This is a genomic window from Streptomyces sp. NPDC034103, assembly GCF_055575395.1.
The window spans coordinates 503,728-689,920 of the sequence record NZ_JBVISS010000002.1; the positions used below are offsets into that span (position 1 = coordinate 503,728).

Below are 186,193 nucleotides of genomic sequence, written 5' to 3' on the forward strand. Positions count from 1 at the left end.
CGAGCTGCTGGCGGCCGCCGGTGACGGCACCGCCCCGCCCCCGGCGTTCACGGTGGCCGGGCGGCCGGGGGCGCAGGCCGTCGTCTGCGAGGACACCGCCCTCACCTACGCCGAGCTCGACGCCCGCACCGCGGGAATCGCGGCCGCGCTCGCCGACGCGGGAACGGCCCCCTCCGACGCGGTCGGTGTCTGCATGGGACGGGGCGTCGGAGCGGTCGCGGCCATGCTCGCCGTCTGGCGGGCGGGCGGCGTCTACGTCCCGCTCGACCCCGACCTGCCGGCACAGCGTCTGGAGCACATGCTCCAGGAGGCGGGCGTGCGGTACGTCGTGTGCGACGCACGCACCCAGGACACCGTCGACGCCCTCGGTGTGCGGTCCGTCAGCGCCGACGACGCCACCCCGCGCGCCGACGGCCCGCGCCACACGCCCCGGCCCGACGACCTCGCCTACGTCATCTTCACCTCGGGCTCCACCGGCCGGCCCAAGGCCGTCGGCGTCGAACACCACGCCCTGGACGCCCATGTCGCCGCCGCCCGCGAGCTGTTCGCACTGACGGACCGGGACCGGGTGCTCACCTTCGCCTCGACCTCCTTCGACGCCTCCCTGGAACAGATCCTGCCCGCGCTCAGCGTCGGAGCAAGCGTGCTCGTGCGGCCCGACGAGATCTGGGCCCCCGAGGAACTGGCCGACCGGGTCGCCACGGCCGGGATCACCGTCATGGAACTGACCCCGTCCTACTGGGCGGAGGTCGTGGCGCGCCTGGACGCGCTGGCCCCTCGACTGGACACGCTGCGGCTGCTGGTGACCGGGGGAGAGGCACTGCCCGCCGATCCCCTCGAGCGCTGGTTCGCCCACCTGCCCGGTGTCCCGGTCGTCAACACCTACGGGCCCACCGAAGCGGTCGTCTCCGCCACCGCGCACACCCTGCGGGCCCGGCCGGAGGGCAGGGTACCCATCGGCCGGGCGCTGGGCAGCCGCCGCACCTACGTCGTGGACGCGCGCGGTGAGCTGGCCCCGCACGGCGTCCCCGGCGAACTCCTCGTCGGAGGACCGGAGGTGGCCCGCGGCTATCTCGGCCGGCCCGCCCTGACGGCCGAGCGGTTCGTGCCCGACCCGCACGGCGGACCCGGCGCCCGCCTCTACCGCACCGGCGACGTCGTGCGCCGACTGCCCTCCGGAGAGCTGGAGTTCCTCGGCCGCAACGACGACCAGGTCAAGATCCGCGGGTTCCGGGTCGAACCCGGCGAGGCGGAGGCGGTCCTGCGCGCTCACCCGGGAGCGCGCGGCGCCGCCGTCCTCGTCCGCACGCTGCACGGCGAGCCCGCGCTGGTCGGTTACGTCGCGGGCGACGGCCTCTCCGAGGAGTCCCTGGCCACCCACTGCCGCGCCCACCTGCCCCACTACCTCGTCCCGTCGGCGTTCGTCCTGCTCGACGCCCTCCCGCTGACCGTCCAGGGCAAGCTGGACACCACGGCGCTGCCCGAACCCGAGGTCCGCGAGGCGCACACCTTCGTGCCGCCGCGGACCCCGGCCGAGACGGTCGTCGCCCAGATCTGGTGCGAGGTCCTGGACCTGCCCCGGGTCGGCGTCCATGACGACTTCTTCGCGCTGGGCGGCCACTCCCTGCGCGCGGTGTCGATCGCCTCTCGGCTCCGGATCGCCTTCGACTGCGCCTTCCAGGTCCGGGACCTGTTCGAACACCCCACCGTGGAGCGGCTCGCCGCCGAGGTGGAACGCCGCCTGCTGGAGCTGATCTCGCAGATGAGCGACGACGAGATCGACCTGTCCCTGACCGCCGACCTCTGACCGTCCGCCGACCTCTGACCGTCCGTCGACCTCTGACCGTCCGCCGGCCCTACCGGTCCGCGGGTCCCTCCACCCGCGGACCGTGCCCGGCGGGCACCGACCGTCCCTGTCCGAGGGCCCCGCGCGAGAAACCTGCCCGGCGGACACCAGCCGGACGGGTGCGCTGCCCCCTCTCGGCGGCCGTCAACCCGCAGCGCTGCCACAGACCTTGAGATTCGGAGTGCCCCATGACCACGTCCGACGTGCGCCCCGGCCCCCTGCCCGCGGCCGGTGGCCTCTCCCCGGCCGCCCGGCGTCTGCTGGAGCAGCGGCTGCGCGGCCGGTCGGCCGCCCGCGACGACGGCCCCGTCCGCGTCCGGCCCCGCCCGGAGCGGACCCCTCTGTCCGCCGCCCAGCAGCGCCTGTACTTCCTCGACCGGCTCGACCCCGGAGCCCTGACCTATCTGCTGCCCGCCGCCTGGCGGCTCAGCGGCCCCCTGGACGTGCCGGCCCTCCGCGCCGCCGTCGCCGACCTCGTCGCACGCCACGAGCAGCTGCGGGTCGTCTTCCCCGAGCACGAAGGCGTCCCGTACCAGCGGGTCCTGCCGGCCGGTGACGCCACGCTCGACGTCGTCGACGTCCCCTCGGCGGACGAGGGAGAGGCCCGCCACCTGGACGCGGCCGTCCACGCCGCCGCGCTGCGCCCCTTCGACCTCGCCCGCGAACCCGCCTTCCGGGCCACCCTGGTGCGCGCGGCCGACGACGACCACGTCCTGGTCCTGGCCATGCACCACATCGTCTCCGACGGCTGGTCCCTCGACGTCCTGGTGCGCGATCTGGCCGAGCTGTACGGGGCCAGGTGCGAGGGCCGCCGCGCCGACCTGCCCGAACTGCCCCTGGACTACGCCGACTACGCGATCTGGCAGCGCGCCGCCGACCAGGGCCCCGCCCTCGACCACTGGACCTCCCGTCTCGCCGGGCTCACCCCGCTGGACCTGCCCACCGACCACCCTCGCCCCGACACCCCCGCCGACCACGGTGCCGTCCACGCCGTCACCCTCCCGGCCACCCTGACCGACGCCCTCGCCACCCTGGGCCGCACGTACGGGACGACGCCGTACATGACCGTGCTCGCCGCCTTCCAGGCGGCGCTCGCCTTCCACAGCGGGCAGCACGACATCGCCGTCGGCACCGTCGTCGCCAACCGTGAACGGGCCGAGACCGAACAGCTCGTCGGGTTCTTCGTCAACACACTCGTGCTGCGCGGTGACTTCTCCGACGACCCGACCCCGGCCGCACTGCTTCAGCGCACCCGCGACCGGGTCCTGGAGGCGTTCTCGCACCAGTCGCTGCCCTTCGAGAAGGTCGTCGAAGTCCTCAGCCCCGAGCGCGACCTGGCCCGCAACCCGCTCGTGCAGGTGCTGTACACGCACACCGAGACCGGCGCGGGCACCCTCGCCCTCGGTGCGGCCGACGGCACGCCTTACCGGATCGGGCTCACCACCGCCAAGTTCGACCTCACCCTCGACCTGCGCGACGGCGGCGGCCGCACCGAACTCGCCTTCGTCTACCGGCCCGACCTCTTCACCGAGGAATCCGTCGCCGCGCTCGCCCGGCACACCGTCGCGTTCCTGGAGGCCTTCCGCACCAGCCCCGACGCCCCGCTGAGCGCCGTCGACCCGCTCGGCCCCGCCGAACGCGCGCACCTGCTCGGCCCGGACGGCCCCGCCCGCGCCACGGGGACACCCGCCGGTCTGCCGCGTACCGCCGCCGACCGGTTCGCCGAACACGTCGTCCGCACCCCGCTGGCGGTCGCCGTCACCGGCTCAGGGCGGAGCCTGACCTACGCCCAACTCGACGCTTCGGCATCAAAGTTGGCGCGCCGTCTGCATGCCGCGGGCGTCACGCACGGTTCCCTCGTCGGCGTCTGCCTCGACCGCACCCCCGACCTGGCCGTCGCCCTGCTGGCCGTCTGGCGGGCCGGAGCCGCCTACCTGCCCCTGGATCCGACCCATCCCAAGGCCCGCCGTGCGTTCACCGTCACCGACTCCGGCATCGAACTGATCGTCACGGACTCCGCCACCCGCGACGCCGTCGAGGACCTGCCGGCCCGCCTGCTGGAACTGGACACGGCCGAGGACGATGTCGCCCTCCAGGCCACCTCGCCCGCACAGGACGTCCTCCCGGCCCACGACGACCTCGCCTACGTCATCTACACCTCGGGTTCCACCGGCCGCCCCAAGGGCGTCGAGATCACCCACGGCAACCTGGCCTGGCTGCTCGGCGCCGCCGACCGCCACTTCGACTTCGGCCCCGCCGACGTGTGGACCCTGATGCACTCGCCCGCCTTCGACTTCTCCGTCTGGGAACTGTGGGCACCGCTGGCGACCGGAGGGCGCGTGGCGGTCCTCACCGCCGACGAGGTGCGCGACCCGGCCGCCGTGCACCGGGTCCTGCGCGAGGAGGGCGTCACCGTCCTCAACCAGACCCCGGCCGCTTTCAAGGGCCTGCGCGCCCACCTCCGGGACATCGGGACCGACTTCTCCACCCTGGCCCTGCGCACCGTCGTCTTCGGCGGCGACGCCTTCGACGTACGCGACTACCGCGACTGGTTCACCGCCCCCGGGCCCCGCCCGGCACTGGTGAACATGTACGGCATCACCGAGACCACCGTGCACGTCACGATCCGCACCATCACCGAGGACGACGTCGACGGGGCCGTCCGCTCGCCCGTGGGGCGCCCGCTCACCGCGGCCCACGGCTACGTCCTGGACGCCTGGGGACGCCTCGTCCCGCACGGCACCGTCGGCGAACTGTACGTGGCCGGCGGCGGAGTGGCCCGCGGCTACCGCAACCGGCCCGAGCTGACCGCCGAGCGCTTCGTGGAGGACCCCTTCGCCGCCCCCGGCACCCGCATGTACCGCACCGGCGACCTCGTGCGCGTCCTGCCCGACGGACAGCTCGCCTACATCGGGCGCGCCGACCACCAGGTCAAGATCCGCGGCTACCGGATCGAGCCCGGCGAGATCGAGACGGCCCTGCGCGCCCTGCCCGGCGTCGCCGACACCGCGGTCGTGGCCCGCCGCGACGGGGGCACGGCCCGCCTGGTCGCCCATGTCGTCACCCCCGAGGGCCGCCCCCTGGACGCCGCCGCCCTGCGTGAACGGCTGCGGCTGACGCTGCCCGAGTACATGGTGCCCGCCCTGTTCGTGCGCCACGAACGGCTGCCGCTGACCGCCAACGGCAAGGTGGACCGCGCCGCGCTGACCGCCGTGCGCCCCAGCTCGGCAGGAGCGTCGGCCTATGCCGCGCCGCAGGGAGCGACCGAGTGCGCCCTGGCGGAGGTGTTCAGCCAGGTCCTGAGCGTCGAGCGGGTCAGCCGTACCGACAACTTCTTCGACCTCGGCGGCGACTCCATCCTCGCCCTGCGCCTGGTCGGCGTCGGCCGGCTCGCCGGACTCGGCTTCAGCGTCGCCGACGTCTTCCGCGCCCGCACCCTCACCGACCTCGCCGAACTGGTCACCGACGCCGCCGACGCCCCCGAGCCGGTCGCCCCCTTCTCCCTGGTCGACCCCGCCGACGTGGACCGGCTGCCCGAGGGCCTCGCCGACGCCTACCCGCTCACCATGCTCCAGGCCGGCATGCTGCACGAGATGCTCGCCGACCCCCGGCGCGGCGCCTACCACAACGTCACCGACCTGAAGATCACTGTCCCCGAGGGCTTCGACGCCGCCGCCTTCCAGGCCGCCGTCGACGCCGTCGTCGCCGCGCACCCGATCCTGCGCACCTCCGTCGACCTGGTCACCTACCGCGAACCCCTCCAACTCGTCCACCGGGCCGCCCGCCTGCCCGTCGGCTACACCGATCTGCGCCACCTGACGCGAGAGGAGCAGCGGGACCGGCTGCGCCGCTTCGTCGACGCCGAGTTCGACCGCCGCTTCGACCTCACCACCGCCCCCCTCGTCCGTATCCACCTGCACCACATCACCGACCACGACCTGCGCCTGGTCCTCACCGACTGCCACGTCGTCCTCGACGGCTGGAGCCTGACCTCCCTCGTCGCCGACCTGCTGGCCCTGCACCGCGAAGCGGTCACCCAGCGCACCGCACCGCGCCCGCCGAGCGTCCCGGCCTTCGCCGAGTACGTCGCCCTGGAGCGGGCCGCGCTCGGCCGCGAGGAGTCCCTGGCCTACTGGCGAGACCGGCTCGCCGCACTGCGCCCGGTCACCCTGCGCCGCCGCACCGACGGCGCCGCCGCGGACGGGCCGCCGGTGCACGAGGTGCGACGCTCCTACGCCCACCTCGCCGAACGCATCGGCCGCCTGGCCAAGGAGGCGGGCGTGCCCCGCCGCACCGTGCTCCTCGCCGCCTTCCACCACACCATGAGCCTGTTCGCCGACCGTGACGACAGCGTTCAGGGACACAGCATCGGCCTGGTCACCAACGGGCGCCCCGAGGTGCCCGGTGCCGACCGGATGCGCGGACTGTTCCTCAACACCGTGCCGTTCGGCGTGGAGCGCCCGCGCGGCGACTGGCTGGCCTACCTGCGGGACGTGTTCGGCGCCGAGCAGCAGATGCTCCCGCACCGCCGGGTGCCGCTGGTCCGCATCGCCCAGCTGCGCCCCACCGAACCCGACCTGACCGACACCGTCTTCAACTACGTCAACTTCCACCGCCTGGCGCACGACTCCTGGGACGACTCCCTGGAGATCGCCCGCACCATGTTCCCGCTGCTGGTGAACGCGAGCGTCAACGCCTTCACCCTGGACGCCGATCCGGACTACGTCGCCCCCGCCACCGCCGAACAGGTCGCCGACGTGTTCGTGGCGCAGCTGGAGGCGATGACGGCCGACCCGACCGCCCGGGTGAGCCGGCCCGCGGCCGTCGGCGCCGCCCGCTCGACCGTCCTGGGCTGGGCCGCGGGCCCGGACCTGCCCTCCTCCCCGCTGCTGTTCCACGAGCACGTCGCCGAGCAGGCCGCCCGCACCCCGCACGCGGTCGCCGTCGAACACCGCGGGCAGCCGCTGACCTACGCCGAACTGCACGAGCAGGCCGAACAGGTGGCCCGCCGGCTGAGGCTGCTCGGCGTCGGCCCGGAGACCGTGGTCGGCATCTGCGTCGACCGGGGCCCGGACTGGGTCCGCGCCGCTCTCGGCGTGCTGCGCTCCGGCGGTGCCTTCGTCCCGCTGGACCCCCAACACCCCACCGAGCGGCTGGCGTTCATGGCCCAGGACAGCGGCATGCGGGTGCTGCTGACCCAGCGGGCCCTGGACGGCGCCGTACCCTTCGACGGCCCGACCATCCACCTGGACGTGCCCGCCGAGCCGGTCGGACCGGTGCCCGGCCGCGCACCCGACGCCGACACCTTCGCCTACCTGATCTACACCTCCGGCTCCACCGGTGTCCCCAAGGGCGTCGCCATCGCCCACCGCGGGCTGTCCAACATGCTCGAAGGGCAGCGCGACCTGGTGGACCCCAGCCCCGAGGACCGGATCCTGCAGTTCGCGTCCTTCGGCTTCGACGCCTCCATCCTGGAACTGACCTGGTCCCTCGCCAACGGCGGCTGCCTCGTCACCGCGCCCAAGGAGGACCTGCGTCCCGGACCCGACCTGGCCCGCACCCTGAGCGAGGCGCGGATCACCGGCGGCATGCTGCCGCCCAGCGCCCTGGCCGTCCTGGGCGAGGACACCTTCCCCGACCTGCGCGTGCTCCAGGTGGCGGGCGAGGCCTGCCCGGCCGAACTCGCCGACCGCTGGTCGTCCGGCCGCCGCTTCCAGAACGTCTACGGCCTCACCGAGACCACCGTGTGGTCCGTCGCCGCCGACCTCGCCCCCGGCCAGGGCCGGCCGCCCATCGGCACCCCGATCCGCAACACCCGCATCCACGTCCTCGACGACGACCTCCAGCCCGTCCCGGTCGGTGTCCCCGGCGAGATCTACCTCGGCGGACAGGCCGTCGGCCGCGGCTACCTCGGCCGGCCCGCCCTGACCGCCGCCACCTACGTCCCCGACCCCTACGGCGAACCCGGCGAACGGCTGTGCCGCACCGGCGACCTCGGCGCCTACCGGCCCGACGGCACCGTGGAATGGCTCGGCCGCCGCGACGCCCAGGTGAAACTGCGCGGCTTCCGCATCGAACTCGGCGAGATCGAGCACGCGCTCAGGCAACTGCCGGGCATCCGCCAGGCCGTCGTCCTGCACCGCACCGACCTGCCCGGCGGCGAACCCGCCCTGGTCGCCTACCTCGTCACCGCCGACACCGACCGGTCCACCCCCGAGGACCTGCGGGGCGCACTGCGGACCAGCCTCCCCGCGTACATGCTGCCCTCGCGGTTCGTCGTCCTGGACGAGATGCCCGTCAACCGCAGCGGAAAGATCGACAAGCGGGCGCTGCCCCTGCCACCGGCCGAACTCGACCAGGACGACACCGAGTACGTCGCGCCCGCCACCCCGGCCGAGCGGATCCTCGCCGAGATCTGGCGCGAGGTGCTGGGTCTGTCCCGCATCGGCGTCCACGACGACTTCTTCCGCATCGGCGGCAGCTCCCTGTCCACCGTCCGGGTGGCGTTGATGGCCGCCGGACGCGGACTGCCGGTGACGGTGGGCGACTTGATCGAACACCCGACCCTCGCCCGGCTCGCCGCCCACGCCACCCGCGCGGTGGGCGCCGGCCTCCCCGAGACCGTCACCTCCGAGGTGCGACTGCGCGAGGGCGAGGGAGAACCCCTGTGGTGCGTGCACCCCACCGGGGGCAGCGCCGCCTGGTTCGTACCGCTGGCCCGCGCCCTGCCGCCCGGCCGCCCCGTCCACGCCTTCCAGGCCCGCGGCCTGCTCGGTGGCGTCGACCCCAGCACCGTGACCGGCATCGCCGCCAACTACGCCGCCGAGATCACCGACCGCGGTGTGCCGGGCCCGCACGCCCTGCTCGGCTGGTCCATGGGCGCCAACATCGCCCTGGAGATGGCCACCCAGCTCCACCAGGCCGGACACCCGGTGGCCCCGCTCGTGCTCATCGAGCCCTACCTGCCCAACCCCGCCGCCCGCGCCCGCCTCGAAGGCGTCACCCGGGACCTGCGCGAAGCCCTGCGCCTGCGGGACCGGCTGCGCGAACTGCCCGCCTCCCCGCAGCGGGACCAGGCCACCGCCGAACTCACCGCGACCCTCCTGGGCGCCGGAATGAGCCCCGCCGAGGCGGCTCTCGTCGAGGGCGCCCCCATCGAGGTCTGGCACTCCCTGCTCGCGGCGCTGGCCGGCTACGAGGTCCGGCCCTACCCCGGCCACATCCACCTGGTGGTCGGCAGCGAGGCCGCCGGCCTGCCCCGCGGCGTCACGATGCCCGGACTCGACGTCGACTACGACACCTACGTCGCCCGCTGGCGTGAGACCGCACAGGGCGGGCTGACGCTGCACATCAGCGACGGCGACCACATGTCGATGATGGCCGAGCCCCAGGTCACCGGCATCGCCGACCTGCTCACCGCCCTGGAGAGGGGAGAGTCCCGATGACCACGCACGCCCCCGCCCCCACCGAGCGCTACCTGCTCGCCCCCGACCTGGTCGCCGATCCCTACGGCCACCTCGACGCCGTGCGCGAGAGCGCGCCGGTGCACTGGAGCCCGCTGCACCGTGCCTGGCTCGTCACCGGCTACGACGAGGTCATGCGCTGCCTGCGCGACCGGGCCGTCTCCGCCGACCGGGTCCGGCCCCTGATGGACGCCGTCCCGCAAGGAGCCCGGGAGGACGCCGAGCGTGCCTTCGGCATCCTGTCGCGCTGGATGGTCTTCAACGACCCGCCCCAGCACCGGCGGCTGCGGCAGGTCTTCCAGGAGGCGTTCGCCGCCCGCGCCGTCGCCCGCTACAGCGCCTTCACCGAGAAGGTGACCCGTGCCGTGCTCGCCCGCAAGGCCGCCCCGGGCCGCACCGGCGACCTCATGGCCGACCTCGCCAAGCCCCTGCCGGCCCTGGTCTTCGCCCGCTGGCTCGGCATCCCGCCCACCGACGGACCCTCCTTCTGGTACTGGAACACCCGCGTGGCCGATCTCGTGCTCGGCACCGCCCAGGAGGAGAGCGAGTACCGCGCCTCGCTCCAGGCTCTGGTCAGCCTGGAGGACTACCTCGGCGCCCTCGTCGCCCGGCGGCGCGCGGAGCCCGGCGACGACCTGATCAGCCAGGTGCTGGGGGAGGGCCGGGTGGGCGACTCGGTGAGCGAGGAGGAGTTCGTCGGGATGCTCACCCAGATGGCGTTCGCCGGCGGGGAGACCACCAGCAACCTCATCGCCAACACGGTCCTGGCCCTGCACACGCGCCCCGACCAGCTGGCCGCGGTGCGCGCCGAACCGGGGCTGGCCCAGGGCGCGGTGGAGGAGACGCTGCGCCTGGACGGTCCGTCGAAGATGTCGATCCGCACCGCCGCCCAGGACCTCGAGCTCGGCGGACAGACGGTACGCGCCGGGGACCGGATCTTCCTGGTGACCGCCGCCGCCAACCGGGACCCCGCCCGCTTCCCCGACCCGGGCCGCTTCGACGTCACCCGCAGCGGCGCGACCCACCTGGGGTTCGGCTTCGGCGCCCACTTCTGCATCGGCGCCGCGCTCGCCCGCCTGGTGGCCGTCTGCGCGGTGCGCACGCTGGTGTGCGAGCGGCCCGGTCTGACGCTGGCCGACCCGGAGCGGCTCACCTGGCAGCCGTCCCTGCTCAACCGCAGCCTCACCGCCCTGCCTGTCCACTACTGACCGGACCACACACCTCCCCTCGAAGAGAGGCACCCCCATGGCCACCACCCTCGCCGCGGAACGCCCGCGGCTGTGGGCGCCCGCCCGGCACCGTTCCTTCCGCCTGCTGTGGACGGGGCAGGCGCTCTCCCTGCTCGGTGACGGGTTCAGCGTCGTCGCCTTCTCCTGGATCACGCTGAGCCTGACCGGCTCCACCCTCACCCTCGGCTACGTCCTGGCGTTCCAGGCGGTCCCCCGTGCCCTCCTCACCCTGGTGGGCGGAACCCTCGGCGACACCTGGTCCACCCGCACCCTGATGGTGGCCTCCAGCTGGACCCGCGCCGCGCTGATGGCCACGGTCGGCGCCGCCGGACTCACCGGGCACCTGACGGTGTGGATGCTGTGTGCGGCGGCCGCCGCCTTCGGTGCCGTCGACGCCTTCTTCCAGCCCGCCCGTGTCTCCATCCTGCCGTCGGTGGTCGAGGAGGACCTGCTCGCCCCGGCCAACGCCCTGCTGGGGGCCGGCGCGCGCACGGCGGCCGTCGTGGGTCCGGCGATCGGCGGTGTCGTGATCGCGCTGACGCAGGCGCCGGTCGCCTTCCTCGTCGACGCGGTCTGCTTCGCCCTGTGCGGTGTGTGCGTGGCCCGCATCCGCACCCGCCCGCGGCCCGGCGCCACCAAGAGCGGCTCCGCCGCGCCGGGGCCGTCCCTCGGCGCCCGCATCCGGGAGGGCGTCACGTTCACCCTGCGCGACCCGCGCCTGCGTACCATCGTCGCCCTCGACACGGCGGTGAACTTCTGTTACGCGGGCCCCTTCACGGTCGGTTTCGCCACGCTCGCCGACCAGGTGCTGCGCGGAGGCTCGGCCACACTCGGCGTCCTCAACGGAGCCCTGGCCGGGGGAGCGGTGCTCGGTACCCTCGTCGGCGGCGCCGTGGGCGGACGGCCCCGCGTCGGCCTCCTGGTGGCCGCCCTCGCCGGATGGCTGGGCGCCGGCATGGCCGTGCTCGGCCTGGCACAGAGCACCGCGGTCGTGGTCGCGACCGTACTGGCCATGGGGTTCGCCATCGGTTACCAGGGCGTGTTCGGACTGAGCTGGATCCAGCGCAACATCCCGCAGGACGTCCTGACCCGCGTGGTCTCCGTCGACATGGTCCTCGGCTACGCCGCCGCCCCGCTGTCGCTGATCCTGTGCGGTTTTCTGGCCGGGACGGGGCACCTCGCCCTGTTCGGTGTCGTGGCCGTGGTCCTCGCGGGCACGGGACTCGCGGTGCTCGCCTCGCGGGCGGTGCGGGAGATGCGCTGACCCGGTCGAGAGGCTCAGCCGGAGCGCAGAGCGGCCGATCGCGCGCACAGGTCCGCGCGGTTGGCCGCTCCCGTCTTGGTGATGAGACTGGCGATGTGCTTCTCCGCGGTCCGGGGCGAGATGAACAGCCGGTCGGCTATGTCCTTGTTGCTCAGGCGCTCCGCGAGCAGCCGGAACACGTCGAACTCCCGGACGGTCACCCCTTGGGTGCGCAGCTGCTCCGGAATGCCGCTGGTGCCGCTGCGGTGCTGGTGCACCGGGGCGCCCAGGCGGCGCAGTCCCGCCCGGCAGGCGCCGGTGACGGCGGCGATGTCCCGTTCGTGGAAGTAGTGCTCGGCGCGCCGCAGCCAGCCCACCGGGTCTCCCCAGCCGTCCTGCTGCGCGGCGTCCGCGATCAGCCGCAGCCCCAGATGCTGGGCCACCGGATAGGGTTCGGCCACCACCAGGGCCGCCTCCACGGCGGCCGCCGCGTCCGTCCGGGCCCCCTCCCGGCCCAGCAGGACGGCCTCGGCCAGGTGTACGAACTGCCGGTTCCACCGCATGCGGGCCATGGCGGTCGCCGCGACCTCCGCGTGCCGGGCCCGGTCGGCGTCCCCGCCCAGCACGTCCAGCAGGAGCAGCAGGCCATGGGTGCCGCTGAGGTGGTACGTGGAGGGGTTGTCCGCCTCCAGGGCCCGCACCGCCGCCAACTCCGTGCGGGCCAGGTCCCGGTTCTCCTCCAGCAGCGCGCAGAAGGCCCGCGCGAGTCCCAGGCAGAGCGGCTCCTCCTGCGAACCGGCGCCGTCCCACTCGGTGAAGGCCGCGAGGGCCGCCTCCATCGCGGGCCGGTCCCCTCGGTGGGCCTCCAAGGTGGCCTGTGCCATGAGCACGTAGCGCACGGCGGGGGCCAGGCGCAGCCGGCGGACGACGGCCAGGCACTCCGCGGCGGCCGAGCGTGCGGCGGCGTCCTCACTGCGCAGCACGGCATCGAGGACGAGGATGCCGTCGACGGTGTGCACGATGTTCACCGAGCCCAGGTGCAGCGCCTCCTGGCGGGCCGTCAGCAGTCCCGTGGTGTCGCCCTCGGCGAGCCAGGCGTTGCCGCCCATTCGGGTGGCCGCGTACATGCGCTGCAACGGCAGCCGGTGGCGTTCGGCGGCGGACATGGCCTGTCCGAGCATGGCCGCCGACTCCTGTGGGTCCCGCTCGCGTGCCACGGTGGCGAGCAGTTCCCAGGCCTGGCAGGCGACGACGGGCAGTTGGTGCCGCTCGGCGGTGTCGGCGGCGGAGCGTGCCAGTTTCTCGGCGTGCTGGGTGCGGTCCGGGCCGGGCGTGTCCAGGGCGAGATAGGCCGCGGTGACGTCCACGGCGGCCGCGGTGGCTTCGTCGGGAGCGGCGGCCAGTACTTCGCGGGCGCGGGCGATCTGCCGGTTGCCGTCGCTCCACCGGCCCGCCGTGTGGGCCACCTTGGCCAGCCGTGCGTGCAGCGTCGCCAGACGTGCGGCGCTCAGGTCGGCACCGCCGAGGGCGTGCAGGTCGTCCACCAAGTCGAAGGCGCGTGCGAAGTCGCCCGCTTCGGCGAGGGCGGGGAGGAGGTTCTCCAGGACCGCGGCCCGTGCCTGTGGATCGTCCGCGTCGTCGAACAGGGACTCGGCACGGCTGAGGAGGGTCACGGCGGAGTTCAGCGCGCCTGCGGCCAGGGCGCGGCCGCCCGCGTCGGCGTAGAGGAGTCCGGCCTCGACCCGGTCGCCGGCCTCGCGACGCAGGCCCGCGGCCAGGGCGCACCAGTCGCCCTCCAGGGCGGGGTGGAGTTCTTCCACCGCCTGGGCCCCCCGCCGTGCCAGGTCCGCTCGCTGGCCCGGCGTCATCTGGGTGAACAGGGCTTCGAGGGTGGGGGAGTGGCGGAAGGAGTACCAGTCGGGGGCGGGTTCGTCGGGTACGACGAGCCGGGCGGCGACGCCGGCGTGGAGGTGGCCGAGCAGGGTCCGGTCGTCGACGTCGGTCATGCGCTGCAGGACGGACAGCGGGAAGCGGCGGCCCAGCACCGCCGCGGCGGACAGCAGGGTCAGGCCCTGGGCGCCGAGCCGGTCGATGCGGCGCAGGATGCCGCGGGCCAGCGTTGAGGAAACGTCACGGCGCAGGTCGCCGACGGCGCGCCAGCCACCGGGGCCCTGCACCAGGGTGCCCGAGCCGATCATCGACTGCAGCAGCTCCTCGACGAGGTAGGGGCTGCCCGCACTGTCCTCCCACAGCTTGCCGAGCACCTCGGCGGGCACGTCGTCGGGGCTGTCCGCGCCCAGCTGGGCGGCGATCATCTGGTGCACCTGCGGCTGGGACAGCGGCGCCAGTTCCACCACGGTGGCGGCGCCGCGGCGGCGCGCGGACTGCGCGAGGTCGAGGGCGTCGCTGATGTCGGTGCGCACGGTGGCCACCAGCAGGACGGGCGTGTACGCCAGGTTGTCGACCAGGTACTCCAGGACGCCGAGTGTCTCGGGGTCGGCGTCGTGCAGATCCTCCAGGAGCAGTAACTGGCCCTGGCCGCGACCTGCGGCGATGAGCAGCCGCAGCACGGCCTCGCCGAGGATGACCATGGAACTGCTGTCGCGTTCGCCGGTGTCCCAGTCGGGGATCAGACGGCCCAGGACCGGACGGTAGGGACCGAGCGCGAGGTCGTCCATGGGGTCGCCGCCGCGGAACAGCGACATCAGTGCCTCGGTGAGGGGCCGGAACGGTACGGCGGGGCCCGTGGTGCTGCTGCGGCCGCGCAGCACGCGCATGCCGGAGCCCAGGGCTCCGCCCACGGCCTCCGCCGCGAGACGGGACTTGCCGACCCCGGCCTCGCCGACCAGGAAGACGACGCTGCCCATGCCCTGCCTCGCGTCTGCCATGGCGCGTTCGAGCTGGGTGAGTTGGGGGTCCCGCCCGACGAGGGAAGGCGTATGGGAACGCATGAACGCTGATGATAGGCGGCAGATCGCGCCTGGGGCAGATCGCGCCCTGGTCGAGATCAACTGCGGTCGTGCCGGCGGTAAGGGCACAACGCCTTGCTCCCGGCAGGGAGATGCTGCGCGAACGCGGCGGCGCGGGCCCGCCGCTGCGGGCCCGCGCCATCACGCGGAACGTCCGGGGACGCCGGCCGGTTCAGTTGGGGGCGGAGACCGAGGTGTCCAGGCTGCTCAGCGTGATGACGATGCCGCTGGTGAGGACCATGCCGGCCAGCACACGGGCGCGGGCGCAGGCACGGTTGCGGCCGGAGAGGGTGATGCCGCCCGCCGCGTCCTGCTCCGTGTGCGCGGTCTCGGCGGAGTCGGTGGCGGTGAACTCGGCGGAGTCGGCGGCGATGAGGTGCTTGTCCATGACGGTGGTCCCTTCTGGTGTCCGATGCGGGGCGCTCGGGGTGGGAGGTGGGAGGAGACGCGGGCGGGTCAGTGGTCGGTGTGGTCCAGGAGCAGGACCGACGGGACGGATCCCGGGTCGGCCAGGCGGAGCAGTCCGTAGCCGATGCCGGCCAGGCCGGTCATCAGCGCGGGCGTGGGAACGTGGTCGGGGGTGGCGCACCGGTGGGCCTGGGCCTCGACGAGGGCGAGGACGTGACCGCTGTGCCGTCGCAGGGCCGACCGGGCCGTGGTGTCGCCCTGTTCGGCGAGGGCGGCCAGGGCCTCCAGTCGGCCGAGGGCGCCCTGGGCGAGACTGAGGTCGGGGCCGCTGGGGGCGTCCGCGAGGCGGGCGGTGGCCTCCGCGAGTCCGGCGGCGGCCCTTCCGGCCAGCCCGTGCGACCAGGACAGGTCCGCTTCGTCGCCCAGGCGCGGCGTGGCGTCGAGCAGGGCGCGGGCGGTCTTTTCGACACCGGCGGCACGCTCGGGCCGGTGTCCGGCCCAGCGCCGCAGCGCCCACACGATTCCGGCGGTGCCGTCGGCGAGACCGGCGGTGCAGGGGAGGTGACCGTCTGCCGGTGCTGTCGGCAGCAGCTCCGCGGTCCGGTCCGCCAGGCGCAGGGCCGCCGGATCACCGGTGGCCTCGTACGCGGCGACCGCGGCGGCCAGCGCGCCGGCTCGGCCCTGGGCCAGCCCGGGGTCGGGACACGCCGCCGTGGCGTGGCCGAGTGCGGTCAGCGCGTCCGGCAGACAGGCCCCCAGGTCCTCGTCGAGGATCTGTGCCAGGCGGACCAGGGCGTACACGATCCCGCCGAGTCCGTCGTAGGCGCCGGGGCCGACCGCCGCGCTCAGTTCGGGGTCCTCGGCGAGCGCCTTGAGGAGCGCGGGGAGCGGGCGGATCGCCTCACGGGCTGCCGCGCCGTAGCGCCCGGACCCGGTGAGCGCCTCGGTGTGGGCGAGGAACAGTGCGACCCCGCAGTAGCCCTGGGCCAGGCCCGCACCCATGGGCAGAACGGCCCAGTGCGCTCCCGACACCCGTTCCAGACCGATCCAGTTGGTGCGCGAGCCGTCCCGCACCGCGCGGGCGGTGATCTCGTCGGCGATCCCGCACGCGGCGGCCAGCAGGCGCGACGGCTCGGGCGCCACCGGTGGCACGGGGGCCGGGGTCAGTTCCGAACGGGGGCGGTCGAGCGGTGAACTCGCGCCGCGTACCGCGAGGGTGGCCGAGATGATCCACTCCTGGTCGTGGCAGTCGACCTCGTCCATCCGGCCGAGCTTGTCGCGCACCGCTGTCGCGGCGGCCACCGGCAGCACGTCGGGCAGCGAGGTGCCGTCGTCGGCATGGACCGCGGTGTCGGTGGGGCAGTGGGTGAAGAAGGGGATGTCGCCGCGCCACAGGGCCGCGGTCTCGTGCTCGGTGAGGCGCTGGCGCGCCGTGTCGTGCGCGGACTCCGTCCACAGCACCGCGAACACCCCTTCCCGTGCCAGCGCGTTGCCCAGCAGCGCGGGGTGGGTGGACTCCTCCAGGAGCGTGGCGTACAGCCGGGTCGCGCGGGCGATCAGTCGGGCCGGGCGCTTCGCCCAGGGAGCCAACGGGCCGTCGGCGTCGAGCAGTTCGCGGCGGTGCGCGGTGATGGCCGTGTAGGCGGTGCGGAATCCTCCGAGCAGGGCCGCCGTGTGGTCGGCGCCGGAGAGGGAGGTGCCGTGGGGCAGCGGGTGGTTCTGGGCGGCGGGGCTGGGCAGCGGGCCGCGTACCGCCCGCATGGTGTCCTGTCCGCTGTCCTCCCAGCGCAGGCCCTCGCTGGGGAAGGTGCCGTCGGTGTCCCGGCCGAGTGCGGAGATGTCCAGGGCGCCGTGCTCACCGATGAGGAGGTGGGGGAGCAGGCAGGTGCGGTGCACGGAGGCGGCCAGGGCGTCCGCGGCCGGGTCGGCGCCGGCCGTGAGGGCCTGCCCGAGACCGGTGTGCAGCAGTGTCTCGGCGTCCACCAGGACCGGCTGGTCGCCGTGGGCGATGACGTTCTCGTAGTGCATGTCGGCGCCGTCCACCGCGTAGAGCAGGGCCAGCAGGGCGCCCTGGCGGCGGTAGAAGGCGTCGGTCTCGGTGACCGAGGTGCACCAGCGGTGTTCGATGAACTCCAGCCAGCCGTAGGTGTCGCGGCGCAGGGTGCGCGGAGTGCGCAGTCCCAGTCCGGGCACCTTGGCGTTGAGCCAGGCGACCAGGTGGTCGAGGAGGGCGTGCTGGTCGAGCGGGCGGGGCTTGTGGACGATCCGGCTGCCGTCGGCGAAGTGCAGGATCGCCACGGACCGGTTGCCCTGGTGCGCGTCGCCGCGGCCGAGGTCGACACGGACGAGCCTGCCCGGCGTACGGCCGTCGAGGAGGGTGGCGGTCAGGGCGGAGCGGTCGGACTGGAAGCGGGCGGCCAGTTCGGCGGTGGCCTGCGTCGCGTCCAGGGCGGTCCGGGTGAGCATCCGGGCCAGCACGGGATAGGTGGCGAACAGGTCCGCCAGTCCGCGGCGGGTGCCGGCGGCCGCGGCGAAGGAGACGAACCGCTCGCGCGGACCGGCCCCCGCAAGACGCCCGGCGCGGCGGGCGGCGTGCAGTTCCTGGACCAGGGTGCGGGCGGCCTGCCGGACCAGCTGGCGGGTCAGGCGCTGGACGAATCCGTCCCGCCACACGGTCGCTTCCGTGTCCGGGGTCCCGGCCATCAGGTCCGCGAGGCGGGCGGCGGCCGTGGCGACCAGCGGCCTGACGACCGGGGCGAACACGTCCGGACCGTCGCCGTCGACCTCGACCTCGGCGAGGCCCTCGGGCGCGGTGGCGAGCACCTCTTCCGCGAAGGAGGCCCAGTCGGGCTTGGCGGTCCGCTGTGCCAGGTGCTCGGCGGGCTCGGCGGCCAGGGCCGCCGCCGTGTCGCCGTCCACGCCCAGGCGGTCCAGCCGCAGGGCGAAGCCCTCCGCGTCCCCGACGGCCCAGGGCATCGGCTCGCGGGCGCCGGTCGCGGCGGCCGGTCCGGGGAGCCCGGGGGCGGCGAGCCGCTCCGTGAGGGTCAGCGCCGGGGCCCACCAGGTGGCGGGAAGTTCGGCGCTCCGGGGAGTCGGGAGGCTGGCGGTGTCGGTCACGAGAAGAAGGTCGCAGACCCGCTACGGCCCCCACATGGGTAACCGTCCCCCATATTCTCGCCGACCCCCTCCCCATGGGTGGGGGTATGGGGGGCGGGAGAAGAGAACCGCAGGTGGGGGGCGTGCACGTGCGGGTGTGCGGCGGGCGGCCAGACGGGTGCGGCCGGCCGGCGTCGGGGTGGGATGGGTACCGGGTGGGTGCGAGCCCCCCGTGGCTCCGCGTATGGGGTTGCGCCCGAGCCTTCTCCGGGTCGCCCTGGATGGGTTGCGCTCCGCCTGCGGGGAGGCACCGGGGGCCGGGGCGCAAATGTGGGGTCCCGCTACCGATGCGGCGGCGGTCGTACGGACGGCACGGTGTTCCCAAGTCCCCATGCCAGACCGCCCGCGGAGTCTCAGGCCGGGCGCACGACCTTCCAAGGAGCAGCAGATGGGAGCACCCGTACCTGTCAGTGTGGTCGCACTCGACCCGGTGCTGGAGGCAGGCATCCGCGCGACCCTGCTCGTCCGGCCCGAACTGACCGTGTGCGAGCCCGCCGACGCGCGGGTCGCCGTCCTCACCGTGGACCGGCTCGGTCCGGCCGAGCTCGACATGGTGCGTGCCACCCGCACCCAGCCCCACCGTCCCGCTGTCGTCCTGGTGGCGGGCATCCTCGCCTCCGGGGACGTCCTGCACGCTCTCGCCGCAGGCGCCCGCGGCCTGTTGCTGCGCCGCGAGGCGGACGCCTCCCGCCTGGCCCACGCGGTGCTGGCGGCCGCACGGGACGACTGCACTCTGCCGCCCGGCCTGCTGGAGGAGCTCCTGGACCAACCGGAGGCGTCCGTGCGCGGATCCGGAGGCTGGAGCGAGGGCATGCTGTCCGAGCGGGAGCGTTCCGTACTGCGCCTGGTCGCCGACGGGCACGAGACGGCCGAGATCGCCCAGCGGCTCGCCTACTCGCCTCGCACCGTGACCACCGTCGTGCACGACATCACCCAGCGCTTCAGGCTGCGCAACCGCGCCCACGCGGTCGCCTACGCACTGCGGGCGGGCCTGCTGTGAGCGCCACTTTGACGGCGCCGCCCGCCGCCGCCGTGACCGCCACTTTGACGGTGCCCCCCGCGGCCCCTGCTGTGACCGCCACACTGACGGCGCCCCCCGCCGCCCCCGCCGTCGCGGTGCGCCTCGTGCCGGGCCCTGGCGCGGAACGGGTCCGGGCGCTGGCCGAACGAGCCGGGCTCCGCTGTGGCGGGGACGAGATCGGGTCGCCCGGGACGGTCACGGTGATCGTCGCCGCCGATGCGGGTCAGGCGCTGCGGGCGCCGCGCACGCGGGGGCCCCTGCTGTTCGTCTGCGACACCGTCAGCCCGGAGGGCCGGCGGCGTGCTCTGCGCGCCGGAGCAGTCGTCATCGGCGCCGCCGAACTGACCGAGGCCCGTCTCCTGGAGGCCGTCCTTCGGGCAGCGCAGCCGCATCCGAGCATCCCCTACCCGGAGTTGTCCGGCGTGCTGAGCACCGGCACCCGCCCGGACGGGCCGCCCGCCGCCTGCGCCCCGGCGCTGACCGCACGGCAGACACAGGTCCTGCGCCTGATGGCCGAGGGGCACGCCAACGCCGACATCGCCCTGCTGCTGGGGTGTTCCGAACACACCGTCAAGAACGTCATCTACGAACTCATGACCCGGCTGCAGGCCCGCAACCGTGCGCACGCGGTCGCTCACGCCGTGCGCCACGGCCTGGTCTGAGTCCTGGACGCACCCGTCCACGACGCGGGGCACGGGAACGCACGGACCTGGTGCCGACCGGCATCGAGGTCCGGCCCGTCGCCCCGCGCGGTCGTGTGCGTGAAGCCGGGGCGAGGGAGGGGGAGGGTCAGGCCGACGGCAGCAGCCGTGGCTCGATCCGCTCCTCCACGGCCCGGCCGTCCTCCCGCCGCACCAGGTACGCCGCCTTCCGCGGCAACTCCGCGACCGCCTCGACGAGTTCGGTGCCGCGGTAGACCAGGCCCACTCCGTCGTCGGTGCAGTGGGCCTCGCCGAAGGTGCCGTCGGCGACCAGGCGGTGGATCAGTGGGCGGCGGCCCTCGTCGGAGTCGTAGTGCACGCCGTTGCCGTAGGGAAGCAGCGCGAGCCCGTCGGTGACCGCGCGCAGTTCGGGCCCGAAGGAGTCGGTGGTACCGCCCCGGAACCAGCAGATCGAGCCCGCGCTCACGCCGGCGAGGACCACTCCGGCCCGCCAGGCGCGCCGCATGATCTCGTCCACGCCGTGCACCCGCCACACGGCGAGCAGGTTGGCCACCGAACCGCCTCCCACCCACACCACGTCGTGGTCGAGCACCGTGGCCTCGATGTCCTCGACGTTGGGCATGGGGAACAACTGCAGCGGAGTGAGGTCGTACCCCGCCACCCGGGCGGCTTCGGAGACCCGCGCCGTGACGAGTTCGGCGTCTCCCGCGGCGGTGGCGACGTGGAGGATGCGCGGGCGTCTGCCGTGCGCGCCGGAGAGGTCGACCGCGTGGTGGACCAGGGCGTCGAAGAGCACCCGTGTGCGTCTGCCGGGACGAACACCGCCTGAGGTGGCGACGATGGTGGGTTCGGGTGCGGTCACGCGCGTGATCGTATACCGATCGTCGCGGGGGAGAGCGTGGGCGATCGGTGAAGGCGGCGCGTAGGTCGGACCTCTCGGGACGCAACGCCGGCAGCGCGGCGGGGACCGGTGTCGAACCGGTCCCCGCCGCGCTGTGGTGTGCGGGTCAGCAGGTACGCAGGCCCACGGCGGCCGCGTAGCCGGACGGGACCAGTACGTCGCGCACCGCCCAGCCCGGCGCCGGATCGGTGGGCGCCGGGCCGGTGCCCAGGTAGTCGAGCGCGGGGTCGCGGACCAGACCCGTGCCCAACCCTTTCAGGTAGGCCTCCTTGCGTACCCAGGCGCGGGTGAAGGCCGCGGGCCGGCTGTAGGCGGGCAGGTGCGCCAACTCGTCCGCCTCCGCACGGTGCAACGCCGACTGCGCGCTGAGCATGACCTTCACGGTGGCCAGTTCCTCCACGTCGACCCCGACCGGCGCCGGCGCGAGCGCCACCAGCACCAGCCCGCCGCTGTGCGACAGCGAGAAGTGCACCCCTGGCGTGGGCAACACGGGCCGCCCGTGCGGCCCGCCGCAGCCGGCGCAGGGTTCGCGGGTCAGCGGCAGGGCGTCGGCGCGTACCCCCGTCACGACGCTGAGCACACCCCGCAACGCCGCGTGGGCGACCACGTAGGCGTCCCGGTCCCGGTCGTGCCGGAAGGCGCGGGCGCGGGCCCGTTCCTCCCCGTCGAGGACCTCGCGGGCGTACCGGAGGGTCTGTGCGTCCTGCTCCGCCACCCGCGCCAGGTACAGCTCCAGCGGGGCCCGCAGAGCACGGGGGCCCTGTGCGGGCGGTCTGTCGCGCAGACCCGACAGGTCCAGCACGGCCGGGCACAGCCGTTGCGGCAGCGCCGGAGCCGGCGCGGGAGCGGTCGGCGGCGAGGTACCGGTGGCCGGCGGGTCGTGGGCCGAGGGACCCGGGAGCCTGCCCGGGAGCCCCTCAGGCATCTGCCTCGGCCAGCCGTCGACGCAGGCTCAGCGGACGCATGTCCGTCCAGATCACGCCGATGTGGTCCAGGCACGCCTGCCGGGGGCCGCGCAGCCCCTCCGGGTGCCAGCCCGCGGGCAGTTCGCGGTCCGCCCGCCAGATCGAGTACTGCTCCTCGTCGTTGCGCACCACGAGGTACTCCTCGTCGGTGCCCGGGCGGACCTCCTCGGCGTCCGCGCCGTTGGCGAAGTCGGGTTGCGTCACGGTGAACCTCCCGCGGGTGTTGGGGCCGGCCGCAGGTCACGGCCGACGCCGACAGCGTGCCCGGGCCACGAAGGCCCGGGTCAGGGACGAACACGCCGACCCCGTGGCACGTGTTGCTGCCGGATCTTCTCTGTCGGCGCGCCCCCGCCGCGCGGGACGGTGCTCTCCGGCCGGAGAACCCGGCGAACCCGGGGCGGACCACCGTCCGCCCCGGGGCCGGTCGCTTCCCCGCACCCCCCTTTCCGGAAGGAGCACGCGATGTCGGACGAGCACGCACCTGTCCTGCTGCCGGGCGGAGGCTGGCGGCTGTGGGAACAGTTCGCGCTGCGCGGCCCGGGCTTCCCCGCCGACGGCGTGCTGCACCTGGCCCCGCCCGGACTGGCCGAGGCCGCCGACAAGTTCGGCCCCGACACCCCCCGGTCCGGCCCCGAGTGGGACGGCTTCACCGAAGAGCTCGCCGCCGCGGCCGTGCACACCGCCCACCAGCTGCAGGAGGTCGCCGCCCGGCCCCGCTTCCAGGCGGCCCTGGCCTGGCAGAACCCCGCCGTGCTGCGCACCGGTATCGCCCCGTTCCTGCGCTGGAACCCGGACACCGACGCGCGCAGCAGCATGCCCCGCCAGCGGGAGGAGCTCGTCGCGCACTACTGGCAGCGGTTCTGCGTGAAGAACGACACCATCGGCTTCTTCGGACCCGTCGGCTGGGGCCACTGGGACCTGGCCGCGACCGACGCCGTCTCCAGCCACGCCGGGAACACCTTCCTGGCCGCGAGCGAGGTCTACTTCTCCGGCTGGGCGATCGACGCGCTGGCGAAGGTGCTGGCCGAGGACACCGCGCTGATGCGCTGGATCCCGCCGCGCCGGGTCTCCATCGTCCGTGTCGTCGGCACCACCGTCCGGGTGCCCGGCCGGCCCGCACAACCGGTGGGGGAGCGTGAGGCGGCGGTGCTCGCGCTGTGCGACGGGACCCTGCCCGTGGCAGGGATCGCCGCCGCACTCCAACTGCCCGAGGACGACGTCACCGCCGTCGTGCGGGAACTGGCGCGCAAGCGCTGGGTGCACTGGCGCCTGGAGGTACCGGCCGCCACCCACCCCGACCGCGCCCTGCGCGCCATCGTGGAGCGGGTCCCCGACGCCGCCGCACGCGGCCGTGCGCTGGCCAAGCTCGCCGTCCTGGAGGGCGGGCGCGACGCCGTGCGCGACGCCGGCGACGACGCCGACGCGCTGACCGCCGCGATCGGCGCGCTGGAGGCCGACTTCGCCGCCCTCACCGACACCGAGGCCCAGCGCGCCAAGGGCGCCCGCACCGCACCCTGCCGCGGCCTGGTCTACTCCGACACCCGCCGGGCGGCCACCGCCACCGCGGGTCCCGGCCTGCTCGCCCACCTCGAACCCCTCCAGCTGTGCCTGACCGCCGCGCGCTGGATGACCAACCGCTTCGCCGACGGCATCCGCGCCCGTCTGCGCACCGTGTACGACCGGCTCGCCGCCGACGGCCCCGTCGACCTCGCCACCCTGTGGCTGCACACCCTGCCCTCCCCGCACCCCGAGGCAGGCGACCTCATCGACACCGTCCAGGGCGAACTGCGCGCCAAATGGGCCCGCCTGCTCGACATCCCGCACGGCGCGCGCCACGTCCGGCGGACCACCGCCGACCTCGCCGCCCGGGTCCGCGAGGAGTTCGACGAGCCCGGGGACGGCTGGTCCCTGGCCCGCTACATCAGCCCCGACGTCCTCGTCGTCGCCGAGGACGAGGCGGCGCTGGCGCGCGGGGACGTGGAACTGGTCCTGGGCGAGATGCACTGCGCCCTCAACACCATGGGCGCCTCCCTCTTCGTGCACCAGCACCCCGACCGCGACGAACTGATCGCCGAGACCAGCCGCGACTTCCCCGCACCGCGTCTGCTGCCCATGCTCGCCAAGGAGCTGCCCCTGAAGTGGTCCACCCGCAGCCGCCCCTCGCTCGACCGGGACCAGGACCACTACGTGGCGCTGGTCGACCAGACCGGAGACCCGTATCGTCCGCGCACCGCGATGAGCGCCGATGTCCTGGTGGAGGACGCCGACGGCCGGCTGACCGCGGTGCTCCCCGACGGCACCCGCTACGACCTCCTGGACGCCTACGCCAACACCCTCACCCAGCGCGTGATGGACCGCTTCACCCTGCGCCCCGAGGGCGACCACACCCCGCGCATCAGCGTCGACCGCATGATCCTGGCCCGCGAGACCTGGCAACTGCCGGTCGCGGACGTCGATTTCGCCGACGAGAAGTCGGAGGCGGCGCGCTTCGTCCGGGCCCGCCACTGGCAGCGCCGCCACGAGCTGCCGCGTTTCGTGTTCGTCGTCTCCCCGACCGAACCCCGCCCGTTCTACGTCGACTTCGACAGCCCCGTCTACACCACCATCCTCGCCAAGGCCGCCCGCCGCCTCGCCCGCAAGGACCCCGGCGCCCGGCTGAAGGTCAGCGAGATGCTGCCCACCCCGGAGCAGGCCTGGCTCGCCGACGCCGACGGCCGGCGCTACACCTCCGAACTGCGCTTCGTGGCCGTGGACCAGACCGTCACCGGTGAGGGGGAGCACTGATGCGCACGCTCGCCGACGACATCGCCGAACACGCCGCCCGACACCCGCAGCGGATCGCCCTGGACACCCCGGACGGCCCGGTGACCTACCGGCGACTCCACGACCGGATCCAGGAGATGACCCGCCTGCTGCGGGCCCACGGTGTCCGGCCGGAGACCGTCTGCGCCGTCGCCGTCGAACACGGTCTGGACGCCGTCGCGGCCATGACGGCCGTCCTGCGCTGCGGCGCGGCCTTCCTCACCCTGGACGTGAGCCAACCCCGAGACCGGCTGGCGTCCTTCGTCCGCAGCGCCGACGCCCGCCTGCTGCTGACCACCACGGCGCACGCCGCCGCCCTCGACCTCGGCGTCCCCGTCGTCCACCTGGACGCACCGGACCCCGCAGACGCCCCCTCCGACGACCCCGCCGACGATCCGCCGCTCCCGCCCGTCGACCCCCGTGCCCTGGCCTACGTCAGCCACACCTCCGGCAGCACCGGCGCCCCGAGTCCCGTCCTCGTCGAGCACCACGCTCTCGACGGCTACCTGCGCGACACCGCCCGGGCCTTCGACCTCGGCCCGGACACGGTCGCCCTGCAGATGGCTCCGCTGGGCTACGACGCCTCGATCCGCGACACCTTCGCCCCCCTGCTGGCCGGCGCCCGCCTCGTCCTCGTGGAGCGCGCCCGGCTGCTGCGCCCGGCCGAGTTCGCCCGCGCCGTGCGCGAGCACCGGGTCACCGCCCTGCTCAGCGTCACCCCGTCCTTCCTCACCCACCTCGCCGGGCAGCGCGACCTCGCCGACCCGCTGGCCGGCGTCACGCTGGTCGCGTCCAGCGGCGAGTCCCTGCGTCCCTTCCTCACCGCGGGCGGCCGTTCCCTCGTCCCCGGCCGCCTCGTGAACCAGTACGGCCCGACCGAGTGCACCATGACGACCACCCGCCACGATGTCGCGCCCGACCCCGACCCGGCCGACGACGTCGTCGGTCTGCCCAGGCCCGGCACCACGATCCGCGTCCTCGGCCCCGACCTCGCACCCGTCCCCGACGGCGTGGTGGGCGAGGTGTACATCGGCGGCACGGGCCTCGCCCGCGGCTACGGCGGACTTCCGGCCCGCACGGCCGCCTCCTTCGTCCCCGACCCCTTCGGACCGCCCGGGTCCCGCATGTACCGCACCGGTGACCTCGGCCGGTGGAGTGCCCAGGGGCTGCGCTACGAGGGCCGCGGCGACCGGCAGATCAAGATCCGCGGCTACCGGGTGGACCCCGCCGAGATCGAGGGAGCCCTGCTCGCCCACCCCGCCGTCAGCGGGGCCGTCATCACCCCGCACACCGACGACCGCGGCCGCGTCTACCTGGCGGCGCACGTCACCGGAGACCACACCACGCCGGACGCCACCCTGCGCGCCCACCTGGCCCGCACCCTGCCACCCCATCTGATGCCGCGCCGTTTCCACCGCCACACCGCCTTGCCCACCACCCGCGGCGGCAAGGCCGATCGCGGCCGCCTGGTCGGCGGGAGCACCGCATGAGCACGACGACCGCCACCGGCCACCCGACCGCGCTCGGCACCCGGCCCGCGACGCGCTCCATGGGCCCTCTCGGTCCCACCGGCCTCGCCGTCGCCGCCGACCGCATCGCCCCCTACATCGTGCGCACTCCCTTGCTGCCCGGCCCGACGACCACCGCCTGCGGCCCGCACCTGCTGCTCAAGGCCGAACACCGTCAGATCGGCGGCTCGTTCAAGACCCGCGGTGCCGCCAACGCCGTTCTCGCCGCGGGCGCCGATCGCGTCGTCACCGGCTCCTCCGGCAACCACGGCATCGCCCTCGCCCGCATCGCCCGCACCCTCGGCCTCGAACTGACCGTCGTGCTCGCCGCCGGCGCGTCCCCCGCCAAAGCCGCCGCCATCCGCGCCCTGGGCGCGCACACCGTCCGGGTCGGCGGGGGAGTGGCCGAGCGCGAGGACCGGGCCCGGGCTCTCGCCGAGACGACCGGCGCCGTCCTCATCCCGTCGTCCGACCATCCCCTGGTGATCGCCGGTCAGGGCACGGTCGGCACCGAAATCCTCACCGACGCCCCTGACACCGAGACGGTCTACGTCCCGGTCGGCGGCGGCGGCCTCCTGGCGGGCGTCTGCCTCGCCGCCACCGCGCACCCCGTCCGGGTCGTCGGTGTCGAACCCGCCCTCACCCCGCGCTACGCCCGCTCCCTGGCCGCCGGACACCCCGTCCAGCTGCCGCCGAGCAACACCGTCGCCGACGGCCTGCGCGGCCAGCGGCCCGGGCACCTCACCTACCCGATCATCCGCGACCGGGTCGACGACCTCATCGCCGTCGGCGAGGCCGAGATCCTCGCCGCGGCAGCCCTGCTGCGCCGCCACGGCGTCGACGCCGAACCCAGCGGTGCCGTCGCCCTGGCCGGAGCCCTGCGCGCCGGCCGCCGCGAAGCCGCCGTGGCCGTCGTCTCCGGCGGCAACACCGCCGCCCGCCTGCACACCTGCACCGCACCCACCACCCTTCAGGAGGACACGCCATGACCGAGAACACCGCCACCGCCGTCAGCACCCTCGACCTGCTCGTCGACGTCTTCCGCGACGTCCTGGACTACGCCGACCTCACCGCGGACACCGACTTCTACGAGGCGGGGGGCGACTCACTGACCGCCTTCCAGATCACCGGCCGCCTCCAGGAGATCCTCGGCTCCGACGACATCCCGGTCTCCCTGGTCTTCGCCTACCCGACCCCGCGCGACCTCGCCGAGGTCGTCGACGCCGACTTCGGGCGCAGCTGACCCAGCGGCACCGTGGCCAGGACCGGCTTTCCCCGACGCCCGCGCACCGTGACCAGTGCGCGGGCCGGGGCCACCGGCCGGCCGCCATCGTGCCGCACACCCCTGCCTCACCTCGTCTCGTCCCGCGCGCGTCAAGGAGTGCCGTCATGACCGAAGACCTCGTCCCGTTCCTCGGCCGCTGGCGCCTGTGGAACCAGTTCGCGCTGCGTGGCCCGGGTTTCCCGGCCGACGGCGTGCTGCGCCTGGCGCCCCCCGGACTGGCCGAGGCCGCCGACAAGTTCGGCCCCGACACCCCGCTGTCCGGCCGCGACTGGGAGGCTTTCGCCGACGAACTGGGCGCGGCGGCCGTGGAGACCGCGCACGTGCTGCAGGACATCGCCCGCGCCCCGGCGTTCCGGCAGGCGCTGGCCTGGCAGAACCGGCCCGTGCTGACCACCGGCATCGCCCCGTTCCTGCGCTGGAACCCGGACACCGACGCGCGCAGCAGCATGCCCCGCCAGCGGGAGGAGCTGGTCGCGCACTACTGGCAGCGGTTCTGCGTGAAGAACGACACCATCGGCTTCTTCGGACCGGTCGGCTGGGGCCGCTGGGACTCCGCGGCGTCCGGGGCGCAGGTCGACCCCGGGACCGGGCTGGCCGCCGACTCCACCGTCTACTGGGCCAGTTGGGGCATCGACGCGCTCGCCAGGACCTTGGACACGGACCCGGCGATGCGCGGTTGGGTCGCGCCGAGGCGGGTGCCGTTCGTCGTGGTGAACGGTGACGAGGTGCGCGTGCCCGGCCGGCGCCCGGCGACGTTGTCCGCCGCGGCCGCGGCGGTTCTCGCCCGCTGCGACGGTGTCCGCAGGGCCCGCGACATCGCCGCCGACCTGCCCGGCACCGATGTCGAGGCGACGCTGCACGACCTGGTGGCCCGCCGCTATGTGACCTGGCGGGTGGAGGTGCCGGCCGACACCCACCCCGAACGAGCCCTGCGCGGCTGGCTGCTGACCATCGGCGACCCCGGCCTCAGACGACTAGGGCTGGCCGCCCTCGACCTGCTGGAGTCAGGGAAGGCGAAGGTGGCCGCCGCCACCGACGAGGACGAACTCCTGGCCGCGCTCGCGGAGTTGGAGCGCGACTTCACCGACCTCACCGACACGGCCGCGGTACGCGAGAAGTCGGCCTCCACAGCGCCCTGCCGCGCCCTGGTGTACAGCGACACCCGCCGCTCCGCCACCGCCCGCCTCGGCCCGGCCGTCGTGGAGGCGCTGTCGCCCCTGCGCATCCTGATGGACAGCGCCGGCTGGCTCACCGCACGACTGGCCGCCACCGTGCGGGCCGAGATCCGCGGCATCCATCGCCGGCTCGCCGCGGACGGGCCGGTCGACCTGGCCTCCTTCTGGTTCGCGTGCCTGCCGGTCCTGCACGGCACCGCCCGCACCACGGCCGGGGAGCTGCAACGGGAGTTCGCCGCACGCTGGCAGCGCATCCTGACCGTCCCCGACGGGGCCCGCAGGGTCAACCGGCGCGCCTGCGACATCGAGGCAGCCGCGCGGCGGGAGTTCGACGGCGGCGGAGGCTGGACCACCGCCCGCTACCTCAGCCCGGACATCATGATCGCCGCCGACGGTCCCGAGGCAGCCGCCCGCGGCGACCTCACCCTCGTCCTCGGCGAACTCCACCTCGCCGCCAACACCCTGGGCGCCTCGCTCTTCACCCACCAGCACCCCGACATCGACGAACTGTTCGCCCACACCGACCAGGACCACCCCGGCCCGCGACTGCTGCCCCTGATCCCCAAGGAGCACCGCGCCCGCCTCTCCGCCCGAGTCCGCCACACACTGGTCCGGCCCCAGGACTACCAGGTGGCCCTCACCGACTTCACCGCCGACCCCGCTCGCCCGCGCGCTGTCCGCAGCGCCGACGCCGTCGTCGAGGAGCGCGGCGACGCCCTGGTCGTCCGCCTGCCCGACGGCGCGGTCTTCCCCGCGATCGACGTCTTCTCGCACGTCCTGACCACGCTGTCCATGGACCTCTTCCAGCTGCTGCCACCGGCCGCCCACACCCCCCGCGTCACCCTCGACCGGATGGTGGTCGCGCGCGAGACTTGGCAACTGCCTGCCGCGGAGGCCGACTTCGCCGACGACAAGGACGAAGCCCGGCGTTTCGTACGGGCCCGCCAGTGGCGCGCCCGACTCGGTCTGCCCCGCTACGTCTTCGTCGTCTCCCCGACGGAGGCCCGGCCCTTCTACGTCGACTTCGACAGCCCGGTCTACGTCACGATCCTCGCCAAGGCCCTGCGCCGCCTGGCCCGCAAGGACCCGAACGGCACCGCCACGTTCACGGAGATGCTCCCGACACCGGAACAGACCTGGCTCACCGACGACGAAGGGCGGCGCTACACATCGGAGTTGAGGTTCGTCGCCTTCGACACGCAGGAGGAGTGAGGAAGGCGACCAACTCCTGGCGTGCCGACGGACGCGGCGGGCTCGACCTTTCGTCGAGCCCGCCGTGCCGGCTCGGGACGGAGCCGGACCACCCGTCACGTCGTCAGCGCTGCAGCGTCAGCAGACCCGGGCGGTAGGGCAGGAGGCCGTAGTCCCCGCCTGAATTGGGGCTGCGCCCCTGGTAGAGCAACTGCAGATTGCAGGGATCGACGGTCATGGTCTGGTCGGGGCTGGTGCGGAGCAGTTCACCGTGGCTGATGTCGTTCGTCCAGGTGGCTCCGCTGTTGGCCTTGCCGGCGAAGGGATTGCTCTCGGTCGCGGCCTGAGGCGTCCAGCTGCCGTTCAGACTGGTGGCCGTGAAGGAGCGGAAGTACCGGCCTTGCGAGCCGATCGCCTCGACGATCATGAGGTAGCGGTTCTGGCCCTGCAGCTTGTAGACCTGCGGGGCTTCGAACAGGTTGTTCGTCGAATCGCTCATGATCGTCGTGTACGACGAGCCGAAGTTGCCCGGGAAGTTCCCTATCGGCATGCTGGCCCGGTAGATCTTGCCGTTGTCACCGGCGAAGAACAGGTACATGTTCGTGCCGTCAGCGATGAGCGTCTGGTCGATGGGTCCGGTTCCGGGGCCGCTGATGCTTCCGGTGAAGAGCGTCTGCTGGGATGACCAGCCATTGGGGTTGGTGGGGTCGCTCGACGTCCGGTAGGAGAAGGCGGTCCCGCCCCACTGGTAGGCGAGCACCCAGATGTTCTTCGGTGCGAAGTAGAACAGCGTCGGCGCGACGGTGGACGTCGACATCGTGTTCTGGCTGGCGGAGGCCATCTCCGACCAGTTGCCGAACAGGCTGAAGTTCATCGACCCCCAACGCGTCCCCGTGTCGTGCGTGGTTGCGTAGACGAGTTGCTTGCCGTTGTAGGGGGCGACGGTGAAGTCCTTGAGCGAGACCCATCCGGCCTTGGGTTGTGCCAGCGCGCCCGTGGACGACCAGCGGTATGTCGACGGAAGATCGCACGCCCCGGGGGTGTCGGCGCCGACCTTGACGAGCTGCCACTGCTGGTTTGTGCCGCCCCAGTCGTCGTACTGGACGATGTTCGCGTTGTCGGCCGTGGATGCCCCTTGCACTTCGAGGGCCTTGTTGCTGTGCCGCGAGATGAGCCTTACGTAGCCGTCCGGGCTGTCGGCCAGCCGCCACTGCTGGTTGGTGGCGTTCTGGTCGGCCCACTGGACGATGGAGCCGCCGTTCGCGGTGGACCAGTTGTAGAGGTCCAGCACCTTGCCCGAGTGGCGGGACTTGATGCGGTAGTAGCCGCCCCCGGAGTCGACGAACTGCCATTGCTGCTGGGCCTGATCGTTTCTGCTCCATTGGGTGATGCGGGCGCCGTCGTTGGTCGCCAGGTTGTAGACGTCCAGGGCTTTGCCGCTGTTTCGGTTGACCAGCACATACGAGGCGTTGGGGTCCACGGTTGCCGCGCCGGCCGGCTGGGCGCCGAGGAACGTGGCCACGAGCAGCAGGGGTGCGAGAACGGCGAGTAAGCGTCTCAGACTGACCGGGAAGGGGTGGCGAAACCGCATCAGGGAGCCTCCTTGGGGGCGGGTGAGGTGACGCCGGTGACCGCAGAGCGGCGATATCCAGGCCGGGGCATTTTCGAAACATTCGAAGTAGTTCCCGAACCTATGACGCCACAAGCTAGGAATGCGGAGCCCTCGGGTCAAGGTCTGCTGCCGATCTGTCTACAAAGAGTTCCAGCCCAACGGGTCGGGCGGAGGGTGAAGTTGAGTGTCATATCCGCGCATACCCCCAGGTCCCGAATCGTGAGTTATGCCGACTGCGGCGGCGGAAGGTTTCGTGTGCGGAACAGCCCGACGTCGAAAGTTGCGAGCGAATAACAGAAAGTTTCCCTGTGATGAGTATTGACGATCCACCGTCAAACCCGCACCATCCGTCTCTGGGCGACCGGACGCAGTTCGAGATGCCGAACCTCGGCGGCCCTGGTGTACCCGTTCTCCACGAGAGTCCACGCACACCGCAGATCAGCGCAGCACAGCACCTGTGCCAACCCCGCTCTGTTCCGGTGAGGCTCACACCAGCGCATCTGTCTCTTCGTGCAGTTGGAGAGGCGCGCGGCGCCGCGTGATGGCCCCCGGTCGAACCGCGATGGAGTAACCCGTGTCCCCGTCACCACTGTTCGCCGCCCGCCGGGTGTCACCCAACCGCCGGCCGGGCGCCTCCCCATGACCGCGGTGTCTCGTGATGAGGGCTGCCTGGCCTCCGGCGCCGGATCGGGCGGCCTGCCTCGGGCCTCCCCGAACGTCCGGTCCGTCCGGCGGAGCGGAAGAGGCCGGAGCCGCCCCTGACCTTGCGTCGTTCCGTTATTTCTACCTTGGAGGAACAGCCATGGGCTCGTATGCCCTTCCCAGACCTGTAGCCCGCGGGAAGATCCGCGGTCTGCTCTTGGCGCTGCTCGCCTGTGTCCTTGGCGCGGCCGCCGCACTGGTCGCGCCGCCGACCGCACACGCCGCCGAGAGCACGCTCGGCGCCGCGGCGGCGCAGAGCGGCCGCTACTTCGGCACTGCCATCGCCTCCGGCAGGCTGGGCGACTCGGCGTACACGGGGATCGCCAGCCGTGAGTTCAACTCGGTGACGGCCGAGAACGAGATGAAGATCGACGCCACCGAGCCGCAGCGGGGCCAGTTCAACTTCACCGCCGGTGACCGCGTCTACAACTGGGCGGTGCAGAACGGCAAGCAGGTGCGCGGCCACACCCTCGCCTGGCACTCCCAGCAGCCCGGCTGGATGCAGAGCCTCAGCGGCAGCACGCTGCGCCAGGCGATGATCAGCCACATCAACGGCGTGATGGCCCACTACAAGGGCAAGATCGCCCAGTGGGACGTCGTGAACGAGGCCTTCGCCGACGGCGGTTCGGGAGCCCGGCGGGACTCCAACCTTCAGCGCACCGGCAACGACTGGATCGAGGTCGCCTTCCGGACCGCGCGCGCCGCCGACCCGGCCGCCAAGCTCTGCTACAACGACTACAACGTCGAGAACTGGACCTGGGCCAAGACCCAGGCCATGTACGCCATGGTCCGGGACTTCAAGCAGCGTGGCGTGCCGATCGACTGTGTCGGCTTCCAGTCACACTTCAACAGCGGCAGCCCCTACAACAGTAACTTCCGCACCACTCTCCAGAACTTCGCCGCCCTCGGCGTCGACGTGGCCATCACCGAGCTCGACATCCAGGGCGCCTCGGCCTCGACCTACGCCAGCGTGACCAACGACTGTCTGGCCGTTCCGCGCTGCCTCGGCATCACCGTCTGGGGTGTGCGCGACACCGACTCCTGGCGAGCGCAGGACACGCCGCTGCTGTTCAACGGCAACGGCAGCAAGAAGCCCGCCTACACCGCCGTCCTCAACGCACTCAACGGCGGAACCACCACGCCCCCCGGTGATGGCGGAACGATCAAGGGCGTCGGTTCGGGCCGCTGCCTGGACGTGCCCAACGCCAGTACCACCGACGGCACCCAGGTCCAGCTGTGGGACTGCCACACCGGCACCAACCAGCAGTGGACGTTCACCTCAGCCGGCGAGCTCCAGGTCTACGGCAACAAGTGCCTGGACGCCGCGGGCACCGGCAACGGCACCAAAGTCCAGATCTACAGCTGCTGGGGAGGCGACAACCAGAAGTGGCGCCTCAACTCCGACGGATCCATCGTCGGCGTCCAGTCCGGCCTCTGCCTGGACGCCGCCTCGAGCGGCACCGCCAACGGCACCCTGATCCAGCTCTACTCCTGCTCGGGCGGCAGCAACCAACGCTGGACCCGCGCCTAAGAGGTCTGTCACAGACGAAAGGGTGAATCGATGAAGACCTACGGTGCGGATTCCCACGCTCCGCCGCGAAGGCCACGCTGGTGGTCCCGCGTCGCCGCCGTGGTGGCGGCGACCCTCGCGATCGGCATGCTCACCGCGGTGGACCCGGTGCCCGCCGAAGCGGCGACGGTGGACACCAACGCCTGGTACGTCCTGGTCAATCGCGGCAGCGGCAAGGCTCTGGACGTCTCCGGCGCCTCCACCGCCGACGGCGCGCGAGTCAACCAGTGGACGCGCAGCGACGGAAACAACCAGCAGTGGCAGTTCGTGGACTCCGGCGGCGGCTTCTACCGCCTCAAGGCCCGGCATTCGAGCAAAGTGCTCGACGTGGCCGGCGCTTCGACCGCCGACGGTGCCGCGATCCAGCAGTGGGCCGACCACAACGGGGCCAACCAGCAGTTCCGCCTGGCCGACTCCGACGCGGGCCACGTCCGGCTGATCAACCGCAGCAGCAACAAGGCGGTGGAGGTGCAGGGCGCCTCGACCGCGGACGGCGCCAACGTCGTCCAGTACAACGACTGGGGCGGCACCAACCAGCAGTGGCAGATGATCAAGCTGTCGTCCGATGGCGGTGGCGGTGGCTCTGGCGCATGCGGCAGCGCACCGACTCTGACGAGCGGTACGCACACGATTCAGAGCGGCGGCAAGAGCCGCAGCTTCATCCTCAGAGTTCCGGCCAACTACGACAACAGCCACCGCTACCGGCTGATCTTCGCGTTCCACTGGAGGGGCGGAACCGCCGGTGACGTGGCCTCGGGTGGCACGAGCGGCAGCGCCTGGTCCTATTACGGCCAACAGGAACAGTCGAACAACAGCGCCATCCTCGTAGCCCCCCAGGGCCTCGGCAACGGCTGGGGCAACGCGGGCGGTGAGGACATCACCTTCGTCGACGACATGATCCGGCGCATCGAGGGCGGCCTCTGTGTCAACCCGGCTCAGCGTTTCGCCACGGGATTCAGTTGGGGCGGCGGTATGAGCCACGCCCTCGCTTGCAGCCGGGCGAACGTCTTCAGGGCCGTCGCCGTCATGTCCGGTGCCGAGATCAGCGGGTGCAGCGGGGGTACCCAACCCATCGCCTACTTCGGAATCCACGGCATCAGCGACAACGTCCTCAACATCGGACAAGGACGGTCCCTGCGCGACAGGTTCGTCCGCAACAACGGTTGCGCCTCCCAGAGCCCGCGCGAGCCCGCGCCGGGCAGCCGAACCCACGTCACCACCACCTACTCGGGCTGCCGTGCCGGCTACCCGGTCCAGTGGGCGGCGTTCGACGGAGGCCACATGCCCGGTCCGGTCGACGGCTCCTCCGGCGAAAGCGGCGTCACCACCTGGACCAAGGCAGAGATCTGGAGGTTCTTCGCACAGTTCTGATGTCACGCCCGCACCAAGGAATGGAGCCAGGATCGTCCTGGCTCCACTTCCGTCTCTGCGCCGCCCGCTGACATGGGGAGGCGTGTGGTGTGGCTGACGTGGATCGGTACGCCGATTGTCAGACGCTGCTGGCAGCATCCCTGCCATGAATGCCGTCTTCACCACCCCGCCGCGGCCGTTCGACGTCACCGCGCTCTTCCCCCAACTGGCCCCGCTGGCACGCACGGCGACCCGGCTGCACCCGCGGCCGGGGTCGCCGACCGTGGACGACAGTTCCGTCGGCGGCCCGCTCCTGTGGCCCGCCGACGAGCCGTGGCCGCACTGCGTAGAGCCGCACGACAGTGAAGCGGCAGACGACATGCGCTCTCCGGACGAGATCCGGATCCTGCGTCGCGTCCGTGCGGCAGCGGCCGAGCGGCGGCTCCGCGACCCTCAGGCACCCGTGATCACGCCCGAGGAACGGGAGATCGAGCAGCGGCTCCGCGAGGGCCACCCGTGGTTCGACGGCCCGATTCCCATGATCCCCGTAGCCCAGCTCTACGCCCGCGACGTCCCCCTCCCGGCCTGCCCTCCCGGAGGCGACCTTCTCCAGGTCCTGTGGTGCCCTTGCGACCACGAGGAGTTCGCACACCCCCGAACCGCCCTCTTCTGGCGCTCCTCGGACTCCGTCGCCGACGTTCTCGAGGCCCCGCCCGAGCCGTCCGTGATCCAGTTCGACTGGTACCTGCCGGAGCCGTGCCTGCTCGCACCGGAACAGATCATCGAATACCCCAGCCCCTTGGAGCTGAGCAAGGAACTGCAGCAGCAGTTGGGCGACGTGAACCTGTGGGAAACAGCCGGATGGGCGTGGGACAGCACCGGCGCGTTGGACCCGCAGGAGTTCTACTTCCGCGACCTGTGCCACGCCCCCGGGTGGAAGACCGGCGGCTGGACCCGCTGGGGCCTCACCGACCCCATGCCCCGCCCGTGCCCCGCATGCGGCACCGAGACGACCCCGCTTCTCACCATCGCGTCCTCGGAATGGAATTCCGGCAGCAAGAGCTGGATGCCCGAGGAGGAACGGACGAACCCGACTCCACTCCTTCTCGGCACTCCGCCGTCGAACTTCACTCTCCTCGACATCGCCGGCGCCTACAGCCTGCAACTCCACGTCTGCCCGGCGTCCCCGGAGCATCCCCACATCGAACTGGTCCAGTGAGCTTTCGCGGAAGGCCTCCGCGTCGACGCGTACCGACCAGGGGAGCCCTCTGGCGCTCTCATTGGTTGAGAATTCACTTACCGAGGTAGATCAAGTTAGGCTTACCTTATATGCTCGCTGAGTCCCACCGCTCCCTTCCGGCGTGCAGGGACTCAGGCCACTCCTCGCACGACAGGACCCCCATGCGCACGACGTCCCGCGGTCTCCTCTTCACGCTTGCCCTCACCCCGTTGCTGGCCGGATGTTTCGCGGCGAGCGAGCAGGGCTCTGGCTCGGGCGCGGAAGGCGGCGCGGCCGGGCGGCTGAGGGTCGCTCTCGCGGTGCCGCCGGTGCAGGCGCTGTCTCCGTACAGCAACGACGCCACCGTACTGAGCAAGCTCTCCGTGGCCGAGGGACTCACCGCCCTGGACAAGAACGGCGCCCCCGCGCCCGCGCTGGCCACGTCCTGGAAGCAGGTCGACCCCACCCACTGGACCTTCGAGCTGCGCAAGGCCACGTTCCAGGACGGCACCAAGGTCACCGCCGACTCCGTGGTCAACGCCCTGCACCACGCGGGCGCCGCGGAGCCCAAGCCCCGCGTTCTCAGCGACGTCACCCTCACCGCGAAGGCCGACGACTCCGACACCGTCACCATCGGCACCAAGAACGCGGACCCGGTGCTCCCGCTGCGCCTGGCCAGCCCGGCGCTGGCCATCCTCTCGGCCAAGGCGTACGGCAAGGACGGCACCGCCAGCCCGATCGGCACCGGAACCGGCCCCTTCAGGATCACGAAGCTCACCGGCAAGTCCGCGGCTGTCCTGGACCGCTATGACGGCTACTGGGGCGGCAAGGCCAAGACGCCCGGCATCGACGTGACCTGGATAGCCGACGGCACGGCCCGCGCGAACGCCCTGCGTGGCGGCGAGGTCGACATCGCGGAGTGGATCCCCACCTCCCAGGCGAAGCTGCTGGACGCGAAGACCCGTCACGAGGTGCCGTCCGTGCGGACGGACAGCCTCGTCCTCAACACGGGCAGCGGCCTGTTCACCGAACCGGCGCTGCGCGCGGCCGCCCGTGAGGCCGTCGACGGTTCGGCACTCGTCGGCTCGGTCTTCGGCGGGTACGCCGACCGCGCGCAGGGTCTGTTCGGCCCCGCCGTGCCCTGGGCGGCCGACCACCGCGTCCAGGTCACCGGCCGCGCCCGGGCCGCGACCGTGCCGCAGGTCAAGGCCGACACGAAGGGCAAGACCCTGCGCCTGGCCACCTACACCAACCGCGCCGAACTTCCCGAGGCCGCCACGGTCCTCCAGCAGCAGCTGGAGAAGGCCGGGTTCACCGTGAAGCAGGACGTACGCGAGTACACCCAGATGGAGGCCGACCTCCTCGCCGGCAAGTACGACGCCCTCGTCTTCTCCCGGGTCACCCTCCTCGACACCGGCGACGCGGTCGCGTACCTGGCCAGCGACTACACGAGCGACGGCGTGTACAACATCGCCCGTCTGAAGGACTCCAAGGTGGACCGGGCCATCAAGTCCGCCGCCGAGGAGAGCGACACGACGAAGCGCCGACAGAAGATCATGGCCGCCGAGGCGGAGATCCTGCGCACCGACGCCGTCGTGCCGCTGGTCCACGAGAAGGTCGTCCAGGGCATCGCCACCGATGTCGAGGGCGTGCTCCTCGACCCGCGCGAGCGCTCCCTGATCGACGTCGACACCCACCTGAAGTAACCGGCGATGAGCGTCACATCGGGCGTCACCGGAGCCGGCCCGTCGCGATGGCGGGCCGGCCTGGGCCGCCTCACCGCGGGAGCCGCGCTGATCACGGTCGTGGCCATGCTGCCCTGGCTGTCCGGCAACGACCCCGCGTTGACCGTCCTGCGGGCCCGTTCCGCCGACCAGGATCCGACGCCTGAGCAGTTGGCCGCCGTACGAGAGCAAGTGGGACTGGACGAGGGGCCGTTCGCGCATCTCGCACACTGGCTGAGCGGGCTGCCGCGGGGCGACGCGGGCACGTCCTGGGTATCCGGCGAGGCTGTGCTGCCCCAGGTGACAGACGCCTTCGCGGTCTCCCTCACGCTGATGCTCGGGGCGCTGGCGGTCACGGTCGCGGTCGCCGCCCTTGCCTGCGTCCACACCCTGTACCTCGGCTCCCGGCGACGGCTGCAGCGGGGGAGAGGCGCCGTCGGGGTCGCCGTTCTCGCCGCGTTGCCCAAGTTCCTGCTCGCCTCGCTCCTCGCCACCGTGTGCGGGGTGTGGCTGGGCTGGTTGCCGTCCAGCGGGTGGCAGGGGCCGGCGTCGATGGTGCTGCCCTCGCTCGCCCTGGGTGTTCCTTCCGGGGCGGTGATCGGTGGTCTTCTCCAGCAGTCGCTCCCCGCGGCCTTCAACGAGCCGTGGGCCAGGACCTGGCACGCGTACGGGATCGCGCGCGGCCGCGTCGCCCGCCATGCGCTGCGGCGCGCGCTGGCCGGGGTGCTGCCACAGCTCCTGCCGACCGTGGTGGGCCTGGTCGGCGGCGCCGTCGCGGTGGAGAAGATCTTCAACATTCCCGGCCTCGGCCGCCTCGCCCTGGACGCCGCCATCGCGCAGGACCTACCACCCCTGCAAACGGCCACGCTGTCCCTCATCCTGCTCGGCGTCGCGGCCGGCCTCCTCATCCAGGCCCTGCGTCACGCGTTGCTCGGTCCGGCCCTGCGGGACGGCGCCCTGCCCGCGCTGCACGCACCGGCCGCCGCCCGAGGGAGCTTCACTCGCTGGGCCGTGGCGGTGTGTGCGCTGGCCTTGCTCGCTGTGATCACCGCCGGGCTGCTCCGCGATCCGCTCCATGTGGACACCGCCGCCCGGCTGCTCCCACCCTCGGCAGCACATCCGCTGGGCACGGACGCGCTGGGCCGTGACCTGCTGGCCCGGCTGGGGCACGGCGCGTCCCGCACGGTGGCCCTGGCCCTCGCGGTGACCGCGGTGTGTGCGCTCACCGGGCTGCTGCTCGGCATGACGGCGCAGATCGGCGCGGGGCTCACGGAAGTGGTGTCGACGATGCCCGCGGTCCTGGCCGGGCTGCTGACCACCGCGGTGACCGGCCCGTCGGCCTGGGGCGCCGCGCTGGCGGTCTGCCTGGTCGGCTGGACTCCTTACGCCGCCCAGGCCGCGGCGTTGCTGGAACAGGAGCGCGCCAGCGGCCACATGCTCGCGTCCCTCTCCTTCGGCGCCGGTCCCGGATATCTGCTCCGCTACCACCTGCTGCCCGCCGTGCTGCCCGGCGTCCTGCGCAATGCCCTGCTGCGCCTGCCCACGACGGTTCTGGTACTGGCGTCCCTCGGCTTCCTCGGTCTGGGCGAGCAACCGCCCACCGCCGAATGGGGCCGCCTGCTCTCGGAGAACCAGCCGTACGTGGAACTGGCGCCCTGGACCGTCCTCGGTCCGGCCTGCGCCCTGGTCCTTCTCTCCGTACTCGCCCTCAACGGCGCGGACGCCGTGGCGGTGCGCCGCCGCCCCGCGCCGGGCCGGAGGTCCCCGTGGTCGCGGGGGAAGGGTTTGCGGGCGAAGAGCGGGGTCAGCGCTGTGTGATCGCGTTCCGCTACCGACGTCGAGGCACGGCCGCGCGAGGGTGCGGCCGTGCTCGCGGCGGCCGGAGCCGTCCGACGCGCTTGTCCGTCCCGCCCGGGGGGTCCGAGTTCGGCTCGGACCCCCCGGGGCGGGAGTTCATCCGGCGGTCAGAGCGGTCCACTTCTGGTTGGAGCCTGAGTGGCAGTCCCACAGCTGGAGCTGTGTGCCGTCAGCTGTGGAGGAGCCCGGTACATCGAGGCAGCGGCCGGAGGCGGGGTTGCGGTAGCCGCCGTTGTAGGGCTGCCAGACTTGGTTGGCGCCGCCGTGGCAGGCCCAGAGCTGCACCTTGGTGCCATTGGCGGTGGCCCCGCCGACGGCGTCGAGACACTTGCCCATGGAGCGCAGGGTGCCGTCGGTGTAGGCGGACCAGTACTGGTTGGCGCCGCCACCACAGCTCCACGTCTGGACGGCGGTCCCGTTGGCGGTGCCGGAGCCGTTGACGTCCATACACTTGCCGGCGATCCCGGACTGCACGCGCGCGGGGGCGGGGGCGGGGTTCCTCAGCCACCCCGCGTTGTCCGCGGTCTGGACGCCACGGTGGAAGGCGTCGGCCATCTTCTGGTAGCCCGAGTCGTTGGGATGCAGGCTGTCGGCCAGGTCGGCCGTGGTCAGACCGCTCATGTCGACGAACGCGACGCGTTTGCCCGCGGCCTGGGCGTCACTCACGATCTGGCGGGTGGCCTGGTTGTACCCGGCACGGTACTGCTCCTCCGAGCCGCTGGTGGACACGACCAGTGAGGCGACCAGGACGGTCGCGTCGGGGGCGGCGGTGGTGACCTGATTGACCAGCGACCTCAGCCGATCGGCGGCGGTGGAGGGCTGGTAGTTCCCGTTGAGGTCGTTGGTGCCGATGTGCAGCGTCACCACGTTGGGCCGGTAGCGGGTCAGCGAGGCGTCGGTGAGTGCGGCGATCTGGTCGATGCGGTACCCGGAGTGGCCCTCGTTGTCGGGGTCGGACATCGAACCGCCCCGTACCGTGCCGACGAAGTCCAGCGGGTGGCCGTCCGCCGCGAGCCGGTTCCACAGCGCATTTCGGTAGCCGTTGCCCGTACTGCTTCCCACACCCCACGTGATCGAGTCGCCCAACGGCATGACCCGTAGCGGGGTGGTGGGAGCGGCGGAGGCGGGGGTCTCACCTGCCGCGGTGACCCCGAACGTGGTGGCGACGAGGGTGAGCAGGGGCAGGATCCAGGACTTTCTCATGTGGATGTCCTCTTCGAGTCGTGGGGGAGTCAGCGGGCCTGATCGCCGCGGGGAACGCACGGTTACGGCAGCGTGGTCCACTTCTGGTTGTTCTGGCCGTTGCAGGTCCACAGCACCAGCGGGGTCCCGTTGGCGGTGCCGGCTCCGTTGGCGTCGAGGCACAGCCCGGCATTGACGTTGCGGATCGACCCGTCGGCCTGTGTGGTCCACTTCTGGTTGTTCTGGCCGTTGCAGGGCCAGATGACGACCCGGGTGCCGTTGGTGGTGCCCTGGTTGGAGGCGTCCAGGCACTTGTCGCCGTAGACGCGGATCTCACCGCCGGCCCAGGTGGTCCACAGCTGGTTGGCCGCGGTGTGGCAGTCCCAGAGCAGCGTCGTCGCCCCGGCCGCGGTGGAGGCGTTGTCCACGTCCAGGCAGCGGCCGGATCCGGTACCGCGCAGGCGTGCGGTGGTGGCGGCCAACGGGCTGCCGCCGGTCACCTTGAACACGGCGACACCGTGTGCGGGGACGCTGGCGGAGATCTGTCCGGACGTGCTGGACGTACCGCCGGTCCACAGGTCGGTGAGGGTGAACGACCCTCCGGACAGGCCCACTTGGGCGGCCGTGGTGGAGACGGTCGCGGTGCCGCCGCCCCGGTTGAACAGCCCGACCGCGACCGAGCCGTCCTTGAGGGGCTTGGCGAACACCTCGGTGTCGCCGTCGTCGCGCACTCGGCGGCCGCCCGCGCCCAGCGTGTCCTGGTTGACGGCCAGCAGGCGGGGGTTGCGCAGGATGGCGCTCACGTCGGCGGACATGGTGCGGATGTCGTTGCCGGCCATGAGCGGAGCGCCCATGAGCGCCCAGAGGGCGAAGTGGGAGCGGGACTCCGTCAGCGTCAGGCCGGGGCGGCCCACGACGAGCATGTCGGGGTCGTTCCAGTGGCCGGGTCCGGACTGCGCGGCCAGCGGCGCGGTGACGTCCAGGACGTTGCCGACGCCCATCGGGTAGCTGTTGGTGTTGCCGTTCTGCCAGATGTCGAGGAGGTCTTCGGTGGTCCGCCAGAGGTCGGCGACCTGCCCCCAGTTGTACTTGTCGCCGGTGGGGGAGTGGAAGCTGTTGGGGTTGATGCTGTAGACGATCGGACGGCCGGTGGCGCGCAGGGCGTCACGCATAAGGGTGAACTGTGCGATCTGCTCGTTGAGGGTGCCGTTGCCGGAGCACCAGTCGTACTTGAGGTAGTCCACGCCCCAGGAGGCGAACGTGGTGGCGTCCTGCCTCTCGTGGCCCTTGCTGCCGGTGGAGCCGGGGTAGGTGCCCACGCCCTGGGCGCACGTTTTCTCGTTGGGGGCCTGGTAGATGCCGAACTTCAGGCCCTTGCCGTGGATGTAGTCACCGAGTGCCTTCATCCCGCTGGGGAACTTGGTGGGGTTGGCCCGCAGGTTGCCCGCCGCGTCGCGCTGCGGGTCGAACCAGCAGTCGTCGACCACGACGTACTGGTAGCCGGCGTCCCGCATGCCCGAGGACACCATCGTGTCGGCGGCCTGGCGGACCTGTGCCTCGGTGATCCCGCACCCGAAGCTGTTCCAGCTGTTCCAGCCCAACGGAGGGGTGAGGGCGGGGCTGCCGGGAGCCGCTTGGGCCGTTGTGCCGGCGGAGGCGGTGACGCAGGCGGTGACTGTCAGAGCGGTGGCCGCGAGGAGACGCAGCAGTCGTCTGGGCAGGGGGAGCATCAGGTTCCTTCCTGGGGGACGAGGCGGAGGGCCGCTCGTGACCGTGCCTGACCGGCACGGTCACGAGCTTGTGGTGGCGTGCGGGTCAGCGCTGAAGGGTGAGCAGGCCCGGCCGGTACGGCAGTTTGATGTAGGGGGTGCCCGACGGTGTGCTGGGGGACAGACCCTGGTAGAGGAACTGCAGGTTGCAGGGGTCGATGGTCATGGTCTGGTCGGGGTTGTTGCGGACCAGGTCGCCGTGGCTGATGTCATTGGTCCAGGTGGCGCCGCTGTTGGCCTTGCCCGCGAAGGGGTTGGACTCGGTGGCGGCCTGCGGGGTCCACGGACCGTTCAGGCTGGTGGCCGTGAACGAGCGGAAGAAGCGCTGCTCAGTCGCTCCCCGAGCCTCGACGATCATCAGGTACTGGTTCTGGCCCTGGACCTTGTAGACCTCGGGCGCCTCGAACAGGTTCTTCACCGTGTCGCTCATGACCGTCGTGTAGGACGAGCCGAAGCTGGCCGGGAAATTCCCGATCGGCATGGTCGACTTGTAGATCTTGCCGTTGTCACCGGCGAAGAACATGTGCATGTTCTGGCCGTCGGCGATCATGGTCGGGTCGATGGCGCTGCCGTCGGGGAGGGTGCCGGTGAACAGTGGTTGCGCCGCCGACCAGCCGTTGGGGTTGGTGGGGTCGCTCGACGTGCGGTAGACGAAGGGCCATTGGGTGCCCCACCCGTTCGAGGTGAGCACCCAGATGTTCTTGGGCGCGAAGTAGAACAGTTTGGGAGCCACCGCGCCCTGGCTCATCTGGGTCTGGCCGGCCGACGCCATGTCGGACCAGTTCGTGAAGGGACTGAACCCCATCGATTTCCACGACGATCCGTCGGAGGCGGTCGCGTAGACGAGGTGCTTGCCGTTGTACGTCACGGTGGTGAAGTCCTTCAGCGCGGCCCACCCGTTCGCCGGCTGCGCCAGTGGGCCGGTCGAGCTCCACCGGTACGTCGAGGGAAGGGCACAGGTGCCGCCCGGCGGCGCGGACAGGCCGCTCCACTTCTGGTTGCTGCTGCCGGTGCAGTTCCAGAGCTGCACCGCCGTGCCGTTGGCCGTGGCGCCGCCCGACACGTCCAGGCACAGCCCGGACTCCACGGCGACGACCGTGCCGTCGGCGTTGACTCGCCACTGCTGGTTGGTGCCGCCGTTGCAGTCCCAGATCACCGGGCGGGTGCCGGCCGTGGTGGCGTGGCCCGGCACATCCAGGCATTTGTTGCCGTACACGGTCAGCTGGTTGTTGTCCGTCAGCGTCCACTGCTGGTTGGTTCCGCTCCAGCAGTCGTAGATCTGCAGGCTCGTGCCGTTGGTCTGGCCGGCGCCCGGCACGTCGAGACATCGTCCGGAAGCAGTGCCGCGCAGGGCGCCGCTGGTGGCCGCCTGTGCGGGGTTGGCGACCAGCGTCGCCGCCGAGGCGACCAGGGCCGCGAGCACGACGGGCAGATGTCTGCGGCTGAACGTATGTTTGAGCATGGGGACCTCGTTCCTTGGGGGAGCGGTTCTGGTCGGCTTCGTCGGGGCTGTGCGGGCAGATGGGCTGTGATCCGGCCTGCGCGTGCGATATGTCGAACGCTGGTCGGCGAGTCGGGCAAATAAAAAGGCGGAGAACGCCCTGGATCTGGTCCCGACACCGACTCAGCTCCGCACGATGCGCCAGCGGTTGTCGGCGGTACCGTCGTCCGAGTCCTGGACCGCGAACGCGCCGACCGCGGTGGAGTTGTTCGCGATGGCGAGCAGCTTGCCGCTGTTCGCGTTACGGATCTTGTAGGTGCCGTCTCCCTGGTCGAGCAGCGTCCATCGGTGATCGGCCGTGCCGTTGTCGGACCACTGCAGAACGGTCGCGTCGTCTGCCGTCGACATGTCCTGAACGCCGAGCACCTTGCCGCTGTGGGCGTTGCGGAAGCGGAAGCCGTCACCATCGGTGATCATCTGCCAGTTGTGGTCGGCCGTGCCCGAGTCGTTCCACTGCAGAGCGCGGCCACCGTCGGCCGTGGACATGTCCTGGATGCCCAGCACGAGACCGCTGCCCACGTTGGAGAGACGGACGGTGTCACCGGCGTTCCAGTAGACGGTGTAGTTGTGGCCGTGCGCGTCGTGGAAGGGGCCCAGGTTGACGGTGGAGCCGTTCGCGGTGGCGGTGAAGGCGAGCGAGGTGCTGCTGGTCCGCGTGATGGACGACGTGTTCAGCGCCGGCAGGGAACTGAGCGCGGAATTGCCGTAGTTGCCGGACAGGACCACGGGACCGTAGGTGATCGCCGCGACGCCGGCGCTGTCGTTGGCCGCGCGCATGATGACCCGCATGGGCAGGCGGACGGTGACCGTGTCGCCGGAGGTCCATGAGCGGCTCAGGGTGGCGTAACTGCCGGGGGTGGTGGTGATGTTCTGTGCGACGCCGTTGACGCTGATGGTGGCCCCGGTGGTCCAGCCCGGGATGCGGATGCGCATCGCCCAGGTGCCGCCGGCATTGCCGGTGACCTTCAACGTCGTGGTGTCGCTGACGGGATAGGCCGTGGTCTGGGTGACCGTGATGCCGCGCTCCGCCCAGGTGAGCACGGAGGGCACGAACAGGTTCACGATGAGGGTGTTGTCACTGCGGTAGTAGATGGAGTCCATCAGCCTGGTGTGCATCTCAAGGCCCGTGCCCTGGCAGCACCAGAAGGTGCCGTAGTCGGTGCTCCAGGTGCCGCCGCCCCACGCCGGGCCCACACCGCGTCTGCCTCCCGGGTTCAGCGGGGTGAAGTAGGTGACGTGGCCGTGGCTGTCGGCCGGGTTCTGCTGGCCGATCATCTGGTTCAGCCATGCCCGCTCGTAGTAGTCGAACAGCGCGGCCCGGTTCGGGTCGAGCGCGAACAACTCCCGGGTGAGGGTGAGCATGTTGAAGGTGTTGCAGCTTTCGCAGGTGTCCTTGTTCAGATAGCCGGCGATGGCGTTCGGGGCCCGGAAGTGCTCCGCCTGGCTGTTGCCGCCGATGGCGTAGGTGTGTGCGCTGACGGTCATGTTCCAGGCGTTGGTGGCGATGTCCCGGTAGCGGGCGGTGCCGGTGGCCTTGTACTCCCGGGCGGCCCCGATCCACTTGGGAACCTGCGTGTTGGCGTGCAGTCCGCTGAGCTTGTCCTGGTTGGCGGCGAGAGGGTCGAACACCGCGGCGTGGTCGAACCGTTGGGCGACGGCGAGCCACCGCGCGTTGCCGGACTGCTGGTAGAGATCGGTCAGCACGGTGTTCATGCCGCCGAACTCGGTTTGCAGCATGGTCTGCATCTGCTGGCCGCTGAGCCGGCCGGTGCGCCAGTCGACCCACCCCGCGAGAGCGAACAGCACGTCCCGGGCCTGCGTGCTGCCGATGAGACGCCACACGTCCAGCAGGCCGGCAAGGGTCTTGTGGATGGTGTAGTACGGCACGTTGCCGTTGCTCAGGGTCCGCTGCTCCAGAGCGGTGAAGTCGGACTCGGGGTAGCCGGAGAGGTAACCGGCGTTGAAACCGGCGGCGTTGTTGTTGGCCTGGCACTTGGCGAGCTCCGCGACCATGGTCGTCGCCTTGTCCCGGCAGACGGTGTCCCCGGTCACGGCGTACAGCTGTGCCCACGCTGTCAGGAAGTGCCCTTGGGCGTGGGTGCGGAAGGGGAACGTCGGGGCGTCCCAACCACCGTTGGCAGCCGCGCCGTTGGTGGGCAGCCGGTGGTTGGCCCGGAAGTTGTACAGCAACCGGTCGACATCGACGAACCGCAGGTAGTTCTGCGTACGGTTCTGGTTGTCCAGCCATCGGCTCGCAGTGAGCCGGACCTGGTCGAGCGGGAAGGGGTGCGCGGAGACTCCGATGTCATCCCTTGCGGCAGGGATGGCCGCCTGGGCGGAAGACACGCCCATGAAGGATCCGGCGGCAGAGGCGGCGGCGGTTGCTCCGGCTGCTTGTAACAGGCGCCGTCTGCTGATGGAGGAGGCCATCTTGCACCTTTCGGTGAGGTGGGAGTGAGCATGTGACCGTGTGGGTGTGCGGTGCGTGAGTCCGGCGGTCGGCGCACCCCACCCACGCCGACAGTGCGACGTCGCCGCCTGCTGGACGTCCGAGCGCCACCTCACACCTCCACCCTGGAGGTGAGCGGGACGCGGACGGGTTCCTCTGGCAATCCGCCTAGGCGAGAAGGCCGGGCATCCACAGGGGCCTCGGTCCCTTCGTTCCTTTCCGTCGATACATGGGATGGATTAAGAGGCATGAGTGTTGCCCCTGTCTAGCCTTGCGGCACGAGTTACCGTCTGGTTCAGGTCTCCTGACGGTTCATCACCCTGCTGTCAAGACGGACATTGGGTTTTCTGAGAGGCGGATTCCCGCCATGTGAGGGTGTGAGGGGCGGTCCCCCTGATTGCGGGGTGCCGTGCAGGATGTCGGCCGCGCCGAAAAAAGTTCCTGGCTCAAGGCAACCCTGTGGGGGGTCTGCGACAACAAGGGAGCGGATCCGGTCAGTTCCGGTGGCCGGCTTCCTCCAGTGACAGCATGCAAGGAGCACCTCACCCCCATGAACAACCCCACGAACGGCGGGCGCCGCGGGCGTCATCGCCGCCGCTGGACCGCCACCGCTGTACTGCTCGGTGTGCCCGCCGCCGTCGTGCCGTACCTCGTGTTCACGCAGAACGACTCGCAGGCCAGCAGTGCGCAGACCACGGCCGCCGCCGGGCCGTATGTGTGGAAGAACGCCCAGGTGGTGGGCGGCGGTTATGTCACCGGGCTGGTGTTCAATCCGCGGGAGAAGGGCCTGCTGTACGCGCGCACCGACATGGGTGGCGCCTACCGCTGGGACACCGCGGCCGAGAAGTGGATCCCGTTGACCGACTGGATCGGTGAGAAGGACTGGAACCTGCTGGGCATCGACTCGGTGGCCACCGACCCCGTCGACCCCAAGCGCCTCTACCTCGGGGCGGGCACCTACACCAACGAGTGGGCCGGCAACGGCGCGATCCTGCGCTCCACCGACAAGGGCCGCACCTTCAAGCGCACCAACCTGCCCTTCAAGGTGGGCGGCAACGAGGACGGCCGCGGGGCGGGCGAGCGGCTGGTGGTCGACCCCGCGGACAACAGCACCCTGCTGTTGGGCACCCGTAAGAACGGCCTGTGGCGCAGCACCGACCACGGCGTGACATGGCGTCAGGTCTCCTCGTTCCCCGTCAAGGACGGGGCGAGCAGCGGTGCGGGCATCTCCTTCGTGACGTACGGCCCGGCCGGCAGCAAGACGATCTACGTCGGCGTCAACGACAGGTCCTCCTCCCTGTACCGCTCCACCGACGGCGGCGGCACCTGGCAGGCCGTCTCCGGGCAGCCCACCGGTCAGCTGCCGCAGCACGGGGTGGTCTCCGGTGACGGCTCGCTGTACCTGACGTACACCGACAACCTCGGGCCCAACGGTGTGACGGGGGGCTCGGTGTGGAAGTACACACCGGCCGGCGGGGCGTGGAAGAACATCTCCCCGTCCCAGGGCAGTTACGGGTTCTCCGGTCTGGCCGTCGACCCGCGCAAGCCGTCCACGGTGATGGTCACCACCCTCGGCCGCTGGTGGCCCGAGGACGAGGTCTACCGGACCACCAACGGCGGCACGACCTGGAAGGCACTGGCCGACAAGTCGGTGCGCAGCGCCGCCGCCGCGCCTTACGTCGGCACGCACACCGGGCACTGGATGACCGCCCTGGCCATCGATCCCTTCAACTCCGGGCACGTGCTGTACGGCACCGGCAACGGCATCCTGCGCAGCAAGGACGCCGATGCCTCCGACCACGGCGGCACCAGCCACTGGAGCATGGGTGCCCGAGGGCTGGAGGAGACCGCGCTGATGGACGCGATCGCCCCGCCCGGCGGCGCCAAGGTCATCACCGCCATGGGTGATCAGGGCGGTTTCCGGCACGACTCCCTGACCAAGGTGCCCTCCGGGCGGCTGAAGAACCCGATGATGACCAACAGCACCGACATCGACTTCGCGCAGTCCAAGCCCGCGCTGATGGTCCGCGTCGGCCGTGGCGGTGAGCAGGACGGCGCCTACTCCACCAACGGTGGCCGCAGTTGGAAGGGCTTCAAGGCGGAGCCGGTGGCCAGTGCCCAGGACGGCCATGTCGCGCTCGCGGCGGACGGCTCCGCCATCGTCTGGACCCAGGCCGGTCAGGCCCCGTACCGCTCGACCGACAACGGGTCGAGCTGGTCGAGGGTCAACGGCCTGGGCAGCGACGCCGTGGTCGTCGCCGACCGCTCCTCAGCCAGGACGTTCTACTCACTGTCCGGCGGCACGCTCTACGCCAGCACCGACGGCGGCGCGACCTTCACCGCCCGCGCCGGCAACCTGCCCGCCGGCAAGCTCACGGCCGTTCCCGGCATCGCCGGCGACCTGTGGATCGCCGGCGGCGACAAGGGGCTGCTGCACTCCACCGACGGCGGCCGCACCTTCACCACGCTCAAGACGGTGCAGTCCGCCTCCGCCCTCGGCTTCGGCAAGGCCAAGCCGGGCGCCAACTACCAGGCCCTGTACCTGATCGGTACCGTCAAGGACGTCACCGGAGTCTTCCGCTCCACCGACAAGGGCGCCACCTGGCTCCGCGTCAACGACAAGGCCCACCAGTGGGGCGCCATCGGCAGCGTCGGCGTCATCACCGGCGACCCCGACACCTACGGCCGCGTCTACGTCGGCACCAACGGACGCGGCCTCCAGTACGGCGACCCGTCCTGACCCCAGAGCCCGTGCGGAGCCGCAGCCACAATGGCCTGCGGCTCCGCCAAGGCAGCGGGACATCGCTCGGGTGCGGCTCTTCATCAGCGAGCTGGTGACGGGGCACCTCCGAGGCGTTCCTGGTCGGAGAGCGGATCGCCTGTCCTGGGACGTGGTCCGAGGCCCCTCTGCACCCTTCGTCACTTCCTCCACAAGGGACCAGAAGCCCGGCTGGTCCGGAAGGAGGTATGGACACATCGGGCTGAGGCCTTCTAGCCTTGTCGGTGGACCGTCACGGTCCTCGATGTGACCCGACAGCGCGGTAGCCATCGACTTGTCATATTTCCGAGCGGTTGCCCCCGCTCGGCGTAGTGGCCCTGCTGAAGCACACCCAGCGGGCCGAAGGGGCGACATCCCGCTACGGCATCGGCGCGGCAGCGCGCGCCCCAAGCCTGGCAGCCACCTGTTCAGGAAGGGGAGTGCATTGTCATGCTCATGCGCATCGGGAGGGGTTTAGTCGCGCGTTGGTCGGCCATCGCTTCGGCTCTGCTCCTGGTCGCGGCCGCTCTCAGCGCGGCCTTGTCCAGTGCGACACCAGCGTCGGCGCACCCGATCAACCCCGCCGACTTCCAGCAGGTCCAACTGGCCCGCGGGGTGGCGGAGGTCGGTGAGCCGATGTCGCTGGCCGTACTCCCCGACCGGTCGGTGCTGCATACCGCTCGCAACGGGACCGTGCGCCGCACGGACGCGAGCGGCACCACCACGGTGATCGGCAACATCCCCGTGTACACACACGACGAGGACGGCCTGCAAGGCATCGGCATCGACCCGGGTTTCGCCACCAACCGGCACATCTACCTCTACTACGCCCCGCCGCTGTCCACACCAGGCGGCGACGCCCCGACCACCGGCAGCAACTGGTCGGCGTGGCAAGGCGTCAACCGGCTCTCCCGGTTCACGCTCAACGCCGACTTCACGCTCAACCAGTCCAGCAAAGTGGACATCCTCGACGTGGCGGCCGACCGAGGCCTCTGCTGCCACGCCGGCGGAGACATCGACTTCGACGCGGCAGGCAATCTGTACCTGTCCACCGGCGACGACACCAACCCGTTCGAGTCCGCCGGATATTCCCCGCTCGACGAGCGGACCAACCGCAACCCGGCGTTCGACGCGCAGCGCTCCGCAGCCAACACCAACGACCTCCGCGGCAAGATCTTGCGCATCAAGGTGAACGAGAACGGGTCGTACTCGATCCCGGCAGGCAACTTGTTCGCGCCCGGCACGGCAAGGACCCGGCCGGAGATCTACGCGATGGGCCTGCGCAACCCGTTCCGGATGAGCGTCGACAAGGCCACCGGCATCGTCTACGTCGGCGACTACGGTCCCGATGCCGGCGCCACCACGGCGCGCGGGCCGCAGGGCCAGGTCGAGTTCAACCGCGTCACGGGCCCGGGCTTCTACGGCTGGCCCTACTGCACCGGCACCAACACCAGCTCCGAGACGTACGCCGAGTGGGACTTCGCCACCAACACGGCAGGCGCGAAGTACAACTGCTCGGGCGGACCGACGAACAACTCGCCCCGCAATACCGGCTTGAGCACACTGCCCCCCGCCAAGGCCGCCTGGATCCGCTACGGCGGCGAGGCCGGCAGCCCGTCGGCGTTCGGCAGCGGCTCGGAGTCACCGATGGCGGGCCCGGTGTACCGGTACGACCCCAACCTCAGCTCTCCCACGAAGTTCCCCCAGTCGTTCGACGGGCAGTTCTTCGCCACGGAGTTCGGCCGCGGCTGGATCAAGCCGATCCACCTCAACGCCGACGGCTCCCCGGGGACCATCGACAGCTTCCCCTGGAGCGGCAAGCAGGTGATCGACTCGGCGTTCGGCCCGGACGGCTCCTACTACGTGCTGGACTACGGCTCCGGGTTCTACCAGGGCGACCAGTACTCCGCCCTGTACCGCTTCGACCACGTCGGCGCCGGCAACCGGGCGCCCACGGCGGTGGCCTCCGCCAACCGGACCTCCGGCGCGGCGCCGTTGACCGTGACCTTCTCCTCGGCCGGCTCGTCCGACCCCGAGGGCGGGGCATTGACCTACGCCTGGAGCTTCGGTGACGGCACTACCTCCACCGCCGCCAACCCGACGAAGACGTACAGCACGAACGGCGAGTACACGGCCAGGCTGACCGTGCGTGACCCGCAGGGTGCCACCGGCACCGCCGACGTGCGGATCACCGTCGGCAACACCGCCCCGACCGTGACCATCAACAGTCCCGCCGCGGGGGAGATCTTCGCCTTCGGCGACACCGTGCCCTACAGCCTCACCGTCACGGACCCGGAGGACGGCACGGTCGACTGCGCCAAGGTCAAGCTGACGTACATCGTCGGCCACGACAGCCACGGCCATCCGGTCACCTCGAAGACCGGCTGCTCCGGCACGATCACCATCCCGGTCGACGGCGAGCACGACGACGCCGCGAACATCTTCGGGGTCTTCGACGCCGAGTACACCGACAGCGCCGGGCTCACCACGCACACCCAGCACATCCTTCAGCCCAAGCACCGGCAGGCCGAGCACTACAAGACCTCGTCCGGCATCACCATCTACGACAAGTCGACCGCCGAGGGCGGCAAGTCCGTCGGCGACATCGAGAACGGCGACTGGATCGCCTTCGAGCCGTACAAGCTGAGCAACGCCACATCGTTCAACGCCCGGGTGTCGTCAGCCGGCGCGGGCGGCACGTTGCAGGTCCGGGCCGGCTCGCCGACCGGCACCGTCCTCGGCTCCGCCACCGTCCCGGTCACCGGCTCGTGGACGAGCTTCACCACCGTCAGCGGATCGATCTCCGGTGCACCGGCCGGCACCACCACGCTCTATCTGACCTTCAGCGGCGGCTCCGGATTCCTCTTCGACGTCGACGCGTTCACCTTCAATCCCGGCGGTGGCCCGACACCCGGCGCGGGTCCGGTCGTGGGGCTCGCGGGCAAGTGTCTGGATGTCCGTGACGGCAGCTCGGCGGACGGGACGGCGGTGCAGATCTCGTCGTGCACGGGCTCGGCGAGGCAGCAGTGGACGGTGACGCCGGGATCGACGGTCAAGGCGCTGGGCAAGTGCCTGGATGTCAGCGGTAACGGCACGGCCGACGGGGCGAAGGTCCAGTTGTGGTCCTGCAACGGTGGCGCCAACCAGAACTGGCAGGCGAACGCGGACGGGTCGCTGCGCAGCCCGCAGTCAGGCAAGTGCCTGGACGTGTCGGGCGCCAACTCCTCGGACGGCACCCTCGTGCACCTGTGGACCTGCAACGGCGGAGCCAACCAGAAATGGACCCTGCCCTGATATCTGTCACCAGGAAGAGAGCGACGGACATGCGCAGACAACCCCGAACCCTGCTCGGTGGGGCGATCGCGACACTCGCCGCACTGGCCCTCCTCGGGCAGCCCAGCCCCGTCAGTGCCGCGGACACGTCCTACGACGTCCTCGTGTTCTCCAAGACGGCCGGATTCCGGCACGACTCGATCCCGGCAGGGATCCAGGCCATCCGCGACCTCGGCGCCGCGAACAATTTCACGGTGACGGCCACGGAGGACGGCAACCACTTCACCACCGGCAACCTGAGCCGTTACGAGGCGGTGATCTTCCTCAACACCACCGGTGACGTTCTGAACGACGCCCAGCAGTCGGCCTTCCAGTCGTACATCGGCTCAGGCGGCGGCTTCGTCGGCGTCCACTCGGCCGCGGACACGGAGTACAACTGGCCGTTCTACGGCGATCTGGTCGGCGCCTACTTCGCCTCGCACCCCGCTGTCCAGCAGGCCAACGTCAAGGTGGAGGGGCGGGCGCACGCGGCGACCGCCCACCTGCCGCAGACATGGACCCGCACCGACGAGTGGTACAACTTCCGGACCAACCCCCGCGCCACCGCGCGCGTGCTCGCCACATTGGACGAGTCCTCGTACTCGGGCGGCTCGATGGGCGCCGACCACCCGCACACCTGGTGCAAGACTCACTCGGGCGGCCGGTCCTTCTACACCGGCGGTGGGCACAGCCAGGCGTCGTACGCGGAGCCGGCGTTCCGGGCGCACCTGCTCGGCGGCATCCGGTACGCGGCAGGCCGGACCAAGGCCGACTGCCGGCCCGAGACCGGCTACACGACCCTCTACAACGGCTCGACCACCGGCTGGTCGCAGGCCGGCCCGGGTGGCTTCACCAACTCGGACGCCACCCTCGCCTCCTACGGCGGCATGGGCATGCTCTGGTACAGCGCCCGGCAGTTCACCAACTACTCGCTGAAGCTGGACTGGAGGACGGCCGGCGACGACAACTCCGGCGTGATCGTCGGGTTTCCACCGACGAGCGACCCGCAGTCGGCACTGGACAACGGCTACGAGGTCCAGATCGACGCCACCGACGCGCCTGACCGCACGACCGGGTCGATCTACGCCGTGAAGGCCCCGGACACGGCTGCCCGGGACGCGGCGCTCAACCCACCCGGCGAGTGGAACACCTTCGAGGTGCTCGTGGAGGGCGAGCGGCTCCAGGTCTGGCTCAACGGCGTGAAGATCAATGACTTCACCAACACCGACCCCGCCCGCTCGCTCGCCGGCCACGTCGGCATCCAGAATCACGGCACGGGGGACGACGTATCGTTCCGCAACGTCCGGATCAAGGAACTGGGCGGCGGCCCGACACCGACACCCGGCGTGGGTCCGGTCGTGGGGCTCGCGGGCAAGTGTCTGGATGTCCGTAATGGCAGCTCGGCGGACGGGACGGCGGTGCAGATCTCGTCGTGCACGGGCTCGGCGAGGCAGCAGTGGACGGTGACGCCGGGATCGACGGTCAAGGCGCTGGGCAAGTGCCTGGATGTCAGCGGTAACGGCACGGCTGACGGGGCGAAGGTCCAGTTGTGGTCCTGCAACGGTGGCGCCAACCAGAACTGGCAGGCGAACGCGGACGGGTCGCTGCGCAGCCCGCAGTCAGGCAAGTGCCTGGACGTGTCGGGCGCCAACTCCTCTGACGGAACCCTCGTGCACCTGTGGTCCTGCAACGGCGGAGCCAACCAGAAATGGACCCTGCCCTGAGCTGACGCGGCACGACGGAAGGGCCACCTGCCAGTGTGCGGTGGCCCTTCCGGGTTCTCAGGCGAGGAGACGGTCGGCGTCACCGCTCAACGACGGCTCCACTGCCGGTTGTTCTGGCCGTTGCACTGCCGGACGACGACGGCGGTGCCGTTGGTGGTGCCGCGTCCGCTGGCGTCGGGGCACGGGGAAGGCGGTACGTGATGTCACGTACCGCCTTCAGTTGTGCGCTTATGCTCGCGTCCAGCGCTGGTTCGCGCCGTCGTGGCAGTTCCACACGATGACCGCGGAGCCGTTGGCGGTGCTCGCGCCGCTGACATCCAGGCACAGCCCGTTCTGACCGTTGCGGATCGTGCCGTTGCTGTTGAGGACCCACTGCTGGTTGGCGCCACCGTTGCAGTCCTGGATCTGCACCCGCGTGCCGGCGGCGGCGTCGGCCGGGACGTGCACGCACTTGCCCAGCACCTGCAGCGCCGCACCGTTCTGGGTGAACCGCTGGTTGGCGTTGCTGTGGCAGTCCCAGATGATCATCGGTGTGCCGTTGGCCGCGTTCTCGCCGTTGACGTCCAGGCACCGGCCCGAACCCTGGTTGGTCAGCCGGAACGTGGTCGGGTCGGGCGGGTTGGGCGTCGTGTCGTCGAACTGTGTGAAGAAGTTCCACACCACCGCCCGGGTCCAGGACCTCTCACCCGGTTCGTAGTCGCCGGCCGATCCATCGACTGGACCGGGCGTGTGCCCCGCGTCGAACGCGGCCCATGCCACGGGGTAGCCGGCGCGGCACCCCGAGTAGGTCGTGACGGTATGCGTGAGGCTGCCCCGTGCCGGCTCCGGCGGGTTCTGGGGAGTGCAGCCATTGTTCCGCACGAACCTGTCACGCAGCGACCGTCCTGTGGCGATCGGGAGCACCGGGTCCCGCAAGCCGTGCAGTCCGATGTACGCGACCGGCTGGGTGCCGCCGTTGCACCCGCTCAACTGCCCGCCCGAGTAGACGGCGACCGCGCGGAACACTGTCGGCCGGGCGCACGCGAGCGCGAAGCTCATGCCGCCTCCGTAGCTGAAACCCCCGGCGAAGCGCTGGTCGGTGTCGACACACAGGCCGGCGTCGATCTGCCTGATCATGTCGTCGACGAAGGTCAGGTCCTCGCCGTTGGAGTTGGCCCAGCCGTTCCCGAGGCCCTGGGGCGCGACGAAGATCGCGCTGTCGTTCGAGATCGCCCGCAGTCCGTAGTACGACCAGGAGTATCCGCTGGTTCCGCCCGAGTCGACGTCGCCCGCGGTGCCGCCGTTCCAGTGGAAGCCGAAGACCAGTCGGTACGGGCGGTTGTTGTCGTAGTTGGCGGGCAACCGCAGGATGTAGTTCCGCGTCTTGCCGCTGCTCTGGATCGAGCGCGGACCACTCGACAGCGCGGGGGGTTTGCCGCATCCGGCGCTCGCGGTGAGGGAGGGGGCCTCGGCGGCGGCGGACGTCCCGGTGAAGCCGCCGATACCGGCCGCGGCGAGGAGGAGCGCGATGACCACGGCTATCGGCGTGCGCCATCGGTGACGATTGTTGCCTTGTCGCATCCTGTTTTCTCCGTTCATGGGTGTAGCGACTCAGCGGTAGCCGGCGGCGACGATGTTTGCCTGCACCGCGCTCTCGGTCGCGTCGGAGGGATATCCGGACACCATCGCGCCCTCGTAGAAGGTGCCGGCGCTGAGGTTCGCGCCGCCGCCGGGCTTGCAGCAGTCACCACCGCTGCCGAGGATGATGGCGCCCTGCTTCTTCATGGGGCTGTAGCCGGGCGGAAGCGCGCCGTCCCACAGCGTGGTCAGGCTTCCGGTCTGGCCGTTGCCGCCCTTGAGCGCGAAACGGCTCGTCCCGTTGTTCTTCAACATCGCTGTCACGAACTTGCTGGTGAAGGCCCGCTGGTTCGGGTTCCAGGTCTGGCTGCCACCGGAGTAGAGCCCCCATTCGAGGTCGGCCTGGACCCATGGGCCGGAGCCGGCGCAGCCGCCGAACCAGCACTGGGTGCTGAAATTGATCGCGTCCATCGCCCCGGCCGCGTCGGCCGCCCGGGTCGTCTCACTGTTGCCGTAGTCGAAGCAGCAGCCGCCGTTGGCATGGGTGCCGCTGGTCACCATGTACATGCCTTCGGGGGCGCTGCCGGTCGGCACGCCGGTCAGGTGGCCGTCCCGCCAGTAGCTGTTTCCGGGGTTGATGTAGAGCGAGTAGGCCTTGCCACCGCCGACCGCCAGCGACTCCGACGTCGCGACCGCCGGGCGGCTCTGGCTGGAGCCCGGAACCACACTCGATCCCTGGTACCACAGGTCGTTCCCGCGGCCGGACTGGTCGTAGACGACGGTGATGACACAGGTGGTCCCCGCGCAGAACGAGTCCTGCGTCGCCGCGTCGGCGGTGCCACCCGCGCTCCGGACGCCGATGTTCCGGGTCGTGCTGTCGGACGAGCGCCGGACCTGGTAGAGGTTGCCGTCGTAGGTGCCGTAGAGCGCCCGTACGGTGCTGTGGGCGGCGATGCAGGGGGTGCCGCCCGAGGCGTAGATGTCGCACGTGCCCGCGCCGCCCGGCACCGGTGGGTCCGGCGGCGGGGTCGGTGAGTTCCATTGCTGGTTGGTGCCGCCGTGGCAGGACCAGAGGGTGATCCTGGTGCCGTTGGCGGTGCCGCCGGCGTTGGCGTCGAGGCACAGTCCGGAGTGGACGCCGGAGATGGTGCCGTTGGGGTTGACGTTCCACTGCTGGTTGTTCTGGCCGTTGCAGTCCCAGATGATGACCGGGGTGCCGTTGGTGGTGCCGCGTCCGCTGGCGTCGAGGCACTTGTTGCCGGAGACGGTCAGTTGTCTGCTTGCGGTGTAGGTCCAGGTCTGGCCGGCCGCGCCGGTGCAGTCCCAGAGTTGGGTCTGGGTGCCGTTGGTGGTGCCGGCGCCGGGGACGGTCAGGCAGCGGCCGGACTGCGCGCCCACGATGGGGGCGCTCTGCCCGGGCTCGATCGGTGCCGCCACCGCGGTGGCGCCGACGGCGACAAGCACCAGGACGGCGCCCAGCGCGGACAGACGCCCGTACCAGCGGGGCCGGGGTATCCGAAACACCATGGCGGTTCCTCACCTGGTCGTAGGGAGGGATGCCCGGCGCGCGACCGCGCCGGGCATCCCGTCCGGACGGGCTAGACGGCGGTGAACCGCCACTGTTGGTTGGTGCCGCCGTGGCAGCTCCATTGCAGGAGTCGTGCGCCGTCGGCCGTCGAGCCGCCGTTGACGTCGACGCACAGGCCGCTGGGCAGGCTCTTCATCGTGTACACGCCCGCCGTGGTGGTCGGTGTGACGACGAACTTCTGCGCGTTTCCGTTGTCGCAGGTGGACTGCTGCAGGAACGCGCCCTGGGCGGTGGACCCGCCCGCGACGGCGAGGCACTTGCCGCTGTGCACCGCCTTCAGGTGGACGGCGCCGCCACCGGCGTCGACGGCTTGCCACTTCTGGTTGTCCGCGCCGGTGGCCGGCCACTGGACGATCTGGGCGCCGTCAGCGGTCGAGGCGCTGTTGACGTCCACGAATTTGCCGCTGTGCTGCGCCGCCACCGTCCAGGTCCGACCGGCGACGCCACCGCCGCCGTTGCCCGGTTCGCCGACCCCGTTGCCGCCGAAGGTGAGCGAGTCGAGGTCGAACCAGTTGCTCGAGGTGCCCTTGAACACCAGGTAGAGCGGGTGGGAGCCGGCGAGATCGGCTGTGTTCACCGCCGGCGTGGACTGGTAGGTGTTCCAGCCGCCGGTGCTGGGCACCGGTGTCGTGGCCAGGAGCGTGCCGGTCGGGGAGTCGGCGCGCAGCTCGATCGATCCGCCGCCACTCGGCGACGACAGGCGGTAACGCACGCTCGTGATGCCCGACAGGCTCATCGGTTTGAACGCGATCCAGTCGCCGTCGGAGATGTTGCCGACCCGCTTGCCGCTCTCCGCGCCGGCCTGCTCGACGATCTGCACACCCGACTGGTCCGAGTAGAACTCGGCCTGCTTGTGCTTGGGTTGGAGGATCACCTGGCCGTAGCCGGTGAGCGGGTTCGCACCTCCGGGGCCGCCGTCGTCGGTGTAGCGGGCGTTGAGGACGTAGTACAGGTTGGCGCCGTCGGGATGCCCGCCCAGCAGCGACGTGTCGATGGTGCCCGAGCACCCCGGGTAGTCCGTGGTCTCGTGCTGGTGGTCGTCGTGACCGAGGGCGGGGTTGACGAACACCTTGGCGCAGTCGACGGGCGCGCCGCCGGGGTCCGAGACGGACACCTTGTACGGGACGCGGTCGCCGAAGTCCAGCATGCCGCCGTCGGACGGAATCGTGATGGTGACCTTCGGTGCGGTGTTGCCCACGGTGATCGGCACGTTGGCGAAGGCCGTCTTGCCGGTGTTGTCGGTGACCTTGAGCTGGGCGGTGTAGTTGCCGTTGGCGGTGTAGGTGTGTGACGGGTTGGCCGCCGTGGACGTGGTGCCGTCGCCGAACGTCCATAGGTAACTGAGCGAGCTGCCGGGATCCGGGTCTGTGGACCCGGCGCTGCTGAACTGGACGTTCAGTGGCGCGTCCCCGTTGGTGGGCGTTCCGGTGGCTTTGGCGATCGGCGACCGTCCGCCGTGGTTGTAGTCGATGCGGTAGAGACCCGAGTCGTTGTTGCCGCCGGAGAAGTTGTTGCCCCATTCCAGCAGGTACAGCGAGCCGTCGGGCCCGAACTCCATGTCCATCGGCTTGAGGAACTTGGCGGCGGGCATGAAGGAGTTGGTCCGGGTGACCGCGGTCGCGGAGTCGAAGTGGACCTCCTTGACGGTGTGACGCGACCACTCGTAGAAGAAGTGGACCCCGTCGTAGTAGGGCGGGAACTTCGTCTCGGACGGGTTGGCGGCGTTGTAGCGGTAGACCGGTCCGCCCATCGGGCCCGAGCCGCCGGAGCCGAGTTCGGGGAAGTTCGGTGAGACGCCGTAGCCGTACCACATGTTCGGCGCGACGATCGGCTTGAGGTTGGTCAGGCCGGTGTTGTTCGGTGAGTTGTTGACCGGCGCGTTGCAGTTGAACTTGGCGCCGACGGCGCCGGTGCTCGGGTTGTAGGGCGCGTAGGCCTGGTTGTCGCCGTGGCAGAACGGCCAGCCGTAGTTGCCCGGGGTCTTGATGACATTGAGTTCGACGAGCCCTTCGGGGCCGCGATTGGTCGTGGGCGGGTTCCGGTCCGGGCCGTAGTCGGCGAGGTAGACCCACCCGTTGTCCGGGTCGATCGAGAAGCGGAACGGGTTGCGGAAGCCCATCGCGTAGATCTCCGGCCGGGTCTGCGCCGTGCCCTGCGGGTAGAGGTTGCCGGCCGGGACGGTGTAGCCGCCGTCGGCCGACGGCCGGATGCGCAGGAGCTTGCCCCGCAGGTCGTTGGTGTTGCCGGCGGTGCGGGCGGCGTCGAGGTTGGCCTTGCCCGGCCGCCAGTCCAGCGGGGCGTAGCCCTGCCAGTTGGAGTCGAGGTTCGGTGGGACGTCGTCCCCGGTGCCGATGTAGAGGTTCTTGTCGGGCCCGAACTCGATGTACCCGCCGGTGTGCCCGGGTTCGGCGAACGTGCGGTCCCGGGTCGCGGGGATGTCGATGATCGTCACCTGGCTCGACATGTTCAGGGTGTCGCCGGTGAGTGTGAACCGGGAGACCCGGTTGATGTCGTTCGGGACTCCGGCTGGGGAGTGATACAGGTACACGTAGCCGTTGCTGGCGAAGTCGGGGTCGAGCGCCAGTCCGGTGAGGCCGTCCTCGCCCCCGGTGTAGACGCTGAGCGTGGCGGCTGTCACGGTTCTGTTGGTCGTCGGTTTGAAGATCTTCAGCTGCCCGCCCCGCTGGACGTAGAGCACCCGCCCGTCCGGGGCGACCGCGAGGGCCATCGGGTCCGCTGTGTTGTCGTCGAGGGTGCGCTTCTCGAAGTTGCCCCACACGGTGCCGCCGCAGTCGCCGGGCTCGTTGCCGGCCGCCCACTTGATGCCCCCGAGGACGTGGTTGCGGAAATGGGTCTCGCTGTAGGCCGCGCTGGTGTGCCCCATGGCGGTGGCCCACACGCGGCCGCCGCCGGTGTTGCGGCACCAGGAGATGGGGTGGTCCGGTCCCATGGCGCGGGAGCCCGGGTTGTACGTGCGCTCGTCCGCGGTGACCAGGACATGGACGTCACCGCGGGGGTTGCGGTCGAAGTTGTACCACTCCTCGCTGCGGTTCCAACGGTCCGGCAGGCCGGCCGTCGACGGGTGCTTCTTGTCCGCGACGATGGCGGTGCCGGCCAGCACGCCGGGGGAGTGCTCCGGCATGTGTGCGCCGCCGTTGATGGTCTGGTCCCACCACGGGTACTCGTTCTCGATGCCCATGTCCGTGGCGTTGTGGATCGCGACGATGCCCTTGCCGCTGGCGAGGTAGCCCTCCATCGCCTGACGTTGGGCCGCCGTTGTCCATACCATTCCCGAGGTCTGGAACATGATGACCACGTCGAAGGTGGCGAGGTTCGCCGGGGTGAAAACGCTTGAGTCCTCGCTGGTGACCAACTCGAAGTTGTTGGCCGCCGCCTGCTCCCGGAACATCGTGAGGCCGGCGGGGATCGAATCGTGCCGGTAGCCGGTTGTCTTCGTGAAGACCAGGGCTCGGAAGGTCGGCGCGGCTGACGCCGGTTGGGCGATGACGAGCGACAGGAGCACGCTCGCGATCGCCGCGAAGATTAATATGATGCGACGCATGCCGTCTCCTATGTCGGCGGAGCAACGATGGCATGACCACGGGCACGCGTCGGCCGCACCTGCGATGCGCCAGAGTTCCTGAGCGCGTCGTAGGAACGCGTGTGCCGTCAGCTCGTCGTCCCGTCCGCCGTGACGGGCAGTCAAGTCCCTACGGAAGAGAGGGGGGCGTCACACCAGATGCGACCGTCTCCCGTGGTCTGCCGGACAGCATGCAGCGGCCTATCGCAACAGTCAATATGCTTCGGGTACGGCCGATTCCATAACACATTTTGCGTATCAATCGATGTGGTTCGGTGCGCGACCGTCGTCGGGCCGATTCAATAACACATTTCGCGCATCAGTCGTCCTGGTCCGGCGCGCGACGGTGGACGGGCCGATTCGATAACAGATTTTGGTGTATCGATCGTTGTCGGCTGATCGCTGGTCCACATTGAGCAGTTCGAACGGTGAACGTCCTTCTGTGATGTCCGGTGGTATTGCCAGGCGCTCATCGAGGCATTTACCCTCGGGGCCGCGATGTCGCCATCCAGTCCGGCGAAAGTTCGCGGCTATTCGACGATAGCTCGCGGGCGAAAACTGTCATTTCACGCCGACCGCACCCAAACGATTCAGCTATCGGTGACTCAATCCTGCTGACGACGCGAATGTAGAGGGTCCCACGATGTCTGGCCTGCTGCCGTCACCGCTGCTCGCTCTGCGAGGCATCGGCAAGTCGTTCCTCGGTGTGCGGGTGCTCGATGGCGTCGACCTCCAGGTCCGGCCGGGCGAGGTGCACGCGGTCGTCGGCGAGAACGGCGCCGGCAAGTCCACGCTCATGAAGGTGGTGTCCGGCGTCCACCAGCCCGACGAGGGAACGGTCGAGTTCGCCGGCGCACCGCGGACGTTCCCCGGCCCGCGTGAGGCCCAACAGGCCGGTATCGGCATCGTCCACCAGGAGTTGACCCTGCTGCCCGAGCGTACGGTCGCGGAGAACGTCTGGCTGGGCCGCGAGCCCCTGCGCCGCGGGCTCGTCGACCGCAAGGCGATGCTCAGCCACACCGCGGAGCTCCTCACCTCGATCGGGGAGGGCTCGTTACCGCCCGACACGCGCGTGGGACGACTCGGCGTGGCGCAGCAACAGGTGGTCGAGATCGTCAAGGCGCTCGCCCTCGACGCGCGGCTGCTCATCATGGACGAGCCCACCGCGGCTCTAGCCGACCACGAAGTCGGCCAGCTCTACGCGCTCGTACGGCGGTTGCAGGAGCACGGGATAGGCGTGCTGTACGTCTCGCACCGCCTCAAGGAGGTCTTCGACCTGTCCAGCCGGATCACGGTGCTCAAGGACGGCCGGGCGGTGGCGACCTTGGACACCGCGGACACCAGCGCCGATCAGTTGGTGCGCCACATGGTCGGCCGCGAGCTGTCGAGCTACTATCCCGGTCTGGCGAAACCGCAGGAGCTGGGCCCGGTGCGGCTGACTGTCCGGGGCGGAGGCAACCGGCAGCTGCGCGGCATCGACCTGCGGCTGCGCGCCGGCGAGGTGCTCGGCGTCGGCGGCCTGCAGGGCTCCGGCCGGTCGGCGTTGGCCCGCGCACTGTTCGGTGCCGCGCCGTTCAGCACCGGCCAGGTGACCGTTGACGGAGCGCCGGTCCGGCTGCGCTCGCCCCGCGCCGCGATACGGGCCGGTATCGCCTACGTCTCCGAGGACCGCAAGGGCGAGGGGATCGTCGCCGAGCAGTCGGTGCTCGACAACGCGCTGCTGGCCGGCCGCGCCGTCCGCCTGGGCCGGCTCGGCCGCGGTGCGCGAACCACGCGGATCCGGGAGCTGCTCGCGGCCGTCGAGCTGCGCGCCGCGGGGGAGGACCAGGAGGTCCGTTTCCTGTCCGGGGGCAACCAGCAGAAGGTCGTGCTGGCCAGGTGGCTCGCGCTCGACCCGGGCATCCTGCTCTTCGACGAGCCGACCCGGGGCATCGACGTGGGCGCCAAGTCGGCGATCCACGACCTCGTCCGCCGGCTGGCCCGCGAGGGCGCCGCCGTGCTGATGGTCTCGTCCGAGCTGCCCGAACTGCTCGGCATGAGCGACCGCATCATCGTCATGCGCGACGGCCGGATCGCCGGCGAGCTACCCGCCGGCGCGACAGAGGAGGACGTCGTCGCCCTGGCGGTCGGCACCGCGCGGGAGGCGGCCGGATGAGCGGCACGCTGTCCCTGGCGGCCAGGCGGACCCCGCCCGGCGTGTTCGTCGCGCTGGTCCTCACCCTGGCGGTCGGCTGGCTCATCGTCACGGTCGACGGCGGCCGGTTGTTCACCGTGCCGACGACGGTGAGCCTGCTGCACGTCGCAGCCGGTCTGGGCCTCGTCGCGGTCGGCCAGACACTGGTCGTCGTCGGGGGCTCACTGGACCTGTCCGTGGCGTACGTGGTCAGCCTGAGCACCCTCGTCGCCGCCGAGACCATGGCCGGTGACGACGGCGCCATGCTGCCCGCGATCGGCCTGACGCTCGCCGTCAGCGCCGCGATCGGCCTCGTCAACGGCCTGCTCGTCACCACGGCGCGGATCAACCCCTTCATCGCGACCGTCGGCGTCGGACTGCTGCTGAAGGGATACCTCGACAACGGGTACGACGGCCCGGCCGGCAAGACCGCGCCCGCCCTCGTGCAGGGCCTGGGGTACCAGCGCGTCGGCCCGCTGCCGCTGTCGTTCCTGCTGCTGCTCGCCGTCGCCGCCGCGGCCTGGTTCGTGCTGGCGCGCACCCGCTTCGGCCACCACCTGATCGCCGTGGGCGGTGACCCGGAGGTCGCCCGGCTCTCCGGCGTGCGGGGCAGCCGGGTCCTCGTCACCGCCCATGTGCTGTGCGCTCTGTGCGCCGGCCTCGCCGGGGTCTACCTCGCCAGTCGGCTCGGCGCCGGCGCACCCAGGGTAGGCACCGAGGGACTGTACGACCTGGAGTCGATCGCCGCGGTGGTGCTCGGCGGCACAGCCCTGGCCGGCGGGCGCGGCGGCGTTGTCGGCACGGTCGGCGGCGTGCTGCTGCTCGCGAGCATCGACGCCATCTTCAACCAGCTCGAGGTCGACGTGTTCTTCAAGCAGGTGATCCGTGGCGTGATCATCATCGCGGCGGTCGCCGTCTACGCCCGCCGGGCGACGCGAAAGGCGTCCTAGCATGAGGATCGCGCGCCCACTGAGGCTCCGCACGTTCCGCTCCGGCGGTCTCGCACCGATCGCCGTGATCCTGGTGGTGTTGCTGGTTCTGCTGACCGCCCGCCAACCGGACTTCCTCTCGCCGCCGTCGCTGATGTCGTTCCTCGGCCGCTCAGCGCCGGTCGTCCTGCTCGCCGCCGGCCAGTACTTCGTGATCGTCTCCGGCGAGTTGGACCTGTCCGTCGGCTCTCTGGTCACCGCGCAGGTGGTCATCGCCGCCCGGCTGATCGACGGCGATCCGTCGGCCGGCTGGCCTGTCGTCGTGCTCCTGTTCGCGTTCGGCATCGCCGTCGGCCTCGTCAACGGCCTCGTCACCACGCGGCTGCGGGTGCCGTCGTTCATCACGACTCTTGGGATGTTCCTGATCCTCGTCGGCGCCGTGTACCTGTGGACCAACGGTGCCCCCAAGGGCGGCCTCTCCGAGGAGTTCCGCCGGCTCGGTCGGTCGGCGTTCGAGGATGTGCCCGCGCTGGGCCGGATACCGTACGCCCTGGTCATCCTGGTGGCGGCGGCCGCTCTGGCGCTGGTGCTGACGCGTTCGGACTTCGGCCGCACCCTGGTCGCCGTCGGCGGCAACCCGCGGACCGCCGAGCTGAGCGGCGTGCGCGTGTGGCGCGCCAAGACCATGGCGTTCGTCCTCAGCGGACTCGCCGCCACGCTCGCGGCGGTCCTGATCGGCGGGTACAGCGGAGTGTCGTTCCAGGCCGGTGCCGGCCTGGAGTTCGGCGCGATCACCGCGGCGGTCCTCGGCGGTGTCGCTCTGGGCGGGGGCCGCGGTTCGGTCGTCGGCGCGATGCTGGGCGCGCTGACCCTGGAGACGCTCTTCACGCTCATGAACTTCTACGGCGTCTCCGGCGCCCTCAAACCGACCGTCCAGGGCGCGATCATTCTGCTCGCCGTGGCGGCGGCGTCCTTCCGTCTCCCGTCCAGATGAAGGGTATCCAGTGAGGCACTCCATGACGGTGCTGGCCGTGAGCACCTTGCTGGTGCTGGCCGGCTGCTCCACCGACGAGCCCACCTCCGGCGCATCGGGTTCGCCCTCCGAGGGCACCGGGTCGGGCACCGGGAAGCAGTCGAAGTTCTTCGTGCGGGCCGACTACGACAAGCAGCTCGCGCTGCTGGACGCCGCGCCCACCGGGCCGGCCGGCAAGCCCTGGGAACAGGCGCTCAACCCGGCGATGGTGGAGACCGCGAAGTTCAAGAAGCCCGGACCGCACAAGATCTGCTTCTCCAACGCGGGGCTGAACAACCCCTGGCGCCAGGTCGGTTTCAAGACCATGCAGGCCGAGGTCGACACGCACCGTGGCCGGATCTCCGATTTCGTCCACGTCGATGCCGAAGGCAAGGACCAGAAGCAGATCGCCGACATCAACGACCTGCTCGGCAAGGGCTGCCACGCGCTTATCGTCTCGCCGAACACCACCGCGACGCTCACCCCGGCCGTGGAGGCCGCCTGCCGGAAGGGCCTGCCGGTCATCGTCTTCGACCGCGGCGTCGACACGACCTGCCCGGTGACGTTCATCAACCCGATCGGCGGCTACGGATTCGGCCACGTCGCGGCGGAGTTCGTCACCCAGAAGATGAAGCGGGGCGGCAAGGTGCTCGCGCTGCGCATCCTGCCCGGCGTCGACGTGCTGGAGACCCGTTGGTCCGCGGCGAAGGTCGCGTTCGACAAGGCGGGCGTCGACGTCGTCGGCGTCGAGTTCACCGACGGTGACCCGGCCAGAACGAAGAAGATCGTCAACGACTACATCCAGCGGCACGGCACGATCGACGGCGTCTGGATGGACGCCGGGGCGGTCGCGGGCGCGGCGGTCGAGGCGTTCGAAGACGCCGGCAAACCCGTGCCGCCGATCAACGGCGAGGACCAGCTCGACTTCCTGAAGTTGTGGAAGGACAAGAAGCTCACGGCGATCGCCCCGACGTACCCCACCTACCAGTGGCGCACCCCGATCATCGCCGCGCTGAAGATCCTCGACGGCGAGCCGGTGCCGAGCCCGTGGAAGCTGCCACAGCCGACCATCACCGAGGACAACCTGGACGAGTACGTCGACCCCGCCATGCCGCCGCTGCACTACGCGATGTGTGGCTGCACGGACCTGCCCGGTTACCCGCAGCGCTGGAAGTAGTGCGGTGTACACCATCGGTGTCAACCCGTGGGTCTGGGCCTCGCCGGTCGACGACGAGGCCCTGGCCGAACTGGTGCCGCGGATCGCCACGTTCGGGTTCGACGCGGTCGAGCTGCCGATCGAGCACCCCGGCGACTGGGACCCGGCCCGCACCCGGGACCTGCTGGCGGCGTACGGTCTGCGCGCGGTCGGCGTCTGTGCGGTCACCTCGCCCGGACGTGACCTCGTGAACGCCCCGCCGGAGGTCGTCGCCTCCACCGCGGCGTACCTGAAGACGTGTGTGGACAGTGCGGTGGCCGTCGGCGCGCCCTGTGTCGGCGGGCCGGTCTACGCCGCGGTGGGGCGGACCTGGCGCATGTCACCGGGGGAACGCGCGGCCTGCTACGCGGACGTCCGCCGCGCCCTGCGGCCAGTGGCCGACCACGCGGGGGAGCGGGGCGTGAGCATCGGCGTGGAGGCCCTCAACCGCTATGAGACGAGCGTCGTCAACACGGTCGAGCAGGCGGTGGAGCTGATCGACGGCCTGCCAGCGAACGTGGGTCTCATGATCGACACCTATCACATGAACATCGAGGAGGCCGACCCCTACGAGGCGCTCGTCACGGCTGGTCCGCACCTCAAGCACGTCCAGGTCAGCGGCACCGACCGCGGCGCCCCGGGCGCCGACCACTTCGACTGGCCACGGTTCCTCGCCAACCTGGCCGCGACCGGCTACAGCGGCGCGCTGTGCATCGAGTCGTTCACCGCGCAGAACGAGGCCATCGCTACCGCGGCCTCGATCTGGAGGCCGCTGGCCCCGTCGCAGAACGCCCTCGCCCGTGACGGGCTGTCCTACCTCCGAACAGTCCTGCGCGGACTGGAAAACGCTCCCCTGGCGGGGGTGAAGCCCGTGTCCCCGCACGCCGAGTAGCCCGGTCGCGCCGTCATCCCCTGCCGCCCGGGAACCGCCATAAGGAGAAGACGTGTTCACAGCTCGCACGATACGAAGGTGGCTTCGGTCCGGAGCCGCCGCGGTCGGATTGACCGCGACCGCGGTGATGGCGTTCCCCGCGCCCGCGTCCGCGGCTCCCCGCACTGTGTACGTCTCGCCGTCCGGCAACGGCACGGACTGTTCCAGCGCGCAGCCGTGCTCACTGACAGCCGCGCAGGCGGCGGTGCGATCGCTCAACGACGCCATGTCGGACGACATCGTGGTGCAGTTGGCCGACGGTGTGTACCGGCTGGACCGACCCTTCCGGCTGACGGCGGAGGACTCCGGCTCAGGCGGTCACAGGGTCGTGTGGCAGGCCGCCCCGTCGGCGCGTCCGGTGATCACCGGTGCCCGGGCGGTCACCGGCTGGTCGGTGGCCGACGCGTCCAAGAACATCTGGCGGGCCGACGTGCCGGCCGGTCTCGATGCCCGGCAGCTCTATGTCGACGGCGCCGTGGCCACCCGGGCACGCACGCAGGTGAACAGGGCCGATTTCACGGCTTCCAGCGCCGGAATGAGGTTCTCGAGCGGTGCGCTGAGCTATCTGAACAACCTGGCCAACCAGAGCCGGGTCGAGGTGGAGAGCGTCAACTCCTTCACCGACCGGTACTCGCCGGTGCAGAGCATCAGTGGGAACTTCATCACGATGCAGCAGCCGGCGTGGAACAACAACAACTTCGGCTACGACACCCTCATGCGGCCGCACCGGGCCGGACCGTTCTACCTGATCAACGCGTACGAATTCCTGGACTCGCCCGGCGAGTGGTACCTCAACCCCACGGCGGGAGCCTTGTACTACATCCCCCAGGCCGGGCAGAACATGAGCAACGTCAGCGTGGAACTGCCGACGCAGCAGTCGCTGGTGAACCTCGGGGGCACGTACAGCGAGCCGGCGCACCACATCACGTTCAGCGGGATCACCTTCACCGGTACGAGCTGGCTGGGCCCGAGCAGCAACCAGGGTTACGTGGACCAGCAGACCGGCGCGTACCTCGCCGGCAACTGGAACTGGCCGAGCTTCGACTCCTGCCACAACGGCTGTACGCAGTTCGAGGCTGCCCGGCCACACTGGCTGCAGATGCCGTCCGCGGTGCAGATCTCCGCCGCCAACACCATCACCTTCAGCGACTCACGGTTCGTCAACCTGGGCCAGACGGCCATCGGTATCGGCAACGACGCGGGCGCGCACGCCAGCGGCGTCGGTCTGGGCGCCAGCGACATCACGGTGACCCGGTCGGAGATCGCCCGGAGCTCAGCCGGTGGCATCCTCGTGGGCGGTGTGCGCGCCGACGCCCACCACCCCAGCGACCAGCGCATGGTCAACAGGGACATCACGATCAGCAACAACCGCATCCACGACCTCGGGGCGGACTACCGGGGCATCGTCTCTGTCCTGACCACGTACGTCACCAACAGCACCGTCGCCCAGAACGAGGTCTACAACATGCCGTACTCCGGCATGTCGATCGGGTACGGCTGGGGCGCCAACGACGCGGGCGGCAGCAACCACTATGCCAACCGCGGCCTGTACAACTACCAGCCGCGCTACACGACGCCGACCACCGCCTCCAACAACCGGCTCATCGGCAACTACATCCACGATGTCATGCAGCAGATGAACGACGGTGGCTGCATCTACACGCTCGGATGGAACCCGGGCGCGCAGATCAGCCGGAACCACTGCCTGCGGACCAACGGATACTTCGGGGTGTACTTCGACGAGGGCTCGAAGTACTACACGGCCACCAACAATGTCTTCTCGAACACCGGCACGTGGGCGACGGCCAACTACTGGGGCGGCGAGAACATGGGGAACTGGACCGTCACCAACAACTGGTCGACCAACGGCAGTACGAACATCACCAACGGGGACCGCGGCAACGTGGTCTCCGGCAACGTCACGGTCACCAATGGCAACTGGCCTTCCGGTGCCCAGGACGTGATGGCGTCCGCCGGACCGCAGGGCACGACCCCGCCGCCCACGGGTCAGCAGATCGTGGGCGCGCAGTCCGGCCGCTGCCTGACCGTGCCCGGCGCCGGCACCACCAACGGCACCCAGACCCAACTCTGGGACTGCACCGGCGCGGCCGGCCAGACCTGGACCTACACCGCGGGCAAACAACTGACCGTCTCCGGCAACAAGTGCCTCGACGCCAGCGGACGCGGCACCACCAACGGCACCGCCGTCGTCATCTGGGACTGCAACGGCCAGAACAACCAGCAGTGGAACGTCAACCCCAACGGCACCATCACCGGCGTCCACTCCGGGCTGTGCCTCGACGCCAACGCCGGCGGCACCGCCAACGGCACCAGGATCACCCTCTGGTCCTGCCACGGCGGCACCAACCAGCAGTGGGCACTGCGATAACGGAATCAACGCCTGTCCGCTCCTTTGGGGGAGGAGCGGATGCCGGCGGCGGGGCCCGAGCGGGTGCGGGCCCCGCCGCACCTCAGCACCGCCGTCGTCAGCAACGCGGTGGTGCTCACGACGTTCGACCTGACCGGGGACATCTGCCTTGATCCTGCCCTGCCGAACCCGCCGACGGTCTCACTGGCAGGCGGCCCGAACGTCGACCGCAGGACCCGCCAGGCGCCCCTAACGCCGCAGGCGGCTCGGCTCACCCGGCCCGCTGCGGCGCACCACCCACGCCTCGGTGATGTGGGTGAACATCGCCTCGGCCGCCCCCTGGGCATCGTGCGCGGCGATCCGTTCGTAGATGCGCCGATGGCCGTGGTTGGACGCGACGCAGAAGGCGCGGCCGGTTCGGCCCGTGTAACGGGCTGTGTTGATGACCTGGCGCTCCAGCGAACGGACCACGGCACGGCCGATGCGGTTCCCCGACGCCTGCATGACGGTGTCGTGGAAGGCCCGGTCCTCTTCGTGGTACGAAGCGGGGTCGTCGACGAGCCCATCCATCCGCTCCACCAGAGCGCGTAGCCGGTCGACCACCTCGGCGTTCGCCAGGCGGGCGGCGACGTTGGCCATGTCGGACTCCAGCGCGCGGCGGGTCGCGACGAGGTGATCGAGGATGGCCAGGCTCTCGTCCTCGGCGATGGTCGCGCCGAGGACCAGCTCGTCGAGCATGTTCCACATCGCCGACGGGGTGACCATCGTGCCGGCGCCCTGGCGGACCTGCACCAGCCCCTTCTCCTGGAGGATCTTCACCGCCTCGCGGACCACGGTGCGGCTGACCGAGAAGGTCGCGCAGAGCACGGGCTCGGAGGGGAGAGGCGAACCGGACGGATGGACTCCACGCACGATCCGCTCGACCAGCTCAGCCGTGACCGCGGCGGCGAGGTTCGCGGGGCGTCGGCTCCAGACGGGGGCATCGGAGGCCTCTGCGGATGACTGCGGTACTGCCGTCATGACACCCCCCCGGGACCCCTGCCGCACTTATTGTATCGCATCTGGTTGACGTCATACGTCATACGAGTTACACACGTCATACGAGTTGCGTTCCTCCTCAACCTCAACTGCCGGACAGCCGGCCACCTCAGGAGAGCGGGGCAACAATGAAGCAGCGAACACTGTGGTCGGCGACCCTTGTTGCCGGGCTCGTTGTCTTAGCCGGCTGCGGAAGCGCCTCCGACCCGGATTCAGCATCCGGTGGTTCGAAGGACAAGCTCGTCGTCTGGGACTGGAAGTCCGGCGACGCCGCAGCGTCTTCCTACGTGAAGAAGGCCAAGGCCGACTTCGCCGAGCAGCATCCCGGCGTGACGGTCGAGTTCGTCGCCCAGCCGTTCGAGCAGTACTACACCCTGCTCGGGGCCGCCATCCAAGCCGGCAAGGGGCCGGACGTCATGCTCTTCAACGGCGGCGGACAGATCCGTGACCGCGCGGACTCCCTTCTGGCGTTGGACAAGTACGTCCGTGATGACAAGAAGCGGCTGGCCGGGTGGGAGGCCTTCACCAAGGACAACAAGACCTATGCCGCTCCGGTGACACTGCAAGGTCACCCCATCTACTACAACAAGGCGCTCTACCGGAAGGCAGGGCTGAACCCGGATCAGCCGGCCACCAGCTGGGACGAGTTCGTCACCAACTGCCGGACCATCACCAAGGCGACCGGCGCCAGATGCTTCGCGCAGGGCAACAAGGAAGGCATCGGTATCCAGTTCTTCCTGTCCGGGCTCGGCTCGGGCGTCCTGTCGCCCACGGAGTACGACGACTGGATCGCCGGCAAGCGAGACTGGTCCTCGCCGGCGGTCAAGCGGATCTTCTCGCTCTGGAAAGAGGTCAACGACAAAGGCCTGAACAACAACGGAGCGAACTCGACGGCGATGTTCAACGACGCGTTCGCGGTCTTCCAGTCCAACAAGGCCGCCCACGTCATCGGATTGATGTCGGACGTCGGGCACTGGAAGGACTTCGCCGAATTCCTCGACGCCGACGATGTCGGCGTCATGAAGTCGCCTGTCGTCACACCCGGTGCCACGCCGAGCCTTCCCTACGACGGCGGCATCGGCTACGCCGTCGCGAAGCGGACCAAGGACCCCCAGGCCGCCGCAGACCTGGTGCGCTCCCTGACCTCGACCGACGCACTGAAGTCGTTCTACGCCGACGCGGGCGCCATCGCGGCCGACCGCACCGTGGACGTCTCGAGCGCCGGCCCGGCCGTCGCCACCATCGTGTCCGAGATCAACGACGGCAAGCCCGCCCTGCACGTCGCCCTGCCGTCCAAGACCGTGGACCTGATGGGGCGGCTGTCCCAGCAACTGCTCAGCGGATCGGTCACGGTCGACGCGGCCGTGAAACAGCTGGCGGCCTCGGACCAGGCGGGCTGAGGCCATGTCACCGATGGATTCGTCGGTCCGCGCTGCTCAAACAGGGCGGACCGACGGGGCGCGAGCAGGTGAGGCGGCAGGTGGCCGCGGCCCTGCGTCGAAATCTCCGCCAGTCCGCAGCGGCCGACGCGCCGAACGCCTGGCCCCCTACGTCCTGGTCGCCCCCGCTGTCCTGATCATCGTGGTGCTCCGGCTCTGGCCCCTCGGACTGGGCGTCAACTTCTCCTTCACCGGTGACGGCGAACGCAACGGCGCCCTGGTGGGGCTCGACAACTACGCGGAGCTGCTCGACGACCCGCTGTTCCACACCGCGCTGCGCAACGTCGGACTGCTGGTGCTGCTGCTGCCGGTCGCGGTCGCGATCCCGGGACTGCTCGCCACCTTCATCTACCTGCGGGTGCCAGGACACTCGTTCTTCCGGAGCGTCTACTTCTTCCCGGCTGTGCTCTCACCGGTGATCGTCGGCGCGATCTTCAACCTGCTGCTGGCCTTCGACGGTCCGCTGAACGCCGTGCTCGGCGCCTCAGGTGTCGGCCCGGTGGACTGGCTCGGCGATCCCGACGTAGCCATGTTCGCCGTCGTCGGCGTGCACATCTGGGCAACGGCGGGGATGGCGTTGGTGGTGTTCCTGGCCGGGTTCGCGACCCTGGACCCCGCACTTCTGGACGCCGCCCGGGTCGACGGCGCCTCGCTCGCGCGGATGATCTGGCACGTCATCATCCCGGGTCTGTCACGCACCATCCAGTTCGTCGTCGTCACCACGATGATCGGGATGCTGACCTCGATGTTCGGGCTGCTCTACGTCATGACCAGTGGTGGCCCGGAAGGGTCCACCTACCTGCCGGAGTACTACATCTGGGTCCAGCAGGGGCAGATGAGCCGCCCGGCGCTCGCGTCGGCCGCGTCCACGGCCCTCTTCCTCATCATGCTGGTCGTGGGCCTGCTGCAGGTCGGCCTGCTGCGCCGGGCGGGGAGGGAGGACTGATGTCCCGCCTGGGGCCGAGCAGATGGTTGATCGCCGTGCCGATGGTGATCCTCGCCCTGGCGACGATCTACCCCCTGCTGTTCACCGCCAACGTCGCGATGAAGACCCGCCGGGAGTACGTCCTCGACCGGTTCTCCCTGGCGAGCACTCTCCGCTGGGACAACCTCAGCACCGCGTGGAACAGCGTCGGCATGGAGCGGTACTTCCTCAACTCCGTGATCGTGGTGGCCTGCGCAGTAGCGCTGCTACTGCTCATCGGGTCCATGGCCGGGTTCGCGCTGGCCCAGGTACGGTTCCGTGGCTCGTCCACGCTGTATCTGGTCTGCCTCGCGGCGCTGTTCATCCCGTTCCAGGTGATCATGGTGCCGCTGGCCAGGCTCATGGCCGACGGCGGTCTCATCGACACCTATCCGGGGCTGATCCTGGCCTACGTCGCGCAGTTCCTGCCGTTCACCGTGTTCTTGATGACGAGCTACTACCGAGCGGTACCCACCGAGCTCGTCGACGCCGCACGGATCGACGGAAACACCCTGTACGGCGTCTACCGGCGCATCATGCTGCCGATGGGTGCACCGGCACTGCTGTCCGTGGGCATCCTCGACGCGCTGTTCTGCTGGAACGACGTGCTCATCTCGCTGCTGATGATGCCGTCGGCCGACCATCGCACCCTGATGGTGGGCATCACCTCACTGCGCGGCCAGTACTCCGCCGACATCCCCACCTTCGCAGCCGGTGTCCTGATCGCCGGGCTCCCCGTGTTGGTGACCTACCTGTTCCTGCAGCGCCAGATCGCTGACGGCGTGACGGCCGGCGCGACGAAGGGCTGACGCATGCGTATCACCGGATACAGAACCCTGACGACGGCGCAGCGATGGGGCCGACCTGTCGGTGACGCCAACGGCGTGTACGTCGACGGCGTCGTGCCCGTGCCGGTCGTCGTCGTGGAGACCGATGAGGGGATCACCGGAGTCGGCCTGGGGCCGCACGTGGAAGCCGAGCTGATTTTCGCCGCCATCGACGGCCAGGACCCGCGCGCGGTGACCGCCCTCTACGACCGCATGCTGCGGCACACCTTCAAAGCCGGGCATGCCGGCGTGGTGTTCGGCACGATCGGCGCATTCGACACGGCGTTGTGGGACATCAAGGCACAGGCCGTGGGTGAGCCGCTGTGGCGGTTGCTCGGCGGCAACGACCGCATGGTTCCCGCCTACGCCTCCGGCCTGGACATCGGCCTCACCGACGACGAACTCGTCGCCACCTACCAGCACTACGCCGAACGCGGGCTGAGGGCGGCGAAGCTCAAGGGCGGCCTGGACATCGAGCGTGACCGGCACCGGCTGTCGCTCGTACGCGAGGTCTTGACCGAGGCTGCGCACGGGACCCGCCCAGGGCTCATGCTGGACGCGAACGAGTCCTGGAGCCGCAAGCAGGCGGTACGCCACGTCGGTGAGCTGGAACGCACATTCGACCTGACCTGGATCGAGGAGCCGGTCCGGCGCTGGGACGCCGACGGCCTGGCCGCCGTCAGCCGCGGGGTACGGACGGCGGTCGCCAGCGGGGAGAACCTCACCGGCCTCGAACAGTTCCGCCCGCTGATCGCGGCGGGCGGCGTCGACATCGTCCAGACGGCCGCCGTCTGGGGAGTCACCCACTTCCTGCGGGTCGCCGCGCTGGCGCACGCCTACGACCTGCCGGTCAGCCCGATCGGCAACACGCCTGTCGCGCTGCTGCACGCCGCGACGTCGGTGCCCAACCACCTCGTCAGCGAACTGCAGGACCTGCAGCCGCCGATCGGCGTCGCGATGGACCTGCACGTCGAGGACGGCGCCTTCGTCCTCGGCGACACCCCGGGCCTGGGCATCCGGATCGACGAAACGGTGATGACCGCGGCCCGTCAGCGAACGGCACACGCGCCCAACGGACCGCACGTACGACCGGAGCAGGCCGGCCGGCGGCTGCTCGCGGTCACCCCCGGACCATGCCGATCCACCGCGGAAGGGACGTTCGACACCATGGAGATGGAGGATCGATGAAGGCAGTTGTCCACCGCGGGGCCCGCACCCTCGAGAGCCGGGGCGCCGAGGCGCCGGCCCCGGCGAAGGAGCGGGGCGGGCCCGGCGCCAACGTCAATGTCAACGCACACGGCTGCGTCGCCACCGACGACACCGAGGCGTTACGCGCGGCCCCCCAGCGAATACTGGCGATCCTCGGCGGGATCCCGGCCGGTGACCGCAGACGCGCCGACGATCTCGCCGGAGCCGCGGTGTTCCTCGCTTCCGGGGCGCCGAACCATGGCAGCGCCCTCGTTCTTCCCGTCGCCCGCGGATGGCCGGGACGATGACGGGCCGCCAAGCGTTACCAGTCGGCCGCGCCCGAGTCGATCCTGCGTGCGAACCCGAGGAGGGCGACGTGCGCGGCCCCTGGGACGGCCCTGGCCGAGGCAACGCGTACGGGCTCGTGACGCGAGCCGACCGAGCCGATGAGACGAGCCTGGTCGTCGCCGCACAGGCCGGTGACACGCGAGCGCTCGACGACCTGGCCGCGACGTACCTGCCGCTGGTGTACGCGATCGTGCGCAGGGCACTGGGTGACCTCGCGGACGTCGACGACGTGGTGCAGGAGACGATGCTGCGAGCACTTCCCGAGCTGCACACGCTGCGCGCCCCGGAGTGTTTCCGGCCCTGGCTGGCCACGATCGCGACACGACAGATCAGCACCCATCTGCACCGGCGGCAGGCGGACGCCGAACGGACGGCCCCCCTCGACGAGATGACCGACCCGCCGGACGCCGACGCCGACGCCGAGAAACTGGCCCTGATCCAGGTCGAGCTGTCCGGTCATCGCCGAAAGACGGTACGCGCCAGTCGATGGCTCAGCCCGGACGCACGGGCGCTGCTGTCGTTGTGGTGGCTGGAGACCGCTGGCCGGTTGACGAGGGCGGAGCTCGCGGCGGCGCTGGGAACGAGCGTGGCTCACGCGGGCGTGCGCGTCCAGCGGATGCGCAACCAGCTGGAGCTGAGCCGGTCACTCGTCGCCGCGCTGGAAGCCAGCCCCCGGTGCCCCGAGCTGACCGCCGCGCTGGGGGGCTGGGACGGCGTACCGAGCACGCTGTGGCGTAAGCGCATCACCCGGCACACCCGATCCTGTGCGGACTGCGGCCTGGCCGCCGACGAACTGGTGCCCCTTGAGCGGCTGGTCGTCGCCCTGGCGCTGCTCCCCGTCCCGTCCGCGCGGTCGGTCACGGTGCTCGACAAACCCGCGCTCGCCGGGGCGATCGGGAATGCCGTCGTGAGGGGAGCCGAGTCGGCCGAGGCGGGCTCGGGGCTTTCGGCACGGCGACTGCGACTTTTCAAGCCGGTTGCCGATAACGAAAACTGTCGCGCTTTACACGCGTCCGTCACTGCAATTCGCCGCATGAAAAGGTTATGAGGGGTGGCCGTCATTAGTCCTGCTTCTCCGGTTAGTGGCACGTCAGCTCAGGTTCACATATATCGCGGCTCCCTCTTGAATGGACCATGACAATATGTCAATCTTCTAGTCGTCGACGCTTGACGTTCCCCATTCATGACCTGTGAAAGCGGAAGACAAAAGCGATCGTCAGTCATAGCCCGGGCCAACGGCATGAGCGTGCGCGGCCACACACCGCTCTGGCACGCCCAGCAGCCCGGCTGGGCGCGTGGCCTGTCCGGCGGCGACTACAGCTTCCCGCCGCGGCGGACGGGGTTGCTCACCCATACCAACTCCACCTGCTGACCGGAGATCCCGGTGAGGCAGGGGAGCGAGGCTTCCCAGGTGCCACAGCAGCGGCATGACGCTGACATGCTCGCCGTGAGCGATCTGGGAGGGGGCCGGCGCGGTGAGGGCAAGCTCCGCGCCGGCTCGGCCGCCTGCCGCCAGGCGGCCGGCACCAACAGCTCCTGCACAGCGCAGACGTGACCAACCGCCACAGGGAAGGCACGACCATGCCCCACACCCGTCGCAGGCGCTACCTCGCCCGGGCGCTCGCCTGCATCCTTACCGCTCTCAGCACGCTCGCGGTCGTCGAGCAGCAGAGCGCCTCGCCGGCCGCCGCCGACACGGCCCAGTTCCGCGGCGTCAGCTGGGCCCGACTCGGTGACAACTTCCACGCTGGACCGCTGGTCCTGCACGGGTTGAGCGGCTCCGACAGCTACCAGACGGTCGTGGCGAAAGCCAACGCCGTCTACACCGGTTTCGAGAACAACCTCGGCGCCAACACCGTCCGGCTCCCGATCAACACCTACACAGTCGGGACGAGTTGGTGGAACGCGTACACGGGCGCGATAGACGCAGCCACCGCGAAGGGATTCAAGGTCGTCCTCTCCTACTGGGACGACGGGGTGGCCGCCCGCGACGGTCGCATCGTCAACCCCGGTGCCTTCGACGCCATGTGGAACACCGTTGTTGCCCGGTACGGCACCAACAACCTCGTCTACTTCGAGCCGATGAACGAACCGGCGGGGCACAGCGCCGCCGAGTGGGCGAACGTGGTGAGCAACTGGATCAGCAGCCGCCCGTCGATTCCGCGGAACCGCGTCTTCGTCAGCGGTGCCGGCCTGAACACCGACATCAAATCAATGTGCGCCGACCGCCGCCTCGACGGGACGTTCCTGTCGCTGCACCACTACACGTTCTTCAGCGGGGCGAAGACCTACGACCAGTGGGTGGCGTACCTGCGGAACGCGATCGGCTCCTGCGCCGACCGCACGGTAATCGACGAGTTCGGCGCGCCGATGGACACCGGGCTCAACTACCACGACGCCGGCAGCACCGACAACTTCGTCCGCTACTTCCGGGCCACCACCACGGTGCTCCGGGAACTGCGGATGGGCTCCGTCTACTGGCCCGGGCTGGGCGGGAAGATACGAGCCGGCCAGGGCGACGACTGGTATGCCATGCAGAAACTGCACGGCACCGGCACCGACCTCACGCTCAGCACCCCCAGTGCCAGCGGCCGCGATCGCCTCCGCTACGGCTGGGGCTTGGACGGCGACGACCCGGCACCGGCCCCGGCCGGCCAACTGCGCAACGTCGGCACCGGGCGCTGTCTCGACATCCCCGGCGGGACCACGGCGAACATCCAGGTCCAGGTGTCCAGCTGCGCCAACGCGGCCGGCCAGCAGTGGACCTTGACGGCCGGCGGACAGATCACCGCACTGGGGGGCCAGAAGTGCCTGGACGCGTACAGCAGCGGGACCACGAACGGCACCGTGGTCGGTACGTGGGCGTGCAACGGCGGCGACAACCAACGTTGGACGGTGGGCACCGACGGCACCATCCGCAGCCCTCACTCCGGACTCTGCCTCGACGTGAACACCGCCACCTTCAAGACACAGCTGTGGGCGTGCTGGGGCGGCGACAACCAGCGATGGCAGATCCAGAACACTGACGCGCGACGCGACGCCCGACTCGGCGGACACGGTGGACGGTGACCGCCGGCAGCGGCGGACGCACGAGCACCTGGACCTCGGCGATGGCGCTCAACCTGTCCGAGTACGTGAAGGGAGAACGACATGTCCGAGGTGACACGCAGACGGTTTCTCGCCGCCGGGGCGGTGGCTGGGGCAGGGGTCGTGCCGGGTGGGTGGACGGCCGCGGCCAGGGTCGGCTCGGCCGCGCCCCCGGAGGTTCGGGCCGCGAACGACCTCGCCCTCTGGTACGACAGGCCGGCCGGCACGGACTGGCTGCGGGCGCTGCCGATCGGCAACGGACGCCTCGGCGCGATGGTGTTCGGCAACATCGACACCGAACGACTGCAGCTGAACGAGGACACCGTCTGGGCCGGCGGTCCGTACGACTCCGCCAACCCCCGCGGGGCGGCCAACCTCGCGGAGATCCGACGGCGGGTCTTCGCGGACCAGTGGGGACCGGCGCAGGACCTGATCAATCAGACGATGCTGGGCAGCCCGGCCGGACAGCTGGCCTACCAGCCGGTCGGAAACCTGCTGCTCTCCTTCGGCAGCGCTACCGGTGCGTCGCAGTACAACCGGACGCTCGACCTCACCACCGCCACGGCCACCACGACCTACGTACTGAACGGAGTGCGGTACCAGCGTGAGGTGTTCGCCAGTGCACCGGACCAGGTGATCGTGGTCCGGTTGACAGCCGACCGGGCCAACTCCATCACCTTCAGCACCACCTTCGACAGTCCGCAACGGACCACGGTGTCCAGCCCGGACGGGGCCACGATCGCCCTCGACGGCGTCTCCGCCGCCATGGAGGGCATCGCCGGACGGGTCCGCTTCCTCGCCCTGGCCAACGCCGCCGTGACGGGTGGCACGCTCAGCAGCTCGGGCGGCACGCTGCGGGTCTCCGGCGCCACCAGCGTGACGCTGCTGGTGTCGATCGGCTCCAGCTACGTCTCCTTCCAGAACGTCGGCGGCGACTACCAGGGCATCGCGCGCAGCCGCCTCAACGCTGCCCGCAACGTCGGCATCGACGGACTACGCAGTCGGCATCTCGCCGACTACAAGGCGCTGTTCGACCGGGTGTCGGTCGATCTGGGACGTACGACGGCGGCCGACCAGCCGACCGACGTACGGATCGCACAGCACGCGCAAGTGAACGACCCGCAGTTTTCCGCCCTGTTGTTCCAGTTCGGCCGGTATCTGCTCATCTCGTCCTCGCGGCCGGGCACCCAGCCGGCCAACCTGCAAGGCATCTGGAACGACCAGATGGCTCCGTCCTGGGACTCGAAGTTCACCATCAACGCCAACCTGCCGATGAACTACTGGCCCGCCGACACGACGAACCTGTCCGAATGCTTCCTGCCGGTCTTCGACATGATCAACGACCTGACCGTGACCGGCGCCCGGGTGGCTCAGGCACAGTACGGCGCCGGCGGCTGGGTGACGCATCACAACACCGACGCGTGGCGGGGCGCCTCGGTCGTCGACGGAGCGCAGTGGGGGATGTGGCAGACCGGTGGCGCATGGCTGGCCACCCTGATCTGGGACCACTACCTGTTCACCGGTGACATCGACTTCCTGCGCTCGAACTATCCCGCCCTGAAGGGCGCCGCCCAGTTCTTCCTCGACACCCTGGTCGCCCACCCGACGCTCGGACACCTGGTCACCAACCCGTCGAACTCTCCGGAGCTCCCTCACCACGCGAACGCCACCGTCTGCGCGGGCCCCACCATGGACAACCAGATCCTGCGCGACCTTTTCAACAGCGTCGCCCGCGCCGGCGAAATCCTCGGTGTGGACGCCGCCTTCCGCGCTCAGGCGGTGGCGGCCCGGGACCGGCTGGCGCCGACACGGGTCGGTTCCAGAGGCAATGTCCAGGAGTGGCTGGCCGACTGGGTGGAGACCGAACGGACTCACCGGCACGTCTCCCACCTGTACGGGCTGCATCCGAGCAACCAGATCACCAAGCGCGGGACACCCCAGTTGCACGAGGCCGCGCGGCGGACGCTGGAGCTGCGCGGTGACGACGGGACGGGATGGTCGCTCGCGTGGAAGATCAACTTCTGGGCCCGGCTGGAGGACGGCGCCCGGGCTCACAAGCTGCTCCGGGACCTGGTGCGGACGGACCGGCTCGCGCCCAACATGTTCGACCTGCACCCGCCCTTCCAGATCGACGGCAACTTCGGCGCCACCTCGGGCATCGCGGAGATGCTGTTGCAGAGCCACAACGGCGAACTGCACGTGTTGCCGGCGCTGCCGGCCGCCTGGCCCACCGGGCGCGTGAGCGGACTGCGCGGCCGCGGCGGATACACCGTCGGCGCCGAGTGGAGCAGCGGCCGGATCGAGTTCGTCGTCAGACCCGACCGGGCCGGTACCGTCCGGGTGCGCAGCCGGATCTTCGCCGGTGACTTCACGCTGAAGGACGATTCGAGCGGCGAGCCGGTCCAGCCGAAGCGGCTCGAGGCCGATCTCATCGAGTTCGCCGGCCAGGCCGGCAAGACCTACCGCGCCTCCGCGCTCAGGTCGGGGCCGGTGGAGAGCGGCGTGGCCTATCGGCTGGTGGCCCAGCACAGTGGCAAGGCCGCCGACATCAACGGTGCGTCCACGGACGCCGGTGCGCGGCTGATCCAGTGGCAGATCACCGCCGGACTCAACCAGCACTTCGAGTTCCTGCCCTCCGACGGCGGGCACTACAAGATTCGGGTGGGGCACAGTGGTCTGGTCCTGCACGTCGCCAGTAGCAGCAGCGGCGCCGACGTCACCCAGCAGCCGGACACCAACGCCGCAGGCCAGCAGTGGCGGCTGGTCGACCACGGCGGTGGCGTGATCAGTCTGGTCAACCGACTGAGCGGCCTCGCTCTGGACGTGTGGGAGGCCTCCACCGCCGACGGAGCCCGCATCTGCCAGTGGTCAGTCACCGGCAGCACCAACCAGCGATTCCAGGTCCACCGCATCTAGGCGGTTTCGTCTGGGCCGGGACGCGATCGTGGTGACGAAGAACGTGCTGGGTTCGGGTGCGCGTTCCGGTCTGGGACTTGAAGGCGATCACCTCGATCATCTCCCGGTGATCCCGCCACCGGCCACCCCGCTTCGGCGTGCGGTCCGGGAGTGACGGCTCGATCCGCGCGCACTGCGCGTCAGTCGACGGCACACCCGGACCCACGGCCGGCTGACCCAGACGAAACTTGCCAGGAACGTTCGTGCGAGGAACCGTCGAGGGAGCGTGAGGAGTGCGTGCTACCGAAACGGTGAGGCCGGTCGCCCGGTTCAGAAGGCGTGCGTCATCAGCTCCGCGAACAGTGCGTGCTCGTCGACCTCGAGGCCTCGCGAGCGGAACCAGCCGCAGATGTTGGCGCAGTCGCGCTGGAGGAAGGTCATCCCGTTGAGGTTGCCGACCAGGTCGACGATCTGCGGCAGGTCGATGATGACCAGCCGCTCACCCGCCGCCAGGATGTTGTACGCCGAGAGGTCGCCGTGCACGACGCCGTTCTGCACCATCGTTGCGAGGGCATCGGTGAGCTGCTCGAAGTAGGCTGCCAGCAGTTCGGGTGAGGGCCGAGTCTGGGCAAGCCGGGGCGCGGTTTCGGCGACACCTTCCTCGTTGACGACGGTGATCCACTCCATCAGGATCTCGGTGCCGTCGATCTGGACCGGGTAGGGGACCGGCAGCCCGAGGTTCCAGAACCGCACCAGTGCGCCCCACTCGGACACCGCCCACTCGCCGGCCGCGACCTGCCGACCGAAGGTGCTCTTGCGCTTGACGGCTCGCTCGTCACGTGAGCGCTTCATCGAGCGGCCCTCGGTGTAGGACGCGGAGCGGTGGAAGTTTCGGTGCTCGGGGGAGCGGTACCGCTTCGCGGCCATGACCACGGCGGCGTCGGGGTCGAGCAGGTCGGCGCGTTCGATGAGGTGGACGTCGGCCTCCTTGCCCGTCTTGAGGACGCCGAGCTCGGTGTCGATCGCGCCCTGCGAGGTCACGACCCAGTCCGGGAGCGGCTCGGGGCCTCGACAGAGGGGTTCGACGCTGCGCCAGGTCGACCAGCGCTGACCGTCCTCGAGGTCGTCGTAGTAACGGAAGTCGAAGACGAACCGGTCGTCGATGTCGCCCAGGTCGTGCCGCGGCGGGACGAAGCGGTGGGCGTCGGTGCTGAAGGCGTCAGGAAATGCCGGGTGCTGAGGGTGCTGCGAGAGATTGTCGTGAGACATCGCTGGAGGTGCTCCATGAGGCGAGAGAGGGGCGGTCTGCGGACAGGCCGACGACAGTCGTGGTCACAGTCGTGCCTCCTCTCGTGGAGCACCGGGCAGCTCCCGGTGTCCCGCCCATGGTGAGGGGCGGACACCGGGCGCCGCAACCGAATAATTGCGGTCAGCGTCGAGCGGCGGCCACGGACGCAGCCGCCTCCCTGCGTGACCCGTCGACCGCTCCGGCAGCCCACCACCGCGGTGATCTGCTCGGCATCCCGTCTACGACGGCCCCTGCGGCCCGCGCCGCCGTGCTGATGCACAGGGCGTCTGTTTTCAGCCATGCCTCTGCAACGTCCCTGCACGGAAAGGTACTTCCGTACGGGGGCATGCACCTGACATCTTGCATCCACCACTCGTTTCGTACGACCCGGCCGGTGCCATAAGCACGGCCGGGCCGTCTTCGGAGGACGCATTGATACCCCACAGATCCAGCCGACCGAGACGCGCGTTGGTGCTGGCGGCCACGCTCGGCGCCGCCCTCGCGTTCGGCGCCCCGGGCGCCCTCGCGGGTACGCTCCCGGTCGTTCCCTCCACCGGGCCGGCCGCCAAGGCGAATGCTCCGGCCCCGGTGGCGGCTTCCCAGAGTGCGGCCTGGGTGGCCGGCACGCGTGCCTACCTCGTGATCACAGCCCCCGGTGACAGTTCGGCGGTCCGCTCCGCGATCGCGGCCAACGGCGGCACCGTCTTCTCGAACTTCGACGCCATCGGCGTGATCGTCGCCCACTCGGCGTCCAGCGGATTCGCCGCCACCATGCGCGGCGTCGCCGGTGTGCAGCAGGTCGGCGCCACGCGTACCTCGGACGTCCCGGCCGACGCCTACAACCCGGCGCTCCCGCCCAATCCGTCCCAGGCCTCGACCCCGGCCGGAGAGCCGGTCCGGGCCGACATGAGCCAGATCAAGGCCGACCAGGCCTGGGCCGTGAACCCGGGATCCGCCTCGGTCAAGGTCGGCGTCCTGGACACCGGTGTGGATGACCAGCACCAGGACCTGGCGCCCAACTTCAACGCGGCCGACTCGGTGTCCTGCGCCTACGGCAAGCCCGACACCCGTGCCGGCGCCTGGCGGGACGTCGACACGCACGGCACCCACGTAGCGGGGACCATCGCCGCGGCCAAGAACGGCAAGGGTGTCGTCGGCGTGGCCCCCGGGGTGAAGATCTCCGCGGTCCGGGTCGCCGAGCCGGGCAACGCCTTCTTCTTCGCCGAGAACACCATCTGCGGCTTCGTCTGGGCCGGTGACCACGGCTTCAAGGTCACCAACAACAGCTATTACACGGACCCGTGGCAGTTCAACTGCCCGGACAACATCGACCAGGCCGCCATCATCGAGGGCGTCAAGCGCGCCCAGGAGTACGCCGAGGGCAAGGGCTCCCTCCAGATCGCCGCCGCGGGCAACGAGAACTACGACCTCGCCCACAAGACGACCGACTCCGCGAGCCCGAACGACTCGACGCCGGTCACCCGCACCATCACCAACGCCTGCCTCGACATCCCGACCGAACTGCCGGGCGTGGTCACGGTCGCGGCCAACGGCACGGGCGTCACCAAGGCCTCGTTCTCCAACTACGGGCAGGGCGTCATCGACGTCGCGGCGCCCGGCAGCAACGTGTACTCCACCGTCCCCGGCGGCAGCTACGGCAGCAAGAGCGGCACCTCGATGGCCACCCCGCACGTGGCCGGCGTGGCGGCGCTGATCGCCAGTGCCAACCCGGGCATCACCCCGGCCCAACTCCGCGCCAAGCTGGCAGCCCAGGCCAACGACATCGCCTGCCCCTCGGACAGCCGCTGCACGGGCACGACGGCCAACAACTCCTTCTTCGGCGAGGGACAGGTCGACGCGCTCAAGGCCGTCGGGACCACCCCGCCGCCCGGCAAGTACTTCGAGAACCTCGCGGACTTCGCCATCAACGACAACGCCACCGTGGAGAGCCCGATCGCCGTCACCGGCGTGACCGGCAACGCCCCGGCCACCCTCAAGGTGGGGGTCGACATCAAGCACACCTACATCGGTGACCTGAAGATCGACCTGGTGGCGCCGGACGGCACCCTCTACACGCTGCACAACCACGCCGGCGGCAGCGCCGACAACATCGCCCAGACCTACAGCGTGAACGCCTCCTCGGAGGTCGCGAACGGCACCTGGAAACTGCGCGTCAACGACAACGCAGCCTCCGACACAGGGAAGATCGACGCCTGGAACCTGACCTTCTAGCGCAGGGCCAGAGGGCACATGGGCCCCGGCGGCGGTGTACGCCGCCGCCGGGGTCACCATGCCGGAGGCGTCCAGAACGGGAGGGTGCGGCCCGGGTCGGTCTGGCGAAGGAGTCCGACACCGCGCAGATCTTCATGGCGGTGTACTCAGGCTTCCTGGTGGACGCCGGAGCGGGGGTGCGCGTCGACACGGATGTCAGTGGGGCGGAATACGATCCGGGGATGAGAGCTTCGGGAACATTCACAGTGGCCGACTTCACCCCAACTCAGGTGCCCAGCGCGGCGATCGAGACGGCGGTGCCCGTCGGCCTGGCCACCATGAACAAGCAGTACGAAGGCGAGGTCGTCGGGCGCTCCGCCACCTTGTTCACCGCGGCGTTCGACCAGTCCACCGGTACGGGCAGCTATGTCGCGATGGAGTCCTTTGAGGGGACGCTCCACGGCCGGTCGGGTGCCTTCAACTTTGCGCACTCCGCCACCACCCTGGGCGAGGGCAGGCAGGGCGAGTTCTTCATCATCGTTCCGGGCAGCGGAACGGGCGAGTTGGTCGGGATCACCGGGGCCGGAGGCATCGCTGTCGACCAGGACGGCACACACCGGATCTGGTTCGACTACGACCTCGGACAGTAACCAGCCACTCAGGCCCTCAGCCAGAGTGGGTCGCCGATCGCCGCCGTGTCCGCTCCGGTTCATGGCTGGCCGTGCGGCCGGGCCGTGGACGTTGTCATGGGGGAGGGCCAGTCGGCGGCCGGGCGGAGCATTTGTCCGGCGGCGAGTTCGCGGTAGGTGGAGCTGCTGGTGAGCAACTCTTCGTGACGTCCGCAGGCGGTGGTGCGGCCGTTGTCCAGTACGACGATCTGGTCGGCGTGCTGGACGGTCGAGAGCCGGTGTGCGATCACCAGGAGGGCACATTCCTGGGCGATGTCCTTCATCACCGTGGTGAGCGCGGTTTCGTTGATGGCGTCGAGATGGGACGTGGGCTCGTCGAGCAGGAGGAGTCGGGGACGGGCAAGCAAGGCGCGGGCGAGGGCGACGCGCTGGCGTTCGCCTCCCGAGAGGGTGCTGCCGCGTTCGCCGAGCATGCCGGACAGGCCGCCACGCAGTCGGCGTACGACGTCATCGAGTTGGGCGAGTTCGACGGCGCGCCGTACCTCGGCCTCGGTGGCGTCGGGGGCGGCGTAGGTGATGTTGTCGCGCAGGGTGCCGTGGACGACATGGGTGTTCTGGTCGACGACGGCGATGCGTTCGCGGCACTCGGCACGCGTCAGCTCGGTGGCGGGCCGCCCGTCGAAGAGGAGGGTGCCGGAGTCCGGTTCGTAGAACCTGGCCACCAGAGCGAAGAGCGTGCTCTTTCCGGCACCCGACCGTCCGACCAGGGCCGTCTGGCACCGGTGCGGCACGGTGAGGGTGACTCCGCGCAGGACGGGCCGGCCGGGGTCGTAGCCGAAGGTGAGATCCCGCAGCGCGAGGGCGGGCACCTCGTACGAGACGCCTGGCGGGGCGACCCGCTCAGGTGTGCGTGCCCGCACCGCCGGCCTCTCGGCCGCGGTGCGCTCGACAGGCAGGGCGAGGGCCTGCTCGATGCGCTGGTAGGCGCCCATGCCGCGCTGGATGAGGCCGACCGCGCGGAAGACCGACGACAGGGGCAGCACGAGGTAGGAGGCGTACAGCAGGAAGGCGACGAGGTCGCCGAGGGAGTTGGCGTGGCCGGTGACGCGCAGGCCGCCGATGACCAGGACGAGCAGGAAGGAGCCCTGGACGGCGAGCTCGACGGCCGGACTCATCACCGAGGCGAGTTTCGCCGTTCGTACGCCCGCGTCGTATGCGGACTCGATGCGTTCCCCGATGCGTTCCGCCTCGCGGTCCTCGGCGCGGTGGACCCGCACCATCGGCAGGGCGCCGAGTGCGCGCTCGAGGTCGGCGGCGATCGCGCCGACGGAGTTCTGCATGTGTTCGGAGGCGGCCCGGATGCCCTTCAGCAGTGACGCCACGACCGCGGCCGCGGTCGCCACGGTCACGGCGACCAGGAGCAGCAGCAGCGGGTCGATCCACAGCATCAGGGCGATGGCTCCGGCGGCGACGAGGGATCCGGTGACGAGGTCGACGAGAGCCTGGGAGACCACCTCCCTGAGCAGGGTGGTGTCGGCGGTCACCCGGGAGATCAGGTCGCCGCCGCGGTGGCGGTCGTACTCCCTCATCTCCAGCCGCAGCAGTCGCCCGACCAGGCCGTGGCGCAGTTGCCGTACGACGCCCTCGCCCATGCGTTCCAGGACGAAGCGGCCGATGGCGCCGGTGGCCGCTTCGGTGATGAACAGTACGGCCAGCAGGAACAGCAGGGGCCAGAACGCCCGCCCGTGGCCGCTCGCGTCCACCACCTGCTTGGCGACGAGTGGCTGGGCAAGGCCGAGGGCGGACGCCACGAGGGTGAGCACGGTGGCCACCGTGACGGCGGCTCGGTGCCCGGAGGTGAGGCGGTACATGGTGGCTACCGCCGCCCGGGTCGAGCGGTCCGGCGACCCCGTCTGGGGGCTCGTCATGGGCGAGGCGGCCGGTTCGACTCGACGGGCCCCACGGTGAGCAGCCGGGTGAAGTAGCCGTCGGGTACGCCCTCGCCGATGGGCCGGTCCTCCGCCTCGATCCAGGCATGCGCGTTGAAGGGAGGGACCACGCTCGCCCCGGTGCACCACGTGGGCCAACTGCCCGTCAGCCGGCACAACAGGGCCGCGCCCAGCGAGCGCGGCAGACAGCCTTTCGGCCCGGCGCACAGCAGGCTGACCCCGCACATCGCGTCCCGGGCGTTCTTGGCCTGGGCAGGGGTGGCCGGCGGGGCTCCGCGGCGTACGACGCCGAGGACGGCGCGGATCCGGCGCGGAGGCAGCAGCGACAACAGGACGGCGGCCGGCAGCACGAGACGGGCGGCCAGGCGCCGGGTGAGGGGAACTCCCGTGGGCCGTTCCAGGGCGCTGGGTGTGGTCATGTGGCCAGCCCCGACTTCCGCAGTTCCTGCACGAGAGCGGTGACGTCGTGCTCGGCGCGGGCCCGGTCGATGTCGAACTCCGTGACGAGCGCGTCGACGGCCGCCGCTTCCTCGCCGCCGTCGAGGAGGGTCTTCACCACCAGGGTGCCGGTGGGGTTGAGCTCCCAGTAGTTCCCGCTGCGCTGGTCCAGCAGGACCGTGCCGTAGGTGGTCTCCGCGGTGGAGACATCGGGGCCGAACCGCAATGCCATGGTGGGTGACTGCCTTCCGGTAGGGGGCTAGCGGGTACGGGCGGGTGACAGGCCGCGCAGCCATACCTCAGCGGCGATGGTCGAGTAGAGGATGGCGTCGTGCAGCCCGGGGGAGGAGGGCCGCTGGGCGAGGTGGCGCAGCGCGTTGCCGTCGACGAGGCCGAGCTGCTCCAGCCGGGAGTCCTCCCACAGCGCCAGCAGGTCGGCGCGGTGGCGACGCAGTCCCTCCGCGGCATCCATGGACGCGGCGGCCTTGGTGGTGCGCCGCAGGCAGGCCTCGGGGACGATGCCCCGCATGGCCGCGGTCAGGAGCGGTTTGTACTGCCAGGGCGAGACACGTTCGCTCGGCCGCACGGCGAGGGACGCCTCGATGACGCGGTCGTCCAGGAAGGGCGAGGCCATCGGTACGCCGACGCGGGCGGCCATGCGGTCCCACTGACGGATGATGCGGGTGCAGGAGCGGATCTGTTCCAGGTCGGCGTGCATACCGCGGTCGGGGTGCAACGGCGTGGCTGTCGCGGCCGCCTCGCGCAGTGCCCGTTGCGCCATCCGCTCGGCGTCGGGGGTGACCCAGTCGAAGAGGCGTGGGGGCATGCCCCAGCCGAGGCTGGTGGTCACGGTGGCGGGGACAGGGTCCCGGAGGTGGCCGCTGGAGTCGGCGAGCCACTTGCCGTACGGGCGCGTGTCGGTCAGCGCGCGGACCGTTCCGCCGAGGGGCCACTGCCACAGGGCCCGGAAGCCGCGCAGTTGCCGCAGCGCGAACGGCGGCCGGGTGCGCAGCAGTCGGTGGTAGTACGCCTCGGAGCACCAGGCCACGTGGTCGCCACCGATGCCGGTCAGGTGGAGCCGACTGCCCCACTCGGCCATGCCCGGCAGATGGTGCAGCACCCGCGAGCGGTCCATCACACCGATGGTCGGTTCGTCGAGCAGGTCGTCGATGCTCAGCAGATCGTCGTACACCAGCGGCGAGGCGTCCGCGTCCCACACCACGTGCTCCACGTCCGGCAGGTGCTTCGCCGCTTGCTCGGCCCAGTACAGATCGGTGTCAGCGGGATCGCGCCCTGGCCACGTGCTGGCCACCACACGGGCCGCGGAGCGGTCGGCCAGGAAGCAGATGGAGGTGGAGTCCAGGCCGCCGGACAGGTCGCAGCTGACCACGCCGCCTTGGCGGGTACGGGCGTCGACGGCCTCGGTGAGGGCCTCGCGGACCAACGGGGCGCCGTCGGCGAGGGTGCGGACCGGCTCCGGTGGTGTCCACCATCGCGAGTGGCGTGCACCGCGCCCGTCCGCTCCGACGATGAGCGCGTCCTGCGGGGGTACGGCCGTGACCTCACGCCAGAGCGAGGTCTCGAACAGCGGATAGGGGGCCGGCCACAGCAGCCGCACCGCCAGTTGGTGTTCGTCGGGCTCGGCCCCGATCGCGGCGGCGAGGACGTCGGCGCGGCTGGCGGCCACCTGTACGCCGTCCACGACAGCGTGGAAGACCAGCCGAAGCCCGGACGCGGTGCCCTGCACCCTGAGCCGCCCGTCCAGACAAGCGACGAGATGGAAGCTGCCCGGCAGGGTACGGGCGAGCGCGTCCAGCTCCGCCAGATCACGCAACCGTCCGGTGCGGCGCTCCAGTTCGGTGGCATCGATCGGGCAGCAGCCGAGGACGGCGAGGGAGGCGGAGCCGACGTGCGCGGTGACGATCTCCTCGTCGTGCCACTGACCAATCAGCCAGGGCCTGCCGGACGGATGCTCAAGGATTCGGCTGCCGGGATGGGCGAAGGAGCGGGCCACGGCGGCCGCGTCCTCCCGGTCGGTGAAGACCGTGAAGTGCGCGTCGCCGGGGCCCGTCCCCGCACTTGCGTGCAGTTCAGTCATGACGTCGGGTCAGAAACCGTCGGTCGTCAGTTCTTGCTCAGGATCAGCCGGTCGTTGCCCGACCTGCCCAGGAGCCCGGTCTGCTTCCGGAACGTCCCGAGCTTGCTGAGCGTCGGCGCTTCGTAAGCCTTCTTCATGACGTCTCCTCAGATGCGGGATTCACGACCGCGTCCCTGGCCAGCGGCACACCGGTATCCAATGCGCTGCCGGCCTGCCCAGAGTTCGTCGGGAACCCGGAGCGGAAGCGGGCGCATCACATAGCTAGGTGCAGAACCGGATGGCGTGACAAGGGGGTGGAAGAAAAATAGGACAAGATGGGAAGTCGCAGACGGCGGGGCGGTCGCGCCTCCCCTTCCTTGATTGGTCAAAAGCTGCACAATGCGAGAATCGTTCGATATGAGACCGGGAGAAACGATCCAACCTGTGCATCGCGGCCTATGGTTGGCCCTTTGCACGGGAAGGGGCGCCGGTAATCGGCCGGAGCCGCCGGGGCGCACTCTGCTCTCGTACTCGCACTACCCTTCTTCTGTTTTCTTGCCCGAACGGCTTGGACTCTCCCCTGCTCCGCTTGCTCGCTTGCGTCACGGCGCATTCGCTGCGACACGTCCGCGCCGCCAGCGACCACGTGCATCGGGACGGTGAGACGTTCGGTGTAACTCCCCAGAGAAGGCGTGGGATGAGTTCAATCCGTTTCTGCGGTTCGACACCGAACCTTTGTCGCCCGCTCAGTCGGGTGTCTCGGCCGAGTCGGCCCGTTCGGAATCCTTGGCCGGTGTGGACCGCTCGATGTCGCTGTTGGTCGCCGCCCAGCTGGCCAGCAGGTTCAGGGCGTCCTGCGTGGGTGAGGCGGGCTCGGCGGTGTAGGTGAGGAGTACCTGGCTGGGGCCGTCGGGGACCGGGAAGGTTTCGAAAGGCAGGTCGAGGTCGCCGACGACGGGGTGGTGGAGGAGCTTCACGCCGGTGGTATGCATCCGGACGTTGTGGGCGGCCCAGCGGCGACGGAATTCCTCGCTGCGGGTGGACAGCTCCCCGATCAGGTCCGTCAGCCGCCGGTCGTAGAGATCGCGGCCCGCCTCGGCGCGCAGCATCGCGACCGTGTCGCCTGCGACCTGGTCCCAGTCGCGGAAGAACTCGGTCGCGTGCCGATCGAGAAAAACGAACCGGGCGTTGTTGGGCGGCCTGGCCGGGTCGGCGTAGACCGGGGAGAACAGGGCGCGCCCGAGGTGGTTGGCGGCCAGGATGTCCCCGCGTCCGCTGAGAACGAACGCCGGTGTGCCGGCCATGGAGTCCAGGACGCGCTGCACGGCGGGCCGCACGCGCTGCTGGGCGGGTCGGCGGCGCGGTGGACGGGTTGTGCCGGCGCCGCGCAGCAGGTGGAGCAGGTGGGTGCGTTCGGCCTCGTCGAGTTGCAGTGCCTGCGCGATGCCTTCGATGACGCTCTCGGAGACTCCGGTGGCGTTGCCGCGCTCCAGCCGGGTGTAGTACTCGCTGGAGATGCCCGCGAGCAGGGCGACCTCCTCGCGGCGCAGCCCGGTGACCCGTCGGCGCTCTCCGCCGTACGTGGGCAGCCCAGCCTGCTCGGGGGTGACCTTGGCCCGTCGCGTGCCCAGGAATTCCCGGATCTCCGCGCGCACATCATCACGGATGTCGCGGTTGGTGCCGTTGGGGTCGTTTCTGCCTGCCATGCGATCCACTGTACGAGCGCTGCCGTCCGCGTGGGGGTCCCTGTCAGTGACCCCCTCATCAGGGACTCCCACACCCCTTCGACAAGGGGTTTTGTTGGTGGTGCACCGCCCACGGCGGTGTGAACGGCACGGGAAAGGTGGTGCTTGCGCCGCCCGGTCTCCTGCCCTCCCGTGTGGCGCCGTCGGCGCTGCACGCATCACCACCGCACACGCCGGGTGCCGGATCACGGCGCCTGAAAGGACCCCCCATGAGCAAGGTCATTCTCGTCACCGGTGCCGGACGCGGTCTGGGGACGGACATCGCCCGCGAGGCCCTCGCCGCCGGTCACCAGGTCGTCGCCACCGGCCGCCGCCCCGAGGAGGTCGAGAGGACCCTGGGCGGGCCGCAGGACAACCTGCTGGTCACCAGGCTCGACGTCACCAGCCTGGAGGACGCCGAGGCCGCCGCGCAGGCAGCCGTCGACCGCTTCGGCCGCATCGACGTACTGATCAACAACGCCGGGAATTTCTTCGCCGGCTATTTCGAGGAGATCTCGCCCCCGCAGATGCGTCGGCAGTTCGAGACCAATCTCTTCGGCCCGATGAACGTCACTCGCGCCGTCCTGCCGATCATGCGCAAGCAGTGCGCCGGGCACGTCATCACCATCACCTCGACCGCCGGGCTGGTCGGCATGGAGTTCACCTCCGCCTACGCCGCCTCCAAGTTCGCGGAGGAGGGCTGGATGGAGTCCCTGCGCTACGACGTCGAGCCGTACAACATCCACACCACGGTCGTGGAGCCCGGCTACTTCCGCACCGAACTCCTCGTGGACGGCTCCACCACCTGGCCCGAGCTGTCCATCGACGACTACGCCCCCCGCACGGCCCCGACGATCGAGGGCATGAAGAGCATGAACGGCCGGCAGCCCGGCGACCCCGCCAAGCTCGCCCGCGCCCTGCTCACCATCGCCCAGCAGGACAAGCCGCTGCTGCGCTTCGTGGCCGGCGCGGACGCCATCGAGGCCGCCGAGGCCAAGGCGAAGGAACTCCTCGCCCAGGCCGAAGCCTCACGCGAGCTGGGCGACAACCTCGCCTACGACGACACCAACGCCTGAACACCACGCCCCGCACCCCGGCCGAGGCCAAGGATCGTTACCGGGCGCAATCTTCGACAGCATGGAGAGAGGCAACATGCCGCTCAAGGGAGACTACGAGCCGAGCACGGCGCAGTTTGTACGTGACCAGGTGGAGCTGTACGAAAGCTCCGGTGGTACGCAGGGAACGACGCTGAGTGTCCTGGTCGCACGGGAAGAGGACGAGAGGCTCCGGGACCTGCCCGTCGTCATCCTGACGACCCTGGGCGCGAAGAGCGGCAAGATCCGCAAGGTCCCGGTCATGAGGGTGGAGCACGACGGCTCCTACGCCGTGGTCGCCTCCATGGCGGGAGCCCCCACACACCCGGTCTGGTACCACAACGCGGTGGCCGACCCCCGGGTGGAGCTGCAGGACGGGCCGGTGCGCCGGGACATGCTGGCACGCGAGGTGACCGGGGACGAGAAGGCCGTGTGGTGGGCCCGAGCCGTCGAGGCGTTCCCGGACTACGCCGAGTACCAGAAGAAGACGGACCGTGAGATCCCCGTGCTCGTGCTGGAGCCTGCTTCCCAGGAGCACTGACACGGCACAGCAAGTTCGGCCTACCGGTGATCCCCGCAGCCTGTCCCAGACGCCCTCACCGTCGGGCCGTAACTGAACGGCGGCCGGCCCACATCCCCATGGGCGGCCTGCGCGCGCCCGAGATCCTCTCGCTGCTGCGCGAGCTCGGCATCGGGTTCGTTCCCTACTCGCCGCTCGGCCACGGCCTGCTGACCGGACAGATCCGCACCGTCGACGACTTCGCCCCCATCACGACGAGGCCAACATGGCCACCATCGACCGCTGACTGTCGGTGCCGTTGCGCCCGGCTCAGCCCGCGCTCCCGGACTGCGCGAAGTACTGACGCCCCGGCGAAGTTCTGAACCGTCCCACCCGACCAACCCACATCCATCAACCCAGTTCACCGACCACTGAAAAGGTTCCTCATCATGTCCAAGGTTCTCCTTGTCGTAGGCCACCCCGACCTTTCCCAGTCGAAGGCCAACGCGGCGCTCGTGGATGCCGTCCGCGATCTGGCCGATGTCACCGTGCACGACCTCTACGCCACCTACCCCGACTTCCAGATCGACGTCGACGTGGAGCAGGCGCTGCTGGCAGAGCACGACGTGATCGTGTTCCAGCACCCGGTGTACTGGTACAACACCACCCCTCTGTTCAAGCAGTGGCAGGACAAGGTCCTCACCCTCGGCTGGGCCTTCACCATGGACGGTTCCGCCTCGCAGCTGGCCGGCAAGAAGGCCGTCGTCACCGTCACCGCCGGTGTGCCCGCCGACCACTACACCCCCGAGGGCGCGAACAGGACGACGCTGGAGGCCCTCCTCAGCAACTGGTACGCGACGCTGCGGTTGTGCCAGTTCGACATCCAGCAGCCGATGGTCAAGGTGTACGGCACCGCCTTCGGCCTCTCGGAGGAGGACCTGGCCACCGCCGCCAAGCAGTACAACGAACTGCTCGCCTCCTTCGCCGCCGCCTGACCGGGCCCTCGCGACAATGGCCGTCCTGGTCGATCGCGAAGCAGCGGTACGCGTGCCGGTCGGGGCTGTGACGGCCGAGTCAGTCGGGCACGTGCGCTGTGGCGGCTCAGGGACCCGCGGCTGCGCAGTTGCGGCGCTCGGTGAACGCCGTCAACCAACCCCCTCTGCCGGGTCATGGAAGCGGCAGAGGGGGTCAGGCGAGTGGCGGCGACGCGGGCAGGTGCTGCTCGGCGGCCCATGAGGCGAGGATGCGCAGCCGTTCATGGGTGGGGGAGCCGGGGGCGGCCGTCCAGACGGTCAGGTTCTGGTCGGGATCGGTGTTGGCGGTGAGGGTGTCCCAGTCCAGGACGAGTTCGCCGACGACCGGATGGTTGAGGGTCTTCGTGCCCACGGTGCGGGCGGCCACGTGGTGTTCGCCCCACCATCGGGCGAACTGCTTGTCACGCATGGACAGTTCGCCGACCAGCTCGATCAGGCGTGGGTCCTCGGGGTACTTCGCGGCTTCCATGCGCAGCTGCGCCACGGCGATGTGCGCGGAGGCCTCCCAGTCGGCGTACAGGGTGCGCATGGCCGGCTCGGTGAAGATGATCCGGGGATAGTTGCGGTGCTTTTCCGTGAGGCGGGAGAAGTCGGTGACCAGGGCGGCGGCCAGCGCGTTCCAGGCGAGGATGTCCCCGCGCCGGCCCTGCACGACGGCCGGGGTGGCGGTGAGGTCGTCCAGGACCCGCTGCAGTTGCGGCTGGACCTTCTGCCTGCTGCGGCGCCTGGTGCGGGTGCTGGTTTTGCCGGCGAGCTGGAAGAGGTAGCCGCGCTCGTCGTCGTCCAGGTGGAGGACGCGGGCGAGGACGTCCAGCACGGGCGCGGATGCCTGCATGCGGCCCTGTTCGAGGCGGGTGTAGTAGTCGGTGCTGATACTGGCGAGCTGAGCGACCTCCTCGCGGCGCAGCCCGGCCACCCGGCGGGGCCTGTCCGTCTCGGGCAGTCCGACTGTGCGCGGGCTCAGCTTCGAGCGGCGCTGCTTGAGGAATTCTCCCAGCTCATTGAGGGGGACGTTGGCGGTCATGCTTCCCAGCATGGCACTGGTTGCACCTGGGGAAGGGGGGAGAATTACCTCCCAGGATGTTTTCCTCCCGGGATGGATTTCTCCGCTTTTCGTGCTTGCCCTCGCGTGTGAGGCTCGAAATCGAGCGGCCGATCACGATCACCGGCTGCGGTTCACCGACCCTCGCACCGAAGGAAGCACCCCCATGCGCGGAGCAGTCATCTACGCCCCCGGCGACGTGCGCTTCGAGACCCTGGACGACCCGAAGATCCTCCAGCCGACCGATGCCGTGATCCGTACGGTCGCCACCTGCGTGTGCGGCTCTGACCTGTGGCCCTACCGCGGCGCGGAACCCGTCGACGAACCCCGTCCGATGGGGCACGAGTACGTCGGCATCGTCGAGGAGGTCGGCAGCGAGGTCGCCAACGTCAAGCCGGGCCAGTTCGTGGTCGGTTCGTTCGCCACCTCGGACAACACGTGCGTGAACTGCCTGAACGGCTGGCAGTCCTCCTGCCTGCACCGCGAGTTCATGAGTACCTGCCAGGCCGACTACGTCCGCATCCCCAACGCGCACGGCACCCTGGTCGCCACGGACGAGCACCCGGACGGCGAGATGGTGCCCGGCCTGCTCGCCGTCTCCGATGTGATGGGCACCGGTTGGTACGCCGCCCTCGCCGCTGAAGTGAAGCCCGGTTCCACGGCCGTGGTCGTCGGTGACGGCGCGGTCGGCCTGTGCGGTGTGATCGCCGCGAAGGAGCTCGGCGCGGAGCGGATCATCGCCATGAGCCGCCATGAATCCCGGCGGAAGCTCGCCCTCGAATTCGGCGCCACCGACGTCGTCAGCGAACGCGGCGAGGAAGGCATCGTCCGCGTGAAGGAGCTGACGAACGGCATCGGCGCCGACTCCGTGCTGGAGTGCGTCGGCACCCCGGAGTCCATGCGGCAGGCCCTGCACTCGACCCGGCCCGGCGGCAACGTCGGCTTCGTCGGTGTCCCGCACGAGGTGGCGCTCGACGGCGAGGAGCTGTTCTTCTCCCAGGTCGGTCTGCGTGGTGGCCCCGCCCCGGTGCGCCGCTACCTGCCCGATCTGATCGACCGGGTCCTGTCCGGCCGGATCAACCCGGGCAAGGTCTTCGACCTCACCCTGCCGCTGGACCAGGTCGCAGAGGGCTACAAGGCGATGGACGAGCGCCGCGCCATCAAGGCCCTCCTCAAGCCCTGACCGGACGCGTCCACACCCGGGGGCGGCACCCAGGCGGTGCGGCCCCGGACCGCACACCACCCCCGCTCACGCAAGGACTGACCATGACGACCTTCGCCCTCGTCGGCGCAGGCCCCGGCCTCGGGCTCGCCACCGCCCGCCGCTTCGGAGCCGCAGGCCACACCGTCGCTCTCATCTCCCGCGACGCGGAGAAGCTGGAGGGCCTGACGGCCGAACTCGCCCGTGACGGGGTCCAGACCCGCGGCTTCACCGCCGACGTCCTCGACATCGAGTCGCTGACCGCGGCCCTGTACGCGGCTGCCGAGGCCCTGGGGCCCATCGAGGTCCTGCAGTACAGCCCTGTGCCCCACGCGGACTTCATGAAGCCGGTCCTCGACACGAGTGCCGACGACCTCGACGCCCCGCTCGCCTTCTCCGTCAAGGGACCCGTCACGGCCGTGAACGCCGTCCTGCCCGGCATGCGTGCTCTCGGCCGCGGCACCCTGCTGTTCGTCAACGGCTCCAGCGCCGTACGCCCCAACCCGAACGTCGCCGGCACCTCCGTCGCCTTCGCCGCCGAAAGCGCCTACGCCCGCATGCTCCACGACGCGCTCGCCCCGGAGAACATCCACGCCGCCCAGCTGATCATCCCCGGAGCCATCCGGCCCGACGCCGGGCACAGCAGCCCCGAGGCCCTGGCCCAGCGCCTGTACGACATCCACCGGCAGCGGGACGGCTTCCGTCACTACTCCGAGCCCCTGCCCGACTGACTCCCAGGACGACACCCATGAACTCGGCCGCTCTCCGCGCCCTCGCCCGCGCCGCCTCGGCCACCGCTGTCCTGCTGACCGTGGCGGCCTGCACGGACACCTCGTCGGCCTCCCCGCCGGCGGCATCCTCCGCCCGGCAGCAGACACCGACGGCCGCGGCATCCACCGCACCCTCCGCACCGTCCGACAGGAACACCGCCATGGACATCCGGGTCACCCTCGACGGCCGCCCCGTCGACGCCACCTTGGACGACAGCCCTGCCGCCCGTGACTTCGCCGAGCTGCTCCCGCTCACCCTGGACCTGGAGGACTTCCACCAGACGGAGCGGGTCGCCGACCTACCGCGCAGGCTGACCACCTCCGGCGCCCCCGAACCGGCCGCTCCCAAGGCAGGCGACCTGGCCTACTACGCCCCCTGGGGCAACCTGGCCCTCTTCTACCGCGACGGCCCCTCCGCCTCCGCCGACCTGCTCGTCCTCGGCCACCTCGACGTCGACACCAACCGGCTTGCCGGGGCCGACCGCATCACCATCGAAGCCGCGCCCTGACGCGCCCGAACGCACCACTCGCCTCATGCGGACGCGAAGGGGGGAGGAGATCCTCCCCTTTTCGACCAGTTCGCTCCATGGAACCGTGAAAGACGTGGCCGAGCCGTCCGCAGTCCGCCGACGGCCCCAGCCGCCACCATGATCCGCCGATTTCCCCGCAAGGAGAGAGCACACGTATGCCTTCCGCATCCGGGATCACCCCCGGCAAGCTTCCCTTCGTCGTCTGGGTGCTCGCCGCCGGCACGTTCCTGATGGGGACCACCGAGTTCGTCGTCGCCGGCCTGCTGCCGGAACTGGCCGGTGACCTCGGCGTCAGCGTCTCCCACGCCGGCCTGCTGATCACCGCCTTCGCCGTGGGCATGATCGTCGGTGCGCCGACCATGGCCATGGCGACCCTGCGCCTTCCTCAGCGCCAGACGCTGATCCTGGCCCTGTCCGTGTTCTGCCTCGGACATCTGGTCGCCGCCCTCAGCACGTCCTTCACGATCGTCCTCGCCGCCCGGGTCGTCACGGCCCTGGCCACCGGGGCGTTCTGGTCCGTCGGTTTCGTCGTGGCCACCACCGCGGCCGGGCCGTACAACGCCACCCGCGCCACGGGCGTCATGATCGGCGGTCTGACCCTGGCCAACGTCGTGGGCGTGCCGATCGGCTCCTTCGCCGGCCAGTTCACCGGCTGGCGCGGCCCCTTCTGGGCCCTGGCCGCCCTATCCGGTCTCGCCGCCGTGTTCATCGGCCGCTTCATCCCGGCCCAGGAGCAGCGCGCAGAGGTCTCCCTCCGCGCCGAGGTCCGGGCGCTGCGTCAGGGCCGCCTGTGGCTGGCGCTCGGCGCCGCGATGCTGATCATGGGCGGTGTCCTGGCAACGTACACCTATGTCACCCCACTGCTGACCGACCGCGCGGGCATCCCCGCAGGCGCCGTACCGCTCGTCCTCATCGCCTTCGGCGTGGGCGCCCTGGGGGGCACCACCACGGGTGGCCGCCTGGGTGACCGCCGCCCGATGGTCACCACCATCACGGCCGCCGCGGCCACCGCCCTGGTCCTGCTCCTGATGATCCCCCTGTCCGGCAATCCGGTGACAGCCACCCTCCTGGTGTTCCTCATGGGTCTGACAGGCTTCACGGTCAACCCGGTCGTCACCGCCCTCGCCATGCGCTTCGCGGGCGACGCCCCCACCCTCACCTCGGCGCTGACCACCTCCGCCTTCAACACCGGCATCGCCGCCGGATCCGCGATCGCCGGTACGGCGCTGGATTCCTCCCTCGGCCTGACCGGCCCGCCCCTGGTCGGCACCGTCATCGCCGCCCTCACGCTTCTGCCCCTGATCGCCCTCACCGTCCACGGCACCGCCAACACGGGCCGGATCGTGGCCCGGAGCAGCGCTCACACCCACGCGCGACGCGACGAACCCACGCCGGTGCCGTCACAGCACTGACGCAAGCCCGGATCCGCGTACTGCCGATACGAACCCCACGACGTACCAGCGAGCGAGAGGACTTGGCCCATGACCGTCAGCAACGCGGCCTTCACCGGCAAGGTGGCCTTCGTGACCGGAGCCGGCTCCGGCATCGGCCGCGCCACCGCCGTCGCCTTCGCCCGCGCGGGCGCCCGCGTCGCCCTGGCAGACCTGTCTTTGGACGGCCTGCGGGACACGGCACGGCTTGTCGAGGAGGCGGGCGGGCAAGCTCTGTCTCTCACCTGCGATGTGACCAGCGAAGACGACGTGAAGTCCGCGCTGGGCGACACCGTGCAGGCGTTTGGACGCCTGGACGCCGCCTTCAACAACGCCGGTGTCGAACAGCCGGTCAAGTCGGCCGCGGACATTCCCAAAGACGAGTGGGACCGCGTCATCGGGGTCAGCCTCACCGGCATGTTCCTGTGCATGAAGCACCAGATCCCCCTGATGCTCCAGCAGGAGGGCGGCGCGATCGTCAACGCCTCCTCAGGCGCAGGCGTCAAGGGCTTCAAAGGACAGGCGGCCTACGCCGCCGCCAAGCACGGCGTCATCGGCCTGACCCGCTCGACCGCCCTCGACTACGCGGCGTCCAACGTCCGCGTCAACGCCATCTGCCCCGGCATCATCGACACCGAGATGATCCAGCGCTTCGCGGACAGCACACCCGGAGGACGCGACGCCCTGATCGCGGACGAGCCGATCGGACGCCCCGGCACCCCGGAGGAGATCGCCGCCGCCGTGCTCTGGCTCTGCTCGGACGCCGCCTCCTTCGCCACCGGCCACGCCCTGGTCGTCGACGGCGGCCAGACCGTCTGACGGCGGCCCGCCAAACCGGGCCGCCCCAGCTCATCAATCAGCCCCCGTCTACTCGCACCGTCACGCCTCAGCGCTCGAAGGGACAACCCGACGTGAATCCCCGCTACGACTTCACGGGCCAGGTCGCCCTCGTCACCGGGGCCGGCGCCGGTATGGGCCTGGCGACCGCCCGCGCGTTCGCCGAGTCCGGGGCCACTGTCGCCCTCACCGACATCGACGAAGCAGCCCTGAACGCCGCCGCGAAGGAACTCACCGACGCCGGCCACCAGGTCCTCGCCCTCACCTGCGACGTCAGTGACGAGGACCAGGTCGCGGCCGTCGTCGATCGCACCGTGGAGACCTTCGGCCGCCTCGACATGGCCTACAACAACGCCGGCATCCAGATTCCGCCCAGCGACGCCGCCGACGAACCCGCCGAACGGTTCGACCGCGTCAACGCCATCAACCTCCGCGGCGTGTGGGCCTGCATGAAGCACGAACTGCGGCACATGCGCGCCCAGGGCGGCGGCGCGATCGTCAACTGCTCCTCCCTCGGCGGTCTCGTGGGCCTCCCCGGCCGGGCCTCCTACCACGCCTCCAAACACGGGGTGATCGGTCTGACCGGCAGCGCGGCCCTCGAATACGCACCCCGCGGCATCCGCATCAACGCGATCTGCCCCGGCACCATCGACACACCTATGGTCAGCGACATGATCGCCAAGGGGGAGCTCGACCGCGCGGAGGCCGAGGCCAACCAGCCCATCAACCGGCTCGGCACCGCCGAGGAGATCGCCCAGGCGGTCCTGTGGCTGTGCAGCCCCGGAGCCGGCTTCGTCGTCGGCGTCGCCCTCCCCGTCGACGGCGGCTACGTCGCCCGCTGAGGACAGCCCACCCACGAAAGAGAGCTGAGAGAGATCATGGAATTCATCAAGCAGCAGCCCAGCAGCAAGGCCCCGGCGGACTGGTTCACCGGCGACGTGTGGTGGGACGTCATCGTGGCCGGCCAGGAGCCGTCCCGGATGCGCGCCAACCTGGTCCGCTTCTCCCCGGGCGCCCGCACCAACTGGCACTCCCACGCTGTGGGCCAGACCCTCCACGTCGTTTCCGGCATCGCCCTGATCGGCACCCGCGACGGCACCGTCTTCGAGGCCCACCCCGGCGAGACGGTCGCCTGCCCGCCGAACGAGGAACACTGGCACGGCGCCGCCCCCGACCGGTTCATGGAGCACATCGCCATGTGGGAGGGCCTCGGCGACGACACCCCCGAGACCACCTGGGCCGAGCCGGTCACCGACCAGGAGTACGACGGCCCGCGCACCCGCAACCAGTAGGCCCCACCGATCACGCAACCGCGAAAGTACCCCCGATCACGTCGGCAAGTCGCTTCTGACAGAGGCTGAAAGGGGGGAGGAAAGTCTCCCTGCCACCAGCGTTGCCGGTGGTGCAAGACTCCCCAAGCGACCAGTCGCCGCTGCCAAGGCGCGCGGTGGCCCGGTTCCCCGTGGTGACGACGATCCAGTCTCCCGTTCCGCTGTCGAGTACGGCCGATCCGTCCGCGATACGAAGGCGTACGTATGTCCACTGAACTCCCCGAGTCCGCCGTTCCACCCCCCACCGGGGCCGGCGAGTCCGCCCCGGCGCCCACCCGGCGCACCTTCATCGCCACCAGCACGGCGGTCGGTGGTGCGGTCGTCGCGAGCGGGGTGATCGGAGGGTCACTCCTCGCGGCTCCGGAGGAAGTTGCCGCCGCCGAGGCGCCGCCCTCCAGCCACGTGTCCCTGACGGTCAACGGCACCCGCCGGACCGTGACGGTCGACAACCGCACCTCGCTGCTGGACCTGCTGCGCGAGCACTTCGACCTGACCGGCTCCAAGAAGGGCTGCAACGCCGGGGCCTGCGGCGCCTGCACCGTGCTGGTGGACGGCCGACGGGTCAACTCCTGTCTGACGCTGGCCGTCCGCCTGGAGGGCGCCGCGGTCACCACCATCGAGGGGCTGGCCGACGGCGACCAACTCCACCCGCTGCAACAGGCGTTCATCGACGAGGACGCCTTCCAGTGCGGCTACTGCACCCCCGGCCAGATCGTCTCCGGTGTCGGCTGCATCCAGGAAGGCCACACCGGCTCTCCGGAGGAGATCCGGGAGTGGATGAGCGGCAACATCTGCCGCTGCGGCTGTTACGTGAAAATCGTGCGCGCGGTCGAGCAGACCGCCGCCCGCAAGTAAGGAGCGGCCGTCATGCATCCCTTCACCTACACGCGCGTGTCCGACACGCGGGAAGCGTTCAACGCCGGTCGTCACGGCGGGCGTTACATCGCCGGCGGCACCACGCTGGTCGACCTGATGCGGGAGACCGTCGAGCGCCCCGAGGCGTTGGTCGACATCAGCGGTCTGCCGCTGGACCAGATCACCGTCACCGGGCGCGGCGGGCTGCGTATCGGCGCCCTGGTGACCATGTCCGGGGCCGCCGCGCACCGCAAGGTGCGCACCCTGTTCCCGGTCATATCCCAGGCGTTGGAGCTGAGCGCGTCGGCCCAGCTGCGGAACATGGCGACCATCGGCGGCAACATCATGCAGCGCACCCGCTGCACCTACTTCCGGGACGTGACCGCCGACTGCAACAAGCGCGAGCCCGGTTCCGGCTGCGCGGCGCTGGAGGGCGTCAACCGTACGCACGCCATCCTGGGCACCTCCGACGCCTGCGTGGCCACCCACCCCTCCGACGTCGCAGTGGCGTTCGCGGCGCTGGAGGCGACCGTGCACCTGCTCGGCCCGGCCGGGGAACGCCAAGTCCCCTTCGCCGAGTTCCTGTTGCGACCGGGCAGCACCCCGAGCCGTGAACAGGCCCTCAACAAGGGCGAGTTGATTGCCGCGGTGGAGATCCCCGCGCTGCCGCGTCCCCTGAAGTCGGGTTACCTGAAAGTGCGTGACCGGCAGTCCTACGAGTTCGCCCTGACCTCGGCGGCCGTCGCGCTGCATGTGCGCGGCGGGGTGATCCGCGAGGCACGCGTGGCCGCCGGAGGGGTGGGCACCGTGCCGTGGAAGCTGCCGGCCGTCGAGCGGCACCTCATCGGCGAGCGCCCCTCGGACGCGTTGTGGACGGCCGCTGCCGCCGAGGCGGCGGACGGCGCCCGTCCCCTTCAACACAACCGGTTCAAGGTCGAGTTGCTCAAGCGGACCGTCGAACGCCAGCTGCGCATCGTAGGAGGTACCAAGTGAGCCCCCAGCCGCGGGCAGCCGTGGGTGCGCCGCTGTCCCGGGTGGACGGCCGGCTGAAGGTCACGGGCAAGGCGCAGTACGCCGCCGAGTTCGATGTCGACGGGGCGGTGCACGCCGTCATCGTGGACGCGAGCATCGGCCGCGGGCGCATCACCGGCATCGACACGGACGCCGCCGAGGCCCACCCGGGCGTGCTCCGGGTGATCCACCACGGCAACGTACCGAAGCTGCCGTACCGCGACAACGCCGGGTCGAACAACCCGCCGGGCCAGAGGCTGCGGGTCTTCCAGGACGACCGTGTCCGCTTCCACGGCCAGCCGGTCGCCGTCGTGGTCGCCACCACCCTCGAGGCCGCACAGCACGGCGCGAGTCTGGTGAAGGTCGCCTACGACGCCGCACAGCCCTCGACCGACCTGCACGAGGCGGAGCGGGACAAGCCGACGAACTACGCGCGCGGCGATGCGGAAGCGGGCCTGCGTGACGCTCCCGTACGGCTGGATCTGACGTACCACCTGGCGCGCAATCACCACAATCCGATGGAGCCGCACGCCACCATCGCCCGCTGGGACGGCGACAAGCTGACCGTGTGGGACAAGACGCAGTGGGTGATGGGCACGCATGACGAACTCGCGGCCGTGTTCGACCTGCCCGCCGAGGCGGTGCGCGTCATCAACCCGTTCGTCGGGGGCGGCTTCGGCAGCGGGCTGCGCTGCTGGCCGCACAGTGTCGTCGCCGCCCTGGCCGCGCGGGAGACGAAGCGTCCGGTCAAGCTGGTGCTGAGCCGCAAACAGATGTACTTCGGCACCGGCTTCAGGCCGTCGTACGAGTACCGGCTGCGCCTCGGCAGCGACCGGCGCGGCCGGCTGACCGCCGCGATCCACGACATCGACGCCGAGACCTCCTCGTACGAGACGTTCACCGAGGCCGTCATGGGCGCGGGGCAGATGCTCTACAGCATGCCGAACGTCAGCCAGGCGTACCGGACGGCCCCCCTGGACGTGAACACCCCGATCTGGATGCGCGGCCCCGGCTTCGCCTCGGCGTCGTTCGTGATCGAGTCGGCCATGGACGAACTCGCGCACCAGCTGGGCGTCGACCCGATCGAGCTGCGCCGGCGCAACGAGCCGAGCCAGGACGAGTCGAGCAACCTGCCCTTCTCCACCCGTCGGCTGCGTGAGTGCTACACCGTCGGCGCCCGCGAGTTCGGCTGGCAGCGCCGCAACCCCCGACCCCGTTCGAGGCGCGAGGGCGACTGGCTGATCGGCCTGGGGATGGCCGCCGGCGTCTACGACCCCGGGCGTTACCCCGCACAGGCCCGGGCCCGCCTCGATGCCGACGGCACCGCCGTGGTCGAGGCGGCCACCAGTGACATGGGGCCGGGCACCTACACCTCCCAGACCCAGGTCGCCGCCGACGCCCTCGGGCTGACCATGCGCACGGTCACCTTCCGGCTCGGCGACTCCCTCTACCCGCCGACCTCGCCGCACGGCGGCTCGGCGACGATGGCCAGCGTCGGCACCGCCGTCCACGACGCCTGCACCCAGGTGCGGCAGGAGGCGATCAAGCTGGCCGTCGAGGACCGCGAGTCACCGCTGTACGGGGTGAAGGCGGACGAGGTGGTCGTACGCGGCGGCCGGCTGCACGTGCAGGGCAACCCGACCCGCGGCGAGACGTACCGGACGCTCCTGGCCCGCAACAACCGCACCCACCTCGAAGCGGGCGGCTCCTACACCGGGCCGCCCAGTCCCGAGCGGCACTCCTACCACGCCTACAACGCCACCTTCGCCGAGGTCGCCGTCGACGCGACCCTGGGCCTCGTACGGGTCAGGCGCATGCTCGGCGTGTACGACGCGGGCCGCATCATCAGCCCCAAGCTCGCTGACAGCCAGGCGATCGGCGGCATCGTGGGCGGCATCGGCACGGCCCTGCTGGAACACACGGTCACCGACCACCGCGACGGGCGGATCGTCAACGCCAACCTGGCCGACTACCTCGTCCCCGTCAACGCCGACGTCCCCGACGTCAGGGCCATCTACCTGGACGGCGAGGACAACGACGGCAACGCGCTCGGCGTCAAGGGCCTCGGCGAGGTCGTCCAGGTGGGCGTGGCGGCCGCGATCGGCAACGCGGTCTTCAACGCCACCGGTCGCCGAATCCGTCAACTGCCCATCACCGCAGAGGCGTTGCTCTGACCCGTGCGCTTCGGGCCGGCGAAGCGCACACCACCGGTCCGGCAACCTGCCCCCCGTCCGGCTGCCGGACTTCCCAGGGCCGCCGCCGCACGACGTTCTCCCCGCGTCGCGGCGGCGGCCCGCTCATCTTCCGATGCTGGTCCCGCCGTTGGAGAACCACCGATGCTGAACATCGCGGACACCCTGCACCGCTGGTGTCGCGAGGCACGCCCCTTCGCCCTGGCCACCGTCATCGACGTGCACGGCAGCGCCCCGCTCCCGGTCGGTACGTCGGTCGCGGTGGACGAGGACGGCACCGCGGTCGGCAGCATCTCCGGCGGCTGTGTCGAGGGCGCGGTCTACGAACTGTGCCGACAGGTGCTGCACGACCGGGGCGTACCGCAGCGGGCCTCGTTCGGCTACTCCGACGACGACGCCTTCGCCGTCGGCCTCACCTGCGGCGGCGAACTCGACGTCCTCGTCCAGCGCATCGACCCCGCAGCCCAGCCGCACCTGTCCACGGCGCTGTCCGAGACCGCTCAAGGGCGACCGGTCGCCGTGGCCCAGGTCGTGGACGGCCCGGAGCGCCTCCTCGGCTCCACGCTGAGCGTGCACGGCGGTGACGACTCCGCCCACGGGCACCTGGACGGTGGACCGGCGGACCGAGCGATCGCCGACCAGGCCAGGGCACAGCTGCGGGCCGGCCGCACCGCCCGCGTCGACATCGGCGGGACAGGCGACGGGTGCCCCGAACGGCTGTCCGTCCTCGTCCACGTGCACGCGTCCCGGCCGCGCCTGCTGGTCTTCGGCGCCGTCGACTTCGCCGCCGCCCTCAGCCAGGCCGGCCGCTTCCTCGGCTACCGGGTCACCGTCTGCGACGCCCGCCCCGTCTTCGCCACGACCGCACGCTTCCCGCACGCCGACGAGGTGGTGGTGGACTGGCCCCACCGCTACCTGGAACACACCGAGGTGGACGAACGCACGGCCGTCTGCGTCCTCACCCACGACGCCAAGTTCGACCTCCCCCTGCTGCGCCTGGCCCTTGACCTGCCCGTCGGCTACGTGGGCGCCATGGGCTCCCGCCGCACCCACGACGAGCGCCTGCGCCTCCTGCGCGAGGAAGGCGTCACGGACGACCAGTTGGCGCGTCTGCATTCCCCGATCGGCCTCGACCTCGGAGCCCGCACACCCGAGGAGACGGCCATCTCCATCACGGCGGAGATCATCGCCCAGGCCAACCAGGGCACGGGCCGGCCCCTGACCCGGATCACCGGCCCGATCCACCGTCCGAGTTCCACAAGGCCATGGACGAGACCCGAGCCGTCAAGGCCTTTCTGAAGCACCTCTGCGAGTTCGGAGCAGGGGCTGACGGACGCCGAGTGGTCGTGGCGGAGGGCGATCGAGTCGGGTGGGGGGTGTCGTGGTGACGAAGACCGAGCTGGTGGAATCCTGCGTGGTCGTGCCAGCGTTCATCCGGTGCCGTCGGGACCGGCGACACCGCCTCCTGCGTCATCAAGGACAGGAACGATCCTCGACGCACACCCGAGACAGACCCACCCGGTGGACGAGCGGTACTCCGGATGTGACGAGGATGACGGATTCGCCTACGCCGGCCAGTACTACCAACTGACGACGTCCCGGGCCGGCGTGCTGGCCTTCTATCGCGCGGCCGCCGCAGCGGACGGCTGGCGACTCACGGGCGTCAACCCATCACCGTCCCCGGGCGAACCCGTCAGTCCGAAGCGCACTGCTGAGCACGGTCACGGCGTCGTCAACTCTCCGCGTCAACACCCCTGCCGTGCCGTCTCAGGGCTCAGAACCGACAAGCCCTTGGGCCCGGCTCGCCGCGGCGATGTACGACTTGATGGCGTCGGTGATGAAGTCGCGGCTGCTGTCAGGGTCGAGCGCCCGGGCCTGGAGCTGGTCATACATTCCGCTGTAGAGCTGCACGTCAGAGGGTTTGTCCAGGCAGAGGTCGCTGGTGAAACGTTCCAGATACACCACCTTCGCCGCGGTGCTGTCGGCGGACTGCAGGATGGAGAACTGGCCTGACAGGCCCGGATGGGCACCCACCGCGTAGGGGAGGACCTGCACCGTGATGTACGGTTCGGCGCCAAGCGCGTTCAGGTGCTCCAGCTGTTCACGCATGACGTCCGGGCTGCCGACGACACGGTGCAGTGCCGACTCGTCCAGTACGACCCACAGGCGCAACGGGCGAACCGGGTCGTAGATCCGGTGCTGACGGCGCAGCAGCACCTTCAGTCGCGTGCCGGCTTCTTCGACAGTGGGCAGCGGGATCGTTTCCCCGATAACCGCATGGGCGTAGGCAGGAGTCTGCAACAGCCCGGGGATCGACATGCATTCGTAGGTCTGTAGGGAGGCGGCATCCGTCTCCAGGGCGATGTAGACGCTCTGGGGAATGTCGCCGTAGGCGTGCCACCAGCCCTGCTGTCCGGATTCCCTGGCCATCTGCATCAAGGAGTCGATGACCTGCTGATCCGTCACTTCGTAGAGCGCGCACAGATCGCGTACGTCGCGGGGGCTGATGGCTCGACGGCCGTTCTCCAGGTGACTGATCTTTGGCTGGGAGACCATGAGCCGTTCGGCCACCTCGGCGCTCTTCAGTCCACTGGCCAGCCGAAGCCGACGCAGCTCGGCGCCCAGACGACGTCTCCTGACGGTGGGATTGTTGTTCGCCGCCACGAGCGGTGTACCTCCGGGCTTCAAGTCATCCTGCTGGCCCGCAGATTGCCATGGAACAAGCGTTGTTGATCACGCGCCATGCCGTCGTGTTCCTCGGACTGCGAAAACGGACTGTGACGTTGTCACGTGCCTCTGTGTCGGCCAACCTCGTCGGCTCTATCAGTCGGTGGGGCACTCGTGCTGCACTTCGGGGTTCACATCGTGGACGGCACGTCCCCGGGCTGCGGCTCGAGGAGTTCGGTCGGACGGTCGCCGGGGTTGCACGGCGACGCGGAGGTTGTCGTACGCGGGGACGTTGCCGTTGGCGGGGGCGGCGCGGGTGAGGCCGGGCAGGACGATGGAGCCGATGCGGATATGCGCGGTGGCCGTCATCCGGCATCGTCCCGGTATCGCCGACGGCGGCGGTGACCGCGAATCCGGCGGAGACACGCCGGATTGACCCTTCCGGGCGGTTGCGCGGGAGAGTGAACCGGCCCGCAGTTGATACTACTGAGGACGGTGCGGCTCGGAAATGTCCCGAGCAATTTCTCGGATGCGCTTTTCCCCCCGCCCGCGGTGCGCCGAATGACGTGATGCGCCGGTCTGACCGTGGGGTGTGCCGCCTCCGGGTGCCGCGCCTTCCTTTCGTCCGCTGTGCGGACGGCCCTCTCTGGTCATACTTCCGATTTTTGACTCACGCGGCTCATTAAGTATTCCTATGCGTTTCGCGACCCATTCGGCAATTCCGGAAAACCGGCTCGTGTAAAACGCCGACCGGCACACTCCTCAGTAATATTCCACCGCTAGAAGCAGGCGATTCTGTGCGACCGGGAACCGCCAAGACCACCCGTACCAAGGAGTTGGCCCCTCGATGACGCTGAATATCCCTGACGCTCCTCCACGACGAATCATGTCGGCCTGGGCCGCGGCGGTGACGGCCGTGGTGATCGCCGCTGTCGTCCTCGCGCTGTCGCCGACACGCGCAAACGCCATTGCCTCACCCGTGCCCATCGATACGACGCTGGCCACTTACGGCGTACTGGGTGGTGCGACGGTCACCAACACCGGCCCCACGGTGGTCGAAGGTCTCAACGTCGGTGTGAGCCCCGGTTCAGCCATCACCGGGTTCCCGCCCGGCAGTGTGACCCCGCCCGGGACTCTGCACGCTGCCGATGCCCACGCGGGCCAGGCCAAGCTCGGGCTGACCACGGCATACAACCAGGCCGCCGGACAGTCGCTGGACCCCGTGGTGTACAACGACGCTCCCCACGAGTTCGGCGGCCAGGTGCTGACGCAGGGCCTCTACAGGGCGAACAGCAGCGCACAGATCACCGGCACGCTCACCCTGGACGCCCAGGGCAACCCCAATGCCGTCTGGGTGTTCCAGATCGGTTCGACCCTGACGACGGCCGCCGAGAACAGCACGGTAAGCCTCGTCAACGGCGCATCGCCGTGCAACGTGTTCTGGCAGGTGGGCAGTTCGGCCACGCTCGGTACCAACACCTCGTTCGTGGGCACCATCCTGGCCAGCGAGTCGATCAGTGCCACCACGGGAGCGACCATCAACGGCCGACTGCTGGCCGATGCGGGCGGCACCGGTAACGGCGCCGTGACGCTGGACACCAACAGGATCTTCCTGGGGCCGTGCGCGGCCGGGGGCACCGGTGGCACGACCGGTGGCTTGGTCACGGGTGGCGTGATCGCCGGTGCCACGTCAGGTGGCACGACGGAGGGCACCACAGGCAGCACCACGGTCGGCGCGATCGGCGGTGTGCCGACGGGTGGTGGAACCGGTGGTGTTCTGGGCGGTGTTCTGGGCGGCGTTCTGACGTCCGGCGGAACCACCGGTGGCGTGCTGGGCGGCGTCGTCGCGGGCGCCACCAGTGGCGGCACCGTCGGCGGCGCGACAGGTGGCCAGACCGGTGGAGCGGTCGGTGGAAACGGTCACGACCACGGCGGGAAGCCCGACGACCACGACCATGGTGGTAAGCCCGACGACCACGACCACGGTGGTAAGCCCGACGACCACGACCACGGTGGTAAGCCCGACGACCACGGTCAGGGCGGTAAGCCCGACGACCACCACCAGGGCGGTAAGCCGGACGACCACCACCAGGGCGGGAAGCCGGACGACCACCACCAGGGCGGAGAGCCCGAGGACTACGGCTTCGACGGTGAACCCGCAGGCCACGGCAGTGGCCACGGAGATCACCACGAGAAGTCCGACTAGCTCCATGTGAACAATCAGCACCAGCGGCGCGCGCCGGATCGTGGGAGTTCCGTCGCGCGCCGCAGGCGAGATCTCAGGAGAAGCAGTGAGAGAAACCAGGACGGAGAGGCCCGTGGGGCCAGATCCGAAAAGCGAGAAGGGCCGGGGACGGGAAATCCCCCCGCTCCGAGATCCTTCGCAGCCTCCGCCCATCCTCCTGAGAGTCGTGACGAGCGCCGCCGTGGCCCTGTGTCTGGCGACGGCCCTCGTCCACGTCCTCCTCGTGTTCCTGCACGTGGCACCCCCCAACCCGCTCTCCCAGCAGTACAGCCGGCAAGTCAGTGCGTGGGTGTACCCCCTGTTCGAGCAGAACTGGAGACTCTTCGCACCGGACCCGGAGTCGGTCAACCGACAGATCTCAGCGAGGACCATGCACACCGCCCCGGACGGCACCGTCCGGGTGAGCGGCTGGTTCGACCTGACCGCCGTCGACAACTCCGCGGTGAAACACCATGCCTTCCCGAGCCATACGGCGCAGAACATGCTGCGGCGGGCGTGGAGTTCGTACGTCGAAACCCATGGTGGTGACGGTCGGCCCAGCTCGGAGCGGGCGCTGATGGTGCAGCGGTACCTGACCAACATCGCGGCGGATCGCATCGCCGACCACCGCGGCGGCACCTTCGAATCCGTGCAGCTGCGGGTGATCACCGTGCCCGTCGCCGCACCTGCCGCGGCGAGCCGACCCGAAGCGTCCGGCGCGGCGCCGCGGCCTGCCGAAACGCAGTACTTGCCCTGGTGGAAGGTGGACTCCCGTGGAAACTGAGCAGTCCCTCCCGACGCGTCGGCGCACTCCCGAGGCGGATGCGGGCGCGCCGCGCCATGCGTCCGGGCGGATCGGTGAGTTGCTCACCGTCGTGACCGACCGGCCGGTCTCGCTGTACGCCGCCGCGGTCCTCCGGATCGGATACGGCCTGCTTTATCTCGTCTTCCTGCTGCGCGAGTTTCCGCACCGTGACGAGATCTGGGGCCCCGGCTCACCATGGACGCCCGAGCTGGCCAGGCAGCTGTACGAGCAGACGGGGTGGGCCGGCATCCTCACCCTGTCCGACAGCCGGGTGTACTTCGAGAGCTGTTACGTGCTGGCACTCGTCACCTCCGCGCTGTTCATGGCGGGTTGGCGGACCAGAGCGGTGTCCGTGCTGTTCGCGGTCGTGGTGGCCTCCTTCCACTCCAGGGCCATCTTCATGACCGACGGCGGAGACAACCTTGTCCTCCTGATGGCCGTGTATCTGGTCTTCACCGCGTGCGGCCGACGCTGGTCGCTGGACGCGCGCAGAAGCCGGCTCCGAGCCTCCACAGGGAAAACCACGCGCTCGCCGGTGAGTCCGGCTGTGGCCGGGCTCCGCGATTCCCGCCGGACCCTGACGTCCGTGCTGCACAACTGCGGCATGTTCGTCATCGCGGCTCAGGTCTGCTTCCTCTACGGATCCGCGGGCCTCTACAAAGTGCAGGGCGGCACCTGGGGCAACGGCACCGCTCTCCACTACGTCCTGAACCTCGAACTGTTCCGGCCCTGGCCCGAGCTGTCCCTCATCGCGGACGAGCACGACGTACTGATCGCCATCGCCTGCTACCTGACGGTGCTGCTACAGGTCGCCTTCCCGTTCGTCCTGTTCGGGCGGCTCAAGTACCCGGTCCTGACCATGCTGTTGGGCATGCATCTGGGCATCGCCGTCCTTATGGGACTGCCACTCTTCTCCGGCGCGATGATCATCGCCGACGCCGTGTTCCTGCCGGACCGCTTCCACCGGTCGCTGGGACGACTGTGGCGGCGCGTGAGCAGGCGGCCGGACGCCCGGGGCACGGGGGCCCCATCGCGCGAAGAGCCGGCACTCGTGCCGTCACAGCTCGCACCGTCGAACAACTGAAGGCTCTACGGTCTGGCGGGTCTGTTCGACCCGCCACCCGGAGCGACCGACTGGTGCACGTGCTCGGTCGTCGCCATCCGGTACTGCGCCAGCGCCCGGCCACCATCGCCCGCAGGGCGGCATTCTGGAACGATCAGTAAGCCGCGGCTTGCTCCTTGGCATCGCGTAGCGCCAGTGACTGGTTGTACCGGCGCAGCAGGAGCAACGCGGTAGCGGCGAGGCCCGTGAGGAGACCGAGCCAGACGCCCACGGTCTCCAGGCCCGCGAGATGCCCGAGCAGCCAGGCGGCCGGCAGGCCGATCAGCCAGTAGCCGACGAGGGTGATGCGGAAGCCGCTCCTGGTGTCGTCCAGGCCGCGTAGCAGGCCGACGCCGATGTTCTGGGCGCAGTCGAAGAACTGCAGCACCGCTGCGACCAGGAGCAGGTTCGTGGCGATGTCCATCGCGCTGTGCCCGTCCTGGGCCGAGGGGTCGAGGAAGGGCCGTAGCACCAGGCCAGGGATGGTGAGGTAGAGGACGCCGACCACCGCCATCACGGCCGCCGCGCATGCCAGTGCCGTGTTCTTGATGCGCCGCGCCGCTGGGATGCGGTCCAGGGCGAGTTCGCGGCTGACGTTGAGGGACGCGGCGTGGGACAGGCCGACAGCTATCTGGAAGACGATGTAGATGAGCTGGTTGACGGCGGTGTGCGCGGCCAGGGCGGCGCTGCCGAAGGTGCCGATGATCAGGGCGACGACGGAGAAGAAGCCGGCCTCGGAGCCGTAGGTGGCGGCGATGGGTACACCCAGTCCGGTCAGGCGGCGCACCGTGGCGGGGCGGGCTTTCCAGATGCGGATGTCCAGAAGCGGGGCGAGCTTCGGGTCCCGGCGTGCCGATGCGTAAAGGGCCAGGCAGGTCAGCACGTACACGAATGAGGTGGCGAGGCCGATGCCGGGCAGGCCCAGTTCCGGCAGGAGCCAAGTGCCGTGGATCAGCCCCCAGTTGAGGGCGGCGTTGACGGCGACCGAGGCGATGGTGATCTGCAGCAGGGCCTGCGGTCGGCGCATTCCGACCGTGAACTGCCGTATCGCCTGGAACCAGAGACAGGGGATCAGGCCGGGCGCGAGTGCGAGCAGCACCGGCCAGGCCGTGTCGACGACCTCGGGGTCCTGGCCGAGGTGGGCGACGGCCTGACCGAGCAGCAGGATGACGATCGCACCGGCGACGCCGGACAGGGTGGCCAGGGCGAGGGCGGCGCGGACGATGTCGCGGACCTCCTGTCCGGCCGCGTCGGTGAGTTCCTCGTCCTCGGCGCGCGCGGAAGCGGCGGAGACCTGATTGCCGACGGCGGTGACCATGCCGACGCCCATGGTGCGTAGCTGGTTGAAGATGACCAGCGCCAGACCGCCGCCGGCGAGCGCCTCGGCGCCCATCAGGCCCATCATCACTGTGTCGGTGGTGGTCAGGGCGACCTGGGCGAGCTGGGTCAGGGCGAGCGGGACGGCCAGGGTCGCCAGGCCGCGGCTGTCGCGGAACAGGGTGGTGAGCGGTGTCGGCATCGGGGTTCAGTTCTCGCGGAGTGTGGTGAGGAGCTCGTCGATCTCCCGCTCGACGGCCGGGTCGGCCAGGTCGCGGGCGTGCATCCATTCGTCGTTGAAGACGGTGTCCATGTACTTCTCGCCTCCGTCGTTGATCAGCGCGACCATAGTCGTGCCCGGGGCGAGGGAGGACATCCGGGTCAGGGCCTCGTACACGACACCGCCCGCGGAGCCGCCGATGAGGAGGCCGAGGCGGCGGGCCAGCACCCGCGCGGTGGCGAACGCTTCGACGTCGCCGACCTTCGCGCCCTCGTCCAGCAGGGCGTAGTCGACCATGGCGCCGATGGTGGCGCCCTCGGGTGTGCCGGTGCCGGACTGGTAGTAGTCATGGGCGGGTGGGCCGAAGGCGATCGACCCCTTGGGCTCGACCCCGACGATCTGCACGTCCGGCACGGTCTTGCGTAGTTCCCCGCCGGTTCCGAAGAGCCCGCCGCCCGTTCCCACCGCGCCGATCAGGATGTCGACACGGCCGTCCAGGGCGGCGTTGAGTTCATGTGCCACGGGCCGGTAGCCGTCCCCGTTGGCCAGGTTGTTGTGCTGCTCGGTGAAGTAGGCGTTGTCGCTCTCGGCGGCCAGTTTCTCGGCGAAGTCCTCGCGGGCGGCGGTGGCCAGTTCCTCGTCGCCCTCGTCGGCGACGTAGATGAGTTCGGCGCCGAGCGCCTTCATGCCGCGCAGTTTGTCGGCGGCGGCGTGATGGTCGACGACCGCGGTGAAGGTGTAGCCGCGCTCGGCGGCGATGACGGCGAGTCCGAGGCCGGTGTTGCCGGAGGTCGACTCGATGATCCGGCCGCCGGGGCGCAGCAGCCCGCGGTCCTCGGCATCGAGGACCATCTGCCGAGCCATGCGGATCTTCGCGGTGCCGGTCGGGTTGAACTGCTCCAGTTTGAGCAGCAGTCGGCTGCCGGTGTCGGTGCGGCACAGTTCGAAGAGCGGGGTGTGGCCTATCAGGTCGGAGACACGGCTGACCACGGCGGGACGCGAAAGCGTCTTGTCCATCGGATGGCTCCAGGTCGGGGAGGGAAGAGTCAGGCGAGTGGATGGCGGTCTAGCCGCCAGCGGGTCGTACCGCCGGCGGTGTCGAGGACGACCTTCGGGGGGAGCGGCAGTTCGTGGAAGGGGGACTCGTTGGAGTCCATCTGGTATCCGGCGGTGTTGGGGTAGACGAGCAGGTCGCCGACGGCCGGTCGGGTGGGGAACCGGACCTTGCGCCAGGTGACCATGTCGGATTCCAGGCAGGTGGCTCCGCCCACGCATGCGGCGTACGGCCCACCGTGCGGCTCGCGTGCGGGCAGCAGTACCGGGTCCGGCAGGTATTCGCTGTTGAACCACTGCTCGGACAGGCTCAGGCTGCTCCCGTCCACGGTGACGATGCCGTAGCCGTCGCGGTCCTTGACACCCTGGACGCGGAATACCGTGCACCCGGCCCGGTCCAGCAACGCCCGGCCCGGCTCCAGCAAGAGCTTGACGCCCGCCTCGCGCAGTCGCTGGGCGAGAGCGTCGGTGGTGAGGACGGCGCGCAGTGCGTCGGGGCCTGCCACGGGGGAGTGGTAGGGGTAGAAGTCGCTCGGTTGGAAGGACTTGCCCGCGTGATAGTGCTCGGGCTGTTGCTCGCGCAGGAAGCGTCGCCAGTGCTCGGCGTCGGTGTAGTCGACGGCGAAGCCGCCGCCGATGCTGATGCGGTCCGCCCGCAGCCCGATGGTCCGGGCCTTGAGGCACAGCTCGATGAGTTCGCCCGCCAACTCGGCACGCGGCAATGGGTCATAGCCGGACAGGTGGAAGGAGAAGCCTTCCATCACGATGGCGTCCGGCGCCTGCGCGCAACGGGCGAGGGCGGCCTCCAGCTGTCCGTCGTCGAGGCCGAAGCGGCTGTGCTGCTGGGCCGGCGGCAGTCGCCGCAACAGCACGCGCGCCGGGCGGGCCAGGGCTCGGGCTTGTGCGAGGACGCGCTCCAACTCGTCGAGCGCGTCCACGGCGATCAGGCAGCCTTGCAGGACGGCGACGCGCAGGAGGTCTTCGGCCTTGGCCGGCCCGGTGACCACCACCTCCTCGCCACGCACCCCGTGCCCGAGCGCGTCCCGGAGCTCCCCGGTGCTGGCCACGTCCACGCCCCTGCCGGACAGCGCACAGCGGTCCATCCACACGGCCGCCTTGTTGGCCTTCTTCGCGTAGTACACCTGCCCCTCGACGCCGGACTCGCGCAACACGCGCTCGAAAGCGGCCGCGTTGGCGTCGAAGCGCTCGGGTAGCAGCAGGTGGAAGGGGCCGCCGAGCGCGTACGACAGCTCGTGCGGCAGATCGCTGCCCAGGACCGTGTCGAGCCGGGGATCCGGATGGGCGGGCAGCGGAGGCGCCGCCACGCCGGCGGGGGTCACTGCCACAGCGACACCCGCGTTCCCAGGTCCTGTTCGACCGCCAGCTGTGCGAACCGGTGCCCGAGCGCGATGTCGGTGACGACCAGGCCGCTGTTGTAGGCGAAGATCCGTTCGTTCGCCGAGCGCCGGCCCACCGCCCGTCCCGCCACGACCTCGGGGAACTCCGCGTCCACGGGCGGGAAGTGGCCGTCACCGTCGGCCATGTCGGTGCCGGTGACCTTCATCTGCGCCTCGCTGGTGGCGATCACGCGGTCCGCCTCGTGGAGGGTGGAGGGCGCGATGCCGTGACCGACCAGGACGGACAGCGCGCCCGGCTTGAGATCGGCTGACTCGACCGCGGCGGGGGTGTGCTGGCCGGCGGTGGCGACCACCACGTCAGCCTCGGCGGCGGCGGCCCGCACGTCGTCCACGACCTCCAACTCCCGGTCGGGGAAGTAGTGGTGGAGCCGCTCGCGAACCGCCGCGAGACCGTCGGGATGGGTGCCGTAGACCATGAGCCGGTCGAGCTGAGGCAGGGTGGTGAGCAGGAACGGCAGGGCGAGCCGGCCCTGGGTCCCCGTGCCGATGACCAGCGCGCTGCGGCTGCCGGGCGCCGCCAGCTCGCGGGCGAGCAGCGCGCTGACGGCCGGGGTGCGCAGCGAGCCCACGCGAGCGCAGTCCATCATCGCGACCGGCAGACCGGTGACATCGTCGTAGATGGTGAGGGTCGTGTAGTAGTGCTGCTCGTCACGGCCCTTGTCGAGGCCGTGCTTGTACGACGTCTTGATCGCGACGACTTCGCGGACGCCGTCTCGGCCGAGCATGGCGTACGAGACGGAGTGGCCGTCCGCGGGCTTCACGGTGAGTTTGCGCGGGTTGGCCGACTTGCCGTCGGCGAGGGTGCGGTACGCCTGCTCGACCACGTCGACGACGTCGGCGAGGGAGACGTCGAGGCCCGCGATGTCGCCGGTGCTGAGGATGCGCAGGGTCTTGTCGGCCGCGGGGATGTGGGCCGGGTCGTTCTCCGTGTGTGCGGTGGTGCCGGTCACGGCTGGTCCCTTCGGATGCGGGGGAGGGCTGGGGATCAGAGGTGGGCCACGAGCGCGCTCTGGCCGTAGCCGTGTTCGTCCGCTTCGGCCAGCGGGCGGCTGCGGCGTCCGGGGACGCGTACCGAGGCGCGCTTGAGCCAGCGGTCGGTGCCGTCGTAGCGGGCCTTGAACGGCACCCGGCCGTGGACGACCACGTCGTTGTCGACGACCAGGACGTCACCGGGTTGCAGGGCGACCGCGACCGATACGCGTTCCAGCTCGGCGGTCAGCCGGTCGTAGGCGGCGCGGTAGTCGGCGGGAGCCTCGTCGAGCGGGGTGTAGGCGGGGTCGTAGCGCAGCGTCGGACCGTTCTCGGTCTGCCACAGGGCAGGGACCTTCGGTGGCTTCTCCCCGAAGCCTTGCGCCTCGGCGTAGGCGTCGTCGGGGAGGATCGGCAGCACGGGGCGGGACAGCAGCGCCACGTCGTCCGCGTCGAGGCGGACCTTGCGGATGCTCGCGGCGGTGGTGGCGACGGCGTCGTGGTTGCGCATGCAGGCGAGCAGCAGCAGGTGGGCGCGGCTGGGGTGGAAGGCGTCCTCGGTGTGCGGGCTGAGCAGCACGGTGCTGCTCGCGCCGGTCTGCTCCACCTCGTGGCCGGGGGAGGGCACGATGTTGTGCACGAACCGGCCCCCCTGCTGTCCCTCCCAGGCGATCGGGTGGCCCATGGAGGTGGCGAGCAGGAGCAGGATCAGGTCCCATTCGGCTGCGCTGTCGCCCGCTGTGGCCCAACTGGCGGGCGTGGGGCCGACGCCGCCGTCGTCGACAGGCAGGCCGCGCAGGATGTACAAGCCGTCATCGGTGTCGACGGGGCGGCACTCATGACGAATCGTTTCGGCACGACGGACGGCGGAGGTGGCGATCTTGCGGAGCAGCTCGGGACGTGCGGCCGAGCTGCCGAAGTCGGCAAGGATCTTCTGGGCGGTGGAGGTCAGCTCGTCGACCGCGTGCGGAGCGAGCTGCCGTATGGGTGCGGCTCCCGTGGGCATGGCGGAGTCATCCCTTTCGGGTGCGGGGGTGGGTGCGGGTGCGGCTTGCGGGGTGCGGCTTGCGGGACGGATACGCGTTCCTGTGTGCCTTCTGTGCCTCGGCCGCCGAAACGTATCAGCGGGAATTAGGTTAGGCAAGCCTTAGTTGACCTTGCGCTCCCGTTGGTGCACTGACGCACTCGCCATGGCGACTCGTGCTCCCGTGCGCCGCTTTGACGCCCCGACAGAAACCCGCGTAAAGCCGTCACGCGGCTTGCGTCAAGGATCTTCTTAGGGTAGGCACACCTAAGCAATCTGCCCTGCGTGAGTGGAACGAGGTCGTACGTGAACTGGAACAGACGCCAAGTGCTGTGGGCCGGCGGCGGGCTGGGTGCGGCCGCACTCCTGGCTGCCTGTGGCGGAGGCGACGACACCTCGTCCAAGTCGCCGGCGAAGGGGAACGACAAGCCCCGCCGTGGCGGCACCCTCCGGGTCGGCGCACTCGGCCGCGCCTCGGCCATCACCCGTGACCCGCACGGCACCCAGGCCAACGAGAGCGACTACCTCGTCATCTCGCTGGTGTACGACACGCTCACCGTCCCCGGCGCCAAGCCCAACACCGTCCCCCGCCTCGCCGCTTCCTGGAAGGCATCGGACGACCTCAAGACCTGGAGCTTCACCCTCGCGAAGGGGGCGAAGTTCCACGACGGCACGCCGGTCACCGCCCAGGACGTGGTGTGGTCGCTGAAGCGGCTGCGCAACACCCCCTCGGGAGCGTCCCGGCTGCCGGGCATCAAGCCCGAGAACATCAAGGCCGAGGGCGACGACACCGTGGTTCTGGTGTCCGACTACGCCAACGCCGAACTGCCGCAGCTGACCCGGCTGACGACGTTCGTGCTGAAGAAGGACACGGCGGAGAAGGATCTCGGCAAGGCCCCGGGCACCGGCCCCTTCAAGCTGGAATGGTTCCGCTCCGGCAACGCCCGTCTGGTCCGCAATGAGGACTGGTACGGCGGTGATGTCCTCCTCGACGCCATCGAGGTCAAGATCTTCGAAAGCCCTCAGGCGATGGCCAACGCGCTGCTCGCCGGGCAGATCGACGTCGCCTCCAACGTCGGCGCGGTGGCGGCCCGGACGGCCGAGCGGCGCGGCGACGTCCAGGTCGTGCGCCGTCCCAACGACATGGCGATGCCGATCGTCATGCGTACGACCGACGGACCGTTCGCCGACGCGAAGGTGCGTGAGGCGCTGAGGCTGGCCGTGGACCGGCAGGCCATGGTCAAGCAGGTGCTGTCCGGCTACGGCACCGTCGCCAACGACATCCTCGGCACCGGTGACCCCGCCTTCGCCAAGGACATCCCGCAGCGCACCCGCGACCTCGCCAAGGCCAAGTCCCTGCTGGCCGAGGCGAAGTTCGACACCTCCCGGACGTACGAGCTGCTCACCACCGAGGACATCGCGGGCCTCGCCGAGGCGGCCACCCTGTTCGCCTCCCAGGTCCGCGAGGTCGGCGTCAAGGTGAAGGTGGTCAAGCAGGAGTCCGCCACCTTCTGGGACAAGACGTGGCTCAAGGGCGACCTCTACACCACCTACTGGGGAACCAACGACTCCGTGGTGTTCTTCGCCAGCAAGACCATGGTCTCCGACTCCGGTCAGAACGAGGCCGGTTGGAAGAACGCCGAGTTCGACGCCGCCTACAAGAAGGCGATGGCGACCAAGGACGCGGTGACGCGGGCGAAGGTGCTGCACGAGCTCCAGCAGATCGAGTACGACGAGTCCGGCTACCTGCTGTGGGGCATGGCCGACGGCATCGACCTCGCGGGCGCGGCGGTGCGTGACCTTCCGACCCTGCCCGGCTACGGGCGCGTCCAGCTCGAGTCAGCATGGCTGGCTCGCTGATCGAGGCCGTGCGACGCGGGCCGGCCGGGGACCATGAGCCCCGGCCGGCCCCGGCGGTCGTACGTCTGCTGCTGCGTGTGACCGGGGTGCTGGCACGCCGGTCGCTGCTGCTGGCCGTGCTGCTCGCGTTCGTGTTCGCTTCCGTGGAACTGCTGCCGGGTGACGCCGCCAACGCCACCTCCGAGCGCGGGGAGAGCGCGGCCGACCTCGCCGAGCGGCGCCGCCTGCTGGGCCTGAACCGCCCGGTCCTGGAACGCTTCTGGGAGTGGATGACCGGCCTGCCCACCGGCGACCTCGGCACCTCCGCGCGCGGCGAGCCCGTCGCCGATCTGCTCTCACGTCCGTTCCCCAACACCCTGCTGCTCGGTGGGCTCGCGCTGCTGGTGACCCTGGTCGCCTCGGTCGCGCTCGGCTGCTGGGCGGCGGCCCGACCCGGCGGGAAGACCGACCGTGCCGTGTCGGCGAGTGCCACCGGGGTGCTGGCGCTGCCCGAGTTCGTCGTCGCGGTGGCCCTGGTGCTGGTCTTCGCCCTGTGGACCGACTGGCTGCCCGCCGTCACGCTGACCGGCGTGGACGGCTCGCCCGCCTCCTGGGAGATGCTCGTACTACCGGTCCTCGCGCTGGCGATCCCGCAGATCGGCTGGAACATCCGGATCGTACGGGCCGCGCTCGCCGACGAGGCCAAGGCCCCGCACCTCGAGACCGCCGTACTCGACGGACTGCCCCCGCACCGGATCCTCACCCACCACCTGCTGCCCGGCGCCCTCCCCACCATCGCGGCCGGCATCGCCACCTCGGCCGGCATGCTGCTGGGCGGCGCGGTCGTCGTGGAGACCATCTTCAACTATCCCGGCATCGGCTCGGTCCTTGCCGGCGCCGTGACCGACCGGGACAGCCCCGTCATCGCCGGCGTCGTCGCCGTCACCGGAGCGGTCCTCACGGGCGTCCTGCTGCTTGCCGACCTCGTACGCGCCTGGGCCTCCGGAGGCCGGACATGACCGTATCCACCGTGCTCGCGCGCCGCCGATTGATCGTGCGGGTGCTTCCGGCGCTGCTGCTCACCGCCCTCGCCCTGGTCGGACCCTGGCTTGCCCCGCACGCCATCGACGCCCCCGTCACCGCCCCCTTCGCGGCCCCCGGAGGCAACGCCCCCGTCGGAGGTGACCAGTTGGGCCGGGACGTGCTCAGCAGGATGCTGGCGGGTGGACGCGAACTCGTCGTCACGTCCCTGCTCGTGGCCGTCCTGGTGACGGCGGCGGCCGCAGTGCTCGGCGCGGTCAGCGTTCTACGCCCTGGAGTGGGCCGGATCATCGAACGCACCGCGGACGTCGTCATGCTGCTCCCGGCCGTCCTCGGCATTCTGCTGGTGACCCTGTCCTGGCCGGACGGCGGACGCCTCGCCGTCGTCACCGCGTCCGTCGTCCTGGGCGTCCCCTACGCGGTGCGCCTGGTGGCCGGCGCCGCCGCGCCCGTGGCGGCCTCCGGATACGTGGAGGCGGCGGCCGTAGGCGGTGAACGGCTGTGGCACCTCGTCGTCCGCGAGGTACTGCCCAACCTGCGAGCCACCCTGCTCGCCCTGTTCGGCCTGCGCTTTGTCGCCGCCGTATACCTGGTGGCCACCGCGGGCTTCCTCCAGGTGGGCCCTCAACCTCCCGCGGCCGACTGGGCATTGATGATCCGAGAGAACTCCCCAGGCATCCTCCTCAACCCCTGGGCCGTCCTCGCCCCCAGCATCGCCATCGGCCTGCTCGCCATGAGTGTCAACCTGGCGGCGGCCGCCCTGATCCCCGCAACCGGCCGGAAGGCGGTGCCCGCACTGTGAACCACATGCCTGACCGGTACTCCGACAGCCAGACGCCAGAAGGCGCGGGCGCGGTCCAGGTCACCGGCCTGACCATCGCCGCCCCCGGTGGCCGGCTCCTCCTCGACCGGGCGGACCTGGCGCTGACTCCTGGCCGGGTCACCGCTGTCGTCGGCCCCTCCGGCTGCGGCAAGACCACCCTGCTGCGCGCGGTGACCGGTGCCCTGCCGCCGGGCGCCGAACGCACCGCCGGCACCGTCACCGTCCTCGGCCAGGACCCCCTCACCCTGCCGGCCCCCGATCTGCGCGCCCTGCGCCGCCACCGCCTCGCCTACGTCGGCCAGGACCCCGGCTCCGCACTCAACCCGCGGATGAGTGTGCGCCGCCTGATCGCCGAAGTCGCCGTGGACAGCGGCCGCAAGGCGATCCGGGCCCAGCTGACCGAGGTACGACTGCCCGCTGACGACGGCCTGCCGGACCGCCGCATCGGCGCACTCTCGGGCGGCCAGCAACGCCGCGTGGCGCTGGCCCGGGCCCTGGCCCGCCGCCCGGCCGTCCTGCTGCTGGACGAACCCACGGCCGGACTCGACCCGGCGTTGCGCGACGAGATCGCCGACCTGCTGCGTCACCTCGCCGAGAGCCACCGCATCGCCATCGCTCTGTCCTGCCACGACACCGACCTGGTCGCCCGGCTCGCCGACGAGGTCGTGGACCTGAGCGGCCCGGCCGTCAAAGCGGCTCTGCCGAGTCCGCGGATGGCCAAGGACCGCACCTCAGCCGACGCCCCGCCCGTCCTCACGGTGTCCGCCCTGCGCGCCGCTCACCTCCACCGCGGTCGGCACGTCCCCGTCCTCCACGGCATCGACCTCTCCCTCGGCGCAGGGACCAGCCTCGGCATCGTCGGCGCCTCGGGCTCCGGCAAGACGACCCTGCTACGCACACTCGTCGGCCTGCACCGACCCACGGCCGGCGTGGTCGCCTTGGAAGACGCTCGTCTCGCGCCCACCGCTCATCGCCGCTCCCGTGAGCAACGCCGTCGCCTGCAACTCGTACCGCAGGACCCGCTCGGCACGCTGAATCCCAGTCGCACAGTAGGAGCGACCCTGCGTCGCCCCCTGCTGCTGCACGGCCAGGTGACCCGCGCTGAGGCCCCTGTCCGGGTCCTGGAACTCCTGGAACAGGTCGGCCTGCCCGCCGTCACCGCCGACCGCTACCCCCACGAGCTGTCCGGCGGACAACGGCAACGCGTCTCCATCGCCCGCGCGTTGGCGGCCGACCCCGACGTGCTGTTCTGTGACGAGGTCACCTCCGCACTGGACGCGGACACCGCAGCAGCCGTCATGGACCTGCTGACGCAACTCCGCGACCAGCGGAAGCTGTCCCTGGTCCTCGTCAGCCACGACCTGCGCCTCGTCGCCGACCGCACGGACTTCCTGGTCGTCATGTCCGAGGGGCGCGCGGTCGAGTCGGGCTTGACTGCACAGCTGTTCAGCTCACCGGCGCATCCGGTGACCGCAGCACTGGCAACGGGCGCCCCGATGGGTGGCTGACGACCCCCGCGTCGTACGGGTGGCGAGGAACCGCGGCCCGCACGAGGTCCTGCCCGGGCCGCGCCTACCTGTCACAGGCGCAACTGCAAATGCGGTGACAAAAGGCTCGTAGAATCTTGGTGCTCATGCGCAGGGGGTTTCGGTGACGGCATGACGGTGAGGACGGGGGCGGGGTGGGCGGTGAGCAGGCGTCCTTCGGGGCTGTGCTGCGGGAGTTCCGGCTGGCCGCGTCGTTGACCATGGAGGGCCTGGCGGAGGCGTCGGGCGTGAGCGTGCGGGGCATCGGGGACCTGGAGCGGGGGCGGCGGGCCGCCCCGCAGCGACGTACGGTGGCCGCGCTCGCCGACGGTCTCGGGCTGAGCGAGGCGGACCGGGAGCGGCTCCTGGAAGTCGCTCGCAGCGGTCGCAGCTCGGGCTACAGCCCCATGGGCGTACGGACCTTTCCCCGCGGCATAGACGACTTCGTCGGCCGCGAGCAGGAACTCGCCCGGCTCACGAAACTCGCCGAGCGGGCCGCCTCCCGCAGCCTGACAGAGGTGACCAGCGCGCCAGGGAGCGGCAGGTCCCACCCGGTGGCGGTCGCCGTGTCCGGACCGCCGGGCACGGGCAAGACGACGCTGGCCCTGTACGCCGCGAGGGAGCTCGCCGACCGGTTCCCGGACGGGCAGCTGGTGCTGGACCTGCGCGGGATGGACGATGCGCCACCGGGCCCCGCCGAGTTGATGCTCAGTGTGCTCAGGGCGCTTCAGGTGGCCGACCGGGAGCTCTCGAAGGCCGGGCCCCAGGGACACGCCGGACTGTACCGGCGGCTGCTGGCCGACCGGCGGGTCCTGCTGGTCCTCGACAACGCCCGCGACGAGGCGCAGGTGCGCCCGCTGCTGCCGGGCGCCGGGGCCGGGATGGTCGTGGTGACGAGCCGCCGCATGCTCACGGGCTTGGAGAGTGTGCACCGCATCCCGCTGGGCGAGCTGAGTCCCGACGAGTCCGCCACGTTCTTGACCACCCTCGTCGGACCGGAGCGGGCGGAGGCCGATCCGACCGCCCTCGACGAGGTCGCCCGGCGCTGCGGACATCTTCCGCTGGCGCTACGGGTGGCGGGCAACTGGCTCGCGACCCGCACTGGTTGGTCGTTGCGCCGCCTCGCCGACCGCCTCGCGCTGGACGAGCGACGACTGGACGCGCTGGCCGCCGGTGACGTACGGGTGTCCGCTGCGTTCGACCTGTCCTATCGCCAGCTCACCCCGACGGCCGCCCGCCTCTTTCGCCGCCTCTCCCTCGTCCCGGGGCCGGACACCAGCGCCCCGCCTGCCGCCTGCCTGACCGGTCAGCGCCTGTTCGAGGCCGAGGACACCCTTGAGGAGCTGGTGGAGGCCGGGCTGTTGGGCACCGACCGGGACCGCTACCGCCTGCACGACCTGCTGTGCCTGTTCGCCCGCGACCGGCTGGAGGCCGAGGAGCGCGCGGACGACATCCAGCGGGTCCGCACCGATCTGTACCGGTGGCTGCTGGAGACGGCCGTGGTCGCCGGCCGCTGGTTCGAGCCGGACCACGGTGCCCCGCCCGCCACGTGGCGCGGGACCGCGGATCTGACTTCCGCCGACAGGGCGCTCCAGTGGCTGAAGGCCGAGAGCGCCAACTGGCTGGCCGCCTTTCGCGCGGCCGCGGAGGCCGGTGAGCACGCCACGGTGGTGGAGGTGGCCGAGGCGCTGCACTGGTTCTCCGACCAGTGGATCTTCTGGGGGTACTGGCCGGAGGTCTTCGCCAGCGCCGCGCGCGCTGCGCGGGCGCTGGGCGATCCTCTTCTGGAAGCGACCCAGACCAACTACCACGCCTGGGCTCTCATCGTGTGCGAAGGGCGCCCGCGCGAAGGCGTCGACCGTGCCACCGAAGCCCTCGCCGCCGCGCGGCGGGCGGGTGACCCGTCGCAGCAGGCCTGGGCCCACGCCTACCGGGGCTGGGGCTTGCGCAAACTCGGCGAACAGGAGGCGGGGCTCGAAGACGTCCGTGAGGCCGCGGACCTCTTCGAAGCGGCGGGAGACCTGCACGGGACCCTTCAGGCGAAGCAGGGCCACGCCGTCGGCCTCATGGAGCAGGGCCGGACCGAAGAGGCCCTCGCCGCGTATCAGGGCGTCGACGCCCTCCTGGAGGAGGCCCGCGATCGCATCGAACCGCACGTCGCCGTCATCACCCGCCTCGAACTGCACTCGAACATCGGCGTGACGTACGCGCAGCTCGAACAGTGGGACGAGGCGGTCGCTCACCTGCGGATCGCCGTCGACCTGTACCACGAGAACGGCAACACGGCCATGGAGAGCCGCCGTCTCTCCGCACTGGGCACTGTCCTGCTGGACGCCGGACGGACAGCCGAGGCGCACGAGGTCTTCCGGCGTACGGCGGCCATGGGGCCCGGTGCCGACCCGCGGATCGTCGCCGAAGCCCGCGAGCGCGTCGCTCGCCTCGAAGCGTCCGGCGCCTGAGGTCTTCTCGGATCCTCGGCGGTTTCTGGCTTCTGCCATCTCCTGACCGTGAGGTTATGTCGGCCGGGGGCAGAAGTCCGTTCTGTGAGCGCACTGGTTCCGTTCTCTTCGTGCACAGCACCAGTCATCCGCATCGACAGGACCTTCTGCCTGCTTTCTGCCTGCTTTCTGCCTGGAGATCGGTACAGCCCGCTGATTGTCTGGACATGGCGGAGAAACCGGGCGTCGACGTTGCCGACCGGACATCCGCGCAGGACCAGGTGCCGGCCAACGCCCTTTCGCGGCAGCGGCGCTCGCCCGGATCCGTGTGCGCTCGGATCCGAGCTCTCCGCCTCGATGCGTGGAGGGAGAGGAGAACCGGATGAATCTGGTGTTGACCACTGCCGCGGTTCCCGAGGACGATCAGATCGCCTACTGGTGCGAGGCGATGGCCGGGACACGGGTGCCCATGGCCGTCACGCCGAGAGGCGACGGACCGTTCGCCGGCAGGATCACCACCGGACGTGTGGGGTACCTGCGGGTCGCCACCGTGGAAGCGGACGCGTACCGCGCCGGCCGGACGGCGTCGCACATCGCACGCTCGGCCGAGCAGTTCGTGGGGGTCGGCGTGCAGGTCTCGGGCCGGACGACGCTCGCCCAGGGCGGTCGGCGGGCCGACGCCGGACCGGGTGACCTCTACGTGTACGACACCGCGCAGCCGTACTCCGTGGAACACCCGGAGCGGTTCTCCGTCCGTATCGTTCATATGCCCCGCCGGGCGTTGGGGCTGTCCGACGCGGAGCTGGCCCGTGTCACCGGCACCGCGGTCGGCACCGGCCAGGGGTGCGGCGCGGTGCTGATGCCGTTCCTGACGACGCTGGTCGACTCCACGGACTCGTACTCCCCGACGGCTGCGGGCAGGCTGGCGGCCAGCGTCATCGAACTCTTCGCCACCCTCGTGGCCGAGACGGCCCCGGAGGCGGGGGCACAGGAGGAGACCGGGCGCGGTCACCTGGTGGCGCGTATCCGCGACCACATCGACCGGAACCTGGGCGATCCCGCCCTGGCACCGGAGGGCATCGCGAAGGCGCACCACATCTCCGTGCGCTACCTGCACCGGTTGTTCGAGGACGAGGGGATCACCGTCGGGCGGCTCGTCCAGCGGCGTCGGCTGGAGGAGTGCGCCCGCGAGCTGGGCCGGGGCGGAAGGGCCGCCCCGACCGTGGCGTCCGTGGCGCAGCGGTGGGGTTTCGTCAACCCCGCCCACTTCAGCCGGGTGTTCCGCGGCGCCTACGGGATCCCGCCTCGCGAATGGCGCAGCGCGCGGGCCGCGTGGAACGGCGACGGGGGCGGTTCCTTCATCGTCCCGGACCGCCGTTCGCTGCACCAACTGCCCCCGGCTGCCCTTGACCGATGACCAGACCCCGCACCGGCGACGTCCTGCCGCGCCGCAGGTGCGGTCCTCGCGGGTCATCGCCGCAACAGGTACTCGTGCTGTCCGGACAGCACGAGTACGCCGCGCTGGTTGTGGACCATGGCCGCCGTGACCACGACGCCGTTGTCGCCCTGCGGCTCAAGGCCGGTGACGGTGAGCTCCGGGTACAGCGTGTCCCGTGAGTGCACCTCGGCCAGGAAGGAGCAGGACAGCTCCAGTCCGCGCGCAGGGCGCCCGGCGTGCCGGACGCCCTGCCGTCGGACACCCGGTCGGCCGCCGGACCCTCGGTCGTGTCGGGACGCGGTGTCCCCGGCCGGGGTTCGAACAGTGCCATCGTGTGCCGTCGTCCTGCTCAGCGTCCGGCGCGGACGGACCGGGTGGCGCGCAGGATCAGCTCGGTGACGGGGGCGGGGTCGCTCACGGAAACCGCGTGCGGTGCCCGGACCTCCACCGTGCGGGCGCCCGCACGCCGGGCCATCCAACGCTCGGCGGCGGGCGGGATGTTGCGGTCCTCACCGGCCACCAGATACCAGCTGGGGATCTTCTTCCAGGCGGCGACGGTGGCCTTCTCCTGGAGCGCGGCCAGTGCGATCGGGCGCTGACCGGCGGCCATCACCTGAGCGGTCCCGACCGGGACCCCGGCCGCGAACTGCTTGCGGAACAGCTCCTTCTTGATGACGAGTTCCTCGCCCTGGCCACCGTCGGGAAGCGGGTAGTGCTGACTGATGGTGGCCTGCGCGAGGGTGCTTCCGGGGTACTTGTCGGTGAGGGCGAGCGCGCTCTCGCCCACCTCGGGCACGAACGCGGCGATGTAGACCAGCGCCTTGACCTGCGCCGCCCCGTTCGCGGCGGCGCTGATGACCGACCCGCCGTAGGAGTGCCCCACCAGGACGACCGGGCCCGCGACACTGTCCAGGACGCTGCGGATGTAGGCCGCGTCGCTCGCGAGCCCGCGCAGCGGCAGGGCCGGCGCGAGGACGGGGTGGCGCTCGCGCTGCAGGCGCTCGATGACACCGCTCCAGCTTGAGGCGTCGGCGAAGGCGCCGTGGACGAGGACGACGGTGGGCCGCGCCGACGGCCGGTGCCGCTTTGCCGACGGTTCGGCCGCTGACGCCGGGGCGGCGAGCGTGGCCCCCGCGGTCCCCAGGGCGGCGGCGCCGACCAGGAGCGACGCGGTCACGGCGCGACGTGGGATCGGTGAGTTCATGTGTTTCGGTTCCTCGAAGTGTCGGGCGGTGACAGGTAGGGAGGGCAGCGGCTCAGGCGGTGGTGGACCGGACCGCTTCCTCGATGAGGTCGACGACCGCCTCGGGGTGGGAGAGCATCACCAGGTGCGAGGAGTCGACCTCGACGGTGGTCATGCCGGCCCGCTCGTAACCGAAGCGCTCCACATCGGGGTTGATGGTGTGGTCGGACGAGGAGACGAGACCCCACGAGGGCTTCGTCTTCCAGGCCGCGGCCGGGGCTGCCTCGCTGAACGCCTGTGCGGCCAGAGGGCGTTGGGAGACCGCGAGGACGGAGGCGAGCTGCGGGTCGACGTCGGCGGCGAAGATGGCCGGGAACTTGTCGACCTGGACGGACACGTCGGTTCCGGGGGTGGTCGAGCCCTCGATCGGGAAGGGCGTCTGGACGAGCGCGGTGGCGAGGTCGGAGTCCGGGAAGCGGCCCTGCAGCTCGCCGAGGCTCTCGCCCTTCTCCAGGGCGTATCCGGCCAGGTAGACGAGCGCCCGTACGTTGTCCTCCACGCCGGCGACGGTGATGACGGCGCCACCGTAGGAGTGACCCACCAGGACGACGGGGCCGGGGAGCTGGCGGACGATCGAGGTGACGTACGCGGCGTCCCCGATCAGGCTGCGGTTGGGTACGGCGGGTGCCACGACGTCGAGTCCGCGGGCGATCAGTTCGGGGATGACACGGGCATAGCTGGAGGCGTCGGCGAAGGCGCCGTGGACCAGAACGACGGTCGGCTTCTCGATGGTGGACATGGATAACTCCCTTGAAATGTAGGTTAGTTGAGAGGTCGGTAAGTCGTGTAGCAGATAGACGGGCGTGCCCTGCCCGACGCTGACCCAGTGCTGCTTGATCCCGTTGAGTTGCGCCGTGTGGAGCGTGAGGTCGGGCGGTTCGGGCGTGGGCGGTCCTTCGCGGGGCGGGGGAGACCGACGCGCGGGGCCCGGCCGCGTGGGGCAGGGTGCTGCCGCACGCGGTGAGCGCGATCGAGACGGCCGCGGCCGCCGCAGCGGTGGCGCCGTGTCAGCGCGTGCCGAGCGTGGTGCGGAGGGTGGAGATCGCCAGCGCGATGGCCGTCTCGGCGGCGTGCGTCTCGCGCAGGGCGTTGAGCATCACGAAGTCGTGGATGACGCCCTGGAAGCGGACCGCGGTGACCGGGACACCGGCCTGACGCAGCTTGTTCGCGTACGCCTCGCCCTCGTCGCGCAGCACGTCGGCCTCACCGGTGACGACCAGCGCCGGCGGCAGACCCGCCAGCTGCTCGACGGTGGCCCGCAACGGGGAGGCGGTGATCTGCGCCCGCTCAGACGCGTCGGTCGTGTACTGGTCCCAGAACCACTGCATGCCGTCCCGGCGCAGGAAGTAGCCCTCGGCGAACTGGCGGTACGAGCCGGTGTCGAAGCTCGCGTCGGTGACCGGGTAGAACAGCACCTGGCCCCGCAGCGGGACATCGCCGCGTTCCTTGGCCATCAATGTCAGCGCGGCACTCATGTTGCCGCCCACCGAGTCGCCGGCCACCGCGAGGCGCGCCCCTTCCAGACCATGCACGGCGCCCTGCTCGACGACCCACCGGGCCACCGCGTAGTTCTGCTCGATGGCCACCGGGTACCGTGCCTCCGGCGAGAGGTCGTACTCGGGGAACACGACCGCCGCGCCGACACCGACCGAGAGCTCGCGCACCAGCCGGTCATGGGTGTGCGCGTTGCCGAACACCCAGCCCGCGCCGTGGATGTAGAGAATCACCGGCAGCGTTGCGGCGACACCCGCGGGCCGCACGATCCGCGCCCGCACGCTCCCCGTCGGACCACCGGAGACCGTGACCCACTCCTCGTCCACGTCCGGCAGCTCCACCGGTCCGGACTGCACCTCGTCCACCGCCTTGCGCCCCTCCTCCGGCGTCAGCTCGAACAGGAACGGGGGACGGGACGTCGCCTCCGCGAACGCGGCCGCAGCCGGTTCGAGCACCGGCACGACCGGCTCCACAGCATCCGACATGAAAAGCTCCTCAAGGACTTGCCGCAGACCGGACCGTCCGGCGCGACGACCCCCGACCGGAAACGACGTCCGCTCGGGGTGATGCCGTAAAGCTAGAAGCGCCAGAACGCCGGCAGTTGCCCGCCAGCGCACCGCGTATGCCCTGACAGCGCACTGCGCCCGGCCGGTGCGCTCTCGGCATCAGCGGAGCGTGCTGCGGGGATACTTGGACAACTCGGACCCGCACAACGTGGCGGTGCAGCCGAAGGCCGGGGAGCCGTCGAATCCAGCTCGCGCAGCGGGGGGTGTGGCGAGCGGGCTCACGCCCGGCCGGACGAAACTGCTGCGGCTGCCCGCGGAGGACGGCTCCACCCGCAGTCGTCCCTGGCCCGCGGCCCGGCCCTTCCGCGCGCACCGTCACGGACGCGGTGGGCGGCTTGGCGCCGGGCGCCTGGTGGAGCGCACGCCGGCACCGGACGACCGCCACGCCAAGCGAGTCGAGCCTCACCCCCGCGGGCGGCGCTCTGCCGGCCGAGACCACCCGCGCCGGGGAGGAGGTGTGCCGCGAGGCCTTCGGGAGCGTCGATGGCGCGGACCGGGAGCCGTTCTCCGAACTGCTCCACCAGATCGACGACGCCGCCCGCGACGCGGCCCACGCCCCGCTGGCCTATGGCGACGCCCTGACCGAGGGGCGCTTCGCTGAGGGACCAGAAGCCGTGCACTCTCGGTCATGTCGCGCCGGTAGGCCGGACCTACGGTGGCCGAGGCCTGCATCCGCACGGCACGGGCACCCCGCGCACCGGGAGCGCGGCCCGCATTCCCACACCGCCAGGGACCAGCATGAGCACCGCACCATCGGCGAAGGGCGCCCCGGCGGGGGACTCGCCCTGGGCACCGCTCGCGGCGCGCGTCTTCCGCGCGCTGTGGATCGCGCAACTCGTATCCAACGTCGGCAGCTGGATGCAGACGGTGGGCGCCCAATGGCTGCTCATCGGGCACGATGCCACGTTGGTGACGCTCGTGCAGACCGCCTCCAGCCTCCCCGTGGTCCTGCTCGCCCTGCCGTCCGGAGTGCTCGCCGACCGCTATGACCGCCGGGCTGTGCTGATCACCGCCCAAGCCGCGATGCTGGCCGTCTCGACGGCGCTGACGGTGCTGGCGTTCCGCGGCTCCCTCACGCCCGTGCTGCTGCTCGGCCTGACCTTCCTACTGGGCTGCGGCACCGCCCTGATGGGCCCGGCCTGGCAGGCCCTCCAGCCCGAGCTGGTGGAACGCCGACAGCTCGGGCAGGCGGCCGCACTCGGCGCCGTGAACATGAACCTGGCCCGCGCCGTCGGGCCGGCGCTCGGCGGCGCCGTGGTCGCGGCGGCCGGCGCGGGCTGGGTCTTCGCCTTCAACGCCGTGTCGTACCTCGGCATCATTGCCGTACTGGTGTGCTGGCGGCGGTCCGCCTCCCAAGGCCCCGCGGCCCAGGGCGAGAAACTGCTGGCCGCCGTGTACGCCGCCCGCCGCTACGTCTGGAACGCCCCGGGTGTCCGCCGCGTCCTGCTGCGCACGGCACTGTTCATCCCCGGCGGGGCGGCGCTGTGGTCGCTGCTGCCCCTGGTGGCGAGCCGCTCGCTGGGGCTCGGCTCCGGCGGGTACGGGCTGCTGCTCGGCGTCGTCGGGATCGGCGCGGTAGGCGGTGCCTTCGTGCTGCCCGCGATCCGGCGGGTCTGCGGCGTCAACGTCGTCCTCGCCGCGGGCCCTGTCGTCTTCGCGGGCGCCCTGGTGGTGCTGGCCACGGTCCACACACCCTGGGCGGCCGCGGTGGCGCTGGTGCCCGCCGGCCTCGCCTGGATCGCTGTCCTGTCCACGCTCAACGCGGCCGTTCAGGCGCGGCTGCCCGGCTGGGTCAGGGCGCGTGGCCTCGCCGTCTATCTCCTGGTGTTCCAGGGTGGCCAGGCACTGGCGGCACCGCTGTGGGGCCTGCTGGCCGAGTGGCTGGGACTGACCCGAGCCCTGCTGATCGGCGGCGCTCTGCTGCTGGCCGGAGCGGCGACCCTGCGCCGGTGGCCGCTGCGCGGCACGGACGGCATCGATCCGAGCCCGTCGGACCACTGGCCCGTACCGCCCCTGGTGTTCGAACCGGGACCGGCCGACGGACCCGTTCTCGTCACCGTCGTCCACCGGGTCCCGCCCGCCAACCGGACGGCGTTCACCAGCCGCATGAACCGCGTGGCCCGCTCGCGTAGGCGCGCGGGGGCCTTGTCCTGGGGCCTGTATCAGGACGGCAGGGAGCCGGAGCGCTTCATCGAGACCTACCTGGTCGCCTCCTGGGCGGAGCATCTCGCCCAGCACCACACCAGGACCACGGCCACGGACCGCCGCGAAGAGGAGCGCGCCCGCGCACTGCTCGTGGCGGGCACCGCGCCCGAGGTGACCCATGCCTTCGACGCCACGACCGGTCCGGTGGTGGCCGCGAGGGACCGCACCGGAACCGGGACCTGAGGCGAGTCGGGACCGACGGGGCCGCCTTCGCACGCGAGCGCGAGCGCCGGCTCGCCACGCCGCCGTTCACTCAGGTGTACCGCGACCAATCAGTGGAAGCCACAAGCGGCAGAGCTTCTTGAACCACACCCGGTGCCCCTCGGCGGATGAACCATATGAAGGGTTCACCGCGTCCCGCAGAACAACAGAGGGGGCTCATTCAGTGACCACTACCGTCACCAGCCACCATGACGGTCGGCGCGACTCCCTGGACGACCGCGTCAGCGACCTGGCAGCGGGGAACCCTCCGCCCTAAAGGGGGCCTGCCGGTCTCGGACGCGCCGATCGCCTCGCGCGACATCGTGGGCGACCCGGCGTCCTGTGTGCTGGACGCGCCGCTCACCCAGGCAAGTGCCGACCCGATGAAGATCTTCGGCTGGTACGACAACGAGTGGGGCTACCACCCACCGGCTGCTGGCCTCATCGAATACCGCCGAGTGCCACGGATCAATCGCCGCCGTGCCAGATTCCGAACGGCAACGTGGCACCGTACTTGTGGAGTTCACTGTCCGGGCTGGACAGAGCGATGTATGTCTGGTCCAGGAACTCCCTGAGGCCCGGGCGGGCGCTGGTACGCCAGGCCCAGAGGAAGTCGATGACGTCGTCAGGGCGTTGCTCCGGGAACTCGTAGTCCTCCAGCGGGACGCAGAATCGCTGTCGGAAGATCTCGCTGGTGCGGACGTCCTTGATGTCGCGCTCGATCCACAGATTCGCCTGAAAGAGCAGCATGGAGTCGATGTACTCGATGAGCGCCACGATGTTGCGCCCATGGCATGGCTTGCCGTTACGGGCAAGCACGCAATGGTAGAAGTACGGGAAGAGCTGAGGGACATCGCGCCGCTTCGTCGGGTCGCGGTCTCCCTCCTTCCAGTAGGACGACCCCTCCTGCGGCAGCGTACCGGCCGCAGCGGAAGGCGGGGGATCGGCAGGGGGCGTGGCCGATGGGCGGCCGTAGAGTTGCACGTACAGGTCCGTGCTGTCCTTGGCGGGGCGACGCGATGCCATGACGTCTGTGCTCCTAGCGGGCGTTGAGGGTTCGTCGGGGAGAGCGGTCGGGAGTCGGAGCTTCGGTTCAGTGGGCCAGGCTGAGCGCCAGCAGCAGGCCGCCCTCCGTGGGTCGGAAGGGCCTGCCACCGAACTGCGCGACGCAGGCGCGGCTGTCAGGACCGGACGTCTCGGCGATCGTGAACAGCTGGCCGGCGAACCAGTTGCGGACCGTCTCGCTGTGGAAGCTGAAGGTCGTGCCCATCTGGTTGCTGCTGAAGATCACCGATACCTCGCCGGTCTCCTGGTGGACCAGGCACAGGTAGGTGCCCGAATTCAACTCGAGGTTGCGTGCGTTGACCCAGTGCAGTACGTCGTTGTGGCGGGCGGCGGGGATCTCCGTGGCAACGCCCGCGGTGAGGCGCAGCCACCACGGCTGATCTCCGTGGGTCGGGTCGGCCCACACCAGTCCCAGCCCGCCGTCGTGGACGAAGGAGAACTCGATGTCGTCGGCCGGTGGTCCGCTCCCGGCCTTCAGCGATCCGGGGTAGCGCATTTCGGTGAGGTCGGCGAGGAAGCCGATCAGTTGGCGCTGCTGGTCGGTGCCAAGGCTCATGGTGGCTCCTGCTCGGTTGGCGGCGATCGGTCCCGTCAGAGAAGTTCGAGGTGTGTGGCCGGTCTCAGCCGTCGAGAAGAGTCAGAACGGCCTGTGCCTCATGTGCGTCGAAGAGCGTGTGCAATCGGGCGAGTGTTGTCCGGCTGCCGAGGCGGCGGACCAGGTCGGCATACACGCTTCTGTTCCTGGTGAGTTGGGCGTCCTGTACGTCCGGCTGATGAAGGTGCAGGGTGGATTCGGCGAGTGCTCGCAGGGAGCCGTCCACGAGGTCTGGCCGGTCCGTTCGCTCTGCGAGGATGAGCAGGACGCGCGCCAGGGCGCACAGGGTCTCGGCGGCTCCCGCGGCCACGTCGGCTTCGCTGAGGATGTGTCCGGCCTGCTCCAGGAGTTGGCGGGCGCTGTCCAGGTCTCCGCCCAGGTATGCCACGACGCCGAGTTGGTGGAGGTAGCGGCCTTCCGAGTCCCTGGCGCCGCGTCGTTGGGCGCTGGCCCGGCATTCTCGCCAGCGCTGCCTCGCCGTACCGAGGTCGCCCGCCTCACGGGCCACCACGGCGAGCAGGTTCAGTGCCAGTTCGTGGTCCTCGATGTCCCCGCCCCGTTCGGCGAGCGCGAGATGGTGCTCCGCGAGGTTGTGCGCCGCGGTGACGTCCTTCTCCATGAGAGCCGCGTACACCAGGTAGGAGTACGCCCGGAGCATTCCGTCGGTGTCCCCGATCCGCTCGTTCTGGAGCAGCGCCTCGCGGGCGTGGGCCTTGAGCTCGTGCGGTTGCTCCAGGCGCAGGTAGACGTCGGCGACGAGCAAGGTCGTCGCGGCGATGCCGTGCCGGTCGACGGGCTCCTCGCGGTCGTGGCCCAGCGCTTGCTCGAAACACCGCAACGCGTCGGCGTACCGGCCCTCGTCGATGGCCAGGCGGCCCCGCTCGGTCAGCCGCGCCGCCTGGGTACGACGGTCACCTGGCCCGCCGCGCAGCTCGTCGGCGCGATCCAGATGCCATCGTTTGGCGGCGAGTTCGCCGCGCCGGTCCGCGCGCAGGGCGAGCGAGTGGTGGATGCGGCTCATCTCCACGCGGTCGCCCAGCTGTTCACTGAGGGCCAGCGCCTCCTGGAAATGGTCGTCGGCCAAGTCGTACCGGGACAGGCTCGTCTCGGCGACGGCGAGCCGGTGCAGGCTCTGCGCGATCGCCGCGGTGTCCCCCGCCTGCCGTCGGATGGCCAGGGCGCGCTCATAGGCGGCCACGGCGGCGGCCATGTCTCCGGTCTCGCGGTCGCAGTCACCGATGCCCTCATGGGCGTCGGCGGCGAACGGCGAGTCGACGGGCACCACCGTGAGGATCTCCCGTGACAGGGCCCTGACCTGGTCGAACCGTCCGGCGGCGAGGTGACGTCGGCACAGCAGTCCGGAGATGCCGAGGAATTCGTCGGTCATGCCCGCTTGCCCGGCGTGATACCTGGCCTCGTCGGCGACGGCCACATCGGTGGCCCGTTCCAGGTCGGTCGTCCCGAGCTGGGCAAACCAGTGGGCCGTGGCCTCTCGGTGAGCCAACCGCCATGGCTGCGGGGCGAGTTCGGCGAGGTAGGCGCTGATCCAGCGGGGCACCATGAAGCGCAGAGCCGACTCGGACTCCGACGACGGAGACGGGGACGGGGACGGGGACAGCAGCCCAGCGGTGACGAGTTCGGCGAGTACGTCGACCCCGTCGGGCCGCGAGAGCGCGGTACGCGTACGTCTCATCGCCGCCGCCATGTCGGCAGGGGACCCGGAAACCGCCAGGAACGCCTGGGCGGCCACCGGCGTACGGAACACCGCGGCCGCCATCAGGGCGCTGCGGGAGTCGGGGCACAACTGGGGCCAGAGCAAGGGCAGTTCGGCGTCCTCGGCCGCCGTCACGGCGGCTTCCCGGAGGACCGCGCCCAATCCCTGAGCCGCCACGCCCCGCACGTGCTGCTCGGCGTCGTTCACACCACGGACGTGCAGTACGTCCATGAGGCGAGGCCATATGTCCGGGCCGGCCGCCTGTGGGGTGGCGCGTAGCAGACACGCCGCGAAGCCGAGGGCGCGTGGGTGGCCACCCAGGGTGTCCGTCAGGCGGTCGAGGTCCTGGGGGCGCAGCACGGAAAGTCCCGGAACCTGCCGCGCCAGATAGCGGGCCTCGGCCGGTGGGAGCGGTTCGAGTCGCAGGGTGGCCGGAGGGCGCAGATGCGCATTCAGGTTCAGGGGTGAGCGGGACGTGATGACGAGTCGTCGCTTGCCGCCGTCACCCACTGATGCCCATGCCGTCAGGAAGACGCCCCTGAGGGAATCCTCCGCGCCTGCTTGGGCTTGGGTGCGTGCGTCGAACACAACCAGTGCGCGGGTGTACGCGTCGGCGGAGGCGTCGAACCATTCCCGGGCGCGGCGCTCCCGCTCGCCCTCGGGCAGGCCCGGCGCGCACAGGTCATCCGCCGCCTTGGGGTCCACGCGCCCCGTCAGGGCCCGCATCATCCGCGTGAGGCATTCCAGTGCCGAGGTCCGGTCGTCCAAGCGCGCGATGCGCTGCCGCTCCACACCCCCTCGGGCCAGAAACTCCTCGACGAGTGCCGTCTTGCCCGTGCCCCCGAGCCCCGTCACCTGCACCGGCCCCGCCGCGTGCCAGAACTCACGCAGCAGCCACTGGAGTTCTCGCCGACGGCCCACCCGGACGCGAGAGCCGCCTGAGGCGTCGGCTGCGCTGCCACCGGTCCTGGGGGGCTCTTCCCGCGTGCGGGCCGGCGTCGGGGCAGTGTCGCGCAGACCGGCGGGGCGACCTGTGGCGTACAGGGTGGGCGTCCCCCACTCCGCCGGAGGCAGAGGTCGCCGCCTGTCCGGGCGTACGTGGGCCTCCGGCGGCACGGGCCGGCGGCGCTGCTCCAGTTCCTGGCGGACCTGAGCGACCGTGCGCGGCAGTGGGCACGTCGGGTCCTCGGCGAGGCGCTCATAGAGGCGGGCGGCGAAGGCCGTGGCGTACCCGTCGCTGACCTCCGCCGTCATGGCGAGCACGGCGGGAAAACCTTCCGAAGCGAAACGTTCGGCCAGACCCGGCAGTTGAACGGTGTGCTGCGATCGGCCCGGTGCCGACAGATCGGTGCGAGGTACGAAGGGGCCCTCGGAGGCGCCCCGTGCCGAGGCGCAGGCCGACAGCATCAGAAGACCGGGCCGCGGAACGTCCTCGGGGAACGCGGCGAGGAGACGGTCGAAGGGCACGAGGTCCGGCTCGCCCGTGCTGCCCTCCAGACAGAGGCCGTGTTCGTAGCCATGACAGGACAGGTGCACGATGTCGAACGCTTCGCCGTGCACAGCGTCGCGCAGTGCCTGCCAGCTCCCTTCCCCCAACAGCTCCAGCTCCAGCCGGCCGTCGTGGTCGGTGGCGTCGAGCAGCCGTCGTTGTTCCGTCTCGATGTCAAGGCGGGCGAATCCGTACTCCTCTGGGGCGGCGATCATCGCCAGCATCCGCAGCGATCCCTCTCTCCCACCCCGCCCTGTGCTCTCCATGCCACGGCCGGTCCCTGGGGAGGCCGAGCGGTACAGAGCCACCCGTGGGTCCAGGGCCAGCGGTGAACTGGTACCCGGGTGGCACAGCGCCTCCCACGGCAGGTCCTTGAGCGGTGCATCCACGACGTGGATGCCCACGCTGTGCGCGGAGTACGGGGCGGGAGTGCGGCGCAGCAGGTTCGCGAGGGCTTGACCCACCGGACCGTCGAGGTAGGTACGGGTGAGCGCGGCACCCGCGGCGACGAGGTCGGCATGGGAAGGATCCGTGCCGGCGTTGTCGTCCAGCGGACGCAACGGCGCCGCGGCCGCTGCGGCGGATCGGGTGCGCCAGGACCGCAGCACCCACCAGGCCTGGTCGGCGGCGTGGTCGGGTGCACCGGCCGGTTGCCGCACGACGCCCGCACGATCGGGCAGCCGGAGCGACATCTCGGAGCTGTCGACGTGCAGGATGGCGTCCGTGGAGGGGGAGGTGGCGCGTCGGGCGTAGGACGGCATGGGGTCTCCGTGGCTGCCGGCGGGTCTTACCGTGGCGGGTCGTGGGGTGAGTCGATGGCTTGTGCGCTCGGGCCGAACGGGATCGTGACGCTCAGTGGTTCGGAGCGCTGGGCGTGCCGACGGCGGATCCCGACGAGGAAGAAGGGGGAGGCGAGGAACAAGGGGAAGGGGAAGGCGAAGACGTGGCTGGCGACACGGCGGAGGCGGGCGCCGGTGTCTTGCCCGCCGTATCCGCTTCGGAGGTCGCCAGAACCAGGCAGAGCGCACCGAGCAACGTGATCCCGCACCCCACGAAGGTGTGGACGCGCGCCTTGCGGACGCCCGCACGGACATCCCACGCGTACATCAGGGCGGCCAGCCGGCTCATGCGGGTGTAGTCGTCGGCCACCCAGGAGGCCGTTTGCCGACGGGCCGCGGCCAATGCCTGGCGGCGCGTGGCGTCGGTCTCCGCCGCAAGCAGCCGGGTGACCTCACCCAGCGCCCGCCGGTGCGTGTCGCGGCCGCGGTTGAAGGCGGGGAGCGCGGCGGAGCCCTGGCTCGCGGACGGCCCGAGGAACAACTCCGGTTCCGCTTCGATGGCGGCCTTGATCTCGGCGAACCGCGGGCTGTCGATGTCCTGGTACGACACCAGACGCGGCATGAGTGCCTCACTCGTGACCCACAACGCCCAGCCCACGCCGGCCAGGGCGACCGCCAGTCCGGCCAGCGCGAACAGCAGCCGGCCCGTCGAGGCCGCGGACCGCATGGCGGTCAGTGGGACACCGGCGAGAAGGACGGCGCCGACAGCCGCCAGGGCCGCGAGCATCCACTTCGCCGTGGCCCGCATGTCCGGTACCGCCTCGACGGGCGAGGATCCGGGAGCCGGTGCGCGGCCCTGAAGGTCAGCCGTCGGGGTCGTCATCGTGGCCCTTGAAGAAGACGGTCTGTACGTCGTCCACCGGGGCGGTGACGCCCTCGTCGCCCATCGCCTCCCAGCGGTCGCCGATGTACACCTCGGGCACGGGACCGGTGAAGCGGACCTCACCCTCCTCGGGATCGGGGGCCGTCATGACAGCGCCTCGGTGACCGTACGGTCCAGCTGCCGCTGGCCCTCTGACTTGAACAGCATGACTCGTCCCCCTCATCATCTTCTGCCAGTTGTGTCCAGGGATGTCGTGCCATTGATACGGCAGACGTCGGCGGCCGGCCGGGCACTTTGCACAGCGGTTCGGGCTGTGCAACGGGTCTTGTCCCATTGCCCTCCGTGGGCTAGCGCCCAGCTGACACCCTGGTGTCATGGCGCACACCACACCGCACTCACCGCCCCGATCGTCGTTCCCTCCGGCGGTGGCGATCGGAGCCCGTGGGCGCGTGGCATGGCTCTTACGGGTCAATCGGGTCCTGGGATCGTGGGACGGAGACACGTCTCTGCCCGCCTTCGCCGGCGCGTTCCCTGGCAGCTCCTACGACAAGCCGGTGAGTGTCAGCGCCCTGTCCCGGTGGGAGACAGGGCAGGTGCCGGTGCAGGCCGCTGCGGTGAGCCGGTACGAGGAGCTGCTGGAGCTTCCGCGGGATCTGCTGGTCACCACGGCGCGGACCACGCTGCGATATCTGGCTTCCTCGGCACTGATCCGACCGACTCTGCCGCGAACCGGCAAGGGACCCGAAGCTGCCGCCGACCGCGCCCAGGAGTTGGTGGAGCGGGCACTGTCACGGGACCTGATGCGGGGTGAGGACTGGACCGGGCTCACCGAGGCACTGTGCGAGATCGACCGGTTCGCGCTACTGCCCGTCTCCGCCTGGACCCAGCTGACCGAGCGGCTCGTCGCGGAGATGGTCATCGCCGACGACGTGCCGTGGATGGCGCGGTTCGAGGCGCTGAACCGACTGCTGAACCACCCCAGGGCCGCGCAGCACGCGATCGCCGTCTGCGCCTCGCTGGCCCGCGACAGCTCCAACTACGCGGCGACGGAGGTGATCTGCGCCCTCGACAACACCGCGCACCCGGACGCCACCGCCCGGGTACTGGCCGAGGTCAGCCAGCCGAGCAGCCAGCGCGCCCTGGAGGGAGCGGTGATGGCGTGCATCCGCAAGGTCGGTTACCGGCACTTCACGGTGCCGCAGTTGCGCCGACTCGCCCACGCTGTCGAGGACATCGGCCCCGAGTGGGACCTCTTCGGCCAGGTGCAGGCGTTGTCGAGTGTCTTGTACGAGTTACCCGTGGTGACCCTGGCGCAACGGGACCGGCGGAGCCCGAACACCACGGCCTCCCGTGGTCTCCGTGTCGAGAAACCCGGCTCCGGCCGTCCTCTCGCCCACCGAACTCCCCCTGCGGGACTCATGACCGGACTGCCACCCACCGAACTCGCCGCCGTGGCACGGCGGGTCCTCCGGCATGCCCGGCGTGCGAAGGGCACCGACCGGACGGACGCCACGCTGTCCCTTCTCGTCACGGAGATGTTCTGCCACCCGGTGTTCGACGTGCGCCTGCACACCTCTCTCCTGCTGGCCGCGACGCCGTACCGCACGGCGCTGGCCGACGCGGCCGTCGCCGAACTGTCCCGCCCGCGCATTGCCGCGACCGTGTCCTGCGCCCTGCCTGTTCTCGGTGCCCTGCGGATCATCGGCGACGCACGGCACCGCGAGTGCGTGGAGAGGCTCGCCCTGACCTCCGGACTGCCGCGCGCCACCATTTCCGCCGCGGTGCACAGCCTCGGACACATCGACGCCGATCCGGCCGACGAGGCCTTCTTCGCCCGCGCCCTCACCCAATACGCGCGCCAGTGGACCCAGCGTCGTGACCCGGTCGCGGCCACCACGCTGAGCGGCCTGGTCTACGCGATGGGTCGCGCCGGTCGCACTGATCTGCTCCGCGACGTCCGCGACCGCGCCGAACACCCCCTCGCCGCCCGACAGGCGGCCGCATGGTGGCTGAACCTTTCCGTCCACACCCGCGCGAGCTCCCTGACCTGAAATTCGGGACTGAGGGGACGTGCGTGTTGAGCGCGACGTGGGAGTGAAGTGGCATCCCCATCACAGTGTGGAGGCATTGATGACGATCGAGCCTCCGTCCGCCAGCAGCGGCAGTGCCTTTTGGATGGTGAAGAACACACCCTTGAAGTTGACGTCGATGCCGTGGTCGAAGTCCGGCTCGGTGATGCTTTCGAACGGCAGGAACGTGCCGGTGCCCGCGTTCGCGAAGAGGCCGTCCAGCTGGCCGTGACGGTCCCGGACGGTCTCCATCAGTGCGTCTACCGCGCCGAGGTCGGCGGCGTCGGCCACGATCGAGGCCCTGGGGCCGATCTGCTGGACTGCGGCGTCCACCCGTGCGCGGGTGCGGCCGGTGACGATGACGTGGGCGCCTTCGGCGACGAGGCGCTGTGCGGTTGCCAGCCTCATGCCGCTGGTGCCGCCGGTGATGAGGATGGTCTTGTCGGTGAAGCGGTTCATGCTGGTGTTCCCGTCAGGGTGTGCGTGAGGTGGTCGCTGAGGTGGGGCAGCCAGTCGGGCCGTGCGTTACCCAGTAGGTGGTCGCCGTGCCGGACGGACAGGTAGCTGCCGTGCGGCGCCAGACGGGCCAGCAGCGCGCCGTTCGTCACTCCGGGGATAACGTCCTGGTCGCCGTCCACGACCAGCAGCGGGGCCGCGATGCGAGGTGCCAGGGCGGCGAGGTCCACATGGCGTACGAACTCGTGGGCGGCGTCGGCACCTCCGGTGCGCTGGGCCATGATGTCCCGTACCGGCGGCGGCAGTTCCTTCCAGTCGAGGCGGAAGGGACCGCTGACGGTGGCGACGGCTGCCACGCGCGGCTCCAGCGCCGCGGCCCGGGCCGCGAAATAGCCACCCAGACTCAGGCCGACGAGCCCGATGCGTGCGACGCCGAGGGCGTCGATGACGCGACCCACGACCCGCTCGTAGTCCAGCACGAAGGACGTGGTGACCGCGAGCACGCCCTGTCCGGGGCCGTCCATCGCGAACACCGCCAGCCCCCTGGCCAGCAGCGCGGAGGCCAGGTCGAGGAACTCCTCCTTGGCCGAGTCCAGGCCGGGGAGGAGGACCACGGTCCCCGGCGCGTCAGCGGGGCCGCGCAGCCAGCCGGTGAACCCCTCGCCGCTTACCCGCCGCGCACCGGGCTCCAGCACCGTGAGAGCTCTGCTCAAGGCGTGATCCGCCTCGACGGCGGCACGAGGTGCTTCCACGTACGGCGCCAGGGTGGCCAGATGGAACCACCGGGCCGCCATCAGCAGGTACTCACCCGCTGAGAGAGACGATCTCGCGTCCTGCGCGCGCTGGAGGTAGCCGTGTCCGGTGCGCAGGAAGGACGGTCCCCAGTCGGCGACGGAGGTGAGACCCTCGGTGACGCGCCGGTACTCATGCGGGTCCACGCCCGCACCAGTGGCACGTGTCCACTGGGCAGCGGCGAAGTCGGTGGCGTTCATCGTGCTCCTTCGGTCAGCAGGATGGCCTTGCCGCGGATCCGGCGCTCTCGCAGGTCGACCAGGGTCTCGGCGGTCTGTGCCCAGTCGGTGACACGGCCGATCTCCGGGTGCAGCCGGCCCTGTTCCACCAGGCGCACCAATGCTGAGAGATCCGAGCCGTACGGGGCTCCGGCGTAGTGGAAGTGCTGGATCGTGACGCGCTCGGGCCCGCCAAGGAGCTCGAAGAAGTCGAGGGTCACCGGGGTGCGGCTCGCCTGGCCGAACCAGACAAGCAGCCCGCCTGGGCGCACCTTCGACAGGGCGAGGGGCAGATCCGGCCCACCCGTGGACTCCAGCACGACATCGAACGGCCCCTGAGCCGTCGCGACCTCGTGCACCACCGTCGCGCCCAGCTCCGCGAGCCGCTCACCGCGCACCGGCGTGGCCGTCACCGCGGTCACCTCGGCTCCCGCCCCAACAGCCAGCTCGGTGACGTAGTGGCCGACGCCACCCGAGGCGCCGGTCAGCAGCACCCGCCGGCCGGCCAGGGAACCGGCCGTACGCAGCAGCCTCAGCGCAGTGATCCCGGCCAAGGGCAGAGCCGCCGCCCGTGCGTTGTCGATGCTGTCCGGGAGCACCGCGAGCGAGTGCGCAGGCACGGCGGCGTATTCGGCCCAGCCGCCCTGCGCCGGGTGCCCGACCACGCGGGTGCCGATGCCGGGGCCGGAACCGTCCGCTGCCGCCTGCACGACGAGCCCTGCGATGTCCTTGCCGGGCAGCGTCCCCGGCCGGGGGTGTTCGAGCAGGAAGGTCTCGCCCCGGTTCGGCGCGAACGCCTCGACCTTGACCAGCGCCTCACCGGGCTCCGGCACAGGCTGGGGGACCGAGGCGAAGGCCACGGGGCGCGCCGCTTCCCCGGTGGGAATCAGTCTTTGCATGGAGAAGATGCAACCCCCGCGGCCACCCCACGATCCAACAACCACCGGGCAAAGCCGACAACCTTTGGTTGTCACCTATGGTGGGAGCCATGGATCTCGACGTGGCGCAGGTACGTGCCTTTGTGCGCACCGCCGAGGAACTGCACTTCGGCCGGGCCGCCGGGACGCTCGCCATCTCCCAGCAGGCGCTGTCCAAGAGGATCGCGCGGCTGGAATCCATGCTCGCCGTCGAACTGTTCCAGCGCGGCGGCAACGGCGTACGCCTCACCGACGCCGGCCAGCGCTTCCTTGCACCAGCCCGGCAGACCGTGGCCGCCGCCGACGCCGCCGTCGCGGCAGCGGTCGGCACGGACCGTCCGCTGCGCGTAGACGTCTGGGGGCACCTGTACGCGCCGATGCGGACACTGGCCCAAGTCGCCGGACGGGCCGGGGAGCTGGCGTTGGGTCACGGGCGCGATCTGCCGTCGGTGACGACGGCACTGCTGCACGGTGACATCGACGCGGCCTTCGGCCGGGTCCACCCCCCGCTGCCCTCCGGCCTCGCGCACCGCCTCGTCCGCCTCGAACCAGTGGACGCCGTACTGAGCACCGACCATCCGCTCGCATCCGAACCGGCACTGAGACCGGACCAACTGCGCGACAGCGTGCTGTGGGCACCCGGTGCGCTGGAACGGCTCGACTTCCTCCACCAGTTCACCGACCGATTCGGCATCCAGAACACCGCCACGAGCGTCAACCTGGGGCTCGCCCACTTCCTCGGGGAGCTAGCGGAAGAGCCACGACGCTTCTCGCTGGTGCCCGCCGATGTGCCACTGCCGGAGGTCCCCGGACTGCGCTCCGTCCCCCTGATCGATCCCACGCCGCTGTACGCCTGGTCACTGCTCTGGCGCACCGGTAACGAACACCCAGGACTGAACCGCCTTACCACCGCCTGCGCTGAGGAAGCAGGGCGGAGCCGATGGCTGGAGTACAACCCGGCCCACGACTGGCTGCCCGAACCGCCCACGAACCATCCCCAGCGCCAGAAGGGCTGCCACGGCCGGGAGAACATCGGCGCCGAGCTGGGCGGGCAGATCCGTCGGGAAACGGGCTCATCGTGATCAAGTGAGCCCGTTTCGTCGGTGCTACCAGACGCCTTCGTCGGTGTCTCGGAACGTGCCTCATGTGACTCACTACGGAAGAAGCTCTTGACCTGCACGAACTAATTCCAGATCTAGATAACCGGGGCGCCGCGGGCGAAGCTGCCGAACGGCCACACCTGCCGGACCAGGTGGAGGGGCCATTCCTGGGGGCCGTCGAGCCGGTGGAGCATCGCTTCGACCAGTTCGACAGCTCGCGTGCGTTTCATGTGGCTCCCTGGATCCCGCTGGCCACCAGGGTAGTGGCCGGACCATGGGGTTGAGTCCCGCCCTCCGATGGCATCCCGCGAAGGGCGAGGAGTAGCCCCGGCGAGGCGCGCGGCCAAGGGCCGTGATGTCGTTGCGGGACGGGCGCCGGCCGATGATCAGGCCGGACCGGCGGATTGTGCCCCCGGATGCGGCGCACGGGGACGCGGCGCCCAGGAGGACTGCTGCTCAACGTACCGCGCCGACCGGCGCCTTATCGCACATATCAGAGAAGGCAGGGCAGACCCGGTCTGCGCGCAGAGCGGGACGCTGCGAAGACGGGGATGCCGGGTCAGCTGACCGCCGTGTGCAGCGGGCGCGGCTCCTGGCCAAGACCGTCGGTCAGCGGAACGTGTTCGGCCCACAGAATCCGCAGGCGCTTGGGTGGATGGGTGCGCACGCTTCGGGCCAGCACCCAGATTCGGGGCCAGGAGAGCGCAGGCGCGCTCTCGCTCGAGGTCCTCGCGCCACATGTCGGCCACCGCGGTCCGGCCGGAGTCGGAAGTATCCCTCACCATGTTGGACGTGAAGTCCTGGATCGAGCGGGCCACAGCGATGGCAGACATGGACGACAAGCACGCCCTCTTTGCCGAGTTCGCGGCTCTTGAGGACGCGTTCGAGGACCTCGAACCGAAAGTCCGTGAGGCGGTCTGGCGCATCGACGAGGAAGCGAACATGCGCTGACAACACCACCTGGTTGTCGAAGATCGCTTCGATGTCTCCGTCTTCGATCTGCACGGCCGTGGCAGGACGTCACCCGTACCAAAGGAGAGGCACCCACTCGTGGACCTGGGCATCATCGGGCAGGCCGCCGGGCTGTTCGCCGTCACCAATATCGACGACATCCTGATCCTGGCGCTGTTCTTCGCCCAGGGAGCCGACCACCCGGGCTCCACCCGGCGCATCGTGCTGGGCCAGTACCTGGGCTTCGCCGCGATCCTCGCCGTGGCCGTCGCGGCCGCGTTCGGCGCCACCTTCCTGCCCGAGTCGGCCATCCCCTACCTCGGTCTGCTGCCCCTCGCGCTCGGCCTCAAGGCCGCCTGGCAGGCATGGAAGGACCACCGCGACGGCGGAGCGGACGAAGAGGAGGCTCAGGCGAAAGACGGCGGCCCCAGCCCGCTGGAGGTCGCCGCGGTCACCTTCGCCAACGGCGGCGACAACATCGGCGTCTACGTGCCCGTCTTCGCCACCGCCGGCATCGGCGGCATGACCGTCTACGCGGCGGTGTTCCTCGTCCTGGTAGCGGTGTGGTGCTTCGCAGGACGGTTCTTCGCCACCCGCCCCGTCATCGCCAAGGCCCTCGCCCGCTGGGGACACATCCTGCTGCCCCTGGTCCTCATCGCCATCGGCCTGCTCATCCTCATCGAAGGAGGCGTGTTCGGCCTGTGACGCGACCGGACCCGTTCGCATCTCGACGACGTCCAAGTGCCTCCCGGTCTCGTGAACCCGTGCTGCTCATCGTCGTGAACAAAGCCACCCGCGAGCACGGCGTGAGGGGCGGCCTCCGACTGGGAGAGGGGGACGTCGGTGAGGGATGCGCCGAGTGCGAGCGCGACGATGTCGCCGTGCTGGACATCGTGGTCCGCGTGCCTGGGGGACGTGGCCGCCGTCGCCGCTCCGCTCAACTCCCTTCGCCCGCGCAGCCCATGGCTCACAACGGGCCGTGATCGATAGGCTGGGAAGGTCGAGGCCTGGGAGGATCCGGCAGTGTCGCTGAGCTACTACGTGTACATCTCCGACAGCAAGGTCGACATGCTGTTGCCGCAGATCGACCCCGGGTTCGGGGCCAAGCGGCAGACGGAGGTGGGCGTGAACCTCTCCGTGCTGTCGGCGAAGCGCACCACCGAGGGTCCACCGAACGACCGGATCACCCGTCTCGAGGCGGTCGTCCGGTACCTCCGCGACCACGGTGACCTCGGCACGGTGGACGCACCGGGCCAGTACTTCTGGGGCTCGCTGCGGATGCGCTGGGGCGCGTTCCGCGACGACCCCGCGTCCTCCCTGGTGTTCTTCGGCGGCGCAGCGAGGACACCGTCGTCGCCCTGGGCGGCTCGTACCGGCACGTGTACGACTACGTGCCGGATGCCGAGGCCCACGGTGTGGGGCGCTCGATGATGTCCTCCATGCTCGACGGCCTCGGGATCACGTCCGATCTGGAGGACGAGTACGTCGCCGACGCGGTGGACGGCGACCTCGACCGCGTCGATCGCGCGGCGCTGGGCCGCGTCGAGCGGGCCGTCGCGCGACTGCGCTGGCCGGCGCAGAGCGTCGAGTTCGTGGCGAAGCGGCTGCTGCACGGCGAGAGCCCGGACGGCACCGGCACGTCGGTGCTGCTCGGAACACCCCTGTACGCCGCCGTGGTGGACTGACGCCGATGGCGACCTGGCGCCGCGGCGACGTCATCCTGGACCTGTACGAGGTCCTGGACGTGGTGCGCACCGGCGGCCTCGGACTGGTGCACCAGGTCCACCACCGCGGCTGGGACATCGACCTGGCGGTGAAGACCCCGCGCCCGGCCGTCGTCCGCTCGCCGGACGGAATCGGGGACTTCGAGCGGGAGGCGGAGGTGTGGGTGGGGCTGGGCCTGCACCCGCACATCGCCAACTGCGTCTACGTGCGCACCCTGGAGGACGTACCCAGGGTCTTCGCCGAGTGGGCCGACGGCGGCAGCCTCGCGGAATCCGTCCGTAACCGAACCCTGTACGGCGACGACCCCCTCGCACCGCTGCTGGACGTCGCGATCCAGTCCGCCTGGGGCCTGGACCACGCGCACGAGAACGGAGTCGTGCACCAGGACGTCAAGCCCGCCAACGTGATGCTGACCCGGGACGGCACGGTCAAGGTCACCGACTTCGGCCTGGCACGGGCCCGCACGGTCGGGGACGCGGAGCCGTTCGTCAGCCGGGGCGGCCTGGACCCCGCGTACTGCTCGCCCGAGCAGGCACGGTCACCGTCCGGGCTCACCCCGGCCACGGACGTGTGGTCCTGGGCGGTCACCGTGTTCGAGATGCTCCTGGGCAGGCCGCCGGTGCGCGACGGGACCACCGCGGGCGACGCGTTCGAGGACTACACCCGGTCCCGGACGCCAGGCGCGATCCAGCGGGTGCCGGTCGAGATGCTGGACGTACTGCGCGAGTGCTTCACGGAGGACCCCGCCGCACGCCCCTCCCGGCTCGGCCCGCTCGCCGAGCGGCTGGTCGAGGTGCACCGGCGCGAGGTCGGCCCCTATCCCCGCCGTGCCCCGTCCGCGGCCACCCTGCTCGCCGACAGCCTCTCCAACCACGCGCTGTCGATGCTGGACCTCGGCCGCCGCGACAGCGCCGAGGAGCTGTGGACCCGCGCCCTGCGAGCGGATCCCCACCACCCGCACGCCCGCTACAACCGCGGACTGCACCGCTGGCGGACGGGTGTGATCACCGACGCGGAACTGGTGGACGAGCTGGAGTCCGTGCGCTTCGGCGACCCAGACGACGGCACGTACCTGTTGGCGCTGGTGCACCGCGAGCGGGGCGACACGCCTGCCGCGGCTGCACTGCTGCGGGACAGCTCCGCACGGATGGCCGGCGACCCGCAGATCGCCGCCGCTCTCGCCTCGGTGCAGGACGCGCCCGCCCCGGCCCAGTCCATGCTGCCCGGGGAACACGACGACTGGATCACCGCCCTCGCCCTGACCCCGGACGGCACGACCGGAATCTCGGCGGACGGTTCCGGCGGGCTGCGGATCTGGGACCTGGCCACGGGGGAGTGCCGCCAGGAACTGCACCTGGAGAACTACCGCGCCTCCACACTCGCGGTCCGCGACGACGGACGCGTCCTGGTCGTCGGCGGCGGCACCCGGCGCGCGCTGGTCCTCGACCTGGACGCCGCCACCGGGTTCGAGCTCCCCGGCCACCCCAGCTGGGTGCTCGCGGTCGCGCTGACGCAGGATCAGCGGCACGCGGTCACCAGCGGATACGAGGGAGAGGTCGTCACCTGGGACCTGGAGACCGGCGAACCCGTGGAGGTCCGGCAGTTCGAGAGCAAGGCCGACTTCCTGGGTGCCCGGGGCACCCTGTGCTGCGCCGTCGACCACACACGCCGGACGAGCTCGGTGTACGACGTCCGCACGGGCGCACTGGTCCACCGGTTCGACCACTCCTGCCTGAGCGTGCGGTTCACCGACGACGGCCGACTCGTCGCGGTCACCGGCGGGAGCGCTCACGTCCGACTGGCCGACCTCGGCTCCGGTGACGCCTCACAGGTACTCAAGACCGGATACGGGCAGACAGCCCTGAACGCGGACGGCACGGTCGGCTTCTCCAGCGGCGGACGCGCCGAACCGTCACGGGTGTGGGACCTCACCACGGGCCGCTGCCGCCTCTCCCTGGAGGCCACACCCGACACCAAGGAGGTCGCGCTCAGCGCGACCGGGCACCGCGCCCTCACCGCCGAGGGCAAGACCGTGCGCGCATGGCACCTGCCGCCCGCCGGACCACCGGCCCCCTGGAGTTACGTCCGCCCTCACCAGGCCAGGGACGTCACCGCCGCTGCCACCCGAGCAGCCGAACTGCTGGACCACGCGGCCACGCACGGCGCAGCCGGACGGCTGGAGGAGGCGGCCGAACTGATCCGCGCCGCCCGCGCACTGCCCGGCCACCGGCGCCACACCGAGCCCGTACGCCTGTGGCGCCGAGTCGGTGCCCTCGGCCGCCGTACCGCACTCGTCGACGCCTGGTCCGCGGGCCGGATCACCCCCGGCGACGACCGGTCCTTGGCCCTGGAACTCAGCGGGCGCAGCCCCACCGCGCTCGCCCGCGCCGGGAACTCCGAAGCCTGGGTCTTCAAGGTCGAGACCGGGCGGCTGCTGCACACGTTGAGCCTGCACACCGGCCACCTCAGTGCCCTGGCGATGACCGCCGACGGCCGGCTCGCGGTGTCCGGGGGCGAGGACGGCCGGGTCGTCGCCTGGCAGCCCCGCGACAGGCGCATCGTCCAGCTGTTCACCAGCCCCCACGACCAGGTGTACTACGTCGCGGTCAGCGAGGACGGCCACGTGGCCCTCTCCGGGACCGCCGACGGCGTCGTCGCCGCCTGGGACATCCCCAGCGGCCGGTCCCTCGGACGCTGGGAGGCCCACCCCGGAGCCGTGCTGGACGTGGCCGTCAGCGCCGACCACCGTTACGGGCTCTCCCGCGGCCAGGACGTCACCGTGAAGATCTGGGACCTGCGCACAGGCCAACTGCGGTGGGTGCTGGGCGGGCACGAGGAGTGGATCGGCGCCGCACGGCTGAGTGAGGACGGCCGCTACGTGGTCACCGGCGGCGCCGACGCGACCGTACGTGTCTGGCGGACCGCCGACGGACAGTGCGAGGCGGTGCTGACCGGGCACACCGATGCCGTGGTCGACGTCCTGCCCGGCGCGGACGGCCGGCATCTGCTGTCCTGTTCCGTCGACGGCACCGTGCGGCTGTGGGATGTCGCCGCAGCCCGCTGCGTCCATGTGCTCGCCGGACACACCGCCGCCGTGCGCAGCCTCGCCGTCACGCCGGACTTCCTCCTCGCGGCGTCCGGCGGCGAGGACCGCCAGGCACGCCTGTGGGACCTGACGAGCGGCCGGGAACTGCGGGCCTTCACCGGCTTCTCGGATGCGGTCACCGATGTCGCGCTGGCCCCCGACGGCGCCCTGCTCCTGGCCGGCGACGAACGCGGCCACCTGCTGACCTGGGCCCTGGACTGGGAGTACGACTTCGGCTCGGCGACCGGGGTGCTGCGCGCGGAGTCCGAGCCCGTGATCGAGGAACTGCGGGCCGAGGTCGCCGTCGAGCTGCCGTCCCGTGACGACAGCCGCCCGGCGCTCATCGAGGCGATGGCCCGCATCGGCGAGCGGCAGCGGCACGCGGTCACCCGCACCCTGGAACTCGCCGCCGAACTGGACAAGGTCCTCTCCCGCAACGACACGGGCTACCGCATCTACCTGCACTCCGTGGCCCAGGACCTGGCGAGCCGGGAGCCCGACGAGACACCGGGCACGGCCGAGGCGCTCACGCTGCTGCTGAGACCGGAGGAAGAACTCAACCGGTCCGAGTCCTTCTGGGCCAACCACTTCGCCGCCGTGCTCCAGGACGACCTCGTCACGCTCGCCGAGGCCGCCCCTCGCCTGCACAGCGAGGGTGACCTGGTCGCGGCCGAGCGGACCTGGCAGCTCGTTGTCGACGTGCGCTCCCACCTGTGGGACGCCGGGCACGTCGACACTCAGCGCGCGATGCTCGGCTGGGCCTCGGTACTGGTCGATCTGCGCCGGCAGACGGAAGCCCTGGCCCTGATCCGGGCGGTGACTGCGGAACGCGAACGGGACCTGGGGCGGGACCATCCGGCCACCCTGGAGGCGATCACGGCACTCGCGTCCCTGCTCACCGACAAGGGCGAACTGGACGAGGCCGAGCGGCTGTACGACATGCTGGTGCCACAGCTCGTGAGGCGCCTCGGTCCCGACGACCTCCAGACGCTTGAGGCCCGGGTTGGGCTGGCCCGTGTGCATCGCAGGCTCGGACGGCACAGTGACGCGGCGCGGGCCCTGCGCGAAGTGCTGGCGAAACGGCGGCTGCGTCTGGGCGAGCACCATACGGACACCCTCGCCGTCCAGGCCGAACTGGACAGTCTGCCCGGGCCGGTACCGCCCAGGCCGACACGGAGGGGATGGAGGAGACGGCGATGATTGCGGACCGGTCCAGCATCGGCGCCCTGATCACCGGCAAGGAGTTCATGGCGGAGGTCGGCGCGTACTTCCCCGTGAGCATGGCCTTGCGCGGCGACGTGTTCGAGGTCGTGTTCATGATGCGGGACGGCGACCTCGGGCACCGCACCAGCGGGCCCTACTCGCCGGAGCGGCCACCGCACGACGCGATCGGCTGGGCCCAGCTGCGGACGGGGATGGGCATGGCGGGCCACTTCCCCTCTTTCCGGATCGAGGCCGGCGGGCACTGGCCGCGTATCCACGTCGCCCTGTCGGGGACCTCCGTGCGCGGTCTGATCGTGATGCCGGAAGAGGTGACCGCGGAGGCGGTGAACGCGCCCTACCTCGGCGAGTGGCAGGAGCAGATCTCCTCCCACGTGCGGATCGGGCTGGACTACCTCGCCAACTGGCTGGGTTCCTGTCACCACGAGGCGGGCGGCACGGCACCGTCGATCGACCTCGACCTGGTCTACCGGTCGTTCGACTACGAGGCGAATCTCGCCAGGTACGACCAGTGGGTGCGCGAACTCATCCCTCCGGTGCGCCCGGTCCTCGAACTGCGTTGGCGCTCGGCGACCCCGGCCCAGCGCAAAGCCTTTGTGAAGAACCTCAAGGACGCCCGGAAGAGCGGCTCCCGGTCCGACCCGCGCTGGAACTACCGTCTCGGCGGCATCGAGGTGGAAGTGCCGCGCTGACACGGCCGCCTTGCGTGTCCAACCGAGCGTCACGCCGACGTCGGCTCCCGTGTCCTACGGCCGGAATGACGCTTCGTCCGCCCGCGCGGGGCCGCAGCCACTACGGCGGAACGCACCGACCTGAGCGTGGTTCCGGTCCTGCACCTCTCCATGTCGGCGCTCGACCGCGACATGGAGAGGTGGTCCCACCACGACGGGATCGGCGGGCCCGTTCAGCGGTCCAGGGGCTTGTAGTCGAACCAGTCGAAGTGGACGGTGCCTTCGGCGGCGTACATGCCGATGACCCGGCCGGTGAAGCCGCCGGCGACCTCGGTCGACAGGTAGCGGCCGTCGAGGGCCGCGAGTTCGGTGAACGTGCCGTCGGGTTGCTCGATGCCGAGGGAGACGATGTCGGGTCCGGTGCATGGCCCGTGCGGAGGCGGTGGGTCCGAGATGGTGAGGGCGAGGACCAGCGGCCCGGCGGGTATGGCTTGTTCGGCCACGACCGTGCGCAGGGAGCCGACGCGCGCGATCACCCGTACCTCCGTCCCGGACGCCTCGATCGCGTAGTGGTGCCGTTCGTCGAGGCGGACAGCGAGGCCGCCGCGACCCTGCTCCGGGTCGATCAGGGTGCGGGCCCGGCAGGTGAGGTGCTGCTGTCGGCGGCCGGTGAACACCGCGTCGGGTTCGTCCAGGGAGCCGCCCCGTGCGTGGAGCGTCAGCCATCCGGGGCGCTCCTTGGTGGTGCAGAGCTCGGTGGGGCGGTCCCGCACGGAGATCCAGGTCGGCCCGAGTTCGCTGAGCTCGAAGTCGTCGCGCCCCTCCTCGACGGGGGCGGGGGAGAGCGGCCACGGGAGCGTGGAGAGGTCCGTGGTGACCTCGCCGACGACGGGCCAGTCGTCCTCCCAGGTCACGGGTGCCAAAAAGGTCTCGCGGCCGAGGACGTGCCAGCCGGGGGTGCCGCCGCGCGGTCGTACGCCGAGGAAGACCATCCACCACGAGCCGTCGGGGCCCTGGACCAGGTCGGCGTGGCCGGTGTTCTGGATGGGGTGGTCGGTGCCTCGGTGGGTGAGGATGGGGTTGGCCGGGCACGGCTCGAAGGGGCCGGTGGGCGTGGGGCCGCGGGCGATGGAGACACCGTGGCCGCGTTCGGTGCCGCCCTCGGCGATGAGCAGGTACCAGTGGTCGCCGATGCGGTAAAGGTGCGGCGCCTCCGGGGCCTTGGCGCCGGGGCCGCCGGACCACAGCTTGTGCGGTGTGCCGTACGTCTGCCCGGTGGACGGGTCGAGGCGGACCTGTACGACCCCGGCGACGGTGCACCAGCAGGTGCCGTCCTCGTCCCAGGCCAGGTCGGGATCGATGCCGGGGACGTCGGGCGCGGGGATCGGTTCCGACCACGGTCCGGCGGGGTCGGTGGCGGTGACGATCAGGTTGCCGCCGCCCTCGCTGCAGTTGGTGACGATCAGCCAGAAGCGGCCGTCGTGGTGGCGCAGGGTGGGGGCGTAGATGCCGCCCGAGGACGGCATGGAGGCCGGCAGGCGCAACTGCTCCGGCCGGTCCAGGGCGTTGCCGATCTGCCGCCAGTGCACGAGGTCGCGGCTGTGGAAGAGGGGTACACCGGGGAAGTACTCGAAGCTGGAGCAGGCGAGGTAGTAGTCGTCGCCGACCCGGCAGATGCTCGGGTCTGGGTGGAACCCGGGGAGCACGGGGTCGGTGGCGCGGGCGGGCTGGTTCTGGGCGGGCACCCTGGTCGTCCTTTCCTCGGGTGGGCGGCAGGGACGGCGCTCAGGGAGCGTCCGGCTCCGTGCGGGTGATGCGCAGCAGCGCCGCGGAGGGCGCGGTGGGCAGGGTCACGGTGAGGTCGGCGGTGTCCGGGTTCCAGACCGCAACGGCCTGACCTGCGGCGGGGTACAGCACCTCGGCGCGGGCCGCGCCGCCCGCCGGTTCGGGCAGGCGGAGGGTGGTGCTGGCCTCGCTGCCCGAGCGGCGCCAGACGGTGAGGTAGGTGGTGGCGGGGGTGTGCAGGGCCAGGGCGATCCAGGGGTCGTCCCAGCCCGGAAGACCGAGCGGCCAGAACGGCACGGCCCCCGGCAGGTCGGCGCGGACGGCTTTGTACACGGCGACCGCCTCGTGGACCAGGGCGCGGGCCTCGGGCCCCAGTTCCGGCAGGTTGCCGGAGAGGTGGATGCGCCCGAGGAGGGCGCTCGCCATGGTGAAGGCGACCTCGTCGAGGGAGTCCTCCGACTGCGGATAGGCCCACACGGCGCCCTGCTCGGGGGTGACGGCGGTGGGTGCGGCGGCCGCGATGGGCGCGTAGAGCTGGAGGTTCTGCTGGTCGCTGGTGGACTGCAGTTGCAGCCGCGACAGCAGGGCGTGGTCCCAGCGCATGCCGCCCGAGGCGCAGTTCTCCACCACCAGGTGCGGATGGCGGTCCAGGACTCCGTCGAGCCAGTCCAGGTGTGCCCGGTTGTGGCCGAGCAGACCGGCGCCCGGGGTCTCGCCGGGGTGGGCGCTGGTGCCGGAGCCCGGGTCGATGTTGTGGTCGAGCTTGAGATAGCCGACGCCCCACTCGCCGACCAGGCGGTCCACGACCTGGTCCAGGTGGGCGCGGGCGGCCGGGTGGCGCAGGTCCAGGTGGTGCCGGCCGGTCTCCGTGAGGCGGACGCCGTCGCGGCGGAAGAACGCCTCGTCGGGCAGGGTCTTGGCCATGGGGCTGTCGACGCCGATGACTTCCGGCTCCAGCCACAGACCGGGGACCATGCCGCGCTCCCGGATGCGGTCCAGCACCTCGTGGATCCCCTTTTCGCCGGGGAAGCGGGAGGCGGCCGGTTCCCAGGCGCCGACGGTGGTCCACCAGCCGCCGTTGTCGCCGTCGTACCAGCCGGCGTCGATGACGAAGTACTCCGCGCCCGCTTCGGCCGCCGCGTCGATGTGCGGCAGCAGTTTGTCGGTGGTGGGGTCGCCCATCAGGCAGTTCATGTAGTCGTTGAAGATGACGGGCAGGCGCTGGTGGTCGGTGTGCGGGCGGCGGTGGGCGCGGCGGTAGCGGGTCAGCGCGGCGAACGCGGCGTCGGGGCCGCCGTCGGCGCTGAAGGACAGGGCGGCGGGTACGGTGCGGAAGGCGGCGCCGGGTTCCAGGGGGTGGCGCCAGCCGTGGTGGGCGTCGGTGGGCCCGAACAGTGCCGCGTAGGCCGCCTTGTCGTGTTCTTGGCACTCCCAGCGCCAGCCCCCGCCGTTGTGCTCGATCTGCCACACCCAGGTGCGGCCGGTGCGCCGGTCCGTCAGGCCGCCCATGGGCAGGTGTCCGCAACTGGACCAGGTGCCCTGTCCGTTGAGGGCGAAGCCCGCCTTGCCGTGCCCGTACTGCACGTGCCGTCCGCTGACGCCGGGTGTGGTCAGGCGCATCGGCTGTCGCTGCCAGCGGCACTCGGCGAGCCAGTCGTTGTCCGCCCACAGCAGGTCGGCGGCGTCGACGGCCGCCGGGTCCCGCGGGGTGAGGCAGCCCACCGTGAGGGTGCTGACCGACTCGAGGTGCAGAGTGGTCTGCCCTTCGTTGCGCAGGGTCACCTCGCTGCGGATCACCGGGATGCCGTCAGGCGACCGGTAGGTCACCTCCGCGGCCAGTCCGGTTTCGGGGTCGTGGAGGTGCACGGTCAGCGTGTGCCAGTCGCCGTCGCGGGCCGCGTGGTGGGACCGGTGGCGCAGCCGTCCGCCGAGAGCGGTCCCGATCAGACGGCTGCCCGACCAGCCACGGCCGTGCCCCGCGGCCGTCACCTCCACCAGCGGCAGGGACGCGCCGGGGTCGCCGCCCGCTTCGCCGGGCAGTCCGAGATGCGTCAGGCGGGCGCCGCCGTCGTCGCCGAGGACGAACTCGAGGTGCAGGGCGTCGTGACCCCAGCGGAAGCTCCGCTGTTCGTTCTCCATGGTGTCCTTTCCAGGTCAGTGGCCGCGCGGGACCGCGCAGCCACGGGGCGGCAGTTCGTGGGCTGTGGGGCCAGGCGAGGCCGGTCGTCCCGCCCTGGCGGCGGGACCACACGTCGGACTCCCCTTCGGGACGGCGGGTGCGGAACGGGGCGGCCGGGAGCCGAACCTCACTTCGGGGCGCCGTAGATGACTCCGCGTCCGTTCGTCCCGAAGTAGACGCGACCGTGGATCCGGGGGTCTCCGGTCATGGTGTTGCCGGTCCAGGCGTACTGGTGCCGGTCGTCGTTGATGCGGATCCAGGTCCGGCCCGCGTCGTCGGACCGGAAGATGCCGCGCACGCCGCGGATCTTGGAGCTGGTGTAGACGGCGGGGTACTTGGCACCGGGCGCGGCCTTGCCGAATCCGACGACGTCACCCTCGTCGACCACCTTGAACCTGGTGAAGGACGATCCGGAGTCGGTCGACCGCCACAGTCCATAGGGCGTGGGGGTGGCGGGCTTGCTGGTGCCGCCGGCCAGCCAGATGTCGCCCTCGTGGCCCGGTACCGGCTTGAACCGGACGTTGCCCGCGACGGGCAGACCGGTCGCCGCCGTCGCCTTGAAGCTCTTGCCGCCGTCTGTGCTGAGGTAGAAGACGCCGGCGTCGTAGGCGTAGAACTTCGCCGGGTTCACCCGGTCGGAGCGCACGGGGGCCCCGGCCGGCAGCCCCTTCGAGGCCGTCCAGGTCGCTCCGTGGTCGTCGGACCAGCTGACCGGCGCTCCGGCCGGGGACCAGACGATCCGTCTGCCGTCGGCGCTGATGGCGACGGCCTGGTCCTCGACTCCGGGCCCGGTGACGCCGGCCGGCTCACTGCGCGACGGTGTCCAGGTGTCGCCGCTGTCGGTCGAGATGGCGAAGTGCTGGGTCCAGCCGCTGGTGGGGTGGCCGACCCGCACGATCGTGTGGGGCGCCCGCTCCGCGTAGTCCAGGGCCGGGGTGCCGCCGAAGGTCGGGCTGTCGTACATCTTCGGCGCCTTGCGGAAATCCGTGTGCCGGAAGCCGCCGACGTCGCCGACGCCGGAGAAGAGGTGTGCCGCGCCGACGGGCGGGCTGATCACACACATGACGGCGGTTTCCTCCAGGCCCCGGGCCCGCACGGACAGATGCACCGTGCCGCCGCTGTCCCAGTCGGTCAGGTTGTTGGCGCCGTAGATCGTCGCGCCGGTTCCGTACATGAAGTGGTCGGAGTCGAAGGGGTCGATCTGGACGGACTCCATCATCCAGCCCAGCTTGGGGGTCATCTCCGGCAGCGACGGCGAGGCGTTCCAGGTCAGCCAGGGGGCGGCGGAGATGTCGATGTCGTAGCGCAGGGTGCGCTCGGAGTTCGGGCCCGACTCCCACGCGGGGGTCCAGCTCGCGCCGCCGTCGGTGGAGCGGAAGAGGAGGCAGTCGGGGTACCACTTGACCTGGGTGGACACCATCAGGGTGTCCGGGTTCTGCCGGTCGATGGTCAGGCCGCTGTAACCGTAGTGGTTGTCGTCGCTGGTGGACGGGACCGGGCTGATGCGGGTCCAGGTGTCGGTGGCGGTGTCGAGCTTCCACACGTCGCCCTTGGAGCCGTCGTAGGGGCCGGCGGTGTTGCTGGTCGCCAGGTACAGGTAGCCGCCGACGTGGTCGAAGACCGCGTGGTGCGGGATGAAGCCGGTGGGCTGCCCGGGTACCCGTTCCCAGGTCGCTCCCGCGTCGGTCGACCGGTACAGGATGTTGTCCTTGTCGGCGACGGTGACGTAGAGGGTCCGGGTGGCCCTGCCCGCTCTGCCGGTGCGCTTGTCGAAGACGACCTGCAGCACGCCCAGGTTGTCGCCGTTGGGGCCGTCGGGGTCGGTGGGGTCGGGCACGAAGTTGCCCGGGTTGGGGAAGCTGGTCACCTTCGCGAAGGTCTTGCCGTGGTCGGTGCTGCGCCACAGCCCGTGGCCCCCGCGCACTCCCAGGTACAGGACCCTGTTGCGGTGGGGGTCGATCACCAGCCGCTCGCCGATGCCCCGGCCGGGCATGTTGCCGCCCAGCCGGAACGGCAGAGGAGTGGTCTTCCAGGTGCGTCCGCGGTCGGTCGAACGCAGGATCGCCGCCAGGCTCGGGTCCCACTCGGGCATGGGGTAGGTGCCCGCCGCCAGGTAGACGCGGTCGGGGTCGACCTCGTCGGTGGCGATGCTGATGATGCCGGTGTGTCCGTACTCGTCCCAGCCGATCCAGTCGGTGAGGGGGATCCACCGCCGGGACGCCGTGTCGAGGCGGTAGGCGCCGCCGATGTCGGTGCGCGCGTACACCAGTCCGGGCTCGCTCTGGTTGAAGACGATGCCGGTGACGAAGCCGCCGCCGACTATCTCGGCGTTGCGGAAGGTGTAGGGCGTGTGCCGGACCTTCTCGGCCACGCGGGCGGGTGTGGCGGATGGGACCGGTGCGGCGGAGGCACCGGAGGGGGTGACCAGGGGGAGTGCGGCCGTGGCCGCGCCCGCGGCCAGCAGGCCTCGGCGGGAGAGGTGCGGGGCATGGGTCATGACGGGTCCTTGCCTTTCGGGTGAGGGTCCGTACGGGGCCTGCGCACAAGCCGCGGTCCGGCCGGCCGGCTCCAGAGGGCGATTCCGCGGGCCTCGTCCGGCGCGGGGGTGCCTGACGTGCCGTAGGCGTTCGCGTGGAAGGGCTGCATGTTGATCATGGTGCCCAGCGCCCGGGACACGGCCTGGTAGTCCTCGTTGCCGGCGGACGGCAGCGGTGGAAGGGAGGCGGCGCGCGTCACGCCGACGGCTGGTCGCAGGACGACTCTGCGGTTCGTCTCACTGTTCATGTCGTTGCGGCCCTTCGTTTGCGTCGATCCGACCTGCGGGCGGGCAGACGCCGCGTCATCCGGTGGTCCCATGGCCGGAAGGAGGCAGCTAATCGACGCGCTTCGACGTTTCGGTGAGACTAAGGCCCTGTTTCCGGTGGCGACAACGGGCCGCCAAGGTCACTTTTCGGTAACAGGCACGGTTGGGCGTGCGAGCACGGCCCGCCCTTCATGCGGGTTTGTCCCATGTGAGCTGGCCTTCTGGGTGAACGCACCCACAGGAACGCCGCCGCTGGAAGAACCGCCCGCGACGGCTGGGAGACCTTTGATTGACACGCGACTCAGCGTCATGTCAACGTCGAAGCGCTTCGACGCCAGGGCAGTGCGACCTACAGAAGCCGTACGCCGCCCGGCTCCGCAGTCGCCCACGCTTCCCAAGCCGCCCACGCTTCCCAGGCCTTCTCCGTCGACCTCCTGCAAGGGACTTCTCAGGTGAGTACCGCCGCCACATCCCCCGAGCCGCCCACCACCGACCTGCCGTTCCGTGACCCCGCGCTACCCCTCGCCCGGCGAGTCGACGACCTGATCTCCCGGCTGACCCTCGACGAGCGCATCGAGCTGCTCTACCAGTACTCACCGGGAGTCCCGCGCCTCGGACTGGCCCCCTTCAAGACCGGTACCGAAGGGCTGCACGGCGTGTCCTGGCTGGGGCCGGCCACCGTGTTCCCGCAGGCGGTAGGCCTGGGAGCCACCTGGGACGAGGAGCTGCTGAACGAGGTCGCCACGGCCGTCGGCACCGAGGCCCGCGCCCTCCACCAGAGCGCCGCCGCCGACGGTCGCCGTCCCAGCCTCCAGGTCTGGGCTCCCGTGGTGAACCTGCTGCGCGACCCCCGCTGGGGCCGCAACGAGGAGGGGTACGCGGAGGACCCGCTGCTCACCGGCCGGCTCTCCGTCAGCTTCTGCCGCGGGCTGGCCGGGGACCACCCGGTCTATCTGCGCACGGCACCCCTCCTGAAGCACTTCCTCGCCTACAACAACGAGGACGAGCGCGACACCACCTCCTCCGTGGTGCCGCCCAGGGTGCTGCACGAGTACGACCTCGCCGCCTTCCGCCCGGCGATCGAGTCCGGCGCCGCCACCGGCGTCATGCCGGCCTACAACCTCATCAACGGCCGCCCCTGCCATGTCAGTCCACTGATCGAGACCGAGGTACGGCGCTGGGCCGAGCCCACCGGCCACGAGCTGTTCGTCTGCAGCGACGCCGGAGCGGTGACCAACCTCGCCGAATCGGAGCACTACTTCGACGACCACCCCACCTCCCACGCGGCGGCGGTACGCGCCGGCGTCGACAGCATCACCGAACTGGACGAGGACGGCAGCATCACCCTCGACCGGCTCCGCACGGCGGTCGACCTCGGGCTGCTCACCGAGGCCGACGTCGACCGCGCCGTACGACGCCATCTGTCGATACGCTTCCGCCTCGGCGAGTTCGATCCGGACCTCGACCCCTACGCCGGCATCCGCGACGACGTCGTGGACAGCCCCGCCCACCGGGCGCTCGCCCTGCGCGCCGCCACGGAGTCGGTGGTGCTGCTGAAGAACGACGGCGCACTGCCGCTGTCACCGGCCCCCGGCGGGCGCGTCGCGCTCGTCGGTCCGTTGGCGGACAGCCTCTTCGAGGACTGGTACAGCGGCACCATGCCGTACCGGATCACCATTGCCGCCGGCCTGGAGGCGGCCCTGAAGGAGCGCGGCGCCGAAGCGGTCCGCGCGGAGGGAGTCGACCGGATCACGCTGCGTGCCGCCTCCACCGGAGGCCTCCTGCGCGTGCCCGCGCTCGACCCCGGCGGGCCCATGGTGGCCGGTGCTCACTCGGACGAGCAGGAAGCGGGCGACAACGCCTGCCACGACCTGTTCGACTGGGGCGAAGGCGTGCTGACCCTCCGCAACGCCCGCACGGAACGCTACGTCACCCTCAAGGACGGGGACCTCACCCTCGCCGCCGACCAGACGCAGCCGAACGGCTGGTTCGTCCACGAGACCTTCCGGCTGGAACCCCAGCCGGACGGCACGGAACTGCTGCGCAACATCAGCAACGGCCGCTACGCCGCCGTGGACCCCGCCACCGGCCGCGTCACCCTCTCCGCCCAAGCCCCCGAGCAGGCCGAACGCTGGACCCGAACAGTCGTCAGGGACGGAATCGCCGAAGCCGTCGCGGCCGCCGCCTCGGCGGACGTCGCCGTGGTCGTCCTCGGAAACGACCCGCACATCAACGGCCGCGAGACCGAGGACCGTACCGGCATCTCACTGCCGCCCGCGCAGGAGGCCCTGCTGCGCGCCGTCGCCGCCGAGCGCCCCGAGTCGGTACTGGTCGTGATGAGCAGCTACCCGTACGCCGTCGACTGGGCGGACGAGCACCTGCCCGCCGTGGTGTGGACCTCCCACGGCGGGCAGGAGACGGGCCGGGCACTCGCCGCGACCCTGCTCGGCGAGGCCGAACCCTCCGGACGGCTCCCGCAGACCTGGTACCGCGGCGACGACCCGCTGCCCGGCCGCCTCGACTACGACATCATCAGCGCCGGCTGGACGTACCAGTACCACGACGCCGCACCGCTGTACCCCTTCGGACACGGCCTGTCCTACACCAGCTTCGCCTACTCCGGCCTGCGGCTGTCCGCGCGGGAAGCGGCGCAGGACGACACCGTGGTCGTGAGCGTCGAGCTCACCAACACCGGGGCGCGCACGGGCACCGAGACCGTGCAGCTCTACACCCGCGCGCTCGCCGCCCGCCACCGCGCGCCCCGGCGCAGACTGACGGACTTCCGCAAGGTCTCCCTCGCCCCCGGTGAACGGCGGCGGCTGGAGTTCGACCTGCCCGTCGCGGCCCTGGCCCACTGGTCCGTCTCGGCCGGCGCCCTCGCCGTGGACCCGGGGCCGTACGAGATCCTGGTCGGGCGCTCGGCCGAAGCCATCGCCCTGACGGCGCCCCTCACCGTGACGGGGTCGGCGCTCCCTGCCCGCGCTCTCCTCGGTGGACGGCTGGAGGCCGTCGACTTCGACGAGTGCGAGGGCGGCACGCTCGTCGACGCCACCCGGGAGAAGGGGGAGGCGGTCACCCCGGCGTCCGGTGCCGCGCACTGCGCACTGCGCTACGGCTCAGTCGACCTGGGCAGCCCGGCAGACGGGCCGCGGGTCATCACGGCCGAGGTGTCGTGCGCGACGGAGGAGGACGCGACCGTCGAGATCTACGCCGACGGTGCTCCCGGTACCGGAACCTTGCTGGCCACCCTCCGTGTCCCCAACGGCACCGACGGCCGGTACGACTGGCGCACGGTCAGCGCGCGGATGCCGGAGGAGGTGACCGGGGTGCACGATCTGCATCTCGTTCTGCGGGGCGGTGTCCATCTGGCAGCGATCGCCGGCGGGACCCAGTGAGGAGCGGCGGGATGCGGTAACGAGCGGGGGGACGCGGCAAGAAGACAGTCCGCCGCCGCGTTCCCCACCCTCCGACCATTGACGCACGCGGCCCGCGCGGATCTATCCTCTGCTTGAACAGGGGGCGCCCGAGCTCCGGCCGCGTCGTCGTACCGCCGGACGGTGTGGAGGATCGGGGTCCGTACCGGAGGAGGGCCGGGGCGGGTATGCGACAGACCGCACGCCATGACGTCGTCTTCGTCTCCGGCACCGCCGGAGAGCATGAACTGACCTGGTCGCAGAAGGCCCATGAACGTGAAGGATGCCGACCCCATCTCCATGGACCCCGCAACAGGAACGTACGGATGGGGCGGGCGCTGGACGGCCGGCCCGACATGTCAGCGGTGTTGCGCGCCTTCGCCGCGGTCATGGCTCACTTCGAGGCGCTGCGCACGCTCTATCCACGTGACGCGGACGGGCACCCGCGCGCGGTCGTCGTGGCTTCCGGCGTGCTCCAGATCGACGAGTACGCCGCCGACGCCCCGCCGACCTACGACGAGCTGAACGCCTTCACGCTCCGACTGGCCGAGCCCGGATTCGCCGCGGACGACCTGCCGTTGCGCGCCGCCGTCATCACCGTGGACGGCAGACCCATCCACATCGCGCTGTCCTTGCACCACTTCTCGGTGGACACGACAGGCGCCCGAATCGCGGCCGACCACATAGCCCGACTGGCCGCCGATCCGGGCGCCGACCTCGGCTCGGGGTGGCAGCCGCGGCAGATCGCGAGCTTCGAAGCCAGTCCCTCGGGGCGGCGGCACGCCCATCGTGTCGACACCCATGACCGGGCCATGCTCCGTCGGTCCGTCATGCCCGAACTCCAGGCGCCGCCGGGCCACAGGTCCGCCGTCTACAACTTCGTATGCCTCGACTCCGCGGCGGTCGCCCTCGCGGCGGCCGGTCTGGCGAAGCAGTACCGGACATCCGCGGCCGCCGTCCTGCACGCCGCATACGCGTGCACGCTCGCCGAACACCTCGGCATCGGCGCCTGCGTGTTCAACACCGTGATGCCCAACCGGCACACCACCTCCGCCCGCGAGGCGGTGGCCCATATCGCCGGCAGAGCCCTCGTCCCGGTCGACACGTCCCTGGGCGGCGACCGGTTCCCGGCGCTGTGCCGAGCCGTCGACGCGGCACTCGTCAGATCCTCCTCCGTCAGCCTGCGAGAGCCCGACCGCTACGCCAGATCCCTGGACGAGGTCTCCGCCGAACTGGGCCGCTCCGCACACAACCCGTACGTGGTCAACATCCGCCCCATAGCGCCCCGCACGCTGATCCGGGCTCGCGCGGACAGAGCACCGCAGGACCTCGACCGAGCCATGGCATCCAGCCGGTACCGACGATTTCCCAAACCCGTCGACGCGTACTCCGGAAACCTCTCCTTCGATGTGTGGGGCATGCTCGGAACGGCCGGAATCAGTCTCGGGACGGATACGACGACGTTCGACGCGACGGACCTCGAACAGATACTGCGGTCCTTCGAGAGCCGGCTGGTCGGAGCCGCGATCAGCGGTCACGCCGCAAGAAGCGGCTCCTTCGCCGGCGCATAGCGCGCGGCGGAGCGCGGACACCCGGTGTCGAGATCACTCACGGCACCGGGTGCGTGCTACCCGATGCGACTGGCCTGCCTCTCTCTGCAGGTCAGTTCGTGACGCGGAACGTGGCGTCGCTGCGTCCTGTCGCGGTGGTGATCGGATCGAGGCGGAGTTGGTAGGCGTAGTGGCGGAGGTAACGGTCGGGGTGGTTGTACGACTGGAAGGACGACCAGCTCGAGTCGGCGAGCCCCGCGACCTGCCGGAAGGTGGCGTCCGCGGCGAACTGGGCGGTGCCGTCGTTGCGGACCAGCTGGAAGTCGGATCCGGAGTGCCGCAGGAAGTACCCGCGGTAGTTCACCGATTCGAAGGAGACGGTGCCGGTGCCCGCCAGGCCGGGCCGTAGTCGGAACTGGGCGTCCGGGCCGGTGATGTCCTGGTCGATGCGCACGTCGAAGTTGGCGTGCCGCACGTACCGGTCCTGGAAGTTGTACGACTGGAGCCGGTTGGCCGGGAGGTCACTCCAGCGTGCGAGCACGCGGGACTCCTCGGCGGCCGTGAGGGCCAGGATCGAGCCGTGGCGCTTCTTCGTGACGCCCATGGAGTAGGTTCCCGACGCCGGAATCCGGTAGGTGCCGGGGGCGGAGGGGTTGGTCGTCGTGACCGGCATGTACCCGCGTCCGGCGGAGTACTGGTCGAGGTAGAGCGCCCACTCGTTGCGGTCGCGGACCTTCATCCACATCGGGCCCTCGACCTGAGCACCGGTCAGGCCGAGGCCGGAGAGGTTGCCGAGATCGGTCCAGGTTCCGAGGATCGAGTTGCTGCCTTCGAGAGTGATCTGCCCGTCACCGGAGGCCCGCACATAGCGGTAGTTGCCGACACCGGCCGGCATCTCGACGATCTGGGTGTCGATGATTTCCTGCCTGCCGGGGCGCTCGATGTAGATCTGCGGAGTGGTGATCGAACGGAAGTCGCTGGTGTGGGCGGAGTAGATGCGGTGCTTCTTCACGCCGTCGACCGGCTTGTTCGTCGCCCAGTACAGGACGTAGCCGTTGGAGGCCGGATCCCAGATCGCTTCCGGAGCCCATGCGTTGCGTCCGTCGGGGATGGCGCCCGCTACGTTGAGCAGCCACGGCTCGGACCAGTTGGTCAGGTCCGTCGACTCCCACACCACGAGATTGCGGCTGCCGTTGTACACGGCGGCCTCCCAGTTCTGCCCGCAGCTGATGCACAGGTCGGTCGCGATGATCCAGTACTTGTCACCGTTCGGGGATCTCACCAGTGCGGGGTCGCGCACCCCCTTCGTGCCGACCGTGGAGGGAAGGGCAATTCCGCCGCCGTTGAGCTCAGTCCAGTTCAGGCCGTCCGCGCTGTACGAGAAGTAGATCTGCTGACCGTTCGACCCCTCCCCGGTGAAGTGCGTCATCAGGTAGCCCGGGTCGGCGGCGGCCGCCCGGTCCGGTGTGATCAAGGCTTGGCCTGTGAAGAGCAGGCACACGGCGAGCAGTGCCGCCGCCAGCCGGGCGCGAAGCGCGGACATGTATGTCTCCTGTCGTTCCGCAAAGGCCGCCACCAGACGCGGAAGGGGCCGACTGATTCCGGGTGACGCGTCTCCCGTGTGCGGGTGCTTCGCCGTGGCGACGGCCAGCTCGTCAACCGTCCTCGCACGTCGCGTCTGCCCGCCTTACGGACGCCGTTCTGTTCATCGGACAACTCGCCTCGTCGGACAGGGAGCAGCTTGCAGCTGTCCACGTGGTGCGTGATGACCAGGTAGCCCTGACTGTCGTCGTCCCAGAACGGGCACACGTCGCTCCAGCCGGAGATCCGCCAAGCGACTTGCCTACGCGAAACACCGCCTGGACCTCGAGGGCGCCGAAGTCCGGTGTTCAGGCAGTGGGACGGGGGAAGGGCTCGCGTCTGGAAAGCGCGTGGTTCCGGGCATGGGGGGTGGGTTCCTTCCGGAGGCGGGATCGCTCCCGTGCCACATATGACCGATATTTCGAACGTAGGTCGAATTGCCGGACGAGGTTGGCGCTGAAGCTAAAGGGTGTCCCGTGCGGAAGTCAACGTGTGGGACAGTGCGGCTTCTCCGATATTCGGGCGGCCGGCAAACATGCCGAGCGGTACTCGTCGGAAACATTGACGAAACCACGGGCCGAACCTATCTTCTGCTCGAAGTTCCGCACGTTGATCGTTATTTCGAACAATCGCACCCCTTGTCACGGCGATCGGCCCAGCGGACTGGCCGAGCCCGGAGGAAGAGTTGAACAGAACCGCAAGAAAGCTGCTCGCCCTGCTGGGCCCGCTGCTGCTCGTCCTGCTGGGCGGCGCCGTCTCTGAGGGCACCGCGACCGCTGCCGCCCCGCCGGCCGGGCAGGCCACGCGGTACACGATGACCGCGTTCACCAACAGCAGTGAGTCGAACCTGTATGTGTACGACTCGCCGGACGCCACCGGATTCACCCTGCAGAAAGGCCCCGCCTACACCCCGCCGTCCGGGCTGATCCGGGACCCCAGCATCTTCAAGCACACCGATGGCTACTACTACCTCACTTACACCACCAACTGGACGGGCAACACGATCGGTTTCGCCCGGAGCACCGACCGGGTGAACTGGACGTTCCTGTACAACTACACGATCCCGATCAGCGGGCTGACCCGCACCTGGGCACCTGAGTGGTTCGTCGACACCGACGGCAGCGTCAACGTCGTCGTGTCCCTCACGTCGGCGAGCACCGCAACCCACTTCACCGCCTGGAAGATCACGGCAACCAACTCCGCGCTGACCACCTGGTCCGCGCCGACCCAGCTGGCCGGCATCGGGCCGAACAACATCGACACCTTCATCGTCAAGGTCGGCTCCACCTACCACGCGTTCACCAAGAACGAGACGACGAAGTACATCGAGTACGCCACCGCCTCCAGCCTCACCGGCCCGTACACCTTCAAGAAGACCGGCGACTGGGCGGGCTTCGGTGACTGGGTCGAGGGCCCGGCCCTGGTTCCGCTCGACAACGGCGGCTGGCGCATCTACTACGACGGCTACCGCGCCGGGAAGTACTGGTACAGCGACAGCTACGACAACTTCGCCACCTGGTCCGCGCCCACCGAGGTGCCCGGGCTGTCCGGCTTCATCCGCCACGCCACCGTGCTGAAGGAGACAGTCCCCGGCGGTGTCACCCTGCCCACCAACGCCTCCAGGTCGCTGCGGTCGGTCAACTACCCGGACCGGTACGCGGTGGTACGCGCCGACAGCCTCGGCTACGTCGACCCGGTGAGCACCTCCAGCAGCACCGCCGTCAAGCAGAGCGCCACCTTCACCGTCGTACCCGGCCTCGCCGACGCCAACTGCTACTCCTTCCGCGACTCCTCCGGCCGCTATCTCCGCCACTGGGACTTCCGGGTCCGCTTCGACAGCAGCGATGGCACCGACACCTTCAAGAAGGACGCCACCTACTGCGCCCGCCCGGCCGACGCCTCCGGCTCCGTCCGCCTGGAGTCGTACAACTACCCCGGCCGCTACCTCCGCCACTACAACTACGCCCTGCGCGTGGACCCCTACCAGAACACCGACACGTTCCGCGCAGACAGCTCCTTCACGGTGGTCAGCCCCTGGGCCTGACCTGTCCGCGGTGACCTCCCAGGATCTGAGCCCGGAGAGGGCTCAGATCCCGGGTTCGGGGTTCATTCGATGGCCAGGGTCGTCCACTTCTGGACGGCACGGTCGCCGCAGCTCCACGTCCGGACGGCGGTCCCGTCAACGGCGCCGACGCCGTTGACGTCCCTGCACTTGCCGGCCACGTAGGGCTGCACGCGGGCGGGCGCGGGGGCGGGGCTCCTCAGCCACCCGGCGCTGCTCCGGATGACGGCGTGCAGCATGCGCTTGCCCGGCACGGAGACGTACGCGGTGTGGACGCGGACGAAGAGGGTGCGCCTGGCCCACCGCCAGTCCAGTGGCTCCTGCCAGTTGTCCACGACGAGTGAGTGCGGGTCGGTCGCTCCAGTTCGGCCCCGTCCTCACGCGAAGCGGCGTTCAGGCCCCGCCGACGGCGTAGAAGAGGACGTAGTGCGAACCATCGCCGACATGTTCTCTGTCAGTTCACCCGTGGGACCCCCGGGCTGCACGGTGGCCGTGCCGATGATCTCATCTGAGCCCGCGTCCACTTCCTTGACCCAGATGGTCTCGGGACCGTCGAAGCGCCTCTTTTCAAAGCCACTTCCGATACGCGGACCCCGGTGGCCCTGCTCGTGCTTGACCTTTCTGGCCGTCGCGCGGGCAGGCCCATGGTGTGTTTGAGCAAACTCACCTGGGTTTGAGGCCGTGCAGCATCAGGTGCACCAGTTGGGGGACGCCGTCGAGAGAGGTCTGCGTCTCGAGCCGGTGGTTGGCGGCGAACGTGGCGGTGCCCTGGAGGGTGGCGCCCACGACGAGAGTGAGGTGGGCGGGGTCCCCCTCGATGATCTCCCCGCGCTTCTGGGCGTCCGCGATGATCCGTTCCAGCGCCCCCACCGCACGGTCGACGGCGGCGGCCATCTCCTCGGAGGCGTCAGGGTCGTGCTTGCGGGCGAACATGAGCTCCAGGAGCTCGGCGTTCTCGGTGGCGAAGCCGAGATAGCCCCGGGCGAGGGCGACGAGCCGCGGTTCCAGTGGAAGGGCGGGGTCGTCGACGGCGGTCAGGGCCTGCGTCAGCCGCTCGTAACCGGCGAGCGCAAGGGCGTTGAGCAGGGCCTGCTTGTCCTTGAAGTGCCGCCCCGGGGCGGCATGGCTGACGCCGATGTCCCGGGCCAGTTCCCGCAGGGACAGGGCCCCGGCCCCTTTCTCCCGCAGCGTGCGCTCCGCGCTCGCGAGCAGGGCGGAGCGGAGGTCTCCGTGGTGGTAGGGGCGGGTCTCGCGGCTCTCGGATGTCTCGGACGGCATGGGCCCCATCGTATCCGCATGTAGACGGCGCCAGCATTGTTGCCATTGACATCATTGTTGTCAACGTCTACATTGAGGTCATGGCTGCTGACAAGTGGAACGCGACCGACCTCCCTGACCTCACGGGCCGCACGGCCGTGGTCACCGGAGCCAACAGCGGTATCGGCCTCAAGGCGGCGGAGGCGCTGGCCCGCGCGGGCGCGCATGTCGTGTTCGCCGTACGGGATCCGGAGCGCGGCCGCGCGGCGGCGGCCACCGTGCACGGCAGCACGGAGGTCCGCCGCCTCGATCTGGCGGACCTGTCCTCGGTACGGGAGTTCGCGGCGGACTGGCAGGGCGAACTGCATCTGCTGCTGAACAACGCCGGTGTGATGATGCTGCCGGAGCAGCGCACGCGGGACGGCTTCGAGATGCAGTTCGGCACGAACCACCTGGGGCACTTCGCCCTGACCAACCTGCTGCTGCCGCACATCACCGACCGGGTCGTCACCGTCTCCTCGGGCCTGCACCGCAGCGGCACCGGAGTGATCGACTTCGCCGACCTGAACCGGACGGCGAACTACAGTCCCACCGGTGCCTACGCCCAGTCGAAGCTCGCGAACCTCCTCTTCACCCTGGAGCTCCAGCGCCGCCTCACGGCGGCCGGCTCCCCGGTCCGCGCCACCGCCGCCCACCCCGGGTACGCCGCCACCAACCTCCAGAGCCACGCGGCGAGCCCGCTGTCCCGGTTCTTCATGAAGTTCGGCAACCGGTTCATGGCGCAGGACGACAAGGCGGGCGCGCTGCCCACTCTGTACGCGGCGACGCAGGACCTCCCCGGCGCGAGCTACGTCGGCCCGGACGGCTTCCAGGAGATGCGCGGTGCGCCCACCCTGGTCGGCCGGAGCGCGGCGGCGAGCGACCCGGAGGCGGCGAAGAGGCTGTGGACGATGTCGGAGGAGCTGACGGGGACGCGGTTCCCGCTTGAGACGGCCGTACGCGGCTGAGTGCGGCCTGTCGGATGGGCGAGGGAAACGCAGCCCGCGTACCCCCGCTTTCTGGTTTGCCTGGTCACCTCGGCCAGCCGTTGCACCTGGCGGGGGCGTAACCGGTCAGACAGTGAAACTCCTCCAAGGGCAAAGCGCTCAGGCCGGTCTTGGTGTGCTGGGCGCGGTGCGCCCCACAGGGCTGGCCGGCGACGGTGTCACGGGGCCGCTCGCACATGTCGACCGTGGACAAGTCAGCAGACCGGCGTCGATGACCTCAGCGATAAGGGTGGCGCCGCGGCTGTTCTGGTGGATGTGGTCGGTCGTGAGCACGAGACCTCGCCGCCGCGAGATCGTGTCGAGGCTGCGGCGCAGCACTGCGCGCTGCGCGAGGACGCCGACGACCGCTGCGGGCGTCGCCTCCCGATACGAGATCGGCGGCGGGTCCGCGTCGCGCAGTTCCTCGATCTGGCGTTCATGGAGCGGAAGGTAGGCCACCTCGTTGGTCGCGGCGACCTCGGCGATCATCCGGCTGTACACCTGCGATGCCTGTGCTGCTGCTCCGTCGAGTTGTTGGCCGAGTACCGGTAGCGACAGCAGACCGATCGTCGCGTCGGTCTCCGCTCGCAGCCGGGCTACGACGGCTGCCAGACACTGTTGGAACCAGCCGGCCGACGGGCGTTCGGGGAGCTGTTTGCGCTTCATGGCCTGCTCGACGGGGTAGCCGGCAAGGCTCGCTCGGGCGTCGTTGGTCCCGATCAACACGGTGATCACATCGGGTGGGTTCGTGACGACAGCATCGAGGCGCTGCAAGAGGTTGTAGGCGAAGTCACCGTTGACGCCGAAACGGGCAAGCTGCATGTCACCGAGAGGGTGGCGTCGTCCGAGAAGATCCAGGTAGTCGACGCTGAACTGCGCGCGGGTCAGGCTGTCGCCGAGGCACGCGACCCGTGTCGTCACGGCGCTTCCTCCGGGCTGGGCGTGCCGACGCGTTCGGTCGGGGTGGTGTCGGTCCGAGGACGGTGGTCGGTGCCGAGGGTCGCGGTGATGGCCAGGATGGACGTCGGCCCCTCCATGTCGACCACGTGCCATACCCCGGCCGGGTTGATGGTGGCCTCGCCCGGCGCGAGCAGGACGTGGTCGGGCACCCCGTCCACGACGCGGGTGACCGTCACGGACCCGCTGAGGCAAACGACCAGTTCGTCGCCTGCGGGGTGGCTTTCCCAGTGGTCGCCGAGCCCGTCGCCGTCGAAGATCATCACCATCCGGCCCTCGGCACCGTCCGCCGCGACCGCGGCGCTGTAGGCCTGGAGCACCTCCGGGTCCCAGGCGAAGCCCTCGACGGGTTTCGCTCTCGATCCCAGTCCGAGGTGCACGGGGGTGGTCCGCAGGTCCATGGCATTGCGTTCGTGGTTGACGAGTCTCATGCCGACGATCGTCCACGACAGGGATCGGGCGGTCTTGAAGAAAAGGGAAGAGAAGCCGACGCGACGGGCAGACAGTTGGCGGCTACCCGGCTCCGAGGAGGACTTCGCCGCGACGCCACGCCGTCGGCGATCGGCCCGTGAACTCGCGCCAGTCCCGAACGAGATGGGCCTGGTCGGCGTAGCCGGAGACGGCTGCCACATCGCCCCACGGTGGCGGGTCCTGCGCCGTCGCGAGTTCGTGCGCGTGCTCGAAGCGCAAGACGCGGGCGAAGGTCTTCGGCGAGAGGCCCATCTCACCGCGAAACCGCTCGGTGAGGTACCTACGGCTCCAGCCGAGTTCCGCGGCGACCGCACCGACCTGGACGCAACCCCGCGCGGCGACGAGGCGGCGCCACGCCTCGGCTACTTCGGGGCGCGCCCAGCGCACATGGTCGCCGCGGGCGCCACGGCCTACGGCTCGGAGGAGCAATTCGTCCAGTGTGGTGAACCGCGCCGCCCATGTCGTCGCTGATCGGAGCCGGTCGACCAGCTCGACGGCAAGCGCTCCGAGAAGCTCGTCAAGTGGGACCAGTTGGTGGGCGAGCTCGGCGGCGGGCATGCCGTAGATGTCCCGGGCCCCGAGAGGTGTCAGCGATATCTGAACACCTTGCTGGCGTCCGTCGTGGTGAATCGCGACGGACCGGCACATCAGACCGCCGGCCACGCTGCCGAATCGGGTGACCGGTGACCCGTCGTCGACACCCGCCGCCACCTCCAGAGGATCTGACAGGCTGATCACCGTAGTGAGCGCGCGGCTCGGCGGGCCGCAGTGCACGCCCGTCGGGAGCCCGCGGAGGTCGAAGCCGACATACGAGTCGACGTACGGCCGCAGGACGGGCGCCGGACGTGCACCGATCCCGGTGGCCGTGTGGGCGTTCATTTTCGTCAGTGTACGAGCCACCCGGCCCAGGAAGATCAGCGTTCTAGGACTGATGACCGCCGCTTGCGAGTGGTGACGGGGGGCTTGCTTTTGCCCCTCGACGGCGACGCCCGGCGCGGCCGTTCCGTCACGGCAAGCCTGTGCCGGCCCTGTCCGGCGGGTCGATGGAGAGCCATCGAGCAGAGCTGTCGCCGACGGTACTCCGTGATAGGTGGGGCAACCGGTTCTCGGGTCGACGGCGACGTCATCGTGGCAGTAGCGGAAGGTGCCGCAAAGCCCGCCCTGCCGGATGGTAGTGATCTCGTGGCGACGTGAGTGCTGGTAGCGCTGGTCCGGGGAGAGCTCGGCCGCCAGCTGCAGGTTCAGTTCCTTGGCATAGCGGTGTGTATGGCGGCCACGTTGAATGCGCGGAGCTGGCCGTCACGCAGCGTCGGACGCGAGCGCTTCCTTCACGGCGGTGAGGCCGGCGGCGTGCGGGACGATGGGCCGGTAGCCCAGTTCGGTCACCGCTTTGTCGGTGCGCAGCGTGCACGGCTGTCCGATGAACCACCGCGCGGGCACCGGCACCACACGGGCGGCGGTGTCGGCGTCCATGTCGGGGATGGGCGCGTCGACGCCGTAGAGCGAGAAAAGCGTCTCCAGGAATTCCCGCAGGACGACGGGGTGTTGGTCGGTGACGAAGTAGGCCTGACCCGCCCGGCCGTGCTGCCATCCGCGTATCAAGCCTTCGACGGCATTGTCCACGTACGTCACGTCGGTGGTGTGCCGGCCGCCGTCGATCCAGGCGAACTCCCCGGCCTTGGCCGCGGCCGCCAGGCCCTCGGTCAGGCTGCTGTCGGGGCCCCAGACAAACCGCGGTCGTACGGAGACGGTGGTGAAGCCCGGTGCGTCCGCGTCCAGCACGATCTGCTCGGCGATGGCCTTCGCCGAGCAGTAGGCGGCTTCGGAGTCCGGCCGCAGTGGTGCGGTCTCGTCGATGTCCAACAGCGGTTCACCGGCCAGGAGCGCGGACTCGCTGCCGCAGTGGACGAAGGTGGCGACCCCTGCGGTACGGGCCACTTCGACAGCCGTACGGGTGCCACCGACCGTCACCCGCTCGTGGCGCTCGCGGTCGGCGGTGATGTCCGTCTCGGCGGCGAGGTGGAACAGCACCTCACTGCCTGCCACCGCGTCCTGCCAGGTGGCCGGCTCCGTCAACTCGCCCTGCACCGGCTGTGCGCCGAGGGCCGCCACCTTGCCGGCCGCCGCTTCGCTGCGGACCAGCGCGCGGACCGCATGGCCATCGCTGATGAGTCGACGGATCAGGGCTCGGCCGATGAAACCCGAGCCACCGGTGACGAATGTCTGTGCCATGGAAGCCTTCTTCCTCATGTGTGACGCTGCCGCCCGCTGCGGACGGAAGCCATGTGGTGTGCAGCGATCCCGGGCGGCCCGATGTTCCCTCGAAGTTATTCATGAATCGACGGCTTCATATAGAGAGTATGGATGGCTTCTGCTCTTCGCCACGAGCATTCGGCCGCTTGCGGCTGGTGAAAGACTTCCCGTCACCGAGGCCGCGCCCGGCACCGTCCAGCAGCCGGCCGTCGCTCGGGGTCCCCTTGTGGGGCTTGCAGCGGGCGAGACGGGCGCAGTGGACCGCAGCGTGCGCCGACGCGCGCAGGGCGTGGCGGCGTACGGTCACGCCACGGTCGAGCGCGGCCCGCTCGGCAGAATCTCGATCGGCGGTGGCGAGGAGGCCGTGGGGACAGATGTGCTCACTCGCCCGCGACCTGGACGCCTGCGTCGAGCCGCCTCTGCACGCTGCGGGGAACCCGCACTCCGTGACGGCGCAGCCCCGAGACGAACCGTGCGACGAGCGGATCGGGTTCGGCGGAGGTCACCGCCATCAGTTGTCTGGTCCACCGGGGTGTGAAGGATCGGACCACGCCGGGAAAGCCCGCACTGACCGCACTCACCGGACAGACGGCGACGCCCAGCCCGGCGGCGGCCAGTTGGGGCGCCGCAGCAGATACGGACGTCCGCATGACCGCCTCCGGGTGGACCCCGGCCCGGGCGAAGCACTGGTCGAGCCATGCGCCGAGGGCGTTGTCCGCCGTGAAGTGCACGAGTGGCACGCCATCGAGGTCCTGGATCCGCAGTGCGGCCCGTTCGGCCAGAGGGTGGCCGGTGGGCGCGGCCAGCACGATCTCCTCCTCGGCGACGGCACTGACGTGGAAGCGGCCGGATGGAGGGTCCGGCAGCACCACGACGTCAACGTCGTCGGACTCGATCAGCCTCAGCGCCTCGTCCATGAGGGCGAGTTCATGCAGAGCGATAGTCACGTCCGGGTAGCGTCGGCGCCAGTCGCGAAGCACTGGGGCGAGCAAGGCGACGGTGAGGCTTTGTGCGCAGCCGATCCGCAGCGACCCACCCCCGGCTTCTCCGACCGCCCGCGCCGAGCGCACGGCGGCGGTAGCCGCCTCGACCGCCAGCCGGGCGTCCGCGACCGCGACCCGCCCCGCGGCGGTGAGCTTGACCCCCCGTGCCTCGCGACGCAGCAGGGGCGTGCGGGTCTCGCGCTCCAGTGACGCGATGTGGTGGGACACGGCGGGCTGCGAGGAGTGCAGCAGCGCCGCGGCCTGAGTGATCGATCCGGTGTCCGCGACAGCGACGAGGCATTCCAGCGCGCGAAAAGAAGGCATTCGCAGATTCTATTTCTGACCCTCTGCATATCAATGTTTCGAGGGGGAGGGCGAGATGGTGATCGAGGGGAGCCCTGGGCGTCAACCGGGCTCGGTGCCTCACCCTGGCCCAGGGCTCCTCCACCGCAGAGCAGGCCGAACGCTGGGGCGCCGTCGCCGAGGAGCTGCCGCTGCCGGAGGTGTTGCCCCGCGCTGCTGCCTCCGCGTCCATCAGCAACGCGGGTCCAGCCCCCGTGATGACACGGCGGATTCGGGTGACATGGGCTTTGAGCGAGGCCCGCACCGGCACCGCCGGACCCTCGCCCCGAACGCATCAGTGTCTTGGGCGCGACCCACCCGCCCGCATCCGCCAACAGTGCGGCCGGCACGGTCCGTTGCACGTCCACCAGCCGTCGCCCCACAAGCCTTGAGGCGGGCGCGACGTCCGTGAGCGCCAGGGGTGCCCTCGGGCGTCCGCTCGATCACCCCCCGGTGCGACAGGGTCCCTGTGAGGGGTCGGCGTGCAGCGGACCGGGCACCCACGCGTCAAGCCGGAAGGGTCAGGCCAACGTTCGGGGTGTGCACAGGTGGTTCAGCAGCCCCCGTCATGGGCTCATGACGATTCGCGTACGACGAGTTCCGTGGGAAGCGTGACGCGCCTGCGCGGCCGTTCGGGATCGTTGATCTCCTCCAGGAGGATGCGTCCGATCATGGCGCCGATCTCCTCGACGGGCTGACGCACGGTGCTGAGGGGCGGATTGGTGTGCCGGGCGATGATGGAGTCGTCGAACCCGACCACGGCCACGTCGTCGGGGACGCGCCTGCCCTGCCTGCGCAGCTCCGCCAGAGCCCCCGCCGCCATGACGTCCGAGGCGACGAACACGGCGTCGAGTTCAGGCACCCGTTCAAGGAGTGAACGCATCGCCGCCCCGCCGCACTCCTCGGTGAAGTCGGCCGAGGCCACGAGCCGGTCCGTGCCCTGGTGGCCGGCCTTCTCGAGGGCCTCGCGCCATCCCTGGAGCCTGCTGCGCCCTACCTCCATGTCAAGCGGTCCACTGATCGTGGCGACGGTGCGCCGCCCCCGCGCGAGGAGGTGGTTGACGGCCGTGGCCGCCCCGCCGGTGTTGTCGGAGTGCACGTGACTGAGCGACTCGTCGGGGGAGCGGCGTCCGGCGAGCACCGTGGGCAGTCCCATGTCCTCCAGCAGCCCCGGCAGCGGATCGTGCTCGTGCACGGAGACGAGGAGCACCCCGTCGACACGCCGTTCCGCGACCGACTTGGTGAGCTGGTCCCGCTCCGCCTGGTCGCGGATGAGCACCAGTTGGAGCTGCGTGCGGGTCTCCGCGAGGGTGGTGCTGACACCGCGGATGACCGCCGAGAAGTAGGGCTCCGAGCCCAGCCTGGCCTCCGATTCCGGGATCACCAGGGCCACGGAGTTCGTCCGGCTCGTCACCAGTCCCCGGGCAACGGAGTTCGGGACGTAGTTCAGTTCGGCGATGGCGGCGAGCACGGCGGCCCTCGCCTTCTCGCTGACGAGTTCGGAGCCGTTGATGACTCGTGAAACCGTGGTGCGTCCGACACCGGCGCGCGCTGCCACGGTGATGATGGTCGGGCGTTGCCTTTCCCCCATGGCACCTCCCTCGCTCGGCCCTGCCTGGACGGCTTTCACCTGCGCATTGTGCCAGACCTGAGGAGGGCGCCCGCAGCATGCGGGGGCGGGCCCGCGACATCTTTCAGCAACGAAGTGGATTCCACTTCTTGACAGACGCCTTATGGGACGGCGAGGCTGCGGGCTCCTGAGTGGGCACGTTCCCACCGCCAAATGGGAACGTACCCACCGAACAAATCGCACCTGCGGAGCGGTCCGCAGGGCGCGAACTCCGGTGCGTCAGCGCCGCCGCTAGGAGGACCAGATGGACAAGTTCCGAAGCGCCTTGCGTACGAAAGGCGTGGCCGCCGTGTCGGTCGCGTCGACTCTCGGCCTGATGGTGGGCTGCGGGGGCAGCGACGGTGGCACCGGTGGAGGCAAGAAGGACGGCAAGGTCACCATCACCATGGGGCTCTTCGGCGTCATGGGCTTCAAGGAGACCGGTCTGCTCGACAAGTACATGAAGGAACACCCGAACGTCATCATCAAGGCGGACGTCGCAGGCGATGAACAGACCTACTACACCGCCCTGCAGACCCACCTGGCCGCGGGCAGCGGACTCAAGGACATTCAGGGCATAGAAATTGGTCGGGCCAAGGAACTGTCCGACACCCAGAAGGACAAGTTCGTCGACCTCTCCGGAGTGGCCGGGACGGACCACTTCCTTCCGTGGAAGCAGAGCCAGGTCACCACCGCCGACAACAAGGTGATCGGCCTCGGCACCGACATCGGCCCCATGGCCGTCTGCTACCGCAAGGACCTCTTCGAGCAGGCCGGCCTGCCCACCGACCGCGACGAGGTCGCCAAGCTGTGGGAGGGCGACTGGTCGAAGTACGTCGCCGCCGGCAAGACGTTCAAGCAGGGCTCCAAGGACGACAAGGTCGCCTTCATGGACAGCTCCAGCGGACTGTTCAACGCCATGATCTACGGCAACTCCCAGCAGTTCTACGACAAGCAGGGCAAGCTGATCTACGCCACCAACCCTGTCGTGAAGGACGCGTGGAAGCTGGCCTCCGAGGCGGCCACGTCCGATCTGACGGCCAAGCTCCGCCAGTTCCAGCCCGGTTGGGACCCCGGCCTGGCCAACAGCACCTTCGCCAGCACTGTCTGCCCGGCATGGATGCTCGCGCACATCAGCGAGAAGGCGGGGCCGAAGAACAAGGGCAAGTGGGATGTCGCCAAGGCGCCCAAGGGTGCCAACTGGGGCGGATCGTTCCTCGGGGTGATGGAGAAGAGTCCCGTCAAGAAGGAGGCGCAGGACCTCGTCGCCTGGCTCACCGCCCCCGAGCAGCAGGCCTACCTCTTCGAGAAGATCGGCAACTTCCCTTCATCACAGACCGCGTTGGAGATGCCCGCGGTCGTCGATGCCACATCGGACTACTTCGGTGGCGCGCCCATCGGAAAGATCTTCGGCGCTGCGGCCCAGGAGATCCCCGACGAGCAGGTGCTCGGCCGCAAGGACGGCACCATCAAGGACATCTTCTCGCAGGGGCTGACCTTGATAGAGGCGCAGAACAAGAGCCCGAACGAGGCGTGGAAGACCACTGACGAGCGCATCGAGAAGGCCGCCGGCTGACCTGGGGCCCTGCCTGCCGCCCGGCGCCCCACGCGTCGCCCGCTTGGGTCGCCGGTCCCCTGTCCGCCTCTCCAACCCTCCAGGAAGGACGCCTTCCGGTGGCCATCTCCACCTCCACACCCCCCAAGGGCGCGCCCGGCATCGCAGCGGAGCGTCAGCGCCGTCGTACCCTGCTGCACCGGCTCGACGTCCGCGGTGCCCCGTACGCCTTCGTCGCCCCGTTCTTCATCGTGTTCGCCGCCTTCAGCTTCTACCCGCTCATCTACACCTCGTGGATCTCGCTTCACCGCGTCGAACTGTCGACCCTGAACTTCATGGAGTGGGTCGGTTTCGACAACTACACGGCGCTGTGGGAGGACGACCGATTCTGGAACGCGCTGCTCAACACCTTCACCATCGGCGTCCTGTCGACCGTGCCTCAGCTGTTGATGGCGCTCGGACTGGCGCACCTGCTCAACTATCGGATGCGTGGCTCGACGTTCTTCCGCGTCGCCGCCCTGACGCCGTACGCCACCTCCGTCGGTGCCGCCGCCCTCGTGTTCACGATGCTCTTCGAACGTGACTTCGGCATGATCAACTGGATGTTGAGCCTCGTCGGCGTGGACAACCTTGACTGGGAGAACAACAAGTGGGCCGCGCAGACGGCGATCTCCTCCATCGTGATCTGGCGCTGGACCGGATACAACGCGCTGCTCTACCTCGCCGCGATGCAGGCGATCCCGCGCGACCGCTACGAGGCGGCGGCCATCGACGGCGCCTCGCGATGGCAGCAGTTCCTGAAGGTCACCGTTCCCGGCATCCGTTCCACCATCGTGTTCACCATCGTCCTGTCCACGATCGGCGCCACGCAGCTCTTCGGTGAACCCCTGATCTTCGGCCAGGGCCCGAACGGCATCACGGGGGGAGCGGACAACCAGTACCAGACGCTGGGTCTGCTGCTGTACGAGGAGGGCTGGAAGAACTACCAGATGGGGCGGGCCGCCACGGTCGCCTGGGCGATGTTCCTGCTGCTCATTGTCGTGTTCGTCGTCCAACGCATCGTCAAGCGCTTCATCACGCGCAGGGCCTGACCGGGAGATCTTCATGACCACAGACAGCATCCCGGCCCGGGCGACGGACGCACCTGCCGGGGCCGTGCGCACGACCCGCAACGCCACCCCGCCCGGTGGGCGGCCCTTCCGACTGTTCCGGCACCCCGCTGCCGGGCGCCAGCACCACGCGGGACCCGTCGCCTACATCCTGCTGGGGCTCGCGGCGCTGGTCTCACTGTTCCCGCTGTACTGGACGATGGTGGCGGCTTCGACCGACAACACGCGCGTCACGCAGACACCTCCGCCCTTCCTGCCGGGACCCCATCTGCTGGAGAACCTCGGCAAGGCCTGGCAGGACGCCGCGCTGGGCAAGGCCATGCTCAACAGCCTGATCGTGGCCGGCGTGATCGCCCTGTCCACGGTCCTGTTCGCCACCCTCGCCGGCTTCGCGTTCGCCAAACTCCGCTTCAAGGGCCGCAACGTCCTGCTGATGCTCGTGATCGGCACGATGATGGTGCCGCCGCAACTGGGCGTCGTACCGCTGTTCATGATGATGACGGAACTGGGCTGGGGCCAGAAACTGCCCGCCGTCATCTTCCCCACCCTCGTCAGCGCCGTCGGCGTGTTCTTCATGCGGCAGTACCTGTCCGAAGCGCTGCCTGACGAACTCGTCGAGGCCGGACGAGTGGACGGTGCGCACTCCCTGCGCATCTTCTGGAGCATCGTGCTGCCGATCGCGCGGGCTCCCATGTCCGTGCTGTTCATGATCACGTTCGTGCACGCCTGGAACGACTTCTTCTGGCCCTTCATCGTGCTCGACATGACCAACCCGACGGTGCCCGTCGCCCTCACCCAGCTCAGCGCGGGCTATGTGCGCGATCAGTCGCTGATCATGGCGGGCGCACTGCTCGGCACGCTGCCTCTGCTCGCGATGTTCATCGTCTTCGGCCGCCAGATCGTCGGCGGAATCATGCAAGGGGCGGTCAAGGGGTGAAGGGCCCACCGTCTCCCCGTTGCCGCGCTCCCTGGACGCCCCTCGCCCCGCTTCGCCTCTCCCTGCCCGCACATCATCTGGAAGGACCCACGTGAGCACTGCGACCCGACGCCTCGCGCCCGCCCCGGAGACCATCGCCGTCCGCACCTTCCCGCCGGGATTCACCTGGGGCACGGCGACCGCCGCATACCAGATCGAGGGTGCCGCCGCCGAGGACGGACGCACTCCTTCGATCTGGGACACCTACTCGCACACGTCCGGCAGGGTGCGCAACGGTGACACCGGTGACGTCGCCACCGACCATTACCACCGTTGGCGCGAGGACGTCGAGATCATGGCCGACCTCGGAGTGAGCGCGTACCGGTTGTCCCTGTCCTGGTCGCGTGTACAGCCGACCGGCCGCGGTCCGGCGGTCGAAAGGGGACTCGACTTCTATCGCGCCCTCACCGACGCACTGCTGGAAAAGGGCATCGAACCGGTTGTCACGCTGTATCACTGGGACCTGCCACAGGAGCTGGAGGACGCCGGCGGCTGGCCCGAGCGCGCTACCGCCGACCGGTTCGCCGACTACGCGGTCCTGGCGGCTCGGGCGCTGGGGGACCGGGTGAAGACCTGGATCACCCTCAACGAGCCCTGGTGCAGCGCCTTCCTCGGATACGGTTCAGGTGTCCATGCGCCCGGCCGCACCGACCCCGTCGCGGCCCTGCGCGCGGCGCACCATCTCAACCTCGCCCACGGCAAGGCCGTACAAGCGCTGCGCGCCGAACTACCCGCACGCGCGCAGGCATCCATCACTCTCAACATCCACCACGTCCGCGCACTGACCGAGGCGGCCGAGGACGTGGACGCGGCCCGACGGATCGACGCACTGGCCAACCGTGTCTTCACCGGCCCACTGCTGCAAGGCCAGTACCCCCACGACCTCCTCCAGGACACGGCGAGCCTGACCGACTGGTCCTTCGCACGGGACGGCGATGCCGCCGCCATCCACCAGCCGCTGGACTTCCTGGGCGTCAACTACTACACGCCGACGCTCGTCTCCGCGGCCACCGGCGAGGCCGGCCACGGCTCCGACGGCCATGGCGCGAGCGAGCACAGCCCCTGGCCCGGCGCCGACAACGTCGCCTTCCACCGTCCGCCGGGCAGCACCACCGCCATGGGCTGGGCGGTCGACCCCAGCGGCCTGTACGACCTGCTGACCCGTCTCAAGACAGACTTTCCCGAGATGCCTCTGGTGATCACCGAGAACGGGGCCGCGTTCGACGACTACGTCAACCCAGCGGGCGAGGTGGCCGACCCCGAACGCATCGCCTACCTCCACGGCCACCTGTCGGCCGTCCACCAGGCGATCAAGGCCGGCGTCGACGTCCGGGGTTACTTCCTGTGGTCTCTGCTCGACAACTTCGAGTGGGGTTACGGCTACAGCAAGCGCTTCGGTGCCGTCTACGTCGACTACCCGACCGGCAAGCGCATCCCCAAGTCCAGCGCGCGATGGTATGCCGACGTGGTCCGTACCGGCGTGCTGCCGTAGGACTGTGGCCGGGACCGGTGAGCGCGGGGAGCCGCAGCTGTCAGCGGCGCGCTGTCTCGATCGGTCGCGGGACGGGCGGACGCGGTCGGCGGTCGTTCCCGCCCGGCAGGGTGCATACCATGGTGCGGATGGCATCCAGAGTCGGCTCCGGGTCGCCTACCAGCGGAAATGCCGCCGGGCCGCCCGATTCCGCGAGGACGTGGAGCCTTCGGGTGCTGGGGGACACAGAGAAATCGGAGTGAGGCATGCAACGGCGGGGGCTGCTGGGTCGCGAGACAGAGCGTCGCGCGCTGGCTGCCCTGGTCGAGCAGGGGGCCGCCGGGTCGGGCGGCGCCACGGTGATCATCGGCGCGCCGGGGATCGGTAAGTCGGCGCTGGTCGCGGAGGCCGCGGCCGCGGCAGCGCGCGGCGGGACCCGTGTGATCACTGCTGTGGGTGTCCAGTCGGAGGAAGACCTGCCCTGCGCCGGCCTGCACCAGTTGGTTCACCAACTGCGGGACGGCATCGACGACTTGCCGGAGCGTCAGCGTACGGCGCTGCTCGCAGCCGTTGGGCTTGTCGACGAGGCCGTTCCCGATCTGTACCTCGTCGGCCTGGCCGCGCTGACTTTGCTGACGGACGCGGCAGCGAAGACGCCGCTACTGGTAGTCGTCGAGGACGCCCACTGGATGGACCGTGCCAGCCTCGATGTGCTCGGGTTCGTCGCGCGTCGGGTCGAGTCCGACCCCCTCGTCTTGCTCGCCGTCACCCGGCGCCTCGACGACCGTCTCAGCAGCGCCGGCCTGCCTGTGCTGCACCTGGGCCCGCTGACGGATGAGGTGTCGGGTGAGGTACTGGACGCGGTGGCCCCTGGCCTGGGACAGCAGGTCAGGCGACGGCTGCTGGAGGAGGCCGCCGGGAACCCGCTGGCGCTGACCGAGCTGCCGGTCGCGCTGCAGTCGGTCGGCGGGGCGTACGCGCTCAACCCGGGTCCGCTGCCGCTGACCGCGCGGCTGGAGCGGACCTTCACGGCACGGGTGTCCCGCCTTCCGGCAGAGACCCGCGCGGTCCTGCTCCTCTCGGCCCTCAACGGTGACGGAACCATGGAGGAATGCCTCGCGGCGGCGACCCGGATGCTCGGGACGGCGGTCGATGTTGCGGCTTGTGAAGCAGCGATCGACGCGGGTCTGGTGGAGGCCCAGGGGCTGGCCTTCAGGCACCCCCTCGTCCGGTCGGCGATGGACCACGCCGCTACCGCCGCGGAACGACAGGCCGCACACGCCGCTCTGGCCGCCGTGCTCCAGGGGCAGCCCGATCGGCAGGCATGGCACCGTGCCGCCGCCACCGCCGGTCTCGACGAACGAGCGGCCCGGGATCTGGACTCCACAGCCGGCAGAGCCCTGCGGCGAGGCGGTGTCGCCGCGGCCCTTGCCGCGCTGAGGCGGGCGGCGGAATTGACGAAGGACCCGTCCGCGCGGGCGGACCGGCTGCTGCGGGCTGCGGAACTCGCGCTGGAGTCGGGCCAAGGAGACGTTGCTGCGCATCTGCTGACCCAGGCGCGCTCACTGGATCTTTCGGTCCGGGACCGAGGCCGCGCGGCCTGGGTCAGCATCGCGCTGGCCGAGGGGACGCGGGGCGAGGGCGTAGCGACCGCCGAGCTGGCCGAGTTGGCGGTCGAGATCGCCGCTGGAGGCGAGTCGACACTGGGGCTGCGCATGCTGTGGGGCGCGGTCCTGCAATGCTTCTGGGGAGAGCCGGGGCCGGCCGCCCGCGAGCGGGTGGCCGCCGCCGCCGACCGGATGCCCGTACCTGCCGACAACGCCGACCTGGCCGCTCTGCGGGCGTACTCGACGCCGGTCGAGCGTGGGGGAGCGGTCATGGAAGGCCTGACGGGTCAGCTGCAGCGCTCGTCCGAGAACGCAGAGGGGGACCAGCTCCTGGGGGCCGCCGCCGTGACGGTGGGCGCTCCCGCCCTGGCAAGCCGGCTGACGGCGAGATCGCTGGACGCCTTGCGAGCGCAAGGCAGGCTGTCGATGCTGGCCCGCGCCCTCTGCGTCCAGGCGGGGAGCGCCGCACGGCTGGGGGACGTACGCGCCGGCTTCCTCGCCGCGGAGGAGGCAGCATCGCTGGCCCGCGAGACCAGTCAGCCTCTCGTGCACGCGATGGTGAACGCCATCCGCGCGCAGCTGGCCGCCGTCAGCGGTGACCCGGCGGCGGAGGAGTGGGCGGCGGAAGCCGAGCGCGAGGCCCTCCCCAGCGGAGGGCGCCCGGTGCTGGCCATCGTGCAGATGGCGCGCGGGCAGGCGGCGCTGTGCCAGGGCCGCTACAGCGACGCGTTCGGCCACCTGCACCGCGCGTTCGACTCGGCTGACCCCGCCTTCCACCCCTGGCTGCGCTTCTACGCGGTCGCGGAGCTGGTCGAGGCGGCCGTGCGCAGCGAATCCGCGCAGGCGGCGCGCGACGTCATGCGGGAGCTGACCCCGCTCGGGGACCTGACGTCTTCGCCCGCCCTGCTCTGCGGATTGCGACTGGGCCGGGCCCTGCTGAGCCCGCAGGATGACGCCGAGCCGCTCTACAGGGCGGCCCTCGACGCCGTCCCCACGGACTGGCCGTTCGAGCGGGCGCGGGCGCGCCTCGCTCTGGGCGAGTGGCTGCGGCGTCACCGGCGACCTGCGGAGTCCCGCGTCACCCTGCATGCCGCACGCGAGATCTTCGACGCCCTCGGCGCGACGGCATGGGCGGAGCGGGCACGGCAGGAGCTGCGTGCCGCGGGCACGTCGTCCCCTCGTCAGGATCCGGCCGTGGTCGACCGGCTGACCTCGACCGAACTGCATGTCGCCCAGCTCGCCGCGCAGGGACTGACGAACCGGGAGATCGGCGAGCGGTTGTACGTCTCGCCCAGGACGGTGAGCACCCATCTCCAGCGGATGTTCCCCAAACTGGGGGTGACGTCCCGCGGCGAGCTCGCCGCGGTACTGGGCGGCACGACGACGTACCCCGAAAGTGCAGCGTCATGACGTACCCCGAAGGTGCAGCACCATGACGTACGCCGATGACGTAGTCCGACGGACGCGGTCCGACCTGCTTGATTCCTAGGTTGGTGCCATGCGCGGTTCGCACACGGCGGACGGGCGGGAAGGCACACCGTGGGAACCATCACCGTCGGCACCGAGGGCTCGACCAGCATCGAGCTCTATTACGAGGACCACGGGTCAGGGCAGCCGGTCGTCCTGATCCACGGCTATCCGCTGGACGGGCAGTCGTGGGAGAAGCAGACCGATGCCCTGGTCAGGGCCGGCTATCGCGTCATCACCTACGACCGCCGTGGCTTCGGCCGGTCCAGCAAGACCATGACGGGCTACGACTACGACACCTTCGCCGCCGACCTGGACACCGTACTGACGCGGCTGGACCTGCGGGACGCGGTTCTCGTCGGGTTCTCGATGGGTTCGGGCGAGGTCGCCCGCTACCTCGGCGTCCACGGCTCGCAGCGGGTGGCGAAGGCGGCGTTCCTCGGTTCGCTCCAGCCGTTCCTGCTGCAGACGCCGGACAACCCCACCGGTGTGCCGCAGAGCGTCTTCGACGGCATCGCGGAGCAGGCGGAGGCCGACCGCTACGCCTGGTTCGAGAGCTTCTTCGTCGACTTCTTCAACAC

Annotated in this window: 130 protein-coding genes and 5 pseudogenes (1 of these 135 cut by a window edge); 79 read left to right on the forward strand and 56 right to left on the reverse strand. The window is 70.6% G+C overall.

The window, feature by feature from the left end; all coding sequences use genetic code 11:
* The 4 genes from ACZ56U_RS05445 to ACZ56U_RS05460 all read left to right on the forward strand — a co-directional run.
* Positions 1 to 1,807, forward strand: partial view of an amino acid adenylation domain-containing protein gene (locus tag ACZ56U_RS05445; protein WP_469082708.1) — the 3' portion only. It extends 4,487 nt beyond the left edge of the window; only the last 1,807 of its 6,294 coding nucleotides appear in the window; its start codon lies beyond the left edge, outside the window; its stop codon occupies positions 1,805 to 1,807.
* 227 nt (positions 1,808 to 2,034) lie between these two features.
* A complete protein-coding gene (locus ACZ56U_RS05450; protein WP_469082709.1) occupies positions 2,035 to 9,291 on the forward strand; it encodes an amino acid adenylation domain-containing protein in 7,257 nt (2,418 codons plus the stop codon).
* Positions 9,288 to 10,517, forward strand: coding sequence for a cytochrome P450 (locus ACZ56U_RS05455; RefSeq protein WP_469082710.1), 1,230 nt, complete (start codon positions 9,288 to 9,290; stop codon positions 10,515 to 10,517). The genes ACZ56U_RS05450 and ACZ56U_RS05455 overlap by 4 nt, the downstream gene beginning before the upstream one ends.
* A gap of 37 nt (positions 10,518 to 10,554) precedes the next feature.
* The gene (locus ACZ56U_RS05460; protein ID WP_469082711.1) at positions 10,555 to 11,802 is read left to right on the forward strand and encodes an MFS transporter; all 1,248 of its coding nucleotides are present in this window, start codon (positions 10,555 to 10,557) and stop codon (positions 11,800 to 11,802) included.
* Between the two features lie 14 nt (positions 11,803 to 11,816).
* Here the strand turns inward: ACZ56U_RS05460 and ACZ56U_RS05465 are convergent, their stop codons facing one another.
* The 3 genes from ACZ56U_RS05465 to ACZ56U_RS05475 form a co-directional block, all read right to left on the reverse strand.
* Complete coding sequence (locus ACZ56U_RS05465) at positions 11,817 to 14,732, reverse strand: helix-turn-helix transcriptional regulator (protein WP_469082712.1); 2,916 nt, start codon at positions 14,730 to 14,732, stop codon at positions 11,817 to 11,819.
* A 190-nt stretch (positions 14,733 to 14,922) separates the two neighbouring features.
* Positions 14,923 to 15,138 carry a hypothetical protein gene (locus ACZ56U_RS05470; protein WP_469082713.1) on the reverse strand — a complete coding sequence of 72 codons (216 nt, stop codon included), beginning with the start codon at positions 15,136 to 15,138 and terminating at the stop codon, positions 14,923 to 14,925.
* Positions 15,139 to 15,206: 68 nt separating this feature from the next.
* Positions 15,207 to 18,275, reverse strand: a complete 3,069-nt coding sequence (locus ACZ56U_RS05475; protein WP_469082714.1) for a type 2 lanthipeptide synthetase LanM family protein — start codon at positions 18,273 to 18,275, stop codon at positions 15,207 to 15,209.
* A 427-nt stretch (positions 18,276 to 18,702) separates the two neighbouring features.
* Between ACZ56U_RS05475 and ACZ56U_RS05480 the strand changes: the two genes are divergently transcribed.
* Both ACZ56U_RS05480 and ACZ56U_RS05485 read left to right on the forward strand, forming a co-directional pair.
* Positions 18,703 to 19,314 carry a helix-turn-helix transcriptional regulator gene (locus ACZ56U_RS05480; protein WP_469082715.1) on the forward strand — a complete coding sequence of 204 codons (612 nt, stop codon included), beginning with the start codon at positions 18,703 to 18,705 and terminating at the stop codon, positions 19,312 to 19,314.
* Positions 19,315 to 19,385: 71 nt separating this feature from the next.
* Positions 19,386 to 19,997: a response regulator transcription factor gene (locus ACZ56U_RS05485; protein WP_469082716.1), complete on the forward strand. Its 612-nt coding sequence runs from the start codon at positions 19,386 to 19,388 to the stop codon at positions 19,995 to 19,997.
* Between the two features lie 127 nt (positions 19,998 to 20,124).
* Here ACZ56U_RS05485 and ACZ56U_RS05490 read toward each other — a convergent pair whose 3' ends face one another.
* The 3 genes from ACZ56U_RS05490 to ACZ56U_RS05500 form a co-directional block, all read right to left on the reverse strand.
* Positions 20,125 to 20,859, reverse strand: coding sequence for a Type 1 glutamine amidotransferase-like domain-containing protein (locus ACZ56U_RS05490; protein WP_469082717.1), 735 nt, complete (start codon positions 20,857 to 20,859; stop codon positions 20,125 to 20,127).
* Positions 20,860 to 21,004: 145 nt separating this feature from the next.
* On the reverse strand, positions 21,005 to 21,823 hold the full coding sequence (locus ACZ56U_RS05495; protein ID WP_469082718.1) for a 4'-phosphopantetheinyl transferase family protein: 819 nt from the start codon (positions 21,821 to 21,823) through the stop codon (positions 21,005 to 21,007).
* Complete coding sequence (locus tag ACZ56U_RS05500) at positions 21,816 to 22,067, reverse strand: MbtH family protein (RefSeq protein ID WP_469082719.1); 252 nt, start codon at positions 22,065 to 22,067, stop codon at positions 21,816 to 21,818. The genes ACZ56U_RS05495 and ACZ56U_RS05500 overlap by 8 nt, the downstream gene beginning before the upstream one ends.
* Positions 22,068 to 22,325: 258 nt before the next feature.
* On the opposite strand from ACZ56U_RS05500, the gene ACZ56U_RS05505 reads away from it, so the two are divergent.
* The 5 genes from ACZ56U_RS05505 (at position 22,326) to ACZ56U_RS05525 (ending at position 29,845) form a co-directional block, all read left to right on the forward strand.
* Positions 22,326 to 24,647 (forward strand): lantibiotic dehydratase, encoded by a 2,322-nt coding sequence (locus ACZ56U_RS05505; protein WP_469082720.1) that lies wholly within the window; start codon positions 22,326 to 22,328, stop codon positions 24,645 to 24,647.
* Positions 24,647 to 26,155, forward strand: a complete 1,509-nt coding sequence (locus tag ACZ56U_RS05510; protein ID WP_469082721.1) for an amino acid adenylation domain-containing protein — start codon at positions 24,647 to 24,649, stop codon at positions 26,153 to 26,155. The genes ACZ56U_RS05505 and ACZ56U_RS05510 overlap by 1 nt, the downstream gene beginning before the upstream one ends.
* A complete protein-coding gene (locus ACZ56U_RS05515) occupies positions 26,152 to 27,162 on the forward strand; it encodes a threonine ammonia-lyase (RefSeq protein WP_469082722.1) in 1,011 nt (336 codons plus the stop codon). Before ACZ56U_RS05510 ends, ACZ56U_RS05515 begins: the two co-directional genes overlap by 4 nt.
* On the forward strand, positions 27,159 to 27,416 hold the full coding sequence (locus ACZ56U_RS05520) for an acyl carrier protein (RefSeq protein WP_391231186.1): 258 nt from the start codon (positions 27,159 to 27,161) through the stop codon (positions 27,414 to 27,416). The genes ACZ56U_RS05515 and ACZ56U_RS05520 overlap by 4 nt, the downstream gene beginning before the upstream one ends.
* 146 nt (positions 27,417 to 27,562) lie before the next feature.
* Entirely contained in the window at positions 27,563 to 29,845 is a 2,283-nt protein-coding gene (locus ACZ56U_RS05525; RefSeq protein WP_469082723.1) for a lantibiotic dehydratase, read from the forward strand.
* Between the two features lie 103 nt (positions 29,846 to 29,948).
* Here ACZ56U_RS05525 and ACZ56U_RS05530 read toward each other — a convergent pair whose 3' ends face one another.
* Positions 29,949 to 31,415 (reverse strand): non-reducing end alpha-L-arabinofuranosidase family hydrolase, encoded by a 1,467-nt coding sequence (locus tag ACZ56U_RS05530; RefSeq protein ID WP_469082724.1) that lies wholly within the window; start codon positions 31,413 to 31,415, stop codon positions 29,949 to 29,951.
* An 823-nt stretch (positions 31,416 to 32,238) separates the two neighbouring features.
* Here ACZ56U_RS05530 and ACZ56U_RS05535 point away from each other — a divergent pair.
* The 5 genes from ACZ56U_RS05535 to ACZ56U_RS05555 all read left to right on the forward strand — a co-directional run bounded on the left by ACZ56U_RS05535 (position 32,239) and on the right by ACZ56U_RS05555 (position 39,819).
* Entirely contained in the window at positions 32,239 to 33,669 is a 1,431-nt protein-coding gene (locus tag ACZ56U_RS05535) for an endo-1,4-beta-xylanase (protein WP_469082725.1), read from the forward strand.
* A gap of 30 nt (positions 33,670 to 33,699) precedes the next feature.
* The gene (locus ACZ56U_RS05540) at positions 33,700 to 35,079 is read left to right on the forward strand and encodes an RICIN domain-containing protein (RefSeq protein WP_469082726.1); all 1,380 of its coding nucleotides are present in this window, start codon (positions 33,700 to 33,702) and stop codon (positions 35,077 to 35,079) included.
* A 145-nt stretch (positions 35,080 to 35,224) separates the two neighbouring features.
* Positions 35,225 to 36,277 (forward strand): hypothetical protein, encoded by a 1,053-nt coding sequence (locus ACZ56U_RS05545; RefSeq protein ID WP_469082727.1) that lies wholly within the window; start codon positions 35,225 to 35,227, stop codon positions 36,275 to 36,277.
* Positions 36,278 to 36,459: 182 nt separating this feature from the next.
* A complete protein-coding gene (locus ACZ56U_RS05550; RefSeq protein ID WP_469082728.1) occupies positions 36,460 to 37,983 on the forward strand; it encodes an ABC transporter substrate-binding protein in 1,524 nt (507 codons plus the stop codon).
* Between the two features lie 6 nt (positions 37,984 to 37,989).
* On the forward strand, positions 37,990 to 39,819 hold the full coding sequence (locus tag ACZ56U_RS05555; RefSeq protein WP_469082729.1) for an ABC transporter permease subunit: 1,830 nt from the start codon (positions 37,990 to 37,992) through the stop codon (positions 39,817 to 39,819).
* Between the two features lie 135 nt (positions 39,820 to 39,954).
* Here ACZ56U_RS05555 and ACZ56U_RS05560 read toward each other — a convergent pair whose 3' ends face one another.
* From ACZ56U_RS05560 to ACZ56U_RS05575, 4 genes are all read right to left on the reverse strand, one after another.
* On the reverse strand, positions 39,955 to 41,061 hold the full coding sequence (locus ACZ56U_RS05560) for a ricin-type beta-trefoil lectin domain protein (RefSeq protein ID WP_469082730.1): 1,107 nt from the start codon (positions 41,059 to 41,061) through the stop codon (positions 39,955 to 39,957).
* A gap of 62 nt (positions 41,062 to 41,123) precedes the next feature.
* Positions 41,124 to 42,770, reverse strand: a complete 1,647-nt coding sequence (locus ACZ56U_RS05565; protein WP_469082731.1) for a glycoside hydrolase family 27 protein — start codon at positions 42,768 to 42,770, stop codon at positions 41,124 to 41,126.
* An 85-nt stretch (positions 42,771 to 42,855) separates the two neighbouring features.
* Entirely contained in the window at positions 42,856 to 44,271 is a 1,416-nt protein-coding gene (locus ACZ56U_RS05570) for a non-reducing end alpha-L-arabinofuranosidase family hydrolase (RefSeq protein ID WP_469082732.1), read from the reverse strand.
* A gap of 162 nt (positions 44,272 to 44,433) precedes the next feature.
* On the reverse strand, positions 44,434 to 46,740 hold the full coding sequence (locus tag ACZ56U_RS05575; protein ID WP_469082733.1) for a beta-L-arabinofuranosidase domain-containing protein: 2,307 nt from the start codon (positions 46,738 to 46,740) through the stop codon (positions 44,434 to 44,436).
* A 569-nt stretch (positions 46,741 to 47,309) separates the two neighbouring features.
* On the opposite strand from ACZ56U_RS05575, the gene ACZ56U_RS05580 reads away from it, so the two are divergent.
* The 3 genes from ACZ56U_RS05580 to ACZ56U_RS05590 all read left to right on the forward strand — a co-directional run bounded on the left by ACZ56U_RS05580 (position 47,310) and on the right by ACZ56U_RS05590 (position 54,553).
* Positions 47,310 to 49,499, forward strand: coding sequence for a WD40/YVTN/BNR-like repeat-containing protein (locus tag ACZ56U_RS05580; protein WP_469082734.1), 2,190 nt, complete (start codon positions 47,310 to 47,312; stop codon positions 49,497 to 49,499).
* Between the two features lie 474 nt (positions 49,500 to 49,973).
* Complete coding sequence (locus ACZ56U_RS05585) at positions 49,974 to 52,811, forward strand: carbohydrate-binding protein (protein WP_469082853.1); 2,838 nt, start codon at positions 49,974 to 49,976, stop codon at positions 52,809 to 52,811.
* Positions 52,812 to 52,840: 29 nt separating this feature from the next.
* Positions 52,841 to 54,553: a ThuA domain-containing protein gene (locus tag ACZ56U_RS05590; protein ID WP_469082735.1), complete on the forward strand. Its 1,713-nt coding sequence runs from the start codon at positions 52,841 to 52,843 to the stop codon at positions 54,551 to 54,553.
* Positions 54,554 to 54,781: 228 nt separating this feature from the next.
* Here ACZ56U_RS05590 and ACZ56U_RS05595 read toward each other — a convergent pair whose 3' ends face one another.
* From ACZ56U_RS05595 to ACZ56U_RS05605, 3 genes are all read right to left on the reverse strand, one after another.
* Positions 54,782 to 56,113 carry a ricin-type beta-trefoil lectin domain protein gene (locus tag ACZ56U_RS05595; protein WP_469082736.1) on the reverse strand — a complete coding sequence of 444 codons (1,332 nt, stop codon included), beginning with the start codon at positions 56,111 to 56,113 and terminating at the stop codon, positions 54,782 to 54,784.
* A gap of 30 nt (positions 56,114 to 56,143) precedes the next feature.
* The gene (locus ACZ56U_RS05600) at positions 56,144 to 57,637 is read right to left on the reverse strand and encodes an arabinofuranosidase catalytic domain-containing protein (RefSeq protein WP_469082737.1); all 1,494 of its coding nucleotides are present in this window, start codon (positions 57,635 to 57,637) and stop codon (positions 56,144 to 56,146) included.
* 71 nt (positions 57,638 to 57,708) lie between these two features.
* Positions 57,709 to 61,260: a ThuA domain-containing protein gene (locus tag ACZ56U_RS05605; protein WP_469082738.1), complete on the reverse strand. Its 3,552-nt coding sequence runs from the start codon at positions 61,258 to 61,260 to the stop codon at positions 57,709 to 57,711.
* A gap of 661 nt (positions 61,261 to 61,921) precedes the next feature.
* On the opposite strand from ACZ56U_RS05605, the gene ACZ56U_RS05610 reads away from it, so the two are divergent.
* The 6 genes from ACZ56U_RS05610 to ACZ56U_RS05635 all read left to right on the forward strand — a co-directional run bounded on the left by ACZ56U_RS05610 (position 61,922) and on the right by ACZ56U_RS05635 (position 69,907).
* Positions 61,922 to 63,433, forward strand: a complete 1,512-nt coding sequence (locus ACZ56U_RS05610) for a sugar ABC transporter ATP-binding protein (protein WP_469082739.1) — start codon at positions 61,922 to 61,924, stop codon at positions 63,431 to 63,433.
* A complete protein-coding gene (locus ACZ56U_RS05615; RefSeq protein WP_469082740.1) occupies positions 63,430 to 64,401 on the forward strand; it encodes an ABC transporter permease in 972 nt (323 codons plus the stop codon). Before ACZ56U_RS05610 ends, ACZ56U_RS05615 begins: the two co-directional genes overlap by 4 nt.
* Before the next feature lies 1 nt (position 64,402).
* On the forward strand, positions 64,403 to 65,374 hold the full coding sequence (locus tag ACZ56U_RS05620) for an ABC transporter permease (RefSeq protein ID WP_469082741.1): 972 nt from the start codon (positions 64,403 to 64,405) through the stop codon (positions 65,372 to 65,374).
* Positions 65,375 to 65,396: 22 nt separating this feature from the next.
* Complete coding sequence (locus tag ACZ56U_RS05625) at positions 65,397 to 66,569, forward strand: substrate-binding domain-containing protein (RefSeq protein WP_469082742.1); 1,173 nt, start codon at positions 65,397 to 65,399, stop codon at positions 66,567 to 66,569.
* Positions 66,570 to 66,573: 4 nt separating this feature from the next.
* A complete protein-coding gene (locus ACZ56U_RS05630) occupies positions 66,574 to 67,479 on the forward strand; it encodes a sugar phosphate isomerase/epimerase family protein (protein WP_469082743.1) in 906 nt (301 codons plus the stop codon).
* Between the two features lie 127 nt (positions 67,480 to 67,606).
* Positions 67,607 to 69,907 (forward strand): RICIN domain-containing protein, encoded by a 2,301-nt coding sequence (locus ACZ56U_RS05635; RefSeq protein ID WP_469082854.1) that lies wholly within the window; start codon positions 67,607 to 67,609, stop codon positions 69,905 to 69,907.
* 228 nt (positions 69,908 to 70,135) lie between these two features.
* Here the strand turns inward: ACZ56U_RS05635 and ACZ56U_RS05640 are convergent, their stop codons facing one another.
* Positions 70,136 to 70,906, reverse strand: a complete 771-nt coding sequence (locus ACZ56U_RS05640; protein ID WP_469082744.1) for a FadR/GntR family transcriptional regulator — start codon at positions 70,904 to 70,906, stop codon at positions 70,136 to 70,138.
* Positions 70,907 to 71,052: 146 nt separating this feature from the next.
* Here ACZ56U_RS05640 and ACZ56U_RS05645 point away from each other — a divergent pair, with 146 nt between their 5' ends.
* The 9 genes from ACZ56U_RS05645 (at position 71,053) to ACZ56U_RS05685 (ending at position 81,693) form a co-directional block, all read left to right on the forward strand.
* The gene (locus ACZ56U_RS05645) at positions 71,053 to 72,324 is read left to right on the forward strand and encodes an ABC transporter substrate-binding protein (RefSeq protein WP_469082745.1); all 1,272 of its coding nucleotides are present in this window, start codon (positions 71,053 to 71,055) and stop codon (positions 72,322 to 72,324) included.
* A gap of 184 nt (positions 72,325 to 72,508) precedes the next feature.
* Positions 72,509 to 73,309: a carbohydrate ABC transporter permease gene (locus tag ACZ56U_RS05650; protein ID WP_469082855.1), complete on the forward strand. Its 801-nt coding sequence runs from the start codon at positions 72,509 to 72,511 to the stop codon at positions 73,307 to 73,309.
* A complete protein-coding gene (locus tag ACZ56U_RS05655) occupies positions 73,309 to 74,136 on the forward strand; it encodes a carbohydrate ABC transporter permease (RefSeq protein ID WP_469082746.1) in 828 nt (275 codons plus the stop codon). The genes ACZ56U_RS05650 and ACZ56U_RS05655 overlap by 1 nt, the downstream gene beginning before the upstream one ends.
* 3 nt (positions 74,137 to 74,139) lie before the next feature.
* Positions 74,140 to 75,342 carry a mandelate racemase/muconate lactonizing enzyme family protein gene (locus tag ACZ56U_RS05660; RefSeq protein ID WP_469082747.1) on the forward strand — a complete coding sequence of 401 codons (1,203 nt, stop codon included), beginning with the start codon at positions 74,140 to 74,142 and terminating at the stop codon, positions 75,340 to 75,342.
* Positions 75,339 to 75,650: a hypothetical protein gene (locus tag ACZ56U_RS05665; RefSeq protein WP_469082748.1), complete on the forward strand. Its 312-nt coding sequence runs from the start codon at positions 75,339 to 75,341 to the stop codon at positions 75,648 to 75,650. The genes ACZ56U_RS05660 and ACZ56U_RS05665 overlap by 4 nt, the downstream gene beginning before the upstream one ends.
* Before the next feature lie 68 nt (positions 75,651 to 75,718).
* Entirely contained in the window at positions 75,719 to 76,738 is a 1,020-nt protein-coding gene (locus ACZ56U_RS05670) for an RNA polymerase sigma factor (protein ID WP_469082749.1), read from the forward strand.
* Between the two features lie 192 nt (positions 76,739 to 76,930).
* On the forward strand, positions 76,931 to 77,062 hold the full coding sequence (locus ACZ56U_RS05675; protein ID WP_469082750.1) for a hypothetical protein: 132 nt from the start codon (positions 76,931 to 76,933) through the stop codon (positions 77,060 to 77,062).
* Positions 77,063 to 77,271: 209 nt separating this feature from the next.
* Positions 77,272 to 78,759, forward strand: coding sequence for an RICIN domain-containing protein (locus tag ACZ56U_RS05680; protein ID WP_469082751.1), 1,488 nt, complete (start codon positions 77,272 to 77,274; stop codon positions 78,757 to 78,759).
* An 81-nt stretch (positions 78,760 to 78,840) separates the two neighbouring features.
* The gene (locus ACZ56U_RS05685) at positions 78,841 to 81,693 is read left to right on the forward strand and encodes a glycosyl hydrolase family 95 catalytic domain-containing protein (RefSeq protein ID WP_469082752.1); all 2,853 of its coding nucleotides are present in this window, start codon (positions 78,841 to 78,843) and stop codon (positions 81,691 to 81,693) included.
* Between the two features lie 309 nt (positions 81,694 to 82,002).
* Here the strand turns inward: ACZ56U_RS05685 and ACZ56U_RS05690 are convergent, their stop codons facing one another.
* Positions 82,003 to 82,941, reverse strand: coding sequence for a serine protein kinase RIO (locus ACZ56U_RS05690; RefSeq protein ID WP_469082753.1), 939 nt, complete (start codon positions 82,939 to 82,941; stop codon positions 82,003 to 82,005).
* 490 nt (positions 82,942 to 83,431) lie between these two features.
* On the opposite strand from ACZ56U_RS05690, the gene ACZ56U_RS05695 reads away from it, so the two are divergent.
* Together ACZ56U_RS05695 and ACZ56U_RS05700 are read left to right on the forward strand one after the other, a co-directional pair.
* The gene (locus tag ACZ56U_RS05695) at positions 83,432 to 85,192 is read left to right on the forward strand and encodes a S8 family peptidase (protein WP_469082856.1); all 1,761 of its coding nucleotides are present in this window, start codon (positions 83,432 to 83,434) and stop codon (positions 85,190 to 85,192) included.
* 221 nt (positions 85,193 to 85,413) lie between these two features.
* On the forward strand, positions 85,414 to 85,821 hold the full coding sequence (locus ACZ56U_RS05700) for a DUF3224 domain-containing protein (protein ID WP_469082857.1): 408 nt from the start codon (positions 85,414 to 85,416) through the stop codon (positions 85,819 to 85,821).
* Between the two features lie 59 nt (positions 85,822 to 85,880).
* On the opposite strand, the gene ACZ56U_RS05705 is transcribed toward ACZ56U_RS05700, so the two are convergent.
* The 6 genes from ACZ56U_RS05705 to ACZ56U_RS05730 form a co-directional block, all read right to left on the reverse strand.
* The gene (locus ACZ56U_RS05705; RefSeq protein ID WP_469082754.1) at positions 85,881 to 87,728 is read right to left on the reverse strand and encodes an ABC transporter ATP-binding protein; all 1,848 of its coding nucleotides are present in this window, start codon (positions 87,726 to 87,728) and stop codon (positions 85,881 to 85,883) included.
* Positions 87,725 to 88,168 (reverse strand): lasso peptide biosynthesis B2 protein, encoded by a 444-nt coding sequence (locus ACZ56U_RS05710; protein WP_469082755.1) that lies wholly within the window; start codon positions 88,166 to 88,168, stop codon positions 87,725 to 87,727. Before ACZ56U_RS05710 ends, ACZ56U_RS05705 begins: the two co-directional genes overlap by 4 nt.
* Positions 88,165 to 88,419, reverse strand: coding sequence for a lasso peptide biosynthesis PqqD family chaperone (locus ACZ56U_RS05715; RefSeq protein WP_469082756.1), 255 nt, complete (start codon positions 88,417 to 88,419; stop codon positions 88,165 to 88,167). The genes ACZ56U_RS05710 and ACZ56U_RS05715 overlap by 4 nt, the downstream gene beginning before the upstream one ends.
* A gap of 27 nt (positions 88,420 to 88,446) precedes the next feature.
* Positions 88,447 to 90,285 carry a lasso peptide isopeptide bond-forming cyclase gene (locus ACZ56U_RS05720; protein WP_469082757.1) on the reverse strand — a complete coding sequence of 613 codons (1,839 nt, stop codon included), beginning with the start codon at positions 90,283 to 90,285 and terminating at the stop codon, positions 88,447 to 88,449.
* Between the two features lie 26 nt (positions 90,286 to 90,311).
* The gene (locus tag ACZ56U_RS05725; protein WP_469082758.1) at positions 90,312 to 90,422 is read right to left on the reverse strand and encodes a keywimysin-related RiPP; all 111 of its coding nucleotides are present in this window, start codon (positions 90,420 to 90,422) and stop codon (positions 90,312 to 90,314) included.
* A gap of 588 nt (positions 90,423 to 91,010) precedes the next feature.
* On the reverse strand, positions 91,011 to 91,970 hold the full coding sequence (locus ACZ56U_RS05730) for a helix-turn-helix domain-containing protein (RefSeq protein WP_469082759.1): 960 nt from the start codon (positions 91,968 to 91,970) through the stop codon (positions 91,011 to 91,013).
* Positions 91,971 to 92,218: 248 nt separating this feature from the next.
* Here ACZ56U_RS05730 and ACZ56U_RS05735 point away from each other — a divergent pair, with 248 nt between their 5' ends.
* From ACZ56U_RS05735 to ACZ56U_RS05750, 4 genes and pseudogenes are all read left to right on the forward strand, one after another.
* Positions 92,219 to 93,064 (forward strand): SDR family oxidoreductase, encoded by an 846-nt coding sequence (locus ACZ56U_RS05735; RefSeq protein ID WP_469082760.1) that lies wholly within the window; start codon positions 92,219 to 92,221, stop codon positions 93,062 to 93,064.
* 76 nt (positions 93,065 to 93,140) lie between these two features.
* Positions 93,141 to 93,623: a nitroreductase family deazaflavin-dependent oxidoreductase gene (locus ACZ56U_RS05740; RefSeq protein ID WP_469082761.1), complete on the forward strand. Its 483-nt coding sequence runs from the start codon at positions 93,141 to 93,143 to the stop codon at positions 93,621 to 93,623.
* 119 nt (positions 93,624 to 93,742) lie between these two features.
* Positions 93,743 to 93,889: pseudogene (locus ACZ56U_RS05745) on the forward strand (aldo/keto reductase); the annotation flags it as partial.
* 141 nt (positions 93,890 to 94,030) lie between these two features.
* Positions 94,031 to 94,576 carry an NAD(P)H-dependent oxidoreductase gene (locus ACZ56U_RS05750; protein ID WP_469082762.1) on the forward strand — a complete coding sequence of 182 codons (546 nt, stop codon included), beginning with the start codon at positions 94,031 to 94,033 and terminating at the stop codon, positions 94,574 to 94,576.
* A 193-nt stretch (positions 94,577 to 94,769) separates the two neighbouring features.
* On the opposite strand, the gene ACZ56U_RS05755 is transcribed toward ACZ56U_RS05750, so the two are convergent.
* Positions 94,770 to 95,651 (reverse strand): helix-turn-helix domain-containing protein, encoded by an 882-nt coding sequence (locus tag ACZ56U_RS05755; protein ID WP_469082763.1) that lies wholly within the window; start codon positions 95,649 to 95,651, stop codon positions 94,770 to 94,772.
* A 172-nt stretch (positions 95,652 to 95,823) separates the two neighbouring features.
* On the opposite strand from ACZ56U_RS05755, the gene ACZ56U_RS05760 reads away from it, so the two are divergent.
* The 11 genes from ACZ56U_RS05760 to ACZ56U_RS05810 all read left to right on the forward strand — a co-directional run bounded on the left by ACZ56U_RS05760 (position 95,824) and on the right by ACZ56U_RS05810 (position 107,113).
* Positions 95,824 to 96,840, forward strand: a complete 1,017-nt coding sequence (locus ACZ56U_RS05760) for a zinc-dependent alcohol dehydrogenase family protein (protein ID WP_469082764.1) — start codon at positions 95,824 to 95,826, stop codon at positions 96,838 to 96,840.
* A gap of 83 nt (positions 96,841 to 96,923) precedes the next feature.
* The gene (locus tag ACZ56U_RS05765; RefSeq protein WP_469082765.1) at positions 96,924 to 97,589 is read left to right on the forward strand and encodes an SDR family NAD(P)-dependent oxidoreductase; all 666 of its coding nucleotides are present in this window, start codon (positions 96,924 to 96,926) and stop codon (positions 97,587 to 97,589) included.
* Positions 97,590 to 97,606: 17 nt separating this feature from the next.
* Positions 97,607 to 98,137 carry a cyclophilin-like fold protein gene (locus ACZ56U_RS05770; protein ID WP_469082766.1) on the forward strand — a complete coding sequence of 177 codons (531 nt, stop codon included), beginning with the start codon at positions 97,607 to 97,609 and terminating at the stop codon, positions 98,135 to 98,137.
* Positions 98,138 to 98,313: 176 nt separating this feature from the next.
* The gene (locus ACZ56U_RS05775; protein ID WP_469082767.1) at positions 98,314 to 99,570 is read left to right on the forward strand and encodes an MFS transporter; all 1,257 of its coding nucleotides are present in this window, start codon (positions 98,314 to 98,316) and stop codon (positions 99,568 to 99,570) included.
* Between the two features lie 69 nt (positions 99,571 to 99,639).
* A complete protein-coding gene (locus ACZ56U_RS05780; protein ID WP_469082768.1) occupies positions 99,640 to 100,407 on the forward strand; it encodes a glucose 1-dehydrogenase in 768 nt (255 codons plus the stop codon).
* Positions 100,408 to 100,499: 92 nt separating this feature from the next.
* Positions 100,500 to 101,267 carry an SDR family NAD(P)-dependent oxidoreductase gene (locus ACZ56U_RS05785; RefSeq protein WP_469082769.1) on the forward strand — a complete coding sequence of 256 codons (768 nt, stop codon included), beginning with the start codon at positions 100,500 to 100,502 and terminating at the stop codon, positions 101,265 to 101,267.
* Between the two features lie 36 nt (positions 101,268 to 101,303).
* On the forward strand, positions 101,304 to 101,717 hold the full coding sequence (locus tag ACZ56U_RS05790; protein WP_469082770.1) for a (R)-mandelonitrile lyase: 414 nt from the start codon (positions 101,304 to 101,306) through the stop codon (positions 101,715 to 101,717).
* 243 nt (positions 101,718 to 101,960) lie between these two features.
* Positions 101,961 to 102,611, forward strand: a complete 651-nt coding sequence (locus ACZ56U_RS05795) for a (2Fe-2S)-binding protein (protein WP_469082771.1) — start codon at positions 101,961 to 101,963, stop codon at positions 102,609 to 102,611.
* A 12-nt stretch (positions 102,612 to 102,623) separates the two neighbouring features.
* Positions 102,624 to 103,604 carry an FAD binding domain-containing protein gene (locus ACZ56U_RS05800; RefSeq protein ID WP_469082772.1) on the forward strand — a complete coding sequence of 327 codons (981 nt, stop codon included), beginning with the start codon at positions 102,624 to 102,626 and terminating at the stop codon, positions 103,602 to 103,604.
* A complete protein-coding gene (locus ACZ56U_RS05805) occupies positions 103,601 to 105,796 on the forward strand; it encodes a xanthine dehydrogenase family protein molybdopterin-binding subunit (RefSeq protein ID WP_469082773.1) in 2,196 nt (731 codons plus the stop codon). The genes ACZ56U_RS05800 and ACZ56U_RS05805 overlap by 4 nt, the downstream gene beginning before the upstream one ends.
* A gap of 162 nt (positions 105,797 to 105,958) precedes the next feature.
* Positions 105,959 to 107,113: an XdhC family protein gene (locus ACZ56U_RS05810; protein ID WP_469082774.1), complete on the forward strand. Its 1,155-nt coding sequence runs from the start codon at positions 105,959 to 105,961 to the stop codon at positions 107,111 to 107,113.
* Positions 107,114 to 107,581: 468 nt separating this feature from the next.
* On the opposite strand, the gene ACZ56U_RS05815 is transcribed toward ACZ56U_RS05810, so the two are convergent.
* Both ACZ56U_RS05815 and ACZ56U_RS05820 read right to left on the reverse strand, forming a co-directional pair.
* Positions 107,582 to 108,478 (reverse strand): helix-turn-helix domain-containing protein, encoded by an 897-nt coding sequence (locus ACZ56U_RS05815; RefSeq protein WP_469082775.1) that lies wholly within the window; start codon positions 108,476 to 108,478, stop codon positions 107,582 to 107,584.
* Positions 108,479 to 108,637: 159 nt separating this feature from the next.
* Complete coding sequence (locus ACZ56U_RS05820) at positions 108,638 to 108,850, reverse strand: hypothetical protein (protein WP_469082776.1); 213 nt, start codon at positions 108,848 to 108,850, stop codon at positions 108,638 to 108,640.
* A 478-nt stretch (positions 108,851 to 109,328) separates the two neighbouring features.
* Here ACZ56U_RS05820 and ACZ56U_RS05825 point away from each other — a divergent pair, with 478 nt between their 5' ends.
* From ACZ56U_RS05825 to ACZ56U_RS05835, 3 genes are all read left to right on the forward strand, one after another.
* Positions 109,329 to 110,687 carry an ice-binding family protein gene (locus ACZ56U_RS05825; RefSeq protein WP_469082777.1) on the forward strand — a complete coding sequence of 453 codons (1,359 nt, stop codon included), beginning with the start codon at positions 109,329 to 109,331 and terminating at the stop codon, positions 110,685 to 110,687.
* A gap of 205 nt (positions 110,688 to 110,892) precedes the next feature.
* Positions 110,893 to 111,489, forward strand: coding sequence for a DUF5819 family protein (locus ACZ56U_RS05830; protein WP_469082778.1), 597 nt, complete (start codon positions 110,893 to 110,895; stop codon positions 111,487 to 111,489).
* Complete coding sequence (locus tag ACZ56U_RS05835) at positions 111,479 to 112,594, forward strand: HTTM domain-containing protein (RefSeq protein WP_469082779.1); 1,116 nt, start codon at positions 111,479 to 111,481, stop codon at positions 112,592 to 112,594. Before ACZ56U_RS05830 ends, ACZ56U_RS05835 begins: the two co-directional genes overlap by 11 nt.
* Positions 112,595 to 112,727: 133 nt before the next feature.
* Here ACZ56U_RS05835 and ACZ56U_RS05840 read toward each other — a convergent pair whose 3' ends face one another.
* From ACZ56U_RS05840 to ACZ56U_RS05860, 5 genes are read right to left on the reverse strand one after another with little or no spacing between them, the layout of a single operon-like run.
* Positions 112,728 to 114,131 carry an MATE family efflux transporter gene (locus tag ACZ56U_RS05840; protein WP_469082780.1) on the reverse strand — a complete coding sequence of 468 codons (1,404 nt, stop codon included), beginning with the start codon at positions 114,129 to 114,131 and terminating at the stop codon, positions 112,728 to 112,730.
* Between the two features lie 6 nt (positions 114,132 to 114,137).
* The gene (locus ACZ56U_RS05845) at positions 114,138 to 115,166 is read right to left on the reverse strand and encodes a cysteine synthase family protein (protein ID WP_469082781.1); all 1,029 of its coding nucleotides are present in this window, start codon (positions 115,164 to 115,166) and stop codon (positions 114,138 to 114,140) included.
* 29 nt (positions 115,167 to 115,195) lie between these two features.
* Positions 115,196 to 116,548 (reverse strand): Y4yA family PLP-dependent enzyme, encoded by a 1,353-nt coding sequence (locus ACZ56U_RS05850; RefSeq protein ID WP_469082782.1) that lies wholly within the window; start codon positions 116,546 to 116,548, stop codon positions 115,196 to 115,198.
* Positions 116,539 to 117,570, reverse strand: coding sequence for an ornithine cyclodeaminase family protein (locus tag ACZ56U_RS05855; protein WP_469082783.1), 1,032 nt, complete (start codon positions 117,568 to 117,570; stop codon positions 116,539 to 116,541). Before ACZ56U_RS05855 ends, ACZ56U_RS05850 begins: the two co-directional genes overlap by 10 nt.
* 35 nt (positions 117,571 to 117,605) lie before the next feature.
* On the reverse strand, positions 117,606 to 118,595 hold the full coding sequence (locus ACZ56U_RS05860; protein WP_469082784.1) for a TauD/TfdA family dioxygenase: 990 nt from the start codon (positions 118,593 to 118,595) through the stop codon (positions 117,606 to 117,608).
* A gap of 324 nt (positions 118,596 to 118,919) precedes the next feature.
* Here ACZ56U_RS05860 and ACZ56U_RS05865 point away from each other — a divergent pair, with 324 nt between their 5' ends.
* From ACZ56U_RS05865 to ACZ56U_RS05890, 6 genes are all read left to right on the forward strand, one after another.
* A complete protein-coding gene (locus tag ACZ56U_RS05865; RefSeq protein ID WP_469082785.1) occupies positions 118,920 to 120,473 on the forward strand; it encodes an ABC transporter substrate-binding protein in 1,554 nt (517 codons plus the stop codon).
* Positions 120,458 to 121,471: an ABC transporter permease gene (locus tag ACZ56U_RS05870; RefSeq protein WP_469082786.1), complete on the forward strand. Its 1,014-nt coding sequence runs from the start codon at positions 120,458 to 120,460 to the stop codon at positions 121,469 to 121,471. Before ACZ56U_RS05865 ends, ACZ56U_RS05870 begins: the two co-directional genes overlap by 16 nt.
* Positions 121,468 to 122,295: an ABC transporter permease gene (locus ACZ56U_RS05875; protein WP_469082787.1), complete on the forward strand. Its 828-nt coding sequence runs from the start codon at positions 121,468 to 121,470 to the stop codon at positions 122,293 to 122,295. The genes ACZ56U_RS05870 and ACZ56U_RS05875 overlap by 4 nt, the downstream gene beginning before the upstream one ends.
* Positions 122,292 to 123,824: an ABC transporter ATP-binding protein gene (locus ACZ56U_RS05880; protein WP_469082788.1), complete on the forward strand. Its 1,533-nt coding sequence runs from the start codon at positions 122,292 to 122,294 to the stop codon at positions 123,822 to 123,824. The genes ACZ56U_RS05875 and ACZ56U_RS05880 overlap by 4 nt, the downstream gene beginning before the upstream one ends.
* A gap of 173 nt (positions 123,825 to 123,997) precedes the next feature.
* Positions 123,998 to 126,301 (forward strand): ATP-binding protein, encoded by a 2,304-nt coding sequence (locus ACZ56U_RS05885; protein ID WP_469082789.1) that lies wholly within the window; start codon positions 123,998 to 124,000, stop codon positions 126,299 to 126,301.
* A gap of 361 nt (positions 126,302 to 126,662) precedes the next feature.
* A complete protein-coding gene (locus tag ACZ56U_RS05890; RefSeq protein ID WP_469082790.1) occupies positions 126,663 to 127,697 on the forward strand; it encodes an AraC-like ligand-binding domain-containing protein in 1,035 nt (344 codons plus the stop codon).
* 53 nt (positions 127,698 to 127,750) lie between these two features.
* Here the strand turns inward: ACZ56U_RS05890 and ACZ56U_RS05895 are convergent, their stop codons facing one another.
* The 4 genes from ACZ56U_RS05895 to ACZ56U_RS05910 form a co-directional block, all read right to left on the reverse strand.
* Positions 127,751 to 127,903 carry a hypothetical protein gene (locus tag ACZ56U_RS05895; protein WP_469082791.1) on the reverse strand — a complete coding sequence of 51 codons (153 nt, stop codon included), beginning with the start codon at positions 127,901 to 127,903 and terminating at the stop codon, positions 127,751 to 127,753.
* Between the two features lie 164 nt (positions 127,904 to 128,067).
* The gene (locus tag ACZ56U_RS05900; RefSeq protein WP_469082792.1) at positions 128,068 to 128,922 is read right to left on the reverse strand and encodes an alpha/beta fold hydrolase; all 855 of its coding nucleotides are present in this window, start codon (positions 128,920 to 128,922) and stop codon (positions 128,068 to 128,070) included.
* Between the two features lie 52 nt (positions 128,923 to 128,974).
* Positions 128,975 to 129,700 carry an alpha/beta fold hydrolase gene (locus ACZ56U_RS05905; RefSeq protein WP_469082793.1) on the reverse strand — a complete coding sequence of 242 codons (726 nt, stop codon included), beginning with the start codon at positions 129,698 to 129,700 and terminating at the stop codon, positions 128,975 to 128,977.
* A 268-nt stretch (positions 129,701 to 129,968) separates the two neighbouring features.
* Positions 129,969 to 130,940 carry an alpha/beta hydrolase gene (locus ACZ56U_RS05910; protein WP_469082794.1) on the reverse strand — a complete coding sequence of 324 codons (972 nt, stop codon included), beginning with the start codon at positions 130,938 to 130,940 and terminating at the stop codon, positions 129,969 to 129,971.
* 819 nt (positions 130,941 to 131,759) lie between these two features.
* Here ACZ56U_RS05910 and ACZ56U_RS05915 point away from each other — a divergent pair.
* Positions 131,760 to 133,409, forward strand: coding sequence for an MFS transporter (locus tag ACZ56U_RS05915; RefSeq protein WP_469082795.1), 1,650 nt, complete (start codon positions 131,760 to 131,762; stop codon positions 133,407 to 133,409).
* A 296-nt stretch (positions 133,410 to 133,705) separates the two neighbouring features.
* Positions 133,706 to 133,849 (forward strand): annotated as a pseudogene (locus ACZ56U_RS05920) (type I glyceraldehyde-3-phosphate dehydrogenase); the annotation flags it as partial.
* A gap of 46 nt (positions 133,850 to 133,895) precedes the next feature.
* Here ACZ56U_RS05920 and ACZ56U_RS05925 read toward each other — a convergent pair.
* The 5 genes from ACZ56U_RS05925 to ACZ56U_RS05945 all read right to left on the reverse strand — a co-directional run bounded on the left by ACZ56U_RS05925 (position 133,896) and on the right by ACZ56U_RS05945 (position 140,100).
* Positions 133,896 to 134,453 (reverse strand): hypothetical protein, encoded by a 558-nt coding sequence (locus ACZ56U_RS05925; protein ID WP_469082796.1) that lies wholly within the window; start codon positions 134,451 to 134,453, stop codon positions 133,896 to 133,898.
* A 67-nt stretch (positions 134,454 to 134,520) separates the two neighbouring features.
* Complete coding sequence (locus ACZ56U_RS05930; protein WP_469082797.1) at positions 134,521 to 135,048, reverse strand: hypothetical protein; 528 nt, start codon at positions 135,046 to 135,048, stop codon at positions 134,521 to 134,523.
* Positions 135,049 to 135,112: 64 nt separating this feature from the next.
* Positions 135,113 to 139,051, reverse strand: coding sequence for a CHAT domain-containing protein (locus tag ACZ56U_RS05935; RefSeq protein ID WP_469082798.1), 3,939 nt, complete (start codon positions 139,049 to 139,051; stop codon positions 135,113 to 135,115).
* Between the two features lie 91 nt (positions 139,052 to 139,142).
* A complete protein-coding gene (locus ACZ56U_RS05940; RefSeq protein ID WP_469082799.1) occupies positions 139,143 to 139,952 on the reverse strand; it encodes a hypothetical protein in 810 nt (269 codons plus the stop codon).
* Positions 139,933 to 140,100, reverse strand: a complete 168-nt coding sequence (locus ACZ56U_RS05945; protein ID WP_469082800.1) for a hypothetical protein — start codon at positions 140,098 to 140,100, stop codon at positions 139,933 to 139,935. Before ACZ56U_RS05945 ends, ACZ56U_RS05940 begins: the two co-directional genes overlap by 20 nt.
* A gap of 406 nt (positions 140,101 to 140,506) precedes the next feature.
* Here ACZ56U_RS05945 and ACZ56U_RS05950 point away from each other — a divergent pair, with 406 nt between their 5' ends.
* Positions 140,507 to 142,003, forward strand: a complete 1,497-nt coding sequence (locus tag ACZ56U_RS05950) for an XRE family transcriptional regulator (protein WP_469082801.1) — start codon at positions 140,507 to 140,509, stop codon at positions 142,001 to 142,003.
* A gap of 60 nt (positions 142,004 to 142,063) precedes the next feature.
* Here ACZ56U_RS05950 and ACZ56U_RS05955 read toward each other — a convergent pair whose 3' ends face one another.
* Genes ACZ56U_RS05955 through ACZ56U_RS05965 form a run of 3 tightly spaced genes read right to left on the reverse strand, consistent with a single transcriptional unit; the run spans position 142,064 to position 144,386 of the window.
* Entirely contained in the window at positions 142,064 to 142,480 is a 417-nt protein-coding gene (locus ACZ56U_RS05955) for an SDR family NAD(P)-dependent oxidoreductase (RefSeq protein WP_469082802.1), read from the reverse strand.
* A complete protein-coding gene (locus ACZ56U_RS05960; protein WP_469082803.1) occupies positions 142,477 to 143,469 on the reverse strand; it encodes an alpha/beta hydrolase family protein in 993 nt (330 codons plus the stop codon). Before ACZ56U_RS05960 ends, ACZ56U_RS05955 begins: the two co-directional genes overlap by 4 nt.
* Positions 143,466 to 144,386: a zinc-binding dehydrogenase gene (locus ACZ56U_RS05965; protein ID WP_469082804.1), complete on the reverse strand. Its 921-nt coding sequence runs from the start codon at positions 144,384 to 144,386 to the stop codon at positions 143,466 to 143,468. The genes ACZ56U_RS05960 and ACZ56U_RS05965 overlap by 4 nt, the downstream gene beginning before the upstream one ends.
* 89 nt (positions 144,387 to 144,475) lie before the next feature.
* On the opposite strand from ACZ56U_RS05965, the gene ACZ56U_RS05970 reads away from it, so the two are divergent.
* On the forward strand, positions 144,476 to 145,486 hold the full coding sequence (locus ACZ56U_RS05970; RefSeq protein WP_469082805.1) for a LysR family transcriptional regulator: 1,011 nt from the start codon (positions 144,476 to 144,478) through the stop codon (positions 145,484 to 145,486).
* A gap of 113 nt (positions 145,487 to 145,599) precedes the next feature.
* Here the strand turns inward: ACZ56U_RS05970 and ACZ56U_RS05975 are convergent, their stop codons facing one another.
* Positions 145,600 to 145,734 carry a hypothetical protein gene (locus ACZ56U_RS05975; RefSeq protein ID WP_469082806.1) on the reverse strand — a complete coding sequence of 45 codons (135 nt, stop codon included), beginning with the start codon at positions 145,732 to 145,734 and terminating at the stop codon, positions 145,600 to 145,602.
* A gap of 562 nt (positions 145,735 to 146,296) precedes the next feature.
* Here ACZ56U_RS05975 and ACZ56U_RS05980 point away from each other — a divergent pair.
* From ACZ56U_RS05980 to ACZ56U_RS06000, 5 genes and pseudogenes are all read left to right on the forward strand, one after another.
* Positions 146,297 to 146,455, forward strand: a complete 159-nt coding sequence (locus ACZ56U_RS05980; RefSeq protein WP_469082807.1) for a hypothetical protein — start codon at positions 146,297 to 146,299, stop codon at positions 146,453 to 146,455.
* Between the two features lie 99 nt (positions 146,456 to 146,554).
* On the forward strand, positions 146,555 to 147,160 hold the full coding sequence (locus ACZ56U_RS05985) for a cadmium resistance transporter (protein ID WP_469082808.1): 606 nt from the start codon (positions 146,555 to 146,557) through the stop codon (positions 147,158 to 147,160).
* A gap of 363 nt (positions 147,161 to 147,523) precedes the next feature.
* A pseudogene (locus ACZ56U_RS05990) lies at positions 147,524 to 148,140 on the forward strand (DUF7019 family protein).
* A 5-nt stretch (positions 148,141 to 148,145) separates the two neighbouring features.
* Complete coding sequence (locus ACZ56U_RS05995) at positions 148,146 to 152,465, forward strand: protein kinase domain-containing protein (protein ID WP_469082809.1); 4,320 nt, start codon at positions 148,146 to 148,148, stop codon at positions 152,463 to 152,465.
* The gene (locus ACZ56U_RS06000; protein ID WP_469082810.1) at positions 152,462 to 153,178 is read left to right on the forward strand and encodes a hypothetical protein; all 717 of its coding nucleotides are present in this window, start codon (positions 152,462 to 152,464) and stop codon (positions 153,176 to 153,178) included. The genes ACZ56U_RS05995 and ACZ56U_RS06000 overlap by 4 nt, the downstream gene beginning before the upstream one ends.
* Positions 153,179 to 153,390: 212 nt before the next feature.
* Here the strand turns inward: ACZ56U_RS06000 and ACZ56U_RS06005 are convergent, their stop codons facing one another.
* The 4 genes from ACZ56U_RS06005 to ACZ56U_RS06020 form a co-directional block, all read right to left on the reverse strand.
* On the reverse strand, positions 153,391 to 154,902 hold the full coding sequence (locus ACZ56U_RS06005; protein WP_469082811.1) for a glycoside hydrolase family 43 protein: 1,512 nt from the start codon (positions 154,900 to 154,902) through the stop codon (positions 153,391 to 153,393).
* 40 nt (positions 154,903 to 154,942) lie between these two features.
* Positions 154,943 to 157,081 carry an alpha-galactosidase gene (locus ACZ56U_RS06010; RefSeq protein WP_469082812.1) on the reverse strand — a complete coding sequence of 713 codons (2,139 nt, stop codon included), beginning with the start codon at positions 157,079 to 157,081 and terminating at the stop codon, positions 154,943 to 154,945.
* Positions 157,082 to 157,248: 167 nt separating this feature from the next.
* Complete coding sequence (locus tag ACZ56U_RS06015; protein ID WP_469082813.1) at positions 157,249 to 159,618, reverse strand: xyloglucanase; 2,370 nt, start codon at positions 159,616 to 159,618, stop codon at positions 157,249 to 157,251.
* Positions 159,615 to 159,905 (reverse strand): hypothetical protein, encoded by a 291-nt coding sequence (locus ACZ56U_RS06020; RefSeq protein WP_469082814.1) that lies wholly within the window; start codon positions 159,903 to 159,905, stop codon positions 159,615 to 159,617. The genes ACZ56U_RS06015 and ACZ56U_RS06020 overlap by 4 nt, the downstream gene beginning before the upstream one ends.
* Positions 159,906 to 160,376: 471 nt before the next feature.
* On the opposite strand from ACZ56U_RS06020, the gene ACZ56U_RS06025 reads away from it, so the two are divergent.
* Both ACZ56U_RS06025 and ACZ56U_RS06030 read left to right on the forward strand, forming a co-directional pair.
* Positions 160,377 to 163,319, forward strand: coding sequence for a glycoside hydrolase family 3 C-terminal domain-containing protein (locus ACZ56U_RS06025; protein WP_469082815.1), 2,943 nt, complete (start codon positions 160,377 to 160,379; stop codon positions 163,317 to 163,319).
* 206 nt (positions 163,320 to 163,525) lie between these two features.
* Positions 163,526 to 164,908: a condensation domain-containing protein gene (locus ACZ56U_RS06030; RefSeq protein WP_469082816.1), complete on the forward strand. Its 1,383-nt coding sequence runs from the start codon at positions 163,526 to 163,528 to the stop codon at positions 164,906 to 164,908.
* A 91-nt stretch (positions 164,909 to 164,999) separates the two neighbouring features.
* On the opposite strand, the gene ACZ56U_RS06035 is transcribed toward ACZ56U_RS06030, so the two are convergent.
* Positions 165,000 to 166,430, reverse strand: a complete 1,431-nt coding sequence (locus ACZ56U_RS06035) for a glycoside hydrolase family 43 protein (RefSeq protein WP_469082817.1) — start codon at positions 166,428 to 166,430, stop codon at positions 165,000 to 165,002.
* Positions 166,431 to 167,153: 723 nt separating this feature from the next.
* On the opposite strand from ACZ56U_RS06035, the gene ACZ56U_RS06040 reads away from it, so the two are divergent.
* Positions 167,154 to 168,512 carry a glycoside hydrolase family 43 protein gene (locus tag ACZ56U_RS06040; RefSeq protein WP_469082818.1) on the forward strand — a complete coding sequence of 453 codons (1,359 nt, stop codon included), beginning with the start codon at positions 167,154 to 167,156 and terminating at the stop codon, positions 168,510 to 168,512.
* A gap of 62 nt (positions 168,513 to 168,574) precedes the next feature.
* Here ACZ56U_RS06040 and ACZ56U_RS06045 read toward each other — a convergent pair.
* Together ACZ56U_RS06045 and ACZ56U_RS06050 are read right to left on the reverse strand one after the other, a co-directional pair.
* Positions 168,575 to 168,868: pseudogene (locus tag ACZ56U_RS06045) on the reverse strand (hypothetical protein); the annotation flags it as partial.
* Between the two features lie 325 nt (positions 168,869 to 169,193).
* Entirely contained in the window at positions 169,194 to 169,808 is a 615-nt protein-coding gene (locus ACZ56U_RS06050; protein WP_469082819.1) for a TetR/AcrR family transcriptional regulator, read from the reverse strand.
* An 80-nt stretch (positions 169,809 to 169,888) separates the two neighbouring features.
* Between ACZ56U_RS06050 and ACZ56U_RS06055 the strand changes: the two genes are divergently transcribed.
* On the forward strand, positions 169,889 to 170,794 hold the full coding sequence (locus ACZ56U_RS06055; protein WP_469082820.1) for an oxidoreductase: 906 nt from the start codon (positions 169,889 to 169,891) through the stop codon (positions 170,792 to 170,794).
* Positions 170,795 to 171,025: 231 nt separating this feature from the next.
* Here the strand turns inward: ACZ56U_RS06055 and ACZ56U_RS06060 are convergent.
* The 6 genes and pseudogenes from ACZ56U_RS06060 to ACZ56U_RS06085 all read right to left on the reverse strand — a co-directional run.
* A pseudogene (locus tag ACZ56U_RS06060) lies at positions 171,026 to 171,733 on the reverse strand (SGNH/GDSL hydrolase family protein); the annotation flags it as partial.
* Positions 171,730 to 172,200, reverse strand: a complete 471-nt coding sequence (locus ACZ56U_RS06065; RefSeq protein ID WP_469082821.1) for a cupin domain-containing protein — start codon at positions 172,198 to 172,200, stop codon at positions 171,730 to 171,732. The gene ACZ56U_RS06065 and the pseudogene ACZ56U_RS06060, both read right to left, overlap by 4 nt.
* An 82-nt stretch (positions 172,201 to 172,282) precedes the next feature.
* Complete coding sequence (locus ACZ56U_RS06070) at positions 172,283 to 173,119, reverse strand: AraC family transcriptional regulator (protein WP_469082822.1); 837 nt, start codon at positions 173,117 to 173,119, stop codon at positions 172,283 to 172,285.
* Positions 173,120 to 173,539: 420 nt separating this feature from the next.
* A complete protein-coding gene (locus ACZ56U_RS06075) occupies positions 173,540 to 174,472 on the reverse strand; it encodes an NAD-dependent epimerase/dehydratase family protein (RefSeq protein ID WP_469082823.1) in 933 nt (310 codons plus the stop codon).
* Between the two features lie 401 nt (positions 174,473 to 174,873).
* The gene (locus tag ACZ56U_RS06080; protein ID WP_469082824.1) at positions 174,874 to 175,800 is read right to left on the reverse strand and encodes a LysR family transcriptional regulator; all 927 of its coding nucleotides are present in this window, start codon (positions 175,798 to 175,800) and stop codon (positions 174,874 to 174,876) included.
* 592 nt (positions 175,801 to 176,392) lie between these two features.
* A complete protein-coding gene (locus ACZ56U_RS06085; protein WP_469082825.1) occupies positions 176,393 to 177,409 on the reverse strand; it encodes a LacI family DNA-binding transcriptional regulator in 1,017 nt (338 codons plus the stop codon).
* Positions 177,410 to 177,692: 283 nt separating this feature from the next.
* Between ACZ56U_RS06085 and ACZ56U_RS06090 the strand changes: the two genes are divergently transcribed.
* From ACZ56U_RS06090 to ACZ56U_RS06115, 6 genes are all read left to right on the forward strand, one after another.
* A complete protein-coding gene (locus ACZ56U_RS06090; protein ID WP_469082826.1) occupies positions 177,693 to 179,003 on the forward strand; it encodes an extracellular solute-binding protein in 1,311 nt (436 codons plus the stop codon).
* Between the two features lie 98 nt (positions 179,004 to 179,101).
* Entirely contained in the window at positions 179,102 to 180,073 is a 972-nt protein-coding gene (locus ACZ56U_RS06095; RefSeq protein ID WP_469082827.1) for a carbohydrate ABC transporter permease, read from the forward strand.
* Positions 180,074 to 180,086: 13 nt separating this feature from the next.
* Positions 180,087 to 181,028, forward strand: coding sequence for a carbohydrate ABC transporter permease (locus ACZ56U_RS06100; protein ID WP_469082828.1), 942 nt, complete (start codon positions 180,087 to 180,089; stop codon positions 181,026 to 181,028).
* A 91-nt stretch (positions 181,029 to 181,119) separates the two neighbouring features.
* Positions 181,120 to 182,559 carry a GH1 family beta-glucosidase gene (locus tag ACZ56U_RS06105; RefSeq protein ID WP_469082829.1) on the forward strand — a complete coding sequence of 480 codons (1,440 nt, stop codon included), beginning with the start codon at positions 181,120 to 181,122 and terminating at the stop codon, positions 182,557 to 182,559.
* A 245-nt stretch (positions 182,560 to 182,804) separates the two neighbouring features.
* Complete coding sequence (locus tag ACZ56U_RS06110; RefSeq protein WP_469082830.1) at positions 182,805 to 185,555, forward strand: ATP-binding protein; 2,751 nt, start codon at positions 182,805 to 182,807, stop codon at positions 185,553 to 185,555.
* A gap of 129 nt (positions 185,556 to 185,684) precedes the next feature.
* The coding region (locus ACZ56U_RS06115) for an alpha/beta fold hydrolase (protein WP_469082831.1) at positions 185,685 to 186,193 on the forward strand (509 nt) is incomplete at its 3' end.

Coding starts and splice junctions, on each gene's coding strand:
- ACZ56U_RS06090 (WP_469082826.1), top strand. CDS start 177,693: ATGGACAAGTTCCGAAGCGCCTTGCGTACGAAAGGCGTGGCCGCCGTG.
- ACZ56U_RS05645 (WP_469082745.1), top strand. CDS start 71,053: ATGAAGCAGCGAACACTGTGGTCGGCGACCCTTGTTGCCGGGCTCGTT.
- ACZ56U_RS06055 (WP_469082820.1), top strand. CDS start 169,889: ATGGCTGCTGACAAGTGGAACGCGACCGACCTCCCTGACCTCACGGGC.
- ACZ56U_RS05870 (WP_469082786.1), top strand. CDS start 120,458: ATGGCTGGCTCGCTGATCGAGGCCGTGCGACGCGGGCCGGCCGGGGAC.
- ACZ56U_RS05450 (WP_469082709.1), top strand. CDS start 2,035: ATGACCACGTCCGACGTGCGCCCCGGCCCCCTGCCCGCGGCCGGTGGC.
- ACZ56U_RS06035 (WP_469082817.1), bottom strand. CDS start 166,430: ATGTCCGCGCTTCGCGCCCGGCTGGCGGCGGCACTGCTCGCCGTGTGC.
- ACZ56U_RS05555 (WP_469082729.1), top strand. CDS start 37,990: ATGAGCGTCACATCGGGCGTCACCGGAGCCGGCCCGTCGCGATGGCGG.
- ACZ56U_RS05875 (WP_469082787.1), top strand. CDS start 121,468: ATGACCGTATCCACCGTGCTCGCGCGCCGCCGATTGATCGTGCGGGTG.
- ACZ56U_RS05770 (WP_469082766.1), top strand. CDS start 97,607: ATGAACTCGGCCGCTCTCCGCGCCCTCGCCCGCGCCGCCTCGGCCACC.
- ACZ56U_RS05495 (WP_469082718.1), bottom strand. CDS start 21,823: ATGCCTGAGGGGCTCCCGGGCAGGCTCCCGGGTCCCTCGGCCCACGAC.
- ACZ56U_RS05610 (WP_469082739.1), top strand. CDS start 61,922: ATGTCTGGCCTGCTGCCGTCACCGCTGCTCGCTCTGCGAGGCATCGGC.
- ACZ56U_RS05595 (WP_469082736.1), bottom strand. CDS start 56,113: ATGCGACAAGGCAACAATCGTCACCGATGGCGCACGCCGATAGCCGTG.
- ACZ56U_RS05465 (WP_469082712.1), bottom strand. CDS start 14,732: ATGCGTTCCCATACGCCTTCCCTCGTCGGGCGGGACCCCCAACTCACC.
- ACZ56U_RS05755 (WP_469082763.1), bottom strand. CDS start 95,651: ATGCTGGGAAGCATGACCGCCAACGTCCCCCTCAATGAGCTGGGAGAA.
- ACZ56U_RS06075 (WP_469082823.1), bottom strand. CDS start 174,472: ATGGCACAGACATTCGTCACCGGTGGCTCGGGTTTCATCGGCCGAGCC.
- ACZ56U_RS05725 (WP_469082758.1), bottom strand. CDS start 90,422: ATGAAGAAGGCTTACGAAGCGCCGACGCTCAGCAAGCTCGGGACGTTC.
- ACZ56U_RS05860 (WP_469082784.1), bottom strand. CDS start 118,595: ATGCCCACGGGAGCCGCACCCATACGGCAGCTCGCTCCGCACGCGGTC.
- ACZ56U_RS05640 (WP_469082744.1), bottom strand. CDS start 70,906: ATGACGGCAGTACCGCAGTCATCCGCAGAGGCCTCCGATGCCCCCGTC.
- ACZ56U_RS05575 (WP_469082733.1), bottom strand. CDS start 46,740: ATGGCCTCCTCCATCAGCAGACGGCGCCTGTTACAAGCAGCCGGAGCA.
- ACZ56U_RS05775 (WP_469082767.1), top strand. CDS start 98,314: ATGCCTTCCGCATCCGGGATCACCCCCGGCAAGCTTCCCTTCGTCGTC.
- ACZ56U_RS05825 (WP_469082777.1), top strand. CDS start 109,329: ATGACGCTGAATATCCCTGACGCTCCTCCACGACGAATCATGTCGGCC.
- ACZ56U_RS05665 (WP_469082748.1), top strand. CDS start 75,339: ATGAAGGCAGTTGTCCACCGCGGGGCCCGCACCCTCGAGAGCCGGGGC.
- ACZ56U_RS05700 (WP_469082857.1), top strand. CDS start 85,414: ATGAGAGCTTCGGGAACATTCACAGTGGCCGACTTCACCCCAACTCAG.
- ACZ56U_RS05530 (WP_469082724.1), bottom strand. CDS start 31,415: ATGCGGTTTCGCCACCCCTTCCCGGTCAGTCTGAGACGCTTACTCGCC.
- ACZ56U_RS05955 (WP_469082802.1), bottom strand. CDS start 142,480: ATGAACCGCTTCACCGACAAGACCATCCTCATCACCGGCGGCACCAGC.
- ACZ56U_RS05480 (WP_469082715.1), top strand. CDS start 18,703: ATGGGAGCACCCGTACCTGTCAGTGTGGTCGCACTCGACCCGGTGCTG.
- ACZ56U_RS06050 (WP_469082819.1), bottom strand. CDS start 169,808: ATGCCGTCCGAGACATCCGAGAGCCGCGAGACCCGCCCCTACCACCAC.
- ACZ56U_RS05795 (WP_469082771.1), top strand. CDS start 101,961: ATGTCCACTGAACTCCCCGAGTCCGCCGTTCCACCCCCCACCGGGGCC.
- ACZ56U_RS05735 (WP_469082760.1), top strand. CDS start 92,219: ATGAGCAAGGTCATTCTCGTCACCGGTGCCGGACGCGGTCTGGGGACG.
- ACZ56U_RS05925 (WP_469082796.1), bottom strand. CDS start 134,453: ATGGCATCGCGTCGCCCCGCCAAGGACAGCACGGACCTGTACGTGCAA.
- ACZ56U_RS05820 (WP_469082776.1), bottom strand. CDS start 108,850: ATGACGGCCACCGCGCATATCCGCATCGGCTCCATCGTCCTGCCCGGC.
- ACZ56U_RS05660 (WP_469082747.1), top strand. CDS start 74,140: ATGCGTATCACCGGATACAGAACCCTGACGACGGCGCAGCGATGGGGC.
- ACZ56U_RS05545 (WP_469082727.1), top strand. CDS start 35,225: ATGAATGCCGTCTTCACCACCCCGCCGCGGCCGTTCGACGTCACCGCG.
- ACZ56U_RS05965 (WP_469082804.1), bottom strand. CDS start 144,386: ATGCAAAGACTGATTCCCACCGGGGAAGCGGCGCGCCCCGTGGCCTTC.
- ACZ56U_RS05620 (WP_469082741.1), top strand. CDS start 64,403: ATGAGGATCGCGCGCCCACTGAGGCTCCGCACGTTCCGCTCCGGCGGT.
- ACZ56U_RS06000 (WP_469082810.1), top strand. CDS start 152,462: ATGATTGCGGACCGGTCCAGCATCGGCGCCCTGATCACCGGCAAGGAG.
- ACZ56U_RS05460 (WP_469082711.1), top strand. CDS start 10,555: ATGGCCACCACCCTCGCCGCGGAACGCCCGCGGCTGTGGGCGCCCGCC.
- ACZ56U_RS05690 (WP_469082753.1), bottom strand. CDS start 82,941: ATGTCTCACGACAATCTCTCGCAGCACCCTCAGCACCCGGCATTTCCT.
- ACZ56U_RS05900 (WP_469082792.1), bottom strand. CDS start 128,922: ATGAACTCACCGATCCCACGTCGCGCCGTGACCGCGTCGCTCCTGGTC.
- ACZ56U_RS05975 (WP_469082806.1), bottom strand. CDS start 145,734: ATGAAACGCACGCGAGCTGTCGAACTGGTCGAAGCGATGCTCCACCGG.
- ACZ56U_RS05995 (WP_469082809.1), top strand. CDS start 148,146: ATGGCGACCTGGCGCCGCGGCGACGTCATCCTGGACCTGTACGAGGTC.
- ACZ56U_RS06110 (WP_469082830.1), top strand. CDS start 182,805: ATGCAACGGCGGGGGCTGCTGGGTCGCGAGACAGAGCGTCGCGCGCTG.
- ACZ56U_RS05780 (WP_469082768.1), top strand. CDS start 99,640: ATGACCGTCAGCAACGCGGCCTTCACCGGCAAGGTGGCCTTCGTGACC.
- ACZ56U_RS05800 (WP_469082772.1), top strand. CDS start 102,624: ATGCATCCCTTCACCTACACGCGCGTGTCCGACACGCGGGAAGCGTTC.
- ACZ56U_RS05515 (WP_469082722.1), top strand. CDS start 26,152: ATGAGCACGACGACCGCCACCGGCCACCCGACCGCGCTCGGCACCCGG.
- ACZ56U_RS05585 (WP_469082853.1), top strand. CDS start 49,974: ATGCGCATCGGGAGGGGTTTAGTCGCGCGTTGGTCGGCCATCGCTTCG.
- ACZ56U_RS06080 (WP_469082824.1), bottom strand. CDS start 175,800: ATGCCTTCTTTTCGCGCGCTGGAATGCCTCGTCGCTGTCGCGGACACC.
- ACZ56U_RS05520 (WP_391231186.1), top strand. CDS start 27,159: ATGACCGAGAACACCGCCACCGCCGTCAGCACCCTCGACCTGCTCGTC.
- ACZ56U_RS05565 (WP_469082731.1), bottom strand. CDS start 42,770: ATGCTCCCCCTGCCCAGACGACTGCTGCGTCTCCTCGCGGCCACCGCT.
- ACZ56U_RS05525 (WP_469082723.1), top strand. CDS start 27,563: ATGACCGAAGACCTCGTCCCGTTCCTCGGCCGCTGGCGCCTGTGGAAC.
- ACZ56U_RS05570 (WP_469082732.1), bottom strand. CDS start 44,271: ATGCTCAAACATACGTTCAGCCGCAGACATCTGCCCGTCGTGCTCGCG.
- ACZ56U_RS05625 (WP_469082742.1), top strand. CDS start 65,397: ATGACGGTGCTGGCCGTGAGCACCTTGCTGGTGCTGGCCGGCTGCTCC.
- ACZ56U_RS05935 (WP_469082798.1), bottom strand. CDS start 139,051: ATGCCGTCCTACGCCCGACGCGCCACCTCCCCCTCCACGGACGCCATC.
- ACZ56U_RS05730 (WP_469082759.1), bottom strand. CDS start 91,970: ATGGCAGGCAGAAACGACCCCAACGGCACCAACCGCGACATCCGTGAT.
- ACZ56U_RS05590 (WP_469082735.1), top strand. CDS start 52,841: ATGCGCAGACAACCCCGAACCCTGCTCGGTGGGGCGATCGCGACACTC.
- ACZ56U_RS05910 (WP_469082794.1), bottom strand. CDS start 130,940: ATGTCGGATGCTGTGGAGCCGGTCGTGCCGGTGCTCGAACCGGCTGCG.
- ACZ56U_RS05765 (WP_469082765.1), top strand. CDS start 96,924: ATGACGACCTTCGCCCTCGTCGGCGCAGGCCCCGGCCTCGGGCTCGCC.
- ACZ56U_RS05605 (WP_469082738.1), bottom strand. CDS start 61,260: ATGCGTCGCATCATATTAATCTTCGCGGCGATCGCGAGCGTGCTCCTG.
- ACZ56U_RS05970 (WP_469082805.1), top strand. CDS start 144,476: ATGGATCTCGACGTGGCGCAGGTACGTGCCTTTGTGCGCACCGCCGAG.
- ACZ56U_RS05535 (WP_469082725.1), top strand. CDS start 32,239: ATGGGCTCGTATGCCCTTCCCAGACCTGTAGCCCGCGGGAAGATCCGC.
- ACZ56U_RS05760 (WP_469082764.1), top strand. CDS start 95,824: ATGCGCGGAGCAGTCATCTACGCCCCCGGCGACGTGCGCTTCGAGACC.
- ACZ56U_RS05560 (WP_469082730.1), bottom strand. CDS start 41,061: ATGAGAAAGTCCTGGATCCTGCCCCTGCTCACCCTCGTCGCCACCACG.
- ACZ56U_RS06100 (WP_469082828.1), top strand. CDS start 180,087: ATGACCACAGACAGCATCCCGGCCCGGGCGACGGACGCACCTGCCGGG.
- ACZ56U_RS05540 (WP_469082726.1), top strand. CDS start 33,700: ATGAAGACCTACGGTGCGGATTCCCACGCTCCGCCGCGAAGGCCACGC.
- ACZ56U_RS05720 (WP_469082757.1), bottom strand. CDS start 90,285: ATGACTGAACTGCACGCAAGTGCGGGGACGGGCCCCGGCGACGCGCAC.
- ACZ56U_RS05940 (WP_469082799.1), bottom strand. CDS start 139,952: ATGACGACCCCGACGGCTGACCTTCAGGGCCGCGCACCGGCTCCCGGA.
- ACZ56U_RS05905 (WP_469082793.1), bottom strand. CDS start 129,700: ATGTCCACCATCGAGAAGCCGACCGTCGTTCTGGTCCACGGCGCCTTC.
- ACZ56U_RS05915 (WP_469082795.1), top strand. CDS start 131,760: ATGAGCACCGCACCATCGGCGAAGGGCGCCCCGGCGGGGGACTCGCCC.
- ACZ56U_RS05740 (WP_469082761.1), top strand. CDS start 93,141: ATGCCGCTCAAGGGAGACTACGAGCCGAGCACGGCGCAGTTTGTACGT.
- ACZ56U_RS06015 (WP_469082813.1), bottom strand. CDS start 159,618: ATGACCCATGCCCCGCACCTCTCCCGCCGAGGCCTGCTGGCCGCGGGC.
- ACZ56U_RS05600 (WP_469082737.1), bottom strand. CDS start 57,637: ATGGTGTTTCGGATACCCCGGCCCCGCTGGTACGGGCGTCTGTCCGCG.
- ACZ56U_RS06070 (WP_469082822.1), bottom strand. CDS start 173,119: ATGAACGCCCACACGGCCACCGGGATCGGTGCACGTCCGGCGCCCGTC.
- ACZ56U_RS05680 (WP_469082751.1), top strand. CDS start 77,272: ATGCCCCACACCCGTCGCAGGCGCTACCTCGCCCGGGCGCTCGCCTGC.
- ACZ56U_RS06085 (WP_469082825.1), bottom strand. CDS start 177,409: ATGGGGGAAAGGCAACGCCCGACCATCATCACCGTGGCAGCGCGCGCC.
- ACZ56U_RS06065 (WP_469082821.1), bottom strand. CDS start 172,200: ATGAGACTCGTCAACCACGAACGCAATGCCATGGACCTGCGGACCACC.
- ACZ56U_RS05960 (WP_469082803.1), bottom strand. CDS start 143,469: ATGAACGCCACCGACTTCGCCGCTGCCCAGTGGACACGTGCCACTGGT.
- ACZ56U_RS05675 (WP_469082750.1), top strand. CDS start 76,931: ATGAGCGTGCGCGGCCACACACCGCTCTGGCACGCCCAGCAGCCCGGC.
- ACZ56U_RS05635 (WP_469082854.1), top strand. CDS start 67,607: ATGGCGTTCCCCGCGCCCGCGTCCGCGGCTCCCCGCACTGTGTACGTC.
- ACZ56U_RS05845 (WP_469082781.1), bottom strand. CDS start 115,166: ATGGACAAGACGCTTTCGCGTCCCGCCGTGGTCAGCCGTGTCTCCGAC.
- ACZ56U_RS05930 (WP_469082797.1), bottom strand. CDS start 135,048: ATGAGCCTTGGCACCGACCAGCAGCGCCAACTGATCGGCTTCCTCGCC.
- ACZ56U_RS05655 (WP_469082746.1), top strand. CDS start 73,309: ATGTCCCGCCTGGGGCCGAGCAGATGGTTGATCGCCGTGCCGATGGTG.
- ACZ56U_RS05580 (WP_469082734.1), top strand. CDS start 47,310: ATGAACAACCCCACGAACGGCGGGCGCCGCGGGCGTCATCGCCGCCGC.
- ACZ56U_RS05685 (WP_469082752.1), top strand. CDS start 78,841: ATGTCCGAGGTGACACGCAGACGGTTTCTCGCCGCCGGGGCGGTGGCT.
- ACZ56U_RS06020 (WP_469082814.1), bottom strand. CDS start 159,905: ATGAACAGTGAGACGAACCGCAGAGTCGTCCTGCGACCAGCCGTCGGC.
- ACZ56U_RS06010 (WP_469082812.1), bottom strand. CDS start 157,081: ATGGAGAACGAACAGCGGAGCTTCCGCTGGGGTCACGACGCCCTGCAC.
- ACZ56U_RS05810 (WP_469082774.1), top strand. CDS start 105,959: ATGCTGAACATCGCGGACACCCTGCACCGCTGGTGTCGCGAGGCACGC.
- ACZ56U_RS05945 (WP_469082800.1), bottom strand. CDS start 140,100: ATGACGGCCCCCGATCCCGAGGAGGGTGAGGTCCGCTTCACCGGTCCC.
- ACZ56U_RS05790 (WP_469082770.1), top strand. CDS start 101,304: ATGGAATTCATCAAGCAGCAGCCCAGCAGCAAGGCCCCGGCGGACTGG.
- ACZ56U_RS05470 (WP_469082713.1), bottom strand. CDS start 15,138: ATGGACAAGCACCTCATCGCCGCCGACTCCGCCGAGTTCACCGCCACC.
- ACZ56U_RS05550 (WP_469082728.1), top strand. CDS start 36,460: ATGCGCACGACGTCCCGCGGTCTCCTCTTCACGCTTGCCCTCACCCCG.
- ACZ56U_RS05715 (WP_469082756.1), bottom strand. CDS start 88,419: ATGGCATTGCGGTTCGGCCCCGATGTCTCCACCGCGGAGACCACCTAC.
- ACZ56U_RS05840 (WP_469082780.1), bottom strand. CDS start 114,131: ATGCCGACACCGCTCACCACCCTGTTCCGCGACAGCCGCGGCCTGGCG.
- ACZ56U_RS05505 (WP_469082720.1), top strand. CDS start 22,326: ATGTCGGACGAGCACGCACCTGTCCTGCTGCCGGGCGGAGGCTGGCGG.
- ACZ56U_RS05705 (WP_469082754.1), bottom strand. CDS start 87,728: ATGACGAGCCCCCAGACGGGGTCGCCGGACCGCTCGACCCGGGCGGCG.
- ACZ56U_RS05510 (WP_469082721.1), top strand. CDS start 24,647: ATGCGCACGCTCGCCGACGACATCGCCGAACACGCCGCCCGACACCCG.
- ACZ56U_RS05890 (WP_469082790.1), top strand. CDS start 126,663: ATGAATCTGGTGTTGACCACTGCCGCGGTTCCCGAGGACGATCAGATC.
- ACZ56U_RS06030 (WP_469082816.1), top strand. CDS start 163,526: ATGCGACAGACCGCACGCCATGACGTCGTCTTCGTCTCCGGCACCGCC.
- ACZ56U_RS05710 (WP_469082755.1), bottom strand. CDS start 88,168: ATGACCACACCCAGCGCCCTGGAACGGCCCACGGGAGTTCCCCTCACC.
- ACZ56U_RS05615 (WP_469082740.1), top strand. CDS start 63,430: ATGAGCGGCACGCTGTCCCTGGCGGCCAGGCGGACCCCGCCCGGCGTG.
- ACZ56U_RS05455 (WP_469082710.1), top strand. CDS start 9,288: ATGACCACGCACGCCCCCGCCCCCACCGAGCGCTACCTGCTCGCCCCC.
- ACZ56U_RS05750 (WP_469082762.1), top strand. CDS start 94,031: ATGTCCAAGGTTCTCCTTGTCGTAGGCCACCCCGACCTTTCCCAGTCG.